187 protein-coding genes, 1 pseudogene and 1 riboswitch are annotated in these 208,760 nt (G+C 65.8%); of the genes and pseudogenes, 60 read left to right on the top strand and 128 right to left on the bottom strand.

What is annotated here, in order from left to right; all coding sequences use genetic code 11:
• Positions 1-224: 224 nt before the first annotated feature.
• Both pdxA and ASF16_RS24395 read right to left on the bottom strand, forming a co-directional pair.
• Entirely contained in the window at positions 225-1,253 is a 1,029-nt protein-coding gene (pdxA, locus tag ASF16_RS24400; protein ID WP_056173543.1) for a 4-hydroxythreonine-4-phosphate dehydrogenase PdxA, read from the bottom strand.
• A 281-nt stretch (positions 1,254-1,534) separates the two neighbouring features.
• Positions 1,535-2,296: a Nif3-like dinuclear metal center hexameric protein gene (locus ASF16_RS24395; protein ID WP_056173540.1), complete on the bottom strand. Its 762-nt coding sequence runs from the start codon at positions 2,294-2,296 to the stop codon at positions 1,535-1,537.
• Between the two features lie 133 nt (positions 2,297-2,429).
• On the opposite strand from ASF16_RS24395, the gene ASF16_RS24390 reads away from it, so the two are divergent.
• Complete coding sequence (locus tag ASF16_RS24390; RefSeq protein WP_056173538.1) at positions 2,430-3,569, top strand: S1C family serine protease; 1,140 nt, start codon at positions 2,430-2,432, stop codon at positions 3,567-3,569.
• Between the two features lie 331 nt (positions 3,570-3,900).
• Here ASF16_RS24390 and tatC read toward each other — a convergent pair whose 3' ends face one another.
• The 16 genes from tatC to ASF16_RS24310 all read right to left on the bottom strand — a co-directional run bounded on the left by tatC (position 3,901) and on the right by ASF16_RS24310 (position 14,972).
• Positions 3,901-4,695: a twin-arginine translocase subunit TatC gene (gene tatC, locus ASF16_RS24385; RefSeq protein WP_056173535.1), complete on the bottom strand. Its 795-nt coding sequence runs from the start codon at positions 4,693-4,695 to the stop codon at positions 3,901-3,903.
• Positions 4,696-4,771: 76 nt separating this feature from the next.
• Positions 4,772-5,239, bottom strand: coding sequence for a Sec-independent protein translocase protein TatB (gene tatB / locus ASF16_RS24380; protein WP_056173533.1), 468 nt, complete (start codon positions 5,237-5,239; stop codon positions 4,772-4,774).
• Between the two features lie 53 nt (positions 5,240-5,292).
• Positions 5,293-5,529 carry a Sec-independent protein translocase subunit TatA gene (gene tatA, locus ASF16_RS24375; RefSeq protein WP_056173530.1) on the bottom strand — a complete coding sequence of 79 codons (237 nt, stop codon included), beginning with the start codon at positions 5,527-5,529 and terminating at the stop codon, positions 5,293-5,295.
• A gap of 106 nt (positions 5,530-5,635) precedes the next feature.
• Positions 5,636-5,992, bottom strand: coding sequence for a histidine triad nucleotide-binding protein (locus ASF16_RS24370; protein WP_056173527.1), 357 nt, complete (start codon positions 5,990-5,992; stop codon positions 5,636-5,638).
• 166 nt (positions 5,993-6,158) lie between these two features.
• Positions 6,159-7,229, bottom strand: a complete 1,071-nt coding sequence (locus ASF16_RS24365; protein WP_056173523.1) for a patatin-like phospholipase family protein — start codon at positions 7,227-7,229, stop codon at positions 6,159-6,161.
• Positions 7,222-7,608: a hypothetical protein gene (locus ASF16_RS24360; RefSeq protein ID WP_056173519.1), complete on the bottom strand. Its 387-nt coding sequence runs from the start codon at positions 7,606-7,608 to the stop codon at positions 7,222-7,224. Before ASF16_RS24360 ends, ASF16_RS24365 begins: the two co-directional genes overlap by 8 nt.
• Positions 7,605-7,982, bottom strand: a complete 378-nt coding sequence (locus ASF16_RS24355; protein WP_056173516.1) for a phosphoribosyl-ATP diphosphatase — start codon at positions 7,980-7,982, stop codon at positions 7,605-7,607. Before ASF16_RS24355 ends, ASF16_RS24360 begins: the two co-directional genes overlap by 4 nt.
• A gap of 8 nt (positions 7,983-7,990) precedes the next feature.
• Positions 7,991-8,389 (bottom strand): phosphoribosyl-AMP cyclohydrolase, encoded by a 399-nt coding sequence (gene hisI / locus ASF16_RS24350; RefSeq protein WP_200926973.1) that lies wholly within the window; start codon positions 8,387-8,389, stop codon positions 7,991-7,993.
• Between the two features lie 113 nt (positions 8,390-8,502).
• Positions 8,503-9,303 carry an imidazole glycerol phosphate synthase subunit HisF gene (hisF, locus tag ASF16_RS24345; RefSeq protein WP_056173510.1) on the bottom strand — a complete coding sequence of 267 codons (801 nt, stop codon included), beginning with the start codon at positions 9,301-9,303 and terminating at the stop codon, positions 8,503-8,505.
• A 125-nt stretch (positions 9,304-9,428) separates the two neighbouring features.
• Positions 9,429-10,169: a 1-(5-phosphoribosyl)-5-[(5-phosphoribosylamino)methylideneamino]imidazole-4-carboxamide isomerase gene (gene hisA / locus ASF16_RS24340; RefSeq protein WP_056173506.1), complete on the bottom strand. Its 741-nt coding sequence runs from the start codon at positions 10,167-10,169 to the stop codon at positions 9,429-9,431.
• 87 nt (positions 10,170-10,256) lie between these two features.
• Positions 10,257-10,943: an imidazole glycerol phosphate synthase subunit HisH gene (gene hisH, locus ASF16_RS24335; RefSeq protein ID WP_056173504.1), complete on the bottom strand. Its 687-nt coding sequence runs from the start codon at positions 10,941-10,943 to the stop codon at positions 10,257-10,259.
• 52 nt (positions 10,944-10,995) lie between these two features.
• Positions 10,996-11,643 carry an imidazoleglycerol-phosphate dehydratase HisB gene (gene hisB / locus ASF16_RS24330; RefSeq protein ID WP_056173502.1) on the bottom strand — a complete coding sequence of 216 codons (648 nt, stop codon included), beginning with the start codon at positions 11,641-11,643 and terminating at the stop codon, positions 10,996-10,998.
• Positions 11,640-12,764, bottom strand: coding sequence for a histidinol-phosphate transaminase (gene hisC / locus ASF16_RS24325; RefSeq protein WP_056173497.1), 1,125 nt, complete (start codon positions 12,762-12,764; stop codon positions 11,640-11,642). The genes hisB and hisC overlap by 4 nt, the downstream gene beginning before the upstream one ends.
• Positions 12,761-13,213, bottom strand: a complete 453-nt coding sequence (locus ASF16_RS24320; RefSeq protein WP_056173494.1) for a PIN domain-containing protein — start codon at positions 13,211-13,213, stop codon at positions 12,761-12,763. The genes hisC and ASF16_RS24320 overlap by 4 nt, the downstream gene beginning before the upstream one ends.
• Before the next feature lie 14 nt (positions 13,214-13,227).
• A complete protein-coding gene (locus tag ASF16_RS24315; protein ID WP_010462084.1) occupies positions 13,228-13,452 on the bottom strand; it encodes a hypothetical protein in 225 nt (74 codons plus the stop codon).
• Between the two features lie 68 nt (positions 13,453-13,520).
• Entirely contained in the window at positions 13,521-14,972 is a 1,452-nt protein-coding gene (locus tag ASF16_RS24310; protein ID WP_056173491.1) for a PLP-dependent aminotransferase family protein, read from the bottom strand.
• Between the two features lie 152 nt (positions 14,973-15,124).
• Between ASF16_RS24310 and ASF16_RS24305 the strand changes: the two genes are divergently transcribed.
• Positions 15,125-15,574 carry a DUF2917 domain-containing protein gene (locus ASF16_RS24305; protein ID WP_056173488.1) on the top strand — a complete coding sequence of 150 codons (450 nt, stop codon included), beginning with the start codon at positions 15,125-15,127 and terminating at the stop codon, positions 15,572-15,574.
• Here the strand turns inward: ASF16_RS24305 and hisD are convergent.
• From hisD to ASF16_RS24225, 16 genes are all read right to left on the bottom strand, one after another.
• Positions 15,561-16,946 carry a histidinol dehydrogenase gene (hisD, locus tag ASF16_RS24300; protein WP_056173485.1) on the bottom strand — a complete coding sequence of 462 codons (1,386 nt, stop codon included), beginning with the start codon at positions 16,944-16,946 and terminating at the stop codon, positions 15,561-15,563. The two genes, ASF16_RS24305 and hisD, sit on opposite strands and share 14 nt — an antisense overlap.
• A 22-nt stretch (positions 16,947-16,968) precedes the next feature.
• Positions 16,969-17,412 carry a DUF1016 N-terminal domain-containing protein gene (locus tag ASF16_RS24295; protein WP_056173481.1) on the bottom strand — a complete coding sequence of 148 codons (444 nt, stop codon included), beginning with the start codon at positions 17,410-17,412 and terminating at the stop codon, positions 16,969-16,971.
• A gap of 21 nt (positions 17,413-17,433) precedes the next feature.
• Entirely contained in the window at positions 17,434-18,075 is a 642-nt protein-coding gene (gene hisG / locus ASF16_RS24290; RefSeq protein WP_056173594.1) for an ATP phosphoribosyltransferase, read from the bottom strand.
• An 8-nt stretch (positions 18,076-18,083) separates the two neighbouring features.
• Positions 18,084-19,370 (bottom strand): UDP-N-acetylglucosamine 1-carboxyvinyltransferase, encoded by a 1,287-nt coding sequence (gene murA, locus ASF16_RS24285; protein WP_056173478.1) that lies wholly within the window; start codon positions 19,368-19,370, stop codon positions 18,084-18,086.
• An 88-nt stretch (positions 19,371-19,458) separates the two neighbouring features.
• Complete coding sequence (locus ASF16_RS24280) at positions 19,459-19,701, bottom strand: BolA family protein (RefSeq protein WP_056173475.1); 243 nt, start codon at positions 19,699-19,701, stop codon at positions 19,459-19,461.
• A gap of 81 nt (positions 19,702-19,782) precedes the next feature.
• Positions 19,783-20,538, bottom strand: coding sequence for an ABC transporter permease (locus ASF16_RS24275; RefSeq protein ID WP_056173471.1), 756 nt, complete (start codon positions 20,536-20,538; stop codon positions 19,783-19,785).
• Positions 20,535-21,473 (bottom strand): ABC transporter ATP-binding protein, encoded by a 939-nt coding sequence (locus tag ASF16_RS24270; RefSeq protein WP_056173468.1) that lies wholly within the window; start codon positions 21,471-21,473, stop codon positions 20,535-20,537. The genes ASF16_RS24275 and ASF16_RS24270 overlap by 4 nt, the downstream gene beginning before the upstream one ends.
• Before the next feature lie 98 nt (positions 21,474-21,571).
• Positions 21,572-21,844: an STAS domain-containing protein gene (locus ASF16_RS24265; protein WP_056173465.1), complete on the bottom strand. Its 273-nt coding sequence runs from the start codon at positions 21,842-21,844 to the stop codon at positions 21,572-21,574.
• Positions 21,845-22,013: 169 nt separating this feature from the next.
• Positions 22,014-22,652 carry a phospholipid-binding protein MlaC gene (locus ASF16_RS24260; RefSeq protein ID WP_056173461.1) on the bottom strand — a complete coding sequence of 213 codons (639 nt, stop codon included), beginning with the start codon at positions 22,650-22,652 and terminating at the stop codon, positions 22,014-22,016.
• Between the two features lie 161 nt (positions 22,653-22,813).
• Complete coding sequence (locus tag ASF16_RS24255) at positions 22,814-23,584, bottom strand: VacJ family lipoprotein (protein ID WP_369817192.1); 771 nt, start codon at positions 23,582-23,584, stop codon at positions 22,814-22,816.
• Positions 23,585-23,589: 5 nt separating this feature from the next.
• The gene (gene mlaD / locus ASF16_RS24250; protein ID WP_056173457.1) at positions 23,590-24,084 is read right to left on the bottom strand and encodes an outer membrane lipid asymmetry maintenance protein MlaD; all 495 of its coding nucleotides are present in this window, start codon (positions 24,082-24,084) and stop codon (positions 23,590-23,592) included.
• 35 nt (positions 24,085-24,119) lie between these two features.
• On the bottom strand, positions 24,120-24,902 hold the full coding sequence (gene mlaE / locus ASF16_RS24245; protein WP_056173454.1) for a lipid asymmetry maintenance ABC transporter permease subunit MlaE: 783 nt from the start codon (positions 24,900-24,902) through the stop codon (positions 24,120-24,122).
• Complete coding sequence (locus tag ASF16_RS24240) at positions 24,899-25,717, bottom strand: ABC transporter ATP-binding protein (RefSeq protein ID WP_056173451.1); 819 nt, start codon at positions 25,715-25,717, stop codon at positions 24,899-24,901. The genes mlaE and ASF16_RS24240 overlap by 4 nt, the downstream gene beginning before the upstream one ends.
• A gap of 521 nt (positions 25,718-26,238) precedes the next feature.
• Entirely contained in the window at positions 26,239-27,717 is a 1,479-nt protein-coding gene (locus tag ASF16_RS24235; RefSeq protein WP_056173448.1) for a glutamate synthase subunit beta, read from the bottom strand.
• A 57-nt stretch (positions 27,718-27,774) separates the two neighbouring features.
• Positions 27,775-32,508: a glutamate synthase-related protein gene (locus tag ASF16_RS24230; RefSeq protein WP_056173445.1), complete on the bottom strand. Its 4,734-nt coding sequence runs from the start codon at positions 32,506-32,508 to the stop codon at positions 27,775-27,777.
• Positions 32,509-32,683: 175 nt separating this feature from the next.
• Positions 32,684-33,388 carry a transposase gene (locus ASF16_RS24225; RefSeq protein WP_056173442.1) on the bottom strand — a complete coding sequence of 235 codons (705 nt, stop codon included), beginning with the start codon at positions 33,386-33,388 and terminating at the stop codon, positions 32,684-32,686.
• Between the two features lie 117 nt (positions 33,389-33,505).
• Here ASF16_RS24225 and ASF16_RS26610 point away from each other — a divergent pair, with 117 nt between their 5' ends.
• Positions 33,506-33,682, top strand: a complete 177-nt coding sequence (locus ASF16_RS26610) for a hypothetical protein (RefSeq protein ID WP_056173440.1) — start codon at positions 33,506-33,508, stop codon at positions 33,680-33,682.
• 56 nt (positions 33,683-33,738) lie between these two features.
• On the opposite strand, the gene ASF16_RS24215 is transcribed toward ASF16_RS26610, so the two are convergent.
• The 10 genes from ASF16_RS24215 to ASF16_RS24180 all read right to left on the bottom strand — a co-directional run bounded on the left by ASF16_RS24215 (position 33,739) and on the right by ASF16_RS24180 (position 44,723).
• A complete protein-coding gene (locus tag ASF16_RS24215; protein WP_056173436.1) occupies positions 33,739-34,671 on the bottom strand; it encodes an SAM-dependent methyltransferase in 933 nt (310 codons plus the stop codon).
• Positions 34,672-34,685: 14 nt separating this feature from the next.
• Positions 34,686-35,336 carry a DUF1415 domain-containing protein gene (locus ASF16_RS24210; protein ID WP_082517128.1) on the bottom strand — a complete coding sequence of 217 codons (651 nt, stop codon included), beginning with the start codon at positions 35,334-35,336 and terminating at the stop codon, positions 34,686-34,688.
• A gap of 202 nt (positions 35,337-35,538) precedes the next feature.
• Complete coding sequence (locus tag ASF16_RS24205) at positions 35,539-36,705, bottom strand: deoxyguanosinetriphosphate triphosphohydrolase (protein WP_056173433.1); 1,167 nt, start codon at positions 36,703-36,705, stop codon at positions 35,539-35,541.
• 52 nt (positions 36,706-36,757) lie between these two features.
• Positions 36,758-37,876, bottom strand: coding sequence for a 3-dehydroquinate synthase (aroB, locus tag ASF16_RS24200; RefSeq protein ID WP_056173430.1), 1,119 nt, complete (start codon positions 37,874-37,876; stop codon positions 36,758-36,760).
• 204 nt (positions 37,877-38,080) lie between these two features.
• Positions 38,081-39,649: an Ig domain-containing protein gene (locus ASF16_RS25775; protein WP_082517127.1), complete on the bottom strand. Its 1,569-nt coding sequence runs from the start codon at positions 39,647-39,649 to the stop codon at positions 38,081-38,083.
• A gap of 27 nt (positions 39,650-39,676) precedes the next feature.
• Positions 39,677-41,821, bottom strand: coding sequence for a type IV pilus secretin PilQ (gene pilQ / locus ASF16_RS24195; protein ID WP_082517126.1), 2,145 nt, complete (start codon positions 41,819-41,821; stop codon positions 39,677-39,679).
• Complete coding sequence (locus tag ASF16_RS25770) at positions 41,818-42,357, bottom strand: pilus assembly protein PilP (RefSeq protein ID WP_082517125.1); 540 nt, start codon at positions 42,355-42,357, stop codon at positions 41,818-41,820. The genes pilQ and ASF16_RS25770 overlap by 4 nt, the downstream gene beginning before the upstream one ends.
• Entirely contained in the window at positions 42,354-43,037 is a 684-nt protein-coding gene (locus ASF16_RS25765; protein ID WP_082517124.1) for a type 4a pilus biogenesis protein PilO, read from the bottom strand. Before ASF16_RS25765 ends, ASF16_RS25770 begins: the two co-directional genes overlap by 4 nt.
• A gap of 1 nt (position 43,038) precedes the next feature.
• Positions 43,039-43,647, bottom strand: a complete 609-nt coding sequence (locus tag ASF16_RS24185) for a PilN domain-containing protein (RefSeq protein ID WP_056173424.1) — start codon at positions 43,645-43,647, stop codon at positions 43,039-43,041.
• Positions 43,644-44,723, bottom strand: coding sequence for a pilus assembly protein PilM (locus tag ASF16_RS24180; RefSeq protein ID WP_056173422.1), 1,080 nt, complete (start codon positions 44,721-44,723; stop codon positions 43,644-43,646). The genes ASF16_RS24185 and ASF16_RS24180 overlap by 4 nt, the downstream gene beginning before the upstream one ends.
• Before the next feature lie 268 nt (positions 44,724-44,991).
• Between ASF16_RS24180 and ASF16_RS24175 the strand changes: the two genes are divergently transcribed.
• Entirely contained in the window at positions 44,992-47,391 is a 2,400-nt protein-coding gene (locus ASF16_RS24175; protein ID WP_056173420.1) for a penicillin-binding protein 1A, read from the top strand.
• Positions 47,392-47,521: 130 nt separating this feature from the next.
• On the opposite strand, the gene cyaY is transcribed toward ASF16_RS24175, so the two are convergent.
• Complete coding sequence (gene cyaY, locus ASF16_RS24170; protein ID WP_056173417.1) at positions 47,522-47,851, bottom strand: iron donor protein CyaY; 330 nt, start codon at positions 47,849-47,851, stop codon at positions 47,522-47,524.
• A gap of 12 nt (positions 47,852-47,863) precedes the next feature.
• On the opposite strand from cyaY, the gene ASF16_RS25760 reads away from it, so the two are divergent.
• On the top strand, positions 47,864-48,115 hold the full coding sequence (locus tag ASF16_RS25760; RefSeq protein WP_082517123.1) for a lipoprotein: 252 nt from the start codon (positions 47,864-47,866) through the stop codon (positions 48,113-48,115).
• A gap of 118 nt (positions 48,116-48,233) precedes the next feature.
• Positions 48,234-49,052, top strand: a complete 819-nt coding sequence (locus ASF16_RS24160) for an MBL fold metallo-hydrolase (RefSeq protein WP_056173589.1) — start codon at positions 48,234-48,236, stop codon at positions 49,050-49,052.
• A gap of 95 nt (positions 49,053-49,147) precedes the next feature.
• Here the strand turns inward: ASF16_RS24160 and ASF16_RS24155 are convergent, their stop codons facing one another.
• The 5 genes from ASF16_RS24155 to ASF16_RS24135 form a co-directional block, all read right to left on the bottom strand.
• Positions 49,148-49,801, bottom strand: coding sequence for a sulfite oxidase heme-binding subunit YedZ (locus tag ASF16_RS24155; protein ID WP_056173410.1), 654 nt, complete (start codon positions 49,799-49,801; stop codon positions 49,148-49,150).
• 92 nt (positions 49,802-49,893) lie between these two features.
• The gene (gene msrP / locus ASF16_RS24150) at positions 49,894-50,898 is read right to left on the bottom strand and encodes a protein-methionine-sulfoxide reductase catalytic subunit MsrP (protein ID WP_056173407.1); all 1,005 of its coding nucleotides are present in this window, start codon (positions 50,896-50,898) and stop codon (positions 49,894-49,896) included.
• A 188-nt stretch (positions 50,899-51,086) separates the two neighbouring features.
• Positions 51,087-52,433 (bottom strand): c-type cytochrome biogenesis protein CcsB, encoded by a 1,347-nt coding sequence (ccsB, locus tag ASF16_RS24145; RefSeq protein ID WP_056173404.1) that lies wholly within the window; start codon positions 52,431-52,433, stop codon positions 51,087-51,089.
• A complete protein-coding gene (locus tag ASF16_RS24140) occupies positions 52,430-54,601 on the bottom strand; it encodes a cytochrome c biogenesis protein ResB (RefSeq protein ID WP_056173401.1) in 2,172 nt (723 codons plus the stop codon). Before ASF16_RS24140 ends, ccsB begins: the two co-directional genes overlap by 4 nt.
• Positions 54,602-54,764: 163 nt before the next feature.
• Positions 54,765-55,406 carry a cytochrome c gene (locus tag ASF16_RS24135; RefSeq protein WP_056173398.1) on the bottom strand — a complete coding sequence of 214 codons (642 nt, stop codon included), beginning with the start codon at positions 55,404-55,406 and terminating at the stop codon, positions 54,765-54,767.
• Between the two features lie 72 nt (positions 55,407-55,478).
• Between ASF16_RS24135 and yihA the strand changes: the two genes are divergently transcribed.
• Both yihA and ASF16_RS24125 read left to right on the top strand, forming a co-directional pair.
• Entirely contained in the window at positions 55,479-56,246 is a 768-nt protein-coding gene (gene yihA / locus ASF16_RS24130; protein ID WP_056173395.1) for a ribosome biogenesis GTP-binding protein YihA/YsxC, read from the top strand.
• 50 nt (positions 56,247-56,296) lie between these two features.
• Complete coding sequence (locus tag ASF16_RS24125; protein WP_056173393.1) at positions 56,297-57,202, top strand: alpha/beta fold hydrolase; 906 nt, start codon at positions 56,297-56,299, stop codon at positions 57,200-57,202.
• A gap of 164 nt (positions 57,203-57,366) precedes the next feature.
• Here ASF16_RS24125 and ASF16_RS24120 read toward each other — a convergent pair whose 3' ends face one another.
• Positions 57,367-58,233, bottom strand: a complete 867-nt coding sequence (locus ASF16_RS24120; RefSeq protein WP_056173390.1) for a lysophospholipid acyltransferase family protein — start codon at positions 58,231-58,233, stop codon at positions 57,367-57,369.
• Positions 58,230-59,096, bottom strand: a complete 867-nt coding sequence (locus tag ASF16_RS24115; RefSeq protein WP_056173388.1) for a lysophospholipid acyltransferase family protein — start codon at positions 59,094-59,096, stop codon at positions 58,230-58,232. Before ASF16_RS24115 ends, ASF16_RS24120 begins: the two co-directional genes overlap by 4 nt.
• Before the next feature lie 132 nt (positions 59,097-59,228).
• Here ASF16_RS24115 and metK point away from each other — a divergent pair, with 132 nt between their 5' ends.
• From metK to ASF16_RS24100, 3 genes are all read left to right on the top strand, one after another.
• A complete protein-coding gene (gene metK, locus ASF16_RS24110; RefSeq protein ID WP_056173384.1) occupies positions 59,229-60,410 on the top strand; it encodes a methionine adenosyltransferase in 1,182 nt (393 codons plus the stop codon).
• A 484-nt stretch (positions 60,411-60,894) separates the two neighbouring features.
• Positions 60,895-61,080: a DUF1328 domain-containing protein gene (locus ASF16_RS24105; RefSeq protein WP_056173382.1), complete on the top strand. Its 186-nt coding sequence runs from the start codon at positions 60,895-60,897 to the stop codon at positions 61,078-61,080.
• Positions 61,081-61,134: 54 nt separating this feature from the next.
• Positions 61,135-61,587, top strand: coding sequence for a hemerythrin domain-containing protein (locus tag ASF16_RS24100; RefSeq protein ID WP_056173380.1), 453 nt, complete (start codon positions 61,135-61,137; stop codon positions 61,585-61,587).
• Between the two features lie 90 nt (positions 61,588-61,677).
• On the opposite strand, the gene ASF16_RS24095 is transcribed toward ASF16_RS24100, so the two are convergent.
• Both ASF16_RS24095 and ASF16_RS24090 read right to left on the bottom strand, forming a co-directional pair.
• Positions 61,678-62,922, bottom strand: a complete 1,245-nt coding sequence (locus tag ASF16_RS24095) for a diguanylate cyclase (protein WP_056173379.1) — start codon at positions 62,920-62,922, stop codon at positions 61,678-61,680.
• A 225-nt stretch (positions 62,923-63,147) separates the two neighbouring features.
• Positions 63,148-63,825: a hypothetical protein gene (locus ASF16_RS24090; RefSeq protein ID WP_056173376.1), complete on the bottom strand. Its 678-nt coding sequence runs from the start codon at positions 63,823-63,825 to the stop codon at positions 63,148-63,150.
• A gap of 174 nt (positions 63,826-63,999) precedes the next feature.
• On the opposite strand from ASF16_RS24090, the gene ASF16_RS24085 reads away from it, so the two are divergent.
• The 5 genes from ASF16_RS24085 (at position 64,000) to ASF16_RS24065 (ending at position 69,835) form a co-directional block, all read left to right on the top strand.
• On the top strand, positions 64,000-64,866 hold the full coding sequence (locus ASF16_RS24085; RefSeq protein WP_056173373.1) for a hypothetical protein: 867 nt from the start codon (positions 64,000-64,002) through the stop codon (positions 64,864-64,866).
• 168 nt (positions 64,867-65,034) lie between these two features.
• Positions 65,035-66,234: a nicotinate phosphoribosyltransferase gene (pncB, locus tag ASF16_RS24080; protein ID WP_056173370.1), complete on the top strand. Its 1,200-nt coding sequence runs from the start codon at positions 65,035-65,037 to the stop codon at positions 66,232-66,234.
• Between the two features lie 140 nt (positions 66,235-66,374).
• Positions 66,375-68,075 carry an NAD+ synthase gene (locus tag ASF16_RS24075; RefSeq protein WP_056173367.1) on the top strand — a complete coding sequence of 567 codons (1,701 nt, stop codon included), beginning with the start codon at positions 66,375-66,377 and terminating at the stop codon, positions 68,073-68,075.
• A gap of 234 nt (positions 68,076-68,309) precedes the next feature.
• Positions 68,310-69,368 (top strand): bifunctional nicotinamide-nucleotide adenylyltransferase/Nudix hydroxylase, encoded by a 1,059-nt coding sequence (locus ASF16_RS24070; RefSeq protein ID WP_056173364.1) that lies wholly within the window; start codon positions 68,310-68,312, stop codon positions 69,366-69,368.
• 74 nt (positions 69,369-69,442) lie between these two features.
• Positions 69,443-69,835, top strand: a complete 393-nt coding sequence (locus ASF16_RS24065) for a Rap1a/Tai family immunity protein (RefSeq protein WP_056173361.1) — start codon at positions 69,443-69,445, stop codon at positions 69,833-69,835.
• 158 nt (positions 69,836-69,993) lie between these two features.
• Here the strand turns inward: ASF16_RS24065 and ASF16_RS24060 are convergent, their stop codons facing one another.
• From ASF16_RS24060 to ASF16_RS26405, 8 genes and pseudogenes are all read right to left on the bottom strand, one after another.
• Entirely contained in the window at positions 69,994-72,048 is a 2,055-nt protein-coding gene (locus tag ASF16_RS24060) for a bifunctional diguanylate cyclase/phosphodiesterase (RefSeq protein ID WP_235507500.1), read from the bottom strand.
• A gap of 269 nt (positions 72,049-72,317) precedes the next feature.
• A pseudogene (locus ASF16_RS24055) lies at positions 72,318-73,836 on the bottom strand (methyl-accepting chemotaxis protein).
• A 286-nt stretch (positions 73,837-74,122) separates the two neighbouring features.
• On the bottom strand, positions 74,123-75,379 hold the full coding sequence (locus ASF16_RS24050) for a Zn-dependent hydrolase (protein ID WP_056173354.1): 1,257 nt from the start codon (positions 75,377-75,379) through the stop codon (positions 74,123-74,125).
• A gap of 154 nt (positions 75,380-75,533) precedes the next feature.
• On the bottom strand, positions 75,534-76,988 hold the full coding sequence (gene hydA / locus ASF16_RS24045) for a dihydropyrimidinase (RefSeq protein ID WP_056173350.1): 1,455 nt from the start codon (positions 76,986-76,988) through the stop codon (positions 75,534-75,536).
• Positions 76,989-77,062: 74 nt separating this feature from the next.
• Complete coding sequence (locus ASF16_RS24040; RefSeq protein WP_056173347.1) at positions 77,063-78,520, bottom strand: NCS1 family nucleobase:cation symporter-1; 1,458 nt, start codon at positions 78,518-78,520, stop codon at positions 77,063-77,065.
• Between the two features lie 231 nt (positions 78,521-78,751).
• Positions 78,752-80,068 (bottom strand): NAD-dependent dihydropyrimidine dehydrogenase subunit PreA, encoded by a 1,317-nt coding sequence (gene preA / locus ASF16_RS24035; protein WP_056173344.1) that lies wholly within the window; start codon positions 80,066-80,068, stop codon positions 78,752-78,754.
• Positions 80,069-80,126: 58 nt separating this feature from the next.
• Positions 80,127-81,506 carry an NAD(P)-dependent oxidoreductase gene (locus ASF16_RS24030; RefSeq protein WP_056173341.1) on the bottom strand — a complete coding sequence of 460 codons (1,380 nt, stop codon included), beginning with the start codon at positions 81,504-81,506 and terminating at the stop codon, positions 80,127-80,129.
• Entirely contained in the window at positions 81,506-81,685 is a 180-nt protein-coding gene (locus tag ASF16_RS26405) for a hypothetical protein (RefSeq protein WP_156372213.1), read from the bottom strand. Before ASF16_RS26405 ends, ASF16_RS24030 begins: the two co-directional genes overlap by 1 nt.
• 173 nt (positions 81,686-81,858) lie before the next feature.
• Between ASF16_RS26405 and ASF16_RS24020 the strand changes: the two genes are divergently transcribed.
• Complete coding sequence (locus ASF16_RS24020) at positions 81,859-82,617, top strand: TetR/AcrR family transcriptional regulator (RefSeq protein WP_056173336.1); 759 nt, start codon at positions 81,859-81,861, stop codon at positions 82,615-82,617.
• A 124-nt stretch (positions 82,618-82,741) separates the two neighbouring features.
• Here ASF16_RS24020 and ASF16_RS24015 read toward each other — a convergent pair whose 3' ends face one another.
• On the bottom strand, positions 82,742-83,629 hold the full coding sequence (locus ASF16_RS24015; RefSeq protein WP_056173333.1) for a LysR family transcriptional regulator: 888 nt from the start codon (positions 83,627-83,629) through the stop codon (positions 82,742-82,744).
• A 121-nt stretch (positions 83,630-83,750) separates the two neighbouring features.
• Here ASF16_RS24015 and argC point away from each other — a divergent pair, with 121 nt between their 5' ends.
• The 3 genes from argC (at position 83,751) to ASF16_RS24000 (ending at position 86,079) form a co-directional block, all read left to right on the top strand.
• Positions 83,751-84,683: an N-acetyl-gamma-glutamyl-phosphate reductase gene (gene argC / locus ASF16_RS24010; protein WP_056173330.1), complete on the top strand. Its 933-nt coding sequence runs from the start codon at positions 83,751-83,753 to the stop codon at positions 84,681-84,683.
• 252 nt (positions 84,684-84,935) lie between these two features.
• Positions 84,936-85,289: an SMR family transporter gene (locus ASF16_RS24005; protein ID WP_056173327.1), complete on the top strand. Its 354-nt coding sequence runs from the start codon at positions 84,936-84,938 to the stop codon at positions 85,287-85,289.
• Positions 85,290-85,350: 61 nt separating this feature from the next.
• Positions 85,351-86,079 carry a pentapeptide repeat-containing protein gene (locus ASF16_RS24000; protein ID WP_200926969.1) on the top strand — a complete coding sequence of 243 codons (729 nt, stop codon included), beginning with the start codon at positions 85,351-85,353 and terminating at the stop codon, positions 86,077-86,079.
• Positions 86,080-86,123: 44 nt separating this feature from the next.
• On the opposite strand, the gene ASF16_RS23995 is transcribed toward ASF16_RS24000, so the two are convergent.
• On the bottom strand, positions 86,124-86,513 hold the full coding sequence (locus ASF16_RS23995) for a RidA family protein (protein WP_056173325.1): 390 nt from the start codon (positions 86,511-86,513) through the stop codon (positions 86,124-86,126).
• Positions 86,514-86,630: 117 nt separating this feature from the next.
• Here ASF16_RS23995 and ASF16_RS23990 point away from each other — a divergent pair, with 117 nt between their 5' ends.
• From ASF16_RS23990 to ASF16_RS23950, 9 genes are all read left to right on the top strand, one after another.
• Positions 86,631-88,238, top strand: coding sequence for an ABC transporter substrate-binding protein (locus tag ASF16_RS23990; RefSeq protein WP_056173322.1), 1,608 nt, complete (start codon positions 86,631-86,633; stop codon positions 88,236-88,238).
• Positions 88,239-88,368: 130 nt separating this feature from the next.
• On the top strand, positions 88,369-89,316 hold the full coding sequence (locus ASF16_RS23985; RefSeq protein WP_056173319.1) for an ABC transporter permease: 948 nt from the start codon (positions 88,369-88,371) through the stop codon (positions 89,314-89,316).
• Complete coding sequence (locus ASF16_RS23980) at positions 89,313-90,203, top strand: ABC transporter permease (protein WP_156372212.1); 891 nt, start codon at positions 89,313-89,315, stop codon at positions 90,201-90,203. Before ASF16_RS23985 ends, ASF16_RS23980 begins: the two co-directional genes overlap by 4 nt.
• Positions 90,200-91,243, top strand: a complete 1,044-nt coding sequence (locus tag ASF16_RS23975; RefSeq protein WP_056173316.1) for an ABC transporter ATP-binding protein — start codon at positions 90,200-90,202, stop codon at positions 91,241-91,243. The genes ASF16_RS23980 and ASF16_RS23975 overlap by 4 nt, the downstream gene beginning before the upstream one ends.
• A complete protein-coding gene (locus tag ASF16_RS23970) occupies positions 91,240-92,265 on the top strand; it encodes an ABC transporter ATP-binding protein (protein ID WP_082517122.1) in 1,026 nt (341 codons plus the stop codon). Before ASF16_RS23975 ends, ASF16_RS23970 begins: the two co-directional genes overlap by 4 nt.
• Positions 92,262-93,545 carry an amino acid deaminase gene (locus ASF16_RS23965; protein WP_056173313.1) on the top strand — a complete coding sequence of 428 codons (1,284 nt, stop codon included), beginning with the start codon at positions 92,262-92,264 and terminating at the stop codon, positions 93,543-93,545. Before ASF16_RS23970 ends, ASF16_RS23965 begins: the two co-directional genes overlap by 4 nt.
• A 2-nt stretch (positions 93,546-93,547) precedes the next feature.
• Complete coding sequence (locus tag ASF16_RS23960) at positions 93,548-94,471, top strand: MurR/RpiR family transcriptional regulator (RefSeq protein ID WP_056173310.1); 924 nt, start codon at positions 93,548-93,550, stop codon at positions 94,469-94,471.
• 1 nt (position 94,472) lies between these two features.
• On the top strand, positions 94,473-95,927 hold the full coding sequence (locus tag ASF16_RS23955) for an amidohydrolase family protein (RefSeq protein WP_056173307.1): 1,455 nt from the start codon (positions 94,473-94,475) through the stop codon (positions 95,925-95,927).
• A 420-nt stretch (positions 95,928-96,347) separates the two neighbouring features.
• Positions 96,348-96,524, top strand: a complete 177-nt coding sequence (locus ASF16_RS23950) for a DUF3606 domain-containing protein (RefSeq protein ID WP_082517130.1) — start codon at positions 96,348-96,350, stop codon at positions 96,522-96,524.
• A 176-nt stretch (positions 96,525-96,700) separates the two neighbouring features.
• On the opposite strand, the gene ASF16_RS23945 is transcribed toward ASF16_RS23950, so the two are convergent.
• Positions 96,701-96,994 carry a hypothetical protein gene (locus ASF16_RS23945; protein ID WP_056173302.1) on the bottom strand — a complete coding sequence of 98 codons (294 nt, stop codon included), beginning with the start codon at positions 96,992-96,994 and terminating at the stop codon, positions 96,701-96,703.
• Between the two features lie 77 nt (positions 96,995-97,071).
• Positions 97,072-97,359 carry a hypothetical protein gene (locus ASF16_RS23940; protein ID WP_056173298.1) on the bottom strand — a complete coding sequence of 96 codons (288 nt, stop codon included), beginning with the start codon at positions 97,357-97,359 and terminating at the stop codon, positions 97,072-97,074.
• A gap of 391 nt (positions 97,360-97,750) precedes the next feature.
• On the opposite strand from ASF16_RS23940, the gene ASF16_RS23935 reads away from it, so the two are divergent.
• The 5 genes from ASF16_RS23935 to ASF16_RS23915 all read left to right on the top strand — a co-directional run bounded on the left by ASF16_RS23935 (position 97,751) and on the right by ASF16_RS23915 (position 102,502).
• The gene (locus tag ASF16_RS23935) at positions 97,751-98,227 is read left to right on the top strand and encodes a (2Fe-2S)-binding protein (protein ID WP_056173295.1); all 477 of its coding nucleotides are present in this window, start codon (positions 97,751-97,753) and stop codon (positions 98,225-98,227) included.
• A complete protein-coding gene (locus ASF16_RS23930; protein WP_056173291.1) occupies positions 98,224-99,261 on the top strand; it encodes a xanthine dehydrogenase family protein subunit M in 1,038 nt (345 codons plus the stop codon). The genes ASF16_RS23935 and ASF16_RS23930 overlap by 4 nt, the downstream gene beginning before the upstream one ends.
• A 32-nt stretch (positions 99,262-99,293) precedes the next feature.
• Complete coding sequence (locus ASF16_RS23925) at positions 99,294-101,588, top strand: xanthine dehydrogenase family protein molybdopterin-binding subunit (protein WP_056173577.1); 2,295 nt, start codon at positions 99,294-99,296, stop codon at positions 101,586-101,588.
• Between the two features lie 102 nt (positions 101,589-101,690).
• The gene (locus ASF16_RS23920; protein ID WP_056173289.1) at positions 101,691-102,245 is read left to right on the top strand and encodes an ATP-dependent Clp protease proteolytic subunit; all 555 of its coding nucleotides are present in this window, start codon (positions 101,691-101,693) and stop codon (positions 102,243-102,245) included.
• A gap of 20 nt (positions 102,246-102,265) precedes the next feature.
• The gene (locus ASF16_RS23915) at positions 102,266-102,502 is read left to right on the top strand and encodes a YgjV family protein (protein WP_056173287.1); all 237 of its coding nucleotides are present in this window, start codon (positions 102,266-102,268) and stop codon (positions 102,500-102,502) included.
• Between the two features lie 62 nt (positions 102,503-102,564).
• Here the strand turns inward: ASF16_RS23915 and ASF16_RS23910 are convergent, their stop codons facing one another.
• Entirely contained in the window at positions 102,565-103,785 is a 1,221-nt protein-coding gene (locus ASF16_RS23910) for a GAF domain-containing sensor histidine kinase (RefSeq protein WP_056173283.1), read from the bottom strand.
• Positions 103,786-104,133: 348 nt separating this feature from the next.
• On the opposite strand from ASF16_RS23910, the gene ASF16_RS23905 reads away from it, so the two are divergent.
• Together ASF16_RS23905 and groL are read left to right on the top strand one after the other, a co-directional pair.
• Positions 104,134-104,424, top strand: a complete 291-nt coding sequence (locus tag ASF16_RS23905; RefSeq protein ID WP_056173280.1) for a co-chaperone GroES — start codon at positions 104,134-104,136, stop codon at positions 104,422-104,424.
• A gap of 172 nt (positions 104,425-104,596) precedes the next feature.
• The gene (groL, locus tag ASF16_RS23900) at positions 104,597-106,249 is read left to right on the top strand and encodes a chaperonin GroEL (protein ID WP_056173278.1); all 1,653 of its coding nucleotides are present in this window, start codon (positions 104,597-104,599) and stop codon (positions 106,247-106,249) included.
• 258 nt (positions 106,250-106,507) lie between these two features.
• Here the strand turns inward: groL and ASF16_RS23895 are convergent, their stop codons facing one another.
• The 4 genes from ASF16_RS23895 to edd all read right to left on the bottom strand — a co-directional run bounded on the left by ASF16_RS23895 (position 106,508) and on the right by edd (position 112,079).
• The gene (locus tag ASF16_RS23895; protein WP_056173275.1) at positions 106,508-108,598 is read right to left on the bottom strand and encodes a TonB-dependent siderophore receptor; all 2,091 of its coding nucleotides are present in this window, start codon (positions 108,596-108,598) and stop codon (positions 106,508-106,510) included.
• Between the two features lie 324 nt (positions 108,599-108,922).
• On the bottom strand, positions 108,923-109,222 hold the full coding sequence (locus ASF16_RS23890; protein WP_056173272.1) for a DUF805 domain-containing protein: 300 nt from the start codon (positions 109,220-109,222) through the stop codon (positions 108,923-108,925).
• A gap of 316 nt (positions 109,223-109,538) precedes the next feature.
• Positions 109,539-110,168, bottom strand: coding sequence for a bifunctional 4-hydroxy-2-oxoglutarate aldolase/2-dehydro-3-deoxy-phosphogluconate aldolase (gene eda, locus ASF16_RS23885; protein WP_056173269.1), 630 nt, complete (start codon positions 110,166-110,168; stop codon positions 109,539-109,541).
• Between the two features lie 141 nt (positions 110,169-110,309).
• Entirely contained in the window at positions 110,310-112,079 is a 1,770-nt protein-coding gene (edd, locus tag ASF16_RS23880; protein ID WP_056173574.1) for a phosphogluconate dehydratase, read from the bottom strand.
• A gap of 97 nt (positions 112,080-112,176) precedes the next feature.
• On the opposite strand from edd, the gene ASF16_RS23875 reads away from it, so the two are divergent.
• Entirely contained in the window at positions 112,177-113,097 is a 921-nt protein-coding gene (locus ASF16_RS23875; RefSeq protein WP_056173266.1) for an SMP-30/gluconolactonase/LRE family protein, read from the top strand.
• On the opposite strand, the gene ASF16_RS23870 is transcribed toward ASF16_RS23875, so the two are convergent.
• The 4 genes from ASF16_RS23870 to pgi form a co-directional block, all read right to left on the bottom strand.
• A complete protein-coding gene (locus tag ASF16_RS23870) occupies positions 113,078-113,458 on the bottom strand; it encodes a T6SS amidase immunity protein Tai4 family protein (protein WP_156372211.1) in 381 nt (126 codons plus the stop codon). The genes ASF16_RS23875 and ASF16_RS23870 overlap by 20 nt on opposite strands.
• Positions 113,455-113,913 (bottom strand): type VI secretion system amidase effector protein Tae4, encoded by a 459-nt coding sequence (locus ASF16_RS23865; protein WP_235507499.1) that lies wholly within the window; start codon positions 113,911-113,913, stop codon positions 113,455-113,457. Before ASF16_RS23865 ends, ASF16_RS23870 begins: the two co-directional genes overlap by 4 nt.
• Before the next feature lie 217 nt (positions 113,914-114,130).
• Positions 114,131-115,351 (bottom strand): AGE family epimerase/isomerase, encoded by a 1,221-nt coding sequence (locus ASF16_RS23860; protein ID WP_056173256.1) that lies wholly within the window; start codon positions 115,349-115,351, stop codon positions 114,131-114,133.
• Between the two features lie 251 nt (positions 115,352-115,602).
• On the bottom strand, positions 115,603-117,165 hold the full coding sequence (pgi, locus tag ASF16_RS23855) for a glucose-6-phosphate isomerase (RefSeq protein ID WP_056173253.1): 1,563 nt from the start codon (positions 117,163-117,165) through the stop codon (positions 115,603-115,605).
• Between the two features lie 212 nt (positions 117,166-117,377).
• On the opposite strand from pgi, the gene zwf reads away from it, so the two are divergent.
• The 3 genes from zwf (at position 117,378) to ASF16_RS23840 (ending at position 119,959) form a co-directional block, all read left to right on the top strand.
• Positions 117,378-118,832, top strand: coding sequence for a glucose-6-phosphate dehydrogenase (zwf, locus tag ASF16_RS23850; RefSeq protein ID WP_056173250.1), 1,455 nt, complete (start codon positions 117,378-117,380; stop codon positions 118,830-118,832).
• A 78-nt stretch (positions 118,833-118,910) separates the two neighbouring features.
• Positions 118,911-119,375: a type II toxin-antitoxin system Phd/YefM family antitoxin gene (locus ASF16_RS23845; protein WP_056173248.1), complete on the top strand. Its 465-nt coding sequence runs from the start codon at positions 118,911-118,913 to the stop codon at positions 119,373-119,375.
• On the top strand, positions 119,372-119,959 hold the full coding sequence (locus tag ASF16_RS23840; RefSeq protein WP_056173245.1) for a DUF6036 family nucleotidyltransferase: 588 nt from the start codon (positions 119,372-119,374) through the stop codon (positions 119,957-119,959). Before ASF16_RS23845 ends, ASF16_RS23840 begins: the two co-directional genes overlap by 4 nt.
• A gap of 44 nt (positions 119,960-120,003) precedes the next feature.
• Here the strand turns inward: ASF16_RS23840 and ASF16_RS23835 are convergent, their stop codons facing one another.
• The 7 genes from ASF16_RS23835 to ASF16_RS23805 all read right to left on the bottom strand — a co-directional run bounded on the left by ASF16_RS23835 (position 120,004) and on the right by ASF16_RS23805 (position 127,308).
• Positions 120,004-120,456 (bottom strand): VOC family protein, encoded by a 453-nt coding sequence (locus tag ASF16_RS23835; RefSeq protein WP_056173571.1) that lies wholly within the window; start codon positions 120,454-120,456, stop codon positions 120,004-120,006.
• A 2-nt stretch (positions 120,457-120,458) separates the two neighbouring features.
• The gene (gene glk / locus ASF16_RS23830) at positions 120,459-121,445 is read right to left on the bottom strand and encodes a glucokinase (RefSeq protein WP_056173243.1); all 987 of its coding nucleotides are present in this window, start codon (positions 121,443-121,445) and stop codon (positions 120,459-120,461) included.
• Positions 121,446-121,716: 271 nt separating this feature from the next.
• The gene (locus ASF16_RS23825; protein WP_056173242.1) at positions 121,717-122,781 is read right to left on the bottom strand and encodes an ABC transporter ATP-binding protein; all 1,065 of its coding nucleotides are present in this window, start codon (positions 122,779-122,781) and stop codon (positions 121,717-121,719) included.
• A 14-nt stretch (positions 122,782-122,795) separates the two neighbouring features.
• Complete coding sequence (locus ASF16_RS23820; RefSeq protein ID WP_056173240.1) at positions 122,796-123,665, bottom strand: carbohydrate ABC transporter permease; 870 nt, start codon at positions 123,663-123,665, stop codon at positions 122,796-122,798.
• Entirely contained in the window at positions 123,655-124,536 is an 882-nt protein-coding gene (locus ASF16_RS23815) for a carbohydrate ABC transporter permease (RefSeq protein WP_056173237.1), read from the bottom strand. Before ASF16_RS23815 ends, ASF16_RS23820 begins: the two co-directional genes overlap by 11 nt.
• A gap of 295 nt (positions 124,537-124,831) precedes the next feature.
• The gene (locus tag ASF16_RS23810; protein WP_056173234.1) at positions 124,832-125,953 is read right to left on the bottom strand and encodes a carbohydrate porin; all 1,122 of its coding nucleotides are present in this window, start codon (positions 125,951-125,953) and stop codon (positions 124,832-124,834) included.
• A 104-nt stretch (positions 125,954-126,057) separates the two neighbouring features.
• Positions 126,058-127,308 carry an ABC transporter substrate-binding protein gene (locus tag ASF16_RS23805; RefSeq protein ID WP_056173231.1) on the bottom strand — a complete coding sequence of 417 codons (1,251 nt, stop codon included), beginning with the start codon at positions 127,306-127,308 and terminating at the stop codon, positions 126,058-126,060.
• 236 nt (positions 127,309-127,544) lie between these two features.
• Here ASF16_RS23805 and ASF16_RS23800 point away from each other — a divergent pair, with 236 nt between their 5' ends.
• Together ASF16_RS23800 and ASF16_RS23795 are read left to right on the top strand one after the other, a co-directional pair.
• Positions 127,545-128,264, top strand: a complete 720-nt coding sequence (locus tag ASF16_RS23800) for a response regulator transcription factor (RefSeq protein ID WP_056173228.1) — start codon at positions 127,545-127,547, stop codon at positions 128,262-128,264.
• A 117-nt stretch (positions 128,265-128,381) separates the two neighbouring features.
• Positions 128,382-129,773: a sensor histidine kinase gene (locus ASF16_RS23795; protein WP_056173225.1), complete on the top strand. Its 1,392-nt coding sequence runs from the start codon at positions 128,382-128,384 to the stop codon at positions 129,771-129,773.
• A 197-nt stretch (positions 129,774-129,970) separates the two neighbouring features.
• Here ASF16_RS23795 and tal read toward each other — a convergent pair whose 3' ends face one another.
• The 4 genes from tal to ASF16_RS23775 all read right to left on the bottom strand — a co-directional run bounded on the left by tal (position 129,971) and on the right by ASF16_RS23775 (position 135,401).
• Positions 129,971-130,918 carry a transaldolase gene (tal, locus tag ASF16_RS23790; RefSeq protein WP_056173223.1) on the bottom strand — a complete coding sequence of 316 codons (948 nt, stop codon included), beginning with the start codon at positions 130,916-130,918 and terminating at the stop codon, positions 129,971-129,973.
• A gap of 28 nt (positions 130,919-130,946) precedes the next feature.
• Positions 130,947-132,011: an ABC transporter ATP-binding protein gene (locus ASF16_RS23785; protein WP_056173220.1), complete on the bottom strand. Its 1,065-nt coding sequence runs from the start codon at positions 132,009-132,011 to the stop codon at positions 130,947-130,949.
• 123 nt (positions 132,012-132,134) lie between these two features.
• Positions 132,135-134,360 carry an iron ABC transporter permease gene (locus ASF16_RS23780; protein WP_056173567.1) on the bottom strand — a complete coding sequence of 742 codons (2,226 nt, stop codon included), beginning with the start codon at positions 134,358-134,360 and terminating at the stop codon, positions 132,135-132,137.
• A gap of 15 nt (positions 134,361-134,375) precedes the next feature.
• A complete protein-coding gene (locus tag ASF16_RS23775; RefSeq protein ID WP_200912414.1) occupies positions 134,376-135,401 on the bottom strand; it encodes an ABC transporter substrate-binding protein in 1,026 nt (341 codons plus the stop codon).
• A gap of 279 nt (positions 135,402-135,680) precedes the next feature.
• Here ASF16_RS23775 and ASF16_RS23770 point away from each other — a divergent pair, with 279 nt between their 5' ends.
• Entirely contained in the window at positions 135,681-136,526 is an 846-nt protein-coding gene (locus ASF16_RS23770) for a MurR/RpiR family transcriptional regulator (protein ID WP_056173217.1), read from the top strand.
• 71 nt (positions 136,527-136,597) lie between these two features.
• Here the strand turns inward: ASF16_RS23770 and ASF16_RS23765 are convergent, their stop codons facing one another.
• The 10 genes from ASF16_RS23765 to ASF16_RS23720 all read right to left on the bottom strand — a co-directional run bounded on the left by ASF16_RS23765 (position 136,598) and on the right by ASF16_RS23720 (position 150,523).
• Positions 136,598-137,086 carry a type III secretion system chaperone gene (locus ASF16_RS23765; protein ID WP_056173214.1) on the bottom strand — a complete coding sequence of 163 codons (489 nt, stop codon included), beginning with the start codon at positions 137,084-137,086 and terminating at the stop codon, positions 136,598-136,600.
• Positions 137,087-137,140: 54 nt separating this feature from the next.
• Entirely contained in the window at positions 137,141-139,600 is a 2,460-nt protein-coding gene (locus tag ASF16_RS23760; RefSeq protein ID WP_056173212.1) for a hypothetical protein, read from the bottom strand.
• Positions 139,601-139,892: 292 nt separating this feature from the next.
• Entirely contained in the window at positions 139,893-140,939 is a 1,047-nt protein-coding gene (locus ASF16_RS23755) for an ABC transporter ATP-binding protein (RefSeq protein ID WP_056173210.1), read from the bottom strand.
• Positions 140,936-141,937, bottom strand: coding sequence for an ABC transporter ATP-binding protein (locus tag ASF16_RS23750; protein ID WP_056173208.1), 1,002 nt, complete (start codon positions 141,935-141,937; stop codon positions 140,936-140,938). The genes ASF16_RS23755 and ASF16_RS23750 overlap by 4 nt, the downstream gene beginning before the upstream one ends.
• Before the next feature lie 125 nt (positions 141,938-142,062).
• Positions 142,063-142,974 carry an ABC transporter permease gene (locus ASF16_RS23745; RefSeq protein ID WP_056173205.1) on the bottom strand — a complete coding sequence of 304 codons (912 nt, stop codon included), beginning with the start codon at positions 142,972-142,974 and terminating at the stop codon, positions 142,063-142,065.
• Between the two features lie 140 nt (positions 142,975-143,114).
• Positions 143,115-144,698: an ABC transporter substrate-binding protein gene (locus tag ASF16_RS23740; protein WP_056173202.1), complete on the bottom strand. Its 1,584-nt coding sequence runs from the start codon at positions 144,696-144,698 to the stop codon at positions 143,115-143,117.
• A gap of 85 nt (positions 144,699-144,783) precedes the next feature.
• Entirely contained in the window at positions 144,784-146,001 is a 1,218-nt protein-coding gene (locus ASF16_RS23735) for a M20 aminoacylase family protein (RefSeq protein WP_056173200.1), read from the bottom strand.
• Positions 146,002-146,172: 171 nt separating this feature from the next.
• Positions 146,173-147,153, bottom strand: coding sequence for an ABC transporter permease (locus tag ASF16_RS23730; RefSeq protein ID WP_056173198.1), 981 nt, complete (start codon positions 147,151-147,153; stop codon positions 146,173-146,175).
• Between the two features lie 138 nt (positions 147,154-147,291).
• On the bottom strand, positions 147,292-148,872 hold the full coding sequence (locus ASF16_RS23725; protein ID WP_056173196.1) for an ABC transporter substrate-binding protein: 1,581 nt from the start codon (positions 148,870-148,872) through the stop codon (positions 147,292-147,294).
• A gap of 604 nt (positions 148,873-149,476) precedes the next feature.
• On the bottom strand, positions 149,477-150,523 hold the full coding sequence (locus ASF16_RS23720; protein ID WP_056173194.1) for a porin: 1,047 nt from the start codon (positions 150,521-150,523) through the stop codon (positions 149,477-149,479).
• A gap of 317 nt (positions 150,524-150,840) precedes the next feature.
• Between ASF16_RS23720 and coq7 the strand changes: the two genes are divergently transcribed.
• A complete protein-coding gene (coq7, locus tag ASF16_RS23715; RefSeq protein ID WP_056173192.1) occupies positions 150,841-151,458 on the top strand; it encodes a 2-polyprenyl-3-methyl-6-methoxy-1,4-benzoquinone monooxygenase in 618 nt (205 codons plus the stop codon).
• Positions 151,459-151,601: 143 nt separating this feature from the next.
• On the opposite strand, the gene ASF16_RS23710 is transcribed toward coq7, so the two are convergent.
• On the bottom strand, positions 151,602-152,051 hold the full coding sequence (locus ASF16_RS23710; RefSeq protein ID WP_056173189.1) for an OsmC family protein: 450 nt from the start codon (positions 152,049-152,051) through the stop codon (positions 151,602-151,604).
• A 371-nt stretch (positions 152,052-152,422) separates the two neighbouring features.
• Here ASF16_RS23710 and ilvA point away from each other — a divergent pair, with 371 nt between their 5' ends.
• The 3 genes from ilvA (at position 152,423) to ASF16_RS23695 (ending at position 155,507) form a co-directional block, all read left to right on the top strand.
• A complete protein-coding gene (ilvA, locus tag ASF16_RS23705; RefSeq protein ID WP_056173562.1) occupies positions 152,423-153,982 on the top strand; it encodes a threonine ammonia-lyase, biosynthetic in 1,560 nt (519 codons plus the stop codon).
• Between the two features lie 92 nt (positions 153,983-154,074).
• Positions 154,075-154,881, top strand: coding sequence for an adenosylcobinamide-GDP ribazoletransferase (gene cobS, locus ASF16_RS23700; protein ID WP_056173187.1), 807 nt, complete (start codon positions 154,075-154,077; stop codon positions 154,879-154,881).
• Positions 154,878-155,507: a histidine phosphatase family protein gene (locus ASF16_RS23695; RefSeq protein ID WP_235507497.1), complete on the top strand. Its 630-nt coding sequence runs from the start codon at positions 154,878-154,880 to the stop codon at positions 155,505-155,507. Before cobS ends, ASF16_RS23695 begins: the two co-directional genes overlap by 4 nt.
• 70 nt (positions 155,508-155,577) lie before the next feature.
• Here the strand turns inward: ASF16_RS23695 and ASF16_RS23690 are convergent, their stop codons facing one another.
• Positions 155,578-156,033 (bottom strand): hypothetical protein, encoded by a 456-nt coding sequence (locus ASF16_RS23690; protein ID WP_056173185.1) that lies wholly within the window; start codon positions 156,031-156,033, stop codon positions 155,578-155,580.
• 48 nt (positions 156,034-156,081) lie between these two features.
• On the opposite strand from ASF16_RS23690, the gene gspG reads away from it, so the two are divergent.
• From gspG to ASF16_RS23635, 11 genes are all read left to right on the top strand, one after another.
• Complete coding sequence (gene gspG, locus ASF16_RS23685; protein WP_304439424.1) at positions 156,082-156,534, top strand: type II secretion system major pseudopilin GspG; 453 nt, start codon at positions 156,082-156,084, stop codon at positions 156,532-156,534.
• Positions 156,535-156,661: 127 nt separating this feature from the next.
• Positions 156,662-157,096, top strand: coding sequence for a prepilin-type N-terminal cleavage/methylation domain-containing protein (locus ASF16_RS23680; RefSeq protein WP_056173177.1), 435 nt, complete (start codon positions 156,662-156,664; stop codon positions 157,094-157,096).
• Positions 157,093-157,491 carry a type II secretion system minor pseudopilin GspI gene (gene gspI / locus ASF16_RS23675; RefSeq protein ID WP_056173174.1) on the top strand — a complete coding sequence of 133 codons (399 nt, stop codon included), beginning with the start codon at positions 157,093-157,095 and terminating at the stop codon, positions 157,489-157,491. Before ASF16_RS23680 ends, gspI begins: the two co-directional genes overlap by 4 nt.
• 332 nt (positions 157,492-157,823) lie before the next feature.
• Entirely contained in the window at positions 157,824-158,501 is a 678-nt protein-coding gene (locus tag ASF16_RS23670; protein WP_056173557.1) for a type II secretion system protein J, read from the top strand.
• Entirely contained in the window at positions 158,498-159,583 is a 1,086-nt protein-coding gene (gene gspK / locus ASF16_RS23665; protein WP_082517120.1) for a type II secretion system minor pseudopilin GspK, read from the top strand. Before ASF16_RS23670 ends, gspK begins: the two co-directional genes overlap by 4 nt.
• 95 nt (positions 159,584-159,678) lie before the next feature.
• Positions 159,679-160,980, top strand: a complete 1,302-nt coding sequence (gspL, locus tag ASF16_RS23660) for a type II secretion system protein GspL (protein WP_056173171.1) — start codon at positions 159,679-159,681, stop codon at positions 160,978-160,980.
• A complete protein-coding gene (gene gspM, locus ASF16_RS23655; RefSeq protein ID WP_056173166.1) occupies positions 160,977-161,540 on the top strand; it encodes a type II secretion system protein GspM in 564 nt (187 codons plus the stop codon). The genes gspL and gspM overlap by 4 nt, the downstream gene beginning before the upstream one ends.
• Positions 161,541-161,588: 48 nt before the next feature.
• Entirely contained in the window at positions 161,589-162,398 is an 810-nt protein-coding gene (gspN, locus tag ASF16_RS23650) for a type II secretion system protein N (protein WP_056173164.1), read from the top strand.
• 4 nt (positions 162,399-162,402) lie between these two features.
• Positions 162,403-164,991, top strand: coding sequence for a type II secretion system secretin GspD (gene gspD / locus ASF16_RS23645; protein ID WP_156372210.1), 2,589 nt, complete (start codon positions 162,403-162,405; stop codon positions 164,989-164,991).
• A gap of 19 nt (positions 164,992-165,010) precedes the next feature.
• A complete protein-coding gene (locus tag ASF16_RS23640) occupies positions 165,011-166,399 on the top strand; it encodes a GspE/PulE family protein (RefSeq protein WP_056173161.1) in 1,389 nt (462 codons plus the stop codon).
• Positions 166,400-166,878: 479 nt separating this feature from the next.
• Entirely contained in the window at positions 166,879-169,194 is a 2,316-nt protein-coding gene (locus ASF16_RS23635) for a hypothetical protein (RefSeq protein ID WP_056173159.1), read from the top strand.
• Positions 169,195-169,275: 81 nt separating this feature from the next.
• Here ASF16_RS23635 and ASF16_RS23630 read toward each other — a convergent pair whose 3' ends face one another.
• From ASF16_RS23630 to dapF, 29 genes are all read right to left on the bottom strand, one after another.
• Positions 169,276-170,931: a methyl-accepting chemotaxis protein gene (locus ASF16_RS23630; RefSeq protein ID WP_056173155.1), complete on the bottom strand. Its 1,656-nt coding sequence runs from the start codon at positions 170,929-170,931 to the stop codon at positions 169,276-169,278.
• 289 nt (positions 170,932-171,220) lie between these two features.
• The gene (gene thiC / locus ASF16_RS23625; protein WP_056173152.1) at positions 171,221-173,122 is read right to left on the bottom strand and encodes a phosphomethylpyrimidine synthase ThiC; all 1,902 of its coding nucleotides are present in this window, start codon (positions 173,120-173,122) and stop codon (positions 171,221-171,223) included.
• Positions 173,123-173,297: 175 nt separating this feature from the next.
• Positions 173,298-173,439, bottom strand: a riboswitch (TPP riboswitch).
• A 56-nt stretch (positions 173,440-173,495) separates the two neighbouring features.
• Positions 173,496-173,672 (bottom strand): hypothetical protein, encoded by a 177-nt coding sequence (locus ASF16_RS26605; protein ID WP_200912413.1) that lies wholly within the window; start codon positions 173,670-173,672, stop codon positions 173,496-173,498.
• Positions 173,673-173,733: 61 nt separating this feature from the next.
• Positions 173,734-174,657, bottom strand: coding sequence for a UDP-3-O-acyl-N-acetylglucosamine deacetylase (gene lpxC / locus ASF16_RS23620; RefSeq protein ID WP_056173149.1), 924 nt, complete (start codon positions 174,655-174,657; stop codon positions 173,734-173,736).
• Positions 174,658-174,977: 320 nt separating this feature from the next.
• Positions 174,978-176,219 (bottom strand): cell division protein FtsZ, encoded by a 1,242-nt coding sequence (ftsZ, locus tag ASF16_RS23615; RefSeq protein WP_056173145.1) that lies wholly within the window; start codon positions 176,217-176,219, stop codon positions 174,978-174,980.
• A gap of 175 nt (positions 176,220-176,394) precedes the next feature.
• A complete protein-coding gene (gene ftsA / locus ASF16_RS23610; protein ID WP_008903721.1) occupies positions 176,395-177,624 on the bottom strand; it encodes a cell division protein FtsA in 1,230 nt (409 codons plus the stop codon).
• Between the two features lie 98 nt (positions 177,625-177,722).
• Positions 177,723-178,529 carry a cell division protein FtsQ/DivIB gene (locus ASF16_RS23605; RefSeq protein WP_056173143.1) on the bottom strand — a complete coding sequence of 269 codons (807 nt, stop codon included), beginning with the start codon at positions 178,527-178,529 and terminating at the stop codon, positions 177,723-177,725.
• Positions 178,526-179,524 (bottom strand): D-alanine--D-alanine ligase, encoded by a 999-nt coding sequence (locus tag ASF16_RS23600; RefSeq protein WP_056173141.1) that lies wholly within the window; start codon positions 179,522-179,524, stop codon positions 178,526-178,528. The genes ASF16_RS23605 and ASF16_RS23600 overlap by 4 nt, the downstream gene beginning before the upstream one ends.
• The gene (gene murC / locus ASF16_RS23595; RefSeq protein WP_056173138.1) at positions 179,521-180,954 is read right to left on the bottom strand and encodes a UDP-N-acetylmuramate--L-alanine ligase; all 1,434 of its coding nucleotides are present in this window, start codon (positions 180,952-180,954) and stop codon (positions 179,521-179,523) included. Before murC ends, ASF16_RS23600 begins: the two co-directional genes overlap by 4 nt.
• Complete coding sequence (gene murG / locus ASF16_RS23590; RefSeq protein WP_056173136.1) at positions 180,951-182,012, bottom strand: undecaprenyldiphospho-muramoylpentapeptide beta-N-acetylglucosaminyltransferase; 1,062 nt, start codon at positions 182,010-182,012, stop codon at positions 180,951-180,953. The genes murC and murG overlap by 4 nt, the downstream gene beginning before the upstream one ends.
• The gene (gene ftsW, locus ASF16_RS23585; protein WP_056173133.1) at positions 182,009-183,280 is read right to left on the bottom strand and encodes a putative lipid II flippase FtsW; all 1,272 of its coding nucleotides are present in this window, start codon (positions 183,278-183,280) and stop codon (positions 182,009-182,011) included. Before ftsW ends, murG begins: the two co-directional genes overlap by 4 nt.
• The gene (gene murD / locus ASF16_RS23580; RefSeq protein WP_235507496.1) at positions 183,277-185,325 is read right to left on the bottom strand and encodes a UDP-N-acetylmuramoyl-L-alanine--D-glutamate ligase; all 2,049 of its coding nucleotides are present in this window, start codon (positions 185,323-185,325) and stop codon (positions 183,277-183,279) included. Before murD ends, ftsW begins: the two co-directional genes overlap by 4 nt.
• Positions 185,322-186,500 (bottom strand): phospho-N-acetylmuramoyl-pentapeptide-transferase, encoded by a 1,179-nt coding sequence (gene mraY / locus ASF16_RS23575; protein WP_056173130.1) that lies wholly within the window; start codon positions 186,498-186,500, stop codon positions 185,322-185,324. The genes murD and mraY overlap by 4 nt, the downstream gene beginning before the upstream one ends.
• 66 nt (positions 186,501-186,566) lie before the next feature.
• Entirely contained in the window at positions 186,567-188,048 is a 1,482-nt protein-coding gene (gene murF / locus ASF16_RS23570) for a UDP-N-acetylmuramoyl-tripeptide--D-alanyl-D-alanine ligase (RefSeq protein WP_056173127.1), read from the bottom strand.
• Positions 188,045-189,556, bottom strand: coding sequence for a UDP-N-acetylmuramoyl-L-alanyl-D-glutamate--2,6-diaminopimelate ligase (locus tag ASF16_RS23565; RefSeq protein WP_056173125.1), 1,512 nt, complete (start codon positions 189,554-189,556; stop codon positions 188,045-188,047). Before ASF16_RS23565 ends, murF begins: the two co-directional genes overlap by 4 nt.
• Positions 189,553-191,298 carry a penicillin-binding protein 2 gene (locus ASF16_RS23560; RefSeq protein ID WP_056173122.1) on the bottom strand — a complete coding sequence of 582 codons (1,746 nt, stop codon included), beginning with the start codon at positions 191,296-191,298 and terminating at the stop codon, positions 189,553-189,555. Before ASF16_RS23560 ends, ASF16_RS23565 begins: the two co-directional genes overlap by 4 nt.
• The gene (gene ftsL, locus ASF16_RS23555) at positions 191,295-191,639 is read right to left on the bottom strand and encodes a cell division protein FtsL (protein ID WP_056173119.1); all 345 of its coding nucleotides are present in this window, start codon (positions 191,637-191,639) and stop codon (positions 191,295-191,297) included. The genes ASF16_RS23560 and ftsL overlap by 4 nt, the downstream gene beginning before the upstream one ends.
• A 71-nt stretch (positions 191,640-191,710) precedes the next feature.
• Positions 191,711-192,643, bottom strand: a complete 933-nt coding sequence (gene rsmH / locus ASF16_RS23550) for a 16S rRNA (cytosine(1402)-N(4))-methyltransferase RsmH (protein WP_056173117.1) — start codon at positions 192,641-192,643, stop codon at positions 191,711-191,713.
• A gap of 2 nt (positions 192,644-192,645) precedes the next feature.
• Positions 192,646-193,074, bottom strand: a complete 429-nt coding sequence (gene mraZ, locus ASF16_RS23545) for a division/cell wall cluster transcriptional repressor MraZ (protein ID WP_056173113.1) — start codon at positions 193,072-193,074, stop codon at positions 192,646-192,648.
• A 264-nt stretch (positions 193,075-193,338) separates the two neighbouring features.
• Positions 193,339-194,664, bottom strand: a complete 1,326-nt coding sequence (gene hslU, locus ASF16_RS23540; RefSeq protein ID WP_056173110.1) for an ATP-dependent protease ATPase subunit HslU — start codon at positions 194,662-194,664, stop codon at positions 193,339-193,341.
• A gap of 98 nt (positions 194,665-194,762) precedes the next feature.
• On the bottom strand, positions 194,763-195,326 hold the full coding sequence (hslV, locus tag ASF16_RS23535) for an ATP-dependent protease subunit HslV (RefSeq protein ID WP_056173105.1): 564 nt from the start codon (positions 195,324-195,326) through the stop codon (positions 194,763-194,765).
• A gap of 228 nt (positions 195,327-195,554) precedes the next feature.
• Positions 195,555-197,300, bottom strand: a complete 1,746-nt coding sequence (locus tag ASF16_RS23530; protein WP_056173102.1) for an STAS domain-containing protein — start codon at positions 197,298-197,300, stop codon at positions 195,555-195,557.
• Positions 197,301-197,360: 60 nt separating this feature from the next.
• Positions 197,361-198,182 carry an RNA polymerase-binding protein DksA gene (gene dksA, locus ASF16_RS25755; RefSeq protein WP_082517119.1) on the bottom strand — a complete coding sequence of 274 codons (822 nt, stop codon included), beginning with the start codon at positions 198,180-198,182 and terminating at the stop codon, positions 197,361-197,363.
• Positions 198,183-198,360: 178 nt separating this feature from the next.
• On the bottom strand, positions 198,361-199,434 hold the full coding sequence (locus ASF16_RS23520; protein WP_056173096.1) for a GTP-binding protein: 1,074 nt from the start codon (positions 199,432-199,434) through the stop codon (positions 198,361-198,363).
• A gap of 114 nt (positions 199,435-199,548) precedes the next feature.
• Entirely contained in the window at positions 199,549-200,784 is a 1,236-nt protein-coding gene (locus tag ASF16_RS23515) for a class I SAM-dependent rRNA methyltransferase (RefSeq protein WP_056173094.1), read from the bottom strand.
• Positions 200,785-200,854: 70 nt separating this feature from the next.
• Positions 200,855-201,526 carry a signal peptidase I gene (gene lepB, locus ASF16_RS23510; protein ID WP_082517118.1) on the bottom strand — a complete coding sequence of 224 codons (672 nt, stop codon included), beginning with the start codon at positions 201,524-201,526 and terminating at the stop codon, positions 200,855-200,857.
• Positions 201,527-201,861: 335 nt separating this feature from the next.
• Positions 201,862-202,836, bottom strand: coding sequence for a tyrosine recombinase XerC (gene xerC / locus ASF16_RS23505; RefSeq protein ID WP_056173090.1), 975 nt, complete (start codon positions 202,834-202,836; stop codon positions 201,862-201,864).
• Positions 202,837-203,078: 242 nt separating this feature from the next.
• Complete coding sequence (locus ASF16_RS23500; RefSeq protein WP_056173087.1) at positions 203,079-203,771, bottom strand: DUF484 family protein; 693 nt, start codon at positions 203,769-203,771, stop codon at positions 203,079-203,081.
• A complete protein-coding gene (gene dapF / locus ASF16_RS23495; protein ID WP_056173084.1) occupies positions 203,768-204,649 on the bottom strand; it encodes a diaminopimelate epimerase in 882 nt (293 codons plus the stop codon). The genes ASF16_RS23500 and dapF overlap by 4 nt, the downstream gene beginning before the upstream one ends.
• A gap of 193 nt (positions 204,650-204,842) precedes the next feature.
• Here dapF and ASF16_RS23490 point away from each other — a divergent pair, with 193 nt between their 5' ends.
• Positions 204,843-205,553 (top strand): glutathione S-transferase N-terminal domain-containing protein, encoded by a 711-nt coding sequence (locus ASF16_RS23490; protein ID WP_056173081.1) that lies wholly within the window; start codon positions 204,843-204,845, stop codon positions 205,551-205,553.
• A gap of 31 nt (positions 205,554-205,584) precedes the next feature.
• On the opposite strand, the gene ASF16_RS23485 is transcribed toward ASF16_RS23490, so the two are convergent.
• Positions 205,585-206,469 carry a LysR family transcriptional regulator gene (locus ASF16_RS23485; protein ID WP_056173079.1) on the bottom strand — a complete coding sequence of 295 codons (885 nt, stop codon included), beginning with the start codon at positions 206,467-206,469 and terminating at the stop codon, positions 205,585-205,587.
• Between the two features lie 137 nt (positions 206,470-206,606).
• Between ASF16_RS23485 and ASF16_RS23480 the strand changes: the two genes are divergently transcribed.
• Positions 206,607-207,809 carry an MFS transporter gene (locus ASF16_RS23480; protein ID WP_056173076.1) on the top strand — a complete coding sequence of 401 codons (1,203 nt, stop codon included), beginning with the start codon at positions 206,607-206,609 and terminating at the stop codon, positions 207,807-207,809.
• The last annotated feature ends 951 nt before the right edge of the window (positions 207,810-208,760 follow it).

Raw genomic sequence — 208,760 nt, 5'->3', positions numbered from 1 at the left:
ACGCTCAGGGGCGGGGTGGGGGCTATCTTCGCCAGTCGGTCAAAGCCGATAGCCGGTATTCAGGCCCTCCACCCCAACACCTCCACCATACAAGCCGGTTCCACGGGTGCACTGGCGTGGGGTGTGCCAGTTTCATAGATGGCGTGCCGGCTTCAGGGCGCCTCTTCCGCTTGCTATCTTAACGATAGCTGCTAGCGATTTACCATCAAGCGGCAGCAGGCAATTCACCCACACAGCGCTCGCGCCATGCGCACGGCCTCGATGAGGCTGGCGGCGTCGGCGACGCCCTGCCCTGCGATGTCGAACGCCGTGCCATGGTCGGGGCTGGTGCGCACCAGGGGCAGGCCCAGGGTCACGTTCACGCCCTTGTCCACGCCCAGGTACTTCACGGGGATCAGGCCCTGGTCGTGGTACATCGCGATGACCACGTCGAACTCGCCGGGCCGCGCGGGCGTGTGGCGGGCGCGCATGAAGACGGTGTCGGGTGCGAACGGGCCGTGGGCATCCAGGCCCTGGGCGCGGGCTTCTGCGATGGCCGGGGCGATGACCTCGATCTCTTCACGGCCGAACAGGCCGCCCTCCCCTGCATGGGGATTGAGCCCCGCCACCGCCATGCGCGGGGCGCGGCCCAGGCTGCGGGTCAGCGCGGCGTGCGTGATCTGCAGCGTCTGCAGAATGTTCTCGTGCGTGACGGCTGCCAGGGCCTCGCGCAGCGAGACGTGGATGCTGACCAGCACGGTGCGCAGCTCGTCGCTGGCCAGCATCATGCGCACGGGCATGGCCGACAGCGCAACGCCCTGGTGGTGGGCCGCCTCGGCCTGCAGCAATTCGGTGTGGCCCGGGAAGGTAACGCCTGCGGCCGACAAGGCCTCCTTGTGCAGCGGCGCCGTCACCAGCCCCGCCACCTCGCCCCGCAGCGCCGCGCGTGTGGCCCAGACCACACAGTCCGCTGCCGCGCGCCCTGAAGCGGCGCCGATCTGCCCCCAGGGTTGCGGGCCCGGAATGCCGGCCAGTTGCAGGACCGGAATGCAGCGGGGCGGCATGTCGACCGCCTCTGCGGGCGCGCCGATCTGCGCCACGGGCACCGATGGCACGCCACGGCGCGCAATGGCCTGGGCAGCGCGGCGCAGCGTGGCGGTGTCGCCCACCACGAAGCAGCCCTTGAGGTCGCCGGGCGCATCGCGAAAGGCCTTGGCCACGATCTCGGGGCCGATGCCTGCGGGGTCGCCTTGGGTGATGGCCAGTGTCTTCATGGAAGTCCGCGTTTTGAATGAAATCACTGCCTGCCGCTCTATGGACAAGCGCAAGCAGCTATGAATTTAATAGTAGACCACCCTGCTACCCGGGCGCGCAGGCTCAGCATGCCAGCGCTCCTGATCATGGGGTGGAGCGCGCGCAGGCTCAGCATGCCAGCGCTCCTGATCATGGGGTGGAGGGGTCGATGCCAGTGCTGGGGACACGGATGTACACGTCATGCACTTCATGCACTTCATGCACTTCATGCACTTCATGCACTTGATGCGCGTCATGCGCTTCATGCCGGATTGTCAATCTCGATGAACGTGTGCTCCAACCCCAGTTGCTTCGCCACATGCCCGGCCACGGCCGGCGCGCCGTAGCGCTCGGTGGCATGGTGCCCGGCCGCGATGAAGCACACGCCCATTTCACGCGCCAGGTGGGCCTGCGGCTCCGAAATCTCGCCGGTGATGAACGCATCCGCACCGGCTGCGATGGCCGATTCGAAGTATCCCTGGGCGCCGCCTGTGCACCAGGCCACACGGCGGATGGGCTGCGGTGCACCATCGGGCTCGGGCTGCACCAGGGTCACGGCACGGCCCAGGGCGCCCGCCACATGGTCTGCCAGCGCCTGGCCATCGGGGAAGGCCGCGGTCGCCACAAAGCCCAGGTCCTGCTCGCCAAAGCGGGCGTCGGCCGTCCAGCCCAGCACGCGGCCCAGTTGCGCGTTGTTGCCCAGCTCGGGGTGTGCATCGAGCGGCAGGTGGTAGGCGAACAGGTTGATGTCGTGCGCCAGCAGCCGCTGCAGGCGCTGCTTCATCCAGCCGGTGACGCGGCCGTCCTGACCGCGCCAGAACAGGCCGTGGTGCACGAAGATCGCGTCGGCCTGCGCGTCGATGGCCGCGTCGATCAGCGCGCGGCTGGCAGTCACGCCGCTCACGATGCGGCGCACCTCGGGCTTGCCCTCGACCTGCAGGCCGTTGGGCCCGTAGTCCTTGAAGCGTTCGGGTTGCAGCAGGCTGTCGAAGGCCTGCAAAAGCGCGGTGCGGGAAATGCTCATGCGCCTATTGTCGCGCGCGGCCGGCGCCCATAGTTTCAGCCTTGGGGGACAATGTGGCCAGGAGGAAGCGCAGCGGTCCCGCACACCGGATCCCGCCCGGCTTCTTCGATTTCAGACCATTCGACAGGACCCCATGAAGCGCATCTGGCTGCTCTTTTCCCAGGCCGTGACCGTGTTTGTTGCCGCCTACTTCGTTGTTGCCACGCTGCAACCCGACTGGCTCCACCGCGGCGCCACGCGCTCCGGCGCAGGCATCGCACTGCTGGAAGCCCCGTCTGCGCCCTCGTCGCAGCCAGTGGCTGGCAGTTTCAGTGCCGCAGCGCGCAAGGCAGCGCCCGCCGTGGTCAGCATCAACACCAGCAAGGCGGTGCGCCATCCGCGCAGCAACGACCCGTGGTTCCAGTTCTTCTTTGGCGACCAGGGCGCACAAGCCCAGGCCGGGCTGGGCAGCGGCGTGATCGTGAGCCCCGACGGCTACATCCTGACCAACAACCATGTGGTCGAAGGTGCCGACGAGATCGAGGTCACGCTCACCGACAGCCGCCGTGCGCGGGCGAGCGTGATCGGCACCGACCCCGACACCGACCTGGCCATCCTCAAGATCGAGCTCGACAAGCTGCCGGTCATCGTGCTGGGCAATTCCGACGGCCTGGCCGTGGGCGACCAGGTGCTGGCCATCGGCAACCCGTTCGGCGTGGGCCAGACCGTGACCAGCGGCATCGTGAGCGCGCTGGGCCGCACGCAACTCGGGATCAATACCTTCGAGAACTTCATCCAGACCGATGCCGCCATCAACCCCGGCAACTCGGGCGGCGCGCTGGTGGACGTGAACGGCAACCTCATGGGCATCAACACTGCCATCTACTCGCGCTCGGGCGGCAGCATGGGCATCGGCTTTGCGATCCCCGTGTCCACGGCGCGGCTGGTGCTCGACGGCATCGTGAAGGACGGCCAAGTCACCCGCGGCTGGATCGGCGTGGAGCCCAACGAGCTGTCGCCCGAACTGGCCGAGACCTTCGGCGTGAAGGCCACCGAAGGCGTGATCATCACCGGCGTGCTGCAGGACGGCCCCGCCGCCCAGGCCGGCATGCGCCCGGGTGACGTGATCGTGAAGGTAGAAGGCAAGAACGTGGGCAATGTGTCGGAACTGCTGACCGCCGTGGCAGGCCTCAAGCCAGGGACTGCGGCACCGTTCAACGTGCAGCGCGCCGACAAGATGGTGGAGCTGAACATCACGCCCGGCGTGCGGCCCAAGCCGAAGAGGCGCCAATAAACGCTGGCCGCTGAGCCGCCGCCAAGCCGTTCAGCGGCTGACCTGCCGAGCCGTCCGTCGAGCGGTCCGCCAAGACAAGGCGGGTACTGCGGGCGGTCTGGACGGGTCAGATCCAGATCATGCGGTTGGGGTCGCGCGCCGGTTTTGCGAAGTACCCCAACCGCAATGCCATTGCCATTGCCATTGCCCACGTCCAGCGTGCTATCAAAAAAATAGCTGCCAGCGCCCGTATATCAGGCGGTGGCAGCTATTTTTTTGGGCAACTTCTGGCGGCGTGCAGTACCTGCAACGTCGTTGCTGTCGCTGCCAACCAGCCGCTACGGACTGCGGATCACGAAGCCGAAGGGGATTCCCCCGCCTCTTCCGGCGCCTTGGTGTGCTTGATGAAGATCTGCGCGGCCCAGATGCCCACTTCGTACAGCAGGCACATGGGGATGGCGAGCGACAGCTGCGAGACCACGTCCGGCGGCGTGACGACCGCAGCGATCACGAAAGCCATCACGATGAAGTAGCCGCGGAACTCGCGCAGCTTCTGCACGCTGACGATGCCCATGCGGGCCAGCACCACCACGGCAATCGGCACCTCGAACGACAGGCCGAACGCCAGGAACATGGATAGCACGAAGCTCAGGTACGCCTCGATATCAGGCGCGGCCGTGATGCTCTTGGGTGCAAAGCTCTGGATGAACGCGAAGACCTGCCCGAACACCAGGTAGTAGCAGAACGCCACGCCGATGAAGAACAGCAGCGTGCTGGAGATCACGAGCGGCAGCACCAGCTTTTTCTCGTGCGAGTACAGGCCCGGCGCCACGAAGGCCCACACCTGCCACAGCACGAAGGGCAACGCCAGCAAAAACGCCGACATCAGCAAAATCTTGAGCGGCACCATGAATGGCGAGATCACGGATGTGGCGATCAGCGTGGCGCCCTTGGGCAGGTGGGCCACCAGCGGCGCCGCCAAAAAGTCGTACAGCGCGCCAGGGCCGGGAAAGAAGAACAGGATTGCCGCCGCGATGGCGATGGCAATGAGCGCCTTGACCAGCCGGTCGCGCAGCTCCATCAGGTGCTGCACGAAGGGCTGCTCGGTACCGGCCAGCTCGTCTTCTTTGGAAGGGGTTTCGGACATAGTGGGTTTTCAGGGCGTAGGGGCCGCCCAACCAGCGCACGGCGACGCCGGCTGCTTGCTGGCGCTTTCGGATCAATCAGTGGAATTTCTGGGGACGGTAGCGCGCCACGCGGGCCGCGCCGGACTGCGCCTTGGTGCGCACGCCGCTCTTGGCCTTGTACCACTGCGGCACGGCACCGCGCTTCAGGCGCCAGTTCTTGCCAGGGTGCTTGTACGCAGGCACCACAGCCGCCAGGGGCTCGTGCAGGTCGGCGTTGCTGGAGTCGGTGACGCTGCTGGCCCAGTCTTTTTCGAACTCGCTGGCGTTGGTCTGAATGGACTGGTGAACGTCACGCGCCGCGTTCTCCACCGTGTCCTTCATCTTCTTGAGCTCATCGAGCTCCATGGACCGGTTGACCTCGGCCTTCACGTCGGACACGTAGCGCTGGGCCTTGCCGAGCAAGGTGCCCACCGTGCGGGCCACGCGGGGGAGCTTTTCGGGGCCGATGACGATCAGCGCCACGGCGCCGATCAGCGCCATCTTGGACAGGCCAATATCAATCATGGGTGTCAGTCAGCGCACAGCATGCAGGGAGCAGGGTCACCCGTGCAGCCAGCTCAGCTTTTTTGCTTGGCTTCGACATCGATGGTGGTCTTGTCGGCGGCCTGGTTGTTGGCCACATGGCCTGCGGGCGGGGTGGCAGCCGCGTCGGCCGAGCCGTCCTTCATGCCGTCCTTGAAGCCCTTGACGGCGCCCCCGAGGTCGGAGCCCATGTTCTTGAGCTTCTTGGTGCCGAACACCATGACGACGATCAGCAGCACGATCAGCCAGTGCCAGATGGAAAAAGAGCCCATGGAATATCTCCTAACGAATTGCAATCATTTTAGACGGGGGGCGCGACAAGAGTTCACAGCCCATGACGGACCGCGGGAATCTCCCTGCACCACCCGTCAGCCTGGTTCAGCCTTTAAGCCACGGGCGGGGGCCGCCCATCACGTGAATATGCAGGTGGTGGATCTCCTGCCCGCCTTCCACCCCGGTGTTTACCACGACGCGAAAGCCACCCTCGGGGTACGGGTTGCAGCCCTGCTCCGCAGCCAGCCGCGGCGCCAGCGTCATCATGCGCCCGAGCACGCCCGCATCGTCGGCGGTGACCTGCGCCATCGAAGGGATATGCCGCTTGGGCACCATCAAAAAGTGCACCGGCGCCCACGGGTGGATGTCGTGAAAGGCGAAGATTTCTTCGTCCTCGTAGACCTTCTTCGAAGGAATCTGGCCCGCGATGATCTTGCAGAAAAGGCAGTTCGGATCGTGCATGAGAAAAATGTCAGAACAAAATTAGCTGTGAACAACTCGCTGAGCACTGCTCACCACCGTTGAAACCGGCGCGGCCGATGCCAGCGCCACCGTGGAACTGGCTCCGCCAGGCCACGGGTGGCGTCCCCCTGAGGGGGAAGGCGCCGAAGGCGACACAGGGGGGGCTTCAAGCATTCTCAGCGATCTTGATGGTCGGCCGCACGCCCACATCCTTGCGGTGCGCGTGCAGCCATTCCTGCCCCGCCGTGCGCCCCAGGGCAAAGAGCTTGCGCACGAAGGCCAGGTCCGCGCGCGTCTTGCTGTCGGCGCCGAAGGGCGCCAGCACCGAGCCGCCGTCGATGCGGTGCATGCGCACGTTCTTGTAGCGGCGCGGGTCCAGCTTGCCTTCGGCCAGCAGGCGGCGCACGAACTCGATGGCGCGCATCTCGGCCAGCAGGCTGGCGTTGAAGGTGACCTCGTTCATGCGCTCCATGATCTCCTGGCCCGAGTGGGGCAGCTCGAGGTGCTCGATGGGATTGATCTGCACCAGCAGGATGTCGGAGGTCTCGGTCTGGTAGATCAGCGGGTGCAGCGCGGGGTTGCCGGAGTAGCCGCCGTCCCAGTAGTGCTGGCCGTCGATCTCCACCGCCTTGAACAGCAGCGGCAGGCAGGCCGACGCCATCACCGCATCGGCGCTGAGCTTGGGGCCCGAGAAGATTTCACCGCGCCCTGTGCGCACATTGGTGGCGCAGACGAACACCTTGGGCCCGCCCGCGGCGGTGACGGCGCGCCGCGAGGTGCACAGCAGGTCGAAGTCCACCTCGCGCTCGAGCAGGCGGCGCAGCGGGTTGATGTCGAGCGGGTTGGTCTGGTAGGGCGACAGCCACTGGCGCATCAGCCCCATCATGGGGTTGGCCGCCGACAGCGGCGAGCCCCACATCAGGCTGCCCAGCGTGCCCACGCCTTCCCACAGCCGGGTGAGCGTATTGCGCGCCTCCCGGCAGCCGGCCAAGTGGGCTTCGTGCGGGTGCTTGTGTTCGTGGGCCGCCTTGGCAAAGCCATGCGCCAGGGCCACGGCGTTCATAGCGCCGGCACTGGTGCCGCTCACGCCGTCGAAGTGCCACTGCCCGTCTTCGAGCAGTGCGTCCAGCACGCCCCAGGTCAGTGCGCCATGCGAGCCCCCACCCTGCAGGGCCAGGTTCAGGCGCGGCAGGGGCTGCGGCTGCGCGGGCGGCGCTGCGGGTTCTTCTTCAGGCATCCACAGCCTGGTTCTTGCTCATGGCCAGCATGCCGCGCACGATGCGGTACAGGAACCAAATGGAGATCAAAACCCAGGCGGGATTGAACAAAAACAATCCCAGCAGGAAGAACGGGAAGGTCACCACGTACAGAACACCTGCCCAGATCGTCGAGCGGATGCGCCACGAGAAGTGGTTGGCCTGCCACGTGCCTTCGGCGTCGCTGCGTTTGACCAGGTCGATCACCAGCGCAATGACCAGCAGCAAGGCACTGGCCTGCGCCCCGGGCACCACGGCGCCCACGGCCACGATCAGGTGCAGCACATAGCTGACCCAGCCGATGTTCTTGAGCCCCTGGGCCCGTTGCTCGTGGGAGGTCACGTCGATGATGTCGCTCATGGAGATCCTTCTTCGTCGGCTGCACGCGCAGTGGCCTTGCGCAAGGCTTTTTCCTCGATGCCGCTGGTGCCTTCGCGGCGCTCCAGCTCGGTCAGCACGTCGGCTGGCGTGAGGCCGTAATGGGCCAGCGCCACCATGGAGTGGAACCACAGGTCCGCCACCTCGTACACCAGCTTGGACTTGTCGGCGCCATGGTCTACGTCTTTCGCCGCCATCACCACCTCGGTGGCCTCTTCGCCGATCTTCTTCAAGAAGCTGTCGGGGCCCTTGTGCAGCAGGCGCGTGACGTAGCTCTTGTCGGGGTCGCCACCGTTGGCCGGCTTGCGGCTTTCGATCACTTGCGCAAGGCGGGCGAGGGAATCGTTGGAACTCATGGTTCTCTTTATTTGTAGATGGATTCGGGGTCTTTCAAGACCGGATCGACAGGCGTCCAGGCGCCGTCCTTGAGCACGCTGAAAAAACAGCTGTGGCGGCCCGTGTGGCAGGCGATGCCCGGCTCGTGACCGAGCTGGGTGACCTTGAGCAGCACCACGTCGTTGTCGCAATCGAGCCGGATCTCGTGCACCGTCTGCACGTGGCCGGACTCTTCGCCCTTGAACCACAGCTTGCTGCGCGAGCGGCTGTAGTACACGGCGCGGCCAAGTTCAGCGGTTTTCTCCAGCGCCTCGCGGTTCATCCACGCAAACATCAGCACGTCGCCCGTGCCCTGCTCTTGCGCAATGACGGGCACCAGGCCCTGCGCATCCCATTTCACTTCGTTGAGCCAGTTCATGAAAGGGATTGTCGGCGATTTGCATTCCGGGACGGGGCCATCCCGCCCAAAGTTTGACGCCTTTTCAGGGCCTGTCGCAGGCTGAACAAGCGGCAGCAGCTATATTTTTAATAGCAATGACCCTAGAGCCGCACGGGAATGCCGCGCTCGGCCATGCGGGCCTTGGCTTGGCCCACGGTGTATTCGCCGTAGTGAAAAATGCTGGCCGCCAGCACTGCGTCCGCCCCGCCCTGCTGCACGCCGTCGGCCAGGTGGTCGAGGTTGCCCACACCGCCCGAGGCGATCACGGGCACGGTCACGGCGTCGCTCACCGCGCGGGTCAGCGTCAGGTCGAAGCCCGCCTTGGTGCCATCGCGGTCCATGCTGGTCAGCAGGATTTCGCCTGCGCCGCGGCGCGCCATCTCGGTGGCCCAGGCCACGACGTCCAGGCCCGTATTCTTGCGGCCGCCGTGGCTGTAGACGTCCCAGCCTTCGCCCACAGGCTGGCCGTGGGCGCCGATGCGCTGCGCGTCCTCGGCCGAGCGGCGCTTGGCGTCGATGGCGACCACGATGCACTGCGCGCCGTACTTGGCGGACACGGCATCGATCACGTCGGGGTTGGCAATCGCGGCCGAGTTGAAGCTGGTCTTGTCAGCGCCCGCGTTCAGCAGTCGGCGCACGTCCTCGACCGTGCGCACGCCGCCACCCACCGTGAGCGGAATGAACACCTGGCTGGCCACGGCTTCGATGATGGGCAGGATCAGGTCACGCCCGTCGCTGGTGGCGGTGATGTCCAGGAAGGTGAGCTCGTCGGCGCCCTGCGCGTTGTAGCGTGCGGCGATCTCGACGGGGTCGCCCGCATCGCGCAGCTCCAGAAAATTGACACCCTTGACCACGCGGCCTCCAGTGACGTCGAGGCAGGGGATGATGCGTTTGGCGAGCATGTCGGTCAGTCAGTCAGCGATTCGTGGATGGGGCGCTGCCGAGGCCAGCAGACGCCGTGGAACTGGCTTCGCCAGGCCACTGGCGTCGTCCCCCTGGGGGGAAGCGGCGCAGCCGCTCAGGGGGGTCACCCATTCAATTCGTCGGCACGGGCCTGTGCGGCCGCAAAGTCGAGGTCGCCGCTGTAGATCGCACGGCCGCAGATCACACCCTCGACGCCCTCGCTCTCCACGGCACACAGCTGCTCGATGTCGGCCATGTTCGACAGGCCGCCCGATGCGATCACCGGGATGGACAGCGACTGCGCGAGCTTGACCGTGGCATCGATGTTGATGCCCGACAGCATGCCGTCGCGGCCGATGTCGGTGTAGATGATGGACTCGACGCCCCAGTCCTCGAACTTCTTGGCCAGGTCCACCACCTCGTGCCCCGTGAGCTTGCTCCAGCCGTCGGTGGCGACCTTGCCGTCCTTGGCGTCGAGGCCCACGATGATGTGGCCGCCGAAGGCGCTGCACGCGTCCTTCAGGAAGCCGGGGTTCTTGACCGCCGCCGTGCCGATGATCACGTAGCGCAGGCCGCCGTCGATGTACTTTTCGATGGTGTCCAGGTCGCGGATGCCGCCGCCGAGCTGCACCGGAATCTCTTCGCCCACCTCTTTGAGGATGGACTTGATGGCGGCGAAGTTCTTGGGCACGCCCGCAAAGGCACCGTTCAGGTCCACCAGGTGCAGGCGCCGCGCGCCCGCCTCCAGCCACTTGCGTGCCATGGCCGCCGGGTCTTCGCCGAAGGTGGTGGATTGGTCCATATCGCCTTGCTTGAGGCGAACGCAATGACCGTCTTTCAGATCGATGGCGGGAATGAGCAGCATGGTGGTGGTGGAAGGGTTCGCGAAAAAGGACGAGTCAGGGCTCGGACCGAACGGGCTGGTGAAAGAAGCAAGGAGTGCGCGGAAGGATCACGGATTCCAGTGCAGGAAGTTGCGGTACAGGGCCAGGCCGTGCTCCGCGCTTTTCTCTGGGTGGAATTGCGTCGCGAAAATATTATCGCGCGCAATGGCCGCTGCGAACAAACCGCCGTAGTCGGTCTGCCCCGCGCAATGCGCCGCATCCTGCGGCTGCGCGTAGAAGCTGTGCACGAAATAGTAGTAGCTGCCGTCGGGCACGCCCGCCCAGACCGGGTGCACCGCGCCCGCACGACCTGCGTCCGGCATCTGGTGCACCTGGTTCCAGCCCATCTGCGGCACCTTGTAGCGGCTGCCGTCGGGCTGGGTGCGGCCGATCAGGTCGAACTTGCTCACCTGGCCGTGGATCAGGCCCAGGCCCGGGGTACCGCCATTGGGCCCCTCGGCGCTGTGGTCCAGCAGCATCTGCATGCCCACGCACACGCCGAACATGGGCTTGCTGGCAGCGGCTTCGAGCACCGATTCCTGCAGGCCCGATTCGCGCAGCTCACGCATGCAGTCGGGCATGGCGCCCTGCCCTGGCAGCACGATGCGCTGTGCGGCGCGCACGTCGTCGGGGCGCTGGGTGACGACCACGGTCCAGCCGGTGCCCTCGGCAGCGGCCTGCACGGCCTGCGACACCGAGCGCAGGTTGCCCATGCCGTAGTCCACGACGGCGACGGTTTTTGCTTCCATATTCATAGCTGCTAGCGCTTATCCATCAAGCGCTAGCGCTTGATTTGATTCAAAAAACTCACAAAGAACCCTTGGTGGACGGGATGACGCCTACCGAGCGCGGGTCGCGCTCCAGCGCCGCGCGCAGCGTGCGCCCGAACGCCTTGAAGATGGTTTCGCACTGGTGGTGGGCGTTGAAGCCCTTGAGGTTGTCGATGTGCAGCGTGACGCCCGCGTGGTTCACGAAGCCCTGGAAGAACTCGTACACCAGCTGCGTATCGAGCTGGCCGATGCTGCCGGCCGTGAACTTCACGTCGATGTGCAGCCCCGGGCGGCCCGAGAAATCGACCACCACGCGCGACAGCGCTTCGTCGAGCGGCACGTAGGCGTGGCCGTAGCGGCGGATGCCCTTCTTGTCGCCCACGGCACGCGCAAAGGCCTGGCCCAGCGTGATGCCCACGTCTTCGACCGTGTGGTGGCCGTCGATGTGCAGGTCGCCTTCGCAGTCGATGTCGAGGTCGATCAGCCCGTGGCGGGCGATCTGGTCGAGCATGTGGTCGAAGAAGCCGATGCCGGTGTGCAGCTTGGCCTGGCCCGTGCCGTCGAGGTTGATGCGCACGCGGATGCGCGTCTCGGCGGTGTTGCGGCTGACTTCGGCGATGCGGTCGGCCATCGGGTCGGGCGTGGCGCCGGACGGATTGGAGGTTACGAGTGCGGAGGAAGTCATAGGGAGGCTTGCAGGGCGGCCAGCATCTGGGCGTTGTCGTCGGCATTGCCGACCGTCAGGCGCAGGCAGTTGGCCAGCAGTGGGTGCATTGTAGAAACGTTCTTGACCAGGACCTTGCGGTTTTTCATGCCGTCATAGGCCCGGGCGGAATCCGCCACGCGGATGAGGATCATGTTGGCCTCGCTGTCCCAGCATTTTTCGATGCCGGGCATCTGCCGCAGGGCCGCCAGGACCTTGGTGCGCTCGGCGCGGATCTCGGCGGCCTGCTCGGCGAACACCTCGGCGTGTTCCAGCGCGAACAGCGCGGCCTCGCAGTTGAGCACGCTCACGTTGTAGGGCGGGCGCACCTTGTCGATCTCGCTCACAAAGGCAGCGGGGCCGATGAGGTAGCCCAGGCGCACGCCCGCCAGGCCGAACTTGCTGAGCGTGCGCATCAGCAGCACGTGGGCGTTGCGCGCAGGCTCGGCCCGCATGCGGTCGATGAAGGTGCGGCTGGCAAACGGCTGGTAGGCCTCGTCCATGACCACGATGCCGCCCTGCGCGCCCGCGGCGTCGATGATGCGCTGCACTGCGCCTTCGTCCCACAGCGTGGCCGTGGGGTTGTTGGGGTAGGCGATGTAGGTGATGGCGGGGTTGTGCTGCGCGATGGCGGCCAGCATGGCGGGTTCATCCAGCTCGAAGTCGGGCGTGAGCGGCACGCCGACAAATTCCAGGCCCTGCAACTGCGCCGACAGCGGATACATCACAAAGCCCGGCATGGGCGCGAGCATGGTGGCGCGCTGGCCCGTGCCGGGTTGCGCGCAGGCCAGGGCCAGCAAGGTGATGAGCTCATCCGACCCGTTGCCCAGCACGATGCCGTAGCCCTCGGGCAGGCCGGCGTATTGGGCCAGCGCCGCCTTCAGGTCCAGCAGGCGGTCGCCGGGGTAGCGGTTGAGCGCCAGCGCGCCCAGGCGCTGGCCCAGCGCGGCCTGCAGGTGCGCGGGCAGGCGAAACGGGTTCTCCATCGCGTCCATCTTGAGCATGCCGGTGGACGGCTGCACGCCGTACGCGTGCATGGCGCGCACGTCGGCGCGAATGCGGGCCAGGGCCTGGAGCGGTGAAGATGGAGCGGCGTTGGTCATTCGGCGGTGTCCAGTTCGTTGGGGGTGGTGAGAAACGGGTTGATGGGGCGCACGGCGTCCAGCGGCTGGTCGTGTGGCAGCGCCTCGGTCAGCAAATAGCGGCAGCCCTGCTGGTGGGCGGATGAGAGGATGAGCGCATCCCAGTAGCCGAGGCGGTAGCGGTCCTGCAAGTCCCAGGCGCCGTCCACGGTGTAGGAGTCGAGGTGCGGCGGCAGCCACACGCGCAGGCGGCGCACCTGGGCGCGCACCTGCTGCAGCACCTGCGGGCCGTCAAAGCGCTGGATTGCCTGGTTGTACAGCTCGTTGAGCACCTGCGAGCTGATGCGGCCACTGCGCGTCTGCCAGCAAAAGTTCATCCACTCGCGGGCACGCGCCTGGCGCTCGGCATCGCGGTCGTCCACGCTGGCCAGCAAAATTTCAGTGTCGACAAAGATGGGGACGGTGCTCATAGGGTGTCCACCATTCAGCGCAGAAACAAGGTCTCGCGGGGCACGTACGGCCCGGTGGACGCGCCCCAGGATTCAAAGCCCAGCGCCTCGCGCATTGCCTGGGCGTAGGCGTCCTCCTGGCGCATCTTTTCGGCCAGCCATTCACCGAGCAAGCGCGACACGCTGCTGCCGCGCTTGGCGGCTTCCACGCGCACCCATTCGGCAACGGTGTCGTCCATGGTCACGGTGACGTTTTTCATGCGGTTGATATTACACGAAGTTCGTGCACCACGAAGTTCGTGTATTCAATTTGCCTTGTGCCTTTGAACTACGCAGCCTGCCGCTGGCTTTGCAGCATCTGCGTGGCCATGTCGCCCACGGTGCGCAGCGCCTGCAGGTGGGCGGGCGACCAGTCGCCCCCCACACCGATGCGCAGGCAGTTGCGAAACCGTCCGCTGGTGCTGAACACCGTCCCGGGCGCGATCAGGATCTTCTGGTCCAGGCAGGCCTCGTGCAGCTGCACCGAATCGAGCGCGCGCGGCAGCTCCAGCCACATCAGCAGGCCGCCGGGCGGGTCGCTCACCCGGGTGCCCTGCGGGAAGTGCGATGCGATCACCCGCCGCGCCTCGTCCATGCGCGCCGCCACGCCCGCGCGCAGCTGGCGCATGGCGGCGGCGTGGCCGGCCTGGGTGATGAGGTCGGCCAGCGCCAGCTCCAGCACGGCCGACTGGCCGCCCGCCTGCAGGTCCTTGATGCCACGCACCTTGTCGCTCCAGCGCCCGGCCTCCAGCCACCCCAGGCGCAGGCCCGGCGCCAGCGTCTTCGAAAACGAATCGCACAGCATCACGTGGCCCGTGGTGTCGTACGACTTGACGGTGCGGCGCATCTCGTCGACCTCCACCAGGTCGTTGTAGATCGCGTCCTCGATGACTGCCATGTCGTGCCGCGCCGCCATCTGCGCCAGTCGCTTGCGCTCGGCCTGCGGCATGCAGCTGCCCAGCGGGTTGCTGAGCGTGGGGACGATCATCACGGCCTTGACCGGCTGGGTGTCCAGCGCCAGCTGCAGCGCATCGAGCGACAAACCGTGGCGCGGGTGCGTGGGGATCTCCAGCGCGCGCAGGTGCAGGCCCTGGAGCACCTCCAGAAACGAAAAATGCGTCGGCGACTCCAGCGCCACCACGTCGCCCGGCTGGGTCACGGCCCGCAGGCACAGCGCGATGGAGTCCATGCAGCCGCCGGTGACCACGATGTTCTCGGGGTCCAGGCTGCAGCCCATGCCGACGGCGTAGCGGGCCAGGGCGCGGCGCGCATCTTCGTGCCCGGCCGACGTGGGGTAGGTGCACAGCAGGTTGCGGTGGCGCTGCGCGGCGCGCACCACGGCGCGGCGCACGCGGTCGGGGTTGAACAGCTCGAAGCCCGGGGTGCCGCTGCTAAAGGAGATCATGTCCTCGGGCTGGTTGCGCCCCAGGATGCGCTGGCCCAGCCAGTCCACAGACACCTCGCGCGGGCGGCGCATGGGGCGCGGCGTGCTGGGCTCGGGCAGGCTCACCGGCCGCGCTGCCACGAAGAAGCCCGAGCGCGGGCGCGCGGTGACCAGCCGCGCATCCTCCAGCCAGTGGTAGGCCTGCACCACCGTGGTCTGCGCCACGCCGTGCTGGCGGGCCAGCTCGCGCACGGACGGCAGCTTTTCGCCGCGCGCCAGCGTGCCATTGCGGATCAGCTGCGCGAGCTGCTCGGCGATCTGGAGGTAGAGCGGGGGTGCGTCGTCGGTGGAGGCCATGGCTGCATTCTGTACTGGCAGCCGCAAAAACAGCCAGTACAGAGCAAGTGCACCCCGTACAGTACAGATGGCCAGTACAGACCATCTGTACTGGATCAGGTCGTGCGAGCCTGTCCGTGGCGCCGCGCGCGGCCTGGCCGCACAGTGGAGGCATGAACACGCTGCACCACACCCCCACCCCGCCGTTGCCCACGCTGCCCGCCCAGCTTGCGGTGCCCCTCACCCTGCAATGGAAGCGTCAGCCGCTGCCGCCGCTGCAGGCCGTCCAGGTGCTGGACTTCCGCGCGGGCGACATCGCCCTGCTCGAGGTCGAGCAAGGCCGCGTCTGGGTGACCTGCGACGGCCTGCTGGAAGACTATTTTCTGGAGGCCGGGCAGCGCCTGTCGTTCGCTGGCCCGGTGCGGCTGCGGGTGAGCGCCGAAGGCAGCCGGCCCGCGCGGCTGAACTGGGCGAAGCACCGAGCGGTGCAAGACGCTGCGTATCCGCCTGTGCCCTCGGCAGCACCCCTGGCCCTGGCCGTGGTGCCGCACACCGGCAGCGCGGCGGGTGGGGCGGGCGGGGCCCTGCCTCTGGGCCCGGTCGGCGCCGTCAGCGCGGCTTGAGGGGGGTCTTCAGGCGCATCTCGGCCGCCTGTGCGTGGGCCTGCAGGCCCTCGCCGTAGGCCAGCTCGGCGGCGATTTTTCCAAGCACCTGGGCACCGGCTTCACTCACCTCGATGATGCTGCTGCGCTTTTGGAAGTCGTACACGCCCAAGGGCGACGAAAAGCGGGCCGTGCCGCTGGTGGGCAGCACGTGGTTGGGGCCCGCGCAGTAGTCGCCCAGGGACTCACTCGTGTAGGCCCCCAGGAAGATCGCGCCCGCGTGGCGCAGCAGCGGCTCCCAGCGGTGCGGGTCGGTAGAGCTCACTTCCAGATGCTCGGGTGCGATGCGGTTGCTGATCGCGCAAGCTTCTTCCATGTCCTTGGTGAGGATCAGCGCGCCCCGGCCGTTGAGGCTCTTGGCGATGATTTCGGCGCGCGGCATGGTGGGCAGCAGGCGGTCGATCTCGCGCTGCACGGCGGCGATGTAGGCCGCGTCGGGGCACAGCAGGATGCTCTGGGCCAGCTCGTCGTGTTCGGCCTGGCTGAAGAGGTCCATCGCGACCCAGTCGGGCGGCGTGCTGCCGTCGGCCAGCACCAGGATTTCGCTCGGGCCCGCGATCATGTCGATGCCCACCGTGCCGAACACGCGCTTCTTGGCGCTGGCCACATAGGCGTTGCCCGGGCCGGTGATCTTGTCGACCTTCGGAATCGTGGCCGTGCCGTAGGCCAGCGCGGCCACGGCCTGCGCACCGCCAATGGTGAAGGCGCGCGTGACGCCCGCCACGTAGGCAGCCGCCAGCACCAGGTCGTTGCGCTCGCCCTTGTCGGAGGCAAGCTGCGCGCCCGAGCCACCCGTGGCCACGCTGCCGCGCACGGGCGTGGGCACGACCATGATGATTTCCTGCACGCCGGCCACGTGGGCCGGGATGGCGTTCATCAGCAGGCTGGACGGGTACGCCGCCTTGCCACCGGGCACGTAGATGCCCACGCGGTCCAGCGGCGTGACCTTCTGGCCCAGCAGGGTGCCGTCCTCGTCACGATAGCTCCAGCTTTCGCCCGAGGCTTTTTTCTGCGCCTCGTGGTAGCTGCGCACGCGCTTGGCGGCGGCCTGCAGCGCGTCGCGCTGGGCCTGCGGAATGGCGTCGAAAGCGGCTTTGAAGTCCGCCTGGGTCAGCTCCAGTGCCGCCACGTCGGGGGCCGCGAGGCCGTCGAAACGGGCGGTGTACTCCAGCACGGCGTCGTCGCCCCGCTTTTGCACATCGGCCAGGATGTCGGCCACACGCTGCTCGATGGCGGCGTCGGTGTCGGCAGACCAGTGCAGGCGCTGCTGAAATTTTTGCTCAAAATCGGCTTCAGCCGTGGACAGGTAAGCGGGGGCAGCTATTGATTTCATAGTCATTCTTCAGTCGGTGGCCTCATCCGGCTGTCAGGGTGGATTTGTCCCGCCAGCGGTGCGACTTTTGCGGGGCAGCACGGTGCGCTCGAACGGAGCGGTTTTGAATCGCCGCTCCAGCGTCCCTTGCCCTGCACCGCACGCAGACGCAGGTAGTACTCACGTTTTTCGGGGCGTGGCTCTGGCCCAGGATGACGAGGTGATGCGTCCAGGGCCATTGTGTCAGCAGCGCTGACACAATTTCGCGGGCGGGATCGGCCTCGTAGAAATGCCGCATTCTGAACAGGTTGCGGTAGGTGAACCCACGCAGTCCTGGCTGCGTCTGCGCCAGATAGCCCGCCAGTTGCGCCACCACCCCATCGCCCCCCAGCAGGATGTTGACCGTCTGCACGGCCTGCTGCCGGCTGGCGGCGATCAGGCGCGCAATGTCGGCGAAATCGGCGGGCTGCTGCGGGACGCTCGTCACGGCGCTGGGCGGGGGCAATGGTCAGTCTTTGGGAATGGCACCCGCAAACGCATCGATGATGCGGCGCAGTGGCGCCTGCTTGAGCTTGAGCGCGGCCTGGTTCACGACCAGGTAGGAGCTGATGTCCATGATGCGTTCGACCTCCACCAAGTGGTTGGCCTTGAGCGTGTTGCCGGTGGACACCAGATCGACGATGGCGTCGGCCAAGCCGATCAGCGGGGCGAGTTCCATGCTGCCGTACAGCTTGACCATGTCCACGTGCACGCCCTTGCTCGCAAAGAAGTCGCGGGCGATGCTGGTGTACTTGGTGGCCACCTTCAGGCGCGAGCCCTGCTTGACGGCGCGCTCGTAGTCGAAGTCGCTGCGCACGGCCACGCTCACGCGGCACTTGGCGATGCGCAAATCAAGCGGCTGGTACAGGCCCTGGCCGCCGTGCTCGATCAGGGTGTCCTTGCCGGTCACGCCGATGTCGGCACCGCCGTATTCCACGTAGGTGGGCACGTCGGTGGCGCGCACCAGCACCACGCGCACGTCGGGCTGGTTGGTGGTCAGGATGAGCTTGCGGGATTTTTCGGGGTCTTCCAGCACCTCGATGCCGGCAGCGGCCAACAGCGGCAAGGTTTCGTCGAAGATGCGGCCTTTCGAAAGGGCCAGGGTAATCATGCTGCTGCTCATGCTGTGATCCGTTCAATTTGGGCGCCGATGCCGCGCAGTTTCGCTTCCATGCAGTCGTAGCCACGGTCCAGGTGGTAGATGCGGTCCACCATGGTTTCGCCGTCGGCCACCAGGCCGGCGATGACCAGGCTGGCCGACGCACGCAGGTCGGTGGCCATCACGGTGGCGCCCGACAGGCGGCTGGATGTGGTGCTCAGGCCCTCGATGATGGCGACCTTGCCGTCGGTCTGGATCTTGGCGCCCAGGCGCACCAGTTCGTCGACGTGCATGAAGCGGTTTTCGAAGATGGTCTCGGTCACGGTGGCCGTGCCCTGCGCGATGCAATTGAGCGCCATGAACTGGGCCTGCATGTCGGTCGGGAAACCCGGGTATTCGGTGGTGCGGAACCCCTGGGCCTTGAGCGTGGCGCCGCCTGCGCTCTTCACGCGGATGCCGCCGTCCACTGCCTGCACCTCGGCGCCGGCTTCGCGCAGCTTTTCGATGACAGCGTCTAGGTGGTCGGCGCGGCCGTGGCGCAGCGTGACGTCACCGCCCGTGGCAGCCACCGCGCACAGGAAGGTGCCGGCCTCGATGCGGTCGGCCACCACGCGGTGGGTGCAGCCGCGCAGCTTGTCGACGCCCTGGATGCGGATGCGGCTGGTGCCGTGGCCTTCGATCTGCGCGCCCATGGCGATCAACATCTCGGCCAGGTCGATGATCTCGGGCTCCTGAGCGGCGTTCTCGAGTACCGTTTCACCCTCGGCCAACGCCGCGGCCATGAGGAAGTTCTCGGTGCCGGTCACGGTGACCATGTCGGTGGTGATGCGCGCGCCCTTCAGGCGCGTCCAGCCGGCGGGCAGCTTGGCGATCATGTAGCCGTGCTCGACCACGATCTCGGCGCCCATGGCCGTGAGGCCCTTGATGTGCTGGTCCACCGGCCGCGAGCCGATGGCGCAGCCGCCGGGCAGCGAGACCGTCGCCTCGCCAAAACGCGCCAGCAGCGGGCCCAGGGCCAGCACCGACGCCCGCATGGTCTTGACGAGCTCGTACGGTGCCTCGGGCGTGCTCAGCGCACTGGCGTCGATGAGCACGGTGCCGTCATCCGAGCGGCTGGCCGTGACGCCCATGTTGCGGATCAACGTGAGCATGGTCGCCACGTCCTGCAATTGCGGCACGTTCAGCAGGGTCACCGGCTCGGCGGTGAGCAGCGCCGCACACAGCTCGGGCAGCGTGGCGTTCTTGGCGCCGGAGACCAGCACCTCGCCCTGCAGGCTGCGTCCACCGCGGATCAGGAGTTTGTCCATCTCGAAAAGAACCAGGAATAGGGGTAAAAAATGCCGCTACCGCGCTCTAAGCAAGCGGTAGCAGCTATAAAAATCATAGCTACCGAGATTATTTCGGCTGCGCTGCCCACTCGGTGGGCGTGAAGGTCTTCATCGACAGCGCGTGCACCTCGTCGGTCTGCATTTTGGCGCCCAGCGTGGCGTACACCCGCTGGTGGCGCTGGATGGAGCGCTTGCCTTCGAACTCGGCCGAGACGATGGTCGCGTACCAGTGGCGGCCATCGCCTTCGAGCGTGATGTGTTCGCAGGCCAGGCCGGCGGTGATGATGTTCTGGAGTTCTTCTGCGGTCATGTCATGGGTCCGTTGCTGGGGGTAGCGCTCACGCCGCTGAACCATGCCAGCGCAGGCGCGAAGCGACTCAGGGAGGTGCAGCTAGTTTCTGATTTTGTAGCCGGTGCGCAGCAGGTGCACCGCCAGCGCGCTCACCAGCAGCCAGGCCACGCCCACGATGCTCAGGCTCAGCCAGGGCGAGGTGTCGCTCTGGCCGAAGAAGCCGTAGCGAAAGCCGTCGATCATGTAGAAGAACGGATTCAGGTGGCTCACCGTCTGCCAGAAGGGTGGCAGCGACTGGATGGAATAGAACACGCCCGACAGGAACGTCATGGGCACGATGATGAAGTTCTGGAACGCAGCCATCTGGTCGAACTTGTCGGCCCACAGGCCCGCCAGCAGCCCCAGCGTGGCCAGCAGCGCCGCACCCAGAAAGGCGAACGCCAGGATCCACAGCGGCGCGGCAAACTCAGGCCGCGCAAACGCCAGCGTGACGATGAACACCCCCAGCCCCACCGCCAGACCGCGCACGATGGACGAGCCCACATAGGCACAGAACCACGCCCAGTGCGACAGCGGCGTGAGCAGCACGAACACCAGGCTGCCCATGATCTTGCTCTGGATGATGCTGGACGAGCTGTTGGCAAACGCGTTCTGCAGCACGCTCATCATCACGAGGCCGGGCACCAGAAACGCGGTGTAGCTGATGCGGTCGTAGACCTTGACGTGGTCTTCCAGCACATGGCCGAAGATCAGCAGGTACAGCACGGCGGTGAGCACCGGGGCGGCCACGGTCTGGAAGCTGACCTTCCAGAAACGAAGCACCTCTTTGTAGAACAGGGTCTGCCAGCCGGTCATATCGCGATCTTGTCCAGGGAAATATTCGATGCGGATGTGCCGGACATGACCTGCAAAAACACGTCCTCCAGGTCAGGCCTGCGGATCTCCATGTCGTTCACATCCACGCCCGCCACGCGCAGCGCGGCCAGGTGGCTTTCGATCTCGGCGGCGTCGTGTGCGGGCAGTTGCACAATGCGGCCCGTGACACGCGCCACAGTGGCCAGCGATGGCGGCAGCACAGCGTCGGTCTTGAACTGCAGCACGCTGCCCGAGGCCGCCTGCAGCAGCTCGCTGGTGCGGTTGAGCGCCACGATCTGGCCGGTCTTGAGCATCGCGATGCGCCCGCACAGCGCCTCGGCTTCTTCGAGGTAGTGCGTGGTCAGCAGCACGGTGTGGCCTTCCTTGTTCAGGCGCGCCACGAAGTGCCAGAGCGTCTGGCGCAGCTCGACGTCCACACCGGCGGTGGGCTCGTCCAGCACGATGATCGGCGGCTTGTGCACCAGCGCCTGCGCCACCAGCACGCGGCGCTTCATGCCGCCCGAGAGCTGGCGCAGGTTGGAGTTAGCCTTGTCGGTGAGGCCCAGGTTCTCGAGCAGCTCGTCGATCCAGGCGTCGTTGTTCTTCACGCCGAAGTAGCCCGACTGGATGCGCAGCGATTCGCGCACGTTGAAGAACGGGTCGAACACCAGCTCCTGCGGCACGATGCCGAGCTTGCGGCGCGCGTCGGCATAGTCGGCCTGCACATCGCTGCCCTGCACCAGCACCCTCCCTTGACTGGCGCGGGCCAGGCCCGCCAGGATGCTGATGAGGGTGGTCTTGCCTGCGCCGTTGGGGCCCAGAAGGCCGAAGAACTCGCCCTCCTGGATATCCAGGCTGACGTTGTTCAGCGCCTGGAAAGGGCCCTTGGGCGTGGAGAAGGTCTTGGAGACGGCTTGGAATGAGACTGCGGGCATGGAGCCCCTGATTTTACGGCCTAGCCCCGAACTGCGCCCGCGTGGGGCCGCACCAGAGACGCCACGGCTGCGCGACGCGGCATGGCGACACCGCAGGATCAGGACGCCGGAGTGAGCAAGGTGCCCACGCCGTACAGGCCCGCCATGCCCCGCAGCGCGGTGGGCAGGCCCTGCACGGAGAACGTCTTGCGCATGGCCAGCGCCTCGCGCCGGCACTCGAGCAGCACGGCGAGCGCCGACGTGTCGAACACGGTGAGCGCATTCGCATCGACCACCACCCCCGGCTCGCGGTGCACCTTCAGGCCCTGCAACAGCATGTGCAGGCAGGCCGTGGCCTGGCGGTGGGTGAGTTCGGCAGGCAGGACGAGCATCTCAAACTCCCCAGACTTCAAACGCAACCCCTGACCGTTGCAACCGGCGCGGCCCAGCCAGTGCACCCGTGGAACTGGCTCTGCCAGGCCACCGGGTGCGTCCCCCTCCCGCAGCGCGCAGCGCAGCGAGAGAGGTGGATGACGCGAAGCGGCTCAGGGGGAGCATCACTTATTTACTTGCGTTGCTCTTGTTGCGAGCCACCAAGGTCTCGATGAGGCCGTCGACACCCTTGGCATTGATCTCTTGCGCGAACTGGCCGCGGTAGGTTTCCACCAGCCACACGCCCAGCACATTCAGGTTGTAGATCTTCCAGCCAGCGCCGTCGCCAGGGGTCTTTTCCAGGCGATAGTCGAGCTGGATGGGGTCGCCACGGCCGACGATCTCGGTGCGCACCAGCACGTCCTTGTCCTCGGGCGCGGCCCGCAGGGGCTTGACCTGGATGGTCTGATCGTTCACCTGGGCCAGCGCGCCGGCATAGGTGCGCACCAGCAGGATCTTGAACTCGTCCTGCAGGCGCTTTTGCTGCTCGGGCGTGGCCTGGCGCCAGCCGGGGCCCACGGCAGCGGCGGTCATGCGGCGGAAGTTCACGTTGGGCATCACGGTCTTGTCGACCAGCGCGATGATCTTGGAGAGGTCGCCGCCCTGGATGGCCTTGTCGGACTTTACGGTGGTCAGCACGTCGGCCGACAGGCGCTTGATCAGCGCGTCGGGCGCTTCGTCCGCCGCCAGCGCAGCGAAGGGCAGGCCCAGTGCGGCCACAGCGGTCAGGCACAAGGCGGCTTGGCCCAGGGTGCGTCGGTTCATCATGATGTGTCTACTTTCTAGTCGAAGGCTGCGGGCGCCGGTGGCGCCCTGCATTCATTTCATTGTGTGCGGAGCGCGATGGCCCTGTGCGTCGCCCGGGTTGCGGGTTGCAAGCAAGTGCAACCAACGCGCCGCGGCGACTGACGCCACAGCGCGGCGCGCAATCAGCGCGGAGGCTCCTGAGGCAGCACGCCGTCGTTGCCGTTGCGGTCTTCCTTGTCGTCACCGTTCACTGCCGTGCTCACCAGCTGCTGGCTGCGCACCTGCAGGAACACGTCACGCGTGAAGCTGTACTTGTCCAGCGCGGCGCTGTCGAGCACCGAGCCCGCGCGCAGCAGGTTGGCGCGCACGTCCACCGCACGCAGCGCGTACAGCGAGTTGCGGGCCGACACGGGGTCCACATAGCTGACCACGTTGCCCTTCATGTCCACCGGCAGCGCCAGCGTGTCGCGCACGGTCGATGGGCCCAGGATGGGCAGCACCAGGTACGGCCCCGTGTCCACGCCCCAGTAACCGAGCGTCAGGCCGAAGTCCTGCTTGTAGCGGTCGATGCCCAGTTCGCTGGCGATATCGAGCACGCCGCCCAGGCCCATGAGGGTGTTCACATTGACCCGCATGAAGGTGGATGCGGCCGCCTCGCCGCGCAGCTGCAGCACGTTGTTCACGAACGACCACACATCGCCGATGTTGGCGAAGAAGTTGCTCACCCCGGTGCGCACCGGCGCTGGCGTGACGTCCTTGTAGGCAATCGCGACCGGCCTGAGCACCAGCGAATCGACCTGCTCGTTGAAGTTGGTCATGCTGCGGTTGTACGACTCGAACGGATCGCGCGGGTCGGGGTTGGCCACGGTGGCGCAGCCGGTGAGCAGCACTGCGCCCAGCAGGAAGGCCAGCCACGCGGCGGCGCGGGCGGTAGGTTGGGAAAGCTTGGTCATCGTCGTCATTTCTTGTCACCTGCCCCTGCGGGCTTGCTGTTGCTGCCGTCTTCGGCCTTGTTGTAGAGGAATTGTCCGATCAGGTTCTCGAGCACCACGGCGGACTGCGTGGAAGTGACCATGTCGCCGGCCACGAGATTCTTTTCGTCGGCACCGGCCTGGATGCCGATGTACTGCTCGCCCAGCAGGCCGCTGGTGAGGATCTTGAGCGAGCTGTCCTTGGGGAAAGCGTAGCGGTTTTCCATCGCCAGCGTCACGCGGGCCTGGTAGGTCTTGTCGTCGAACGTGATGGACTCCACGCGCCCGACCACCACGCCGGCGCCGCGCACCGCGGCCTGGGGCTTGAGGCCGCCGATGTTGTCAAAGCGCGCGGTGATGCGGTAGCCGGACTGAAAGTTCAGGCTCAGCAGATTGGCCGCCTGCAGCGCCAGAAACACCAGCGCCACGGTGCCGAGCATGACGAAGAGCCCTACCCAGAGGTCGTTTTTGGATGGTTGCATTGTTTGATTCCTCTTTGCCAGCTGCTGCGCCGGCCTCAGATACTGAACATCAGGGCAGTGAGGATGAAGTCCAGCGCCAGTACGGCCAGGGACGCCATCACCACGGTGCGGGTGGTGGCGCGCGCCACACCCTCGGGCGTGGGCTTGGCCGCAAAGCCCTGCAGCAACGCCACGAAGGTGACCGTGACGCCGAACACCACGCTCTTGATCACGCCATTGCCCACGTCGCGCCACACATCCACGCCGCCCTGCATCTGGCTCCAGAACGCGCCATGGTCCACCCCGATCATGACCACACCCACGATCCAGCCGCCGATCACGCCCACGGCGCTGAACACCGCCGCCAGCAGGGGCATGGTGATCACGCCGGCCCAAAAGCGCGGCGCCAGGATGCGGCGCACCGGGTCGACCGCCATCATTTCCATCGCGCTGAGCTGCTCGCCCGCGCGCATCAGCCCGATCTCGGCCGTGAGCGATGTGCCCGCCCGTCCTGCAAAGAGCAAGGCCGTGACCACCGGGCCCAGCTCGCGCACCAGCGACAGCGCCACCAGCAGGCCCAGCGCCTCGGACGAGCCGTAGCGCTGCAGCGTGTAGTAGCCCTGCAGGCCCAGCACAAAGCCCACGAACAGGCCGGACACCGAAATGATGGCCAGCGAATAGTTGCCCAGGAAGTGGATCTGGTCGCGCACCAGCGCAGGCCGCATGAAGGCGGCGCCGCCCAGCTGCAGCAGCCGCACGAACAGGCGCGCTGCCATGCCGATGTCGGCCAGCTTCTGGCGCACGGCAAAACCCACGTCGGACGGCTTGTACCAACTCATAGCACCTTGCCTCCGAGCGGGCCGAAGTCTTCTTCGGCAGAGGGCCCCGCGTAGTGGAAAGGCACAGGCCCTGTGGGCAGCGCGTTCACGAACTGGTGCACCAGCGGGTCGGTACTGGCACGCACTTCATCGGGCGTGCCCTGCGCCGCCACCACGCCGGCGCCCAGGATGATCACGTGGTCGGCCAGGCGGAAGGTTTCTTCCAGGTCGTGCGAGACGATGATGCTGGTCAGGCCCATGGCGTCGTTGAGCTGGCGGATGAGCTGCGCGGCGGTGCCCAACGAGATGGGGTCCAGCCCGGCAAACGGCTCGTCGTACATGACGAGCTCGGGGTCCAGCGCAATGGCACGCGCCAGCGCCACGCGCCGTGCCATGCCGCCCGATATCTGGCTGGGCATGAGGTCGCGCGCGCCGCGCAGACCCACGGCGTGCAGCTTCATCAGCACCACGTCACGGATCAGTGTTTCGGCCAGGTCGGTGTGCTCGCGCAGGGGGAACGCCACGTTCTCGAACACCGACAGATCGGTGAACAAGGCCCCGAACTGGAACAGCATGCCCATGCGCCGGCGCGCGGCATACAGGCCGGCCGCGTCGAGGCCGCCCACGTCCTGCCCGTCGAACAGCACCTGGCCGCTCTGTGCCTTCTGCTGCCCACCGATCAGGCGCAGCACTGTCGTCTTGCCGCCGCCGGAGGCGCCCATCAGGGCCGTGACCTTGCCGCGCGGCACGGACAGCGTCACGTCGCGCAGGATCGTGCGGTCACCGTATGAAAACGTGACGTTGCGCAACTCAGCGAGGAAGGGGGACTCGGGCATGCAAAAAAGGGACGGATCTCAGCGATCCAAGGCTGGCCGGAACCAGGAAACAGGGGGAAGCGAGTGCTGCGATGGTAGCCGAAGACTTAAACATACATTCATGTATGTTTGCAAATGGGGTCTCCGGGATGCAGGCGGCGAACCTTGGCTCCTAGGTACTCACCCCCTACCGACACAGCCCCCGATTGTGCCAAGAAAGGCCAAACCGGGTGGAGGCAAGGCTTGCGCGGCAGAAAATGCGGGCTGGATGGTCAGGTCGGGTGGTACGGGAGCAACGGGGACTCTGCGCTGGCTTGTGATTCAGGGCGTCCAGGTCGGGACGACACCCAGGCGGTCGAGGATCGTTCAGCCTTTCTTTGCCTCTGCCAACCGAGGTTCTTGCTGACCGGCTCACCAAGTGACTGACTGGCTCCAGCTGGCACCAATCGCTTTTGCGGCCGCACCATAAAAAACGGCGCCAGATGGCGCCGTTTTTTATGGGACGGAGGCCTGTGCAAAGCAGGCTTTGAGCGGTGGACCGCTCAGCGGGGCAGGTCCGAATAACCCATCAGGAACTCGTCCACAGCCCGGGCCGCCTGGCGGCCTTCGCGGATCGCCCACACCACCAGCGACTGGCCGCGGCGGATGTCGCCAGCGGCGAACACCTTGGGCACGTTGGTGACATAGCCGCCGTCAAACTCGGTGGTGGCGCGTGCGTTGCCGCGGGCGTCCTTGTCCACGCCAAAGGCTTCGAGCACGGCAGCCACCGGGCTCACAAAGCCCATGGCCAGCAGCACCAGGTCGGCCTTGAGCACCGTCTCGGAGCCCGCCACCTCGACCATCTTGCCGTCCTTCCACTCCACGCGCACGGTCTTCAGACCCGTGACCTTGCCCTTTTCGCCGATGAACTCCTTGGTGGAGATGGCGAACTCGCGCTCGCAGCCTTCGTCGTGGCTGGAGCTGGTGCGCAGCTTGATTGGCCAGTAGGGCCAGGTCATGGGGCGGTTTTCTTCGGCGGGTGGCTGGGGCATCAGTTCGAACTGCGTGACGCTGACGGCGCCGTGGCGGTTGCTGGTGCCCACGCAGTCGCTGCCGGTGTCGCCGCCACCGATCACGATGACGTGCTTGCCGTCAGCGCGCAGCTGGCCCTTGAGCTTGTCGCCCGCGTTGACCTTGTTCTGCTGGGGCAGGAACTCCATCGCGAAGTGGATGCCGTCCAGGTCGCGGCCAGGCACGGGCAGATCACGCGATTGCTCGGCGCCACCGGTCAGCACCACGGCGTCGAAGTCTTTTTGCAGCTGCTCGGGCGTGATGGTTTCCTTGGCCCAGTTGGTGACCTTGGAATCCTTGCCCAGGCCGTCCTTGGCAGCACCGATGAACACGCTGGTGCGGATGGTCACGCCTTCGGCTTCCATCTGCTTGGCGCGGCGGTCGATGTGCGACTTCTCCATCTTGAAGTCGGGGATGCCGTAGCGCAGCAGACCGCCGATGCGGTCGTTCTTCTCGAACAGCGTGACGCTGTGGCCGGCGCGTGCCAGCTGCTGTGCTGCTGCCATACCGGCAGGGCCGGAGCCCACCACGGCGACCTTCTTGCCGGTCTGGTGCTTGGCGGGGCGCGGCAGCACCCAGCCTTCTTCCCAGGCACGGTCGATGATCGCGTGTTCGATGGACTTGATGCCCACGGCGTCGTCGTTCACGTTCAGCACGCAGGCGGCCTCGCAGGGCGCGGGGCAGATGCGGCCGGTGAACTCGGGGAAGTTGTTGGTGCTGTGCAGCACCGCGATCGCGCTCTTCCAGTCCTGCTGGTACACCAGGTCGTTGAAGTCCGGAATGATGTTGTTGACAGGGCAGCCGCTGTTACAGAACGGCGTGCCGCAGTCCATGCAGCGTGCACCCTGGATCTTGGCCTGCGAGTCATCGAGGCCGATGACGAATTCCTTGTAGTGCTTCAGGCGCTCGCCGACGGGCTTGTAGCCCTCTTCGATGCGCTCGAATTCCATGAAGCCGGTGGTCTTTCCCATGACGGTGTCCTTGAATCTTGTGTCTATGAACGGTGTACGTGTCGGTTGCGGCTCGCCTTACTTGGCGGGCACAGCTACCTTTTCAGGAGCTGCTACCGCAGGGGTAGCGGGCTCTTCCAACACTTTTCGTTCATAAATCTCAGCCAGTGCGCGCTTGTACTCGGTCGGGAAGACCTTGACGAACTTGCCGCGCGACGCGGCCCAGTTGTCCAGCAGCTCGCGGGCGCGCTTGCTGCCGGTCCAGCGGTTGTGGTCTTCCAGCAGCTTCTTGAGCTGCGCTTCGTCGCTCTGGCCACCGTGCCAGATGGCGCGCGGCATGGTCGCTTCTTGCTCGGACGCCGGCAGGATGCGCTCCAGCGTCACCATGGACATGTTGCAGCGCGTGTCGAACTGGCCGTCTTCGTCGTAGACGTAGGCCACGCCGCCGCTCATGCCCGCCGCGAAGTTGCGGCCGGTCTTGCCGAGCACCACCACGGTGCCGCCGGTCATGTATTCGCAGCCATGGTCACCCGTGCCTTCGACCACCGCAGTGGCACCCGACAGGCGCACGGCAAAGCGTTCGCCGGCCACGCCACTGAAGAAGGCCTCGCCCGTGGTGGCGCCGTACATCACCGTGTTGCCCACGATGGTGTTGCGCACGGATTCACCGCGGAAGTCGATGCTGGGGCGCACGATGACGCGGCCGCCCGACAGGCCCTTGCCCGTGTAGTCGTTGGCGTCACCGATCAGGTACAGCGTGATGCCGCGCGTGAGGAACGCACCGAACGACTGCCCGCCCGTGCCTTCCAGCTGGATGCGGATGGTGTCGTCCGGCAGGCCTTCGGGGTGCACGCGCGTCACAGCGCCGGAGAGCATGGCGCCCACGGAGCGGTTGACGTTGCGGGCCACCTCGATGAACTGCACGCGCTCGCCCTTGTCGATGGCAGGCTTGCTGCGCTCAATGAGCTTGCGGTCCAGGGTGTTGGTGATGTTGTGGTCCTGCACGTCCACGTGGTAGCGCGGCACATCGGCGGGCACATTGGGCTGGGCGAACAGGCGGCCGAAGTCCAGGCCGCGCGCCTTCCAGTGGGCAATGCCGGAGCGCGTGTCGAGCAGGTCAGAGCGGCCGATCAGGTCGTCGAACTTCTTGATGCCCAGCTGGGCCATGATCTGGCGCACTTCTTCGGCGATGAAGAAGAAGTAGTTGACCACGTGCTCGGGCTTGCCCGAGAACTTCTTGCGCAGCTCGGGGTCCTGCGTGGCCACGCCCACGGGGCAGGTGTTCAGGTGGCACTTGCGCATCATGATGCAGCCCTCGACCACCAGCGGCGCGGTGGCGAAGCCGAACTCGTCCGCGCCCAGCAGCGCGCCGATGGCGACGTCGCGGCCGGTCTTCATCTGGCCGTCGGCCTGCACGCGCACACGGCCGCGCAGGCGGTTGAGCACCAGGGTCTGCTGGGTTTCGGCCAGGCCGATTTCCCACGGACCGCCCGCGTGCTTGATGGACGACCAGGGCGATGCGCCCGTGCCGCCGTCATGGCCGGCGATCACGAGGTGGTCGCTCTTGCACTTGGTGACGCCCGCGGCGATGGTGCCCACGCCCACTTCGGACACCAGCTTGGTGCTGATCGTGGCGTGTGGCGCCACGTTCTTCAGGTCGTGGATCAGCTGGGCCAGGTCTTCGATGGAGTAGATGTCGTGGTGCGGCGGGGGCGAGATCAACCCCACGCCCGGCACGCTGTGGCGCAGCTTGCCGATGTAGTTGGACACCTTGCCGCCCGGCAGCTGGCCGCCTTCACCAGGCTTGGCGCCCTGGGCCATCTTGATCTGGATCTGGTCGGCCGACGACAGGTATTCGGCCGTGACGCCGAAGCGGCCCGACGCGACCTGCTTGATCTTCGAACGCAGCGAGTCGCCGTCCTGCAGGGGCAGGTCGACCTCGACGTTGGCGGCTCCGATCACGCTCTTCAAGGTATCGCCCTGCTTGATCGGGATGCCCTTGAGTTCGTTGCGGTAGCGCGCAGCGTCTTCACCGCCTTCGCCGGTGTTGCTCTTGCCGCCGATGCGGTTCATGGCCACGGCCAGCGTGGCGTGTGCCTCGGTGGAGATGGAGCCCAGCGACATGGCGCCGGTGGCAAAGCGCTTGACGATCTCCTTGGCAGGCTCGACCTCGTCGATGGAGATGGCCTTGGACGGGTCGATCTTGAACTCGAACAGGCCGCGCAGCGTGAGGTGGCGCTTGCTCTGGTCGTTGATGATCTGGGCGTACTCCTTGTACGTGTTCCAGTTGTTGGCGCGCGTGCTGTGCTGCAGCTTGGCGATTGCGTCGGGCGTCCACATGTGGTCTTCGCCACGGGTGCGCCAGGCGTACTCGCCGCCGGCGTCCAGCATGGTTTCGAGCACGGGGTCGTCGCTGAAGGCGGCCTTGTGCATGCGGATGGCTTCTTCGGCGATCTCGAACACGCCGATGCCCTCCACTCGGCTGGCGGTGCCGGTGAAGTACTTGCCCACGGTGTCGGTGTTCAGGCCAATGGCCTCGAACAGCTGCGCGCCGCAGTAGGACATGTAGGTGCTCACGCCCATCTTGGACATGATCTTGGACAGGCCCTTGCCGATGGCCTTGACGTAGTTGTAGATGGCCTTGTCCGGCGACAGGTCGCCAGGCATGTCCTTATGCATCTCGGCCAGGGTTTCCATGGCGAGGTAGGGGTGCACGGCCTCTGCGCCGTAGCCGCCCAGCACGGCGAAGTGGTGCACTTCACGCGCGGTACCGGTCTCGACCACCAGGCCAGCCGTGGTGCGCAGGCCTGCGCCCACCAGATGCTGGTGGATGGCCGACAGGGCCAGCAGCGCGGGGATGGCCACCTGGGTGGCGCTCACGGCGCGGTCGCTGACGATGAGGATGTTGGCGCCGCCCTTGATGGCGTCCACAGCCTGTGCGCACAGCGACGCGAGCTTGGCCTCCACGCCTTCACGGCCCCAGCTCAGCGGGTAGGTGATGTCGATGGTGGCGCTCTTGAACTTGCCCTGCGTGTACTTTTCGATGTTGCGCAGCTTGGCCATGTCGGCGAAGTCCAGCACGGGCTGGCTCACTTCCAGACGCATCGGCGGGTTGACCTGGTTGATGTCCAGCAGGTTGGGCTTGGGTCCGATGAAGGACACCAGCGACATCACGATGGCTTCGCGGATCGGGTCGATGGGCGGGTTGGTCACCTGCGCGAACAACTGCTTGAAGTAGTTGTACAGCGGCTTGTTCTTGCCCGAGAGCACGGCCAGCGGGCTGTCGTTGCCCATGGAGCCGATGCCTTCTTCCCCGTTCTTGGCCATGGGGGCCATCAGGAACTTGATGTCTTCCTGGGTGTAGCCGAAGGCCTGCTGGCGGTCGAGCAGCGGCAGGGGCGCGGCGTCGGGAGTGGACGCGGTGTCGGTGCCGACGCTGTCGAGCTTGATGCGCAGGTTTTCGATCCACTGCTTGTAGGGCTTGGTGTTGACGACGTTGGCTTTCAGCTCATCGTCGTCGATCATGCGGCCCTGTTCCAGGTCGATCAGGAACATCTTGCCGGGCTGCAGGCGCCACTTGCGCACGATCTTGTTCTCGGGGATGGGCAGCACGCCGGATTCCGAGCCCATGATGACCAGGTCGTCATCGGTGATGCAGTAGCGCGAGGGGCGCAGGCCGTTGCGGTCCAGCGTGGCGCCGATCTGGCGACCATCGGTGAACACGATGGAGGCGGGGCCGTCCCAGGGCTCGAGCATGGCGGCGTGGTATTCATAGAAGGCGCGGCGGCGCTCGTCCATGGTGGTGTGCTGCTCCCACGGCTCGGGGATCATCATCATCACGGCCTGGCTGATGGGGTAGCCGGCCATGGTCAGCAGTTCGAGGCAGTTGTCGAACGTGGCGGTGTCGGACTGGTCGGCAAAGCTGATGGGGTAGAGCTTTTGCAGGTCGGCGGCCAGCACGGGCGAGGCCATCACGCCTTCGCGCGCCTTCATCCAGTTGTAGTTGCCCTTGACGGTGTTGATTTCACCGTTGTGCGCCACGTAGCGGTACGGGTGGGCCAGCGGCCACTCGGGGAAGGTGTTGGTGGAGAAACGCTGGTGCACCAGGCCGATGGCCGAGACGCAGCGCTCGTCGGACAGGTCCTTGTAGTACACGCCCACCTGGTCGGCCAGCAGCAGGCCCTTGTAGACCACGGTGCGGCTGGACATGCTGGGAACGTAGTATTCCTTGCTGTGCTTGAGCTTGAGGTTCTGGATGGCGGCGCTGGCCGTCTTGCGGATCACGTACAGCTTGCGCTCCAGCGCGTCCTGAACGATCACGTCGTTGCCGCGGCCGATGAAGACCTGGCGCAGGATGGGCTCCTTCTTGCGCACGGTGGGCGACATGGGCATGTCGAGGTTGACCGGCACATCGCGCCAGCCCAGCAGCACCTGGCCTTCGGCCTTGATCGCGCGCTCCATCTCCTGCTCGCAGGCCAAGCGGGAGGCGTGTTCCTTGGGCAGGAAGATCATGCCCACGCCATATTCGCCGGCGGCGGGCAGCGTGACACCCAGCTTGGCCATCTCTTCACGGTAGAGCGCGTCAGGGATCTGGATCAGGATGCCCGCACCGTCGCCCATCAGCGGGTCGGCACCCACGGCGCCACGGTGATCGATGTTCTCAAGGATCTTGAGGGCCTGCGTCACGATGTCGTGGCGCTTCACCCCCTTGATGTGGGCGACGAAGCCGAGCCCGCAGGCGTCGTGTTCGTTACCGGATGAATACAAACCGTGTTGTTGCAGATGCTCGATCTCGGCGGCCGTCGTGGTCATGGCGCACTCCTCATGTTTTTCGCAGGGAGTTGGAGATTAGTGCATTGCAACATGCGTTGCAAGCATATTAATTGGGGTCAGATTCTCTTTTATTGTCCTACTAAATAAATGTGGAATTTATTGGGGACATGTCAAAAATGATAGCGAATAGCGCGCTCCCATCAAGCGGGGGAGCCTAAATTTCTTCTGAAATCGGCGCCAATGCCGGCCGCCCGGCCTTTCCGCGCACTACACGGCGCAGCGTCTGCTTTTGCAATTCGGCGACAAATTCTGGGTCACCCAGCGCCCAGCCGCTGAGGGCCGAGGTGGTCAACGCCGCTTGCTCTTGCGAACTGATTCCCGCCTGCACTGCAGCGCCATAGGCCGCTTCACGCGCGAACGGCGTGTTGCCCAGTGCCCAGTACAGCGCGTGCGGGGTCAGCAAACGGTCGACCCGCAGGCCCAGCCAGTGCGCATGGCTGGACCACGGGTAGTCGACGGCTTGCACCACGGTGCCCGAGCGGACCGGATTCAGGTCGAGGTACACCATGCAGGGCAGCAGGTACCGCTCGGGCTGCAGCACCGTGGAACGGTAGCGGCCCTCCCACAGCGTGCCGGTGCGGCCGTGCCGGCGGTTGAAGTACTGCACATAGCGGCGCCCCACCGCCTGCATCATCTGCGGCAGGCCGTCCGCGGTGGAAGGCGTGGCCACCAGGTGGAAGTGGTTGTCCATGAGCACATAGGCATGGACGGCGACCGCATGGCGCTGCGCGTTGTCGGCCAGCAGGGCGAGCATGGTCTCGTAGTCTTCGCGGTCGACGAAGATGGGCTGGCGGTTGTTGCCGCGCTGGATGACGTGGTGTAGCTGACCTGGCAGGGTCAGGCGCGGCAGGCGGGCCATGGAAAAATCTCGGGGTGGTTGTTGGGGTTGTCCGACACGCGAGCGTACCGCGGGACGACATGGCCCAGGGCGGTGAGCACCGACCATCCGGGCAGACCAACAACACGGAGAAGACCCATGTCTTTTGCACTCTACATGCTCGGCTTCCTGATTTTTCTGGCCGGCGTGATCTGGGCTGCGGTGACTGCCGGGGTACCCCAGCTCTACATCGGCATCGGCGCACTGATACTGCTGGGCATCGGCATCTTCAGCGCGGTCAGCAAGACGCGGTCCAAGGACCCACCACAGCCTTGATCGGTGACGCGCCACCGCGGGGACCAACAGTCCCTGCGGCGGCCAATGCCAGGTAGCTACGCGGCTGGCAAGCCTGGATAGCGCAGATCCTCCAGGGACTGCAGGCCGAACTCCCCCAGCAGCGCTCGCAACCGTTCTGGGGCGCTGCGTTTCTTCTGCCCGATGTAGCGCGCAATGATGAGTTCGTTCTTCATACTGTGCTCCCACCCCACCAGTTCCGTCACCGTGACCTGGTAACCGTTGGCCTCCAGGTACAGGCACCGCAGCACGTTGGTGACCTGGCTCCCCACTTCACGGGTGTGCAGCGGATGGCGCCACAGCTCGGCCAGCGGCGTGCGCGTAAGCTGCAGCGCCTTGCCTTGGCGCAGGCATGCGGCCATCTCGGCCTGGCAGCACGGCACTAGCACCATCGCCCGCGCTTTTTTCTGCAAACCGAAGGCAATGGCATCGTCGGTGGCGGTATCGCATGCATGCAGGGCGGTCACCACATCGATCTGCGGTGGCAGTTCATTCGCATCGGTGGATTCAGCCACCGACAGGTTGAGGAACGACATGCGTTCGAAGTCCAACTTGTGCGCCAGCACACGGGATTTTTCGACCAACTCCGCGCGCGTCTCCACCCCATAAATGTGCCCGCGACCCAATGGCTTGAAATACAGGTCGTACAGGATGAACCCCAGGTAGGACTTGCCGGCCCCGTGGTCGGCCAGCGTCGGGCCTTGGTCGCTGCTGGACAACTCGCCCAGCAGGGGTTCGATGAAGTTGAACAGGTGGTACACCTGCTTCAGCTTGCGGCGCGAGTCCTGGTTCAAGCGACCCTCGCGGGTCAGGATGTGTAGCTCCTTTAGCAGCTCCACGGACTGCCCGGGCCGCAGTTCGGAGAGCTCCGAAGCTTGCGCTGCAGCATTCGATGCCGCCCTGCCGTTCGTGTTCTTTTTGCCACCGGCCTTGCCACCTTGCACTTGCGGTGCTGCTGCGCTGTTAACCATTGCTTGATCTTTCTTCATGGCGCGACCGCGCGCGTTGCTGTGGCGACAACATCACTACCCTCATCACTGCCACCATCGCCAGGCCCCACCCCCAGCTCTTCCCACCCCTTCGTGCCCAGTGCTTCCAGCACTTCCATGTTGCGCTCGAAGATGCTTTCCGCTTCCGGAAACACTTCGACCGCACGGTCGATGCTCTCCTCGCGCAGCAGGTGCAAGGTGGGGTACGGTGACCGGTTGGTGCAGTTGGTGACGTCGTCCACGTCGGTGCCGGCAAACTGGAATTGCGGGTGGAAACTTGCGATTTGTACGGTGCCGGCCAGCTCCATCTGCTCCAGCAGCGCATCCGCCTGGCCCAGAAAGTCATTGAAATCGAGAAAATCCTGCAGACAGTGCGCCAGGATGAGCAGCGACGTGTCGCGCTCTTGCGCCGGCGTGGCCACTAATGCCGCCAGCTCTTCGCGCAGCAGCTCAAGGACCTCGTCCACATGGGGCGTCAGCGCCACGGCATAGTGGATCTGGCCTTTGACGTGCACACCCTTGGCAAAGGGGCACAAGTTGAGGCCGATGACCGCACGCTCCAGCCAGCGCACAGTGTCTTGGATGAACGGGGAAGGGGCAGCAGGATCTGAAGATCGCGCCGCAGTGGAAGCAAGAGGAAGCGTCATGAAAAAGCAAGCAGCGCGAGGGATGCGTCGATTTTACGTGCGTGGCCTTTGGACACCGCTGGGGTCAGCATCGTCGCTATGTATTGAGCCGGCTGAGCAACAAGTGTCCCAGCTTCTTTGGCTCGACTGCGGCCCGTCCGAAGGACCATACCCGAATCCTGCGCAAGCGGCGGATCGGGGGCAGCCGCCATGGCGCTGCCGCTCATTCAACCAGAAGCCGCAGCCCTGTCAGTCGCTCGTGCTCACGCGCTGCAAAACGGTCAGTCATGCCCGCAATGAAATCGGCAACTGCCCGCGCCCGCAGCGGCCCTTGGTCCATGGAGGCCTGCTCCGCGAACGCGGCTTTCATCTCTTGGGGCGCTGCGGTGTATGCCGCAAACAGCTCTCGCACCACCTGCTGCGCCCGCCCGGTGGTTTCCATCACCTGGGGGTGTCGGTACAGGTTCTTGAAGAGAAACCGCTTGAGCACCTGCGAACGCTCGCGCATGGCATCGCTGAACATCACCAGGCCTGGCGCACGGCGCACGGCATCCACCGTCTCCGGCGCGCATCGCGCGATGGCAGCTTGCGTGGTATCGATCACGTCATACACCTGATCGCTCAACATGCGGCGTATGGCCTCGTAGAGCAGCCGGCGCTGGCTGGACGATTGCGCCAGTGCCGGGTGCTCAGCCAGCGCCGCCGCCCGGTATTGCTCGAACAGGGGGACCTCCTGCAGCTGCGCCATCGATATCAGCCCGGACCGCACCCCATCGTCAATGTCGTGGGCGTTGTAGGCAATCTCGTCGGCTAGATTGCACAACTGCGCCTCCAGGCTCGGCTGCTCGCGGCGCAGAAAACGCGCTCCGACCCCGTTGGGCTCCTCAGCTTCCAGCTGTTCGGCATGCACGCGCGAGCAATGTTTGAGCACGCCCTCTCGCGTCTCGAAAGTGAGATTCAGCCCATCGTATTGCGGATATCGCTCTTCGAGTTTGTCTACCACCCGCAAGCTTTGCAGGTTGTGCTCGAAGCCACCAGTTTCAGCCATGCAGGCATGCAGCGCGTCTTGGCCGGCATGGCCAAACGGCGTGTGGCCCAGGTCGTGCGCCAGAGAAATCGCCTCCACCAGGTCTTCATTGATGCGCAGCGATCGCGCGATGGAGCGGCCCAGTTGCGCGACCTCCAGCGAATGCGTCAGGCGGGTGCGGAATAGATCGCCTTCATGGTTGAGGAAGACCTGCGTCTTGTAGACCAGCCGGCGGAATGCGGTGGAATGCACGATGCGGTCGCGGTCGCGCTGGTAGTCGGTGCGGGTGGGAGCCGGGTGTTCGGTATGGCGGCGTCCACGCGTGAGTGCGGGGTCGCAAGCGTAAGGAGCCAAGAAGGACATGGTTCGCGATGCCACTGCGCGGTCTATCGGCGGGCGCCCGGCGCCGTCTCGATCACAGGGCGCAACAGTCATCGATCACAGCACGCACCAGTGCATCCGGCGCAGATCGAACCACCGCCCGGCCAGGCCCATCGATCACTACAAAGCGAATCTCACCACCCTCCGCCTTCTTGTCGACGCGCATGAGTTTCAGGTACCGGCCCGCATTGTCGTCAGCATCCAGGATCGCCCCCCGCACGGGGAGCCCCGCCCGCGCAATCAGTGCTGTGAGGCGCTGTACAAAAGCAGCATCCACCAGCCCCAGGCGATGCGACAGCTCGGCCGCCATCACCATACCCGCCCCTACGCCTTCGCCATGGAGCCACGCACCATAGCCCATGCCAGCCTCGATCGCGTGGCCAAAGGTGTGACCAAAATTCAAAATGGCGCGCAACCCGGATTCGCGCTCGTCCTGCCCGACCACCCAGGCCTTGATCTCGCAACTGCGGCGCACGGCGTGGGCCAGGGCGTCAGGATCGCGCGCCACCAGCGCATCCATATTTCCTTCCAGCCAATCGAAAAATGCCATGTCGGAAATGGGCCCGTACTTGATGACCTCCGCCAGTCCAGCACTCAACTCACGTGCTGGCAACGTGCGCAGCACGTCCAGGTCGCACACTACCAGTTGTGGCTGGTAGAACGCGCCGATCATGTTCTTGCCGAGCGGATGATTAATCGCCGTCTTGCCGCCGACGGACGAATCAACCTGCGCGAGCAACGTGGTCGGCACCTGCACGAAGGGCACGCCGCGCATGTAGCTTGCTGCGGCAAAGCCGGTCATGTCGCCTACGACTCCGCCGCCTAGCGCGAACATGACAGTCTTGCGGTCGCAATTGTTTTCCAGTAACGAATCGAAAATCTGCTGGAGGGTCTGCCAATTTTTATGGCTCTCTCCATCTGCCAGTTGCACCACCTCTATCCGCGCATAGCGAGTTTGCAGCGCGGACATCAAGTGAGCTGCGTACAGCGGCGCCACGGTTGTGTTGGTGACAACCAGCGCGACGCTGCCCAACGGCAAGGCTTCGAATGTTTGTGCACTAGACAACAAGCCGCTGCCAATGACGATGGGATAGCTACGCTCGGCCAAATCGATCGAGACGGTATGCCTAGCGGTAGTTTTAGATGGGCTCATATCTCGATCATTGCAAAGTAGAGTCGCTACATAGGGGTGCCGAAATCCGGTCTAGCCGCTGGAACTCCATCCCGCCGCCAGTGCATTTTACGAAGGCACGTTCGGGGTAAATCAGGTGATAGGTCAAAAAAATCCCCGGCAAGCCGGGGACTGATTTGGTGAGAGGATAGACCCCCCCTCCCTCTCTCTATTAAGCTGTGGCATTTATGCCCGGCAAGTACCTGCTCCAGTGCCGAAAGACATCAAAACCCTGCGTGTGGCAGTCTGCCCGCCGCGGTTTGCATTGATCGTAAACGCCGCACTCTTACAATCCTCGAGCTTGGGCACAGTTTGCGTAGCAGTGTAAGTGATGGTCAGAATGCCGTCTGCAGAAAGACTCAACCACGTCGGCAGTCCAGTAGCTGTCCATACAGCGCCACCTGTCCCAGGACCAGTCACAGTCAGAGCATATTGGTAATGAATACCGTTGACAGGCGCTACGGCAGCTGGATTACTAACTGGCAAGATACACAGATCAGAGCCGCAACCACTGTTAGTAATAGACAGCACATTGTTTGCCGGGTCCACCGCCGCATTGGCCGCAATCACCAACGGGAAGTTGCCGGTAATGGAGCTACCTTGGCTATCAGTGAGTCGCACCGCAATTTGAAACGTACCCACTTGTTTAACCGCAGGCGTGCCACTCAAGATACCATTGGCACTGAGAGTCAGGCCTTCTGGAATGCCGCCCAAAGCTGTCCATGTATATGGTGCAACACCTCCTGTCGCACTAAACGCATAACTGTAGGGCAGACCGTTTGTACCCGCTGGTGGGGTCGCGGCAACAAGCGTCAACGCCGGAGCAGGTGTGCCAGCTACTACGCCCGAATCTACAGCAACTGGATAAAGCTGAACAATGGGGTCCTGTATCCCATTGGTTACATCATTATCTGCCCGATCAGTAGTCATTTCCAACAATATAGTTCCTACACTAGTGCCGCTTGCTAGTGAAAACAACCCAACTCCACCAATCGTACTTACTTGCAGTACGCTGCCGCTCTGCGATCCCGAGAGCAACCGAGCGCCATTAGACGCGCCGCCCGATATGATCGCCACCTGCAAATTAGCCTTCGACGACACTGGTACCGGCTGATTTGCATCATCCAACACATAACCATTGATCGCAGTGCTAGTGCGCAGATTCGCAGTATTGCTTTGGACCCCAAGGACAGGGAATTCTGCAACACCCTTGATACTAGAAGCCTTACCAGTTGCAGCCCCAACGACGATATCTACAGCTGTAGATACAACCCGATTAGCACTTGGATCAGTAATGGAGCAAGTAATTTGAACCGGCCCCGCCTGATTTCCAGAATGGAAATGAAAAGAATTACCACCGGAGTTGGACGCAAGCGAAATACTTCGATAGGCGTTGGGGACTTTGGTCGTTACTCCGCCTACAGTTACGTCAGTTTCGTGCTCGGCTTTACCATCGAGGTAATATAGAGATCCTGAACTCAAGCCACCCGATATATTGCAGCCAAATACTTCAGCAGTACCTCCAGGGATAGCAACACTACCCTTACGTGCTTCCACATAAAGCGTTGTGGTATAGGGCGAGGAAACTCCTATGCCTGGGCGGGCACCGGCAATATTCAATGGCAACTGAACTTTATCTGCACGAAGTGAAATACTGTAAGGCTCAGTAGTTGTACCTGGACTACCCCCTCCGCCACCACATGAAGCGGCAAATGATGCCAGCAAAATTGTAGATAATTTATAAAATTTCAACATTTGTTTTTCCTGTTCATTAATTATAAATTACCGAGCAGCGGTCCGCTCAGTCAAAATCTTAGGGGTGATAAAGATCAACATTTCTTGCTTATTGGCTTGTTTGGTTTTGGTCTTGAAGAGATTCCCAACACCAGGAATATCACCTAAGAGTGGAACTTTCGCCTCAGACTCGTCTTCGAACAACTCGAAAATACCGCCGATAACTACAGTTCCACCGTTTTCTACCAGGACCTGAGTCTTGATATGCTTGGTATTGATAGCACGGACATTGAGAAGAATTTCCCCCGGACTATCCTTATTCACGTCCAAATCAAGAATGATGTTCCCTTCAGGAGTAATTTGAGGCTGCACTTCCAACTTGAGTACTGCCTTCTTGAAGGCGATAACAGTTCCGCCATTGGGAGCGGTTACAGGATAAGGAAACTCAGTTCCTTGCTCAATGGAGGCTTTGGTTTGATCAGCTGTAACTACACGCGGACTCGAAACAATCTTTCCTTTGCCATCTGCCTCCATTGCAGAAATCTCCAAGTTGAGAAATCTATTCGCGGCGGAGTTAAAGATGGAGATCGCAAAGCTGGCAGGATCAAACCCCCCTTGAGCCTGAGCGGGAAGATTCACGAAGTTACCCAAAGTGTTGGTAGATCCGCCCGCTCCGGTTGAAGCGACTGCATTGTTATAACTTGTACCGAAAGCCAAACTATTACCCCCTCCGAGAGCGTAGCCACCAGTCCCCCCTCGATTGGCGCGCAAATCGGTGGCGCCTAATCTGACTCCAAGCGAGCGCCCAAAGGTGTCAGACGCCTCGACGATTCGGGCTTCAATCATCACCTGCCGCACAGCCACATCCAGCGTAGACAACAGTTTGCGCACTTCTTCCAGCTTGCCACCAGTATCAGTAACAAACAGCTGGTTGGTTCTGGGCTCTGCAATAGCGCTGCCGCGCTCTGACAAAAATCTGTTACTTGTGCCACTGGCACCGCCACTGGATGTTGTAAGCTGATTAACCATATCAGCCGCCTTAGCATAATTCATCTGAAAGGCTTGAGTTCGCAACGGTTCGAGCTTTTGAATCGCTTGAACAGCCTCATAATCTTTTCTCAAACGATCATCAATTTCATCCTTTGGGGCAATCCACAAAACAGTACCGGTTTTGCGCATACCCAGACCTTTCGCCTCCATAATTATCTGCAGCGCTTGATCCCAAGGCACGTCTTTCAAGCGCAGCGTCAGCGATCCGGTGACCGTATCTGAAGTCACAATATTGAAATTCGTAAAGTCAGCGATAACTTGAAGCAATGAACGAACTTCAATATTTTGAAAATTGAGTGATAACTTTTCACCGCTATACCCTGGCCCCTGCGTCAGTTTGTTCAGGTCTATTTTTTTCTGACGAATCTCGACAACAAACTGGCTATCACTCTGATATGCGCTGTGCTCCCAATCACCGACAGGGTCAATAACCATTCGCACTCGCTCACCCTGTTGCGTCGTTTTTACCGTTTGGACTGGAGTTCCAAAATCAGCAACATCTAAATTTCTACGAAGGCCCTCTGGCAGCGAAGACTTTAGAAAGTCAACAACGAGTCCTTTTCCCTGCTGCTGAACATCTACACCTACCTGACTAGACGGTAGCGTTACTATAACTCTACCGGAGCCATCCGCACCCCGACGAAAATCAATATCGCGTAGAACTTGCACATCAGAACTTCCCACATCAGCAAATGTCTGTGTGGAGGGTACCCCCTTGGCTGCCGCGCTGGCAATCGAACCGCTTGATCCTAATGAGATAAACAGTGACTTCCCCTGAATTTCCGCTTGATAGGAAGTCGCTTGCTTTAGATTAAGCACAATTCTGGACAAATCGCCAGCTTGCACGATGTTCACCGATCTGACATTACCTTGATTAATTTCAAAGATATTTTTGCCGCTACCATTAACGGTCCCGGGAAAATCCAACGCAACACGCGGCGGTGTTTGAACAGCAAAACCTCGAGGCAGCTCTGCCAATGGCTGCCCGAAATCAATGCGAACGACGTCTACGCCATTTTGAACACTGCTGACAACAGATTCCAGAACACCCTGGGCATACGCACTTACCGGGACCAATACAGCCAAAGAGGCTCCAGCGAAGAAGCTCCAGATTTTAGAGCTACATACTTTAGAATTTTTCATTTCTTAACCTCTTGCAGATCCAAGGACGTCGTACGCTCAACCCAATCACCTGTAGCATCCTGCACGATTTCCCGCAGTTGAATTGAACTTTCCGATACGCGAATTATTTTCCCATAATTCTGGCCGATGTAGTTTCCAACGCGTACTTGATATAAAAGGGTGTCGACTTTCAGCAAAGCTGTTGGCGTACCTTTTTTATCCAGGCTACCGACCATTGTCATTACGTCGAGTGGATAGGCTTCAAGTGGCTCTTTCCGTCTAGCCATCTCTGGAGCAATGAGCGCCGCGTTAGATGCAAGTTGACTGGAGTCTTTACGCAAAGCCTGGGTCAATTTGACCGCATTAAAGGGCTCCACCCCAGCCTCCATAGTATAAGCTTGTGGCTGAAACTGTTTAGGCTCACTTAAAGGAGTCACGCGGGGTTTTGTTGTTGCGCGTAACTCTTCCATCCACAGCCGAAGATCATCGTCCTGTGAGAAACCGCAACTCCCTAAAAATAGAGTACAAAACAAGAAAAGCACCCGGGGATATCTCATTTCTTAGATCCTCCTGCTTTTCTTTGGATTTGAATTTCTTCATTATCAAGATATCGAAATGTACGTGCGGTTGCATTCATGGTAAGCATTCCCGCATCTTTGCCTGCATCCTTAGGAATTGGGGCGATCGAAATGTTGTTAAGAGTGACAATACGGGACAATTGGGCGATATCAGCGGCAAATGCTCCCATATCGTGATACTTTCCCGTGACTTTCACATCAATAGGAAGTTCCGCATAATACTCTTTCACTACAACAGCTCCAGGGCGAAACAAGTCGAACTGCAAACTTCTCCCCAAGCCAGCTTGATTAATATCCGAAAGCAGCGCAGCCATTTCAGCTTTACTTGGCAGTTGCTTCTCGAGTTGAATTACATACTGCTGAACTTGTTCACGCTGTCGCTTAAGAGCATCTAAACTAACAGCCTTAACCAATTTTGTTTGATAATCAGCTCTTAACGATTGCTCTTTAGCCACCTCCGCCTGCAACTCTTCCTCATATTCTTTGATTTTTGCAAACCAAGACACAACGGCAACTGCGGTCGCTATCAAAACACACAAGAGGACTTTCGGGGCAACTGGCCACAGCGAAGGATCCTTAGCATCGAGATTTCTAAACTGTCTGGCAATGACATCTTGCGCGGCAACGAAATCAATCTGCTTTGTTGATTTTTTAGCCATTTTATTTTCCCTGCGAAGCACTGGCAGGAGCACTCGCTCCTTTGACATCAGCCGTGCGCATTAACCGAAAACGCAAATTGAAATTTGCTACTCTCCGCAAGTCCTTTTGAGTCAAAGGAATATTACCTGCCACAATATCAACCAACTCCGGCTTGGACAGCCATGGGGTGTTGTCAGTCAAATTTCGCAACATCTCCGAAACTCGTTCGTTAGACTGAGCAACCCCTTGCATAGAGATGACACTTTCAGTTTGCTTGATATTGTTGATATAGACACCCTCAGGAATCTGTTTCACCAACTCGTTGAGCAAATGCACTGGCAAGTTGCGATCAGATTGAAGGTCTTCAACTGCCTTCTGCCGTGCTTTTAATGCTGCGATCTCATCTTCAATGGTGGCAATTTCTTTTATCTGATCTTCTAAAATCTTGATCTCGCCCTGAAGAAAATTATTTTTTTCTTGCTGCGTGGTGATCATCATTTGAAACCACCAATAAATAGCACCGGCAATTACCAAGCCAATTAGAAACGACCCAAACATCGTCGCCTGAAAAATCTCTTTACGACGCTTGCGAGCTGCTTCACGATGAGGTAGAAGATTGATGAGAATCACTGCAAAAATCTCCGCATTGCTAAGCCACAAGAAGTCAGATAGGAAGGCGCTTCACGTACCATTTTCTTCAATCGAACGGAACTTCCAATTTCCATGCCGTCAAACGGATTCACTGTAGTGCAGGCAAACCCGGTTTGTTGAGTTACCGCTTCAGTTAGTCCTGGCAACGGCGCCGATCCCCCAGCAAGCATGATGTGATCGACACGGTTGTGGGGGGTGCTGGTGAAGAAAAATTGCAGCGCTCTGCTTATTTCTTGAGCCATGCTATCCACAAACGGACGCAGTACTGCAGCCTGATAGTCTTCGGGCAAGTCGCCGCTTCGTTTTTTGCTTTCAGCCTCTTCCAGCGAAAATCCGTATTGGCGCACGATTAGTTGTGTTAATTGAGCCCCACCAAATGCTTGATCTCGGTCATAAAGGACCTCTTCGTTACGGATCACTTGCATACTGGTTGTGAGTGCGCCCACCTCAAAGAGAGCCACAATAGAGTCCACTCCTTTATTGGGCAAGCTCTCTATCAATCGCCCCGCAGCCAAGCGCGATGCGTGAGACTCAATATCAACAACTATCGGCTTCAGACCCGCAGCCTCTGCCAGTCCCTGGCGGTCTTGTACTTTTTCGCGGCGTGATGCGGCAATCAGCACTTCCACATCACCAGGCGCGCTTTTACTTGGTCCTATGACACAAAAATCCAGACTGACCTCGTCTAGAGAAAAAGGGATGTATTGGTTGGCCTCCGATTCAACCTGAACCTCAAGTTCTTGCTCAGTCATTCCCCCGGGCAACGTGATCTTTTTTGTAATGACAGCCGACGGAGGCAGTGCCAGGGCCACGTTTTTGGTCCGCGTGCCGCTTTTCTTCACCAGACGGCGCAACGCGTCAGCCACCTCATCGAACTTTTCGATGTTTCCGTCGCTGATCCAGCCGCGCTCCAGCGGCTCGATTGCGCAGCGCTCCAGAACCAGCGCGCCGGACTTGTCGCGCGCAAGCTCCACGAGCTTGACGCTGGACGAGCTGATGTCGATTCCCAGCAGCGGCGCCGACTGGCGATTGAACAAAGACCCCATTGAGCTCAAGATTGGTCCCCTGTAACTTGCCAAAATGAGGCAACAAAACTTAACACTTCACATGAATGCTATCAGTAAGGTACTTCTCCAGCAAAGATTTTTCCCCCTGTAACGTTCCTCAAGCGTTGCCAAAAGCAGACGATTTTTGGTGGTTGCGCAACACCGTTCAGCGGCAGCGTCCCACCTTTCGGCGGGCGACGAGACGACAGGGGCAGAGGATTTCGCCCTACAGGAGCTGCATTTTTTATAATGGACGGTCTTACCTCTCCGGAGCGATATGTCGCCCTCTCCCTCGAAGCCTTCCGACAAGTCGGACTCCCCTGCCCCTCGCGCTCGCCCCACTTGGCTTCGCTGGATCTTTCTTGCCTTCGCGTGGACCGCAGGGCTGGCGCTGGCCGGAGCTTTCGGGCTTGCCTTGACCATCGCGGTGGCGCTGGCCGTGGCCTACCCGAACCTGCCCGACATCTCCGACCTTGCGGACTACCGGCCCAAGCTCCCCCTGCGGGTCTACTCTTCGGAAGGTGCCTTGCTGGGAGAATTTGGTGAAGAGCGCCGCAACCTGACGCCCATCCAGGACATCCCCACGGTCATGAAGGACGCCGTGCTGGCCATCGAGGACACACGCTTCTTTCAACATGGCGGCGTCGACTACAAGGGTGTGGTGCGTGCAGGCTTGGCCAACCTCGGGCGTGTGAAGAGCCAAGGTGCCTCAACTATCACAATGCAGGTAGCGCGAAATGTTTATCTGTCTTCAGAGAAAACATTTACACGCAAAATTTACGAAATCTTACTAACGTTCAAGCTTGAGCATTTACTGACCAAAGATCAGATTCTCGAGATTTACATGAACCAGATTTATCTGGGGAATCGTGCATATGGTTTTGCTGCAGCGTCCGAGGCGTATTTTGGCAAACCACTGAAATCAGTATCCGTTGCCGAAGCGGCGATGCTGGCAGGGCTGCCAAAAGCCCCGTCCGCTTACAACCCGATCAGCAACCCCAAACGTGCGCGCTCACGGCAGCTCTACATCATTGAGCGCATGCAGGAGAACGGCTTCATCACCGCCGACGAAGCCATCGCCGCGAAGAAAGAAGACCTCAAGATCCGCTCCGGCCCCGACACCACCCGGGTACACGCGGAATACGTGGCTGAAATGGCGCGCCAGCTCATCTTCACGCAGTACGGCAACGAGGCCTACACCCGCGGCCTGAATGTGTACACAACCCTCAATGCTGCAGAGCAGGAGGCTGCCTATGCCTCGCTGCGCCGGGGCATCATGGACTACGAACGCCGGCAGCAGTACCGCGGGCCGGAGAAGTTTGTCGCCTTGCCTGCCAGTGCTCAGGATGTGGAGGACGCCATCGACGATGCGCTGGCCAATCATCCCGACAACGGCGATGTGCTGTCGGCAGTCGTTCTGGAGGCGTCGGCCCGCAAGATCGTCGCAGCGCGCGCCAACGGCGACATGCTCGAGATCACCGGCGATGGCCTCAAACCGGCCCAGTCGGGCCTGAGCGACAAGGCGCCGCCCAACATCAAGATCCGCCGGGGCGCGGTGATCCGCGTGGTGAAGACGCCCAAGAATGCCTGGGAAATCACGCAGCTTCCTGAAGTGGAAGGCGCCTTGGTGGCCCTGGACCCTCGCACCGGTGCGATTCGCGCCTTGGTCGGCGGCTTTGACTTCGACAAGAACAAGTTCAACCACGCCGCGCAGGCGTGGCGCCAGCCAGGCTCGAGCTTCAAGCCCTTCATCTACTCCGCCGCACTGGAGAAAGGTTTCACGCCCGCCACGGTCATCAACGACGCACCGCTGTTCTTCGACGCGGGCACCACGGGCGGCCAGCCCTGGGAGCCCAAGAACTACGACGGCAAGTATGACGGCCCGATGAGCATGCGCACCGGTTTGGCCAAGTCCAAGAACATGATCTCGATCCGTATCCTGCAGGCTGTCGGCCCCAAGACCGCGCAGGAATGGGTGTCGCGCTTCGGTTTCGACGCGGAAAAGCACCCGGCCTATCTGACCATGGCCCTGGGCGCTGGCTCCGTCACGCCGCTTCAGATGGCGACGGCTTACTCGGTGTTCGCCAATGGTGGCTACCGCGTGAACCCCTGGCTGATCGCGAAAGTGACCGACCACAAGGGCCGCGTGATCTCTGAAACCACGCCACCCGAGACCAGCGAGCAGCCCCGCGCCATCGATGCCCGCAATGCGTTCATCATGAACAGCTTGCTGCAGGAGGTCACACGCTCTGGCACGGCAGCCCGCGCGCAGGCCACGCTCAAGCGTCCGGACCTGTACGGCAAGACCGGCACGACGAATGACTCGGTGGATGCGTGGTTCGCGGGCTATCAGCCCACGGTGGCGGCCGTCACCTGGATCGGCTACGACACGCCACGCAACCTGGGCAGCCGCGAGACCGGTGGGGGTTTGAGCCTGCCGGTGTGGATCAGCTTCATGGAACGGGCGCTCAAAGGCGTGCCGGTGATGGAGGCCAAAGTGCCGCCGGGTGTCGTGAACGTGGGCGGCGAGTGGTTCTATGAAGAGTACGCCCGCAATGCGGGTGTGGCGAATGTGGGGCTGGATGACCGGTCTGCCGCATCGCCCGCTGGTACAGCCCCCCACGCGCCACCGCCGACCGAAGAGCGAAACCGCATCCTCGATCTGTTTCGCAACTAGCAGGGTTCAGTAGGCTCCTTGTTGGGCTGGCCGGTTAGCGAACGACCGCCGGCCCCAGACCTTTATCCCTGCGATACCTGAGGTCAACGCCGTGCGCTGCACCCAGCGTTCGCTAAACAGCCACTCCCTGTTAGGCGGAGAACTGCAGCGCCATCCCTGACTGCTGCGTGGCATCACGGGTCAGGCAGGCAAAGAAGTCTCCGGCGCCCTTAGTGTCGTGCCAGGCGGTGCCATCAAACTTGTAGTGATAGCCGCCGGACTTGGCAGCCATCCAGACCTCGTGCAGCGGCCTTTGCAGGTTGATGACGATCTGGGTGCGGTTGGGGAAGGTCAGGGTCACCATGCCGCCCGACCGCTGGGCATCCACGTCGGCGTCCGTGTCGTCGTTGATGCGATCACAACTGCGCTCGACGGCGAGAAGCAGTTTTTCGGCGTGGTCGAGAAATTCAAGGTCGGTCATTACAATTTGCGCATGTTGAAAGCTTCCCAAATTCTAGTCAGGACGCTTGTCCTTGCTGCCAGTGCGGCAGCCCTTGTCGGTTGTGGTCAACGGGGGCCGCTGTTTTTGCCCACGGGTCCGGCGGCCGCGCAGCGGGCCACTCTGCCTGAAACACTGACGCCCAACAGGGACCGCACCGGGAGCAGCGTCGACAACAGCACCCCCAGCGCATCGGTGCCGCCCGCTGCAGCAGCGCCTGCCGACGCCGCCTCCGCACCGCGCTGAAGCGCCAGCAGCGACCGCGCCAGCCGCTGCCCATCAATCCCTTCACCCTTGATTTCTATCAAGAACGTTGGGCAGGGGCCATCGTAGATTCGGTGCTTTATTGCACTGCAGGATGGCCATGGCCCTGGAACTCTACCGCGACAAGAATCACGCTTGTCTGATGTTTACCGACCTCATCGAGGAAGACGGCCAGGCCGTGCAGGCCAATCAGTTCCTGATCGTGGACGACGACACCGGGGCCATCATCGACCCGGGCGGCAACCTGGCGTTCAACGAGTTGTTCATGGGGATGACCAAGCACTTCCCACCCCATAAGCTGTCGTACCTGATCGCCTCGCACGCAGACCCGGACATCATCGCTTCGCTGGACCGCTGGATGACCAGCACCAAGGCAGACCTGGTGATCTCGCGCGTGTGGGAGCGGTTTGCACCCCACTTCACCAAGGTCGGCAAGACCGAAAACCGCGTGATCGGCGTGCCTGACAGCGGCGGTCACCTGCCGCTAGGGCGCCATGAGCTGGTGCTGTTGCCGGCGCACTTCATGCATTCCGAAGGCAATTTCCACTTCTACGACCCGGTCAGCCGCATCCTGTTCACGGGCGACCTGGGGGTGTCGATGATGTCGGGGGCCGAAGCGCGCGTGCCGGTCACCGACCTCAAGCCCCACATCCCGCGCATGGAAGGGTTCCACCGGCGGTACATGGTTTCCAACAAGATCCTGCGGCTGTGGACGCAGATGGCGCGGAAGCTGGAGATTTCCATGCTGGTGCCGCAGCATGGCGCCCCCATCATGGGCAAGAAGGCCATCGGCGACTTCTTCGACTGGATCGAGAACCTGATGTGCGGCATCGATCTCTTCGATGACCGTGCCTACCAGATCCCTACGGCCTACATCGACCCGGTCAGCCGGCAGATGCGCGCCCAGCCTGTGCGGTAGACGGCTACCTGTTGTGAATAAAAAAAGGTGCTACCGCTTTTCCAGCAAGCGCTAGCAGCTATTAATTCAATAGCATCGGGTGCGAGGACCTGCCACTACCTCGTCCGTGCGGCAGCAGGTGATGCCTGCACCGCGGCACCACGCGCCGCCTTGCTTTTGCGCAGCCGCTGCCACAGGCGCCACCCCAGCAACGCGGCCAGGATGGCGGCGTACACGGCCACTTCACCAAAGTCATTCTTTCCGGCGCGCATCCAGAAGAAATGCAGGATGGCCAGCCCGGCGACGACGTAGACCGTGCGGTGCAGCGCCTGCCAGCGCTTGCCGCCCATCGCCTTGATGGCACGGTTGAACGACGTGGCGGCCAACAGCGTGAGCAGCAGCAACGCCAGCGAGCCCACCAGGATGAACGGCCGCTTGGCGATGTCGCGCAGGATGTCCGGCAGATCGAACCCCATGTCGAACCAAGCGTAGCTCAGCAGGTGCAGCACGGCGTAAAAGAACACGAACAATCCCAGCATGCGCCGAAACCGCGCCAACTGCGGCGTAGCGGTGATGACGCGCGCGGGCGTCACGGCCAGCACCAGGCACAGCGCGCGCAGCGCCCAGTCGCCGGTGGCGCGGATCAGTGCCTCGGCGGGGTTGGCGCCCAACTGGTTGGTGGCCGTGGCGTAGACGAGCCAGGCCAGCGGCAACAGGCACAGCACGAACACCACAGGCTTGGCGGCCGGATGAAGCAGGAGTTTTCGCATGGGGTGCCCAGGCTGGGGGATCGGCGTGAAGTCGGAGGGCGATGGATGGCCGAGTAGGCGCAGGTCAATGGCCCTGCCCGGCACACCCAGGCTCAGTAGAACTTCTTGAGGTCCATGCCGGCGTACAGCTGGCCGACCTGGGCTTCATAGCCGTTGAACATCAGCGTCTTGCGCTTCTTGGCGAACAGGCCGTCTTCGCCGATGCGCCGCTCGGTGGCCTGGCTCCAGCGGGGGTGGTCGACCTCGGGGTTCACGTTGGAGTAGAAGCCGTATTCCTGCTTGGCCGCCTTGTTCCAGGCCGTGCCTGGTTCTTTCTCGACGAAGCGGATCTTGACCAGGCTCTTGGCGCTCTTGAAGCCGTATTTCCACGGCACCACCAAGCGCACCGGTGCGCCGTTCTGGTTGGGCAGCACCTCGCCGTACATGCCGAAGCTCAGCAGAGTCAGCGGGTGCATGGCTTCGTCCATGCGCAGGCCTTCCACATACGGCCAGTCCAGCACGCGGGATCCGACGAACGGCATGGTCGCCTTGTCGGCCAGCGTCACGAACTCCACGTACTTGGCGCTGCCCTGGGGCTCCACGCGCTTGATCAGCTCGGCCAGCGAATAGCCCACCCACGGCACCACCATGGACCAGCCCTCCACACAGCGCAGCCGGTAGATGCGCTCTTCCTGGGCGCTCAACTTGAGCAGGTCTTCGATGCTGTACTTGCCGGGCTTCTTGACCAGGCCCTCGACTTCCACCGTCCAGGGGGTGGTCTTCAAGGTGTGGGCATTGCGGGCAGGGTCTGCCTTGTCGGTGCCGAATTCATAGTAGTTGTTGTAGGTGCTCGCGTCCTTGTAGTCGGTGAGCTTTTCCATGGTGACGGCCCCAGCCACCGTCGACCGGGTGCTGGCCAGCGCGGCCAGCTTGCCGGGCTTGGGCACTGCCGCCGCCTGCGCCATGGCCTCGCGCCCTGCCCAGGCCGCCAGGGCAGCGCCTGCGGCACCACCGGCCATCAGGCGCAGCATCTGGCGCCGGTCCTCGTAGACCGAGCGCGGCGTGATCTCCGAGGAGTGCGGGTGGTTGAAGCCTTTGTCGCGGGGCGGGATCAGCATGGCGGTCTCCGGTGTTCTCGGGTTGAAACAGTGTGACGATAGAGCAGAACAACTGCTAGTTCGTTCCCTGTACCGCTCAGGTTACACCGAAGACGCAATAGTTTCTGTTTCTGTCGCGCCGACCCCACCACCCTGTTCGCACGCGTCCGCATCCGTCCAGCCGCCCGGGGAATGGCGCCCCGGTGTTCTTACAGCGTGCCGTAGCTGTGCAGCCCCGACAGGAACATGTTCACGCCCAGGAAGGCGAACGTGGTCACTGCCAGGCCGACCAGCGCCCACCAGGCCGACAAAGTGCCCCGCAGCCCCTTCATCAGGCGCATGTGCAGCCAGGCCGCGTAGTTGAGCCAGACGATCAGCGCCCAGGTCTCCTTCGGGTCCCAGCTCCAGTAGCCGCCCCAGGCTTCGGCCGCCCACAGGGCGCCCAGCACGGTGGCGATGGTGAAGAACGCGAAGCCCACGGCGATGGACTTGTACATCACGTCGTCGAGGATCTCGAACGACGGCAGGCGTGCCGCGATTCGCTTGCGGCCCAGCAGGATGCCCGCGACGATGAGCGCGGAGATGCCGAAGTACACCATCCAGTAGCTGCCGCCGTTCTCGGTGGCACCCTGGCGGAAGACGATGGGCTCGAAGCACAGCACCACGCCCAGCAGCCACAGCGGGGCCAGCTTGTACCAGCGGGTTTCGCTGGCCTGCTGCTTGATCAGGTAGGCAAAGGCCACCATGGCGGCCAGCGCAAAGGTGCCGTAGCCGATGAAGTTGGCGGGCACGTGCAGCTTCATCCACCAGCTTTTCAGGGCCGGCACCAGGGGCTGGATCTCATGCGCCTCGCGCACCACGGTGTACCAGAGCAGAAAGCCCACCGCCGCGCTCACCACCAGCATCACGAAGCCGCCCAGGGCGCGCGTGTCGTACTGCTGCTCGTAGTACAGGTAGAACGCTGCGGTCATCCAGCAGAACAGCACGAAGACCTCGTACAGATTGCTCACCGGGATATGGCCGATGTCCGGGCCTATCAGGTAGCTCTCGTACCAGCGCACCAGCGTGCCGATGAGCGCCATGGCCACCGCCACCCAGGCGATGCGCGAGCCCAGCAGGCTCATCGTGCGGCCCTCGCCGCGCGAGAACATGCCCACCCAGTAGAAGATGGTGCTCATGAAGAACAGCATGCTCATCCACAAAATCGCGGACTGGCTGGACAGGAAGTACTTGAGCCCGAACACCGTATCGGCCCGCGCCAGGCTGCCCGCGCCATCCTGCTGGTACAGGCCAATGGCCATCAGCGCCACCGCCGCCACCACCAGCAGCAGCACGCGCAGCGGGCGCCAGAACCAGCACAGCCAGATGGTGCACGGGATGGCGCCCAGCAGGATGCCCTTCTCGTACACATCCATGAAGCTGCCGTAGCGCTGCAGCGCATACAGCCCCCCTGCGACGACGATGGCGGCAAACAGCCAGTCGAACCAGTTGCGGCGGGCGAAGAACCCCTCGTTCAGGGTGATCACGGTGGTCGTGTTGCGGGTGGCGGTGTTCATGCGATGCCTTCCGGTGCCTTGTGGACGGCCCCGATCAGTTTTTGTGCGAGCTCTACGAACTCTTGGTCGCCGTCCATCGTCTTGCGATTGGTCGACAGGGCCATGGTGGCGTGGGTGTGCGCGCCATCATCGCACTCACGGGGTGCTAGCCAGACCCATACGCGGCGCTCGCGCACGTACAGCATGGCAAAAACGCCCAGAATCAGCAAGGCGCAGCCCAGGTAGACAATGTTCTTGCCCGGGGCGCGCGCCACCTGGAACACGCTGGCCTGCACCTGCGTGAAGTCCTTGAGCTCGAACACCAGCGGTGCGGGGTAGATCTGCGCATCCGAGAGCGACAGCACGGCCTGCGTCATGAAACCCTGCGTCTTGTCGTCCTGCGGCAGCGCCGGCAGGCTGGCGCGCTGGCGCGACAGCTGCGCCAACTCGAACAGCGTGCCGTTCAGGATGCGCACCAGCACTTCGCCGGCGCGCGCGCGCTCGGCCTCGGGCACATTGGCTTCCATGAAGTCCGACACGGCCTGCAGGCCGCCGGTGGGCTTGCCGTCCACCATGCCCCGGCCTGCAAACAGTGCCAGCGCGCGCGATGCGGACTGGCGCAGCTGCTCGGCCAGCTCGGGACGCGATGCATCGATGGCCTGCGCCACGTAGCGACGCACTGCCACCTCGCGGGCTTCAGGGTCGGCCAGGGCGGCCTTCATGCGCAAAAAGCCATCCATGCTGCCGCTGTCATCGGCCGGCACGCGCAGGTAGCGAAACGGCTCGGACGGCGTCTCTCGCACGCCCAGCAGAAACACGGGCGCGCCGTCGCCAGTGTCCACCGGCAGCATGTAGTTGTGGAATTCGCGGGCCTGGCCTGCGGCGTCGCGCAGCTTGTAGCTCACGCTGGGGCCTACGTTGCGCAACTCTTTCTTGGTCACCGTCTTGTTGGCCGCGCCTAGGCGCGACTCCACCGATTCGCGCAGGTCGACCTTGCGGACGTCCACGCCCGTGCTGCCGGGGCCGGCGCCTGCAAAGTTCTCCACGTTGATGGTGCGCAGCGCGGTGAATTCGAGCGTGAGCTTGTCGCTGCCCGGGCCGCCGCCCTTGTTGGTGAGCTCGGTGGAGTTGCCCACCACGCCTTCGATGTCGAACGGCTTGGCGCCCGCCACCATGGGCACGGCACGCAGCTTCAGGTGCGAGCCGCCGTCGTCAAAGCTCGACTGGTAGATCTCGATGCCTTTGTAGCTGGCCGGGTGGTTCACCTCGACGCGTGCCGGGGTCTTCTCGCCCGTGGCCTTGTCGTGGATGACGATCTCGCTGGCAAACAGCTTGGGCATGCCGGTGGAGTAGTGCTCCACGATGAATTTCTTGAGCTCGATGGCAAACGGCAGGTCCTGCAGCAGCACGCCGTCGGACTGGTTCAGGATGGCCGTGCTCGACTGCGTGCCTTCGGCCACCAGCAGGTTGCCCCGGAACGTGGGGTTGCGCTCGGACAGGCGATGCTCGGGCTTCACGTCGGCGATCAGACCGCCGCCCTGGTACGGCGTCTTGCCGCCCAGCAGCATCTGGGCGCGCACGATCAGGTCACCATCGAGCAGCCCGCCCAGGCACACCAGCACGATGGCGCTGTGCGCCGCGATATAGCCCAGCTTGTTGGCCGCACCCGCCTTGGCCGCCACCATCCAGCCCGTGCCAGGGCCGGCAGCCGTGTCGCGCTGCTGCAGGCGCACCTTCCAGCCGCCGCCCGCCAGCATGGTGCCGATGCGGCGCGCCTCGGCTTCGGCCGACTCGTTCAGGTCGGCCTCGGCCTTGTGGTGGAAGGCCTTGAGGCTCTGCTCGCGGATGTTTTCCTTGTAGACCTTGAGGTCCGTAATGATCTTGGGCGTGTTGCGCGCAATGCACAGCGACGTGCTGGTCACCAGGAACGCCAGGATGAGCAGGAACCACCAGGCGCTGTACACCGCGTTGAGCTGGATGGCCCCAAACAGCTCGGCCCAGAAGGGCCCGAACTGGTTGACGTAGTTGACCGCGGGCTCATGCTGCTTGAGCACCGTGCCGATCACCGAGGCGATGCAGATCACCGTCAGCAGCGAGATCGCGAACCGCATGGAGGACAGCAGCTCGACCCCGGCGCGCAGGGCTGCGGAGCCAGACTGGACACGAAGGCCCTGGGTGTTGTCGGACATGGAGTGTTAGAAGAGGAAAAGCGGGTGCCCGAAAGCGCGAGAAAAGAAAGAAAGCAAAAAGGGCGGGGCCATCAGTGCGATGGACCCGCCCTTTTTGGGGTTGTTATTGGCGGTAGGTTCCGTGCGGCCCTTAAAAGAGCCGCCGTTCATTGACGAGGATCAATCAGCGCAGGCCGGCGATGTAATCCGACACGGCCTTGATTTCCTTGTCGTTGAGCTTGGCCGCCACTTGCGTCATCTGGATGCTGTTGGCGCGCTTGCCGTCGCGGAATTCCACCAGTTGCTTGGCGGTGTAGTCGGCATGCTGGCCCGACAGGCGGGGGTACTGGGCAGGGATGCCCGCGCCATTGGGGCTGTGGCAGCCGGCGCAGGCGGCGATGTTGCGGTCAGCGATGCCGCCGCGGTAAATGCGCTCGCCCATCGAAACCAGTTCCTTTTCCTTCGCAAAACCGGGCTTGGCGGTTTTGGATGTCACCCAGTAGGCGATGTTCTTCATGTCCTCGTCCGACAGGGCCGAGGCGAAGCCCTTCATGACGGGGTCGTTGCGCTTGCCGGACTTGAACTCCTGCAGCTGCTTGACCAGATATTCGGGGTGTTGCTGCGACAGCTTGGGGTTGGCTGCGATGGCCGAATTGCCATCGGCGCCGTGGCAGGCTGCGCACACGGCCGTGAAGCTGGCCTCGCCTTTGACCAGATCGGGCTTGGCCGCCTTGGGCGGTGCCGCAGGAGCTTCCCCCGCTGCAAAGGCCGAGAAAACAGGTGCTGCCAGTGCGGCAGCTGTCAACAAGGAGGCGAGCAACTTCATATCGAGGGTCTATGTTTATGTGCGCAAAACCTCGCGATTCTACAATGAGGCTCTCTCGCAACCCAATACTCCATGACGACCTCCCCCACTGTGCCAGTTGCTGGCTCTCTTTCGCCCGCACCCGACGCCAAGATCGCCATGGGCTGGATGCACACGGCCAGGTTCCTGACCACGGCCGCGCAGTTGCACCACCTGCCGCCTATTCACGTGCCCGAGATCGCCTTTGTGGGCCGCTCCAACGCCGGCAAATCCACCTGCATCAACACGCTCACCCAGCAAAAGCAGCTGGCGTTCGCGTCCAAAAGGCCGGGGCGCACGCAGCACATCAACCTGTTCTCGCTGGGCAAGCATGGCGTGACCGATGCGGTACTGGCCGATCTGCCCGGCTACGGCTACGCAAAGGTGTCGCGGTCGGACAAGCTGCGCTGGCAGCAGGTGATGGTCAACTACTTGGTCAGCCGCCCCGGGCTCACCGGCATCGTGTTGCTGTGCGACCCGCGCCTCGGGTTGACCGACTTGGACGAAGCACTGCTCGAAGTGCTGCGCCCCCGGGTCGAGGAAGGCCTCAAGTTCCTCATCGTGCTGACCAAGGCCGACAAGCTCACACGTTCCGAGCAAGCCAAGATCCTGTCGATTACGCGACTGAACGCGGCCGGCGGAGATGTGATGATGTTTTCGGCCCTCAAGAAGCAGGGCGTGGACGAGGTGGCGCAGCTGCTGTGGCAGTGGGCGCACCCGGCGCAGGCGGCTGACGCCCCAGCCGCATTGCCAGGCGACGGCTCCGACCCCGCCAGTGACGACTCCACGCCGGACGCGCCTGAGGATTCTCAGCAAAACTAGGCCCTAGCGCTTATCCATCAGGCGCTATCAGCTATCAAATCAGTAGCGCCATGATTCAGACACACCCCGTCGCCCTGCCCCACGGCATCACCCTGCACTGCCGCGTGAGCGGCGTGGCCGGCCGGCCCGTGCTGCTGTTTCTGCACGGTTTCCCCGAAGGCGCGTTCATCTGGGACGAGCAGCTGGCGTACTTTGCCCGGCCGGAGAACGGCGGCTACCGCTGCATCGCGCCCTACCTGCGGGGCTTCGGTGCCTCCAGCAGCCCCGCCGAGGTCGAGGCCTACCGCGCCAAGCACCTCGTGCAGGACCTGGTGGCCCTGATCGCCGCTGAGTCGCCGCAGGCACCGCTCGAATGCCTGGTGGCGCACGACTGGGGTGGCGCCGTGGCCTGGAACCTGGCCAACCAGCAACCGCAGTTGATGAAGCGCCTGGCCATCGTCAACTCGCCGCACCCCGGTGCCTTCGTGCGCGAGTTGGCACACAACGCTGCGCAGCAGGCCGCCAGCCAGTACATGCATTTCCTGTGCAGGCCGGACGCCGAAGCCCTTCTGGCCGAGAACGACTTCCGCCGACTGTTCGGCTTCTTCGATGACCCTCAAGGCCGCGCCCCGGCGTGGCTCACCGATAGTGTGCGCGCCCAATACCGCGCGCTGTGGCAGCAGGGCCTGACCGGCGCGTGCAACTACTACCGCGCCAGTCCCATCCGTCCGCCGCGGGACGGGGAGCCCGGCGCGCAAACGATCACGCTGCCCGAGTCCATGCTCACGGTCGACGTGCCCACACTGGTGCTCTGGGCCATGGACGACCCGGCCCTGCTTCCGGGCCTGCTGGATGGCCTGCCGGGCTGGATTCCGCAGCTGCAGATCCACGAAGTGGAGCAGGCCTCGCACTGGGTCGTGCACGAGCACCCAGAGCGCGTGGCGCTGGAGTTACGCCGGTTCTTGCAATCCAATTGATAGCTGCCAGCGCTTTGCAGACAAGCGCCAGAGGCCATTTTCAAAAGCATCTGCCATCTTGCCAAATGGCGCACCCCAGGCCAGTGCCACCGTGGAACCGGCTCTGCCAGGCCACGAGTGGCGGCCCCCGGAGGGCGAAACGCCGCAGGCGGCTCAGGGGGGAATCAATACAAGCCTGGCTCGCCCTCGGGCCGCGTCTTGAAGCGCTTGTGCACCCAGTAGTACTGCTCGGGCATGGTGTCGATCACGGCCTGCAGCTCGCGGTTCATGCGCTCGGTGTCGGCATCGACGTCATCGGTGGGGAAGTTCGCCCACGCGGGCGACACCTCGGCCACGTAGCCAGTGGGCGTCATGCGCGAATACACCCCGACCACCTTGGCACGCCCCAGCCGCGCAAAGCGCGACAGCGACGGGATGGTCGCGGTGGTCACGCCGTAGAACGGCACGAACACCGAATCGTTACGGCCATAGTCCATGTCGGGCAGCAGGTACAGCAGGCCGCCCTGGCGCAGGTTGGCGATGATGGGCTTCACGCCGTGAGACCGGTTGAGCATGCGCACATCGCCAAAACGCTGGCGCCCGGCCATGAACCAGGCGTCCACCGCGGGGTCTGGGTGGGTGGCGAAGATGGAAGTGAACGCGCGCGTCGAGTGCAGCGGTAGCGCCAGTCCTCCCGCATCCATGCCGTAGAAATGCGGCGCGAACAGGATGGTGGGCGTGTCGCCCTCCAGCTCGTGGATGGCGCCGGTGAGCACCACACGCCGCTCCACCACCTCGCGCGGCGCGGCCCAGAGCCAGCTGCGGTCGAGCCAGGTCTGGCAGAACGCCACAAAACTCGCCCGCGCCACCGCGCGGCGGCGCGCCTCGGTCCAGTCCGGAAAACACAGCGCCAGGTTGCGCAGCGCCACCCGGCGCCGGGGCGCCGCTAGCACAAAGGCCACTTGCCCCAGCAGCCAACCCACGCCCCGCAGCACTGGCAACGGCAGCAGCGCCAGCACCCGCATGAACCACACACCCAGGCGGCCGATCATGCTGCGGTCTCCGGAGCCGGTGCAGCCGGCGGCGCGGCCTCGGCACGGGGCTGCTTGTAGCGGGCGTAGCCCCACAGGTACTGCTCGGGGCACTGGCGGATGAGGTGTTCCATGGCCTGGTTGATCTGCAGCAGGGCCTGGTCCATGTCGCTCGACAGGGGTGCCGCCAGCGGCTCGAAATGCGTCACGTAGCCACGGCCCCAGGGCAGCCGTTCGCAGCGCGCCAGCACCACTGCCGCGCCCGTCTGCTGCGCCAGCCGCGCGGCCAGGGTCATGGTGTAAGCGTCACGGCCAAAAAAGGGCGACCACAAACCCTGCCCGTCGGGCGGCACCTGGTCGGGCAGCAGGCCCACGGCCTCGCCGCGGCGCAGGGCCTTGATCATCTGGCGCACACCCGCCAGCGTGGTGGGCACAGCCAGCATGCCGGGGCGGTTGCGGGCGGTTTCCATCACCTTGGCCAGCCAGGCCTGGCGTGCGGGGCGGTACAACACGGTGATGGGGCCGCGCTCGGCACTGAAGCGCCGGGCCGCTGCCTGGGCCGACAGCTCGAAGCACCCCTGGTGCGGCGTGAGGTAGACGATGCCCTTGCCAGCCGCATAGGCCGCCTCGACACAGGCCTCGCCCTCCAGCCGGCAGGGCATGGGCGCGCCCAGCCACAGGCGGGGCAGCTCGGTCACCATGCGGCCCGCGTGCGCCACGGCGGCACGCACCGCGCCGAACGGATAGCCCGCCATTGCCACGTTGGCCAAAAAGCGCCGCCGGTACGTGGGCGACGCCGCAAACGCCACCCAGCCCATCGCCGCGCCGAGGGCGTGCAGCAACCACAGCGGGAACACAGAAAAGAAACGGAACACGACTGGCATTAAAATAACGGGGTCGCTGAGTTAAATGAGCAACTTGCAGGGCGACGTTAAAAAAATCTGCTAAAGCGTTCGCCAAAGCTCCTTCGGGGTGAGGGCAACGCCCCAAATGCCGGAACACAGGAGTTTATTCAAATGGCGAACGACTTTCTCTTTACCTCGGAATCCGTGTCCGAAGGCCACCCCGACAAGGTGGCCGACCAGATCTCGGATGCGATCCTCGATGCGATCTTCAAGGAAGACCCCCGCTCCCGCGTCGCCGCCGAAACGCTGACCAACACCGGCCTCGTGGTGCTGGCGGGCGAGATCACCACCAACGCCCATGTGGACTACATCCAGGTGGCGCGCGACACCATCAAGCGCATCGGCTACGACAACACCGACTACGGCATCGACTACAAGGGCTGTGCCGTGCTGGTGGCCTACGACAAGCAGTCCAACGACATCGCCCAGGGCGTGGACCACGCGTCCGACGACCACCTGAACACCGGCGCTGGCGACCAGGGCCTGATGTTCGGCTATGCCTGCGACGAAACGCCCGAGCTGATGCCCGCGCCCATCTACTACGCGCACCGCCTGGTCGAGCGCCAGGCCCAGCTGCGCAAGGATGGCCGCCTGCCCTTCCTGCGCCCCGACGCCAAGTCGCAAGTCACCATGCGCTACGTGGACGGCAAGCCCCACAGCATCGACACCGTGGTGCTGTCCACCCAGCACCACCCCGACCAGAGCGAAACCCAGACCAAGATGAAGGCCTCGTTCACCGAAGCCATCATCGAAGAGATCATCAAGCCCGTGCTGCCCAAGGAATGGCTGCAGAACACCCGCTACCTGATCAACCCCACCGGCCGCTTCGTCATCGGCGGCCCCCAGGGCGACTGCGGCCTGACCGGCCGCAAGATCATCGTGGACACCTACGGCGGCGCCTGCCCCCACGGCGGTGGTGCCTTCAGCGGGAAAGATCCAACAAAGGTGGACCGCTCGGCCGCCTACGCTGCCCGCTACGTGGCCAAGAACATCGTGGCTGCCGGCCTGGCGCGCCAGTGCCAGATCCAGGTGGCCTACGCCATCGGCGTGGCCGAGCCGATGAACATCACGGTCTACACCGAAGGCACGGGCGTGGTCCCAGACGAGCGCCTGGCCGAATTGGTGCGCGAGCACTTCGACCTGCGGCCCAAGGGCATCATCCAGATGCTCGACCTGCTGCGCCCGATCTACGAAAAGACGGCAGCGTATGGTCACTTCGGCCGCGAAGAGCCAGAGTTCAGCTGGGAACGTACGGACAAGGCTGCTGCACTGCGTGCAGCAGCGGGGCTGTAAGCCCCCCGCGCGGTACGCGCGGCTTTCCGTACGTGGGCGAAGCTCATATCGCGCTAGCGAAGTGAGCGCAGACCAAAAGACCGATAAAGCTGCCGCACTGCGTGCGTCAGCCGGGCTGTAAAGCCCGCCGCGCAATAGCGCGGTTTTCGGTCTTCGGGCGTAGTTCATATCGCGCCAGCGATGTGAACGGAGACCAAGGGACGGACAAGGCTGCTGCACTGCGTGCAGCAGCGGGGCTGTAACCCCGCAGCACCTAACGCATCCAATATCCCCGCAAAGCCGCAACGTCCCCACGTTGCGGCTTTTCTTTTGCCCGCTTGCCTGTGCACGCACCTGACCCGCACCCACCCAGCACCCCAGCGACTCTCTCCTACACCCGCATCCCGCCCGTGCTGACGGCTGTGCCCAGGCCCCGCCGGTATCGTTCCAGCACACCCTCACGCAGCCCCGGGCTGCTCTTCAACCCTCGCTAGGAGCGACCATCATGCTGAAGTACGCCATCATTTTTGCCCTGATCTCCCTGGTTGCAGGTGCACTGGGCTTCACCGGTGTGGCCGCTGGCGCCGCAGGCATTGCCAAGGTGCTGTTCGTGATCTTCCTGATCATCGCCGTGGTGTTCGTGATCCTCGCCGTCGTGGGCGTGGGTGCAGCGCGCAAGGCGCTGAAGTAACCACCCCGGTTGGTTTCATCACCCCACGATCAGACACATAAAACCAGGACTCCCATGGCACTCAACATCTTTGAAGCACTGCGCGAAAGCCACGAACGGCAACGCGAGCTGTGCAAGCAACTGGTCGAGACCAGCGGCGACACGCCCGAGCGGCACGACCTGTTCGAGCAGCTCAAGACAGAACTGCTGGCGCACGAGTTGGCCGAAGAGCGGCATTTCTACATTCCGCTGATGGCTCACGACGCAGGCGTGGATTTGTCACGCCACGCGATCTCCGAGCACCACGAGCTCGATGAAATGGTGGAGTCGCTGGAAGATGCCGACCCCGCCACGCCCACCTGGCTGCCCCTCGCGAAGAAACTGGCTGAAAAGGTCGAGCACCATTTGAAAGAAGAGGAGCACAAGTTCTTCCAGATGGCGGGCAAACTGCTGACCGAAAAGCAGAAAACCCAGCTGGCCAAGGAATACCTGGCGACCTACGAAGAAGCCAAGACCACGACGGCTTGAGAAGCGACCACGGCGCAGGATTCAGGCGGCGACGAAACCAGTCCCGCTACTATTGCTCGTCGCGCCCGACACCAACCCGTCAAATGCGCCTTAGGCAGCCGCTTCCTCGGCCTGCACCACGCAGTTGCGGCCCTTGGACTTGGCCACATACAGCGCAGTGTCTGCGCGCTTGATGAGCGCGTGGGCATCCTCTTTGTGGTCCCAGGTGGCCACGCCAAAACTTGCGCTCACATGCCCCACCGAATCGAACGGCGCCCCGGCAATGCGGGCGCGCACGGCCTCGGCCATGGCCATGGCGGCGTCGACCGGGGTTTCCTTGAGCAGGATGATGAATTCTTCGCCGCCGAAGCGTGCCGCGCAGTCCGACGACCGCAGCAACTCGCGCACGCGCAGCGCTGTGCTCTTGAGAACCACGTCGCCCGAGTCGTGGCCGAACGTGTCGTTGATGCGCTTGAAGAAGTCGATGTCGAACATCACCACCGACAGGTGGCTTGTCTTCACGCGCGTGTCGGCCATTTCCGTTTCCAGCCGCTCGAAGAATCTGCGGCGGTTGACCAGGTCGGTCAGGAAGTCCTTGGTGGCCAAGTCTTCCAGCTTGGTATTCAGCCGCGCCATGGGCTCGATGACCAGGGACGACAGCGACAGGTTGAGCACCACGAACAGCAGCACGAAGCTGCCGATGAGCGCGGCCATTACGGTGTAGAACGTCTGGCGCGCTTTTTCGAGCGGGAAGTACATGGGCACCTTCACCACCTGGATGCCCACCGTCTCGTTCATACCCCAGCCAAAGCCGTTCTTGTCGCCATAGATCTTGAGCATGGTGGGCGGTGCAGCCGCCGGCGTGCTGTGGCAGGCCATGCACTGCGCCTGCTTGATGGTGATGGGTCGGGCCACGTACATGGCGCGGTGCATGCCTTCACCCACCTCGCCCGTCACCTCTTTCTTCACGTCCACGCGGCCTTCGCGGAAGTCGCTGATGATGCGCTCCTCCCATTCGTTGGCGCGGTCGCGCAAGTTGGTGGGGTTGAGTACCGCCTCCTTGTATTCGTAGCCGGCAAACCGGCCCTGCAGGCGGCGCAGCGTCTCGGTGGCGGCATACGCGGGCACGGTCTGCGGGAGGAATTTCTCGGCCAGCGTCACGTCCAAATGCGGCTTGACCAGCTCGGTGGTGTAGTCGCGAATGGCCATGGCGGCGTGCATCATGATCTGCGAGTTGTGCTGCACCTCCTCGATGGCCGACTGCTGCAGGAAGCGGTGCACGTAGGCCCCCGCACCGACCACGGCCAGCAGCAGCACGGCAGCCAGCACCAGGTTGAATTTCAGCCGCAAAGACATGGATTTCCCTCGGGCGCCAGCGTGGGCTGCTGGCTTGTTGTTGGTGTGGCGTGGGCCGCCGCTGCACGCGGGGCGGCTGCGAGCGCACGCCACTCCCTCGTCAAAGCCTGCGTTTGTGCCAGATTTTGCAGGGGCGGTCCAACACTTTCTGCCACCGTGCCCCAGCGCAACACCCGCGGCACACCGATGGCCCGGGCCCGCAGTTTGGCACTGGCAAAAAACTGCCTACAGGCCGCGCGCGCTGAGCGACAGGCTGCGCCGGTACGCCGGCCGCACCCGGTACAGCTGTGCGGGCCGGTGCGCACCACCCGTCTGCAGGGCGCCGGGCACGGGCTCCAGCATGGCCAGCTCGTCCACCTTGCGGCGAAAGCTCACCTTGTTGATGGGCTCGCCCAGCAGCGCTTCGTAGACGGCCTGCAGCTGCGGCAGCGTAAAGGGCTCGGCACACAGGTGCACCGGCAGCGACGAATACTGACTCTTGCTGCGCACGCGCTGCACGGCGGTGTCGATGATCTGGCGGTGGTCGAACGGCAGGGGCGGCAGTGCATCCACCGCCACCAGCTCCACGCGTCCCTCGGCCTGGGCCAGCGTCTCGGGCGGCACCAGCGCGCAGTACGCCACCGCCACGGACCAGCCCCGCGGGTCCCGCACCGCGCCCGAGAAGGTGGCCAGCTGCTCCAGGTACGGGCTCTCCAGACCCGCCTTGTCGCGCAGCACCCGCGCGGCGCTGGCCTGGGCATCGACATCGTCCTGCGCGTGGATGTAGCCGCCGGGCAAGGCCAGCGCCTGGGCGAACGGCGCGCGGTCCCGGCGCACCAGCGCCACCTGGAGCAGGCCCTGCTGCAAAGTCAGCAGCACCACATCCACGGTGCAGATCACGGCGGGAGCACTGTCGCTGGTCATGGTTCGATCGTTGAGTTCATTGCAGAGATATACGAACAAGGCTAACACTGCACCTTCAAAACCCCAAGTATTCAGAGCAAAAGCTCTCTGGAATCCGACACATCGTGTTGCATCTTAGTTAGTTGCATTTTTGTATTAACAAACTTACACTGCATCCAACCCAAGGAGAAGACCATGGCCCGCAACATCCAGCTTCTGGTGATCGACCCGCAAAACGACTTCTGCGACCTGCCCGCCGACTGGCATCCTGCGCAGACCGGCCAGCCCCCAGGCAGCCGCACAGCACCCAGCCTCCCGGTTGCTGGCGCCCATGCCGACATGCAGCGCCTGGCCGCGTTCATCCGCACGCAGGGCGCACGGTTTGACGCCATCACCGTCACGCTCGACTCGCACCAGCGCTTCGACATCGCGCACCCCGGGTTCTGGCAGCAGGCGGGCGGCTCAGCCGTCGCACCCTTCACCCCCATCACGGCGGCCCAGGTGCGCAGCGGCGCGTTCACGCCCCGCAGCGCTGCCGCACTGCCGCGCACGCTGGCCTACCTGGATGCGCTCGAAGCCCAGGGCCGCTACACGCTCATGGTCTGGCCGGTGCACTGCGAGATCGGCAGCTGGGGCCACGGCGTGCATGCCGACGTGCTGTCCGCCTGCGGCGACTGGCAGCTGCAGCAACAGCGCGCGGTGCACAACGTGTTCAAGGGCACCAACCCCTGGACCGAGCACTACAGCGCCATCCAGGCCGAGGTGGTCGACGCCGCCGACCCGGACACCGCCCTCAACACCCGCCTGCTCGCGGCGCTCGACACCGCCGACCTGCTCCTCATCGCCGGCGAAGCCAGCAGCCACTGCGTGCGCTCCACCACCGAGCACATCGTGCAGCACCTGCCCCGCCTGCAGGCGGCCGGCGCGCGGCCCAGCCACATCGTGCTGCTGACCGACTGCATGAGCCCCGTGGGCGGCTTCGAACCACAGCACCAGGCCTTCCTCGACGCCATGCGCGCCCAGGGCGTGCAACTGGCCACCAGCACGGAAATCAGCCTCTAGGAACCCTCTGCACGAATCATCGCGCCGTGTGCATCTGCGGTCTCGGGCGGCCTGCGGCGTTGCAAATACTCGCAATAGCTACGGCTATTGCTGCGTTTTGGATTCGTGCAGAGGATCCCTAGCGCTTGCTGAACAAGCGCAACCAGCTACAAAAACAGGAGCATCACCATGACCCGCATCATCACCAGCCTGCTCGACACCGACCTGTACAAGTTCACCATGTGGCAGGCCCTGCTGCACCGGCACCCGCAGACGCAAAGCGAGTACCGCTTCGTGTGCCGCAACCAGCCCATCTACCCGCTGGTCGAGCTGCTGCCCGAGGTGAACGCCGAGCTCGACCACCTGTGCTCGCTGCGCTTCACCAAGGGCGAGCTCGACTACCTGGGCGGCCTGCGCTTCATCAAGAGCGACTTCATCGACTTTCTGCGCATCTTCCAGTTCCAGCGCAGCTTCATCGAGGCGCGGGCCGAGGGCGACACGCTGACTATCATCGCGCGCGGTCCCCAGGTGCATGTGATGGGCTTCGAGATCTTCGTGCTGGCCATCGTGAACGAGCTGTACTTTCGCCGCTTCGACGCCGCAGCAGCACTGGCCAGCGGCCGCGAGCGCCTGGCCGCCAAGGTGCAGCAGCTGCAGGACTTGGCCAGCCAAGCCACGCTGCGCCACCCCTTTGAGCTGTTCGACTTCGGCCTGCGCCGCCGCTATAGCGGCGACTGGCAGCGCGAGGTGGTCAAGACGTTTGCGGAGCAGACGCCCCAGTGGTTCAAGGGCACGAGCAACGTGCTGCTGGCGCGCGATTTGAACCTGGTGCCCATCGGCACCATGGCGCACGAATACCTGCAAAGCTACCAGGCGCTGGGCGTGCGGCTGCGCGACTTTCAAAAAGCCGCACTCGAAGACTGGGTGCAGGAATACCGCGGCGACCTGGGCATCGCGCTGACCGATACCGTGGGCATGGATGCCTTCCTGGCCGACTTCGACCTGTACTTTGCCAAGCTGTTCGACGGCCTGCGCCACGACTCGGGCGACCCGGTGGCCTGGGGTGAAAAGGCCCTGGCGCACTATGCCAAGCTGCGCATCGACGCCAACACCAAGCGCCTGGTGTTCTCCGACGGCCTCACGCTCACCAAGGCGCTGTCGCTGTACCGCCACTTCGGCGACCGCACGCAGCTGGGCTTTGGCATTGGCACCCACCTCACCAACGACATGGGGGACACACCCGAAATGAAGCCGCTGAACATCGTGATGAAGCTCACCCATGCCAACGGCCAGGCGGTCGCCAAGCTGTCGGATACGCCCGGCAAGACGCTGTGCGACGATGAAACCTATCTGGCCTACCTCCGCCAAGTCTTCAACGTTGCTAACTGAGCGGCTGAGAAAACTCTCCTGGCGTCGTTGTTCAGTCTTGCCGTACCTGCAGTACTGTCTGCGACTAAACGCCTAGCCAGGACCGCTTCGCTGAGTTTTTCAGCCACTCCGTATCGCTCTGCGCACTCAAGGGAAACGCAATGCTCCGTATTACCATCGCTCAATTGAATATCACCGTTGGCGACATCGAAGGCAATGTCGATCGAATGGTGGCCGCCGCACGGCAGGCCGCGGCCGAGCAGTCCGATATCGTCGTGTTCAGCGAACTCTCGCTGTGCGGCTACTACCCCGGCGACATGCTGGATGAGCCCGAGTTCATGCAGCGCGTGGAGGCCGGGGTGGCTGCGCTGCAGGCCGCATCGGCAACGCTGCCCGACCTGCACTGGGTGGTGGGCACGCCCACGCGCGCCAGCGGGCCCGGCAAGCGGCTGCACAACAGCCTGCTGGTGCTGCACGGCGGCCAGGTGCGCCTGTCGTATGCCAAGCAGCTGCTGCCCACCTACAACATCTTCGACGAGCGCCGCCACTTCGAGCCCGGCCCCGACGTGGCCAAGGTGCTGCGCGTGGGCAATGCCCAGGTGGGCCTGCTGGTGTGCGAAGACGGCTGGAACGACCACGGTGCCGACTACGTCACCAACCCCTTCGTGCGCCTGCGCGATGCCGCACCGGACCTGGTGATCAGCATCAACGCCAGCCCCAGCCACGTGGGCAAGCGCGAGCAGCGCCACCAGATCTTCGGCGGCTCATCGCGCCGCCACGGCCTGCCCATCCTGTACGTCAACCAGGTGGGCGGGCACGACCAGCTGGTGTACGACGGCGCATCGTTTGCGGCCGAGCCCGATGCCGGCATCGTCTTCGAGGCGCCCCGCTTCGTGGAGGACGTGCGCACCCTGCAGTTCGACAACGGCCACTTCTCCATGGGCGACGGCCAGGCCCCGGCCCCCGTGCCGGCCGAGGGCATTCCCACCATGGAGTTCTACCGCCAGCAAATCATGCTGGGCCTCAAGGACTACGCGCGCCGCTGCGGCTTTCGGCAGGTGGTGGTGGGCAGCTCGGGCGGCATCGACAGCGCGCTCACCCTGGCCCTGGCCGCACAGGCGCTGGGCCCTGAGAACGTGGTCGGCATCACCATGCCCTCGCGCTACTCCAGCAGCGGCTCGGTCGACGACTCGGTGGCCCTGTGCCGCAACCTGGGCGTGCAGCTGTTCACCCACCCCATCGCAGACCTGGTGGCGGGCTACGCGCAGCAGTTCGGGCAATCGTTCGACCAGCCGCTGGCGGGCCTGCCGCTCGAGAACCTGCAGGCGCGCATCCGCGGCACGGTGCTGATGGAATACTCCAACGCCTTCGGGCACCTGCTGCTCACCACCGGCAACAAGTCCGAGATCTCGGTGGGCTACTGCACGCTGTACGGCGACACCAACGGCGGCCTGGGCCTCATCGGCGACCTGTACAAGACCGAAGTGTTCGCGCTCTCGCGCCACGTCAACGCGCAGGCCGGGCGCGAGCTGATCCCCGTGGCCATCATCGACAAGGAGCCGTCCGCCGAACTGGCCCCCGGCCAGCGCGACGTGGACAGCCTGCCGCCCTACCCCGTGCTCGACGAAGTGCTCAAGCTCTTGATCGAAGGCGAGCGCCTGTCCACCGCCGAACTCACGGCCGCGCAGACCTTCGTCTCGACCCTGCAGAACGACGACGCCGGCCGCGCCCTGGTGCAGCGCGTGCGCATGATGGTGGCGCGCAACGAATACAAGCGCCGCCAGGCCCCGCCCATCCTGCGCGTGCGGCCCCGGGCCTTCGGCAGCGGGCGGCAGATGCCGATCGCCGCAAAATATGTCTGACGGCATGCATATGGAATGCACTCCCATCCGCTCGGGCTGACCTGGCCGAAGCCCGGCGCCGCGCTTCGACAAGCCTGCCGTGACATGCCGAAAGGCCCGGCGTGAACGGATGGACTTTTCAGCAGCCGCCGAGCAGCCCCGCACGCCCTTTTACAATCGCTATCAAAACAGTAGCTGGCAGCGCTCTCCCATCAAGCGGTAGAGGCTCAAATCACTTCAACCGCCTGGAGACACATGCACGACACCGCCATCTACATCGGCCGCTTCGAGCCCGTCCACACCGGCCATCTGGCCCTGCTGCAACGCGCACTCGACAGCGCGCAGAACGTGATCGTGGTGGTCGGCTCCGCCTGGCAGGCCCGCTCGCCCAAGAACCCCTTCACCTGGCAAGAACGCGAGGCCATGCTGCACGAAGTCCTGCCCGCGGCCGACCGCGCCCGGGTGCGCGTGCTGCCCGTGCGGGACTACTACAACGAGGCCGTGTGGGTGCAGGCCGTGCGCCGCGGCGTGGCCGAGATCGCCGGTGCCGATGCCAACATCGGCCTGGTGGGCCACTTCAAGGACGCCACCAGCAGCTACCTGAGCGCCTTCCCCGGCTGGCAGCTCATCCACGTGGAGCGCCAGGGCCGCATCGACGCCACCGCCATCCGCGACGCCTACTTCGGCGCCACGCCCGCCACGGTGCAGGCAGCGCTGGCCCCGCTGGCGGCCGAGATTCCGCCCAGCACACTGACCGCGCTGGAGCGCTTTGCCCACACCCCGCACTACCCGGCCCTGCAGGAAGAATGGCGCATGCTGCGCCGCTACCGAGAGGCCTGGTCCGCTGCGCCCTACCCTCCCGTCTTTGTGACCGTGGACGCTGTCCTGCGCTGCCAGGACCACGTGCTGCTCATCCGCCGCGCCCACGCCCCCGGCAAAGGCCAGCTGGCCGTGCCGGGCGGCTTCATCGAACAGCGCGAAACGGTGTGGCAGTCCTGCCTGCGCGAGCTGGTGGAAGAAACCCACTGCGACCTGCCCGAAGCCACCATGCGCGCCGCGCTGCAGGCCGTGGCCGTCTTCGACCACCCCGACCGCAGCCAGCGCGGCCGCACGCTCACGCATGCGCACTATTTCGACCTGGGCAGCGCGCCCTTCCCCAAGGTGCAGGCGGATGACGATGCGCTGCAGGTGCAATGGACGCCGCTGTCCGAACTGGCAGGCATGGAAGAGGAGTTCTTCGAGGACCACTTCCACATGCTGGACCATTTCCTCGGACTGACGGATCTGAACGAGCCCTCGCGCTCCCTAGCGTGACCGCCGTGCGCAATTTCAACCACGTGACACACTGAGTTTCAGTACTGCCTACGCACATGCACCACCGCCGTCGCATGCCATCTATCACCCAGAAACTCCCCCTCCTCGCGGCGCTGCTCTTGATGTCGCCAGCGTGCTTCGCTGGCGAAAAACCCATCGAAGTCCCCGCCTACAAGAATGAGAGCCTGATTACGCAATACCGCAACATGACCGTCGAGACGGTGTTCGCCGCCCTCATGAGCGACGATGTGGCGCAACGAAGGCTTGCTCAGATGTACGTGGTGGGGGTCGTAGACAGCAGTGAAGGAGAGACTTGGTGCAACTTCAAAATGATCTCGCCCTCTACGATCGACGAACAGGTGCATATCGGCTTGAAGGCCGCTCTGGAAAAGACTCCCAAAGCACGCGCAGCCACCGTCATAGAGGCCCATCTCAAAGCTTGGATTCCTTGCCGTAGGCGTCCCTGACGCCACCGATTTGCGCGCGAACTATCAACGGCCGCGGGGCCTGCGATGGATGTGTTGTTTGCCACCGCATTCAAGCCCAGCAAGCAGGCTCCAGACTCATACATTGAACACCGCTGCAGCCGCAAATCCGCCGCGACTACTGAGCTTGCAGCCTTCGGTCAGCCCGGCGGGTGCACACGCAGCCAGTCGGTGAATTCCCGCACCGGCATCGGCCGCGCATACAGATAACCCTGGTACTGCGCGATCCCGCGCCCGGCCACCCAGTCGAGCTGTTCCTGGGTCTCCACGCCCTCGGCCACCGCCGTGAGCTTCATCAGTGTCGACAGCGACACGATCAGCTCGGCCAGCGAACGGTTGGCGTCGGTGTCCTGGATGAAGGTCTTGTCGATCTTGAGCGTGTGGACCGGGAACCGCTGGAGGTAGGCCAGGTTGGAATACCCCGTTCCGAAGTCATCGAGCGCAATGGTCAGGCCCAGCGCCGACAGCTCGCGCAGCACGTTGAGCACGTGCTGGTCTTCGCCCAGCAAGATGGACTCGGTGATCTCTAGCTCCATGCGCGCGGGGTTCACAGCGGCCTCGCGCAGCACGCTGGTGATGTCGTGCAGCAGGCTGGGCGATGCGAACTGGCGGGGCGACAGGTTGACCGACACCACCAGGTCCCAGCCCTGCGCGGCCCAGGCCACCTGTTCGCGTGCCGCCTGCGCCAGCACCCACAGGCCCAGCGCGCCGATGAGGCCGGTGGTCTCGCAGGCCGGGATGAAATGCGCGGGCGACACCACGCCCAGGCGCGGGTGGTTCCAGCGCACCAGCGCCTCCACCGCGCGGATGGTGTTGGTGGCCACATCCACGCGCGGCTGGAAGTACACCTCGAACTCCTCGCGCTCCAGCGCCAGGTGCAACTCTTTCTCCAGCTCGGTGCGGCTGCGCACCGTCTCGGCCATGTGCCGGTCGAAGTAGGCCAGCGCGTTGCGCCCGCGCTCCTTGGCCGCGTACATGGCCAGGTCGGCGTTGCGCAGCAGGATCTCGATGGACTCGCCGTCCTGCGGGTACAGCGCCACACCAATGCTGGACGTCACGCGCAGCTGCGCCCCGGCAATGGACAGCGGCGCCGCCATGGCCACGGAGATGCGCTCGTGCAGTGCATCCAGATCTTCGCGGATGCGCGGCGATGTCAGCAGCACCAGGAACTCGTCGCCGCCCCAGCGGGCCAGCACCTCGGTGCCGTGCCGCGTGTGGCGCAGCCGTTGCGACATGGCCACCAGCAGCTCGTCGCCCGCTGCATGGCCCAGTGTGTCGTTCACGTCCTTGAAGTGATCGAGGTCGATCAGCATCAGCGCAGCTTCGAGCGACTGGGCCTTGGCCTCCTCCACCGCACGCGCAAAGCGCTGCGTGAAGTGGGCCCGGTTGGGCAGGCCAGTGAGCACGTCGTGCAGCGACTGAAAGTTGGCGCGCTCTTCGGTGTGCTTGATGGCGCTGATGTCCGCCTCGCTCACCAGCACCGCGTCCTGGCCGGTGACGGCGTCGCTGCAGCGGCGCGCCGACAGCTCGTGCCAGCGGTCGCCCTGCGGCGTGCGCACTGCCAGCGTGAGCGTTCCCACCCCGTGCTGCTCCAGGCTGCGCGAGAGCGCAGCAAACACCGCGGCATTGCCCACGCGCTCCTGAAGCCGCTCGCCCGGGCTGAGCACGGCGGCACGCGCGGCGGGGTTGCGGTACAGCGCCCCACCGTTGCCGTCGTACAGCGTGATCATCACCGCAGTGTGCAGCAGGGCCTCGACCGAGCGCAGGGACTCGGGCAGGGCCGCACCCGTGGAGTCGGCCTCGCACAGCATGCCCATGCGGCCGTCGGGCAGGCGGTGCCCGGCAAAGCGCACATTGAGCGACACCGGCACACCGCCAGGGTACAGGGTCCACTGCTCGGCAAAGCTTGCGTCGGCCCGCAGAACGAAGTCGCTCTGGTACTGCGCCAGCCGCTGCGCCACCGACTCGGACATGTCGTGCCCCATGTCCCGCCCGCACAGCTCGGCCAGCGTCGTGGCGTGCCACACCTTCAACGCCGCGGCATTGGCCCAGTACACACACCGCCCGTCAATGTCGAAGAGCCAGACGGGCCGCGACAGCCACTCCAGCGCCGCGCAGCGCAGGCCGCGCTCTGCCAGGTCGGCGTCGGTGGGCAGGCGGTCCGGCGACAGGCGCGCTGCCGGAACGGGGGCCATGACGGTCATACGGGCCCGCAGCACAGCACCAGGCCAGCGGCCTGCGTGTGCAAGAAGGTCAGCGAGAGACAGTCAGACATGGAATGAAGACGGTGTGACGGCAGCGCAGCGCAGAGAGGAGAAGATGTGCGCCAGCGGCATCGCTCCATCAGCGATGCCTTGGCGCGCCCGGCCGTGGACGCAATGGTCGGCATCTTCGCACAGCCAGATGGCTTGTCCAGCCAAGTTTTGCCACCCGCAAAACGCTGCCGGTACGGGCGCGAAACCTCTCAGGAGACGCGGAACTGGCCCACCGTCTGCGACAGCGCCACCGCCTGCTGGCTCAGCGACTGCGCTGCTGCCAGGGCCTCTTCCACCAGCGCCGCGTTCTGCTGCGTGCCCTGGTCCATCTGCGACACGGCCTGGTTGACCTGGGCGATGCCTCTGCTCGGCGCTGGCCGAACTGATCTCGGCCACCATGGTGGTCACGTTCTTCACGCCATCGACCACCTCGCGCATGGTGGCGCCGGCCTGCTCCACCAGTTGGGTGCCCGCACCCACCTTGGCCACGGAGTCGTCGATCAGGCCCTTGATCTCCTTGGCCGCTGCGGCACTGCGCTGCGCCAGGCTGCGCACTTCGCTGGCCACCACCGCAAAGCCGCGGCCCTGCTCGCCGGCGCGCGCGGCTTCCACCGCGGCGTTCAGCGCCAGGATGTTGGTCTGGAACGCGATGCCGTCGATGACGCTGATGATGTCCACGATCTTGCGCGAGGACTGCTCGATGGAGCCCATGGTGCCCACCACCTGCTGCACCACGTCGCCGCCGCGCACGGCGGTGGCCGAGGCGGCGCGCGCCAGCTCGTCGGCTCGGCGGGCGTTGGCGGCGTTCTGCTCCACGGTGGAGGTGAGTTCCTCCATCGACGCGGCGGTCTGCTGTAGCGCGCTGGCTTGCGATTCGGTGCGGGACGAAAGGTCGCCGTTGCCGGCAGCGATTTCGGCCGATGCCGTGTTGATCGAATCGGTGCTGTCGCGCACCTGGGTCACCAGGTGCGCGAGGTTGTCGCGCATGGCGCGGATGGCAAACAGGATGCTGGAGGTGTCACCCGGGCGTGTCTGTACATCCACCGCCAGGTTGCCTTCGGCGATCTGCGTGACCACCTGCGCCGCGTACTGCGGCTCGCCGCCGAGCTGCTGCACCAGCGTGCGCAGCATCTGCCAGGCCATCACCGCCACGATGAACATCAGCACCGCGCCGATGGACAGCAGGATGGCCGTGTTGCGCCAGAACGCATCCTCGATGTCGTCCACGTAGTCGCCAAAGCCGATGATCCAGTCCCACGGCTCGAACTTGATGATGGCGTAGAGCTTGTCCACCGGCTCCTTGGCGCCGGGGCGCGTGCCCGGTGCGGTCACCGTGCCGATGGTCTTGCCCTGCAGCGCAGCGCGGTAGCGCACGCCGGCTTCCTTGCCGCCCTTTTCGTCGACGATGCCGATGCGTTTGGGGTTGGGGTGCACGTAGTTCACATCGTTGGTGAAGCCGCGCACGAAGAAATACTTGTCCTTGTCGACAAAGCTGCCGATGGTGCGCTCGGCCTCCTTGATCGCGTCCTCGCGGGACAGCGCGCCGCTCTTTTCCTTGTCGTGCGCCTTCTGCGCGGCGGCGTGGGCCAGGATGACCAGGTTGGACAACTGCGCCGTGCGCTCGTTCATCATCGACCGGTACAGCGTGGTCAAGGCCACGGCGGACAGGACCACCAGGCCCAGCAAGGTGGCAGCACACAGCCACAGGATTCGGGTACGCAATTTCATGGAAACGTCTTCGGGAAACGGAAAAAGTAACCAGAAGATACAGGGACCGCCACGTAGTTACCCTCAAGACCGCCAGAAAGTCACGGTCTCTTCATCCCATTGTGGTAATCGCATATCGGTGTGCAGGCCGCACGGGGGCACGACTTGGCGCCTGCCGGGACCCAGGTGTAACAGCGGGGGAGCTGTGGCGCAACCACAACGGGACGGGCGGCTTGCGCTGCCCGGCGCAGGCGTTGGCTGGCTGGCAGGCCGGCACCGAGCCCGCGTCCACCCGGCGTTGCGGGCGTCAGGTCCCCGCCCGCTCCAGCATCGCGTGCAGCAGCACGTTGCAGCCCGCCGTGATGTGCTCGGGCTTGGCGTCCTCGATCTCGTTGTGGCTGATGCCGTCCTTGCAGGGAATGAAGATCATGCCGGCCGGCGCGAGCTTGGCCATGTACACGGCATCGTGCCCCGCGCCCGAGACCGCGGGCATGTGGCTGTAGCCCAGCTTGGCGGTGGCGCGGGCCACGGCCTCCACGCATTCGGCGTGGAACACCTGCGCGGGGTAGCTGGACACCATCTCGATGTGCACCTGCACGCCGTGCTCCTGCGCCACCTGCTCGGCGCGCGCCTTCACTTCGGTGGCCATCTGGTCTACGAGTTCGTCGGTACTGTTGCGCAGGTCGATGCTGAACTTGACCCGGCCGGGGATGACATTGCGGCTGTTGGGGAACACCTGCACCATGCCCACGGTGCCACGGCCGTGCGGCGGGTGCCGGTGGGCGGCCGCGACCACGTCCTGCATGATGTGCGTGGCGGCCAGCAGGGCGTCCTTGCGCAGCGCCATGGGCGTGGGGCCCGCGTGGGCTTCCATGCCGGTGACGGTGCAGTCGAACCAGCGGATGCCCAGCACGCCGCTGACCACGCCGATGGTCTTGTCGTTGTCTTCCAGCACCGGGCCCTGCTCGATGTGGGTTTCAAAATACGCACCGATGGGGTGGTCGCCCGGCTCCTGCTCGCCGACGTAGCCGATGCGTTCCAGCTCGCCCTTCACCGTCTTGCCCTCGGTGTCGGTGGCGGCGTAGGCGTGCTCCAGCGTGAAGGCCTTGGCGAACACGCCCGAACCCATCATCACCGGCACGAAGCGGCTGCCTTCCTCGTTGGTCCAGAAGGCCACCTCGATCGGTGCCTCGGTCTCGATGCCGTGGTCGTTGAGCGTGCGCACCACCTCGATGCCGGCCAGCACGCCATAGTTGCCGTCGAACTTGCCGCCCGTGGGCTGGGTGTCGATGTGGCTGCCGGTCATGATGGGCGGCAAGCTGTTGTTGCGCCCGGGGCGGCGCATGAAGCCGTTGCCGATCTTGTCGATGGTGACGCTCATGCCGGCCTCGCGCGCCCAGCGGGTGACGAGGTCTCGGCCCTGTTTGTCCAGGTCGGTGAGCGTGAGGCGGCACACACCGCCCTTGGGCGTGGCGCCGATCTGCGCCAGTTCCATGAGCGATGCCCACAGGCGGTCGCCGTTGATGCGCAGGTTCTCGATGTCGGGTTTGACTTTGGTGTCCATGGTGTTCTCCGTGGGATGTCTGGGATGCTGGGTGCTTCCATCACCGTTCGGGCTGAGCCTGTCGGAGCCAGGGCCGGTGACGGCCTTCGACAGGCTCAGGCTGAACGGGCTGTGAAAGTGCAAAGCCGGATGGAATGCTTCAATAGCGCCCGCATCAACCGCGCGCCACCGCCGTGGGCGCAAGCTCCTGCGCGCGCTTTTGCACGGCCTGGAAGTTGGGGCCGAACGCGGGGCGCTTGATGTAGCGGCCTGTACCCACCTCGGCCCGCAGGTCGCCATTGGCAAACACCACGCGGCCCTGGCTCACGGTGTGGGTGGGGATGCCGCGCACGGTGCGGCCCTCGAAGATGTTGAAGTCGCCCTTGCTGAACTGGGTCTTGGCCGAGAAGGTCTTGGTGCCCTCGGGGTCCCACAGCACCAGGTCGGCGTCGGCGCCCTCGCCGATGAAGCCTTTGCGCGGGTAGATGTTGAACAGCTTGGCCGCGTTGGCCGAGGTGATGGCCACGAACTCGCTGGGCGTGAGGCGCCCGGTGTTGACGCCGCCGTCCCAGATGGCGGCCATGCGCTCTTCCACGCCGCCCGTGCCATTCGGGATCTTGGCGAAGTTTTCTTGACCCATCGCCTTTTGCGCGGCGCAGAAGGTGCAGTGGTCCGTCGCCGTGGTGTGCAGCTGGCCGGACTGCAGGCCGCGCCACAGCGCCTCCTGGTGCACCTTGGGGCGAAACGGCGGGCTCATCACGTACGCGGCGGCCGTGGCGAAGTCCGGGTCGCGGTAGACGCTCTCGTCCACCAGCAGGTGCCCGGCCAGCACCTCGCCGTACACGCGCTGGCCGCGCGCGCGGGCGCGGGCGATGGCGTCGGCCGACTCCATGCAGCTCACGTGCACCACGTAGATGGGCACGCCCAGCACATCGGCAATCGCGATGGCGCGGTTGGCGGCCTCGGCCTCGACCATGGGCGGGCGCGACAGCGGGTGGCCCTCGGGGCCGGTGATGCCCATCTTGGCGACCTCCTGTTGCAGCAGGTACACCAGCTCGCCGTTTTCGGCATGCACCGTGGGCATGGCGCCCAGCTCCAGCGCGCGCTTGAAGCTGTTCACCAGGGTTTCGTCGTCGCACATGATGGCGTTCTTGTAGGCCATGAAGTGCTTGAAGCTGTTCACGCCCTCCTCGTGCACCAGCGTGCCCATGTCGGCGCGCACCTGCTCGCTCCACCAGGTGATGGCGACGTGAAAGGAATAGTCGGCCGCCGATTTCTCGGCCCAGCCGCGCCACTTGCGGTAGGCGTCCAGGATGGGCTCCTGCGGGTCGGGAATCACGAAGTCGATGATGCTCGTGGTGCCGCCCGCCAGGGCTGCCGCCGTGCCGGTGAAGAAGTCGTCCATGGTGACCGTGCCCATGAAGGGCAGCTGCATGTGCGTGTGTGGGTCGATCCCGCCGGGCAGCACGTACTGGCCGCTGGCATCCAGCGTCTGCGCGCCGGCCGGGGCCTGCGCCGCCGCACCCTCGCCCACGGCCACGATGCGGCCATCGACGCAGAGGACATCGGCCTGTTGTTCACGGTCGGCGTTGACCACGGTTCCACCGCGGATCAGAAGGGCTTGGGTCATGGAGATCTCCTTCAGGGATGCAGATCAAAAAAAGCAGGCCCGGCACCGGCACCACGGCCGGGCGGGGTCCCAGGTCACTTCTTCTTGGCGGTCAGGTAGTAGTAGGTGCCGGCCACGGCCAGGCTGAAGAACCAGCCCGAGTCGAACAGCGTGAGCCAGATGGCAGGCATGCCCGCCTTGTCCACCACGCCGGACACCGCCAGGTATCCCGGCAGGCAGGGCAGCACGCCCAGGGCGAAGGCGATGAGCGCGTGCAGGTTCCAGCCATTGCTGTACTCGTAGTCGCCGCCGCGCCGGTACAGGTCGTCCACTTTCAGCACGCTCTTGCGCACCAGGTAGTAGTCCACCAGCAAGATGCCGGCAATGGCGCCCAGCAGCGTGCCGTAGCCGCCCAGCCAGGTGAAGAGGTAGCCACCCGATGTGGCGAGGATCTTCCAGGGCATGAACACGAGGCCGATCAGCGCGGCGATGACGCCACCCATGCGAAAGCTGATCTTGGACGGTGCGATCTGGCTGAAGTCGTACGACGGCGACACCAGGTTGGCGGCCACGTTGGTCGTCAGGTTGGCCAGCAGGATCACCAGCAGGCCCAGGCCCGCCGCCACGCTGCCCATCTGGGTCAACAGGCCATCGGGGAACAGCTGCGCCTTGCCATACAGAATGGCCGATGCCGAAAAGCCGATGACGCCCACCATGGAGAACAGCGCCATGGGCAGCGGCAGTCCGATGGCCTGGCCCACGACCTGGTCCTTCTGCGACTTGGCAAAGCGCGTGAAGTCCGGGATGTTGAGCGCCAGCGTGGCCCAGAAGCCCACCAGCCCCGTGAGGGCCGCCCAGGTCTTGGGCCCGCCTTCCACCACCTTGGCGGGCAGGTTGAAGAGCTGGCCCGACGGCACCTTCATAACCAGCACCACCACGAACAGGATAGATGCGCCGATCATCAGCGGCGCGGCGATGACCTCCAGAAGGCGGATGGATTCCGGCCCCTTCCAGATGAAGTAGATGTGCACGGCCCAGAACGCGAGGAAGCACATGAACTGCGAGGTGCTGATGGTCTCGCCCTGGGCGGGCCCCGCGAGGTTCATGCCCACGATGTTCAGGAAGCCGTGGAGCGCCAGCGCACCGAAGTAGCAGTTGATGGAGAACCAGCCGCACGCCACCAGGCCGCGCAGCACGGCCGGCAGGTTGGCCCCCTTCACGCCGAACGACGCACGCGCAAGCACCGGGAAGGGCACGCCGTACTTGGGGCCCACCCGGCCGATGAGCACCATCGGTATCAGCACGATGCAGTTGGCCAGGAACACGAGCCACACCGCCATCTGCCAGGTGAAGCCCTGATCGAGCATGGAGCTGGCCATGGTGTACGTGGGCACGCACACCACCATGCCCACCCAGAGCGCGGCAAAGTCTTTCCAGGTCCAGTGCCGCTGCGCCGCGGTGGTGGGGAGCAGATCTTCATTGGCGAGCGAATTGGATGCTCCGCCGGGCAGTTGCCCTGCCACATGGGCAGCGCTGCCGGTACTGTTGGTCATGCCTGTACTCCTGTCAAAGACGTCGTGGGGGTGGAACACAACCCGCAGCCTGGTCCGGCGTTCTCACGCTGGCAGATGGCGGGCCAAAGGAAGCAAGCGATGTGGCCGATGTTGAGGGTTACGCAATAAATGCACCAGATGCAGTGCAGCATGCAAGGCCGATCCACACGTCGCAAACGCACAGCCGCTGCTTGGCAGACCCTGCAGCGGATGCACACGGAGAGCAGCCCGTCACACTGCCGCCGCCGCAACGCTGTGCGGGTTGTTCGGGTGCGTGGTCCAGTTGGCGTATTCGCCCGTCACCGGCTTGCCCGTGCGCGCATCGACCTCGCCGGGCTCCAGGGCGCGCATGGTGATGCACTCGGGCACGGGGCAGATCGACACGCACAGGTTGCAGCCCACGCACTCGGCCTCGTTGATCTCGAACTTGCGCACGCCGCCGTCCTTGGTGAAGGTGATGGCCTGGTGCGAGGTGTCTTCGCACACCACATGGCAGCGGCCGCACTGGATGCAGGCATCCTGGTTGATCACGGCCTTTTCGATGTGGTTGAGGTTCAGGTTCTTCCAGTCCTTCACCGTGGGCACGGCCTGGCCCTTGAAGTCGTCGAGCGTGGCGTAGCCGTGCTCGTCCATGAAGTTGGACAGCCCGTCGCACATGTCCTGCACGATCTTGAAGCCGTACACCATGGCCGCCGTGCACACCTGCACCGTGCCGCAGCCCAGGGCGATGTACTCGGCCGCGTCGCGCCAGGTGGTGATGCCGCCGATGCCGCTGATGGGCAGGCCCGCGGTCTGCGCGTCGCGCGCGATCTCGGCCACCATGTTGAGCGCGATGGGCTTGACGGCCGGGCCGCAGTAGCCGCCGTGCGACCCCCAGCCGTCGGTGCTGGGGCTCATGACCATGCGGTCCAGGTCAACGCCCATGACGGAGTTGATGGTGTTGATGAGCGACACCGCATCCGCCCCGCCCGCCTTGGCCGCCCGCGCGGGGTGCCGCACGTCGGTGATGTTGGGGGTGAGCTTCACGATCACCGGCAGGCGGCTGTAGTGCTTGCACCAGGCCGTGACCATCTGGATGTACTCGGGCACCTGGCCCACGGCCGCGCCCATGCCGCGCTCGCTCATGCCGTGGGGGCAGCCGAAGTTGAGCTCGATGCCGTCGGCGCCGGTGTCTTCCACCAGGGGCAAAATGCTCTTCCAGCTCTGCTCTTCGCAGGGCACCATGAGCGAGACGATCATGGCCCGGTCGGGCCAGTTGCGCTTGACGCGCTTGATCTCCTCCAGGTTGGTGTGCAGCGGACGGTCGGTGATGAGCTCGATGTTGTTCAGCCCGATCACGCGGCGGTCCTGGGACAGGAGCGTGGAGTAGCGTGGCCCGTTCACGTTGACGACCGCCGGGTCCTCGCCCAGCGTCTTCCAGACCACGCCGCCCCAGCCTGCCTCGAAGGCGCGGGTGACGTTGATCTCCTTGTCGGTCGGGGGTGCGGAGGCCAGCCAGAAGGGGTTGGGGCTCTGGATGCCCAGGAAATTGCTGCGGATGTCTGCCATGGATGTGCTCCCGTCAATTGCAGTCAGGTTGTGCGGTCAGGATGTGCCGACGATGCCGTCAGGCCACGAGCGCCACCGGCACGCTCATCGCTTCATGGATGGAGATGGCCGCCAGCTTGCCGTGCTCCACGGCCTCGACCGTCAGGTCGCGCCCGCCAGCCCGGCAGTCGCCGCCCGCCCAGACCCTCGCCAGGCTGGTGCGGCCTGCGGCGTCGGTGGCGATGCGTCCGCCCTCCAGCGCCATCGCCTTGCCAGCGGGCTCCGCCACGTAGGTCTGGCCGATGGCCTTGAGCACCACGTCCGCCGCGAGCGTGAAGGTCTCGCCGGTGTTCACCAGCTTGCCCGCCGCATCGAGCGCCGTGGCCGCAAAGCGCACGCCGGTCACGGCGCCGCCTTCGCACAAGACTTCTTGCGGCGCCGCCCAGTGGCGGATGGTCACGCCGTTCGTCTGCGCCCATTGCTGCTCTACCTTCGACGCAGACATGGCGTCGGCTCCCCGGCGGTAGACGATGGTCACCTCTTCGGCGCCCAGCTTGCGGGACTGCACGGCGGCGTCCACCGCCGTCATGCCGCCGCCGATCACCACCACGCGCCGGCCCACGGGCAGGGTGGACAGGTCGCTGCTCTGGCGCAGCTCGGCGATGAAGTCCACGGCGCTACTCAAGCCCTGCACGCCAGACACCGCAGGCTCGGCCACGCCCAGCGCATTCACGCCCTGCAGCCCCAGGCCCAGGAAGACCGCATCGTGGCTGGCCAGCAGGCCGTCGAGCGTGATGTCGCGGCCCAGCTGCTGGCTGGTGCGCACCTCGATGCCGCCCACCGACAGCAGCCAGTCGACTTCCTTCTGCGCGAAGTTGTCCGTGGTCTTGTAGCTGGCCAGGCCGTATTCGTTGAGCCCGCCCAGCTTGGGGCGCGCCTCGAACAGCACCACGTCGTGCCCGCGCAGCGCCAGCCCGTGGGCGCAGGCCAGGCCAGCAGGCCCCGCGCCGACCACGGCCACGCGGCGGCCGGTGGGTGCGGCGCGCTGGAACATCGGTGCGCCGGGTTTGGCAAAGAAGGCGTCGGTCGCGTAGCGCTGCAGCGACCCGATCTCCACCGGCTTGTCTTCGTTGGTGTTGCGCACGCAGGCCTGCTCGCACAGCACCTCGGTGGGGCAGACCCGGGCGCACATGCCGCCCAGGGGATTGGCCTCCAGGATGGCGCGCGCCGCGCCCCGGTTGTTGTCCTGCGCGATGCGGTGGATGAACGACGGGATGTCGATGCCCGTGGGGCAGGCCGTGGCGCAGGGCGCGTCGTGGCAGTAGTAGCAGCGCTCGGCCTCGATGAGGGCCTGCGGCCGGGTCAACGGCGGGTGGGCGTCGCTGAAGTTGACGGCGTAGTCGGCCAGGTTCAGGCGTGCGGCATGAATGCCGCAGGCACGGCTTGCGGGTGTGTCCATCAGATGTCCTCCGAAAGGTGCGGGGTGGGGGTGCAGGCCGTGCCCTTGCTCGCTGGTTCGGCCGTGGTGGGCGCGGGCGCCCGGTGCAGGTGGCGCGCGCCGCTGCCGGGGCGGCGGCAGCAGGCAGCCGATGCGGCGCAAGCGAGGGTGCGTGCGCCCGCAAATGTCGGAGGTTTCATCGTGGTCCTCGCTGTGGGGGTGCAGGTGCCCACGGCTTGATGTGCCGCGGTGCCCTGCGTTGGGGGCCAATTTACCAACCCGTAAAAATTTACCAATTGGTAAAATCCCTAGAGCAAACCCCATGCCAGCCAATTGCCAGTTTTCAGGCCCCGGCTTGTTCCACAATGGTGCAATGACCGACGCCCGCCAGTCCCCGGCTGCCACCTCCGCCCCCCGCCCTGCCAAGCCGCCGCGTGCAGCCGGCGCCATCCGCAAGCCCGCTGCCGCGGTAGCCCCTGAAGCCGCCGAAAGCACCGACGACACCGGCGCCCGCGCCCCCAAGGCCTCGCGCCTGCGCAAGGAGCAGGCCATCCTGGCCGAGGCGGAGAACCACTTCGCGCAGTTCGGCTTCGAAGGCGCGTCGCTCGAGAACATTGCCGCGGCCATCGGCATCAGCCGCCACAACCTGCTGTATTACTTTCCGAGCAAGGAGGCGCTGTACCAGCGCGTGCTCGACGATGTGCTCACCCAGTGGCTCGAAGGCATGGAGGCGTTGTCGCACAGCGACGACCCCGAGCAGGCGCTGCGCCGCTACATCCGCGCCAAGATGCAGTACTCGCGCATGCGCCCCCAGGGCGCCAAGGTGTTCACCAAAGAGGTGATTGCCGGTGCACCACGCTATGGCACCGCCATCGCCGAGCGGGTGGGCCCGCTGCTCAAGACCGAGGTGCGCACCTTCGAGCGCTGGGCGCGCGAGGGCCGCATCGCCAAGGTCAACTTCACCCACCTGATGTTCATCATCTGGTCGGTCACGCAGGCCTATGCGGAGCAGGAGGCGCAGTTTGCGCTGCTGCTGGGCAAGCCCGCGCTGACCGAGCGCGACTACAACAATGCTGAGGAACTGATCGTGCGCATGGTGCTGAGCGCGCTGGGGCCCGGCGCCACCGCCTGATGCACCCCAGGCGCTGCGGCCGGTCAGTCCCGCAGCCGAGAACCGCAAATGCTATCAAATATATAGCTGCTTGCGCTTTGCAGATGAGCGGTAACGGCCTGTTTGGCCCAAAAATTCGATCTATTCAAGCCTGGCGCTGCTGCCACAGCACATCCAGCACGTGCTGCGTGGCGCGCTCCACCGGGCCTTCGCGGTGGGCGATGCCCAGCGGCCGCCACAGCGCGGGGCGCAGCGGCAGCATGCGGATGCGCGGGTCGAGCGGCGTGGTGGACGTGGCCTCGTGCGGCAGGAGCGTGGCGCCATAGCCTGCGGCCACCAGGCTCTTGATGGCGTCGTTGTAGTTGAGCTGGATGCGCGCCTTGGGGTGTTCGCCCGCCAGCGCGAACCATTCGGCCGTCAGCCGCGACAGGCTGGTGCCGACGTCGTTGAGGATGAGCGGCTGCCCCGCCAGCCACTTCGGCGTGGCGCGCTGTGGCGCAGGCCAGGCCGACGGCACGAACGCCATTACCGGGTCCCGCCGCCAGGGCTGCACCTTCACGCCCTGCACGGTGGCCTGCGGCAGCGCCACCAGGCCCACATCCAGCGACCCGCCGACCAGGCGCGCCATGGTGTCCTGCGTGGTGAGCACGGCCACCTGCACGTCGATACCGGGGTGGTGGTGCCCCAGCACCTCCAGCGCCTGTGGCAGCAGGTGGGCAATGGCACCGGTGGACGCCCCCAGCCGCACGCGGCCCGCGAGCCCCTGCACCTGGCGCTGCACCACATCGAGCGCCTCGTCCGCATCGGCCAGCAGGCGCCGCGCGCGCTCGATCAACGCGTCGCCCACACCCGAGGGAGTCACCTCGCCGCGCTTGCGCACCAGCAGCGGCGCGCCGAAAAGCGCCTCCAGGTCGGCGATGTGCAGGCTGACCGTGGGCGCCGCCAGGTGCAGCACCCGCGCGGCTTCGGCGAACGAACCCAGGTCTGCGATGGTGACCAGCGTGCGCAACCGGTCGAGGTTGAGTTCGCGCATGACGTTCAGTGAATCTGATGCTGATGTTTGTGAAATTCAACTTTTCAAATTCTAGGGCGCGGCCGAAGATTCGTCATTCCTTCGTTTTTTCTTCAGCCATTCCATTCATCAGGAGCACCGCATGAGCGCACCCTTGGTTTTCATCGACGGCGATCAGGGCACGACCGGCCTGCAGATCCATGAACGCCTGCACGGCCGCAGCGACCTGCGTCTGCTCACGCTGCCCGAGGCCGACCGCAAGAACGCTGCGCGCCGCGCCGAAGCGATCAATGCCTGCGACATCGCCGTGCTGTGCCTGCCCGACGGGCCTGCGCGCGAAGCGGCGGCGTCCATCGTGAACCCGGCCGTGCGCGTGATCGACGCCAGCTCGGCCCACCGCACCGATGCGGACTGGGTCTACGGGTTCCCTGAAATGAGCGCCGCGCAGTCCGCCCGCATCGCCTCGGCGCGCCGCGTGACCAACCCCGGCTGCTACCCCACGGGCGCCATCGGGCTGCTGCTGCCGCTGGTGCAGGCAGGCCTGGTGCCTGCGGACCATCCGCTGGCCATCCATGCCGTGTCGGGCTACTCCGGCGGCGGCCGTGCGCGAGTGGATGAGCATGAAGGTGCGGGTGCATCGCAAGCCTCCGCGTTCCAGGTGTACGGCCTGGGGCTGGCCCACAAGCACACGCCAGAGATCCAACAGCACGCGGGCCTCACGCAGCGGCCTTTCTTCCTGCCGGCCTACGGCTCTTTCCGCCAGGGCATCGTGCTGACCATTCCGTTGCTGCTGCGGCAACTGCCCGCGGGCGTGACTGCCGACCGGCTGCACGCCTGCCTGCAGCAGCACTACGACGGCGCGGCGCATGTGGAGGTGGTGTCCCGGGCAGATGCGCAGGCGGCGCAGCACCTGGACCCCCAGGTGCTCAACGGCACCAACCAGCTGCGGCTCTCGGTGTTTGCCAACCCGCAGCACGGCCAGGTGCTGCTGAGCGCGGTGTTCGACAACCTGGGCAAGGGCGCGTCGGGCGCTGCCGTGCAGAACCTGGACCTGATGCTGCAGCACGCTGCATAGCGGCTCAACAGCAGCTGCGTGGCGAGGTGAGAGCGCCAGGGTTGGCAGCGGGCTGGCATTGCGGCGATGGGGGGCCAGGTCGGGCCTCCGGGCCACGGTGCGCGCCACGGGTACTCGCCGTGTGGTCACAGATTTCAGGCGGCTGCAACCGGCTGTGCAGAGGCCCTGCACCAATGCAAGGGCATGCCACCGCGGTGCGTGGGTCCTTCCTAGAATCGGCCGCTTCTCCAGCTTTTGCAACGGACCCGCACCATGATCCAGTGGACCGCCACCACCACCAGCTACGCATTGCTGGGCTTGGCCATCGTGGCCGAAGTGCTGGGCACCAGTGCGCTGAAGGCGTCCGAGGGCTTCACGCGGCTGGTTCCCAGCGCAATCACCGCCGTGTGCTACGCGGTGTCCTTCTACCTGTTGTCGCTCACGCTGAAGACCTTGCCCATCGGCATTGCCTACGCCATCTGGTCGGCGGTGGGCATCGTGCTGATCTCCACCGTGGGCTGGCTTTATTACGGACAGCGGCTGGACGCACCTGCGATCGCCGGGCTGGGGCTCATCGTGGCCGGCGTGGTGGTGGTGAACCTGTTTTCCAAGACCACGGGACATTGACGCCGCACGTTGCACCGCACGCGCCACGCCACGGCCCAGCCACCATTGCAGTCACCGTCCCATGATCACAGCATCCACCCCACTCACCAGCACCAGCACCAGCGGTACGGTCCTCGTGCAAGAGCAGCAGATCACCCGCGCCGACCTGCTGGCGATGCTGGCGGACACCCCGGCGCAGCGCCTGCACTTCGAGCACTGCGATTTCGACGGCGCCGACCTCTCGGGCCTTGCGCTGCAGGGCGCGCAGTTCACCGGCTGCAGCCTGGCCGAGGCCTCGCTGGCACGCGCCCAACTGGGCGACACGCGGTGGCTCGGCTGCAGGGCGCGGCAGGCGAGCTTTCACCTGGCGCACCTGACCGACGCACGCTTTCACCACTGCGACCTGAACAACACGCTCTGGACCAAGGCCACGCTGGCGTCGGCCTTGTTTGCCGAGGTCAAGCTGACCGCCGCGCAGTTCCATGAAGCGCAGACGCTGGGCCTGAGCTTTCACGACACGCTGCTGGTGGGCGCGGACCTGCGGGGTATTTCGTTCCGCAAGCAGACCATCGAACAGCTCGACATGTCCGACGCGGACATTTCTGGCTGCGACTTCCGCGATGCGGTGTTCGAAGGCGGAAGCCTGCGCGATGCGCACCTCAAGAACGCCCGCTTCGACGGCGCCGACCTGCGGTCGGTGGACCTGGGCGGGCTGCGGCTGGCCCAGCTGGCGCAGTCCTTCAAGGGGGCGATCCTCTCCACCGACCAGGCGGCCCTGCTGGTCAGCGAGCTGGGCATCCGCGTGATGTAGCAACCCAGCCGGTGCCGCGGACCGCCGGCTAGCGCCCGCCGCGCTCAGCCGCGCGGCTTGTACGCCGTGACGTCGATCTCCACCTTGGCGTCGATCATGAGCCGCGACTCCACCGTCGAGCGCGCGGGCCGGTGCTCGCCAAAACACTCCATGTAGACGCGGTTGAAGCTGCCGAAGTCGCGCGCGTCGGCCAGCCAGACGCTCACCTTGGCCACATCGGCCAGCGTGCAGTCGGCCAGCGCCAGCGCCTGCGTGAGGCGCAGGAACACCTGGCGCGTCTGCGCCTCGATGCCCCCGGTGATGACTTGGCCCTGGTCATCGGTGGGCACCTGGCCCGACACAAAAACGAAGTCCCCGGCGCGCGTGGCGGGGGAAAGTGGACGGGCCTGCCGGTCGGAGGCAAGCGGGGACTGACCGAGGGTTTCTACTGGCATTGAAAGTGCTCCTTTGAGTAAAGATATTACATACAAAACGCCCAAAAAGCACAAATCGAGCAGATTTCTGGCATCGAAAGTGCTTATCAATGTAATCCTATTACTTAGAGGTGCACGATGCAAACTTCTGGAACCAATGTGGTGCGGCTGGCGAACTCCCGGCCGGCGAACGTGGCGCGGCGGGGGCTGGTGGGCCTGGCCGCGCTGCTCGCACTGTGGGGCGCAGGCCCTGGTGCAGCGTCGGCGCAGCAGGCCGGCGCACCGGCCAAGGGCGGCGCCGCCAACCTGGCCATGGTGGGCGAGCCCCAGGGCCTGGACCCGATGGTGAGCACCGCCGACCTGGTGGGCACCATCATGCAGCACGTGTACGAGCCGCTCTACACCTTCGACGGCAACTGGAACATTGCGCCCATGCTGGCCGAGGGCATGCCCACCGTCTCCAAGGATGGCCTCAACTACACCATCGCCCTGCGCAAGGGCGTGAAGTTCCACAACGGCCGCGAGATGACAGCCGAGGACGTGGTGGCCTCGCTGCAGCGCTGGATGGAGCTCTCGCCGCGGGGCAAGGCGGTGGGCAAGGAAGTGGTGGCGCTCACAGCCAAGGGCACGCACGGCGTGGAGCTCAAGCTCAAGAACCCCTACGCACCGCTGCTGGCGCAACTGGCCCTGCCCAGCGGCATGGCAGCCATCCTGGCCAAGGAAAGCATCGCGCCGCAGCTCAAGGAATTCATCGGCACCGGACCCTACAAGTTCAAGGAGCGCCGGCCAGACCAGTTCACCGTGCTGGTTCGCTTTGACGACTATGCCGCCCGCAAGGAAGCCCCCAGCGGCTACGCAGGCCGCCGCGAGGCGCTGCTCGATGAGCTGCGCTTCGTGCCCGTGCCCAGCGCCAACACGCGGGTCGAGGGCGCGCTGTCCGGCCAGTTCCACTATGCCGACCTGCTGCCGGTGGAAGCCATCGGCCGTGTGGAGAAAGGTGCGCCCGCCGTGGTGCCCATCGTCACCAAGAACTTCGGCTTTCCGTACATCGTGTTCAACACCAAGGAGGGCGTGCTGGCATCGCAGCCCCTGCGCCGCGCGGTGCAGACCGCGGTGGGCACGGGCGAGCTAATGGCCGCGGGCTTTGGCGACAACCGTTTCTTCATGGTGGAGCCCAACTTCTTCCCCAAGGGCACGCCCTACTACTCGGACGCGGGCGCCAAGCTGTACAACGAGCGCAACCCTCAGGCGGCCAAGGAGCAGGCCGCCAAGGCGGGCTACAACAACAGCCAGCCGGTGCGCATCATGGCCAGCCGGCAGTACGAGTTCCACTACAACATGGCGCTGGTGATGTCCGAGCAGCTCAAGAAGGCGGGCTTCAAGACCGACCTGCAGGTGGTGGACTGGGCCACCCTGGTGCAGCGCCGCAACGACGCCAAGCTGTGGGACGTGTACTTCACGCATTCGGGCCTGTTCCCCGAGCCCATGCTGTCGCCGCCGCAGTTGGGTGACGGCGCACCGGGCTGGTGGGAGTCCGACGCCAAGAAGTCGACCCTGGCCGCGTTCAACCAGGAGACCGACCCTGCCAAGCGCGGTGCGCTGTGGGGCAAGGTGCAGCAGGTGGTGTACGACGAGGTGCCGTTCATCGAGGTGGGCAAGTTCAACGGCCTGTCGGCGCGATCGGCCAAGCTGTCGGGCTACACGCCGGCGGTCTGGCCGTTCTTCTGGAATACATGGATGAAGTAACCCCCCGAAGCGCCTGCGGCGCCTCCCCCGAGGGGGCGCCTCCGGTGGCCCGGCAAAGCCGGTTCCACGGTGGCACTGGCTTGGACCGGGGGTGTGGTGCGAGTGGGGACTTTTTAAGAGACAAGCAAGCATGCGATTTCTATTGAAGCGGCTGGGTGGAGCGGCGGTGGTGCTGGTGCTGGTGGCGGTGCTGGTGTTCTGCCTCACGCGGCTGGCCTCGGGCGACCCGGTGGCGCTGCTGCTGGGCGACCAGGCTACTGCCGCCGACATTGCGCAGGCGCGCGCCCAGTACGGGCTGGACAAGCCCTTGCCCACGCAGTTCGTGCTGTGGGTGGGTGAGCTGCTGCAGGGCAACCTGGGGCAGTCGCTCTTCCTGCAGCGGCCCGTGGCGCAGGCGCTGCTGGAGCGGGCCGAGCCCACGTTGTTCCTTGCGCTGTTCGCGGTGGGCATCGCGGCGCTGGTGGGCATTCCGTGCGGCATGGCGGCGGCCATCTGGCGCGGCAGCGCGGCCGACCAGGCCGTGAGCGGCGTGGCCATGCTGGGCGCGAGCGTGCCCAGCTTCTGGCTGGGCCTGATCCTCATCCAGCTGTTCGCGGTCAAGCTGGGGTGGTTTCCGGCATCGGGCTATGGCGACCCCCGCGCCACGCTGGGCGAGCGGCTGTCGCACCTGCTGCTGCCCGCGCTGGTGCTGGGCCTGCTCAACTCGGCGCTGATCATCCGCTTCACCCGCGCATCCATGCTCGACATCCTGGGCGAGGACTACGTGCGCACCGCACGCGCCAAGGGGCTGGACGAGGGCACCATCATGGTCAAGCACGTGCTGCGCAATGCGCTCGTGCCCATCGTCACCGTGCTGGGCCTGACCATGGCGCTGATGATCGGCGGCACCGTGGTGACCGAGACCGTGTTCAACCTGCCCGGCGTGGGCAACCTGGTGGTGCGGGCGGTGCTGCGGCGCGACTACCCGGTCATCCAGGGCACGCTGCTGGTCATCGCGGCCATCTACGTGTTCATCAACCTCGCCATCGACTTCATCTACACGCTGGTGGACCCGCGCATCCGGCTGGAGGCACCATGAACGGCCACGTCTCTTCGGCATCTTCGCCCTCCTCCCCTTCTTCGTGGCAGCGCTTTGCGGCCGTGCTGCGCCGGCTGTTCGCGCGCAAGGTGGTGCTGGCCTCGGCCATCGCGCTGGCGCTGGTGGTGGGCATCGCCGCTGTGTATCCCGCCCTCTCGGACGCCGACCCCAATGCGCTGTCCATCAGCGAGCGGCTGCGCGCGCCGTCGGCCACGCACTGGGCGGGCACCGACGAGCTGGGGCGCGACGTGATGCTGCGCATCGTGCACGGCGCGCGGTACTCGCTGCTCATCGGCTTCGTGACGGCGGCCGGCGCGGTGCTGCTGGGTACGCTGCTGGGCATGTTCGCGGGGTTCTTCCGGCGGCTGGATGCGCCGCTGATGCGGGTGGTGGACGCCATGATGTCCTTCCCCGACATCCTGCTGGGCATCGCGCTGGTGTCCATCCTGGGGGTGTCGCTGTGGAACGTGATGCTCGCCCTCGTCATCGTCTACACGCCGCGCGTGGCCCGCGTGGTGCGCGCCACCACGCTGGTGCTGCGCGAGCTGCTGTTCGTGGACGCAGCGCGCGCCCTGGGCGTGCGCACCCCGAAGATCTTGCTCAAGCACATCCTGCCCAACCTGATGTCGCCCATCCTCGTGCAGGTGACCTTCATCTTCGCCTACGCCATCCTGGCCGAGGCCGGGCTGTCCTTCCTGGGCGTGGGCGTGCCGCCCGACATCCCCACCTGGGGCACCATGATCGCCGGCAGCCTGGACTATGCGGACAAGGCGTTCTGGACCATCTTCGCGCCGGGCATCGCCATCGTGCTCACCGCGCTGTCGCTGCAGATGCTGGGCGACGGCGTGCGTGACCTGCTCGACCCCAAACTGAAGAAGACTGTATGAGTGCCGCACCTTTGACCGACCCCACCGCGGCCCGCCTGGAAGTGCACGGACTGTCGACCTCGTTCGCCACCGACGGCGGCCGCATCCAGAGCGTGGCCGACGTGTCGTTCACCATCCACCCCGGCGAGACGCTGGCGCTGGTGGGCGAGTCCGGCTCGGGCAAGTCCGTCACCAGCCTGTCGCTGATGGGCCTGCACGCGCGCACCTCGCAGGCCGAGGTCAGCGGCCAGGCGTGGTTCGTGCAGCGCGACGGCCGCCGCGTGGACCTGCTGGCCCTGAAGGAGGCTGACAAGCGCGCCCTGCGCGGCAACGAGCTGGCGATGATCTTCCAGGAGCCCATGACCAGCCTGAACCCAGTGCTCACCGTGGGCGAGCAGATCGCCGAGTCCGCCCGCCTGCACCTGAAGATGGACCGCCGCACCGCGCATGCCCACGCCCGGCGCATGCTGGAGCTGGTGGAGATACCGGCCGCCGCCCAGCGCGTGAACGAGTACCCGCACCAGCTGTCTGGCGGCATGCGCCAGCGCGTGATGATCGCACTGGCCATGGCCTGCAACCCCACGCTGCTGATCGCCGACGAGCCCACCACGGCGCTCGATGTGACCATCCAGGCGCAGATCCTCGCGCTGATGGGCCGGCTGCAGAAGGAGACCGGCATGAGCATGCTGTTCGTCACGCACAACCTGGGCGTGGTGGCGCAGTACGCCGACGCCGTGGCGGTGATGTACGCCGGCCGCATCGTCGAATCGGCCCGCGTGCACGACCTGTTCGCGCGGCCCGAGCACCCCTACACGCGCGGCCTGCTGGCCTGCCTGCCCGGTGTGGCACGGCAGCAGGGCGGCGCAGCGGCCGCCCCCGGGCGCCGCAAGCTGGTGGCCATACCGGGCCAGGTATCGAGCCCGCTGGCACCGCCCCCGGGCTGCGCCTTTGCACCGCGCTGTACCCGCAAGCTGCCAGCGTGCGATGCGCAGATGCCGCCGCTGGAAGCCACCGGCGCCCGCCGCATGGTGCGCTGCATCCACCGCGAGGTGACCGCATGAGCGCCGTGCTGCAACAACCCATGGCATCCCCCACCGGCAGCCTTGCGGAGGCCCCGCTGCTGGAGATCCAGCACCTGCGCAAGTACTTCGGCAGCGGCGCCCACCCGGTGCGCGCGGTGGACGATGTGAGCTTCACCATCCGCCAGGGCGAGACCCTGGGCCTGGTGGGCGAATCGGGCTCGGGCAAGAGCACCATCGGCCGGCTGCTGACGCGCCTGGTGGACCCGACCGGCGGGCAGATGCTGTACCACGGCGCGGGTGCCGTGCAGGACCTGGCAGCGCTCTCGCAGGGGCAATACCGCCCGCTGCGCTCCAAGATCCAGATCATTTTTCAGGACCCGTACGCCAGCCTCAACCCGCGCATGCGCATCCGCGAGGTGCTGGCCGAGGCGCTGGATACCCATGGCCTGGCCAAGGGCCGCGCGCGCCTGCCCCGCATCCACGAGCTGCTGCAGCAGGTGGGCCTGCGGCCGGAGCATGCGGACCGCTTTCCGCACGAGTTCTCCGGCGGCCAGCGCCAGCGCATCGGCATCGCCCGCGCCCTGGCCGTGGAGCCGAATTTCATCGTGGCGGACGAGCCCCTGTCGGCGCTGGACGTGTCCATCCAGGCCCAGGTGGTGAACCTGCTGGGCGAGCTCAAGGAGCAGTTGGGCCTGACCCTGCTGTTCATCTCGCACGACCTCGACGTGGTGGAATACCTGTGCGACCGCGTGGTGGTGCTGTACCTGGGCCGCGTGATGGAGATCGCCCCCACCGAGGCGCTGTACGCCCACCCCCAGCACCCCTACACGCGCGCGCTGCTGGCGGCCGCGCCCATCCCCGACCCGGCGCAGCGGCGTAGCATCCCGCTGCTGCAGGGCGACCTGCCCAGCCCCGCCCACCCACCCTCGGGCTGCGTGTTCCGCACCCGCTGCCCCCTGGCCGAAGAGCGCTGCGCCAGCACCGATATGCTGCTGCGCGAGGTGCAGCCGGGCCATCTGCATGCCTGCTGGAAAACAGCGCACCACCCCACTTCCCCATGACCGACGACTTCATCCTCGACCACCGCAGCAAGAGCTTTCCGCAAACCGCTGCGCCCTGCCGCGCGTCCGACCTGGCCGCCAGGGGCTGGAACCTGCTGGCGGACGACCTGGCCTACCCGCTGGCCGTCATCCGGCGCTCTGCGCTGACCCACAACCTGGCCTGGATGCAGGACTTCGCGGCGCGCAAGGGCGTGGCGCTGGCGCCGCACGGCAAGACCACCATGTCGCCCGAGCTGTTTCGCCAGCAGCTCGCGGCCGGCGCCTGGGGCCTGACGTTCGCCACCATCTACCAGCTCTCGGTGGGTGTGGAGGCCGGCGCGCGCCGCGCCATCATTGCCAATCAGGTGGTGTGCGATGCCGACCTGGACGGCCTGCAGGCGCTGCTGCAGCGGCATGCGGACCTGCGCGTGTGGTTCCTGGTGGACTCGCTGGCGCAGCTGCGGCTGATCGAGGACTGGGCCGTGCGCCGCCAGGCCGCAGGGCAAGCGGCCCGCCGCTTCGACACGCTGCTGGAGATCGGCATCCCCGGCCAGCGCACCGGCTGCAGGACGCTGGAAGAAGCCCTGGCGCTGGCCCGGGCCATCGCCCGCTCGCCCGCCGCGCAACTGGGCGGCATCGAGTGCTACGAGGGCGGTGTGGCACGCTGCGACAGCGAGCACGATGCGCGCGAAGTCACTGCCCTGGTACGCCGCGTGACCGAGGTGGCGCGGCAGTGCGACGCCCACGGCTTGTTTGCCGACCCCACCGTGCTGCTGACAGCCGGTGGCTCCGCCGTGTTCGACCTGGTGGTGCCGCTGCTGCGCACACAAGGCCTGTCGCGCCCGGTGGACGGCGTGCTGCGCTCGGGCTGCTACATCACGCACGACCACGGCAACTACATGCGCTTCTTGCGCCATGTGGAGCAGCGCGAGGGCCTGGACGCATCGCTGCGCCCCGCGTTGGAGGTGTGGGCCATGGTGCAGTCCGTGCCCGAGCCGGGCTTGGCGCTGCTGACCTGCGGGCGGCGCGATGTGTCCTACGACCTGGAGATGCCCGTGCCCGTGCGCTGGGCGCCGCGGGGCCAGCGCACTGCGGGCGATGTGCCGCAGGGCTGGACCGTGAGCGCGCTGAACGACCAGCACGCCTACCTGCGCTTCGACCCCGCGGGCAGCCCGCCCGCCGTGGGCGACCGCGTGGCGCTGGGCATCTCCCACCCCTGCACCACTTTTGACAAATGGCGCTGGCTGCCCCTCGTCGAGGACGACTGGGCAGTGACCGGCGCCATCAGCACCCGTTTCTGAGCATGGCCATCACACACACATCCCAAAGCTTGCTGCAGCAGTTGCGCGAGCGCCAGCCCGACCTGCCCGAGGCTCAGCGCAGCGTGGTGCGCGTGGTGCTGGAAGACCCCCGCGCGGCCGTGGTGGCCACCGTGGAACAGTTGGCCCAGCAGGCGGGCGTTTCCATGCCCACCATCGTGCGCACCTGCCGCAGCTTCGGGCACGACTCGGTGCGCGAGTTCATGGTGGCGCTGGCGCAGGACCTGGCCGTGTCCGGCTCGCACCTGCACCGCAGCGTGCTGGCCGACGACAGCGCGCACGACGTGGCCAGCAAGATCGTGCACGCGGCCGTATCTTCGCTGACCGAGCTGGGCCGCAACCTCGATGCCCAGGTGCTCGACCAGGTGGCCGAGCGGCTGGCCGCGGCGCGCCGCATCGATTGCTATTCGGTGGGCGCTGCGTCAACCTTCATGGCCAGCGAGCTGCAAAGCCGGCTGTTCCGCCTGGGTTGCACGGCCAACGCGATCTTCGATGCGCACCAGCAGCTGGTCTCGGCCAGCACGCTCGGGCCCGACGGCGTGGCCTTTGTGATCTCGCACGTGGGCCGCATGCCCTACACGCTGGAGGCCGCGCGCTTCGCCCGCTCGCAGGGCGCCACCGTGGTGGCCCTGACCCAGCCGGGCACCCCGCTGGCCGAGGCGGCCGACCTGGTGCTGGCCGTGTCCGTGCCGCAGGACGCGGTGATGCGCGTGGGCACCGAGGCTTACCTGGCCCACCTGGTGGTCATCGAGATCCTGATGGTGCGCCTGGCCCAGAAGCTCGGCCCGGTGGCCGCGCGCGGGCTGCAGCAGTTCAAGCAGCTGCTGCACAAGCACGGCTTCGACAGCGCGGAGTACGCGGGGGCGCTGGAAGGCGGCGCGCACAAGCTGCCGGCGCGGGAGGAGTGACATGGCGCCCGCAACGCTGCTCAAGAATGGCTTGATCGTGGACGGCACCGGCGCGGCCGGCTGGCAGGGCGACCTGCTGATGCACGGCGACCGCATCCTGGCCATCGCGGCGCCGGGCCAGATCGCACCGGCCGACCTGGCCGCCGCCGGCACGCCCGAAGAAATCGACTGCACCGGCCTGGTGATAGCCCCCGGCTTCATCGATGTGCACACCCACGACGACGCGGCCGTGCTGGACGGCCCGGCCATGCTGCCCAAGCTGTCACAGGGCATCACGACGGTGATCGTGGGCAACTGCGGCATCTCGCTCGCGCCCGTGGTGACCGAGGCGCCGTCCGCGCCCCTGTCGCTGCTGGGCCGCCTGCAGTTCCGGCATGCGAGCATGGCCAGCTACGCCGATGCCGTGAACGCGGCCCAGCCCGCGGTGAACGTGGCGGCGCTGATGGGCCACACGGCATTGCGCATGCGGCATCTGGCGGACTTGCGCCAGGCGGCCTCGCCGGCCGAGCGCGCGGCCATGGCCACCGACATGCAGGAGGCCATGGACGCCGGTGCGCTGGGGCTGTCGTCCGGCATCTTCTACAGCGAGGCCTACGCGGCCGACCAGGACGAACTCGTGGCGGTGGCCAGCGTGGCCGCACGCAATGGCGGTGTCTACGCCACCCATGTGCGCGACGAACTGGCAGGCATCCTGCCGGCGCTGCAGGAGGCCGCGCTGACGGCCCGGCAGTCCGGCCTGCCCCTGGTGATATCGCACCACAAATGCGCGGGCCCGGCCAACTGGGGCCGCACCCGCGAGACACTGCCGCTGCTGGAGGAGCTGGCCCGCGGCCAGGAGATCGGCATGGACGTGTACCCCTACACGGCGGGCTCCACCGTGCTGCGCGAGGACCTGGTGGACGGCATCATCGACATCCTCATCACCGGCAGCCAGCCGCACCCGGAGATGGGTGGGCGTTACCTGGCCGACATCGCGAGCGAATGGGGCGTGTCGCAGCAGGAGGCGGCTGTGCGGCTCAAGCCCGGCGGGGCGTGCTACTTCCAGATGCGCGAGGACGACGTGGAGCGCGTGATCGCGCACCCGCTGTCCATGATCGGCTCCGACGGCCTGCCGCACGACGAGCGGCCCCACCCGCGGCTGTGGGGCGCCTTTCCGCGCGTGCTGGCCTGCTACTGGCGCGAGAAGGGCTTGCTACAGCTGGAAGAAGCCGTGCACAAGATGACGGGCCTGTCAGCCCGGCGCTTCCGGCTGGGTGCGCGCGGCACCCTGCTGGCGGGCCATACGGCCGATGTGGTGGTGTTCGACCCGGCGCGGGTCAAAGACGTGGCCACGTTTGAGCACCCGCAGCAGTTCAGCGAAGGCATCGAGCGGGTCTGGGTCAACGGCATGCTGAGCTACACGGCCCGGCTGCGCGCCACCGGCGCACGTGCAGGGCGATTTGTGCGCAGAGGCTAGTTGTTATCCATGGCCTGACGCGTGCCCTGGCACAAGACCCATGAATCCGGGGCGAGGCTCAGTGCACTGCCAACTGCCTCACCGGACTGGCGTCACAGACTTCATCTCTCCTCATCTTCCTCATCTCTCTGTTTCCAACGGCTTGGGAGTGCATTTTTTTCTCGCTTCCAAAACGCTGCCTATAGGCCTCATGACCGCAGGCCGAGGGGTCATAGTCCTACTAAGCCTGATCGCGCACGGTGGCACTGTGAATTTGCCGGTGATCAGGCACCGGTAGATGAAGCGTCTTTGGGCCCGCTGCGTGCGGGCCCTTTTTTTGGGCCCATCGCCTATTCATGTCTGCGGCCCCGAAGCAGCCTTGTCCTACAGATGGCTTTGGTCGCCAATGCTATTTTTTGCTGCTTCATCAAGGAGCATTTCATGAGCGACGACAAGAACAAAACGGCACAGGACCGCAATTTCATCAACCTGAGCGAACCCTACGAAGTGCGCGACTGGACCAACAGCCTGGGCGTGACCGAAACCCAATTGCGCGATGCAGTCGCTGCGGTCGGCCGCTCGGCCGACAAGGTCCGCGAGTACCTCGCCACGCACTGAGGTTGCCGACGCAAGCCAAGGCCTCCAAATTCACCCTGTCCCGCCAACAAAAAGGGCTCCCATCAGGGAGCCCATTTTGCTTGGGACAGCTGCGATCAAAACACTCCCCATGGCAGCAGCACCCGCGGCACATGCCGCCAATGCCACCACCATGGGAAGGCCCGCAACTGCGTCAATTACATCGCGCTGATTTCGCCCGAAGGGATCGTGCCAGCACGCACGGCTTCAGCAGCCTGGGCGCGTACCGCAGCGCGGTCAGCCGTGGACTTGTAGGTCACGACGCGCGAACCAGCGGGCTCGATGCTGCGGGTCTGGGCAACGGTGGAGGCTTCGGCAGCCACTTCGGCGCGGGTGCGGTTCGTTTCGAACTTGGTGGCGAATTGCGAAGCGTCGGCTTCGTCAGCGTGGGCACCGAAGGCAGCGAAAGCGGACACAGCGGCGATGGAGAGGAAACGTGCGGTCTTGTTCATGATGAAAGTCCAGTGTATTTTTTAGAAATCAGGTTTTTTATAGAGAGAGTCAGGAAGCTGAATCCGTCGGATTCAGCTCAGCCTTGCTCACCCGAAGGAATCTGGCCGGTGCGCACAGCGTCAGCAGCCTGGGCACGCACAGCAGCGCGGTCAGCGGTGGACTTGTAGGTCACCACGCGCGAACCTGCGGGCTCAATGCTGCGTGTCTGGGCGACGGTTGCAGCTTCTGCAGCCACTTCAGCGCGGGTGCGGTTGGTTTCGAACTTGGACACATATTGCGAAGCATCGGCTTCGTCGGCTTGTGCACCGAAGGAAGCGAAAGCAGCGACAGCGGCGATGGAGAGGAAGCGTGCGGTGTTGTTCATGATGAAAGTCCTTGAAGTTAAAAAAGCGTCTCAATAAAGCCGGGACAAAAACCATTCTTGAACCGGGTTCGGTGAGTCGCCTTGCGGGTTCGGCTCANGATGAAAGTCCTTGAAGTTAAAAAAGCGTCTCAATAAAGCCGGGACAAAAACCATTCTTGAACCGGGTTCGGTGAGTCGCCTTGCGGGTTCGGCTCATCGATGGGTTGAACTGTACGCCGGTGGTGTTCAGAGAAAAACCACCTGGTCGCGAACTGACTGTTCCAGTATTGAGAACAATCATTTCAGGCGATGCGCGCTCGGGATGCGGGCCCGTGAAGTGCGTGTTGTCCGACAGAGACGGCCAAAGGCATCGACTCAGAATCGTTTTTTCCGAATAACGATCAAGGCCCCCATGTCCCACCCGATCACGCTGACGATCAACAGTTGGAAGCGCGAATTCGACGTCGAGTCTTCCGTGACATTGCTGGACCTTTTGCACGACAAACTCGGTCTGACCGGCGTTAAAAAAGGGTGTGATCACGGCCAGTGCGGCGCCTGCACCGTGCTGGTTAATGGAGAACGCATCAACGCCTGCCTCACGCTCGCCGTCATGCGCGACGGTGCCAGCGTGACCACGGTGGAAGGCCTGGCCACCGCAGGCCAACTCCACCCTCTGCAGCGGGCTTTCATGGAGCACGACGCATTCCAGTGCGGCTACTGCACGCCCGGCCAGCTGTGTTCGGCAGTGGGCTTGATCAACGAAGGGCACGCACAAACGCGGGATGAGATTCGCGAGCTCATGAGCGGAAACCTCTGCCGCTGCGGGGCGTATGTGCAGATCCTGGATGCCGTGGCCGAAGTTGCACTCGAACAGCAGGCAGCGCCATGAAACGCTTCACCTATGCAGCAGCCAGCGATGTCGCGGCGGCGGTCGGCTGGGGTGGCAAGGGCGCCTTCATCGCCGGCGGAACGAATCTGCTGGACCTGATGAAAGAAGGGGTGGCACGGCCAGAGCATGTGATGGACATCAATGCGCTGGCGCTCCACGATATCGAGCCGTCCGAAAGCGGTGGCCTGATGCTCGGCGCTTTGGCGCGCAACGCCGCCACCGCACATCACCCGCTGGTGCAAGAGCAATATCCCCTTTTGTCCGTCGCGATTTTGTCTGGTGCATCTCCGCAGATCCGCAACATGGCCACGGACGGGGGCAACCTTTTGCAGCGCACGCGGTGCTACTACTTCTATGACACCGGCACGCCGTGCAACAAGCGCCAACCCGGCAGCGGATGCTCGGCCATCGGCAACCTGGCGCGCCAGCACGCGATATTGGGCGCCAGCACGGAGTGCATCGCCACGCACCCTTCCGACATGTGCGTGGCACTGGCGGCGCTCGATGCAGTGGTGCATGTCGAGTCGTTGGGCGGTCGCAGAAGCATCCCGTTTCTGGAATTTCATCGCTTGCCGGGTGACCAGCCGGACGTGGACAACACGTTGATGCCGGGCGAGCTCATCACGCACATCGAACTGCCGCCCGCGCCCGATTTTGTGGAGCATTGCGCGTACCTCAAGATCAGAGAGCGGGCGTCTTACGCCTTCGCGCTGGTGTCCGTCGCCGCGGCCCTGCACATCGGCGACGGCGGCCGTATCGCCGAGGCCCGCATTGCGCTGGGAGGTGTGGCGCACAAGCCCTGGCGCCTGCCGGATGTGGAGCGGCTGCTGCACGGGAAGCGGCCAGACCGTGCGGCTTTTTCTGAAGCGGGATCGGCTCTGATCGCTGGCGCCCAGGCCCAGGGAAGCGCCCTGGGCAGCAATGCTTTCAAGATTCCGATGGCGCAGCGTGCGGTAGTGCGCGCACTTGAAATGGCCATGGCCAAGCACACCAGCCTGCTTCCGGGCAGAGCGAAGAAAGGGCAAGCCCTGTGAACCCGTCCATCATTCCCGCCACCCAACAGCCGATGGCCGAAGCGGGCACAGGTTACGTCCAGCTTGGCGACTCGCTGTCACGCACCGATGGGCCCTTGAAGGTCACCGGCCAGGCGCTGTATGCGGCAGACCATTTCGTGCAGGGCATGCTCTTTGGCGTGGTGGTCAACAGCACCGTCGCCCGCGGCCGTATCGCCCGCCTGTTGCTGGACCGGGCGAGGGCCGTGTCCGGCGTGCGGGATATCCTGACCCACGAGAACCGTCCGCGGACCCGGTCCATGGATATCTTCTACAAGGACATGACTGCGCCGGGCGGATCGCCGTTCAAGCCGTTGTACAGCGACGCCATCCTGTACAGCGGCCAGCCCATTGCCCTGGTGCTGGCCGACACCTTTGAAGCCGCTCGCGAAGCGTCACAACTCGTGCAGGTGGAGTACGACACCGAGCCGCATGCCACCGATCTGCGCGCGGAAGTCCATCGCGCCCACGAGCCCAAGGGATTCAAGGCCGGGTATGTGCCGCCCCCCAAACCCAAGGGCGACGCAGACGCCGCGTTTGTAGCGGCGCCCGTGAAAATCGATGCCAGCTACTACAGCGGTGCAGAACATCACAACCCCATGGAGATGCACGCAACAACCGTCGTCCGTGGCGACGAAGGGCACCTCACCATCTACGACAAGACGCAGGGATCGCAGAACAGCCGCTGGGTGGTCTCCCGCGTCTTCGGGCTGGGCAAAGACAAAGTCACCGTCAAAAACCCGTTCGTGGGTGGCGCTTTCGGGTCGGGGCTTCGGCCGCAATACAACCTCATTCTTGCGGTCATGGCCTCGCTGCATACCGAGTGCTCGGTACGCGTGGTGCTGACGCGCCAGCAAATGTTCACCTTCGGCCATCGGCCCGAGACCACGCAGCGGGTACGGTTGGCTGCCGACAGTGATGGACGGCTCAGATCGATCATTCATGAGGCCGTTGCAGAGACTTCGCGCCTGGAAGACTACGTCGAAGTCGTCGTCAACTGGTCCGGGCAGCTGTACCGCAGCGACAACGTGCGGCTGGAGTACAAACTCGTCGATCTCGACCGCTTCAGCCCCATCGACATGCGGGCGCCGGGTGCTGCACACGGGGTGCACGCGATCGAGGTGGCCATGGATGAGCTGGCCCACGCGCTCAAGATGGATCCGCTCGCGCTGCGCTTGAGGAACTATGCAGAGTTCGACCCCACCACCGACCTGCCCCATTCCACCAAGGAACTGAAGGCCTGCTACGCGCAGGGCGCCGAGCGCTTTGGCTGGTCTCGCCGCACGCTGGAGCCGCGCTCCATGCGGGACGGCAACGAATTGATCGGCTGGGGCATGGCGACCGGCGTGTGGGACGCCATGCAAATGTTCGCCCGCGCCCGCGCGGTGCTGCATCCCGACGGGCACCTGGAAGTCAGCAGTGCGGCCAGCGACATCGGCACCGGCACCTATACCGTGATGGCGCAGATTGCAGCCGCTGCCCTGGGGCTGCCACTGGAACACGTGACCTTCAAGCTGGGAGATTCCACCTTGCCCGTAGCGCCCATCGAAGGAGGGTCTTCCCACGTTGCCACGGTCGGCTCGGCTGTCGAAGGGGTCTGCGAGAAGCTGCAGAAAACGCTCTTCAAGATGGCGCGGGGGCTGAAGGGTTCGCCGCTGGCCAAGGCACGTTTTGCAGACGTGGAGTTTGTCCGCGGCGCATTGCGCCTGAAGGGCGTGGCGGGGGCGCATGTCCCGCTTGCCACGGTCCTTGCGTCGATGAGCGCACCGCTGGAGGAGAAGTACTTGATGCTTCCCCACATGCTCAAGCAGCGCAAGTATTCGCGGGCCACGCACTCGGCGGTCTTTTGCGAGGTGCGGGTCGACGAGGAGCTGGGCACGGTGCGCGTGACCCGCGTGGTGAGCGCCATCGCGGCCGGCCGCATCATCAGTGCCAAGACCGCGCGCAGCCAGATCTACGGCGGCGTGGTCTGGGGAATCAGCCAGGCCCTGCATGAGGAGGCGCACTCAGACAACACGCTGGGCCGCTTCATGAACCACAGCTTCGCCGAGTACCACATCCCCGTGCAGGCGGATATCCACGACATCGACGTCATCTTCGTCGACGAGGACGACAGGATCGTGAGCCGCCTGGGAGCCAAGGGCGTGGGCGAGATCGGCCAGGTCGGCGTGGCCGCGGCCATCTGCAACGCCATCTTTCACGCCACCGGTAAGCGCATCCGCAGCACGCCCATGACGCCCGACAAGGTCATGCAGCTGTCCGACGCATCGCAACAGACGGATGCGCCCTACAGCCCTCCGCATTCTTGACGTCGTTGCGTGGCCCGTGTGGGTGCCCACCCGCCACACGCAGCTCCGGACAACAGCCCACATAAATCCTCACGCCACCATTCTTTTCAACCTACCTGACCGATGACGACTTCCATTCCCTCCCTGTCCCCCGACATCCGCCTGTTCGGCAACGTCAATGAGCTCATGCTGTCAGAATTTTTCCGCCAGCAATCGGAAGCAAAAACCAACGGCCCGATCGTGTTCGAGTTGAGCACGTCAGGTGGAGACGCAGAAGTGGGGCGCCGCATCGCCGAAGAGTTGAGGCTGTGGCAACTCGAAGGCAGAGACATCTACTTTCTGGGCAAGACCTATGTGTACTCCGCCGGCGTCACCATCATGTCTGCGATACCCAAAGCTCGGCGCTTCCTGACGCGCGACTGCGAGCTGCTCATCCATGAGCGCAAGATGACCGCCACCATCACACTGGATGGTGCCTTGCGAAGTTGCAGGGCCAAGGTCAACGACGTGCTGGCTGAGATCGAATCCGGACAGCGCCTGCAGAGCGAGGGTTTCGCGAAGCTGGCGGAGGGGACCTCGCTCACCGCGCAGCAGATCGAGCAGCAGGTGCTGGACAAGGACTGGTACCTGACTGCGCCAGAGGCCGTGGACCGAGCACTGGTGGCTGCGGTCATCTGACATGCACCACTGCAAGTCCCATGACTGATTGGGTCGACCTCATCCAGTGGCCGGCGTTTGCCGCGTCGGTCTTGGCGGCCTGGCTGGTGGGTTCGCGGGACCCGCACCGGCGCAAGATCGGGTTCTGGGTGTTTCTGGCCAGCAATGTCTTGTGGGTGGGCTGGGGAATTCCGGCAGGTGCCAACGCCGTGATTGCCCTGCAGGTGTGCCTGGCGGCCATGAATGTGCGCGGCCTGTTCAAAGCCGATGACCGCTGAGCGAGCACTCATCGTTGTCTGCGCAGAGACTGCGCGGCAGCGGCCAGACGCTGCGTATCTTTCTAGCGGCTGATCGGCAGTCGCGCAGTGAAGCAGGTGCCGCCCTCAACGGTCGAGGTGGCCACCAGCTCACCGCCATGCGCTTTCACGATTTCAGAGCAGATGTACAGCCCCAGTCCCAGGCCCCCGCCCGGCTTGCTGGTGGCGGGGCGCCAGTACGGCTGGAAGATCTTCTGAAGGTCTTCGGGCGGAATGCCGCCGCCGCGATTGCGCACGGAGATTTCTAGCGTACCGTGGTCTGTGAGCGCGCTCACAAGAACAGGTTGCTCCGCATCGCCATGGTGGCACGCGTTGCCCAGCAGATTGGACAGCAGTTGCTGAATGCGGGGCGGGTCGCAGGCCACGGGCGCATCGACGCGGATGTGGTCCTGGATGACCATCTGCGGGTGGGCGGCGCGGGCCTCGTCGACCACTGCAGACAGCGCGGCAGTCAGATCGACCGCAGATCGAATCTCTACACCGATGCCTGAGCCCAGACGGGCGCGCGCAAAGTCCATCAGGTTGTCGATCAGCCCGCTCATGCGGCGTGTGCTGCTGCGCAGCCGCTCGGCGAGCTTCTGGTCTTGCGGCTGCGGCCTGCGCGCGAGCAATTCTGCCGTGGTGGCGATGGCCGCGAGCGGGTTGCGCAGGTCGTGCCCCAGCACCGCAATGAATTGCTCCCGCAGGCCGGCCGTCGCCCGCTGCTCGGCCACTTCCTGGTGCGCGGCCTCGTAGGCTTCATCGATCGACAGCTGCAGCGCGATCATGTCCGCCAGCGCCGTGAACATGTTCACCGTGCGGACGTCAGAGACCTGCGCAGGGTTGGGATCGATAGCGCACAGGTTACCGAAATAGGACCCGTCGGGGCGGATGATGGGCACCGAGATGTAGCTCTCGAGCTTGTAGATTCTGGGCGTGTGGTGATCGCGAAAGGTGGGGTCTTCGCTGGCGTGATCAAACGCGATCGGCCGCCGAATTTGCCGGGATTCGTAGCACAGGGTGGTTTTCAGGTCGAGCTGCCCGCCCGGGCCAAGACCGAACTGGATGCGGTCTTCCACCGCACACGCGGTCCAGGTCTCATCGGTCACCCGCGCTATGGCGGCGTATCCCATGCCGGTGTTGTCACACAAAAGCTTCAGCAGGCGAGGAACAATGCTGAGCTTTCCCACGGCAGCAATGTCCCGCGCAATCGCTTCCTCGCTATCCACGGACGGCTCGGAGATAACGGACGTGACCAGGTTCATTGCGATTAATGTACGGTACAGGTCCACCCCGGGCTGTCGGCGAGGTTCCACATCACAAGGGCGGGCCCTGTCCATGGCAACGGAGGGCGCCGGCTGGTAGCACAAAGGCCGAATCCGGGGTGGGGACGCGCGCATTTCGGGGTTTCAAGGCGGGCTGCCCTGCATCCTCTGGTTACCTCTCAGATCGGGCAAATGCCGGCCCCGTCTTGAAACCGCCACAATTGCCCGTATCATTAGCACTCACCCCAGACGAGTGCTAACACGCGTGTCTGCCGGGAATTTTGTAGCGTCTGGTCCGCCGGGCGCTGGAGTCCTCAGCCTTTTTTCACTGACAACAGGAGCATTGCAATGAACCTTCGCCCTCTGCACGATCGCGTGATCGTCAAGCGTATCGAAAGCGAAACCACGACCGCCTCCGGCATCGTGATCCCTGACAACGCCGCTGAAAAGCCCGATCAAGGTGAAGTGCTGGCCGTCGGCCCCGGCAAGAAGAACGACAAGGGCGAAGTACTCGCCCTGAACGTGAAGGTCGGTGACCGCGTTCTGTTCGGCAAGTACTCGGGCCAGACCGTCAAGGTGAACGGCGACGAGCTGCTGGTCATGAAGGAAGACGACCTGTTCGCCGTTGTGGAGAAATAAAGCTACTGCGCAGGCGCCAGGCGTCGTTGCGCGGTGCTCGCAATCCTCACGTACTAGGCAAGTACGTTCCGGTTGCTGCGCTGCGTGCGCCTGGCCTGACACCTGCTCGCTACGCTTTCTTTCACCACAACCCGTTATCCGTTTAACGAATTTCTGAATTTAGGAGCCAAACATGGCAGCAAAAGACGTAGTTTTCGGCGGCGAAGCCCGCGCACGCATGGTTGAAGGCGTGAACATCCTGGCCAACGCGGTCAAGGTCACCCTGGGCCCCAAGGGTCGCAACGTGGTGCTGGAGCGCTCGTTCGGCGCCCCTACCGTGACCAAGGACGGTGTGTCCGTGGCCAAGGAAATCGAACTCAAGGACAAGCTGCAGAACATGGGCGCCCAGCTCGTGAAGGAAGTGGCCTCCAAGACCAGCGACAACGCTGGTGACGGCACCACCACCGCCACCGTGCTGGCTCAAGCCATCGTGCGCGAAGGCTTCAAGTACGTGGCCGCCGGCATCAACCCGATGGACCTCAAGCGCGGTATCGACAAGGCCGTGACGGCCCTGGTCGCCGAGCTGAAGAAGGCTTCCAAGCCCACCACCACCTCCAAGGAAATCGCCCAGGTCGGTTCGATCTCCGCCAACTCCGACGAAACCATCGGCAAGCTGATCGCTGACGCCATGGACAAGGTCGGCAAGGAAGGCGTGATCACCGTGGAAGACGGCAAGTCCCTCGAGTCCGAACTGGACGTCGTGGAAGGCATGCAGTTCGACCGCGGCTACCTGTCGCCCTACTTCATCAACAACCCAGAAAAGCAATCCGCGATTCTGGACAACCCCTTCGTGCTGCTGTTCGACAAGAAGATCAGCAACATCCGCGACCTGCTGCCTACGCTGGAGCAAGTCGCCAAGGCCGGCCGTCCCCTGCTGATCATTGCCGAAGAAGTCGACGGCGAAGCCCTGGCTACGCTGGTGGTCAACACGATCCGCGGCATCCTGAAGGTCGTGGCTGTGAAGGCTCCAGGCTTCGGCGACCGCCGCAAGGCCATGCTGGAAGACATCGCCATCCTGACGGGCGGCAAGGTCATCGCTGAAGAAGTGGGCCTGACCCTCGAGAAGGTGACCCTGGCCGACCTGGGCCAGGCCAAGCGCATCGAAGTGGGCAAGGAAAACACCATCATCATCGACGGCGCCGGCGCTGCTGCTGACATCGAAGCCCGCGTCAAGCAAGTGCGCGTGCAGATCGAAGAAGCCACGTCCGACTACGACCGCGAAAAGCTGCAAGAGCGCGTGGCCAAGCTGGCTGGCGGTGTGGCCGTGATCAAGGTCGGCGCTGCCACCGAAGTCGAAATGAAGGAAAAGAAGGCCCGCGTGGAAGACGCACTGCACGCCACGCGCGCAGCTGTGGAAGAAGGCGTTGTGGCTGGTGGCGGCGTGGCCCTGCTGCGTGCCAAGCAAGCTGTCGGTGACTCGATCAAGGGCGACAACGCTGACCAGGAAGCCGGTATCAAGCTGGTCCTGAAGGCCATCGAAGCGCCCCTGCGCGAAATCGTGAACAACGCCGGCGGCGAAGCCTCGGTGGTGGTGAACGCAGTGTTGGCCGGCAAGGGCAACTACGGCTTCAACGCCTCGAACGACACGTACGGAGACATGCTCGAGCTGGGCATTCTGGACCCCACGAAGGTCACCCGCACGGCCCTGCAGAACGCTGCCTCCGTGGCATCGCTGCTGCTGACGACCGAAGCCATGGTTGCTGAAGCACCCAAGGACGAGGCCGGTGCTGGCGGCGGCATGCCCGACATGGGCGGCATGGGTGGCATGGGCGGCATGGGCATGTAATTGCCCACCGGACCTGCGCGGGGTGGGCCACGATCCTGCCGCGCGCAAGCTTCCACAAAAAACCCCGCAGGCTGCGAAGCCTGCGGGGTTTTTTACTGGGTGGCGCCCTAGGGATGGCACTTCAGGTTGTACTCAGCGCTCCTGCCGTTCGGGCTGGGCCTGTTGAAGCCTTGCGCGGCGCTTCGACAGGCTCGGCGTGAGCGGTTCCACGGCGTGCTAATAGCTACAGATTGATGCGTTGACGTGCTGTGCCAGCGATCAGAACCGGTACGTCGCGCTCAGCACCACGTTGCGCCGGGTGGCCCACCAGCAGTCGCCGCGCGCCAGGCAGGTGCTCATGTACTTCTTGTCGGCCAGGTTGCTGATGTTGAGCGCGTAGCGCCAGTCCTGCGTGTCGTAGGCCAGCAGTGCGTCGACGACGCTGGCGGACGGCACCTCGGGCCCGGTGCGGTCGCGGAACGACGACAGCCAACGGTACCCTGCCCCGACCGAGAAGCCGCGCACATTGCCGACGGCAAATCGGTACACGCCCCACACGGCAGCCTGATGGCGCGGCAGGCCTTCGAGCAGCGGGTCTGCATCGGTGTAGTTGTAGTGGGCGGTCAGATCGAACGCGGTGGCGACGCGGGCCTTGTATTCCAGCTCCAGGCCCTTGTTGCGGGTCTGGCCCACCTGCAGCACGTTCTTGGGGTTGGTGGGGTCGGCCACCTGCTGGTTCTTTTCCTTGAGGTCATACACCGCGGCTGTGAACTGGGTGGAGCTGCCCTCTGGCACGTACTTCACGCCCACCTCGATCTGCTCGCCCTCCAGCGGCTTGAAGCGCTGGCCATAGGCGTTGGTGCCGCTGACCGGGCTGAAGGACTCGGCGTAGCTGATGTAGGGCGTCCAGCCTCCGGCCAGTTGGTACATCACGCCCAGGCGCTTGGTGGTGTCACTGGTGCGGTCATCGGCCGAGCCAGCCAGACCGTTCACGGCGCGGTCGTGGCGCAGGCCCGCGATGAAGATCCAGTTGCCCCACTTCATCTGGTCCTGCACATACAGGCCGCTCTGGCGCTGCACGTTCTCGGGTTTGACGGCCATCGCAGGGTTGATGCGGTTGCCGTACACCGGTGCGAACGCGTCGATGGGCGCGTTGTACGAGTCATCGGCTTCGGTCTTGTTCTCGGTCTGCCGGTTCCAGTCCACGCCCAGCAGCAACTGGTGGCGCACCGCGCCGGTGGTGATGTTGCCTTGCAGGTGCGTATCCACCGCGGCCATGCGGGTGCGCGTGACGTTCTTGCCGTACAGGCGGCCGACCAGGCGCTGGTTGACGGGGTCTATGCGGGGGTCAGAGAAAAAGTCGGCGTAGTGATAGCCGCCCCGGTTCTCGTTGCGCGCCAGGCGCAGGTTCTGGCGCACGGTCCAGGCGTCGTTGAAGCGGTGCTCGAACAGGTAGCCGATGGATTCGCGGTCGGTGTCGTAGTAGTCACCCGGCTCGCCGATGAAGCGGTTGATGGGCAGCTTGCCATTGGGGTTGGGCAGGAGCGTGCCCGACCACGGCAGGAACTGCGCCGTGCTGCCGGTACGGTCTTGCTGCCAGTGGGCCTGCAGGACGAGCGACGTAGCGCCATTGGGGCGCCAGGCGAGCGATGGTGCGATCAGGCGCCGGTCGTTTTTCACGTAGTCGGTTTGGGTGTCCGCATCGCGCGCCACGGCCACCAGCCGGTACGACCATTCGCCGTCTTTGGTGAGCGGGCCCGTCAGGTCGGCCTGCAACTGCTTGCGGTTCCAGCTGCCGAACTGCACGCCCACTTCGCGCTGCGATTCTTGCAGCGGGCGCTTGCTGACCATGTTGACCACGCCGGCCACGGTGCCCGCACCGAACAGCATGCCGGACGGGCCGCGCAGCACTTCCAGGCGCTCCAGCGCGTAGGGGTCGGACGCGATGGTGCTGGTGTAGTAGTTGTAACTCTGGCGCAGGCCGTCGAGGTACGTATCGGGCGAGCTGCCGCGCACCCGAACGCTGTCGGAGCGGCTGTCCAGCCCGTAGGCATCGCTGCGCACCCCGGCTGCGTAGAGCAGTGCCTCCTGAAAGGTCGTGGCGCCCTGGTCCACCAACTGGTCGCGGGTGACCACCGTGACGGACTGCGGGGTTTCCGACAGCGGGGTGTCGGTCTTGGTGGCGGTGGCCGCATTGCGCGCGCGGTAGCCCACCACGGGGGCGGTGGCGGACTCTTTTTCGGCGTTGGCGTCCACGCGCACTTCGGACAATGTGGCTGTGGCGCTTTGTGCCATCACCCCCGCAGGCACGGCACCGAAGGCCAGGGCAATGCCTATGCAGACCGCGGTCGGCCGGTATGGAAATGTCATGATTTCTCGATAATAGAAATAAGAATGATTTCTATTCTAAAAATCAAAACGCCATACTGGTGGCCTTGAGCGCAGGATGTCGTACATCGGCAACATCCGGGCGTCCGTGGCTACAGGCCTTTGCTCCTTATTTGATAGCTATCAGCGCTTTTCTATCAAGCGGCAGGCCCGTTTTTTGATGCTTTTCCGCCCCATTGCCCGTTGTCCCAGCGCGCAGCGGGCGGCCTGCGGATCCCCCCCGGCCCGCAGCCGCCAACAAAAAGCCCGCTGACCGTGAGGACAGCGGGCTGCGAAAGCAGGCCCTGAGCCCGCCGCCTGAAAAGATCAGCCTTCGCTCGGCTGGGCCCACCAGAACAGCAGCAGAAAGAAGCCGATACCGGTCAGCAACAGCAGTTGCCACCAGCCACTGCGGCCGATGTCGTGCAGGCGGCGCGTACCCACGGCCAGCGCAGGCAGCAGCAGCGCGATGGACACAATGCCCGAGACCACGTCACCCAGAAAGCTGGCCACGACCACCGCCAGAATCTGGGCCAGGAAAAACCACCAGAACTCGGAACGCACAGCGCGCCCAGAAAAAGTGGCGTACTGGGTGAGGCAGCTTTTGACAGCCGAAACAAAATCCATAGTGAACTCCCTCTCTTGGAAACATGAACGTCTGGGAGCATTCGCATGCATCGCTGCAGCGTCTGCGGGCGCTTGACGCTCGGCGCTTCACGCATTGAAGAATGCAAAGGCTCCCTCTTGTGTGGGGCCCGAAGCCCCTGCGCATGATAGGAGGAAGCGGCGTGCTTCCGCCACGCGCCCACTCGCCGCGTACATGACCACGCCTCAGGCGGCGCACTATGTCACATGGATCGCTAATTTTTTGATAGCTATTGGCGCTGATACGACAAGCTCTAGCAGCGCATCGGGGCTGATATTGCCCCGACATCCGCTGGATTCAGGCCGCCTTGCGCAAGCCTTGCGTTTCGCGCGCCAACTGCGTGATGCGCGCCCAGTCGCCCGCGCGCACGGCGTCGATGGGCGTGAGCCACGAGCCGCCCACGCAGCGCACATTGGGCAGCGCCAAGTAGTGGGACGCAGTGGCGTTGGTGATGCCACCCGTGGGGCAAAAACTCACCGCACCGAACGGGCTGACCCAGGACTTGAGCAGCGGAATGCCGCCCACCGCCTCGGCCGGGAACAGCTTCAAAAACGAGAACCCATCGGCCAGCGCCGCCATGATCTCGCCCGAAGTGGCCACGCCCGGCAGCAGCGGCAGGTTCAGGCCCTTGCAGGCACTGCCCACGGCCGAGGTGTAGCCGGGGCTCACGGCAAAGCGGGCGCCGGCCTCACTCGCGCGGCGCGCGTCGTCGGCGTTGAGCACCGTGCCCACGCCCACCACGGCTTCCGGCAAATTGCGGGCGATGGTCTCGATGGCCGGCAGGCCGGCAGCGGTGCGCAGCGTCACCTCCAGCACCTTCACGCCACCGGCGAGCAAGGCTTCGGCCAGCGGCAACGCGTCTTCCACGCGGTCGATCACGATGACGGGGATGACGGGGCCATGGCTGGCGATATCAAGCGGATTCATGGTTTTTCCTTGTGACTGTGTGCCGAAAGCGGCGGATGAAACTGGCGCGACGCCCTACCAGGGCCACCGTGGAACTGGCTCTGCCAGGCCACCGGTGGCTTTCCCTTTGGGGCAGGCGCGAAGCGGCTCAGGGCGAGACCATTACAGCCATGTGCAGGCGCCCTGCTCGGCACCGCCCGCATGGCGGCGGAAGTTGGTGAACAGTTCGCGGCCAAAGCCGATTTGCGAGGCCGCGTGGTAAGGCGCCGGCACGCGTGCGGCCCAGGTGGCCTCATCGACCAGCACGTCGAGCGTGCCGGCCACGGCGTCCACGCGCACGATGTCACCGTCCAGCACCTTGGCCAGCGGTCCGCCGGCCAGCGCCTCGGGCGTCACATGGATGGCGGCGGGCACCTTGCCCGATGCGCCGCTCATGCGGCCGTCCGTCACCAGCGCCACCTTGAAGCCCTGGTTCTGCAGCACGGCCAGCGGGGGCGTGAGCTTGTGCAACTCGGGCATGCCGTTGGCCTGCGGGCCCTGAAAGCGCACCACGGCCACCATGTCCTGCTGCACCTCGCCCGCGCTGAAGGCTGCCAGCAACGCCTCTTGCGAATCGAACACGCGCGCGGGCGCTTCGATGATGTGGCGGTCTTCCGGCACGGCCGAGACCTTGATCACCGCACGGCCCAGGCGCCCCTGCAGCAGGCGCAGGCCGCCCGTGGGCGAGAACGGCTCGCTCACCGGCCGCAGCACCGACACATCGCCGGACACCGCCGGTGCGGCCTGCCCGCCTTCGGCGATGCCGCCTGCGTTCACGCTGAGCACGTCGCCGTGCATGAGGCCGTTGTCCAGCAACTCGCGCAGGATCCAGGGCGGGCCGCCCGCGGCCTCGAACTGGTTCACATCGGCATCGCCATTGGGGTACACGCGGGCCAGCAGCGGCACCACGGACGACAGCTCGTCAAAGTCCGTCCAGTCGATCAGGATGCCTGCGCTGCGCGCAATCGCCACCCAGTGGATCAGGTGGTTGGTGGAGCCCCCGGTGGCCAGCAGCGCGGCCATGGCATTGACGATGCAGCGCTCGTCCACCAGGCGCCCGATGGGCGTGAAGCGCTGGCCGCGCTTGCCGATGTCGAGCACCGTGCGCACCGCCTGGCGGGTGAAGGCCTCGCGCTCGCCCGTGCCGGGTGGCGCAAAGGCTGCGCCGGGCACATGCAGACCCATGGCTTCGAGCAGCATCTGGTTGCTGTTGGCCGTGCCGTAGAAGGTGCAGGTGCCGGGGCTGTGGTACGCGGCCGACTCGGCCTTGAGCAGCTCTTCGCGCCCCACCAGACCCTGCGCGTACTGCTCGCGCACCTTGGCCTTCTCCTTGTTCGGCAGGCCCGAGCCCATGGGGCCGGCGGGCACGAACACGCAGGGCAGGTGCCCGTAGTGCAGCGCACCGATCAACAGGCCCGGCACGATCTTGTCGCACACGCCCAGCAGCAGCGCGGCGTCGAACACGTCGTGGGACAGCGCTACCGCCGTGGCCATGGCAATCGCGTCGCGGGAGAACAGCGACAGCTCCATGCCGGGCGTGCCCTGCGTCACGCCGTCGCACATCGCCGGCACGCCGCCGGCCACCTGGGCCGTGGCGCCGTGGCGGGCGGCCTCGTCGCGCAGCAGCGCGGGGTAACTTTGGTACGGCTGGTGGGCCGACAGCATGTCGTTGTAAGCCGTCACGATGCCGATGTTGGGCGCCTTTTCGACCGTGACCTTGAACTTCTCGGCGCCAGGCAGCGCCGCGTACGCGTGGGCCAGATTGGCGCAGCCCATGCGGTCTTGCGGGGGCTTGCGCTGGATCATGGCGTCGACACCGGCCAGATAGGCGGCCCGCGTGTCCACGCTGCGCTGGATGATGCGAGCCGTCACGCGCGCTACGACTGAATGCATGGGATGCTCCATCGGTGGGGAAAGGAGGGAAAAGGCCTGTGCACAGGCCCTGTTCTGGGCCCTAGAATGTAACTCGATAACCACCGCACTTCAACCCATGACCCTTGAGCGCCTGCCCCTTCCGCCGTCCGAACTGGGCGAATCCCCTTTCTGGCACCCCGAGGAAAAATCCCTTTACTGGTGTGACATTCAGGGACACACGGTGAATGCCTGGAACTCTGCGAACGGAGAGCACCGCCAGTGGAAGACCCCGAGCGAGCCCGCATGCTGCGCGCCCTCGGCAGGCGGAAACATCGTAATCGGGTTACGGGACGGCTTCTACCAACTCGACACCGCCAGCGGCGACCTCACCCTGCTGGCGCTGCTGCCGCCAGACCAGCACGACACCCGGCGCCTGCGCCTGAACGACGGCCGCTGCGATGCGGCAGGCCGCTTCTGGGCGGGCTCGATGATCACCCCGCGCACCGCGCCCGACGCGGCCCTGTGGTGCCTGTCAGCGGCTGCAGATGGCACCGGCTACACCGTGCGGCACATGGCCGGCGACAACTTCACCGCCAACGGCCTGGCCTTCAGCCCCGACAACCGCGTGATGTACTGGTCCAACACGCCCGAGCACCGCATCGACCGCTTTGACTTCGACCTGGCCACCGGTGCGATCACCCACCGCCGACCCTGGGTGCATTTCGACCGCAAGGTGGACGGCCAGCCCTACGGAGGCCGGCCGGACGGCGCGGCGGTGGATGTGGAGGGCAACTACTGGGTGGCGATGTACGAAGGCGCCTGCGTGCTGCAGCTGTCTCCGACAGGCGATGTGCTGCAGCGCATTGCGGTGCCGGTGCAGTGCCCGACCATGGTGTGTTTTGGCGGGGAGGACTTGCGCACGCTGTACATCACGTCGGCGCGGGCCGGGAGGCCTGCGGAAGAACAGGAGGCTGAGGTGCCGGCGGGGTCGCTGTTCAGCGTGGCAGTTGATACGACTGGACTCGCTGTTCAGAAATTTACTGCTTCGACTTTTTGACTGTTGCCCTGGCGGTCAGTTGATCCAACTCTTTGCTGTGAAATAGATCAATGCATTTCATGGTCTTGAACTCAGAGGGCACTGACCCGCCATATTGGAGCGCAACATACTTGGCAACCAGTGCCCTGATCTGCTCATACACCACCAAATCTTGGTGGCCAAACTCCAGGTAGGCGCCAGCCGTTGACGCGGCGTCCTGCGCAGTGCGTTCATCTTGCGCCACCTGCGCCAGACAAATGCTGAGGGCCCAGTTCTTCAACAGTGTTTTCTGGGAATATTGACTCGTCTGCGCCAAAGGCCGTGCAGATGCCGGCGGCGTTATCCATGCTATCAGCGCAAGCGCAAGAAAAAGTGCTTTCATGACAAGATCCAGAGCAATCCAATATCAGGCACAAACGGACCATTGTCAGGGTCTGCCATCAAATGGCAACTATCAGAACATTTGACCCCATCCCACAGCGTGATATGCCCCACAGCATTGGCCCAGCCCTGCCCTTTGACGACGATGATGCCCTTCAGCCCATGAAAGTCGGTCGTCTTGGGCGCCCGCACAGACTTGTCAGGTCTGCCAAAAGTCTTTTCCAAATAGGCCATCATCTCTGACACACGGTACAGATACTGCTGACCATCTGCACCGCTGACTGACTTGTATGACTGCCCCTTGGGGATGGGAAAGCCAGTCATATTCAGAACATAGCTCATTCTGATGGCACAAGCATTTTGAAAGCCACCGAGCTTTGGATCAAGCTCAGTGTTTTTGTAAACCATACCGCCAATCTTGCGCCCTACCTCTTTGACGGGAACGCGAACCGTCATGAAAGCGCGCCATGCATGATTAAAACCCGGTCTTCTAGGGCGTGTCATTGAACTTGATTTTCAAAAAATGCGCACTCTAGCAAACCACTGGCAGAGGAGAAGAGAAAAAATCTTCAGATTTTCAAACTCAGCACTTTCGTCCAACTTCGGCCACAGAATTAATCGATACCTTCATAATCAGGAGTGTTGAAAAATTAACTTTCACACTCCGACACGGTTAACCGATCGCCAACAACACGTCATAAACCGCTCCCATGTTGTGATAGTCCACCTTCCCCGCGTTGCTCTTTTCACGCGTGTGGTTGCGGTTGGCGCCGTCGAGGATGCGGAACCACGCGCCGTGCTCGTGGTCCACGAAGTGCTCCCAGCAGTAGTTCCAGATGCGGTCGTACCAGTCCCAGTACCGCGGCTCGCCGGTGCGCACGGCCAGCACCGCGGCGGCGGCCATGCTTTCGGCCTGGACCCAGTGGTACTTGCCGTCGTCGCAAACACTGCCATCCGGCGCCATGCCGTAGACGATGCCGCCATGCACGGCATCCCAGCCCTTGGCCAGGGCGTCGTCGAACAGGAATCGTGCGCAGGGCAGGTGCCAGTCGGCGGGCGCCAGGGCGTCCAGTTGCAGCAGCAGCTTGGCCCATTCGGTCTGGTGGCCGACCTGGTAGCCCCAGGGGCGGAAGATATTGGTGCGGTCGTGGCGGTTGTATTCCCAGTCCACCGACCAGTCAGCCTGGTAGTGCTCCCACACCCAGCCTTCGGCGGCGGAGGCCGATGCGCGGTCCGACAGGGCCGCTTGCCGCTGGCAGATGCCTTGCGCGAGCTGCTCGGCGCGCTCGATGTAGCGTTGCTCGCCCGTGGCGCGAAAGGCCGAGATCATCGCCTCGCAGGCGTGCATGTTGGCGTTCTGGCCGCGGTAACCGGTCAGCGCCCAGTCGGGCGAGGACTCGTCGGCATAGAGGCCTTGCGAGGGCTGCCAGAAGTGGCGCTCGGCCGTGTCGAAGGCCTCGGCCAGCCAGGCGCGCGCCTCGGGCACACCCGCCTCGAACGCGCGCGCGTACGCCAGCATCACGAAGGCCATGCCGTAGCAGTGCCGCGTGGCATCAAGCACGGTGGCGCGGCCATCGTGCCAGTCGATCAGCCATGCGTAGCCGCCCGTGGCAGGGTCCAGAAAAGCGTCGCGCACGAACTGCAGCGCGTGCCGCATGCCGGCCTGGTAGCGCGCCTCGCCGGTGGTGCGGTACAGCATGGCGTGCGTGACCACGAAGCGTGTGGCGCTGACGAGGTGGCGGGTGCGCGTGTCGTACACCGTGCCGTCGTCCAGGAAGAAGTGGTACAGGCCGCCGCTCGGGTCGGTCGCCACCGGGTCGTAGAACGCCATGGTGTCGCGCAGATGCTGGCGCAGAAAGGTGGGCGATCGGAAGTCCGGCAGGGGGGCAGTCATGGTGAAAATCTCCTGGACCGTTCGGGCTGAGCTCGTCGAAGCCTTGGCCCATCGCTTCGACACAGCGCGGCGTGAACGGATGTTTGTTTTGAGGGGTGGGGTTGCGTACTGGATGAAGCGTTGCGCGGGGCTTCGACAGGCTCAGCCTGAACGGGATGGGAATGGTCGGCAAATGGGCGGCCGTGGGAGGCAATGGGCGGCGATGGAACGAAGGCAGGGCGCGTGCGCCCTGCCCTGCCCTGCACTTCGGATCACATGCCGCTGCGCAGGCGGCCCAGCAACCCGGCGGTCGAGCCATCCAGCCCCGTGGTGTCGCCACTGGCCAGGCGCGCCTCCAGGTCCTTGGCCAGCACCTTGCCCAGCTCAACACCCCACTGGTCGAAGCTGTTGATGCCCCACAGGCTGCCGCTCACGAACACGCGGTGCTCCTGCAGCGCGATCAGCGCGCCCAGTGAAGCGGGGGTGAGCGCATCCAGCAGCAAGAAGGTGCTGGGGCGGTTGCCCGGAAAGTGCCGGTGGCCGTCCTCGCCCTCTTTGCCCACCATCAGCGCCTGGGCCTGCGCCAGGGCGTTGGCCAGCAGCTTTTCGTGGTGGCCCTTCAGGGGGTGCGTGGCCTGGCGCACGGCGATCAACTCCAGGGGCAACACGTCCGTGCCCTGGTGCAGCATCTGAAAGAACGCATGCTGGCCGTTGGTGCCCGGCTCGCCCCACAGCACGGGCGATGTGGCATAGGGCAGCGGCGTGCCATCGAGCGCCACGCGCTTGCCGTTGCTCTCCATCTCCAGTTGCTGCAGATAGGCGGGCACGCGGCGCAGCGCCGCATGGTAGGGCGCGATGCAGCGGCTGGTGAAGCCGTGGAAGTTGCGGTACCAGACGTCGAGCAGCCCCAGGCGCACCGGCAGGTTCTGCGCCAGCGGTGCGGTGCGAAAGTGTTCGTCCATGGCGTGCGCACCCGCCAGCAGGTCGCGAAAGCCTGCCGAGCCGATGGCAATCGCAATCGGCAAGCCGATGGCCGACCACAGCGAGTAGCGCCCGCCCACCCAGTCCCAGAAGCCGAACGTGGTGGTGATGCCCAGCGCCCGGGCGGCATCGACATTGGTGGTGAGCGCCGCGAAATGGCGCCCCACATCCTGCCCGCCCTGCGCCGCGAACCACGCCAGGGCCGAGCGGGCGTTGGTCATGGTCTCGGCGGTGGTGAAGGTCTTGGAGGCGATGAGGAACAGCGTGTTCTGCGGCCGCAGCGACTGCAGCACGGTGTGCAGCTCGTGGCCGTCCACATTGGAGACGAAGTGCAGTTGCTTGCCCTGGGCGCGGAACTCTTCGAGCGCCAGCACCGCCATGTGCGGCCCCAGGTCCGAGCCGCCGATGCCGATGTTCACGATGTCGGTGATGGTGCTGTCGGCCCGCACCGTATCGGCATACGCCAGCATGGCATCGAGCGTGGCATGCACGTCGGCCAGATGGCCGGCGATGCTGCTGTCGTCCCCGGGCAGTGCCAGGCCCGCAGGGCGGCGCAGCAGCGTGTGCAGCACGGCGCGGCCTTCGGTGCTGTTGATGGGCTGGCCGCTGAACATCGCGTCGCGGTGCTGCGTGAGGCCGGTGGCCCGGGCCATGTCCAGCAACAGGGCTTCGGTGGCGCTGTCCCACAGGTTCTTGGACAGGTCGGCAAACACATGCGGAACCTGCTGGCTGAAGTGGTCGAACCGCCGCGCATCATCGGCGAAAGCCCGCCGAAGGTCCAGCTGGCGCCCGTGGGTGGAATAGGCAGCCTGCAACTGAGGCCACTGCGGTGTCTGGTCGCAACGGAGGGACATGGTGGAATTCACGAGAGGTAAAAGAACACGCGGCGAGATAGTAACTTGATTACCTAATTTGTTCGATACCTTTTGGTAGCCGAACTGTCATAAATCGTTCTACGGCCTTTGCACCTACACATTCCGATGTAACGAGATTACAATTTCGAGCCTGCACATGGCCCTCAGCAGGACTGCGTGCACACCACCCACACCACTGATACGGAGACCCCATGAGTTTTGACCTCGTCCTGTTTGGAGGCACCGGCGATCTGGCCTGGCGCAAGCTCATGCCCGCGCTCTTTCAGGCGTTTCGCCACGGGACCTTGCCCGAGGGGGGCCGCATCATTGCGGTGGCGCGCGACGAGCTGAGCGACGAACAATACCGCAGCCTGATCCAGTCCCGCTTCGACAGCGTGGACCTGGCCAAGCGCCCCACCCCGGACGAGTTCGAGCGCTTCGGCGCGCTGCTGCATTACCTGCGCATGGACCTGTCGCAAACGCAGGACTACGCCCGCCTGGCTGGCGTGCTGCAGGAACGCGGCGCCGACACGGTGGTGATGTACGTGGCCACGGCCCCCAGCCTGTTCACCAACGTGTGCGAGCAGATCGCCGCCGTCGGCCTGAACGGCCCCAGCACCCGCGTGGTGCTGGAAAAGCCGCTGGGCCACGACCTGAAATCGAACCAGGCCATCAACGACACGCTGCGCCGCGTGCTCAAGGAAGAGCAGGTCTTTCGCATCGACCACTACCTGGGCAAGCCGTCGGTGCAGAACCTGTTTGCGATGCGCTTTGGCAACGCGCTGTTCGAGCCCCTGTGGCGCCGCGAGCACATCGCCAACATCCAGATCACCATCGCCGAAGAGCTGGGCGTGGAAACGCGCGGCGCCTTCTACGACCAGACCGGCGCATTGCGCGACATGGTGCAGAACCACGCGCTGCAGCTGCTGTGCGCCATCGGCATGGAGCCGCCCATCAACTCCAGCGCCAACGCGATCCGCGACGAGAAGCTCAAGGTGCTGCAGTCGCTCAAGCCCTGGAGCATGGAAACCATCGGCCAGCACGTGATCCGCGGCCAGTACGCCGCAGGCAAGACACACGGGCACAACGTGCCGGGCTACCTGCAGGAAAAGGGCGTGGCCGGCAGCAGCACCACCGAGACCTTCGTCGCGCTGCGCACCGAGATCTCCAACTGGCGCTGGGCGGGCGTGCCGTTCTACATCCGCACCGGCAAGCGGCTGGCGGGGCGCGACGCGCACATCGTCGTCAACTTCCGCCCCGTGCCGCACCCCATCTTCAAGATGCCCACCGGCGCGGTGAACCGTCTGGTGATCAACCTGCAGCCCAAGGACGGCCTGGAGTTGCACCTGCTGGCCCAGGGCGCCCCCCAGAACCAGACCGAGCCCGCGCTGTCGCAGGTGGCGCTGAACCTGGACTTCGACCAGCGCTTCGGCACCGAGCGCGTGGGTGCCTACGAGCGCCTGCTGCTCGACGTGATCGCAGGGCGCCTGAACCTCTTCGTGCGCAGCGACGAGCAGGAAGAAGCCTGGCGCTGGGTGGAGCCCATCCTGCAGCACTGGAGGAACGACCCCGCCGGCCCGCGCCCGTACGCACCGGGGAGTTGGGGCCCCAGCGCTGCCAGCGCGATGATCGCGCGCGATGGGCATTGCTGGAGTGAGGAAATGTGATACCGGTGGGGGCGCCAAAAACCCGGATATTTCATTTTGTCCATTTTTTTATAAAATGGACAAAATTGGAGCGCCACCATGCAGCAAATTTCGGCCACCGACGCCAAGCAGTCTTTCGGCCATCTCCTTGAGGCCGCCGAACGTGGCCCTGTGGCCATCGAAAAGCATGGCAAGGTCAAGGCCATCATGGCTGCGCCGGAATACTTCTCTTCAGTCGACAAACGGCAAGCAGCGTTGTCCGAACGCAAGATGGCACGGCTGGCCCAGACCCTGCGCGAGAACGAGCGCCTGATCAGGCACCAACAGCTGGCCGTCGACCTGGCAACACTGCCCCCCGCGCAGGGCCGGCAACTGGTGAAAAAGGCAATGGCCGTCGTGGAGCAATGGCGCACGCACCAGCTTTGCAGCAGCGACTACATCGACCGGTGGCAGGCCCTGTTGGAGCTGCCCTTGCCAAAGTTGGCCCAGGCCATGGTGTCTGACGCCGATAGCTGGGGGCCCGCGCTGCGCCAGAACTCACCCTGGCCGGGGCTCGCGCCATGAACCTCGACCAGGTGGTCGTGGCCCTGCAGCGCGCCCGAGAGCTCAGCGGACATTCCGACTACGTCGTCATCGGAAGCCTGTCCGTACTCGGTGTGGAAGATGGGGTTCGCATTCCTGAAGCAATGTCGATGTCCATCGACATCGACTGCTACACCAAGGCAGACCCTGGCCGCATCTTCGACCTGGGGCCCATGCTGGGCGAGGAGTCGCCTTTTCGCATGGAGCACGGCTACTACCTGGACCCGGTCTCGCCCACCTTGCCGAGCCTGCCCGACGGTTGGGAGGCACGAATGCTCTGCGTGCACCGTGATGGGCTGCGCATCTGGTTCCTGGACCCCAACGACGCAGCCGTGTCCAAGTACGCCCGCAGCGAGCCCAGGGACCTCCGATGGGCCCGCGCCGGGATTGCCTGTGGTTTGGTTTCGTTGCCCGTCGTCAGAAGCCGGCTGCGAAGCACCACGTTCCTGGACGACGAGGAAGAGCGGGTGGTTCGCAAGCAAGTGGAAGAAGACTCGGAATGGATCGAGAAGACCACTGCTGCAGCGCGGGCCGAGTTGGCTGCGACCTCATCGAAACCGAAGTGACCTGACCATTGATCGCTCGCCGAGCGCTGCGGGCGTGGAGAGGCTCAATCTCCGCGTCCAGCCCGCCCCACCAGTTCGATCGGCAACCCATCCGGGTCCGCAATGAACGTGAAGGGTACGCCCGTGAACGAGTCCGTGCGCACCGGCTCCACGGCAACACCGTGCAAGGCCAGCACCTTGAGGCTGGCATCGAGGTCCGCTACCCGCAGCGCCAGATGGCGCAAGCCGCAGGCCTCCGGGTACGAAGCGCGCGCTGGCGGGTGGGGAAAGGAGAACAGCTCGACTTGCGTTCCGTCGGGCAACTCCAGGTCGAGCTTGTGCGACTGCCGCTCTGCGCGGAACACCTCGTTCACCACCCGCAGACCCAGCACCTCGGTGTAGAAGCGGCGCGAGCGCGCATAGTCGCTCGCGATGATCGCCACGTGGTGGATGCCGCTCAGCTGCAGTGCAGGCAGCGCAGCCTGCGAGGGTGGCGCAGGCGGATCACTGCCGCCCACCGTCACCCTTCGGAGCCCGCGATATCGAGTGCGCGCGATGCGCCGTACAGCGCGGGCGTGGCGCTGGGGTCGATGATCCAGCAGGGGATGTCTGCAAGATACGACTTGAAGCGCCCCTTGGCCTCGAAGCGTGCGCGGAACGAGGATTGGTCGAACCACTCGCCCAGGCGTGACACCATGCCGCCGCCCAGGTACACGCCGCCGCGGGCGCCCAGCGTCAGGGCCAGGTTGCCGGCCACGCTGCCCAGAAAGCCGCAGAACAGATCCAGCGCCTCGAGCGCCAGGGCATCCTGGGACTGCAGCGCCAGTTCCGTCACCTGCGCGGCGGAGCTCACCTCTTTACCGCCGCGCTGCGCCAGGCGGCGCACCGCGTGGTACAGGTCCACCAGGCCCGCGCCGCACACGGCGCGCTCGGCGGACACGTGGCCGTAGCGCTCCTGCAGGATGGCCAGCACGTCGAATTCGCGCTGCGTCTGCGCGGCCAGCGTGACGTGGCCGCCCTCGCCCGACAGCGGCACGCCGGCGCTGGAACCCGGCGGGAACACCAGGCCGGACACCCCGAGCCCCGTGCCGGGCCCGACGAGCGCGATGGCACTGCCGGGCACCGCCTGGCCGCCGCCCACCTGGCGCAGCAGGTCGGGCGTGAGCAGCGGCAGCGCCAGCGCCAACGCCGTGAAGTCGTTGATGACCACCAGCCGCTCGAAGCCGAACGCCTCGCGCACCGCGCGCTGCGAGAAGCTCCAGCTGTGGTTGGTCATGCGGATGGCGTCGCCCGTCACCGGGTTGGCAATGCCGAAGGCAGCCTCGCGCGGCGTGGGCACGCCCACTTCCTTCAGGTATGCCGACAGCGCGGCATCGACGGTGGGGAACTGCGCGCAGGGCAGCACGCGGGTGTCGTTGAGCGGGCCGGTGGGCGAGTCCTGCCAGGCCAGGCGGATGTTGGTGCCGCCGATGTCGGCGAGAAGGCGCTGCGGGTGCGTGGAGTGCATGGGCTTGAAGAAAAATGTTCTGCAGCTATGAAAAATATAGCTGCTTGCGCTTGATGGACGAGCGGTACAGGCAGTTTTTACCTGAAATACAAAGCCCCGCAAAGACCTAAGTCTCCGTCCGAAACATCCTGGACGTTTTGATGCGCGCAGCGAGCGCGGTCGTGGAACCGGTGCCGCCCGGGCATCGGGTGCGCCCCCTGCCCTCGTCGGAAGAGGTCGCGAGAGCGAGGCTACAGCAGCGCCGCCAATCCCAGGGCGCTGTCGCTACACCTCAGCCCAGCCTCTCTTCGGTCTTCGCGTCGAACCAGTGCGCATTGGCCGGCGCCACGGTCAGGCCCACGTGGTCGCCGGGCTGCACGCGCGTTTGTGCATCGGTGCGCAGCGTGACGTTGCCAGCGGCGGTATCGACCATCACGTAGGTGTCCGGCCCGGTGGGCTCGACCACGCTCACCTGGCCACGCCAGGGCGCGTCGTCCTGCATCTGCAGATGCTCGGGCCGCACGCCCAGCAGCATCTCGGGCACGGACCGGGGCGGTGCCAGGCTCAGCGACGCGCCCTCGATGCCGAACTGCCCGGCCGGCTGCACGCCGCCGCGCAGCAGGTTCATGGTGGGCGAGCCGATGAAGGTCGCCACGTACGTGTTGGCCGGGCGGTTGTAGATCTCGTCGGGGGTGCCCAGCTGCTGCACCACGCCGCCCTTCATCACCGCGATGCGCGAGCCCAGGGTCATGGCCTCGACCTGGTCGTGCGTCACGTACACGCTGGTGATGCCGCTGGCCTGGTGCAGGCGCTTGATCTCGGCGCGCATCTCCACACGCAGCTTTGCGTCCAGGTTGGACAGCGGCTCGTCGAACAAGAAGAGCTGCGGCTGGCGCGCCAGGGCCCGGCCCATGGCCACGCGCTGGCGCTGGCCGCCCGACAGCTGGCTGGGCCGGCGGTCGAGCAGGTGGGTGATCTGCAGCATGGCGGCGACTTCGTCGATGCGCTTTTGGCGCTCGGGCTTGGGCATCTTGCGCATCTCCAGCGCAAAGCCGATGTTGTCGGCCACCGACAGCGTGGGGTACAGCGCGTAGCTCTGGAACACCATGGCGATGTCGCGGTCGCGCGGGGGCATGCCCACCACGTTCTTGTCGGCGATGCGGATCTCGCCCTCGGTGGGCTCGTCCAGCCCCGCGATGATGTTGAGCAGCGTGGATTTGCCGCAGCCCGAGGGGCCCACCAGGATCAAAAATTCGCCCGGTGCCACGTGGATGTCCACCTTGCGCAGCACCTCCACGCTTTTGTCGCCCTTGCCAAAGCGCTTGTTGATGCCTGCGATGTCGAGTGATGACGCCATTTTCTTGATTACCCTTATCCCTTGACTGCGCCGGCCGTCAGGCCGCGCACGAAGAACTTGCCTGCGAGAACGTAGATCACCATGGTGGGCAGGCCCGCGATGATGGCGGCGGCCATGTCCACGTTGTAGGCCTTCACGCTGGAGCTGGTGTTGGCCAGGTTGTTCAACCCCACCGTCACCGGCTTGGAGTCGGTGCCCGAGAACACCACGCCGAACAGGAAGTCGTTCCAGATGTTGGTGAACTGCCAGATCAGCGTGACCATCACGATGGGCGTGGACAGCGGCAGCACGATGCGCCAGAAGATCTGGAAGAAGCTGGCGCCGTCCATGCGCGCCGCGTTCACCAGCTCTTTCGGGATGGCCGCGTAGTAGTTGCGAAAGAACAGCGTGGTGCCCGCCAGGCCCGCCAGGCAGTGCACCATCACCAGGCCGGTGATGGAGCTGGACAGCCCCAGCCAGCCGAGCACCTGGCTCATCGGCAGCAGCACCACCTGGAAGGGCATGAACACGCCGAACAGCAGCAGGCCGAACAGCGTGTCGCTGCCGCGAAACTTCCACAGGCTGAGCACGTAGCCATTGAGCGCGCCCCAGACGGTCGATATCAGCACCGCCGGCACCGCCATGGCCACCGAGTTCATGAAGAACGGGCGCAGGCCGTTGCAGTCCACACCGGTGCAGGCGCTGGACCACGCCGTACCCCAGGCCGACCAGTTCAGCGCGGCGGGCAAGGCCAGCAGCGACGTGCTGCGGATCTCCTCCGCATCCTTGAACGAAGTCACCAGCATCGCGTACAGCGGCAGCAAGAAGAAGGCGGTGGCCAGGGCCAGCACCGCGTAGACCAGAAAGCGGCCCACGGACGGGAGCAGAGAGGGCTTAGCGGTCATGGGGCTTGGTCCGCAGTTCGCTATAGAGATAGGGGATGACCAGGGCTGCCACAGTGGCCAGCATCATGGTCGCGCTGGCTGCGCCCAGGCCGATCTGGCCGCGCGAGAACGACATGGTGTACATGAAGGTCGCGGGCACGTCGGTGGCAAAGCCCGGCCCGCCGGCCGTGAGCGCCATCACCAGGTCGAAGCTCTTGATCGCCAGGTGCGACAGCACCATGAGCGTGGAGAAGAACACGGGCCGCAGGGCCGGCAGCACGATGCGCCAGTAGATGCGCGGCAGCGATGCACCGTCGACCTGCGCGGCCTTGATGATGCTGTCGTCGATGCCGCGCAGTCCGGCTAAAAAGAGCGCCATCGCAAAGCCCGCGCTCTGCCAGATGCCGGCGATCACCACGCAGTAGATGGCCATGTCGGTGTCGACCAGCCAGCCGAATTCAAAGTTGGGAAAGCCCCAGTCGCGCACCATTTTTTCGATGCCCAGGCCCGGGTTCAGCAGCCACTTCCAGGCCGTGCCCGTGACCACGAAGGACAGCGCCATGGGGTACAGATAAATCGTGCGCAGTGCGCCTTCGGCACGGATCTTCTGGTCCAGCAGCACGGCCAGCACCACGCCGATGGCGAGCGACCCGCCGACGTAGCCCACGCCGAAGATGCCCAGATTTTTGAGGGCCACCCACCAGCGGTCCATCTCCCACAGGCGCTCGTACTGCGCCAGGCCCGCCCAGTCGTAGTTGGGCAGCATGCGGGACACGGTCAGGCTCAATACGCCGTTCCACAGCATCAGGCCGTAGATGAACGCGAATCCCAACACAAAAGCCGGTGTCACGACCAGCTTGGGCAACCATGTCTCAAACGAATTCTTGGTCATCGCCGGGCCACCCCCGAATGAAAAGCCACGGCCTTGCGATCAGCGGCCCGCGCAGGGGCAAAGGCGAGGTGAAAGGCAAAGCGTGGGAGCCATCTTGGACGGCTGCGAAAAATGTGTGGCATGTGCCTGCAATATGAAAAAAGGGGGGCACGCACAGAGTGCCCCCCAACCGAACAAAGTAACCTCTGACTAACTCGCTAACTCACTCACTTCACCATTCCATGCCCAGGCCGCCGGGCGGCGCAGCCAAGGCGCAAACCTTGGCAACACGTCCTGCGGCCCGGTGTGGAATTGCTTACCACCAGACCTCGTACTGCACGCCCACCAGCGTGCGCGAGGTCTTGCCGTTGGCGCCGAACGTGGCGGCATTCGCCACGGCCGCTGCCTGGTTCCAGTTGGCCTTGGTCACATACAGGCGCAGTTCAGGGCGTGACCAGAAGTCTTCCGACAGCGCCAGGGCGCCGGCCAGCGTGACCTTGGACAGGCGCTGGTCAGGGCCCGTGTTGCCCTTGCGGGTCGTGGTCGACAGCTCGGCCAGCATCTTGAAGTTCTGCGTGAAGGCGTACGAACCCCGGCCGCCCAGCGAGAAGTCCTTGGTCTCGACACCGGTCAGGTCAGCCTTGTTGGTCTGGTAGCCAATGAGGGCCTGGCCGCCGAAGGGGCCGCTTTGCCAGTTGATGGAGTCGGCGATCCGCGTGGAGCGACGGCCGGCACGGGTGCCGTCGATGGACTCGAACTCACCATCGATGCGGGCATGGCCGCGGGACGTCTGCAGGTACAGCGTGTTGCTGATGCTCGGCAGCAGGAATTCCTTTTGCGTGTGCATCAGCGACACACCCGAGCCGGAGCCACCGCCGACCTGGTTCTTGCCGCCCACCGCCGTGAGCAGCACGCGCAGCTTGCCGCCGGGGTTGGTGTTGATCTCGGACAGGTCGGCGTTGATACGGTGCGCCTTCACGTCGTTGGGCAGGTTGCCGTCGAACTTGTCGCCCGAGAACACGCCCACGCCCAGCTTCATGCCGCCGATCGGCACGTCGGTCACGCCCGCGCCGACGTTGTCACCGTAGTTGAGCAGGAAGTAGTCGACGATGTGCACGTCCTGGATACGCAGGCGGCGCTGGCCGGCCCAGAACTTGGCTTCGGGCGAGAACGAGAAGCCGCTCATTTCCACGAAGGCCTGCTCGGTGCTGATGTCGCCGCTGCCCCACTTGGCGGGCATGTAGTTGATCTTCCACTTGATGCCGTTGGTCTCGAAACCCTTGGCAAAGTTGACTTCGATGCCGTTGTCGCCTTCGTTGCCCAGGCGGTATTTCTGCAGCTCGCCGCCGAGCGTCAAGTTGCCCTTGACGCCGTCGGAGTGGTTGAACACCGGGCCGCCCCGCGAGTAACCGTTGAACTCGAAGCCGGCAACATCCATTGCCATGGCACTACTCATCGCGCATGCGGCGGCCAAAGCCACCGCCGTCAGGCGGTTTCTTTTCATCATGATGGGATCCCTCTGGGGTTTGGTTTACTTCGGACTTACTTGGTCTTCGCGGCGGCCGCGATCTTCTTCACCGCATCGGCAACGCTCACCTTGTCGTCGTTCCAGAATTGGCTGACGACGTCCTTGATGGCACCTTCGGTCGCGGGCGCGATCGCCATGCCGTGCGCCACGCTGGGCAGCAGGCTGCCGCTCTTGGCGGTGTCGATGAAGTCCTTGGCCGAGGCCTTGGCGCAGTCGTCGAACTTGTCCATCTTCTGGCCGGCGCGCACCGGGATGGAACCCTTGTTCAGGTTGAACACTTCCTGGAACTCGGGGCTCATGATGGAGCTGGCCAGGTCGCTCTGCGCCTTCTGGGCGGCGGCGTCCTTGAGCTTGAACAGGATGAAGGAGTCCACGTTGAAGGTGTAGGCCGTGGTGGTGCCCGGTGCTGCTGCGCACAGGAAGTCCTTGCCCGGCACCTTGTTGGCCGCCAGGAACTCGCCCTTGGCCCAGTCGCCCATCAGTTGGAATCCCGCCTTGCCCTGGATCAGCATGGCCGTGGCCAGGTTCCAGTCGCGGCCGGGGGCGCCAGCGTCGGTGTACGACTTGATGCGGCGGAAGGTCTCGAGCGACTTCTTCATCGTGTCGCTGTTGATGGCCTTGTCATCGAGCTTGACCAGGGCGTCCTGGTAGAACTTGGCGCCACCGACACCCAGCACCACCGATTCGAAGGTGGTGAAGTCCTGCCAGTTCTGGCCGCCGTGGGCCACGGGCACCAGGCCTGCGGCCTTGAGCTTGTCGGCGGCTGCGAAGAACTCGTCCCAGGTCTTGGGCATGGCGGCCACGCCGGCCTTCTTCAGGGCCTCGGAGCTGCCCCACATCCAGTTGACGCGGTGCACGTTGACCGGGGCGGCCACGTAGGCGCCCTTGTACTTCATGACATCGGCGACCACCTTGGGCAGCAGGTCGTCCCACTTCTCGGCCTTGGCCAGTGCATCCATGTTGGCCAGCACGCCTTCGGACGCCCATTCCTGGATCGCCGGACCCTTGGTCTGCGCGGCAGACGGTGGGTTGCCCGAGATCACGCGGCTCTTGAGCACGGTCATGGCGCTGTCGCCACCGCCACCGGCCACGGCAAAGTCGCGCCACGTGTGGCCCTTGGCCTGCATGATCTTCTTGAGCTCGGCGACCGACTTGGCCTCACCGCCCGAAGTCCAGTAATGCAGAACCTCGACCTCACCCGCGCTGGCGGACATCGCTGCCGCCAGGCCCACCGCCACAGCGGCGATCTTCGTCATCTTCCACATACCCTTGTCTCCTCGATGTTTGAATCCGTTTACGCGCCACATACCGGTGACGTTCAGCGCAGTCGGTACTTTAATTACAATAATTAATGAACATATCAGGGCTTTCCCGGGTTGTTGGTTACATGCCAGTCTCCTAGCCCGGTTATCGAATTACAACGTCGGCTGGGCTCAGCCATGGGCTCGGGTGCAGGCTCTGCATCCACCGCAGGCGGGATGCTTTGCTATGCTCACAGACCATGCCCACCCTACTGATCGTTGAAGACGATGCCCTGCTGCTCGACGCCCTCACCGGGCAGCTCAAACAGCTTGAATACGATGTCTGCACGGCGTGCAGTGTGGCCCAGGCCACAGCGCTTTTGCAGACCCAGGCGGTGGACGGAATCATCCTCGACCTGGGCCTTCCGGGTGGGGCCGACGGCATGGAGCTTCTGACCTGGGCCCGCAGCCACATCGCCGGCTTGCCGGTGCTGATTCTCACCGCCCGCGACGGCATCGACGACCGGGTGGCGGGGCTCAACGCCGGGGCTGACGACTACATCACCAAGCCCTTCAACATGCAGGAGCTGCAGGCCCGCCTGCAGGCCATGCTGCGCCGCGCGCGGCAGCCCGCCTTTACGCAGCCCAGCAGCGCATCGGGCGGGCCCAGCACCACCATCGGCGCGCTGCTGCTGGACCATGCCAGCCAGACCGCCACGCTCGACGGCCTGCCGCTGGAGCTCACGCAGCGCGAGTGGGAACTGCTGGAACTGCTGGTCAACCGCTGCGGCGAAGTCGTCACGCGCGACGACGTGCTGGCCGCCTGGCGCGCCGGCCCACCGGAGCCCGGTCAGTCGGCACCGCCGCTCGCCTCCAATGCGCTGGAGGTGTACGTGCACCGGCTGCGCAAGAAGCTGGACGAAACGAGCCTGAACATCCGCAACATCCGGGGCCTGGGCTACATGCTCGAAAAGCCATGAAGCGAATGGGTTTGCGCTGGAGACACTTCGCACCTTGCCCTCAGGTGGACACCGCCCTTGCTGCGGGGCGGCCCTTGCTCAGCGGCCTCGGCGTGGCACATGCCGGCAACGACTGACATGCAGCCCATCCACGGCGTCTCTCTGCAGCGCAAGCTGCTGCTCTGGCTGCTGCTGCCGCAACTGGTGCTGTGGCTGTCGGGCGGCTTTCTTGCGTGGCGGGTGGCGTTGCAAAACGGCGAAAAGGGCATCGACCAGACGCTGACGCAGTCGGTGCGGGCGCTGGCGCGGCAGATCAAGCCCATCGGCGACGGGCTGCTGGTGGACTTCCCCAAGGCCGCGCAGGACATCCTGGAGCAGGACCCAGCCGACCGCATCACCTACATGGTCTCGTCCCCGCCCGGGCGCTTTCTGCTGGGCAACGCGCAGCTGCCCTCGCCGCCGCCCGTGGACGTGCGCGTGGGCGAACCGTACCTGTACCAGGCCCGCGTGGACGACAAGCCCGTGCGCGTGGCGCTGCTCGATGTGGACTACGGCACGCCCCAGACCCGCCAGACCCTCCGCGTGCAGGTGGCGCAGAGCCTGACGGTGCGCGAGCGCATCGCGCAGGAGCTGCTCGAACAAATGCTGCTGCCCATGGGCCTGATGGGCCTGGCGCTGAGCGCCGTGGTCTACGCCGGCGTGCTGCGCGGGCTGCAGCCGTTAAAGCGCCTGGAGGCGCAGATCGAGAAAGCGGGCGCGCGCAAGCACAACACCGCCGACCCGCTGCCGCCCATCGAGCTCACGTCCGCGCCGCAAGAAGTGCACTCCCTGGCCAGCACCATCAACGGCCTGCTGGAGACGGTAGCGCGCGGGCAGCGCAAGGAAAAGCGCTTCTTGAACGACGCCGCGCACCAGCTGCGCACGCCCCTGGCCGGCCTGATCGGCCAGACCGAGCTGGCCCTGCACGAAAGCCACGAGCCCGCCGTGCAGGAGCGCCTGCAAAAAGTGCTGGCCGCCGCCCAGCGCAGCGCCCACTTGGTGCACCAGCTGCTGCAGCTGGCGCGCTCCGAATCGAACGTGGAGATGCAGGCAGTGGACATTGCCGCGCTGGCCCGCGAGGTGGCACGCGAGTGGGCCGCGCGCGCGCTGGCGCAGGGCATGGACCTGGGCTACGAAGGCGACGACTACCTGACCGTGCAGGGCCACCCGCTGCTGCTGCGCGAGGCGCTGAACAACCTGATCGACAACGCGCTGCACTACGCCGGCGCGGGTGCCACCGTCACCGTGCGGGTGAATGCTGCCCCGGGCCTGTGGGCCACGCTGGTGGTGGAAGACGACGGGCCGGGCGTGCCACCCGCGAACATGTCGGACCTGTTCGCACGTTTTTGGCGTGGCTCGGACAAGCCCGGGGGGTGTGGCCTGGGGCTGTCCATCGTGGAAGAAATTGCACTGCGCCACGGTGGCCAGGCTGTGGCGGAAAACGTGGAGCCGCACGGGTTGCGTGTGGGGCTGCGGTTGCCGGCGGGCTGAGCATTGACGCCTTGGCGGGTGCCTGTGTCGGGTGCGACCGGTGCGAGGATAAGACCTGTGGGTAGCAGACCGAAGGGTCAGCGGGTCAGCAGCGCTGCGGCATCACACACACCCTGAATTCACATAAAAAAGCTGCTACCGCTTGATGGACAAGCGCTAGCAGCTATGTTTTTTATAGCAACCTGCTTAAGCGGATCTCACGCGGCCTGAATGAGCTTGTCCAGCTTGACCGCATCCGCCGCAAACGCGCGGATGCCTTCCGCCAGCTTTTCAGTGGCCATGGCGTCTTCGTTCAGCGCAAAGCGAAAGCCCGCTTCGTCGTAGCTCACGGCAGCCAGGTCCAGCGTCTTGGCGGCCTGGGCGTCCAGTGCGGGCTGCAGCGGCGCGTCGCTGGCGGCCAGCTGGGCCAGCAGCTCGGGGGCGATGGTCAGCAGGTCGCAGCCGGCAAGCGCCGTGATCTGGCCCACGTTGCGAAAGCTCGCGCCCATCACCTCGGTGGCAATGCCAAAGCGCTTGTAGTGGTTGTAGATCTGCGTGACGGACTGCACGCCCGGGTCGTTGGCACCGGCGCGTGCGGCTTCGTCCCACTGGGCGCCAGCCTGCTTCTTGTACCAGTCGTAGATGCGGCCGACAAAGGGCGAGATCAGCTGCACCTTGGCCTCGCCGCAGGCCACGGCCTGAGCGAACGAGAACAGCAGCGTGAGGTTGGTGTGGATGCCCTTGCGCTCCAGCTGCTCGGCGGCCTTGATGCCTTCCCAGGTGGCGGCGATCTTGATGAGCACGCGGTCGATGTGGATGCCTTCGGCCTGGTACAGCTCGATGATGCGTTCGGCGCGGGCGACGGTGGCGCTGGTGTCGAAGCTCAGGCGGGCATCCACTTCGGTGGACACGCGCCCGGGGATGGTCGCGAGGATCTCGCGACCGAAGCGCACCAGCAGGCGGTCGATGATCTCGTCCATGGCGCGGCCGCGGAACTGGGCCACGGTGTCCTGCAGCAGCGGCGCGTACTCGGGCTTTTGCACGGCCTTGAGGATCAGCGACGGGTTGGTGGTGGCATCCTGGGGCTGGAATTGCGCCAGTTGCTTGAAGTCGCCGGTGTCGGCAACCACGGTGGTGAACTGTTTGAGGGCGTCGAGTTGGTTCATGGCGTCATTATTGAACATCAGCGTCCGCTCAGTCGGTACTACCAACCACCGATACCCCGTGCACGCCCAGGCCGAGCCGCACGTCCTCGCCCGGCGTGAGCACGTCGCTCAGGTCCGACGACACGACGAAGATGGGCCCCAGCTCTGTGGCAAAGGTGTATTCGTGCACCGCGCCCAGGTACGCGGCCTTCTCCAGCCGCGCGGGCATCAGACCCTCGCCCTGGCGCTCGATGCGCCATGCCTCGGGCCGCACCGCGACCTTGACCGCGCCTTGCTGCTTGCAGGCCCGGGGGCGGATCGTGAGCGGCCCCACGGTCACCGTGCCATCGGCGCGGGCCGTGGCGGGGAACAGCATGGCCTCGCCCATGAAGCCGGCGACGAACTCGCTGCCCGGGGTTTCGTACAGCGCGCGGGGCGATCCCTGCTGGGCGATCAGGCCCTGGTTCATCACGATGATCTGGTCGCTGACGGCCATGGCCTCGCTCTGGTCGTGCGTGACGTAGGCCACGGTGAGCGACAGGCGCTGCTGCAGCGCGCGGATCTCCTCGCGCATCTCCCGGCGCAGGCGGGCGTCCAGGTTGGACAGCGGCTCGTCGAACAGCAGCACCTCGGGCTCCAGCACCAGCGCGCGGGCCAGCGCCACGCGCTGCTGCTGGCCGCCAGACAGCTCGCTCGGCAGGCGGTCGTCATAGCCCACCAGGCCCACGCCGCGCAGTGCCTCGACCGCCTTGGCGCGCGCCACCTCGTCACGCTGGCCGGACATGCGCAGGCCGTACATCACGTTCTCTGCCACGTTCATGTGCGGGAACAGCGCGTAGCTCTGGAACATCATGCTCACGTTGCGCTGCGCCGGGCCGAGCGTGGTCACGTTCTTGCCGCCGATGAAGATCTCGCCGGAGGTGGGCGACTCCAGCCCCGCGATCATGCGCAAGGTGGTGGTCTTGCCGCAGCCCGACGGGCCCAGGATGGTGGCCAGCGTGCCGCGTGGCACCTCGAAGCTGATGCCCTTGACGGCCAGGCCCGACGAGGCGTCGCGGCCATAGCGCTTGGTGATGTTGCGGAACACGATGCCCGCATCTTCGATGTTGTTCATGGTTGTCTTTTCAATGGACGATGACGCGAATTAACGGGTGTGGCGCATGCGCGGGACGCCGAGCAAGGGCCGCCCCGCAGCGAGGGCGTCGTCCCCCTTGAGGGGGAAGGCGCCGAAGGCGACTCAGGGGGTGCTTCCTCTTCGGCCCAGCTTGCGCTCGCCCACCACCAGTTGGATCAGGCCGATGGAGGCCGACATCAGCACGATCAGCACCGTGCAGTACGCCAGCGCCACGCCGTAATCGCCGTTGCCCACGCGGCCGATGATGTAGGTGGTGGCCAGCTCGTTCTCGGCGGTGACAAGGAAGATCACCGCGCTCACCGTGGTGATGGCCCGCACGAAGCTGTAGACCAGCGCGGCCACCAGCGCCGGCTTGAGCAGCGGCAGCACCACGTGGCGCAGCGTCTGCACGCTGCCGGCCCGCAGCATGACCGAGGCTTCGTCCAGCGACCGGTCGAGCTGCTTGAACGCCGCCGTGCCTGCACGCACCCCCACCGGCAGATTGCGGAACATGAAGCACAGCACGATGATGAGTGCGGTGCCCGTGAGCTCGAACGGCGGCACGTTGAACGCCAGGATGTAGCTCACGCCCAGCACCGTGCCGGGGATCGCAAAGGCCAGCAGGGCGGCGAACTCGAAGGCGCCCTGCCCCCGGAACTCGGTGCGCGCCAGCAGCCAGGCGATGCCGATGCCCAGCGTGGCCGTGAGCGGCGCCGAGATGGCTGCGAGCTTGAGCGTGGTGAACAGCGAGCTCCAGGCGGTACCGGCCCATACGATGCCGAACTCGCCCCACTCCATGCTGAACGCAGTGCGAAAGTGCGCCAGCGTGATGGTGTAGTCGCGGCCCCAGGTCTGCACGAAGCCGCCGGCCAGCGCAAACAGGTACACGATGAGCGTGAACGCCATCCACGGCAGCGCGATGGAATGCACCACGCGGCGCACGCCGGTGGGCAGCGGCATGGCAATGCCCGCGTCGCCCTTGCCCGACACCGTGGTGAAGTTCTGCTTGCCCAGCAGACCGCGCTGGATGGCAAACACCGTGAGCGCAAAGAACGTGAGGATCCACGCCAGCGACGCGGCGCGCCCCTGGTCGTACTGCGCACCCACGATGGCGAAGAAAATTTCGGTGGAGAGCACCGAGAACTGCCCGCCCACCACGATGGGGTTGCCGAAGTCGGCCATGCTCTCGATGAAACCCACCAGGAACGCGTTGGCCAGGCCCGGCTTGAGCAGCGGCAGCGTCACGCTCATGAAGGTCTTGTGGGGGCTGGCGCGCAGCGTCTGCGCGGCTTCTTCCAGGCTGGGCGCCACGCCCTGCACCACGCCGCGCATGATCATGAAGGCGATGGGCGTGAACGCAAATGTCTGCGCCACCCACACGCCGAACCAGCCGTAGAACCAGCGCGAAGGCGTGATGCCGAACGCGTATTCAAGAAACTGGTTGAACACGCCCGCACGGCCGAACAGCAGGATCAGGCCCAGGCCCACCACGAAAGGCGGCGTGATGATGGGCAGCAGCGCCACGATGTTCAGCGGGCGTGCATAGCGGCGCGAGGCGCGCTCGGCCATCAGCGCCATGAAGGTGCCCAGCAGCGTGGTGCTGGTGGCGGTCATCAGCCCGAGGAACAGCGTGTTCCATGCCACGCCGCAACGCTGACCGCCGCTGACACACGACAGGCCGAAGTTGCGCTCGTGCGCAATGCGCTCCCACAGAACGCCCAGCGAGAACGGGCCGTCTTCCAGGAAGAACGCCGCCGACAGCGCCTTGAGCACCGGGAACACGATGAACAGTGCCAGCAGGCTGCCGCACGCCAGCACGGCGGCTGCGACGAACAGATCGCCCTTGAAGAAACCGCGCCGCGCCACGCCGAAGGCCGTCAGCACCAGCAGCGCCGAGAGCACCACGAACCCGCCCCAGCCGATGCCCGGCTGCCGCGCGCCCAACTCGCCCAGCATCTGGTTCAACCAGTCGAAGGCCCAGCCCCGCCCGCCGATGGCAAAGCCGCTGAGCAGCAGCGCCAGCAGGCCCACGGCCCCGCCCACTGCCAGCACCGCGCCCTGCCGCCGGCCTGCAGGCAGGACGGCGCCTGCGGCTGCGATGGCCAGCCCCACCAGGCCCAGCCACAGCCAGGGGCGCCCCAGCAGCGCGGCCTGCATGAGCCCGTTGCCCGCCTGCTCGCTGCTGAAGACCTGGCCGATGGCCAGAAGGCCGTTGGAGTCCTGCTGGGCGTACCAGGGGAAGGCCAGGTAGCCCAGCACGCCGATGGCCAGCCACACCCACAAGGGTCGGTTGACCGAGGCGCGGGTTGCAGGAGATCGTGAAATTGCGCTGTTCGCCGCCGCGGTCACCGACACCACCAGTCCTTAGCGCGCAGCGTTCTGCACGTCCTTTTCCCAGCGCGCGATCAGGCGGCGGCGCTCGGTGCTGGCGCCGTACTTGGCGTAGTCGTAGTTGATGAGCTTCATCTTGGCCGGGTCCGTCATGCGCGGGTCCTTGGGCACCTGGGTGTTGCTGGGCAGCTGGAACTGCTTGGCTGCCAGGCCGAACTGCTGGCCGCCGGGCGTGAGCGCCCATTCGTAGAACTTCTTGGCCGCCTCGGCGTTGGGGCTGTTCTTGACGATGCTCATGGAGCCGACCTCGGCACCAGTGCCTTCGGACGGCGTGATGGACGCCACGGGAAAGCCGTTGACGGCCTCGGTGGTCACGTCGTGCACGAAGCTCACCGAGATGGTGGTCTCGCCGCGCGCCGCCGCCTTGACCGGGGCCGTGCCCGAGCGCGTGTAGGTGCTGACGTTGGGGTGCAGCGCCTTCAGGTATTCGAACGCCTTTTCCTCGCCCATGATCTGCACCAGCGTGGCGATCATGGTGTAGGCCGTGCCGCTCGACGCGGGGTTGGCCATCTGCACCTCGCCCTTGAACTCGGGCTTGAGCAGGTCGGCCCACGACTGGGGCGGGTTGAGCTTGCGCTTGGCCAGCAGCTCCTTGTTGTAGCCAAAGCCCAGCGGGCCCAGGTACACGCCCACGGTGCGGTACTTGGAGTCGGCGGCCTGCTTTTGCGCCCAGGGGTACAGCTGCGCGAGCTGCGGCGACTTGTACTCGAGCGTGAGGCCCTGCTCCGCGGCCTGCAGGTGCGGGTCGCCCGTGCCGCCGAACCAGATGTCGGTCTTGGGATTGGCCTTCTCGGCGTTGAGCTGCGCCAGCGCCTCGCCCGAGCCCTTGGCCGTCATGTTGACCTTGGTGCCGGTGGTCTTGGCGTACACGGTGGACATCAGGTTGCACCACTCGGCCTGCACGGAACAGATGATGTTGACCTGGCCCTGGGCCCAGCTGCCGCAGGCGGCGGTCGTCAGAGCCGCACCGGCCAGTAGTTTCAGCAGAGGTTTGCGCATGGAAGGCTCCTTGGTATCGGAATTACAGAATGAAAGGATGCTATCGCCCGTCCCCCACAGGGGCCAGGGGGGAAGCCCGCAACCCCGCTGCAAGCATGATGAAAGGGAGGAATCACCCGGGTCCGGAATGTTGGGAACCAAGTTACATTAGTCGAACAACGCCCCCGCGCCGCCCGCCAGCGCGGCGCACACCGAGCCCCCATGACAGCCCTGCCCCGCCCATCGTCGATGCACCGTGAGCCGCCCGGCGCCGGCCTGGGCTGACACACACCTACCGACATGCTCGAACGCATCACCGCATCCCTCCCCTCGTTGGCGCCCGCCGAACAGCGCGTGGGCCGGCTGGTGCTGACCGACCCCCGCACGTTTGCGCGGCTGCCGGTGCGCGAGCTGGCCGAGCGGGCCCACGTGAGCAAGCCCACCGTGGTGCGGTTTTGCCGCAGCATGGGCTATGACGGGCTGGCGGATTTCAAGCTCAAGCTCGCAGGCAGCGTGAGCGAGGGCGTGCCCTTCATCCACCGCAGCGTGGATGCGGACGACAAGACCGGCGACGTGCTGGTGAAGGTGGTCGACAACGCCGTGGCGGCCTTCTTGCAGTACCGCAATGCAGCCAGCACCGTGGCGCTGGAGCGCGCCGCCGAAGCCATTGCAGCCACGTGGAAAACCGGCAAGCGCATCGAGTTCTACGGCGTGGGCAACTCCGGCATCGTGGCGCAGGATGCGCAGCACAAGTTCTTTCGCCTGGGTGTCACGTCCATCGCCACCAGCGACGGCCACATGCAGGTGATGAGCGCCACGCTGCTGGGCCCCGGCGACTGCGCGGTGATCATCTCCAACTCGGGCCGCACGCGGGACCTGATGGACGCCGCCGACATCGCGCGCAAGAACGGCGCCACCACCATTGCCATCACCGCCAGCGGCTCGCCCCTGGCGAGCACCTGCCCCATCCACCTGGCGGCCGACCACCCCGAGGGCTACGACCGCTACAGCCCCATGGTGTCGCGGCTCATGCACCTGCTCATCATCGACGTGTTGGCCACCTGCGTGGCCCTGCGCATCGGCAGCCCGCTGCAGCCCATCCTGCAGCAGATGAAGGACAACCTGCGGGCCAAGCGGTACGCTTGATCGGCGTACGGCGCGGCGCTGACCGCGCAGCCAGGCTTCACACACCGCACTGAGCGTGAGTAAGAGCGGGGTCAGGCGCGCAGAAAGCCGCTCAGGGGCACGCTCATCATCCCGCCGGGCATCAGGCCCGAACCTGCCGACGGTACCGGGGATTCAGCACCGCCGCCCGAGAGCAGCAGCTTTTTCCAGTCTTCGGCCACAGCCACGAAGCCCTCTACCAGCCGCACGAATGCGGGCCCGCCGGTCTCTTCGACGTCCACGGTGCGGCACAGCACCACCTCCTGGGTGTGCCCGTCCACCGCCAGGGTAGCGCCGGCGGTGGCAGCGCCGAACAGATTGGCTTCCAGCAGCCGCCGGTACAACGCTTCCCGCCCCTGGGCGGGCAGCGGCCCGAGCACGCTGTAGACCTGCAGGACCCGCGCGTCGTCGTCGCGCTCGAAGTCGATGGCCAGGCTGGTGTCGAACACCAGGCGGGCGCAGCCCTGGGCGTCGAATCGCAGCGTCTGCGACAGCCCCGCGGTCTGGCCCAGATCAAGAAGAAGTTGGTCGGCGGTGGACATGAATGATGGATCGCTTTTGCAAAAGAGGAAGAGGTCGTCAGGACACGATGCGGGTCACACGACCGCCGGGGCAGCGTCGTAGGTAAAGCGCACGGGCTCCTGCACGCTCACTGCCAGGTCCGCGCCGATGTGCAGAGCAAAGGCGAACTGCCCGCCGCTCTGCGCCGCATCAAGCTGCACGGGCGTGCCCACGCCTTCGTGGGCGTTGCGCGGCGCGGGCAGAAAGACATCGGCGCCTTGGACCGCGTAGTTCACCTGCAGCACGATGCCGCCCTCGCCGTCGCTCGACAGTGCGTACTCGATGCGCTCCGGCCCCATCAGCCGGCCTGGGGTGCCGTCGGGCAGGCGCAGCGGGCTCTGCTGCGACATGAGCACCTGCTGCACGCCGGCCAGCACGTTCTGGTTGGCCAGGCGAGACACCTTGAGCGCCAGCGCTTCGTTACCGCCCGCCAACTCGCGCAGCTGCGCGGCTGCGGAGCGGACGCTGCCGGCTTTGTCGGGGTTGTCCTTGTCGATCATGGGGCGAGCAACGCCGCTCGCATCGGCCACGGTGTAGCTCGCACGCGTCAGGTCCTTGACGAAGCCTTCGCTCACACCGCCCACCTCGTGTTCGCGGTCCTTGCCGGGCGCTGCCAGCATGCCGTCGAGGTTGTCCTGCACGGCGCCCTGCACCGCCGGGCCGCCAGTGCCCGAGCGCACGACCACCGCGTTGTCCTCCACACGAACGGCGCTGAACACGTCGCGCACCACGCCCGCCGGGGCCGGTGCTCCGTCCCAGGCGGGCGCGGGCACTGCGGCCCCCAGCTCGCCCAGCCGCTGGTCGACGCAGTGCTTGAGCATGCCCAGGTCGGTGGCCCGGTCGAACATCTGCCGGCCCAGGCCGCTGTCGTAGGCCTCCATCGCATCCGAGCCGCCCAGCAGCGGCATGGCGGCCGACGCGAGTTCGTCGGACAGGGCTTCGGCGGCCGGGCTGCCCAGCCGCGCGGACAGCGCCTGCAGCGCCGGGGTGTCCAGGTCCTTGATGGCGTGGCCCACCAGCTTTTCGCGGAAGGCCATCACCTCGTCCGCGCCCTCGACCTTCATGCCCAGGCGGATGTGCACGTCGAGGGCCGCATTGGCCGCGGGCTGGGCCGTGCCCAGGCCGCGCAGCAAACCTGCGGTGTCGCCCTGCGCGAGCGCCTGCAGCGCGGGCTGCATGGCCTGCGCGCCTGCGTCCATCGCTTCGGAGCGGCGGCGCGTGGCATCGGCCGCGATCTCGGCCTGCCCCGCCTGCACGCCCAGGCCGCGCAGGCCATCGCCCAGGCTGTGCAGCTGTCCGGCACTCAGCTCGGGCAACTGCGACAGGTGGGTCGGGTTCAGGTAGGCCTGCAGATGCCCTTGCAACTGTTCCACGGGCGCCTCCAGCGCCGCAGGAAAGTGCATGCCGTGGATGTCGCAGTGCGCGCGCAGCTCTGCCAGCGCACTGCCGGTGGTGGCGATGTCGCGCGCCACGGCCTGCGGCGCATGGAGCATGCCACTCGGGTCGTCCTCGGACGGCAGACGGCGTGCCAGCAGCGCGGCCGAGCCGTCGGCCACGGCTTTCTCGAGCTTCTCGGCGCGCACGCCGATGGCGCCGCTCACCACGAAGCGCGCGGCCGTCGGGTCTTCCGGTCCGATCTGGGCGGTGGTGTGCATCAGCGCATGCAGCTCCTTGCTGGGCAGCAGGTTGATGACCTGCGCCATCGGCACCACCTGGGCCGGGTCGCCGTCGCCCACCCGCGCCTCCACGGCCTGCAGCACCAGGGCGCGCTGCATTTCCTTGAACTCCTTGTCGGGCAGGTGGCCGAAGCCCTGGTCGCGCAGCACCTCGCGTGCGGTGTCGTAGACCTGCTGGAAGGCCCGGCCCGTGATGCCGGTGTCCTGCGCCTCCTTGGCGGTCATCGCGATGGCCAGGTCCAGGTCGCCCTGCAGCGCGGCCATGCCCTGGTCGATGGCATGCTGCTCCATGGCCGAGCGCACGGCGGCGAGCACGGGGTCGCCCTTCAAGGCGCTGTTCTCCGCCATGACGAGGCCCTTGTGCAGGGCCTGGCGCTCATCCGGGGTCATCTGCTGGAGCTGGGCGGTGGTGCGTTCGCGCACGACGGTGTCCAGGCTGACGCCGCGGCTGGTCACCGGAGCGGCCACGTCCCGCAGACCACCCAGCAGCTTCTGGGCGGCCGCGCCGTCGGCCTGGTGCGTGGAGGAATGCGAGATGGCGCCCAGCAGGTTGCCCATGTGGGCGCTGGTCGCTTCCAGGCCCGCGCGGAATTTGCTTTCGGTGCGCACGCCGTGCGGCGTGACGGCATTGAGGGCCCGCGATGCCAGGCTTTGGATGCCACGCCCGATATCGGACAGCACAGTGCCCAGGCTGCGCGGAGGCTGGGCAGGCGCCTGCTGCACCGTGCGGCCCCCGAGGCTGCCCACGGGGCTTTGCTGAAAATTGTGCTGGAGCGAAATGCCGTGCAGCTGTGCACCGGCGTTGACGGGGGATGACATGGCAGGAGATTTCCTTTCATGCCGTGAGTAACCGGCTCGGCACGGACGTTCCATGCGGCAGGCAGAAAATGTCGGGACCTGGAAGGGGCCTGAGGGGACGCAGCCCCTTTGCCCGCAGCGAAGCCTGGTGCCGCGGAGGACTGACTGCTACCAAGCGCCATGCACACGCATCAAGCACGACGCTTTGTACAACGCGACGCACAACGCACAAGGGCTCCGTGAGGAGCCCTTGTCAAATGATGGGATGCGTCGCGGCAGCGTTCGTATTACCGCTGCACCACGGCCCACGGTACTAGATTCGCCCTTCCTCCACCGCGTGGCAGGCAATGCGGATGCCGCCGATGTTCAGCAGCGCAGGCCGCTCGGCACGGCAGCGCTCGTTGACGTGCGGGCAGCGCGGGTTGAAAGCGCAGCCCGGCGGGGGGTTCAGCGGGTTGGGCACTTCGCCCTGCACCGGCGTGCGCGCCTTGCCGGTGTCGTGCATCTTGGGGATGGCATCGAGCAGCATGCGCGTGTAGGGGTGGCGCGGCGTGTTGAACAGCGTGTGCTTGTCGGCCAGCTCCACCAGGCGGCCCAGGTACATCACGCCGACCTGGTCGCTCACGTGGCGCACCACGGCCAGGTTGTGGCTGATGAACAGGTACGTGAGCTGCCGCTCGCGCTGCAGGTCCTTCATGATGTTGAGCACCTGTGCCTGCACCGACACGTCAAGGGCGGAGGTGGGCTCGTCGCACACCAGGAACTCGGGCTCGGTGGCCAGGGCGCGGGCGATGGAGATGCGCTGGCGCTGGCCGCCGGAGAACTGGTGCGGGTACTTGACCATGTCGAGCGGCGACAGGCCCACGGACTTGAGCAGCTCGCCCACGCGTTGCTTGAGCTCGGCCTTGTCGGTGATGAGGCCGTGCTCCTTGAGCGGCTCGCCGATGATGCCTTCGACCAGCCATCGGGGGTTCAGGCTGGCGTACGGGTCCTGGAAGATCATTTGGATGCGGCGGCGCATGGCGCGGGCATCGTTGCCCTTGAACGCGGCGTGCGCATCCTGCTTGTCGAACGTGAGGCCGCCGCGCGTGGGCTCGTACAGGCCCACCAGCAGGCGCGCCACGGTGCTCTTGCCGCAGCCGGACTCGCCCACCAGCGCCAGGGTCTTGCCCTTCTCGATCTCGAAGCTCACGCCGTCCACCGCGTGCAGCAGCGTGCGGGGCTTGCGTTCGATCACGCGGTTGAGCCAGGGGGCCGATACGTCGAAGGTCTTGGCGAGGTCGTGCGCCTGCACCAGGGCGTTGCTTTTCACCGGTGTGGACGCTGCGGCGGCGTGGGTCGTGGTGGTGGCGGCGCTCATGCGGTCACTCCGGCGGTGGCGGCAGCAGTCGTCGCGGATGCACCGGCGTGCAGCCAGCAGGCAGCGCGGGTGGAGCCCGCCGGCATCAGGTCAGGGCGTTCGGTCATGCAGCGGTCAAAGGTCTTGGGGCAGCGGGGGTTGTAGGCGCAGCCCTTGGGGATGGCGTTCAGGCGGGGCATGGCACCGTCGATCTGGTTGAGGCGTTCGCGGTCCTGCTCCATGTCGGGGATGGAGGCCATGAGCCCGCTGGTGTAGGGGTGCGACGGCTTGTTGATCACATCGTGCACCGGGCCGATCTCGGCCACGCGGCCGGCGTACAGCACGGCCACGCGGTCGCAGGTCTCGGCGATCACGCCCATGTCGTGGGTGATCAGCATCACGGCGGCGCCGCGCGATTTGCAGATGTTTTTTAGCAGCGTGATGATCTGCGCCTGGATGGACACATCGAGCGCCGTGGTGGGCTCGTCGGCGACGATGAGCTTGGGCTCGGCCGCCAGCGCCAGGGCGATCACCACCCGCTGGCGCATGCCGCCGGAGAACTGGTGCGGGTAGTGGTCGATGCGCTCTGCCGCAGCCGGAATGCCGGTGTCCTGCAGCAGCGCAATGGCGCGCTGGCGGGCCTCGGCGGGCGTCACAGGCAAGTGGGCCAGGATGGTTTCGGTGAGCTGGCGGCCCACGGTGTACAGCGGGTTCAGCGAGGTCAGCGGGTCCTGAAAGATCGCGCCAATGCGGCGGCCGCGGATGTGGCGCATCTCTTCATTGCTGAGGTTGTCGATGCGCTGGCCTTCGAGCAGGATCTGGCCCGAGGCGACGCGGCCCGGCGGCTCCAGCAGGCCGATGATGGCCGCGCCGGTAAGGGATTTGCCGGCGCCGGACTCTCCCACCACGCCCAGGATCTCGCCGGGTGCGATGGAAAAGGAGATGTCGTCCAGCGCACGCAGGGTACCGCGGCGGCTGGGAAATTCGACAACGAGGTTTTTGACTTCGAGAAGACTCATGGGTGTACCGTTTTTATCTTTGGAGGCACGAGGCGGTGGTTTCGCCGCCGGGCCGCCCCAAGGCGAAACCTGCCCCCTTGGGGGCCAGCGACGACACGACAGTGCGGAGCGTGGGGGCCATGTGCTCAGCGCAGGCGTGGGTTCAAGGCGTCGCGCAGCCAGTCGCCGAGCAGGTTCACCGACAAGGCGATCAGCACCAGCATGGCGCCGGGGAATACGGTGATCCACCATTCGCCCGAGAACAGGTAGTCGTTGCCGATGCGGATCAGCGTGCCCAGCGAGGGCGATGTGGGCGGCGCGCCCACGCCCAGAAAGGACAGCGTGGCTTCGGTGATGATGGCCGTGGCGACCTGGATGGTGGCCAGCACCAGCACCGGGCCCATGACGTTGGGCAGCACGTGCTTGCGCATGATGCGCAGCGACGACACGCCCGTCACGCGGGCGGCCTGCACGTATTCCTTGTTGCGCTCGACCAGCGTGGAGCCACGCACCGTGCGCGCGTACTGCACCCAGCCGGTGAGCGAGATGGAGATGATCAGCACGCCGAAGGCGAGCGACTCATGGGCGTTGGGGAACAGCGCACGGCCCACACCGGCGATCAGCAGCGCCACCAGGATGGCGGGAAAGGACAGCATCACGTCGCACAGGCGCATGAGCACGGCATCGATCCAGCCGCCGCGAAAACCCGCGAGCAGGCCGAAGGCCACGCCCACCACGACGGACAGCACCACGGAGGCCAGCCCCACGACGAGCGAAATGCGTGCGCCGTAAATCACCGCGGAAAGGATGTCGCGGCCCTGGTCGTCGGTGCCCAGGGGGTATTTCATGGAGCCTTCGGCGCTCCAGGCGGGCGGCAGCCGCGCGTCGCTGAGTTCCAGCGTGGCAAGGTCGAACGGGTTGTGGGGTGCGACCCATCCGGCAAACACCGAACAGAACACGCAGATCAGCGCGATCGCGGCGGCCACCATCGCCACCGGAGAGGTGCGAAAGCTGTAGCCGACATCGCTGTCAAACCATCGGGCAAGGGTTGTTTTCATTGTGGGGAACCAGTAAACAGTCACCACCGCAGGGCCCGGGTAGCGGCCGCGCGGTGGTGTGGATTGTCAAAAGAAACGGTTGTCGTTCTCTCGATGTCTTTCGCTTGACGTACAGACTTCTTTGCTTCGTGGCCGGCGGCTTACTTGGTGATGCTCATCCACTTGAAGTACATGAAGTTGTCGGCCATCTGCACGAGCTTCACGTTCTTGTTCACGCCCCAGGCCAGGGCCTGCTGGTGCAGCGGCAGGTGGCCGATGTCGGCGCTGTGCAGATCGAACGCTTCCTTGATCATGGCGTCGCGCTTGGCCTTGTCGGTCTCGACCAGGACCTTCTTGGTCAGCTCATCCAGCTTGGGGTTGCAGTACGCGCCCAGGTTGAACTGGCCCGCGCCACCCTTTTCGTCCGGACAGATCATGAGCGCATTGAGCGCGTTGTGCGAGTCGTAGGTCGTGGGCGTCCAGCCCAGCATGTAGAAGCTGGTGTCGCGGCGCAGCACCTTGGGGAAGTAGGTGCCCTTGGTTTCGGCCTGCAGGTTGATCTTGACGTTGATGCGTGACAGGTTGGCGGCCACGGTCTGGCAGATGCGGCCGTCGTTCACGTAACGGTCGTTCGGGCAGTTCATCGACACTTCAAAACCATTCGGGTAGCCCGCTTCGACCATCAGCTTCTTGGCCGCTTCGACGTCGTACGGCAGGCGCTTGGTCTCGGGCTGGAAGCCGTTGATGCCAGGGCCCACCATCAGCGCGGAAGGGTTGGACGCGCCACGCATCACGGTCTTCTTGATGCCTTCGATGTCTATGGCCTGGTAGAAGGCCTGGCGCACGCGCTTGTCCTTGAAGGGGTTCTTGCCCTTGACGTTGGAGTACAGCAGCTCGTCGCGCTTTTGGTCCATGCCCAGGAAGATGGTGCGCAGCTCAGGGCCGGTCACCGCACGGGTGTTGGCGCTGCTGTTGACGCGGTCGATATCCTGCACCGGCACGGGCTCCATCACGTCCACTTCGCCAGACAGCAGGGCCGCCACGCGCGTGGCGTCGTTGGAGATGGGGGTGAACACCACCTCGCTCACGTTGCCTTCGATCTTGCCCCAGTAGGAGCCGTTGCGCACGAACACCGAGCGCACGTTGGGCTGGCGCTCGCGCAGGCGGAAGGGGCCGGTGCCGTTGGAGCGGAACGAGGCTGCGTTCTCGATGCCCTTGCGGCGGTCCACGGGCGTCACGGCCTGGTTGGTCTCGCACCACTTCTTGCTCATGATGAACGAGGTCGTGATCACGTCGGGCAGGATGGGCTGGGGCGCCACGGTTTCGATTTCGACGGTGTGGTCGTCGATCTTGCGCACCTGCTTGATGTCGCTGTTGGTGGCCTTCATGTCCGAGCCTTCACCCTTCATGCGGCCGAAGCTGAACACCACGTCGTCGGCGGTGAAAGGCGTGCCGTCATGGAACAGCACGCCCTTGCGCAGCTCGAAGCGCCACACGGTGGGTGCCGTCTGCTTCCAGGCCGTGGCCAGTGCAGGCGCCACGCTCAGGTCCTTGTTGCGGCCGACCAGTGGCTCGTACACGTTGCTGGTCACGCTCAGCTGGAGCGATTCGTTGAGCGAGTGCGGATCCATGGAGAGCGCGTCACCCTGGTTGGCGATCCGGATGGTCTGCGCGTTGGCGACCATGCTGCCTGCAGCCATCGCGGCAAACAATGCAGCCAGGACGGCTTTTTTCTGGAACTTCATGGAAATCTCCTCGTGGTGAAAAAGGATGCGGAAGGGGTGTACATCCAGGGGAATGGGATAAGGCAGTGCGCGAAGCGGCCAGCGCTCAGGGCATTGCCAAAGGCATCGACTGCTCGATCAGGCTTGCGTGCAGTGCAGCACCGAGCGGCAGGATGTCGTCGTTGAAGTCGTAGCGGCTGTTGTGCAGCGCGCTGCCGCTGGCACCCGTGCCCTGGCCGATGCGCAGGTAGGCACCGGGGCGGGTCTGGAGCATGAAGGAGAAGTCTTCCGCGCCCATGCTGGGTTCGAGGTCGCGCACCACATGGTCTGCGCCCAGCAGCGATTCGGCCACATCGCCCGCGAAGACGGCCTCGCTCTCGCTGTTGATGGTGGCGGGGTAGATGCGTTCGTAGTGCACGGTGGCGGTGGCGCCGAAGCCCAGGGCGATGGCGTTGCACAGCTCCTTGAGACGCTTTTCCACCATCTCCTGCACGACAGGGTCGAAGGTGCGCACGGTGCCCACCAGCGTGGCGGAACCGGGCAGCACGCTGAAGGCGCCCAGGTCGCCCGCCTGCGCCGCGCAGATGCTGACCACGGCGCTTTCGATGGGGCGCACATTGCGCGACACGATGCTTTGCGCCGCCGTGATGATGTGGGCCGCCACCACGAGCACGTCCACCGTCTGGTAGGCATGGGCGCCATGGCCGCCGCGGCCTGTGATCTCGATGGTGAAGCGGTCGGCCGCAGCCATCATGGGGCCGGAGTTGATGCCCACCGTGCCGGGCTTCATCGCGGGCCAGTTGTGCATGGCGTAGATGGACTGCACCGGAAACCGGTCGAACAGGCCGTCTTCCATCATCACGCGTGCGCCCGCCAGGCCTTCTTCGCCGGGCTGGAACACCAGCACTGCCGTGCCGTCGAAATTGCGGCTCTCGGCCAGGTAGCGCGCAGCGCCCACCAGCATGGCGGTGTGGCCGTCGTGGCCGCAGCCGTGCATCAGGCCGGGCTTGCACGACTTCCAGGAGAAGTCGTTGTGTTCGGCCAGGGGCAGTGCATCCATGTCTGCGCGCAGGCCGACCATGCTGCCGCTGGAGGTGCTGCGCCCCCGGATGGTGGCGACGATGCCGGTGCGACCGATGCCTTCGTGGATCTCGTCCACGCCGCACACGCGGAGGGCTTCCTTGACCCGGTGCCCGGTGTAGATCTCTTCAAAGCCCAGTTCGGGGTGCGCATGCAGGTCGCGGCGCAGCGCGGTCAGCTCGGGGTGGAACTGCGCGATCTGCGCGAACGCCCGGCCTCCGGCTTTGTATTTCAGCGACTGCATTTCAGGCGTCCAGAAAGTTCGTGCAACACCCACAGCCGGCGAAACCGGCGCGGCCCAGGCCAGCGCTCCCGCGCAAGGGCCGCCCCGCCGCGCAGGCGGCGTGTCCAGCCCTTGCGGTGCGGGCGTCCCCACTCTGGGGAGATGGCGCGAAGCGACTCAGGGGAAAGTTCATCAGTGCCCCCCTGCCTTGCCCACGCGCAGACGGGGGTCCACGGCGAAATACAGCAGGTCGACCACCAGGTTGATCACCACAAAGATGAGGGCGATCAGGCACAGGTAAGCGGCCATCACGGGGATGTCGGCGAACGTCACGGCCTGGATGAACAGCAGGCCCATGCCGGGCCACTGGAACACGGTCTCGGTGATGATGGCAAATGCGATCAGGCCACCGAGCTGCAGCCCGGTGATGGTCATCACGGGCACCAGCGTGTTCTTGAGCGCGTGGCCGAAGTGGATGGCCCGGTTGGACAGGCCGCGGGCGCGGGCAAACTTGATGTAGTCGGTGCGCAGCACTTCCAGCATCTCGGCGCGCACCAGCCGCATGATCAGCGTGAGCTGGAAGATCGCCAGCGTGATGGCCGGCAGCGTGATGTGGTGCCAGCCCTTGGCCTTGAGCAGGCCCGTGCTCCACCAGCCCAGCTGCACCACCTCGCCCCGGCCGAAGCTTGGGAACCAGCCCAGCGTGACCGCAAACACCAGGATGAGCAGGATGCCGATGAGGAAGGTCGGCAGCGACACACCCAGCAGCGACAGCGTCATGAACAGCTGGCTGGCGAAGGTGCCGCGCTTGAGCGCTGCATACACACCCATGGGCACACCAATGACCAGCGCCAGCACGGCCGCCACAAGCGCCAGCTCCAGCGTCGCCGGAAAGCGTTCTGCGATGAGGCGGGACACTTTGGCACCCTGGCGCAGACTCAGGCCGAATTCGCCCTGTGCTGCGTTCACGAGGAAGTGCCAGAACTGTACGAAGAAGGGTTTGTCCAGGCCCAGGGAAGCGCGCAGCTCCCGGATCTGGTCAGCGGTGGCATCCTGCCCCAAAAGGAACACCACGGGGTCGCCCACATACTGGAACAGCATGAAGGAGATGAAGGCCACCGTGACCATGACAATCACAGCCTGGATCAGGCGGCGCAATATAAAGGCGAGCATCGGGAAGTCGAGTGAGTGTTCGATAGGGACGCCGCAGCCACTTTTGATGGCGGGGACGCCGGTGGGCAATACGTCGTCAAACTAAACCAAAGAGAGCAAGGGCCCTGGGGCCCTTGCTCTCAGTGTGTCGAGAATAAATCAGTTCACCTTGACCGTACGCATATCCACGCGGTTATCGGCGCGGTGGACAAGCTCCACGTTCTTCTTCATGGCCCATGGGATCACCTGGTCATGCAAAGGAAGGTGGGACACGGTGTCGTTGGACAGCTGCAGCGCTTCGGTCAGCATGCGGGTGCGCACAGGTGCGTCCGTCTCTGCCTTGATGCGGTCGACCAGATAGTCCATGCGCTGGTTGCTGTAGCGGCCCACGTTGTAGTTGCCGTCGCCGCCCTGGCCCACCGAGCGGGTGAGCGATTGCAGGCTGTACAGCGCGTCGAAGGTCGGCACGCCCCAGCCCAGCATGTAGATGCTGGCTTCGTAGCGCTGGATCATCGGGAAGTAGTTGACCAGCGGCAAGGTGCGCAGCTTGGCCTTCACGCCCACGCGCGACCACATCGCGGTCACGGCCTGGCAGATAGCTTCGTCGTTGATGTAGCGGTTGTTCGGGCAGGCGAAGTCCACTTCGAAGCCATCGGGGTAGCCGGCTTCGGCCAGCAGCTTCTTGGAAGCCTCGACGCTGTACGGGAAGCGCTTGCCCACGGCTTCGGTGTAGCCCGCCACCTGGGGTGCCACGATGGTGCCAGTGGGCTTGCCCAGACCGCGCATGATGTTGCGCGAGATGGTGTCCGCGTCGATGGCCTGGTACAGGGCCTTGCGCACGCGCACGTCCTTGAGCGGGTTCTTGCCCTTGATGTTGGAGCCTGGCAGTTCTTCGCGGAACTGGTCCATGCCCAGGAAGATGGTGCGGTTCTCGATGCCGTCGATCACCTTGAGGTCAGGGCTGGCGCGCAGGCGGCCCAGATCCTGGGGTGTGGGGTCAAGCACCATGTCGACTTCGCCAGAGATCAACGCGGCGATCCGCGTCGCATTGGACTTGATCGGCGTGTAGGTGATCTCGGTCACGTTGCCGTCCATCTTGCCCCACCAGTTGGGGTTGCGCTTGAACACCATCTTCACGTCAGGCTGCCACGAGTCCAACGTGTAAGGGCCGGTGCCCATGGCATTGCGGTGGGCGAAGTTTTCGTCCGAGCCCTTGATGTCCTTGGGTTCGACCGACTTGTTCTTTTCGGCCCAGGCCTTGCTCATGATGCGCAGCTCGGTCATCTGGCGCAGCAGCACGGGGTTGGGTGCGGACAGGATCACGTCGAAGGTCTGTGCGTCGACCTTGTTGACCTTGCTGATGCCCTGCACGTAGGGCGTGAAGTTGGAGGTCTTGGCCATCGCGCGCTGGATGGAGTAGACCGCGTCGTCGGTGGTCAGTGTCGACCCATCATGGAACTTGACGCCCTGGCGCAGGGTAAAACGCACCTGCGTGGGGCTCACTTCCTTCCAGGAGGTGGCCAGCACGGGCTCCACATCAAACGTCTTGCTGTTGTAGTAAACCAGGGTCTCGTACACGTTCGCGTGAATGCCGTTTTGCAGCGCGTTGTTCTGGGAATGGATGTCCCACGTCGAGATCTCTCCCTGGCTTGCCCATTTGAATGGCTTGGCATGCAACGCTGGCGACGCCAGCACGGCTGCAGCCGCAGCCACCGACAAAAGACTGTATTTGAGTTTCATGGAACCCTCTAGATTTAAAAGTTTTACTATGCAGTAAAGGTTGCTCTATAGCCAACGGGAAATCCCTGAATCCCGGGTGTCCTGAAGGGCCTATGAAAGCCGTTTCGACCCTGTACTGCATGCAAAGATGGTGCCAAGAAATACGTGACAGCCATATCAAGTCGCGCGGCGGCTGCGAACCCGTCGAATGCTGCGGATGGAGGGGCCAAATCAACCGGGTTGTGCCGCTTTGGCCGTCTTGATGTGCACGGAGTTACCACTGATATCCGACGAAGAAACCAGAGGCTCTGCGGACTTGATGGATGGCCGTGGCGCAGCAGCATCCATGTGCAAGCTTGTCGAGCGGTCTGGGCACCAGACAATAGCCGCGATGCCCCAATAACGGGACAGGGTGCGCAGCCTCTTTGCGATGTGCTCTGACCCCTCGCTGATCGCACGACTCACGCACTCACGTGTTCACATGTTCACGTATTCACGTATTCACGTATTCACACTCAAGCACGCACTGTCTTTCGCAAGCTTTTCGAGCAGACAAAAAAAAGCCACCCGAAGGTGGCTTTTTCTTTGCTTTGATATCTCAACTGGCCATAAGCCAGTTTTGATATTAGAAGCTGTGGCGGATACCGAAGTCGTAACCGCTGGAGTTGCGGCCAGCTGCGGTCACTGCGTTGTTCAGAGCGATGGCGGAGCCATTCTTGTTCTTCACAGCAGCAACAGTAGCGTACACAGCGGTGCGCTTCGACAGGTTGTGGACATAGCCCAGAGCGAACTTGTTCGCACGTGGATCTGCACCGGGAACTTCGATTTCGTACGTGGAGTACGACAGGCGGACTTCGCCGGCGCCAACAGGAACCAGACCACCGATCAGGAAGCCCTTGCCTTCAGGTCCGTTCTTCACGTCGTCTTGGTTGTAGTGAGCCATGATCTTGGCAACGCCCAGATCGTACTGACCACCCAGGTTCCAGGACTTGATGTCTGCATTCAGGAACTTGGTTTGCGAGAGAGCCAGGGCCACATTGATGGGGCCGTTAGCGTAACCAACGCGAGCTGCCAGGCCGTTGCCGTCCTTCTTGTTGGCAGCGTTGCTCAGGTTTTCACCCATGTAGTACTGTGCTTGGCCGTAGAAGCCGCCCAGATTGCCTGGCAGGAAGTAGCCGATGGCGTTCGAAGCGCGGGTGTTGGTTGGGCCACCCAGGTTAGCCGTTTGGGTCACGGTCGTGCCAACGCCGTTCGTGCCGAACGGATCGAACACGGTCAGGTTCCAGAATTGTGGGGTGTAGTCACGGCCCAGACGCACTTCACCGAAGCCGCCGTTCAGGCTGACCGTCGAACGACGGTTGAAAGTCAGGCCGCCGCCAGAGCTGGTAGCCGCTTGGTTGTTGGTGTTGGTAACGCCGCCGGTGCCGTTGTCGTTGTTCAGACCAGCTTCCAGCCAGAACGAAGCGGACAGACCGCCACCCAGATCTTCAACGCCACGGAAACCCAGACGGCTGCTGTTGTAGCCGGAGTTCGTCAGTTGCGAACGGTTAGCGACGCTGCCGTTACCGTAAGCGTAGGTTGCATCAACCACGCCGAACAGGGTCACGGAAGATTGAGCCATTGCAGCGCCGGAAGCAGCCAGCACAGCCAGGGCAATCAGGGATTTTTTCATTGCGAGTTACTCCAAGGTTAAACATAGGGCGCCGGTACGGGGGGTCTATGGTGAATGCACACCTGCACAGTCCCGCCGGTTCCCCGGGCCAACCTCCTGGTGGGGAAGTTGTTCTTATTGCACCAGACCCAGCCGGGTTTCGCAAAGGAATTCACCCACAATCGGCCCGAAAGGGGAAATCCGTTGCAGTGTTGCAACATTTAAGTGCGCACCGGCAAAATCGCTTCTTCGCCTTGCGACAAGCCCAAAAACAAGAGCGCGCACATGTATCCATGTGCAACTTGTGTTTCCAGACCCTTGTCATTCCGAAAGCAACCATGGATTCTTTGCTCACTGCGGCCGATAACGCGCTCCGCACACTTTTCGCCAAGCCCCGCGCAGGCGCACCGACGCCGGCGCACGGCCTGGCTGAGCCCTCCCTGAGCCCTGCCGACAAACGGCTGGCGGGTGCGTTGATGCGCGTCAACCATGTGGGCGAAGTGTGCGCCCAGGCGCTCTACACCGCCCAGGCGGCGGTGACGCGCGACGCCGCGCTGCGCGCCCATTTGCTGGAAGCAGCGCGTGAAGAGACGGACCACTTGGCATGGACCCAGCAGCGGCTGGATGCCCTGAGTTCGCGGCCCAGCCTGCTCAACCCCCTGTGGTTCACAGGGGCATTTGCGCTGGGACTGGTGGCGGCCAAGATCAGTGACCGCGCCAGCCTGGGGTTCGTTGCAGAAACGGAAAAACAGGTGGCGGCGCATCTGGCCAGCCATTTGCACCGGCTCCCGGTGCAGGATGTGCCCTCACGCGCCGTAGTGGCCCGGATGAAGGACGATGAAGAGCGCCATGCCGCGCAGGCCCGCGCCTCCGGGGCCGTGGAGCTGCCGTTCCCAGCCCGCGCGGCGATGAAGGTGGCGGCCAAGGTGATGACCACGACGGCGCACTACCTCTGAGCCAGATCGACTCGGCCCGGCCGGGCCGATCAGTCAGCCAGCCAGCCAGTTCACCCTGGCCGGGAGAATGGCCGGTCCATGAGGTAACAAGGGGGACCAGGGGGCCGGCCACCCCCCCGCCAGTGGACCGGCAGCGCTTCAAATCAGGCCTCCAGCACCTCGAACCCGGTCGTGATTTCAGCCGTCTTGCCCAGCATGATGCTGGCCGAGCAGTACTTGTCGTGGCTCATGGCAATGGCGCGCTCCACGGCCACGGCCGGAATGGCCTTGCCCGTCACCGTGAAATGCATGTGGATCTTGGTGAACACCTTCGGATCGGTCTGCGCGCGCTCGGTGGTCAGCTTGACGCTGCAGCCACGCACGTCGTGGCGGCCGCGCTTCAAGATCAGCACCACGTCGTAGGCCGTGCAGCCGCCCGTCCCCGCCAGCACGGTCTCCATGGGCCGGGGCGCCAGGTTCTGGCCGCCGTTGGCCGGGTTGGCGGCATCGGGCGCGCCGTCCATGGTGAGGACGTGGCCGCTGCCGGTCTCGGCCACGAAGCCCATGCCCGAGCGCGTTCCTGCGCCACCGGTCCAGCTGACTGTGCATTCCATTGATGTTTCTCCTTGATGACGTGGTTTTTTTCGCACGGATTGACCGCGCGGCGGGAATTTGCTGCAGATTTTGCTGCATCGCAACAAGTCTCGCGGTAAACTTCTGGACATGCGCTGCTTTTTTCAGTGATTGCTGAAGATGCAGACGGCACGGCCTGAAGTGCTCCGCGTTCACGGCCTGCCACGCACCGATTGTCTCCTCCATCTCCTCAAAGGATGGATTCAGCCCCTGGCCTTACGGCCCGGGGCTTTTTTTTGCCCGGCTGCGTCTGGCCATGGGCGGCACACAGCACTGGTCCAGCCCCCAAAGGCCCACCCTCTATGATGTGAGCCCCGCCAACCGGCGGCGCTCCACAGCCTGCCTGCCCGCCATGACCCAGCACCTGACTCCCGCCGACTACCTCAAGAAGATCCTGACCGCCCGCGTGTACGACGTGGCCGTCGAGTCGGCGCTGGAGCCTGCCAACAACCTGAGCCGGCGCCTTCACAACAAGGTGCTTTTGAAGCGCGAAGACCAGCAGCCGGTGTTCAGCTTCAAGCTGCGCGGTGCTTACAACAAGATGGCGCACCTCACGCCGGAGCAACTGGCGCGCGGCGTGATCTGCGCGTCGGCTGGCAACCACGCCCAGGGCGTGGCCATGAGCGCCCACAAGCTGGGCACGCGCGCGGTGATCGTCATGCCCACCACGACACCGCAACTCAAGATCGATGCGGTCCGCACCCTGGGCGGCGATGTGGTGCTGCACGGCGAGAGCTACTCCGACGCCTACGAACACGCGGCCCGCCTGCAACAGGAGCAGGGCCTGACGTTCGTGCACCCCTTCGACGACCCGGACGTGATCGCAGGCCAGGGCACCATTGCGATGGAAATCCTGCGCCAGCTGCAAAGTCTGGGCAGCAACCAGCTCGATGCGGTGTTCGTGGCCATCGGCGGCGGCGGGCTGGTCTCGGGCGTGGCCAACTACATCAAGGCCGTGCGGCCCGAGATCAAGGTGATCGGCGTGCAGATGAACGACTCGGACGCGATGATCCAGTCCGTCAACGCCCACCAGCGCGTCACGCTGCCCGACGTCGGCCTGTTCTCGGACGGTACGGCCGTCAAGCTCGTGGGTGAAGAGACCTTCCGCGTCGCCAGCGGCCTGGTGGACGAGTTCATCACCGTGGACACCGACGCCGTCTGCGCAGCCATCAAGGACATCTTCGTGGACACGCGCAGCATCGTCGAGCCCGCCGGCGCACTGGCCGTGGCCGCCATCAAGCAGTACGTGGCCGAGCACAAGACCACGGGCGAGACCTACGCCGCCATCCTGTGCGGCGCCAACATGAACTTCGACCGCCTGCGCTTCGTGGCCGAGCGCGCCGAAGTGGGCGAAGAGCGCGAAGCCCTGTTCGCCGTCACCATCCCCGAGGAGCGCGGCAGCTTCCGCCGCTTTTGCGAAGTGGTGGGCGGCCTGCCCGGCGGCCCGCGCAACGTGACCGAGTTCATCTACCGCATCAGCGACGAGTCCCGTGCGCATGTGTTCGTGGGCCTGACCACCAACGGCCGGGGCGAGTCGACGGAGATCGCCGGCAACTTCGGCCGCCACGGCTTCGAGGCGCTGGACCTCACCCACGACGAACTGGCCAAGGAGCATCTGCGCCACCTGGTGGGCGGCCATTCGGCACTGGCGCAGGACGAGCGGCTGATGCGCTTCACCTTCCCCGAGCGCCCCGGCGCGCTGCTCAAGTTCCTGAGCCTGATGCAGCCCACCTGGAACATCAGCCTGTTCCACTACCGCAACCAGGGCGCCGACTATGGCCGCATCCTCGTGGGCATGCAGGTGCCCGCCGAGGACAAGGCCGCGTTCGACGCCTTCCTGGCCACGCTGGGCTACCCGTATGTGGAAGAGACGCTGAACCCGGCCTACCGCCTGTTCCTGCGCTCCAAATAATGCACAAAAATGGCCTCTACCGCTTGATAGACAAGCGCTAGAAGCTATAAAAATTGTAGCAAACCCCCACCGCACTCCAGGTCACGCACGCCATGCAAGCCCTGCGCCACTACCTGCTGGCCGTGCAGTTCTTCACCCGCATTCCGGTCACCGGCCGGCTGGCCGACTGGGTGGGCTTCAGCCCCGCCATGTTGCGCGCCAGCGCGGCGCACTTTCCGGGCATCGGCTGGCTGGCGGCGCTGCTGTCGGTGGCCGTCTATGCGGCCCTGCACTGGGCGCTGGCTCCCAGCCCGTGGGCCCCCGCCGTGGCGGCGGTGCTGTGCACGGTGGCCACCGTGCTGATGACGGGCGGCTTCCATGAAGACGGGCTGGCCGATGTGGCCGACGGCCTGGGCGGCAGTGCCGACCGGGAGCGCGCACTCGACATCATGAAAGACTCGCGCATCGGGGCCTACGGCGCCATGGCGCTGGTGCTGGCCCTGCTCGCCAAGCTCAGCCTGCTGTCGCTGCTGGGCGCCCACAGCCTGCTGGCCGCCACGTCGGCCCTGGTGGGCGCGCATGTGCTGTCGCGCCTGTGGCCGCTGTTCATCGTGCGCAGCCTGCCGCATGTGGGCGACACGGCCCGCTCCAAGAGCAAGCCGCTGGCCGACCAGATCTCGGGTGGCGCATTGGCCGCTGCCGTAGCCTGGTGCCTGGTGCCGCTGGCGCTGGTGGCGTATGCCCAGCCAGCGGTCTATCTGACGGCCTCCATCGCATTGAGTGGCGTGTCGGCGGCCTGGATGGCGCGCTGGTTTGCGCGCCGGCTGCAGGGCTTTACCGGCGACTGCCTGGGCGCCACGCAGCAGGTCAGCGAGATCGGCTTTTACCTGGGCGCAGCGCTGGCCCTGCGCTGGATGTGAAACATCCACAGACCGGCACGGCCGCCGTGCGCGGCCCCCGCCTCTGGCTGGTGCGCCACGCACAGCCGCTGGTGGCACCCGGCACCTGTTACGGGGCGCTGGATGTATCTGCCGACGCCGCAGCGACACACGCCGCGGCAGCACGCCTGGCGGCCGCCCTGCCCGGCCAGGCGCGTGTGCACCACTCCACGCTACAAAGATGTGAGCAGCTGGCGCGGAGCCTGCAAGCGCTGCGGCCCGATCTGGCATCAAAACCCGACGCGCGGCTGGTCGAAATGGATTTCGGCGCCTGGGAAGGACGGGCCTGGGACACCATCGCCCGTGCGGAGATCGATGCGTGGACCGCCAGCTTTGCCAACTACCGGACGGGCGGCGGCGACAACCTGGCCTCGGTGCTGCAACGCGTGGCCGCGGCGCTGGACGCCCATTGCAGTCCAGCCGCCAGCCTTGCCGCCCAGGCCCCATTGGCGGGCGGCACCGTGCCGGATGTGGTGTGGATCACGCACGCCGGGGTGATCCGCTGCGTTGCCTGGCTGCGTGCCCATGGCAGCGCGCTGCCGCGGTCGGAGGAATGGCCCGTGGCAGCACCCAGCTGGGGCGAATGGGAGACATTGGGATTGACCTGAGCGACTGCGCCCAGGTGCTTGAGGGGAAAACGGGGACACTGGAACGCTTTTACGCGTTCTTACACCCGGGTCAGTTCTTGAGCGGCATGTCCAGCGTGAGCGTGGCCGGGCCATCCATCGAGCCGCCGAGCTGCGCCTGGCGCGGGCCCAGCGCCTGCAGCACCAGCCCTTCGTCCACCGCGGCCCCCACCCGGAAGGGCTTGGCGGGCTTGCCATCCACCACGATCAGCGCCGCACCGCCGCCACTGGTGCGGCCCGACAGAACCCCGATCAGCGCGAACCGGCTGGCCAGTGTGGGCACCGGCGCCGCAGGTGCCGCCCCTGCCACCGAAGGCACGGCGCCGAGCAGACGGGCCAGCGCTTGCGCGTCGGGCGCCACGGCCGCCGGGAGCACCACGGGCGCCGCCGTACCCGCGGCCGGAGCTGACAGGCGCAAGCCCCAGAACACCACGCTGGCGCCCGCCGCCGCCCAAAGCGCCAGAGTCCCCAGGCGTACGCCCCATTTGCTGTGTGAATTGGTCACCATGCGGGGATTATGATTCACGCGATCCGACCATCCGAGAGACCGCCAGCAGTGAACACCTCCTTTCCTCTCCTCTTGCGCTCCGCCCGCCGCAGTCTGGCCCGGGGCTTCACCCTCATCGAGCTGATGGTGGTGCTCGTCATCATCGGCGTGCTGGCCGCCCTCATCGTGCCCAATGTGCTCGAACGCGCCGACGACGCACGTGTCACTGCCGCCCGCACCGACATCACCAACATCATGCAGGCGCTCAAGCTGTACCGCCTGGACAACCAACGCTACCCCACGGCCGAACAGGGCCTGCAGTCGCTGATCATCAAGCCCTCGGCCGGCCCCGTGCCCAACAACTGGAAGCTCTATCTGGAGAAGCTGCCCAACGACCCCTGGGGCCGCCCCTACCAGTACCTGAACCCCGGCATCAAGGGCGAGATCGACGTGATGTCGTTCGGCGCCGACGGCCAGTCCGGTGGCGAGGGCAAGGACTCGGACATCGGCAGCTGGCAATAGTCATGTGGGCCCCCACGGTCGCGCACTGCGTGTCGCTCCCTGCCCCCCGAGGGGGCCGCGTTCCGCCTTGGGGCGGCCCGGCGGCGGAGTTCACACAGCGTGACGTGCATCGCTAGGTCCTGACTCCATGTCTCTTCGCTCGCGCGGCTTCACGCTGCTGGAACTGCTGGTCGTCGTCAGCATCATCGCCCTGGCCACGGCAGGGGTGGGCATTGCCATGCGCGATAGCGGCCAGACGCTGGTCGAGCGAGAGGCGGCGCGGCTGGCCGCACTGCTGGAGTCGGCCCGCGCGCAGTCCCGCGGAGGCGGCATACCGGTGGTGTGGCGTGCCAACCCGCGCGGCTTCCAGTTCGAAGGCCTGCCGCCCAGCGCACAGGCCACGCTGCCCAGTCAATGGCTCGACTCCGGCACGGCGGTGCGCGGCAATGGCGTGCTGGTGCTGGGCCCGGAGCCGCTGATCGGCCGGCAGCAGGTGTTGATCACGCACCAGGCATTTCCTGAGCGCACGCTGAGCGTCGCCACTGACGGCGTGCGGCCCTTCACCGTCGAGACCGTGCAGTGAGTGGCGATCCAAGGCAGGTTGCACGGCGCCCGCAGCCGCAGCAACACCAGCAGGGCTTCACGCTGGTCGAGGTGCTCGTCGCGCTGAGCATCGTGGCCATCGCCCTCATGGCGGGCCTGCAGGCCACCACGGCCCTCACGCGCAATGCGCTGCGCCAGTCGGACATCGTGCTGGCCCAGTTGTGCGCCGAGAACGAGCTGGTCAAGGCCCGGCTGTCGCGCCAGATGCCCAGCGTGGGCGACAGCACGCTCACCTGCGAGCAGGCGGGCCGGCAGCTCACCGTGGCCGTGATCGTGCGCCCCACGCCCAACCCGAGCTTTCGGCGGGTGGATGCGCAGGTGCTGGATGGGGACAACTCCATCCTGCGGGTCTCGACCATCATCGGAAGGTATTAATGCCCCCCCTGAGTCGCTTCGCGCCTTCCCCCCGTGGGGGGGACGCACCCGGTGGCCTGGCAAAGCCAGTTCCACGGGTGCCCTCGCCTTGCGCCGCGCCGGTTGCGACGTCTGCACGCAGCTTCACGTTGGCAGGGCTCCCGATTCGCTTTGCGCCTTCCACCCGTTGGGGGGGCGCACCCGGTGGCTTGGAGAAGTCAGTTCCACGGATGCCTTTGCCTTGCACTGCGCCGCTTGCATGCGGCCCTGTATCCCATACGCCCAAACCGTTCGGGCTGAGCTTGTCGAAGCCTCGCGCAGCGCTTGGATCAGCTCAACGTGAACGGTTCCGTATTTCTCAACGCAGATCGGCCTCGAAGACTGCGCGCGGCTTCACGCTGGTCGAGCTGCTGCTCGCGATTGCGGTGATGAGCCTGCTGGCCATCCTCAGCTGGCGCGGGCTCGATGGCATGGTGCGGGCGCAGGAGATCACGCGGCAGCGGGCCGATGAGATGCTGGTGCTGCAGTCGTCCCTGGGCCAGTGGGGCACGGACCTCGATGCACTGATGCCGATTGCCAACACCACGCCGCTCGACTGGGACGGCCAGGTGCTGCGCCTGACGCGCCGCACCAGTGCCGTGCCCGACGAGGGCGCGCTGGTGGTGGCCTGGACGCTGCGCGGCGCGCAGGGCGCGGGCCAGTGGGTACGCTGGCAATCGCCCCCGGTGCGCACGCGCGCTCAGTGGCAAGAGGCCTGGGCGCTGGCCGCCCAGTGGGCGCGCACCCCTGGCGACGCGGAGCGGCGCTACGAGATGGCGCTGCTGCCGCTGCAGGACTGGCAGATCTTCTACTACCGCGGCGGTGCCTGGTCCAACGCGCAATCGAGCAGCGGCTCGACCACCGCCGAGAGCACCACGGCCGCCATCCCTGACGGCGTGCGCCTGCAGATCACGCTGCCCCCGGGCCAGGCGCTGGTCGGGCAGCTCACGCGCGACTGGGTGAACCCCCTGCTGGGCGGAGGCAGGTCATGACCGGCCACCTCAGCGGTCTCACCGCTCGCCCCACAGCCAGCGCCACCCCGTGCGCTGCGCAGGTCACCCCAGCCCCACGGCGGCATCGGCCCCTGGCGGGTGCGCGCCGCTTGCACCAGGCGCGCGGCGCGGCGCTGCTGCTGGCCATGCTCACCGTCACCCTCGTGGCCACGTTCGCTGCGTCGGCTATGTGGCAGCAGTGGCGGGCGGTGGAGGTCGAGACGGCCGAGCGCGCGCGCGTGCAGTCGGCATGGATCCTCATCGGCTCGCTCGACTTCTCGCGCCTGATCCTGCGCGAGGACGGCCGCTCGGGCGGCGCGGACCACCTGGCCGAGCCCTGGGCCGTGCCGCTGCAAGAGGCCCGCCTGTCCACCTTTCTGGCGGCCGACAAGAACGTGAGCCAGGTCGACGATGCCAGCACCGACACCACAGAGGCGTTCCTCTCGGGCCAGATCACCGACGCGCAGGGGCGGCTGAACCTGTCCAACCTGGTGGTCAACGGCAAGGTGCAGGACGTGGGCCAGCGGCAATTCATGCGGCTGTTCGAGCGGCTGGGCCTGCCGCAGCAGGAACTGAGCGCACTGGTGGACGGCATGCAGCGCGCCCAGGCTGCAGGCAGCGGAGACAGCGGCAATGCCCCGTTGATGCCGCCATCCATCACGCAGTTGGGCTGGCTGGGCCTGTCGCAAAGCACCGTTCTTGCGCTCACGCCCCATGTGTCGTTGTTGCCTCCCAACACTCCCGTCAACATCAACACGGCCGGCATCGACGTGCTGCTGGCGGCCATCGCCGGCCTCGACATGGCCAGCGCCCAGAAGATCCTGCAGGTCCGCGAGTCGCGCCACTTCCGCACGCTGTCCGAGGTGCGCGAACTGCTGGGCGCCACCATCGACATCCCCGAAAGCACGCTGGCCGTGGCCTCGTCGTACTTCGAGGTGCGCGGCCGGCTGCGGCTGGGCGATGCCATGGTGGACGAGCGCTCGCTGGTCCGCAAACAGGGCATCGAGGTCACCACCCTGTGGCGCGAACGCGGGGCCTTCGACCGTGAATCCGGCCCCGGCACGGCCCAGGTGCCGCGATAGAACCCGCGCCCAGACGCAGCGGATTGGAGACACCTGGGCGGCGTTGGCCCGACAGTGTCAAGTCCGCCCTCTAAAATGGCCCGCAAAACCCCTCCATGAGCACCCTCATCCTTTTCCTGCCGCCGGCCCGTCCGGGCCCCGCCACCGAGTACAGCTACACGCTGACGGCGGACGGCCACACTGCCATCCGACACGCCACCGCCCCGGCGGCCCTGCTGCCTGAACCCACGCGCCCCGGCGGCGAGGTGGTGGCCGTGGTGCCCGCGCGCGCGCTGTCGTGGCAACGCGTGCAACTGCCGCCGGGCATCGCGCTCGGTGCCGGCCAGCAGACGCCGCGCCTGCGCTCGGTGCTCGACGGCCTGCTGGAAGACCGCCTTCTGGACGACGCCAGCCAGCTGCATTTCGCGCTGCAGCCCGGCGCGCAGGCGGGCGAGCCTTTGTGGGTGGCCGTGTGCGACCGCGCCTGGCTGCGCGAAAACCTGCAGGCCCTGGAGGCCGCGGGCCGCCGCGTGGCGCGCGTGGTGCCTGAATTCGCGCCCGGCCCCACTGCCAGCGGCCGCCCCGAACTGTGCGCACTGGGCACCCCCGAAGACGCGTGCGTGGTGCTCACCGGCCAGGGCCCAAGCCAAGGCGTGGCCGTGCTGCCCCTGTCGAACATGGCCCTGGCGCTGGCCCGCGCCGGCGCCCCCGGCACACCCCCTGCGCCCGGCGACGAGGACGATGCCCTGGTGGTGCGTGCCGAGCCCGCCGTGGCAGCGCTGGCCGAGCGCACCCTGGGGCAGCGCGTGGCACTGCACACCGCCAGCCAGCGCGCGCTGGATGCCGCGCGCAGCGACTGGGACCTGGCCCAATTCGACCTGGCCAGCACCGGCCGCACACGCGCCCTGCGCAAGGCGGGCAGCCTGGCCAGCGCGCTGCTGCATGCGCCGCAATGGCGCGCCGCACGCTGGGGCGCCGCGCTGCTGGTGGTGGCGCATCTGGTGGGCCTCAATGCCTGGGCCTGGCAGGAGCGCCAGGCCATGGTGGCCAAGCAGGCCGCCGTGCGCTCCACGCTGACGCAGACCTTCCCCAAGGTGCAGGTGGTGGTCGACGCACCGGTTCAGATGGAGCGCGAACTGGCGCAGCTGCGGCAAGCCGCCGGCAGCGTGTCGACCCGCGACCTGGAGCCCCTCTTGGCCGCCGGGGGCGCAGCACTGCCCGCCGGCCGCCAGCCCACCGCCATCGAATACACCCCGGGCGAGCTACGCCTGCGCGGCGTGACCCTGGGCCCGGACGAAGAAACCGCACTGTCTGCCAGCCTGCAGGCCGCGGGCTACCAGGCCCGGGTGGACGACGGCAGCCTGCTGCTGCGCGCCGCCGAAGGCCGCTTGCCACCGACTGCGAAAGGCGCACCATGAGCACCCGCCCGTCGTCCAGCGCCGCGCTGCGCGCCCGCTGGCAAACCCTGGCCCCACGCGAGCAGACCCTGGTGCTGGCCGCTGGCGGTCTCGTGGCGTTCGCGCTGCTGTGGTGGGTGGCCGTGGCACCGGCCCTGGCCACGCTGCGCGCCGCCCCTGCGCGCCATGCAGAGCTCGACGCCCAGCTTCAGCAGATGCAAAGCCTGCGCGCAGAAGCGCAGCAGCTGCAGTCCACCCCCCGCAACACGCGCGGCGACTCGGTGGGTGCGCTGCGTGCCGCACTGGCGCAGCGCCTGGGCAACACGGCACAGATCAATGTCATCGGCGACCGCGCCACCGTCACACTCAAGGGCGCCCCCGCCGACGCGCTGGGCCAGTGGCTGGCCCAGGCCCGCAGCAATGCGCGCGCAGCGCCCATCGAGGCGCGCCTGGCACGCAGCGCCGCGGCCGCACCCGCAACCCCCAACGGGGCGGCAGCACCCGTGGTGCTGGGCAGCGCCCGCGCCATGCCGCGCTGGGATGGCACGCTGGTCCTGGCCCTGCCGCCCGCCCAGCCCTGACCAGCACTGCCTGCACGACTTCACGCACTGAACGCACCCCCCAACCCCGTGGCCACTTATTCCCGACACCGACCACCTGCTTCGCAAACGCCCCGCTCTGCCTGGGGCTGGGCGCTGGCGGGCGCCCTGGCAGGCGTATTGCCCGCCATGGTGGTGTTTGCGCCGGCGCAGTGGCTGGCCCACAGCGTGACTGACGCCACCGGGGGGCAGGTGCAGCTGCTGCAGGCGCGCGGCACGGTATGGACCGGGTCGGCGCAACTGGTGTTGACCGGCGGCAGCGCCAGCCAAGACCGCGCCGCCCTGCCCGGCCGCCTGGACTGGCGCATACGCCCCAGCTTCAGCGGCCTGCGCGCGCAGATCCATGCGGACTGCTGCACACCCCAGCCGCTGCAACTGCAGATCGGCGCGGGCCTGTACGGTGCACAGCTCACCGTGATCGACGGCGAAAGCCTGTGGCCCGCGTCGGTGCTGACGGGGCTGGGCACCCCCTGGAACACCCTGCAGCCCCAAGGCCAACTGGTGCTGCAGACCCGTGGCCTCACCGCCCGCTGGAGCGCGGGCCGCATGGCGCTGGCAGGCCAGGCGCAACTGGACGCACGGGCGATGTCATCGCGCCTGTCCACCCTGCGCCCCATGGGCAGCTACAGGCTGGCGGTGCAGGGCGGCGAAGTGCCCACGCTCACGCTGAGCACGCTCGACGGACACCTGCAGCTGAGCGGCTCGGGCCAATGGGTGGGCCAGCGCCTGCGCTTCACGGGCGAGGCCAGCGCCGCCCCCGAGCGCGAAGCGGCCCTGGCCAATCTTCTGAACATCATTGGACGGCGCAGCGGCGCGCGCTCCATCATCACCGTGGGTTGACCCTATGACTTCCTTGCTCTCACCCCGCCTCGATTTTGCTCTCAAAGCGATAGCTGCCAGCGTCCTGCTGGCTTGCGTCAGCGGCCAAATCAATGCACAAACCGCGATCGACACCCGCACCGGCAGCGTGCGCTCCGGCGAGCCGGTCACGCTGAACTTTGCCAACGCCGAGATCGAAGCCGTGGCCCGCACCATGGCCACCATCACCGGCCGCAACGTGGTGGTCGACCCCCGCGTCAAGGGCCAGCTCAACCTCGTCACCGAGCGTGCCGTGACCCCGGCAGCGGCCTTCCAGCAGTTCCTGGCCGCGCTGCGCCTGCAGGGCTTCACCGTGGTCGAAGCGGCGGGCCTGTACAAGGTGGTGCCCGAGGCCGACGCCAAGCTGCAGGGCGGCAGCGTGAGCGTGGTGCAGGGCAGCTCCGGCAGCGCGCCCGGCGGCGGGCAGATCGTCACGCAGATCTTCAAGCTGAACTTTGAAAACGCGGCCAACCTGGTGCCCGTGCTGCGCCCCCTGATCAGCCCCAACAACACCATCAACGTGAACCCCGGCAACAACTCGCTGGTGATCACCGACTACGCCGACAACCTGCAGCGCCTGGCACGCATCGTGGCGGCCATGGACGTCTCCAACGCCAGCGACGTGGAGGTGATCCCTCTGCGCAACGCCGTGGCCACTGACCTGGCGCCGCTGGTGGCGCGCCTCATCGACGGCGGCAGTGCCGCCGTTGGCGTGCCGGCCGCTGGCCAGGGGCAATCGGACACGTCGTTCAAGACCACGCTGATCGCCGAGCCGCGCAGCAACTCGCTGATCCTGCGCGCCGCCAACCCGGCCCGCGTGGCGCAGGTACGCGCACTGGTGGACCGGCTGGACCAGGCACCCGTGCCCGGCAGTAGTGCGGCCACGGGCAACATCCATGTGGTCTACCTCAAGAACGCCGACGCCACCAAGCTCGCGACCACACTGCGCGCTGCCATGGCGGCGATGGGCACTGGCAACAGCTCGGGGGGTGCCGCCGTCGGCGGCGGTGCCAGCAGCCCCGCTGCGCAGAGCGGCAGCCTGAGCGGCGGCAACAACAGCGGGAGCATGCTGTCGACGGGTACGGGCCTGTCAGCCGGCAATAACGGAGGGCTGGGCGGTGGCAACAACACCATGGGCACCGCCAGCACCAACAACAACCAGCCGTCCACCGGCGGTCAGATCCAGGCGGACCCCACCACCAATTCGCTCATCATCACGGCGCCCGAGCCGCTATACCGCCAGCTGCGTGCCGTGATCGACCAACTCGACGGGCGGCGTGCACAGGTGCTGGTGGAAAGCCTGATCGTCGAAGTCGCGGCCAACAAAGTGGCGCAGTTCGGCATCCAGTGGCAGGGCATCCTGGGCAAGCAGGGCGATGGCACCGTGGGCGTCATCGGCACGAATTCCGGCGCTGCCGGAGCCAACATCCTGGGCGTGACAGCGGCCATCGCTTCGGGCAACGCCACCACCATCGCCACGGCGGCGGCCGGCCTGGGCGGCGGCCTGAACCTGGCCCTGGCGCCGCGCATCAATGGTCAGTACTACCTGGGCGCACTGGCCAACTTTCTTCAAAACAGCGGCGATGCCAACGTGCTGTCGACTCCCAACATCATGACGCTGGACAACGAAGAGGCCCGGATCCTCATCGGCACCAACGTGCCGTTTGTCACAGGCTCGTACGCCAACTCCACCGGCAGCAGCACGGTGAACCCCTTCACCACCGTGGAGCGCAAGGACGTGGGCCTGATGCTCAAGGTGCGTCCGCAGATCGGCGAGAACGGCACCGTGAAGATGGCGATCTACCAGGAAATCTCCAAGATCGACGATGCGACCCGCAACAACGTCAACGGCCCCAGCACCAGCAAACGCTCGGTGGAGTCGAACGTGCTGGTGGACGATGGCAGCATCATCGTGATCGGCGGCCTGCTGGAGGACACCTACTCGCAGGGCGAAGACAAGGTCCCCGTGATGGGCGACCTGCCCGTGGTGGGCAACCTGTTCAAGAGTGAGAACCGCAAGCGCAGCAAGACCAACCTGATGATCTTCCTGCGGCCGATCGTGGTGCGTGACAACGCCACCAGCGAAGCCTTGGTGGTCGACCGCTACGAAGCCATCCGCGCGCTGCAACACTCCACCCAGCCCGCACCAAGCTTGGTGATGGGCTCGGTGTCCGGGGCACCAGTGCTGCCGGCACTGGCCGAGCGCGCGGCTCCCGTGGCACGTCCAGCCCCTATCCCTCCATCCGTCGTGCCCGTACCTGCGCCGCTGCAAGAGCTGACACCAGTGACGCCGCCAGCGCAGCCCGTGCCGGGTACCACGCCGATGAGCAGCACTGTGTCTCTGTACTACGTCAACGTCGGCACTTTCGGCGATGACGCGCAGTCCATGGCCTCGATGGCCCGCCTGCGCAATTCGGCGCTGCCGCTGGCGCTGCAGTCGGTGGAGACCAACCGCGGCACAGCCACCCGCGTGCGCGTGGGTCCCTATGCGACCGAAGAGGCTGCCCAGGCTGCCGCAGCCACTGTGCGCGGCAAGCTGGCGCTGAACGCCACGGTGGCGGCGCAGCCGCTGTAAGCCAGGGACCGCCCACACCATGCGCCACCCCCTGCCCTACGCCTTTGCCCGCACCGCCCAGTTGCTGCTGGAGGATGACGGCCACCAGCTGGTGCTGTGGCACGGCCCGGCCCCCGACGCTGGCGCGCTGTCCGAAGTGCTGCGCAAGCACGCGGTGCAGCAGTTGCTGCCGCTGGACGCGCCGGGCCTGGCGCAGCGCATCAGCGCCGCGTACTCGCACAGCGAATCGAGCGCCGCCACGGTGGTGAGCGAGGTCGAGAGCGATGCCGACCTCTCGCGCATGATGCAGGAGCTGCCCGCGGTGGAAGACCTGCTGGAATCCGCCGGCGACGCGCCCATCATCCGAATGCTCAACGCCCTGCTCACGCAGGCCGCGCGCGACGGCGCGAGCGACATCCACATCGAGCCATACGAGCGGCACTCGAGCGTGCGCTTTCGGGTGGACGGCACGCTGCGCGAGGTGGTGCAGCCCAACCGCGCGCTGCACGCCGCGCTGATCTCGCGCCTGAAGATCATGGCGGACCTCGACATTTCGGAAAAGCGCCTGCCGCAGGATGGCCGCATCAGCCTGCGCCTGGGCACGCGGGCCATCGACGTGCGCGTGTCCACCCTGCCCAGCGCCCATGGCGAGCGCGCCGTGCTGCGCCTCTTGGACAAGAGCGAAAGCAAGCTGAGCCTGGAAGCCGTGGGCATGCAGGGCGACACCCTGCGCCGCTTCGAAGGCCTGATCTCGCAGCCGCACGGCATCATCCTCGTGACCGGGCCCACGGGCTCGGGCAAGACGACCACGCTGTATGCGGGCCTGGGGCGCCTGGACGCCACGCGCAACAACATCATGACGGTGGAAGACCCCATCGAGTACGAGCTGCCGGGCGTGGGCCAGACGCAGGTCAACAGCAAGATCGAGCTGACCTTTGCCAAGGCCCTGCGCGCCATCCTGCGGCAGGACCCGGACATCATCATGATCGGTGAAATCCGCGACTTCGAGACCGCGCAGATCGCCATCCAGGCCTCGCTGACGGGCCACCTGGTGCTGGCCACGCTGCACACCAACGACGCGGCCAGCGCGGTGACGCGGCTGACGGACATGGGCGTGGAGCCCTTTCTGCTGTCGTCGTCGCTGCTGGGCGTGCTGGCGCAGCGGCTGGTGCGCAAGTACTGCAGCCACTGCCACGGCAGCGGCTGCGAGCACTGTGGCCAGACGGGCTACACGGGCCGCACCGGCGTGTTCGAGCTGCTGGTGACCAACGACGCCATCCGCGCGCAGATCCACAACCAGGCATCCGAAGCCGACATCCGCACTGCCGCCATGGCCGACGGCATGGCGCTGATGCGCGACGATGCGGAACGCCTCATCGCCGCGGGCATCACCAGCCGGGAAGAAGTGCTGCGCGTCACGCGCGACTGACAGAGCTCCGTGGCGGGTGGCCCGTGGTGGGGCCCGGGCTCGCGCGGCGTTGACGCGCCCTGCCCTTTCGTCTGCGCTGAGCCCGCGCTGCGCTCTGCCCACGCTACCTCTGCACCGCTGACGGCCTCTCAGCGATTGCTGGCCCGGCCTTGCACTTGCAGCGATTGCTATGCTTTCAATAGCTGCTAGCGCATACCTAACAAGCGGTAGAGGCCTAAAAATCCCAAAATCCTCCGTCACCTGACGTCAACGTCCCGTCACACTGCGGCCCCGCGTGACTTCAGGCTGATACCGAACAGAGCACCCCGGCGCCCGCTGTCAGCGATGTCCGACAAACCCACTGGCCCGTGACCGCTGGAGCGCAGGGCCCGCTTTGAGAAGAATGACAGGCTTGGCAACCTGACGGTGCACCCGCTGCATCTGCTGCATCCGCCGGTGTTGCTCCGCCTTCATCCATCGCCGACAGCGCCCGAACCTTCATGCACCCAACCACCACCCAGCCCCACCCATGGCAATTCTTCCGCGCCGGGGGCGTGGACCAGGTGATCATCCGATCCGGCCAGGACATCGCCCGGCTGCCGGAGCTGGACCAGAAACTGTGGGTGGCGCTGGCCTGCCCCACGCGCGGCATCGAGTTCGACGAGCGCACGCTGGACCTCATCGACACCGACCACGACGGCCGCATCCGCCCCCCCGAGTTGCTGGCGGCCTGCGCCTGGGCCTGCGCGCAACTGCGCAACCCCGACGAACTGACCCAGCCCGGCGACACGCTGGACATTGCGGCCATCGATGACAGCACCGAACCTGGTGCAGCGCTGGCGAACGCGGCGCGGCGCATCCTGTCCATGGCGGGGCAGCAGGACGCCAGCGTGATATCGCTGGCCGACGTGGTCGCGCGCAGCGAACACCTGAGCACGCTGCGATTCAACGGCGACGGCATCATCACCGTGGAGACTGCGCAGGACGACGCGCTCGCCCGCAAGGCCATCGAACACATCCTCAAGACCCAGGGCAGCACCGCGCCAGTGGGCGACCCACCGCTGCCCGGCATCGACCGGGCCCGCGCCGAGGCGTTCTTTGCCGACCTGGACAAGATCTCCGCCTGGGCCGCCAAAGCCCGGGGCGCAACGACTGCGCTCGCGCTGGGCGAACACACGCTCCAGGCCACCCAGGCCATGAACGCGGTCGCCCACAAGGTCGAGGACTTCTTCGCCCGCAGCCGCCTGGCGGCCTACGACCTGCGCGCAGCCACGGCCCTCAACCCGTCGCTGGAGGAATACACCGCCATGGCGGGCACCCAGCTGGATCTGTCGTCGCCCTCCATCACGGCCTTGCCGCTGGCGCCCATCACCCCCAAAGCCGTGCTGCCGCTCAACGAGGGCGTCAACCCGGCCTGGGCCCGCGCGCTGCGCGACTTTCGCGACCACACGGTGGCGCCGCTGCTGGGGCGACAGGCCGATGCGTTGACGCAGCAGGAATGGCACACCATCGGCCAGGCGCTGGCACCTTGCCAGCAATGGCTGGCGGACCGGCCTGCCACGCCGCTGGATATGTTGGGTGACGAGGTGCTTCACACGCTGTACAGCAGCGACGCCCGCCAGCGCGTGATGGATTTGATCGCCGAGGACGAGGCCGAGCAGAAGCACAACGAGCACACCAAAGACCTGGAAAAGCTGCTGCGCTTCAAGCGCGACCTGCTGGAGTTGCTGAACAACTTCGTGTCGTTTTCGGCGTTCTACCAACGCCGGGGTGCGATCTTCCAGGCCGGCACGCTGTACCTGGATGCGCGCAGCTGCGACCTGACAGTGCAGGTGGCTGACGCCGCGCAGCACGCCAAGCTGGCCGGTTTGGCCAAGACCTACCTGGCCTATTGCCAGTGCACGCGCAAGGGCCAGAAGATGGGCATCGTGGCGGCGTTCACCGCCGGCGATGTGGACTTCCTTTTCGTAGGCCGCAATGGCGTGTTCTACGACCGCAAGGGCCAGGACTGGGATGCCACCATCACCCGCATCGTCGAGAACCCGACCAGCATCGCCCAGGCCTTCATGTCGCCGTACAAGAAGTTCGTGCGATTGATTGAGGAGCAGGTGGCCAAGCGCGCCGCGGCCGGCGAGGCACGGGCGCAAAAGTCGCTGGGCGCCACAGCGGGCGCGTTGGCCAACACGCCCCTCAAGGCCGCAGGCACCACCACTGCCGACACCATCACCGCCGCCGCCCCTCGCCGTACCGATGTGGGCACCGTGGCCGCCATCGGCGTGGCACTGGGCAGCATCAGCGCAGTGCTGGTGGGCGTGTTCGCCAAGTTCGTGGACCTGGGTGTGTGGATTCCGCTGGCGCTGGTGGGCATCGTGCTGGCCATCTCGGGGCCCAGCATGCTGATTGCCTGGCTCAAGCTGCGCCAGCGCAGCCTGGGGCCGCTGCTGGATGCCAGCGGCTGGGCCATCAATGGGCGCATGCGCATCAACACGCGGCTGGGCAGTTCGCTGTCGCAGACGGCCAAGGTGCCGGCCAATGCGCGCCGCACGCTGCACGACCCGTTTGCAGAGTCGAAGGCACCGCTGTGGTGGAGCGCGGCGGCGCTTGTGGTGGTGGTGGCGCTGGGCGTGGCTGCATGGCGCCTGCAGTGGTTTGACCGATGGAGCACAGCGCCTGCGCGGCCCGCTGCAGCGACGGCCACCGCGCCTGCTTCGCCTGCGGCCACAACACCCCCCACCAACAGCAGCACGACGCCCTTGAACCCTGCCACTGCGTTACCGGCCGCCACAGGCGCTGCGCCGGCGTCCACCGCACGCTGATGCACCCGCGCGCAGGGGCTTGATCCAAAAGCAAAAGGCCGGTCACCCGGCCTTTTGCGTGTGTGCTGTGCCCCGCAGGGGTCAGCGAATCTGCAACGCAGGCCGGTGCGGTGCCTGGGCCACAGCCGGGGCCGAGGGCGCGCCGGGTGCGCTGAAGGCCGACGGTGATCCCGCAGCACCCTCCTGCAACCGGAACTGCCGCACGGCGCTGGTCAGGTGCACGGCCTGCTCGCGCAGCGATTCGGACGCGGCGGTGGACTGCTCCACCAGCGCGGCGTTCTGCTGCGTCATCTGGTCGAGCTGGGTGACCGACTGGCTGATCTGGCCGATGTTGTCGCTCTGCTCGGCCGACGACGCGGTGATCTCCGCAATGATGTCGGACACGCGGCGCACGCTGCTCACGATCTCGGTCATGGTGGCGCCCGCCTGGCTCACCAGGCGCGAGCCGTCTTCCACACGCTCCACCGAGGAGCCGATCAAGCCCTTGATCTCCTTGGCCGCCGCAGCACTGCGCTGCGCCAGGCTGCGCACTTCGCTGGCCACTACGGCAAAGCCCCGGCCCTGCTCGCCCGCCCGCGCGGCCTCGACCGCAGCGTTGAGCGCCAGGATGTTCGTCTGGAAAGCGATGGAGTCGATCACGCCCGTGATGTCGGCGATCTTGCGCGAGCTGGTGGTGATCTGGTCCATGGTGGTCACCACCTGCGACACCACGGCGCCGCCGCGTGCGGCCACTTCGGCGGCCGACGATGCGAAGTCACTGGCCTGGCGCGACGACTGCGCGCTTTGCTGCACGGTGCTGGTCAGCATCTCCATCGACGATGCGGTTTCTTCGAGGTTGGCCGCCGTCTGCTCAGTGCGGTGGCTCAGGTCGTGGTTGCCGCTGGCGATCTCGGAGCTGGCGGTGGAGATGTTGCCTGCAGAGTCCTGCACCTGGCGCACCAGGCCGCGCAGTGCGTCCTGCATGCGGCCCATGGCCACCACCAGCTGGCCCACTTCGTCGTGGTTCATCACCACCACGTCGCGCGACAGGTCGCCGCCAGCGATGCGCTCGGCCAGCTCTTGTGCCTGGTCCAGGGACTTGGTGATGGAGCGCACGCTGAAGAACGTGAGCGGAATCAGCACCGCCAGGCCCAGCAGCAGTGCGACGCCGATCAGCGCCGACATGGCCTTAGCGCGCGACTCCACGCCCGCGCGGGCTTCGTCCATCTGGGTGCGGGCCGACGTGGCCAGGCTGGAGAACAGCTTGTCGGTGGCCTCCATATGCACCTTGAAGCGGTCGGCGTAGGCACCGCCGCCCGCGCCGTCGAGCTGGGCGCGCTCGATCTGCTCGAAGATGGGGGAGATGCCGGTTTCGTACTGCTTGATCTCGGCCAGCGACTTGTCGATGGACTCGACGAACGCTGCATCGCCGGACTGCACCTGGCGCACATCGGCCAGGCTCTTGCGCAGCGCGGCCAGGGTCTTGGCCCAGGTCTCGCGCAGTGCGGAGACTTCGACCGAGTTGTTGAAATTGATGATGATGTCTTTTTCGGTGCGGCGCAGATCACCCAGTGTGGTGCGCAGCTCGGACATGTCGGTCAGGGTCTGCACCCGCTCCGAGAACAGCACCTGCAGCGTGCCGCGCGTGCGGTCCAGTGCCACATAGCCCATGGCGCCAATGACGACCAGCAATATCAGCGAAAAGACGGTTCCGAAGTAGAGGCGGGTGCGGATCGAAAAGCGGCCCAGAGCGTTCATGGCTCTTCCTTACAATTTTTAACAGACAACTCAGCATAGCAAATTTGGTGCCACACCACCACCCTGCCTTCTGGGCCGGGTGTGGGCGCGACTATATGCTGTGCAGGCCTGTCAAAAGCACAGGGAAAGCCCCGGCTCCAGGGCCACAGCAGGGAAACCCTGGAGCCAGTAGCCCGGCTAATGGGAATGCGATCTACGGGAACACCCCTACTGATACGACGACCAAAAAAAGACGCATGGAGCGTCCTTTTTCGGGCGCCCTTCTTCCCTGTCGAGCGCGCCCGCGCTGTCAGGCCTTGCCCTGCCCTGGCACCGCGCCTTCGGCCACGATGGGCACATACAGCTGGCCGCCCTGGCGCTGGAACTCCACCGCCTTGGTCTCCATGCCCTTGGCGAGTGCTTCCGACTCGGCCATGCCCTTTTGCGCGGCGAACTCGCGCACCTCCTGCGTGATCTTCATCGAGCAGAACTTCGGCCCGCACATGGAGCAGAAATGCGCCACCTTGGCGCTGTCTTTCGGCAGCGTCTCGTCGTGGTATTCCTTGGCGGTGTCGGGGTCCAGGCCCAGGTTGAACTGGTCCTGCCAGCGGAAGTCGAAACGCGCCTGGCTCAGCGCGTCGTCGCGCGCGCGGGCACCCGGGTGGCCCTTGGCCACATCGGCCGCGTGGGCGGCGATCTTGTACGCGATGATCCCTTGCTTCACGTCGTCGCGGTCGGGCAGGCCCAGGTGCTCCTTGGGTGTCACGTAGCACAGCATGGCCGTGCCCATCCAGCCGATCATGGCCGCGCCGATGGCCGATGCGATGTGGTCGTAGCCCGGTGCGATGTCGATGGTCAGCGGGCCCAGGGTGTAGAACGGCGCTTCGTGGCAGGTCTTGAGCTGCTCGGTCATGTTGGCCTGGATCATGTGCATGGGCACGTGGCCGGGGCCTTCGATCATGGTCTGCACGTCGTGCTTCCAGGCCACCTGGGTCAGCTCGCCCAGCGTGTGCAGCTCGGCAAACTGGGCCTCGTCGTTGGCGTCCGATGCGCAGCCGGGGCGCAGGCCGTCGCCCAGGCTGAACGACACGTCGTACGCCTTCATGATGTCGCAGATGTCCTCGAAGTGCTCGTACAGGAAGCTCTCGCGGTGGTGCGCCATGCACCACTTGGCCATGATGGAGCCGCCACGCGAGACGATGCCCGTGCGCCGCTGCGCCGTGAGGTGGATATACGCCAGCCGCACGCCTGAGTGGATGGTGAAGTAGTCCACGCCCTGCTCGGCCTGCTCGATCAGCGTGTCGCGGAAGATGGCCCAGGTCAGGTCCTCGGCCACGCCGCCCACCTTCTCCAGCGCCTGGTAGATCGGCACCGTGCCGATGGGCACGGGCGAGTTGCGCACGATCCAGTCGCGCGTGGTGTGGATGTTCTTGCCGGTCGACAAATCCATCACGTTGTCCGCGCCCCAGCGGATCGCCCAGACCAGCTTTTCGACCTCTTCCTCGATGCTGGAGGTGACGGCCGAGTTGCCGATGTTGGCGTTGATCTTGACCTTGAAGTTGCGCCCGATGGCCATGGGCTCGACCTCGGGGTGGTTGATGTTGGCGGGGATGATGGCGCGGCCCCGGGCCACCTCGTCGCGCACGAATTCGGGGGTGATGATCTTGGGGATGCTCGCGCCCATGGGGTTGCCCATCAGCCGCTGCTCGCGGCCTGCGTCCTGCATGTACTGGGCCATCCACTCGCGCTTGCCGTTCTCGCGCAGGGCCACGTACTCCATCTCTGGCGTGACGATGCCCTTCCTCGCGTAGTGCATCTGGGTTACGTTGGCGCCGCTCTTGGCACGCAGCGGCGGGCGCTGCAGCGCGGCCGCTTCGGTGCGCAGCTGGGCCAGGCGCGCCGCGTCTTCGCTCTTGCTGCCGTCGTCCAGCGCCACACGCTGGCGGCCGTCGTACAGCTCGGTGTCGCCGCGCGCGGCGATCCAGCCACCGCGCACGCTGGCCAGGCCCTGGCGCACGTCGATGGTGGCCGTCGGGTCGGTATAAGGGCCGGAGGTGTCGTACACGCTGACCTGCTCACCATTGGTGAGCGCGATGTCGCGCACGGGCACGCGGACATCGGGGCGGCTGCCGGTCAGGTAGCTCTTGGTGGAAGCGGGAAAGGGTTCGCGGGTGAGCGCGAGCAAATGGGCGAACTTGTCGGGGGCATTCATGGCGGGCACATTCCTATCGGTGGGATGGATCTGTGCTCCGCAATAGGCCGGCATGGACCGCACGCCCCCTGGCGGGTGCCCGGGCGCACCGCCAAGGCCTGGGCAGGCCCCTGCTGTGCGCACGTTGCGCACCAACGCTGCCCGGTGGGCGTGGTGTTGGTACTCAGGTGCGGAAAATTCCGACTGCAGCTCTTCTTACGCTGGTACTAACCAGATCAAGTTCGCGGTTCCGGCGGTAAGGTCCGCCGTCTCAGCACGCCCAGCAGCCTGTTCGATGTTGTCGAAGCAGGCCCCTACGTGCACCCCGGAGCAGGCGCGAGTATAGGCCACTGTGCGGGCTGGGGGAAACCGCGGCGGTACAGGGCAGGAGCTGTCAGGTCACGCGGTCGATCAGCACCACCGCAAAAAACACCACGGCGGCGATCACCGTCCATTTCAGGATGGCCAGGCCGATGCGCTTGTAGTGGGCCTGGCCTGTGCCCACGTAGAAACCGAAGGAGACAGCCGCTGCCAGAAGCAAAAAGATGGCGAGCCAGCGAACGATGATCATGGGGGACGTGCCTTTCAGCAGTGCGCAACAGGGCCGGTCCGCCGGCCAGCCAGACCCGCGGTCACCAGGCGCGCGCCGGCTGCGCAAAGCCGCCCGGGGCCTGGCGCTCGTCTTCGAAGGTCACCACTTCCCAGGCATCGCGCTGCGCCAGCAGCTCGCGCAGCAGCAGGTTGTTCATGCCGTGGCCCGAGCGAAACGCGCTGTAGGCCGCCAGTAGCGGCTTGCCGATGAGGTACAGGTCGCCCATGGCATCAAGAATCTTGTGCTTCACGAACTCGTCGTCGTAGCGCAGGCCGTCGCTGTTGAGCACCTTGTAGTCGTCCATCACGATGGCGTTGTCGAGGCCGCCACCGAGCGCCAGGCCGTTGGAGCGCATCATCTCCACATCGCGCGTGAAGCCGAAGGTGCGGGCGCGCGCGATGTCGCGGCTGTAGTTGCCAGCGCCCATGTCGAACTCCACGCGCTGGCCGGTGGAGTCCACCGCAGGGTGGTCGAAGTCGATCTCGAAGCTGAGCTTGTAGCCGTGGTAAGGCGCCAGGCGTGCCCACTTGGTGTTGGCACCCTCGCCCTCGCGCACCTCCACCGGGCGGAGCACGCGGATGAAGCGCTTGGGCGCGTTCTGCAGCTCCACGCCCGCGCTCTGCAGCAGGAACACGAACGATGCCGACGACCCGTCGAGGATGGGCACCTCTTCGGCCGTGATGTCCACGTACAGGTTGTCGATGCCAAGCCCCGCGCAGGCCGACATCAGGTGCTCCACCGTGTGCACCTTGGCACTGCCCACCGCGATGGTGGACGCCAGACGGGTGTCGGTCACGGCCTCGGCGCGGATCGGAATGTCCACCGGCTGCGGCAGGTCCACCCGCCGGAACACGATCCCGGTGTCCGGCTGCGCAGGCCGCAAGGTCAGCTCGACCCTCTGACCACTGTGCAGGCCCACGCCCACGGCGCGGGTGATCGTCTTGAGGGTGCGTTGCTGGAGCATCCGGCGATTTTAGTGGGGCGACCCCGCGAAAACCATCCGCAGCTTCCTATGACCTTGATAGGAAACGGATTGGTTCAATTCAGTTAGTGAGAGCAAGTTGAGTCACTGCGCAATTGGACGTTTAACAGCTACGCCTCTGAACGCTGTGCTTGAGGTGCCTGACGAAAGGACCGCTCAATCGGACAACGGCGGACCAAAACTGGCGCGACCCAGGCCAGAGACACCGCGCAAGGGCCGCCCCGCCGCGCTGGTGTCGTCCCCCCTCCCGCGCAGCGAGAGAGGGGGTGAAGCGGCGTAGCCGCTCAGGGGGGAGTACCGAATCAATCTGCTTGTTTACGCAGGAAAGCCGGGATCTCCAGATCGTCCATGCCACCCGACGACAGTGCGTCCACGCGGGCTGCCGCCTGCGTGCGGTTGGTGCGCCACACGCTGGGCACCGACATGCTGCCGTAGTCGGCCTGCGTGCTGCCGGCGTGGCCGCCTTGCACGCCCATGGCCGAGCCCAGGGTGCCCGCACCGGTCAAAGGCATTTGGTAAGCCACGTTGTCCGTGCCGGTGCGCAGGCCGCCCTGCACCACCGAAATCGGCTGGCGGCGCGCGTTGGGGCGCGACAGGCCGGTAGCGACCACGGTCACGCGGATCTCGTCGCCCAGGCTGTCGTCGTAGGCGGCGCCGTAGATCACGTGCGCATCGGGCGAAGCGTAGGCATTGATGGTGCTCATGGCCAGGCGCGATTCGGACAGCTTGAGGCTGCCCTTCGCGGCCGTCACCAGCACCAGCACGCCCTTGGCGCCCGACAGGTCGATGCCTTCGAGCAGCGGGCAGGCCACGGCCTGTTCGGCAGCGATGCGGGCGCGGTCCGGGCCGCTTGCGGTGGCCGTGCCCATCATGGCCTTGCCGGGCTCGCCCATCACGGTGCGCACGTCTTCGAAGTCGACGTTCACGTGGCCGTATTCGTTGATGATTTCGGCAATGCCGCCCACGGCGTTCTTGAGCACGTCGTTGGCATGGGCAAAGGCTTCGTCCTGGGTGATGTCATCGCCCAGCACTTCCAGCAGCTTCTCGTTGAGCACGACGATCAGCGAGTCGACGTTGGCTTCGAGTTCGGCCAGGCCGTTGTCGGCATTCGTCATGCGGCGGCCGCCTTCCCAGTCGAAGGGCTTGGTGACCACGCCCACGGTGAGAATGCCCATTTCCTTGGCCACGCGGGCGATCACGGGTGCAGCACCCGTGCCCGTGCCGCCACCCATGCCGGCGGTGATGAACAGCATGTGCGCGCCGTCGATGGCCAGGCGGATGTCGTCCACTGCGGCTTCGGCGGCTTCACGGCCCTTGTCGGGCTTGCTGCCGGCGCCCAGGCCGCTGCCACCCAGCTGGATGTGGCGGTGGGCCGAGCTGCGGGTCAATGCCTGCGCGTCGGTGTTGGCGCAGACAAACTCCACGCCCTGCACGCTGCGGGCAATCATGTGCTCGACGGCGTTGCTGCCGCCGCCGCCCACGCCGATCACCTTGATCTGGGTGCCCTGGTTGAATTCTTCGGCTTCGATCATTTCGATGGTCATGTTGGAGCTCCTGTTTCTTTCGCTGAATTCGTTTGCAATCTCGTGTGCAACTGCCAATGGGTTGTTCGGTATGTCATCGTGAGCAGTGGGGGCGGCGGTCCGGTACATCGTCGCCATCGCCCGCGCAGTGTTCGGTGCGGGCTGCCTCGCGCTAGCCAAAGAGGAAATTTCATGGTCAGAAATTCCCCACGATGAAGTCCTTGAAGCGGCCAAAGGCCGTCTTCATGGACCCGCTTTTCTGTGCCACCTTGAAGCCGCGTAGGCGTGCCAGACGCGCCTCTTCCAGAAGGCCCATGACGGTAGCAGCTCTGGGCTGTGCCACCATGTCAGACAAAGCGCTGGAATACTTCGGAATGCCACGCCGAACGGGCTTCAAGAAGATGTCTTCGCCCAGCTCGATCATCCCGGGCATGACCGAGCTGCCGCCGGTGAGCACGATGCCCGACGACAGCACTTCTTCATACCCCGACTCGCGCACCACCTGCTGCACGAGCGAGAAGATCTCTTCGACCCGCGGCTCGATCACGCCCGCCAGAGCCTGCTTGCTCAGCATGCGGGGGCTGCGGTCGCCCAGGCCGGGTACTTCCACCTGCGCCTCGGGATCGGCCAGCAACTGCTTGGCGTAGCCGCTTTCGACCTTGATGTCCTCGGCGTCCTTCGTGGGCGTGCGCAGCGCCATGGCGATGTCGCTGGTGATGAGGTCGCCCGCGATCGGGATCACCGCCGTGTGGCGGATCGCGCCGCCGGTGAAGATCGCCACGTCGGTCGTGCCCGCGCCGATGTCGACCACCACCACGCCCAGCTCGCGCTCGTCGTCGGTCAGCACCGCCTGGCTGCTGGCCAGCGGGTTGAGCATGAGCTGCTCGACCTCCAGGCCGCAGCGGCGCACGCACTTGATGATGTTCTCGGCCGCGCTCTGGGCGCCGGTCACGATGTGGATCTTGGCCTCCAGGCGGATGCCGCTCATGCCGATGGGCTCCTTCACATCCTGCCCGTCGATCACGAACTCCTGCGGCTCCACCAGCAGCAGGCGCTGGTCGCTGCTGATGTTGATGGCCTTGGCCGTCTCCACCACGCGCGCCACGTCGGCCGAGGTGACTTCCTTGTCCTTGACGGCCACCATGCCGCTCGAGTTGAGGCCGCGGATATGGCTGCCGGTGATGCCGGTGTACACGCGCTGGATCTTGCAGTCGGCCATCAGCTCGGCCTCTTTCAAGGCCTGCTGGATGCTCTGCACGGTGGCGTCGATGTTGACCACCACACCGCGCTTGAGGCCATTGCTCGGAGCCACCCCCAGGCCTGCCAGCTTGAGCTCTCCATTGGGCAGCACCTCGGCGACCACGGCCATGACCTTGGCCGTGCCGATATCGAGCCCCACCACAACGTCTTTGTATTCTCTTGCCATATCAGTCTCTGCCCTTCTCTGTTCTGCCTGGCCGCCCCTCGGTCGGCACCACACCCTGGCCCGTACGCTTGCGCACCTTGATCTGTTGCTGCATGCCGTTACCTCCTGCGCACCGCGGCCGGTGCACCCGTGCCATCCGCCGCCACCGTGGTCACGCCGCGCATGCGCAGCGCGTAGCCGCCGGTATGCCGCAGGTCTGCGGACTCCAGCGCATCCACACGGCGGTGGTACTGCGCCGCCACCTGGGTGAGCGTGCGCGTGAACCGCTGCGTGCGCTGCACCACCTCCGCGGGCGTGCCGCCACCGAGCTCGACCACCGCGTCGCTGTCCAGCGTCACGCGCCAGCCGCCGCGGCCGGTCAGCTCCAGCGTGTCGACCTCCATCCCCAGCGGCTTGAACACCGGCGCCAGCAAACCATGCATCTGCAGCACCTCGGGGGAGCTGCCTGCCGGGCCCAGCAGGCGCGGCAGGCCTTCCTGCTCCACGTCGCCCACGTTGGCCTCGAACACCTCGCCCTGCGTGTTGACCAGGGCGGAGCCGCTCTCGGGGCCCCAGTACGCCACCGCGTCGTGCTCCTGCAGCTGCACATGCAGGCTGCCCGGGTACACGCGCTGCACTTCGGCGCGGCGCACCCAGGGCACCTGCTCGAATGCCTCGCGCGCTGCGCGCAGGTCCACCGTGAAAAAATTGCCGGCCAGGTGCGGTGCCACATTGGCCCGCAGCGTGACCGCGTTGTTGTGCACCAGGTCGCCCTGCACCACGATGCGCGACACCGCAAAGCCGGGGTAGCGCAGCACCCACCACGTCCCCGCCACCAGCACGCCCGCAGCCAGGCACACGAACAGGGCCGAGGCGGTCCAGTTCATGAGCTTGACGTCCAGCGGTGCCGGCAGGGTGGAGGTCATGGGTGGGCGGCTCCTTGTGCGGCACGCGGCGCATCCAGGGCTGCCCCGGCCAGAATGCGCAGGCACAGCTCCTCGTAGCTGATACCGGCCGCACGCGCAGCCATGGGCACCAGGGAGTGGCCCGTCATGCCAGGGGATGTGTTGATCTCCAGCAGGAAGGGCTTGCGGTCGCTCGCGCGAATCATCAAGTCGGCACGGCCCCAGCCGCGGCATCCCAGCGCGCGGTAGCTCGCCAGCACGATGCGCTGTATTTCCTGCTCTTCGTCTTCCGGCATGCCGCTCGGGCACTCGTACTTCACGTCGTCGGTGAAGTACTTGTTCTGGTAGTCGTAGCCCGCTTCGGGGGCAAGGATGCGGATCACAGGCAGTGCACGCGCATGCGCGCCCTCACCCAGCACAGCACAGGTGACCTCCTCGCCGTCGATGAACTCTTCGCAGAGCACGTCGGGGTCGTACTTCGCAGCCAAGGCAACCGCGTCCTGCATTTCAGAGTAGCCGCGCACCTTCGATACGCCGATGGACGACCCTTCGCGTGGTGGCTTGACGATGAGCGGCAGGCCCAATTCGTCCGGCACCAGGCGCACATGCTCGCGCGCCTGCAAGTCAGGGGGAAGGCGCACATAGCGCGGCGTTGGCAGGCCCTCGGCAATCCACATGCGCTTGGTCATGACCTTGTCCATCGCAATGGCCGAGGCCAGCACGCCCGGGCCGGTGTACGGAATGCCCAGCAGTTCCAAAGCGCCCTGCACAGTGCCATCCTCGCCCCGGCGGCCGTGCAGCGTGATGAAGCAGCGCGCATACCCGTCGCGCTTGAGTTGCGACAGCTCGTTCTGCGCCGGGTCGAACGCATGCGCGTCCACGCCGCTGGAGCGCAGCGCCTGCAGCACGCCGCTGCCGGACATGAGGGACACCTCGCGCTCGGCAGAGTCGCCGCCCATCAGAACGGCGACCTTGCCCAGGGCCTTCACATCGATATCGAGTTCAGAAACAGTCATACCGCGCTCCCCTCCAGCGCCTTCAGCTCATTGTTTTGTAGCAAATCGACCACCTTGCCGGGCACGGCCCCGATGGAGCCTGCGCCCATGCACATCACCACATCGCCCGCCCGGGCGTTGTCGGCAATGGCCTGCGGAAGGTCGGCCACGTTGTCGACAAACACGGGCTCCACGCGGCCGGCCACCCGCAGCGCGCGGGCCAGCGAGCGGCCGTCGGCGGCCACCACGGGTGCCTCGCCGGCGGCGTACACCTCGGTCAGCAGCACGGCGTCGGCGTTGCCGATGACCTTCACGAAATCTTCGAAGCAGTCGCGCGTGCGGCTGTAGCGGTGCGGCTGGAAGGCCAGCACCAGGCGCCGCCCGGGGAACGCGCCGCGCGCGGCCGCCAGCGTGGCGGCCATCTCCACCGGGTGGTGGCCGTAGTCGTCGATCACGGTGAACGCGCCGCCGCCCTTGGCCGGCATGTCGCCGTAGTGCTGGAAGCGCCGACCCACGCCCTTGAAGCCCGCCAGCGCGCGCTGCACGGCTTCGTCGGGGATGTTGAGCTCCACCGCGATCGCGATGGCCGACAGTGCGTTGAGCACGTTGTGCTCGCCCGCGAGGTTGAGCACCACCTCCATGTCGGGCAGCGTGACGCCGTTGCGACGCTGCACGGTGAAGCGCATCTGCCCGGCCTCGGCGCGCACGTTGATCGCGCGCACCTGGGCGTCTTCCGAAAAGCCGTAGCTGGTGATCGGGCAGGTCACGCTGGGCATGATCTCGCGCACCGCGGGGCTGTCCACGCACAGCACGGCCGTGCCGTAGAACGGCATGCGGTGCAGGAAGTCGACGAACGCACCCTTGAGCCGACCGAAGTCGTGCCCGTAGGTTTCCATGTGGTCGGCGTCGATGTTGGTCACCACGGCCATCACCGGCAGCAGGTTCAGGAACGACGCGTCGGACTCGTCGGCCTCGACCACGATGTAGTCGCCGCTGCCCAGCTTGGCGTTGGCGCCCGCGCTGTTGAGCTTGCCGCCGATGACGAAGGTCGGGTCGAGCCCTGCCTCGGCCAGCACGCTGGTCACGAGGCTGGTCGTCGTCGTCTTGCCGTGCGTGCCCGCGATGGCGATGCCTTGCTTCAGGCGCATCAGCTCGGCCAGCATGAGCGCGCGCGGCACGACCGGGATCTTCTTCTCGCGCGCGGCCAGCACCTCGGGGTTGTCGGGCGTCACGGCGGTGGACGTGACCACCGCATCGGCACCGTCGATGTGCGCCGCGGCATGGCCCAGGCAGGTCTTGATGCCCAGGCCCTCCAGGCGCCGCAGCGTGGCGCTGTCGGCCAGGTCGGAGCCCGAGATGCGGTAGCCCAGGTTGAACAGCACCTCGGCGATGCCGCTCATGCCGGCGCCGCCCAGGCCGACAAAATGGATGTGGCGAATGGCGTGCTTCATGCCAACTCCTCGCAGGCGGTCACCACTTCGCGGGTGGCATTGATTTTTTGCATGTTTTTGGCTTTCAACGCTGTATCTACCAGCGTGGAGCGCTCCATATTCAATAGCATCTGCGACAGGCCTTCGGGCGTCAGGTCGCGCTGCTGGGTGAGCCACCCGCCGCCTGCATTCACGAGGAACTGGGCGTTGGTGGTCTGGTGGTCGTCCACCGCCGAGGGGAAGGGCACGAACAGTGCGGCTGCCCCCACGGCCGCGATCTCGGTCACGGTGCTCGCGCCCGCGCGGCAGACGATGATGTCGGCGTCGGCAAAGGCGCTGGCGGTGTCGTCGATGAACGGCGTGCATTCGGCCGCGACACCTGCCGCGGCATAGTTGGCGCGCAGCGCGTCGATCTGCGTCGCGCCGCTCTGGTGGATGACCACCGGGCGCTGGTCCGCAGGCATCAGCGCCACGGCCTGCGGCACGATCTCGTTGAGCGCACGGGCGCCCAGGCTGCCGCCCACCACCAGCAGGCGCAGCGGCCCCGTGCGCCCGGCAAAACGCTCCGCCGGTGCGGGCTTGCTGGTGAAGGCGGTGCGCAGCGGGTTGCCCACCCACTGGCCCTTGGGGAACACATTGGGGAACGCTGTGAACACACGGTCTGCCACGCCCGCCAGCACCTTGTTGGCCATGCCGGCCACCGAGTTCTGCTCGTGCAGCACCAGCGGCTTGCCGGCCAGCACGCCCATCATGCCGCCCGGAAAGGTGATGTAGCCGCCCAGGCCCACCACCACGTCGGGCTTGACGCGGCGCACCACCGCCAGTGCCTGGCAGAACGCGCGCAGCAGGCGCAGCGGCAGCAAGGCCAGCGTGATGAGGCCTTTGCCGCGCACGCCTGAAAAATCGATGAGTTCGAGCGCAAAGCCATGCGTGGGCACGATGCGCGACTCCATGCTGCCCGGCGCGCCCAGCCAGTGCACGCGCCAGCCGCGCGCACGCAGTTCTTCCGCCACGGCCAGGCCCGGGAAGATGTGGCCGCCGGTGCCGCCGGCCATGATGAGGGCAGTCTTCTGCGTCATACGCGCCCCCCTCTCATGAGGAGTTTGTTCTCGTAGTCCACCCGCATCACCACCGCCAGCGCCACGAGGTTCATCAAGATCGCCGACCCGCCAAAACTCATCAGCGGCAGCGTGAGCCCCTTGGTGGGCAGTGCGCCCAGGTTCACGCCCATGTTGATGAAGGCCTGGAAGCCGATCCAGATCGCCACGCCCTGCGCGACGAGGCCGGAGAACACGCGGTCGAGGGCGATGGCCTGGCGGCCGATGTGCATGATGCGGCGCGTCATCCACAGAAACAGCACGATGAGGATGACCACGCCCACCAGGCCGAACTCTTCGCCGATCACGGCGAGCAGGAAGTCGGTATGGGCTTCGGGCAGCCAATGCAGCTTCTCGACGCTGCCGCCCAGGCCCACGCCGAAGATCTCGCCGCGCCCGATGGCGATCAGCGAGTGCGAGAGCTGGTAGCCCTTGCCCAATGCGTGCTCTTCGCTGAACGGGTCGAGGTAGGCGAACACGCGCTCGCGACGCCAGGGCGAGCTGGCGATCATCACGCCGAAGGCCGACACCAGCACGCCCGCGATCAGGAAGAACATGCGGGCGTTCACGCCGCCCAGGAACAGGATGCCCATGGCGATCACGGCGACCACCATGAAGGCGCCCATGTCGGGCTCGGCCAGCAGCAGCACGCCCACGATGGCCACGGCGGCGCCCATGGGCAGCACGGCGCGAAAGAACCGCTCCTTCACCTCCATCTTGCGGACCATGTAGTCGGCCGCGTAGATGAGGACGGCGAACTTGGCCACCTCCGACGGCTGAAAGCCGATGGGACCGAGCGACAGCCAGCGCCGCGCACCGTTGACCACCTTGCCCACACCCGGGATCAGCACCGCCACCAGCAGCAGCAACGCTGCCACGAAGAGCCAGGGTGCCACGCGCTCCCACAGCGCCATCGGGATCTGGAACGCCAGCAGCGCGGCGACAAAGCCCACCACCAGGTACATCACGTGGCGGGTCAGGAAATGGGTGGAAGCGTAGTTGGCAAAGCGCGGGTTGTCCGGCATGGCGATGGAGGCCGAATACACCATCACCAGCCCCCATGCGAGCAGCGCCACCACCACCCACAGCAGGGCCTGGTCGAAGCCGAGCACGCTCGCGGGCGTGCTGGTGGTGCGGGGGCGGTAGTCGGTGCCGCCCACGCGCACGGGCAGCACGTCCACGGCCTTGCCCGGCAGGCCGCCGAACCAGCCGGTCACGCGCTGCAAAAGGCTGCTGGCGGGTGCGCTCATGCCACACCTCCCATCGCGTCATCGGCCAGCGCGCGCACGGTGTCGCAGAACACCTGTGCCCGGTGCTCGTAGCCGCGGAACATGTCAAAGCTGGCACAGGCGGGCGACATCAGCACGGCGTCGCCTGCGTGTGCGCGCTGCGCGGCCAGCTCCACGGCCTGGGGCAATGTCTCTGCATCGACCAGGGCCACGCCGCTGTCGGCCAGCGCGGCGCGGATCAGCGGCGCGTCGCGCCCGATCAGCACCACGGCGCGCGCGTAGCGCGACACGGGCGCTGCCAGCGGCGAGAAGTCCTGCCCCTTGCCGTCGCCGCCCAGGATGACGACGATGCGGCGCTCCGCACCCAGGCCGGTCAACGCAGCGACGGTGGCGCCCACGTTCGTGCCCTTGCTGTCGTCAAAGTATTCGACGTCGCGGATGATGGCCACCGGCTCCACGCGGTGCGGCTCGCCGCGGTACTCGCGCAGCCCGTACAGCAGGGGCGCGAGCGTGCAGCCCGCGGCCGATGCCAGCGCCAGCGCGGCCAGCGCGTTCACCGCGTTGTGGCGGCCCCGGATGCGCAGCGCGTCGGCGGGCATCAGGCGCTGGATGTGCAGGTCTTCGGCGGCCTCGTTGCGGCCGCGCTTGCGGGTCTCGTCGGCGTCCATGGCGCGCACCAGCCAGGGCATGCCGCTCACGACCTCGATGCCGAAGTCGCCGGGGCGCTGGGGCATGTCGGCGCCGAAGGTCAGGTGCTCGCGCACCTGGGGCTTTTGCAGCTTGACCTTGATGGGTGGCGGCAGCATCTGCATCACCGCCGCGTCCTCGCGGTTCAGGATCATCAGGCCGGTCTTGCCGAAGATGCGGGCCTTGGCAGCGGCATACGCGGCCATGTCGCCATGCCAGTCCAGATGGTCCTGCGTGATGTTGAGCACCGTGGCGGCCGTGGGCTCGAAAGCTCCCTCCCCCACAGTCACGTCGTCCAATTGGAAGCTCGACAGCTCCAGCACCCACACCTGCGGCAGTGTGGCCGCGTCGATGTGGCCCGCCAGCGTGTCGAGCAGCGTGGGGCCGATGTTGCCGGCCACGGCCACGGTCTTGTCCGAGCGCTCCACGAGCTGGCCGGTGAGCGAGGTGACGGTGGTCTTGCCGTTGGTGCCGGTGATGGCCAGCACGGCCGGCGCGTAGCCGTGGGACGCCCGCAGCGTGGCCAGGGCCATGGCATACAGGCTCAATTCGCCCCCCACCGGCAGTCCGATGGCGCGAGCAGCTACAAAAACAGGAGCAACCGTATCGGGGCTCAGGCCTGGCGACCGGTAGACCGCGTGCAGGCCTCGGCCGTCCACCAGGGCTGCGTCGAAGGCGCCGGCCACAAAACGCACCCCGGGCAGCTCGTGCTGCAGCGTGGCGAGTTGCGGAGGCGCTTCGCGCGTGTCGGCCACAGTGACGTCGGCGCCGCAGCGCACGCACCAGCGCGCCATGGCCAGGCCGGAGGCACCCAGGCCCAGGATGAGGATGTTCTGGCCCTGCAGTGGCGTCATGCCCTGGCCGGGGGGGCCCAGGGGTTCGGTGGGCGCATCAGCTGCAGGCTCCGCGGCGGCATCGGCGTTGTCCTGCTGTGCCACAGGCTCTGGGTCCGCAGGTGCGTCGGCGGCCACCACGTCGGCAAAGATCTGCGCGACGAAGTCGGCAGCAGCCTTGGCAGCGGAGATGGCCGGGGGCTTTTCGGGGTCCCACGCAGCGGCGGCGGCTGCTGCCGCGCGCGCGCCGGGGCCGGCGGCTGGAGCTTCGGCCTCGGGCTGGGGGTCTACGGATTCTGCTGATGCCTCGGCATCGACCAACGACTGCGTGGGTGCACTGCCGGACGTGCCGGACATGTCGGGCACGGTTGATGCGCCATCCGCCGGATCGGCAGTGCCTGCACCTGCCGCGTCGCCAGCGGACTGCGACACCGCGCCCTCCGCCGCTGGATCGGCAGGCACGGCCCCGCCTGCATCCGTGTCTGGAGGCAGCTTCACCACCGAGGGGGTGGTGGTCGCGGGGATGAGGGGATCGTCCGGGTTCATCGCAGTTTCAGGGTCGACAGGCCGACAAGGCACAGCAGCATGGTGATGATCCAGAAGCGCACGACCACCTGCGTTTCCTTCCAGCCGCTCTTTTCGAAGTGGTGGTGCAGCGGCGCCATCTTCAGCAGACGCCGGCCTTCGCCATAGCGGCGCTTGGTGTACTTGAACCAGGTCACCTGCAGCATCACCGACAGCGCCTCGACCACGAAGATGCCGCCCATGATGGCCAGCACGATTTCCTGCCGCACGATGATGGCGATGGTGCCCAGGGCGCCGCCCAGCGCCAGCGCGCCCACGTCGCCCATGAAGACCTGGGCCGGGTGTGCGTTGAACCACAGGAAGGCCAGGCCCGCACCCGCCATGGCGGCGCAGAAGATCAGCAACTCGCCCGAGCCGGGGATGTGCGGGAAGAACAGGTACTTGGAATACACCGAGCTGCCGGTGACGTACGCGAACACGCCCAGGGCCGAGCCCACCATCACCACGGGCATGATCGCCAGGCCGTCCAGGCCGTCGGTCAGATTCACTGCGTTGCTCGAACCCACGATCACCAGGTAAGTCAGGATCACGAAGCCCAGCACGCCCAGCGGGTAGCTCACTTCCTTGAAGAACGGCAGCTGCAGGCCCGCCTTGGGCGGCAGGTCGAGCGAGAAGCCCGACTGCACCCAGCCGACGAACAGCTCCCACACCTTGGCGTTGGAGCTCTCGGAAATGCTGAACACCAGGTACAGCGCGGCCGTGAGGCCGATCACCGACTGCCAGAGGTACTTCTCGCGCGAGCGCATGCCCTCGGGGTCCTTGTTGACCACCTTGCGCCAGTCATCCACCCAGCCGATGGCGCCAAAGCCCAGCGTGACGATGAGCACGATCCAGACGAAGCGGTTGGACAGGTCGAACCACAGCAGGGTCGAGATCGCGATCGACAGCAGGATCAGCACGCCGCCCATGGTGGGCGTGCCGCTCTTGGACAGGTGCGACTGCATGGCGTAGCCCCGGATGGGCTGGCCGATCTTGAGCGAGGTCAACACGCGGATCACCTTGGGCCCCGCCACCAGGCCGATGAGCAGCGCCGTCATGGCCGCCATCACCGCACGGAAGGTGAGGTACTGGAACACGCGGAAGAAGCCGAACTCGGGCGACAGGCCCTGCAGCCATTGGGACAGGACTAGCAGCATGCGGCACCTCCGGCAGGTTGCCGCACCGCGGGGATGCTGGAGGCGGCCTTGAAGGCCCGCACGTTCTTACTGCGTTGCACCATGGTGTCCCTCCAGTACCTGCGCGGGCGGTTGTCGCTCTTGTTGTTTGGGGTCGTCCTGCACTTGTGCGGCAGAAGCGATTGCCTCCACCACCTGTTCCATCTTCATGAATCGAGATCCCTTGACCAGCACGCTGCCCACGGTGGGCAGGGCCTGGCGCACTGCATCCAGCAGCGCGCCCCTATCGTTGAAATGCCGGGCCACACCGCCTTCGCCTTCGCCGTTGCCGAACGACGCGGTGGCGTGCACCGATTGATCCCCCAGCGCGAACAGGCGCGGGATGCCGGCCGAGCACGCATGCGCACCGGCCTCGGCGTGAAACTGCGGCCCCTGGTCGCCCACCTCGCCCATGTCGCCCAGCACCAGCAGTTGCGGTCCGGGCAGCTCGGCCAGCACGTCGATGGCGGCACGCATGGAGTCGGGGTTGGCGTTGTAGGTGTCGTCCACCACGGTGACCTCGCGGCCCGCGATGCGCACGCTGAAGGCGCGCGAGCGGCCCTTGACCGGCGTGAAGCTGGCCAGCCCCTGCGCGATGGCGGCCAGGGGCGCGCCTGCCGACAGGGTGCAGGCGGCGGCGGCCAGGGCGTTGCTCACGTTGTGGCGCCCGGCGATGTGCAGCTGCGTGGCGACTTCGCCCTGCGGCGTGGCCATCGTGACAGCCCAGGCGCCCTGCTCCCAGGCCGCGCTGCGGCAGGTCACATCGCCGCCGTCGCCAAAGGTGACGGTGCGGCGGCCCTGCGCGAGCGATTGCCACAGGCCGCTGTACGCATCGCCTGCCGGGAACACCGCCACGCCATCGGCAGGCAGGCTGGCAAACACCGAGCCGTTCTCGCGCGCAACAGCCTCCACGGTGTGCATGAACTCCAGGTGCTCGCGCTGGGCATTGTTGACCAGCGCCACCGTGGGCTGCGCCATGGCGGCCAGGAGCGCGATCTCGCCGGGGTGGTTCATCCCCATTTCGATCACGGCGGCGGCGTGGCCGGCGCGCAGGCGCAGCAGCATCAGCGGCACGCCGATGTCGTTGTTGAAATTGCCCTGCGTGGCAAACGCGGCCTCGCCCTTCCAGGCGCGCAGGATGGACGCGATCATCTGCGTCACGGTGGTCTTGCCATTGCTGCCCGTCACGCCGACGAGCGGCAGGCCGAACTGCGCGCGCCAGCCGGTGGCCAGCGCACCGAGCGCAGCCAGGCTGTCGGGCACTTCGATGCCCGCAAGGCCGGCGGCTTCGAGGCCGCCGTGGGCGATGGCCGCGGCAGCGCCACCCGCACGGGCATCGGCCAGGAAGGCATTGGCGTCGTAGCGCTCGCCCTTCAAAGCCACGAACAAGTCGCCCGCCTGCAGCGTGCGCGTGTCGGTGTGCACGCGGGCCAGCGGCGTGGCGCCGTCGCCCACCAGGCGCGCGGCGGGAATGCGCGGCTGCACGAGGTCGAAGGCCTGCTGCAGGGTCAGCATCGTGGCGGCGCTCATGGGCGGGCCTCCCGGGCCTGCAGCGCAGTGCGTGCATGGGCCTTGTCGGAGAACGGCACGCGCACGCCCGCGGTCTCCTGGGTGTCTTCGTGGCCCTTGCCGGCGATCAGCACCACATCGGCCGGTGAGGCCTCGGCCAGTGCGAGGGCGATGGCGGCGGTACGGTCGGGCTCGGCGCGCACCGTGCGACCGGCAATGGTGCCTTGCAGGATCTGGTGCACGATGGTGGCGGGGTCTTCGCTGCGCGGGTTGTCGCTGGTCACGACCACATGGTCGGCCTGGCGCTGCGCCACCGCGCCCATCAGAGGGCGCTTGGCCGCGTCGCGGTCGCCGCCGCAGCCGAACACGCACCACAGCTGCCCGCCCCGCTCGGCCGCGATGGGGCGCAGCGCCTGCAGGGCCTTTTCCAGCGCATCGGGCGTGTGGGCGTAGTCCACGGCCACCAGCGGCTGGCCGGGGCTGTGGATTTGTTCCATGCGGCCGGGCACCGGCGTGAGCTGGGCACACGCATACAGCGCGTGCTCCAGCGGCACGCCCAGCGCCCGCAGGCCGGCCAGCACCCCGAGCAGGTTGGAGACGTTGTACAGCCCGATCACGCGCGTTTGCAGCACATGCGTGTGCGCGCCCTCGGCCACGGTGAAACGCAGGCCGCCATCACCCATGCCGATGTCGCGTGCAGCCAGCCGTGCGGGGCCGGATATGGACACGCTCCAGAGGTCCAGCATGCGGTCTGCCAGCGATGCGTACAGCTCGGCGCCCCGCAGGTCGTCGATGTTGACCACGGCCGCCTGCAGGCCGGGCCACTCGAAGAGCATGCCCTTGGCCTGCCAGTAGGCGGCCATGCTGGGGTGGTAGTCCAGGTGGTCCTGCGTGAAGTTGGTGAACAGCGCCACGCGGATGCGGCTGCCGGCCATGCGGTGCTCGGCCAGGCCGATGGACGAGGCCTCGATGGCGCACGCCGTGCGGCCCGCGTCGGTGAACTGCTGAAAGGCGTGCTGCAGCCGCACCGGGTCGGGCGTGGTCATGCCGGTGGTGGTGAGCGCAGGCGGAACGCCGATGCCCAAAGTGCCCACTACCGCGCATCCACCGTGCGCAATCAGCTCACTTCTTGATAGCACATTCAGGGCTTCGGCCAGCCACCAGGTGGTGCTGGTCTTGCCGTTGGTGCCGGTCACGGCCAGCACGTCGAGGCGCTGCGTGGGGTGGCCGAACCAGTCGGCCGCGATCAGCCCGGTGGCGGCTTTCAGGCCGTGCAGGGCCGCCACCGGCCAGCCGTCGAGCGGGAAGGCCTCGACGCCTTCGTGCTCCACCAGGCACGCCACTGCACCGCGTGCCAAAGCGTCGCCGATGTGCGCGCGGCCATCGGTGGCGGCGCCGGGCCAGGCGATGAAGCCATCGCCCGCGCGGACCAGGCGGCTGTCGGTCTGCAGCGTGCCGGTGACGCGTTCGCGCAGCCAGGCCACGGCGTCGTGCACCGAGGCCAGCAGGGGCAGCGTGCTTGCCGTCATAGCGATTCCTCCACCGTGTTGGCCACGATCTGGGGCTTGACGGCCATGTCCGGCTGCACGCCCATCATGCGCAGGGTCTGCTGCACCACTTCGCTGAACACGGGCGCAGCCACGGCACCGCCGTAGAACACGCCGTTGCTGGGCTCGTCGATCATCACGGCCACGATGATGCGCGGCTTGTCGATGGGCGCCATGCCGGTGAACCAGGCGCGGTACTTGCCCGATGCGTAGTTCTTGCCGACCTGCTTGCGCGCCGTGCCGGACTTGCCACCCACCGAGTAGCCCAGGGTCTGCGCCTTCTGGCCCGTGCCGCCGGGGCCGGCGGCCATCTGCAGCATCTTGCGCACCTGGTCGGCCGTGCGCTCGGAGAACACGGGCACGCCCAGCGCAGGCTCGGACGTCTTGAACATGGTGGCCGGGATCACGCGGCCGCCGTTGGCGAACACGGTGTACGACCGCGCCATCTGGAACAGGCTGGCCGACAGGCCGTAGCCGTAGGACATGGTGGCCTGCTCGACAGGGCGCCAGGTCTTGTAGGGCCGCAGGCGCCCGGTCACGACGCCGGGGAAGTGCAGCTGCGGCTTCTGGCCGAAGCCCGCGGCCGAGAAGGTCTCCCACATCTCGCGGGCAGGCATCTGCATCGCGATCTTGGTGGTGCCCACGTTGCTCGACTTCTGGATCACGCCCTCGACCGTGAGCAGGCCGTAGTTGTGCGTGTCCGAGATGGTGGAGCCGGTGATGTTGATGCGGCCGGGGTTGGTGTCCACCGGCGTCTCGGGGCGCACGCGCCCGCTCTCCAGGGCCAGGCCGATGGTGAAGGGCTTCATGGTCGAGCCGGGCTCGAACACGTCGGTGAGCGCGCGGTTGCGCAGTTGCTCGCCGGTCAGGTTCTGGCGCTTGTCGGGCACGTAGCTCGGGTAGTTGGCCAGCGCCAGCAGCTCGCCGGTGTGCGCATCGAGCACCACCACGCTGCCCGCCTTGGCCTTGTGCAGCGCGACCTGGTCGCGCAGCTTCTGGTATGCGAAGAACTGCACCTTGCTGTCGATGGACAGCTGCATGTCCTTGCCGTCGACGGGTTGCACCGTCTCGCCCACGCCCTCGACCACGCGGCCCAGCCGGTCCTTGATCACGCGGCGCGACCCGGCCTTGCCGGCCAGGTCCTTGTCGAAGGCCAGCTCCATGCCTTCCTGCCCGTGGTCTTCCACGTTGGTGAAGCCCACCACGTGGGCGGCGGCTTCGCCTTCGGGGTACTGGCGCTTGTATTCCTTGCGCTGGTAGATGCCCTTGATGTCGAGCGCCGCGATCTCGCGGCCCACATCCCAGTCGAGCTGGCGCTTGATCCAGACGAAGGTCTTGTCTTCGTCGGCCAGCTTCTTTTGCAGCTCGGCCAGCGGCATGTCGAGCAGCTTGGCCAGCTGCTTGAGCTTGGCACGCGTCTCGGGCTTGTCTTGTTCCACGTCTTCGGGGATGGCCCAGATGCTGGCCGCCGGTACGCTGGACGCGAGGATCAGGCCATTGCGGTCCAGGATCTTGCCGCGGTTGGCGGGCAGCTCCAGGGTGCGCGCAAAACGCACCTCGCCCTGGCGCTGAAAGAACGCGTTGCCGAACACCTGTACATAGGCTGCGCGCCCGGCCAGCGCCAAAAAGCCCAGGGCGATCATGGCCACGATGAACTTGCTGCGCCAGACGGGCGTCTTGCTGGCCAGCAAGGGGCTGGCGGTGTAGACCACGCTGCGGCTCATGGCTGCACTCCCTGCACCGGTGCGGGTGCGCCACCCGTCGAGGCGTTAGCGGCCGCTACTGCGGAAGCCGCCACACCCTGCGGGTCGGACACGTACTGCGTGATGGCCGGCGTGGCCGTACGCATATTCAGCTGCGCCCGCGCGATTTTCTCGACGCGCAGCGGCGTGGCCTGGGCACGCTTTTCGACCTGCAGGCGCTGGTGCTCGGTCTCCAGGCGACGCGCCTCGACCGTTGCGCGGTCGAGCTCGGTGAACAGGCGGCGCGACTCGTACTGGGTGTGCACCAGGTAGATCGCGCTCGCCAGCACCGCCAGCAGCAGGACGATATTGAGCCGGGTCATGTCAGCGGCTTTCCCGCACGCAGGCGAAAGCCGCGGCCTGGCCCAGGTCAGTGCGCAGGTGATGACTCATGTCATGCCACCTCGGTGCGTTCGGCCACGCGCATGATCGCGCTGCGCGAGCGCGGATTGCCGGCCACCTCGGCAGCGCTGGGCTTGATGCGGTCCAGCGCCACGAGCTTCATGGCCTGCGGCGCGGCAAACGGCGCGCGGCGGTCATACACCTCTTTGGAGTGCTTGGCGATGAACTGCTTGACGATGCGGTCTTCCAGCGAGTGAAAGCTGATCACCACCAGGCGCCCGCCCGGCTGCAGCACCGACAGCGTGGCTTCTAGCGCCTGTTGCAGTTCTTCAAGCTCAGCGTTGATGAAAATCCGAAGAGCCTGAAATGTGCGCGTTGCAGGGTTCTGGCCCGGCTCGCGGGTTTTGACCGTGCCAGCCACGAGATCGGCCAGTTCGGCGGTGGTTGCAAGAGGGCCCCGTTCTTCGCGCCGAGCAACAATCGCCTTTGCAATGGGGCCAGCAAACCGTTCTTCACCGTAGTCACGTATCACCTCCGCAATCTGTTGAACCTCGGCAGTGGCCAGCCACTGGGCCACGCTTTCGCCGCGCGTGGTGTCCATGCGCATGTCCAGCGGGCCGTCGAACCGGAAGCTGAACCCCCGCTCCGGGCTATCGATCTGGGGCGAGCTCACCCCCAGGTCCATGAGCACACCCGCAGCGCTGCCGGCGGGCAGGTCGGCGATGTGGCTGAAACCTTCGTGCCGAATGGAAAAACGCGCATCGGTGATGCGCGTTGCTTCGGCGATGGCTTCGAGGTCCTTGTCAAAGGCTACAAGGCGCCCTTGGGGCCCTAGCCGCAGCAAGATGAGCCGCGAATGCCCTCCGCGGCCGAAGGTGCCGTCCACCCAGGTACCGGCAGGTTCGGGGCCCGCGCCGCCCAGCAGCGCGTCCACGGCTTCGTCCAGCAGGACGGTAGTGTGTTGAAGAAGGGAAGGGGATGTCATGGTCAGAAGGAGAAGTCCTTGAAGACATCCGGCATCTCGCCCTGCATGGCCTTGGCCTCCTGCTCGTCGTAGGTGGCCTTGTCCCAGAGTTCGAAGTGGTTGCCCATGCCCAGCAGCATGGTGTCCTTGGAGATACCGGCCGCCTGGCGCAGCTCGGGCGAGACCAGCACGCGGCCGGTGCCGTCCATCTCCACATCCATGGCGTTGCCCAGGAAGATGCGCTTCCACCACTGGGCCGACATGGGCAGCTCGGCGATGCGCTCGCGAAACTTCTCCCACTCGGGGCGGGGGAACACCATCAGGCAGCCGTGGGGGTGCTTGGTGATCGTGAGCTGGCCCGCTGCGGTGGCCGCGAGCACGTCACGATGCCGGGTCGGCACGGACAGCCGACCCTTCGCATCGAGACTTAGCGACGAGGCACCTTGAAACACGGAGGATTTTCCAGTTCGGAATCTTTTGATCCTTCAGAGCCCGAAACAGGCTTGAAGGGCACTTTTCACCACTTAATTGCACTTTTTTGCACTGTAGCAGGAAAAGCACGCCGAACAAGAGGGCGTCCACCAAACTTTTGTAATGAAATCAACAACTTAGGCGCGACTCTGCAGCCGACAGAACGCTAAAAGTCGTTGAAAAATAAGAACTTACGGCGGGCTATGAAAGTGACCTCTCAAGCCCGGCCCGGTTCTACCGTGTCGTCACAGGATGTAGCGCGACAGGTCCTCGTCCTGGCTCAGCGTCTGCAGGCGGCCATCCACATAGGCCGCGTCGACCGTGATGGTTTGGCCCGAGAGCTTCGTGGCGTCGAAACTCACCTCGTCGAGCAGACGCTCCATCACCGTCGACAGGCGGCGCGCACCGATGTTCTCGGTGCGCTCGTTCACTTCGAAAGCGATGTGCGCCAGCCGCGTGATGCCTTCGGGCGCGAATTCAAGCGTGACGCCTTCGGTGGCCAGCAGCGCCTGGTACTGCTTGACCAGCGATGCGTGGGTCTGCGTGAGGATGGCCTCGAAGTCCTGGACCGACAGCGACTCCAGCTCGACGCGGATCGGAAAGCGCCCCTGCAGCTCGGGAATCAGATCGCTGGGCTTGGACAGATGGAACGCGCCGGAGGCGATGAACAGGATGTGATCGGTTTTGATCATCCCGTACTTGGTGGTCACGGTGGTGCCCTCCACCAACGGCAGCAGATCGCGCTGCACGCCCTGGCGCGACACGTCGGTGCCGCTGGATTCCTGGCGGGTGGCCACCTTGTCGATCTCGTCGATGAACACGATGCCGTTCTGCTCGGCATTGGCCACCGCGCGGGCCTTGATCTCTTCCTCGTTGACGAGCTTGCCGGCCTCTTCGTCGGTCAGCAGCTTGAGCGCCTCGGCGATCTTGAGCTTGCGGGTCTTGCGCTTGTCCTGGCCCATGGAGCTGAACATGCCGCGCAGCTGCTCGGTCATCTCTTCCATGCCCTGGGGGCCCATGATCTCGAGCGGCTGCCGGTTCTCGGCCACGTCGATCTCGATCTCCTTGTCGTCGAGCGCGCCTTCGCGCAGCTTCTTGCGGAACACCTGCCGCGCGGTGTTGTCCGCTGCAGGCTCCGTGCCTGCAGCGGCGCGGGCGGGCGGGATCAGCACGTCGAGGATGCGCTCTTCGGCAGCGTCGACAGCGCGGTCGCGCACCTTTTTGGTTTCGGTCTCGCGGGTCTGCTTGACGGCCATCTCGGCCAGGTCGCGGATGATGGAGTCGACGTCCTTGCCCACGTAGCCCACCTCGGTGAACTTGGTGGCCTCGACCTTGATGAAGGGCGCATCGGCCAGTCTGGCCAGGCGGCGCGCGATCTCGGTCTTGCCCACGCCGGTGGGGCCGATCATGAGGATGTTCTTGGGCGTGATCTCGTGGCGCAGGCTGCCTTCGACCTGCTGGCGGCGCCAGCGGTTGCGCAGCGCGATGGCCACCGCGCGCTTGGCGCTGGCCTGGCCCACGATGTGGTGGTCGAGTTCGGAGACGATTTCCTGGGGGGTCATGGAGGACATGCGGGGCCTGCCTTCAAAATTCTGAGCAAAAACAGCCGCTACCGCTTTCTGTACAAGCGCTAGCAGCTATCAAATTGAGAGTAAATCACCATCGACGCTCACAGCGTCTCGATGGTGTGGTTCATGTTGGTGTAGATGCACAGCTCGCCCGCGATCTCCAGCGACTTCTTGACGATGTCCTGGGCCGACAGGTCGGTGTGGTTGAGCAGCGCCTTGGCGGCCGAATGGGCGTACGCGCCGCCCGACCCGATGGCCACGATGCCCTGCTCGGGCTCCAGCACGTCGCCGTTGCCGGTGATGATGAGCGAGGCACTGGCGTCGGCCACCGCCAGCATGGCCTCCAGGCGGCGCAGCACGCGATCGGTGCGCCAGTCCTTGGTGAGCTCGATGGCCGCGCGCGTCAGGTGGCCCTGGTGCTTTTCGAGCTTGGCCTCGAAGCGCTCGAACAGGGTGAACGCATCGGCCGTGGCGCCGGCAAAACCTGCAAGCACCTTGCCGTGGTAGAGCTTGCGCACCTTGCGCGCCGTGCCCTTGACCACGATATTGCCCAGGGTGACCTGGCCGTCGCCGCCAATCGCGACCTGGATGCCGTCAGGGGTCTGGCGCCGCACGCTCAGGATGGTGGTGCCGTGGAACACCGGGGTGTTTTGAGATGAATCCATAGCTGCCGCATTTGGGGGCGCGGGCGCGGCTTTCAAGCAAGGCCGGGACCCTTGAGAGCCCACGCGCCCATCACGCAACGCCACACTCCATTCAGCCCCGCGACTATCCACCGTGCTTTATCGCGTTCCATTGCGCCATGCGGCGATCTGTGCGCCTGCAACGCGTGCACTGGCAAGACACCACCCGCCACGCAGAAGCGCAACGCACCACAGCGCACCTCAGGCCGATCAGTTCTTGCGAGGGATCACCCAGGCGTGTTCATTCACGCCGATCACGTTGAAGAAGATCGCAACCAGGCGCTGCAGGTTGTGGAACTGCACCACATGGCCCTGGCCCTGTTGCTCGGCGGCCCAGTTGAGCACCGAACCTGCGGCCGCAAAATCCACCCGGATGAGCTTGTCGCACGCGATGGTGAGCGGCACGCCCGCCTTCATGAACGCCTGGAAGGGCTCCAGAAGCGGCGCGGCGTCGCCTTCGATATGGCCGCTCAGCACGGCCACCGGGCCGGCGTCGAGCGATGCAGGCACCGAGACGTCGCCGGACAGATCCGACGCTGCGAAATCACTGTCTGCCGCCAGTGGCGCGGCACCCGACGAAGCGCCTTCGTTGTCCGAGTACCCGCAGCGCGGCGACACCCAGGATGGCGGCGAGACTTCATAGGTCACGCAGTAGTCGAGCGCCACCAGTTCGAACTCGTCGGGCTTGCCCATGAGGCGCAACGCAGCCATGCGCAGGCGCCACCACTCGGGGCTGGTGGCACGGTCGCCCGACTGGGTCTTGGCGTCCAGCAGGGCATTGAGTTTTTCGACACCCGAAAACACCAGCTGGCCGTCGCGCTCCGCCCACAGGCTGAACTGGTCGGCCAGCAGCGGCACGGCGGCGTCGTCGATCGACGCGATGCGCGACCAGGACAGGGTCCATGGCGAGGCGGACCGCGCCAGCGATGCCTGCAAGGCCGCCACGGACGACACGCCCAGCGCGGCCGGGGCATTCCAGCTGAAATCCTTGCGCGCCGGCATGGCGGGTGTGGCTGCTGCAGAGGCTGGCGACGCGGGCGCCAGGCCCAGTTGCTCAGGGATCGAGAACCACAGCGGGGCCGAGCGGCTGTACTGCGCGGCGTAGTCGATGGCCAGGGTTTCGAAGCGGTCGTGCTGCCCCGTTGCGCGGTACAGGTCGAACAGCGTCATCCAGATTTCCTGCTGCTCGGCAGGAGGGTCCTGGCGGTGCTGGGCCAGTACATCCATGAGGCCCGCCTCCGCGCCGGCGTGGTCACCGTTGGCAAACCGGATGGCGGCTTCTTCTAGGTCGGGTTCGTGCACAAATTCCTCCGGTTCAGGTGCCGGCGCTGCCGTGGCAGCCGCGGTCGCGTCAGGGCTGAAGGATGCCTCCTCTGTGCCGCCCGCCCCCATCTGTGCGTCCGTGCTGCCAAATCGTCCCACGGCCATGCTGTCGTCGGCAAACAGCGGCTGTACGGCCGGCTTGTTGTCCAGCTGGGCTGGCAAGCTGCCCGGCGCGGTGGGTGCATAGGCGCGTGAATGCGCGGAATCGGGGGTGTCGGAGCCCGACGGGGGCATGACGCCGGGCTGGGTGGGAGCGTCAGCGCCTTGCTTGCTCTTCCACCACTGCTGGGACATCTGCGCTTCGATCTCGTCGATCTTCTTGAGCGTGACGGCGCGCTCGTCGGGCGAGGCCATGCTGCTTTGAAAGAACGAGGGCCGTGCGGTGGGGTCTTCCGTGCGGTGACCCTGCAGCACCTCGCGCTGGCGCAGTTTGCGCAGCTGATCGAACTCGCGGCGCCGCACGAAGTCGTTGCGGCGCTTGCGCTCGATCATCTCCTTGAGCATCTGCTTGCTGTACTGGCTTTCGCGGTCGTCCTGGATGGAGTCGAGCTCCGTCCAGTTGACCGTGGGATTCTTCACGAACCGAACCACCTTGGATAGCAGGCCGCCCGGGGTGGTGTCTTCCTTGCTCATGACTCAGGGGTACAGGTACAGAGATTGCGCAGCGGTGATCAGCATCAGGCCGGGGCCCGATCAGTCCCCGAACATCTTCTGCTTGAGTTCGCGGCGCTGCTGCGCTTCGAGCGACAGGGTCGCGGTGGGGCGGGCAATCAGGCGCCCCGTACCGATGGGCTCGCCGGTTTCGTCGCAGTAGCCATAGTCGCCAGCGTCGATGCGGGCGATGGACTGCTCGATCTTCTTGAGCAGCTTGCGCTCGCGGTCGCGCGTGCGCAGCTCCAGGGCGTGCTCTTCTTCGATGGTCGCACGGTCTGCGGGGTCGGGCACCACGACGGTGTCTTCACGCAGATGTTCGGTGGTTTCGCCAGCGCTGTTGTGGATGTCCTGCTTGAGCTGAACGAGCTTCAGGCGGAAAAACGCCATCTGCTTGTCGTTCATGTATTCGCTGTCAGGCATCGCCATGACTTCGGCATCCGTCAGCTCGGCGGCGGACTTGGTCTTCCAGTTGTTCGCCAGCTTGGGGTCTTTTTTGGCAGCCGTGAAAGTGGGGTGCGCTTGCGCAGTCGTGGGCATGGTATGTAGATAACTGGCTTTGGCAGCGGTGGAAGCCACTGCCTGTGCCATGGATGGTACGGTCAATTGGGCCAATCGGGAAGAAGGCCGGGTCGTGCGCGCGGGTACCTGCGTCGCGGCGGGAGCAGCGGGGACGGGCGCTGGCGCGGGGGCGACTGCGGGGCTGGCGACCTTGGCAACAACAGCCTTGGGGGCGGCAGCGGTCTTGGCCACTGCGGCTTTCGCAGCAGCCTTGGGCGCTGGCGCCGGTGCAGCCGTGCTCTTGGCGGCGGCGGGCTTGGTTGCCTTGGTGGCGGCCTTGGGTTTGCTGGTGTCGGCTTTCACTTCCTGGTCTCCTCGCTGTACGGGCGGGCCCTTGACTGCAGTTGCAGCCAACGGGCGGATGGCAAGCCTTCCGGGGTTTTACCGGGGCGCGATTGTATCGACCTGGGCTGACGCAAACGGAAACGTTGCGGATACAACACAAATCGGGTCGGGATCGGCGCCCCGTCCTACGGATGGATCAAACGAGGCTCTGCTCCAGCCCTTGCAGAAAGATGTCCTTGGGCAGGTCGATGCCGATGAAGACCATCTTGCTCAAACGCTGCTCGCCCTCGGCCCACTGGGGGCCCAGGTCGCTACCCATGAGCTGGTGCACACCCTGGAAGATCACCTTGCGCTCGGTGCCCTTCATATTAAGCACGCCTTTGTAGCGCAGCATGCGCGGTCCGTAAATATTCACGATGGCGCCGAGAAAATCTTCCAGCTTGGCCGGATCGAACGGCCGCTCGGAGCGAAAGACGAAACTCTTCACGTCGTCGTCATGGTGATGGTGGTGGCCGTGCCCATGGTCGTGCTGGTGCGAGGGGTGGCTGCAGTGCTCGCCGTGCTCGTGGTCATGGTCGTGGTGGTCATGGCCGTGGTCATGACCATCGCCCTCTTCCTTGAGGAACTCGGGGTCGATATCGAGCTTGGCATTGAGGTTGAAACCCCGCAGGTCCAGCACTTCCTTCAAGGGCACCTCGCCGAAATGCACGGCCTTGATAGGTGCGCGGGGGTTCATGTGCTTGAGGCGATGGATCAGCGCGTCGGTCTCCTCCTGGGAGACCAAGTCCGTCTTGGACAAAAAGATCTGGTCGGCAAAGCCCACCTGGCGGCGCGCTTCCTGGCGGTCGTTGAGCTGCTGGGACGCGTGCTTGGCGTCCACCAGCGTGATGATGGAGTCGATGAGGTAGGTCTCGGCGATCTCCTCGTCCATGAAGAAGGTTTGCGCCACAGGGCCGGGGTCAGCCACGCCGGTGGTCTCGATGACGATGCGCTCAAAGTCCAGCAGGCCCTTGCGTTTCTTGGCGGCCAGCAACTGCAGCGTCTCGCGCAGGTCTTCGCGGATGGTGCAGCAGATGCAGCCGTTGCTCATCTGCACGATCTGCTCCTTGGATTCGGTCACGAGGATGTCGTTGTCGATGTTCTCTTCGCCGAATTCGTTCTCGATCACGGCGATCTTCTGGCCGTGGGCTTCGGAGAGCAGGCGCTTGAGCAAGGTGGTCTTGCCCGAGCCCAGGAAGCCGGTGAGGATGGTGACGGGGATCAATGCCATGTTGTGTGTCCTTCAAGGGATGAACCCATGCGCTGCACCCGGCACTGCGGGCCGGGTGTGCGTGGCGCAAGGGGTTGTTTTCAGTGTACCGACGCTGTCAAGCCCTTGCCGCGTTCAGCCCTTGCGCATCACCACCAGGCCCTTGAGGTACTCGCCTTCGGGGAATTCGAGGGTCATCGGGTGGTCGGGCGCGCCGCCCAGACGCTCCAGGATGAAGCCGTCCACGCCCGCATCGGCGCCCGCTGATGCGACGATCTTGTGGAACAGGTCGGCGCTGATGCCGCCCGAGCACGAGAAGGTGAACAGCACGCCGCCGGGCGAAAGCAACTGCAGCGCCAGGCGGTTGATGTCCTTGTACGCGCGTGCCGCGCGGTCGGCGTGGGCCGCAGTGGGCGCAAACTTCGGCGGGTCGAGCACGATGGCATCGAAGCGCCGGCCTTCCTTGAGAAACTGGCGCAGCGACGCGTTCACGTCCGCATCCATGAAGCTGGCGTGGTTCAGGTCGAACCCGTTGAGCGCCACATGGGCGCGGGCGCGCTCCAGGGCCGGGCCCGACGAGTCGATGGACGTCACATGCCCGTCCGCCGATGCGCCGCCGGCGCGCATGCCCGCGAGCGCGGCCACGCTGAAGCCGCCGGTGTAGCAAAAGCAGTTGAGCACGTCCTTGAAGCCCAGGCGCTGCGCGTAGTCGGCAAAGCGCTTGCGGCTGTCGCGCTGGTCCAGGTAGAAGCCGGTCTTGTGGCCTTCGGCGATGTTCAGCGTCAAATTCCACTGGTGTTCGTGGATGGTGAGCTCGAGCGGGGGGCCTTCGCCGTCGCCCGGCGTACCCGTGGGGCCGCCGCGCAGCCAGCCGGTGGCGGGCTCGAGGCCCTCGAGCGCGCGCACACTGGCGTCCGAGCGTTCATACAGCTTGGCCAGGCCCGTCTCGCGCAGCAGGGCATCGGCGATCACGGCTTTCCAGCGCTCGGTCCCGGCGCTGGTGAACTGCGCCACCAGGGTGTCGCCGTAGCGGTCCACGATGAGGCCGGGCAGGCCGTCGGACTCGCCGTGCACCAGGCGCACACCGTCGCTTTGCACATCAAAACGGGCTCTGGCGATGATGGAGCGTGCGCAAGCAGCTATGAAAAAAGGAGCATCAATGCGCTGCGCCTCGTCAAAGCTCCACACCCGGGCTCGGATGCGCGAGCTGGGGCTGAACGCAGCCCAGGCCAGGAACTGGCCCTCGTGCGACTCCACGCGCACGGTCTCGCCGCTGTCGGCGCCGCCTTTGGCGATGGCCGATTCAAAAATCCAGGGGTGGCGGCGCAAGAGCGAGCGCTCTTTGCCAGGGCGAAGGCGAAGGGTTTTCATGATGGGGCGATTGTCGCGTGAATGAACGGCCCCATCGCCCACCGCCGCCACGCCAGCTCAGCGCCAGGCCTCAGAGCGGGTGGCCGATGCGCCCGATGCGGGGCGCCCAGTTCTCCAAAATGTCGGCCGACACCAGCACCCTCCGCGCCTGGCCGATGAGCAGGTGCCGCGGCACGAAGCCGATGTAGCGGGAGTCCGCGCTGTTGTCCCGGTTGTCGCCCAGCACCAGGTACTGGCCCGCGGGCACCGTCACCGGCCCGAAGCTGCTGTGCGCCGTCACGCCCTGCAGCCACTGCACGCGGCGCTCGTGACCGTCCAGGTGCTCCGTCCAACGCGTGGCGGACACCTCAGCCCCCAACTCGGCCAAGTGCTCGGTCACCGCCTCGGGCGCGTCGTAGCGCGCCGCCTGGCCGTTGAGGTACAGCACCTCGTCGCGCATCTCCACCGTGTCGCCCGGCAACGCCGCAATCCGCTTGATGAGCCGCGCGCCGTCCAGCGGCGACGAGAACGTGACCACATCCCCCCGCGCCGGATCCCCCAGCCGCGCCACCACCACATCGGTCAGCGGCACCTTCAGGTCATAGGCCAGCCGGTTGACGAACACCACATCCCCCTCCAGCAGCGTAGGCCGCATGGACCCCGAAGGAATCGGATTCCAGTCCGCCACCGCCGTGCGAAAGATGCCGAAGCACAGCAGCAACACGATGAACCCACGGTTCGATTTGACCCATTTCAGCAACATGGCACAACACTCCAAGGCGCCCTACAACAAGCACCCCCTGCTCGGATGCACGGCCTCACATCTTGGTTCCATGACCCCAGACAACGAGAACCACCCCGACCCACCGGCATGCCCGATCAGCGCCAGACACCGGCCCCGCAACCACCAACGCCCGCAGCGCGCGCCGCCCCCACCAGTGCACCCGTGGAGCTGGCTTTGCCAGGCCAGGGGGTGCGTCCCCCTCGGGGGAAGCGGCAACGCCGCTCAGGGGGCGACCCATCCTTCCCGTGGAGCCGGCTTTGCCAGACCAGGGGGTGCGTCCCCCTCGGGGGAAGGCGCGCAGCGCCTCAGGGGGGCTACTTTTTTCTAGCGCGAGGATGCGCCGCGTCATACACCTTGGCCAGGTGCTGAAAATCCAGCCGCGTGTACACCTGCGTGGTGGTGATGTTGGCGTGCCCCAGCAGCTCCTGCACCGCGCGCAGGTCGCCGCTGCTTTGCAGCAAATGGCTGGCGAACGAGTGGCGCAGCATGTGCGGGTGCACCGGCGTGGTCAGCCCCGCCTGCTGGCTGCGCTGGCGCAGGCGCAGCCAGATCGACTGCGCCGTGAGCCGGGCGCCACGCTGGCCGACGAACAGCGCAGCGTCGAGCCGCGCGGCACCCTCGCCGCCAAACGGCGTGGCCCGCAGCTGCAGCCAGGCCTGCAGCGCCTGGGTGGCGGCGCGGCCCACGGGCACGCTGCGGCGCTTGCTGCCCTTGCCGAACACATGGGCCTCGCCCGCCTGCAGGTCCACCCAGCCGCGGCCCAGGCGCTGGGTGTCGGGGCCGGGCACCGCGTCCAGCCCCGCCAGCTCGCCCACGCGCAGGCCGCAGCCGTACAGCAACTCGACCATGGCCGCGTCGCGCGCCTCCAGCCACGGGTCGGCACCGGTGTTGTCGAACTCGGCCAGACGCACCGCGTCGTCCACCCCTAGCGCCTTGGGCAGCGGCTTGGGCGCCTTGGGCGCGCGCACGTCCTGCACCGGGTTGTGATCGATCAGGCCTTGCCGCCCGGCCCAGATGAAGAACCCGCGCCACCCCGACAAAATGAGCGCAATCCCCCGCCCGCTGCGCCCCGCACTGTGCATCTGCGCCACGAAGCGGCGGATGTGCGCACTCGTCAGCTGCAGCAGCGGCAGATTCACCCCGCGCGCGAACTGCGCCAGCCGCTCCAGGTCCAGCGTGTACAGCGTGAGCGTGCGGTCCGCCAGCCGCTTCTCCACCCGCACATGCTCCAGATAGCGCAGCACCTGTGGGTCGGTGGGCTGCGATGAAGTGGCCGGAGCGTCGGACATGGTGGTAACGCCAAACAGAACGGCAGCAGCCTTGAAGCTCTAAACCACCCGCGCGAAGGCCGCAACCGGCGCGCCCCCACGCCAGCGCCACCGTGGAACCGGCTTCGCCGGGCCACGGGTGGCGTCTTCCCTCAGGGGCTGAGGAGCTGCGGCTCCAAGCCTGCCTGCGCAGGCTTGGACAGCTCTGAAGAGCCGCTGCCTCAGGCAGTGGCACCGAGACCCAAAGCGGCTCAGGGGGGAGCTCATTTCAGGCGGATGAGCGCCGCACTGGCCAGCTCGGCCATGCGCGCCAGAAAGTCCGTGCCCATGGTCGCGTCAAAGCGGTGCGCATCGGGCGAGCCCAGCACCAGCAGGCCGAACGCCGGCGTCGCACTGTCGATGGCCCCCGCGCGCAGCGGCAGCAGCGCCAGCGACTGGGCGGGTTCGCCCGGCTCCTGCGCCAGCCAGCCGGCCGGCTCGAAGCCCAGGTTGGGGCCGCAGAACGGCATGGTCAGCGACGAGGCGAACGCGCGCGCGTCCTCGCTCGCGCCCTGGGTGAAGTCGGCATCGATGTACGGGCCGGCCACGTCCCACACGCGCACCGCCGCCTGGGGCACGTCGAACAGCGTGCGCAAGCCGTCCACCACGGCCTGGGGCAGGTCGAACGGGTCCTTGACCTCCAGCAGCGCGCTGGTCCACTGGTGCACCTTGTGCGCGATGGTCGCGTTCTCGGTGCTGTTGCGCACCATCTCCATGATGCGCTGCTCCAGGCCCTTGATCTTCTCGCGCAGCATCTCGGCCTGGCGCTCCTGCAGGCTCACGGCGCGGGCACCGTGGGGGCTGGTGATCTGCACGCTGGCCAGTACCTCCGCATGGCGCTCGAAGAAGCCCGGCGTGTTGGTGAGGAACTGGGCGATGTCGTCTTCGGTGATCGGTGGAATATGGGACGTCGTCATAGGAGGGTGTCGGGAATGTCGATCTGGCCTTCGAACACCGTGGTGGCCGGGCCGGTCATGAAAACGGAATCGGCCGCCTGGCCGCTCCAGGCGATGGTGAGCGTCCCGCCGCGGGTCTCGACCTGCACTTCGGCGTCCAGCAGGCCCAGGCGGATGCCCGAGGCCACGGCCGCGCAGGCGCCGGTGCCGCAGGCCAGGGTCTCGCCCACGCCGCGCTCGAACACGCGCAGCCGCACATGGCTGCGGTCCACGACCTGCAGGTAGCCGGCGTTCACGCGCTGCGGAAAGCGCGCGTGGTGTTCGATGAGCGGGCCGGTCTGCGCGACGGGCGCTGTGTCCACGTTATCCACCAGCTGCACGGCATGCGGATTGCCCATGGAGGCCACCGCTACAAAAACAGGAGCTGCTTGCGCTTGCCCATCGAGCGACAGCGGCCATTTTTGCCCCGAACCCTGGTCCACGGGCGTGAGGCCGGCGGGGTCGAACGGCACCTTGGCCGGGTCGAACTCGGGGCGGCCCATGTCCACCGTCACGCGGCCGTCGGCCGTGAGGCGGGGGGCGATCACGCCGCTCCTGGTTTGCACGCGGATCGTGTCGCGGCCCGTCAGGCCCTTGTCGTGCACAAAGCGCGCAAAGCACCGGGCGCCGTTGCCGCACTGCTCCACCTCGCCGCCGTCGGCGTTGTGGATCACGTATTCGAAGTCGATGCCGTCGCCGGGCGATGGCCGCACGGTCAGGATCTGGTCGGCGCCCACGCCGAAGTGGCGGTCCGCCAGAAAGCGGTACTGGGCGGTGGACAGGCCCAGGCGGCCCTGGGTCTCGTCGAGCACGACGAAATCGTTGCCCGCGCCCTGCATCTTGGTGAAGCGAATCTGCATCCCCGGGATTATCGTCGCAGGACCGGGTTGGCCGCCATGGCACACCCCACCGCACGCACCACAACGCCGGGCTGCCGTGCGGCGCACCCACGGCGCAAGCCCCTGGCGTGCACCGATTCGTACTCCGGTTTAGGCTTGCGCTTTTTCCGGCCCGCACGGCCGCTACCACCACCACTTCGAAGGATCTTTCAGCATGGCCCAGCCCGATCTCTCCGCCTTCACCATCACCCGCAAATGGCCCGCGCAGCACCCGGAGCGCATTCAGCTGTACTCGCTGCCCACGCCCAACGGCGTGAAGGTGTCGATCGCACTCGAAGAGCTGGGCCTGCCCTACGAGCCGCACCTGGTGAGCTTCGAGACCAACGACCAGACCTCGCCCGAGTTCCTGTCGCTCAACCCGAACAACAAGATCCCGGCCATCCTGGACCCGAACGGGCCGGACGGCCAGCCCCTGGCGCTGTTCGAGTCCGGCGCCATCCTGGTGTACCTGGCCAGCAAGAGCGGCCAGCTGATGCCAGAGGACACGGCCGGCCGCTACGAGACCCTGCAGTGGGTGATGTGGCAGATGGGCGGGCTGGGGCCCATGTTCGGCCAGCTCGGCTTCTTCCACAAATTCGCCGGCAAGGACTATGAAGACAAGCGCCCGCGCGACCGCTACGTGGCGGAATCGAAGCGCCTGCTCAAGGTGCTGGACGAGCGCCTGAAGGGCCGCCAGTGGGTGATGGGCGACACCTACACCATTGCCGACATCGCCATCCTGCCGTGGGTGCGCAACCTGGTGGGTTTCTACGGCGCGGGCGACCTGGTGGAGTTCGGCCAGTTCAAGGAGATCGAGCGCGTGCTGGCAGCGTTCGTGAAGCGTCCGGCCGTGGCCAAGGGCCTGAACATTCCGGCGCGCGGCTGAGCCCGGCCGGCGCAGTGCATGGGCTGCCGCGTCAGCCCATGCGCTCCTGCAGAAAGTCCAGAAAACACGCAATGCGCGCGGCCAGCTGCGTGTTGCGGTAGTACACCGCGTTGATGGGCTGGCGCACCTCCACCGTGTCGCGCGCCAGCACCTGCACCAGGCGGCCGCCATCGCGGTCGCCTGCGGTCATGAAGTCCGACAGACACACCAGCCCCACATGCGCGAGCGCCAGCTGGCGCAGCGTTTCACCGCTCGACGCGGTGAGGCTGGGCGCGATGGGCCACTGGTCCCCATGCGCGCCCCGCAGCGGCCAGCGGTTGAGCGACTCGGGCTGGTTGAAGCCCAGCAGCGTATGCCCCGCCAAATCCGCCACGCTTTTGGGCCTGCCCGCGCGCGCCAAGTACTCGGGGCTGGCCAGCACCCTCAGGCGGGTGGTGCACAGGGGGCGCGCGTGCAGGGTCGAGTCTTGCAACTGGCCGATGCGGATCGCCACGTCGGTGCGCCGCTCCAGCAGGTCGATATAACCCTCGTCCGTGTCGAGCTCCAGCGTGATCTGCGGGTAGGCGCTGCGAAACGCCGGCACCAGCGGCACGACAGCGTGCAGCATGAACGGCGTGGCCGCATTCACGCGCAGCCGCCCTGCGGGCTGCTGGCGGCGTGCGGCCATGTGCTCTTCGGCGTCTTCGATGGACGCGAGGATGACGCGCGTGCGCTGCAGGAATGCCTGGCCCTCCTCCGTCAGCTCGGTGCGTCGGGTGGTGCGGCGCAGCAGCGTGGTGTCGAGCTTTTTCTCCAGCCGCGCCAGCGCCCGGCTGATGCCCGAGACCGTCTGGTCCAGGCGGTCCGCGGCGGCGGTGATGGAGCCGCCGTCCACGACGGCGACAAAGGCCTGCAGCTCTTCGAGCGTGGTTTTCATGGAATGCACCTCGGTTCAGACAACCCGCCATTATTGATTTGGCAGCAAGTATCTTCTGCTGATCACCGTCTTTTTCTGCAAAGGACAAGCACCCACACTCCAGGCATTCAACCATTGCCTACCAGGAGTGTTCTTCCATGCCCATTGCCTTGCTCGCGCTGACGCTCAGCGCATTCGCCATCGGCACGACCGAGTTCGTGATCGTCGGCCTGCTGCCCACCGTGGCAGCCGACCTGGCCATCAGCATCCCGTCTGCGGGCCTGCTGGTCAGCCTGTACGCCCTGGGCGTGGCGGTCGGCGCGCCCGTGCTCACCGCCCTCACCGGCCGCGTGCCGCGCAAGGCACTGCTGCTGTCGCTGATGGCGCTGTTCACCGCCGGCAACCTGCTGGCCTGGCAGGCCCCGAGCTACGAGACGCTGGTGGCCGCGCGCATCCTCACCGGCCTGGCGCACGGCGTGTTCTTCTCGATCGGCTCGACCATCGCCACCGGCCTCGTGCCGCGCGAGAAGGCCGCGAGCGCCATCGCCATCATGTTCACCGGCCTCACCGTGGCGCTGGTCACCGGCGTGCCGCTGGGCACCTTCATCGGCCAGCATTTTGGTTGGCGCGAAACCTTCCTGGCCGTGGCGGCGCTGGGCGTGGTGGCCTTCATCGGCAGCGCGTGGTTCGTGCCGCGCGGCATTGCGCACACTCCGCCTGCGTCACTGCTGCAACAGGCCCGCGTGCTGGCCGAGCCACGCCTGCTGCTGGTGTACGCCAAGACGGCGGTCGGCTATGGCGGCACCTTCATCCCCTTCACTTTTCTCGCGCCCATCCTCACGGACATCTCGGGCTTCAGCGCGGGCGCCGTGGGCTGGGTGATGCTGGTGTACGGCGTGTCGGTGGCGGTTGGCAACATCTGGGGCGGCCGCCTGGCCGACCGGCTGGGGCCCATCCCCGCGCTGCGCATCATCTTTGCGCTGCTGGCTACGGTGTTGTTGTTGCTGCAGTTCACCGCGCCCTACCCCTGGCTGGCTTTGGTCACTGTGCTGTTGTGGGGTGCTGTGGCATTCGGCAATGTGCCGGGGTTGCAGGTCTATGTGGTCAAGCAGGCGGAGCGGTTCACGCCGCAGGCTGTGGATGTGGCGTCGGGGCTGAACATTGCGGCGTTCAATCTGGGGATTGCGGGGGCGGCATGGGGTGGAGGGTTGATCGTGACGCATCTGGGGTTGATGCATACGCCGTGGATTGGGGCGGTGGTGGTATTGGTGTCGCTGGGGTTGACGCATTACAGCGGGGTGCTGGATAGGCGCAGTGGGATACCGGTGCGGGGTGGTGGGGCGGTGGCTGTGGGGCATTGAGGGAGGTTGGCTTCGAGTGCTTCCATCACTTTTTTTTCTGGGCGCGGAAACTTCACAGCCGTTCGGGTTGAGCTTGTCGAAACCTGGGCGCTCAACCCACGCCCGTTCGGGTTAAGCCTGTCGAAACCGGGGTGCGCTCGCAGGCTCGCTGGTTTGTACCGCGTGCCTGGTTCAAGGGCGGAGGCCGGGAGTCGCCCGGCGTGCGAGTAACTTTCTTTCGCGTCGCCGAAAGAAAGTCACCAAAGAAAGGGCGACCCTACAGCCTGCGTCCCNAGGGCGGAGGCCGGGAGTCGCCCGGCGTGCGAGTAACTTTCTTTCGCGTCGCCGAAAGAAAGTCACCAAAGAAAGGGCGACCCTACAGCCTGCGTCCCCACTCGCCCTGCGGGCGAGTGGGGCAACCTGCGGTGCTCGGTCGTGGGGTGCGCTGCGGAACTCGCTGCGCGCTGCCGCGCTACGCTCAGACATCCGCAGCGAGTCAGTTCACGATGCGTGTGTCCTTCGGCACACGCTCACCCCACGCCCTGTGCTCCTCGGCGCATCCTGAAGGGATGTGGGAGAGAACATCCACACGGGCCATCGCGTTGCTCGGCCCCGAACGCGCAGGCGCTGCGCGCCGCGACCGCGCGGCCGAGCGAAGCAATKGCCCGTGTGGCTGTTCGGAGGTTGGCTGTTCGGCTGCCCCCCCTGTGGCTGCGCCTGCGTCGGGGCGGTTGCGGGGTGAGCATGCGCGTCGAAGCGCGCATGCTTCGTTATCTAGCTCGCCGTGGCTGTCTGAACGTAGCGCCGCAGGCGCGCAGTGAGTTCCACGGCGCACCCCGCAACCGCCCCGACGCAGGTTTGCCCCGTAGCGCAGCGAAGGGGTCGCAGACTTGGGGTCGCCTTCTCTTTGGTGACTTTCTCTTGGCGAACCAAGAGAAAGTTACCGCGCCGCCGGGCGCGCACCCCGGCTCC

This window comes from Acidovorax sp. Leaf78, assembly GCF_001422735.1.
Classification (GTDB): Bacteria; Pseudomonadota; Gammaproteobacteria; order Burkholderiales; family Burkholderiaceae_C; genus Acidovorax.
Note: the sequence above shows the minus strand (reverse complement) of the source record. Positions and strands in the feature narration are given on the sequence as shown.

What these genes read in the sequence shown, in the direction of transcription:
- ASF16_RS24125 (WP_056173393.1), top strand. Translation starts at nt 56,297, where the DNA reads ATGATTCAGACACACCCCGTCGCCCTGCCCCACGGCATCACCCTGCAC.
- ASF16_RS23765 (WP_056173214.1), bottom strand. Translation starts at nt 137,086, where the DNA reads ATGTCCACCGCCGACCAACTTCTTCTTGATCTGGGCCAGACCGCGGGG.
- pgi (WP_056173253.1), bottom strand. Translation starts at nt 117,165, where the DNA reads ATGTCCCTCCGTTGCGACCAGACACCGCAGTGGCCTCAGTTGCAGGCT.
- mlaD (WP_056173457.1), bottom strand. Translation starts at nt 24,084, where the DNA reads ATGCAACCATCCAAAAACGACCTCTGGGTAGGGCTCTTCGTCATGCTC.
- tatC (WP_056173535.1), bottom strand. Translation starts at nt 4,695, where the DNA reads ATGTCCGAAACCCCTTCCAAAGAAGACGAGCTGGCCGGTACCGAGCAG.
- ASF16_RS23995 (WP_056173325.1), bottom strand. Translation starts at nt 86,513, where the DNA reads ATGCCAGTAGAAACCCTCGGTCAGTCCCCGCTTGCCTCCGACCGGCAG.
- hslU (WP_056173110.1), bottom strand. Translation starts at nt 194,664, where the DNA reads ATGTCCTCCATGACCCCCCAGGAAATCGTCTCCGAACTCGACCACCAC.
- ASF16_RS23795 (WP_056173225.1), top strand. Translation starts at nt 128,382, where the DNA reads ATGCAGCCCATCCACGGCGTCTCTCTGCAGCGCAAGCTGCTGCTCTGG.
- ASF16_RS23745 (WP_056173205.1), bottom strand. Translation starts at nt 142,974, where the DNA reads ATGAAAACAACCCTTGCCCGATGGTTTGACAGCGATGTCGGCTACAGC.
- ASF16_RS24225 (WP_056173442.1), bottom strand. Translation starts at nt 33,388, where the DNA reads ATGGCCCGCCTGCCGCGCCTGACCCTGCCAGGTCAGCTACACCACGTC.
- ASF16_RS26610 (WP_056173440.1), top strand. Translation starts at nt 33,506, where the DNA reads ATGTCTTTTGCACTCTACATGCTCGGCTTCCTGATTTTTCTGGCCGGC.
- ilvA (WP_056173562.1), top strand. Translation starts at nt 152,423, where the DNA reads ATGACCCAGCACCTGACTCCCGCCGACTACCTCAAGAAGATCCTGACC.
- ASF16_RS23735 (WP_056173200.1), bottom strand. Translation starts at nt 146,001, where the DNA reads ATGCAGTCGCTGAAATACAAAGCCGGAGGCCGGGCGTTCGCGCAGATC.
- ASF16_RS24140 (WP_056173401.1), bottom strand. Translation starts at nt 54,601, where the DNA reads ATGTCCGACAACACCCAGGGCCTTCGTGTCCAGTCTGGCTCCGCAGCC.
- gspD (WP_156372210.1), top strand. Translation starts at nt 162,403, where the DNA reads ATGACTTCCTTGCTCTCACCCCGCCTCGATTTTGCTCTCAAAGCGATA.
- ASF16_RS23530 (WP_056173102.1), bottom strand. Translation starts at nt 197,300, where the DNA reads ATGAGCAAGGAAGACACCACCCCGGGCGGCCTGCTATCCAAGGTGGTT.
- hydA (WP_056173350.1), bottom strand. Translation starts at nt 76,988, where the DNA reads ATGACCCAAGCCCTTCTGATCCGCGGTGGAACCGTGGTCAACGCCGAC.
- ASF16_RS23770 (WP_056173217.1), top strand. Translation starts at nt 135,681, where the DNA reads ATGCTCGAACGCATCACCGCATCCCTCCCCTCGTTGGCGCCCGCCGAA.
- argC (WP_056173330.1), top strand. Translation starts at nt 83,751, where the DNA reads ATGAGCGCACCCTTGGTTTTCATCGACGGCGATCAGGGCACGACCGGC.
- ASF16_RS23760 (WP_056173212.1), bottom strand. Translation starts at nt 139,600, where the DNA reads ATGTCATCCCCCGTCAACGCCGGTGCACAGCTGCACGGCATTTCGCTC.
- ASF16_RS23775 (WP_200912414.1), bottom strand. Translation starts at nt 135,401, where the DNA reads ATGCGCAAACCTCTGCTGAAACTACTGGCCGGTGCGGCTCTGACGACC.
- preA (WP_056173344.1), bottom strand. Translation starts at nt 80,068, where the DNA reads ATGGCAGACATCCGCAGCAATTTCCTGGGCATCCAGAGCCCCAACCCC.
- ASF16_RS24155 (WP_056173410.1), bottom strand. Translation starts at nt 49,801, where the DNA reads ATGCGAAAACTCCTGCTTCATCCGGCCGCCAAGCCTGTGGTGTTCGTG.
- mlaE (WP_056173454.1), bottom strand. Translation starts at nt 24,902, where the DNA reads ATGAGTTGGTACAAGCCGTCCGACGTGGGTTTTGCCGTGCGCCAGAAG.
- ASF16_RS23980 (WP_156372212.1), top strand. Translation starts at nt 89,313, where the DNA reads ATGAACGGCCACGTCTCTTCGGCATCTTCGCCCTCCTCCCCTTCTTCG.
- ASF16_RS24275 (WP_056173471.1), bottom strand. Translation starts at nt 20,538, where the DNA reads ATGACCGGCTGGCAGACCCTGTTCTACAAAGAGGTGCTTCGTTTCTGG.
- ASF16_RS24175 (WP_056173420.1), top strand. Translation starts at nt 44,992, where the DNA reads ATGTCGCCCTCTCCCTCGAAGCCTTCCGACAAGTCGGACTCCCCTGCC.
- pilQ (WP_082517126.1), bottom strand. Translation starts at nt 41,821, where the DNA reads ATGAAAAATTCTAAAGTATGTAGCTCTAAAATCTGGAGCTTCTTCGCT.
- hslV (WP_056173105.1), bottom strand. Translation starts at nt 195,326, where the DNA reads ATGGATTCATCTCAAAACACCCCGGTGTTCCACGGCACCACCATCCTG.
- ASF16_RS23680 (WP_056173177.1), top strand. Translation starts at nt 156,662, where the DNA reads ATGTCTCTTCGCTCGCGCGGCTTCACGCTGCTGGAACTGCTGGTCGTC.
- ASF16_RS24015 (WP_056173333.1), bottom strand. Translation starts at nt 83,629, where the DNA reads ATGCGCGAACTCAACCTCGACCGGTTGCGCACGCTGGTCACCATCGCA.
- ASF16_RS23920 (WP_056173289.1), top strand. Translation starts at nt 101,691, where the DNA reads ATGACGACTTCCATTCCCTCCCTGTCCCCCGACATCCGCCTGTTCGGC.
- ASF16_RS23905 (WP_056173280.1), top strand. Translation starts at nt 104,134, where the DNA reads ATGAACCTTCGCCCTCTGCACGATCGCGTGATCGTCAAGCGTATCGAA.
- ASF16_RS24100 (WP_056173380.1), top strand. Translation starts at nt 61,135, where the DNA reads ATGGCACTCAACATCTTTGAAGCACTGCGCGAAAGCCACGAACGGCAA.
- ASF16_RS23965 (WP_056173313.1), top strand. Translation starts at nt 92,262, where the DNA reads ATGACCGACGACTTCATCCTCGACCACCGCAGCAAGAGCTTTCCGCAA.
- ASF16_RS23945 (WP_056173302.1), bottom strand. Translation starts at nt 96,994, where the DNA reads ATGAACAAGACCGCACGTTTCCTCTCCATCGCCGCTGTGTCCGCTTTC.
- ASF16_RS24005 (WP_056173327.1), top strand. Translation starts at nt 84,936, where the DNA reads ATGATCCAGTGGACCGCCACCACCACCAGCTACGCATTGCTGGGCTTG.
- ASF16_RS24115 (WP_056173388.1), bottom strand. Translation starts at nt 59,096, where the DNA reads ATGCCAGTCGTGTTCCGTTTCTTTTCTGTGTTCCCGCTGTGGTTGCTG.
- ASF16_RS23785 (WP_056173220.1), bottom strand. Translation starts at nt 132,011, where the DNA reads ATGAACAACATCGAAGATGCGGGCATCGTGTTCCGCAACATCACCAAG.
- ASF16_RS24205 (WP_056173433.1), bottom strand. Translation starts at nt 36,705, where the DNA reads ATGTCCTTCTTGGCTCCTTACGCTTGCGACCCCGCACTCACGCGTGGA.
- ASF16_RS25770 (WP_082517125.1), bottom strand. Translation starts at nt 42,357, where the DNA reads ATGAGATATCCCCGGGTGCTTTTCTTGTTTTGTACTCTATTTTTAGGG.
- zwf (WP_056173250.1), top strand. Translation starts at nt 117,378, where the DNA reads ATGAGTTTTGACCTCGTCCTGTTTGGAGGCACCGGCGATCTGGCCTGG.
- ASF16_RS24370 (WP_056173527.1), bottom strand. Translation starts at nt 5,992, where the DNA reads ATGCACGATCCGAACTGCCTTTTCTGCAAGATCATCGCGGGCCAGATT.
- ASF16_RS23810 (WP_056173234.1), bottom strand. Translation starts at nt 125,953, where the DNA reads ATGGATGTTGCCGGCTTCGAGTTCAACGGTTACTCGCGGGGCGGCCCG.
- cobS (WP_056173187.1), top strand. Translation starts at nt 154,075, where the DNA reads ATGCAAGCCCTGCGCCACTACCTGCTGGCCGTGCAGTTCTTCACCCGC.
- ftsL (WP_056173119.1), bottom strand. Translation starts at nt 191,639, where the DNA reads ATGACCCGGCTCAATATCGTCCTGCTGCTGGCGGTGCTGGCGAGCGCG.
- ASF16_RS24095 (WP_056173379.1), bottom strand. Translation starts at nt 62,922, where the DNA reads ATGTCTTTGCGGCTGAAATTCAACCTGGTGCTGGCTGCCGTGCTGCTG.
- ASF16_RS23640 (WP_056173161.1), top strand. Translation starts at nt 165,011, where the DNA reads ATGCGCCACCCCCTGCCCTACGCCTTTGCCCGCACCGCCCAGTTGCTG.
- murC (WP_056173138.1), bottom strand. Translation starts at nt 180,954, where the DNA reads ATGAAGCACGCCATTCGCCACATCCATTTTGTCGGCCTGGGCGGCGCC.
- ASF16_RS23720 (WP_056173194.1), bottom strand. Translation starts at nt 150,523, where the DNA reads ATGAAAAAATCCCTGATTGCCCTGGCTGTGCTGGCTGCTTCCGGCGCT.
- lepB (WP_082517118.1), bottom strand. Translation starts at nt 201,526, where the DNA reads ATGTTGCTGAAATGGGTCAAATCGAACCGTGGGTTCATCGTGTTGCTG.
- coq7 (WP_056173192.1), top strand. Translation starts at nt 150,841, where the DNA reads ATGGATTCTTTGCTCACTGCGGCCGATAACGCGCTCCGCACACTTTTC.
- gspK (WP_082517120.1), top strand. Translation starts at nt 158,498, where the DNA reads ATGACCGGCCACCTCAGCGGTCTCACCGCTCGCCCCACAGCCAGCGCC.
- ASF16_RS23955 (WP_056173307.1), top strand. Translation starts at nt 94,473, where the DNA reads ATGGCGCCCGCAACGCTGCTCAAGAATGGCTTGATCGTGGACGGCACC.
- ASF16_RS24065 (WP_056173361.1), top strand. Translation starts at nt 69,443, where the DNA reads ATGCCATCTATCACCCAGAAACTCCCCCTCCTCGCGGCGCTGCTCTTG.
- ASF16_RS23875 (WP_056173266.1), top strand. Translation starts at nt 112,177, where the DNA reads ATGACCCTTGAGCGCCTGCCCCTTCCGCCGTCCGAACTGGGCGAATCC.
- ASF16_RS23895 (WP_056173275.1), bottom strand. Translation starts at nt 108,598, where the DNA reads ATGACATTTCCATACCGGCCGACCGCGGTCTGCATAGGCATTGCCCTG.
- ASF16_RS24020 (WP_056173336.1), top strand. Translation starts at nt 81,859, where the DNA reads ATGACCGACGCCCGCCAGTCCCCGGCTGCCACCTCCGCCCCCCGCCCT.
- ASF16_RS23740 (WP_056173202.1), bottom strand. Translation starts at nt 144,698, where the DNA reads ATGAAGTTCCAGAAAAAAGCCGTCCTGGCTGCATTGTTTGCCGCGATG.
- gspL (WP_056173171.1), top strand. Translation starts at nt 159,679, where the DNA reads ATGAGCACCCTCATCCTTTTCCTGCCGCCGGCCCGTCCGGGCCCCGCC.
- ASF16_RS23925 (WP_056173577.1), top strand. Translation starts at nt 99,294, where the DNA reads ATGGCCGAAGCGGGCACAGGTTACGTCCAGCTTGGCGACTCGCTGTCA.
- hisF (WP_056173510.1), bottom strand. Translation starts at nt 9,303, where the DNA reads ATGCTCGCCAAACGCATCATCCCCTGCCTCGACGTCACTGGAGGCCGC.
- ftsZ (WP_056173145.1), bottom strand. Translation starts at nt 176,219, where the DNA reads ATGACCATCGAAATGATCGAAGCCGAAGAATTCAACCAGGGCACCCAG.
- ASF16_RS23605 (WP_056173143.1), bottom strand. Translation starts at nt 178,529, where the DNA reads ATGACCTCCACCCTGCCGGCACCGCTGGACGTCAAGCTCATGAACTGG.
- hisH (WP_056173504.1), bottom strand. Translation starts at nt 10,943, where the DNA reads ATGAATATGGAAGCAAAAACCGTCGCCGTCGTGGACTACGGCATGGGC.
- ASF16_RS23860 (WP_056173256.1), bottom strand. Translation starts at nt 115,351, where the DNA reads ATGACTGCCCCCCTGCCGGACTTCCGATCGCCCACCTTTCTGCGCCAG.
- eda (WP_056173269.1), bottom strand. Translation starts at nt 110,168, where the DNA reads ATGAATCCGCTTGATATCGCCAGCCATGGCCCCGTCATCCCCGTCATC.
- ASF16_RS24255 (WP_369817192.1), bottom strand. Translation starts at nt 23,584, where the DNA reads ATGACCAAGCTTTCCCAACCTACCGCCCGCGCCGCCGCGTGGCTGGCC.
- ASF16_RS26605 (WP_200912413.1), bottom strand. Translation starts at nt 173,672, where the DNA reads ATGATCATCGTTCGCTGGCTCGCCATCTTTTTGCTTCTGGCAGCGGCT.
- ASF16_RS24160 (WP_056173589.1), top strand. Translation starts at nt 48,234, where the DNA reads ATGGCCCTGGAACTCTACCGCGACAAGAATCACGCTTGTCTGATGTTT.
- ccsB (WP_056173404.1), bottom strand. Translation starts at nt 52,433, where the DNA reads ATGAACACCGCCACCCGCAACACGACCACCGTGATCACCCTGAACGAG.
- mraY (WP_056173130.1), bottom strand. Translation starts at nt 186,500, where the DNA reads ATGCTGCTAGTCCTGTCCCAATGGCTGCAGGGCCTGTCGCCCGAGTTC.
- ASF16_RS23845 (WP_056173248.1), top strand. Translation starts at nt 118,911, where the DNA reads ATGCAGCAAATTTCGGCCACCGACGCCAAGCAGTCTTTCGGCCATCTC.
- gspM (WP_056173166.1), top strand. Translation starts at nt 160,977, where the DNA reads ATGAGCACCCGCCCGTCGTCCAGCGCCGCGCTGCGCGCCCGCTGGCAA.
- dapF (WP_056173084.1), bottom strand. Translation starts at nt 204,649, where the DNA reads ATGCAGATTCGCTTCACCAAGATGCAGGGCGCGGGCAACGATTTCGTC.
- ASF16_RS24040 (WP_056173347.1), bottom strand. Translation starts at nt 78,520, where the DNA reads ATGACCAACAGTACCGGCAGCGCTGCCCATGTGGCAGGGCAACTGCCC.
- ASF16_RS23560 (WP_056173122.1), bottom strand. Translation starts at nt 191,298, where the DNA reads ATGAGCCGCAGCGTGGTCTACACCGCCAGCCCCTTGCTGGCCAGCAAG.
- ASF16_RS24315 (WP_010462084.1), bottom strand. Translation starts at nt 13,452, where the DNA reads ATGAAAAACGTCACCGTGACCATGGACGACACCGTTGCCGAATGGGTG.
- hisC (WP_056173497.1), bottom strand. Translation starts at nt 12,764, where the DNA reads ATGACCAACGCCGCTCCATCTTCACCGCTCCAGGCCCTGGCCCGCATT.
- ASF16_RS23800 (WP_056173228.1), top strand. Translation starts at nt 127,545, where the DNA reads ATGCCCACCCTACTGATCGTTGAAGACGATGCCCTGCTGCTCGACGCC.
- ASF16_RS24360 (WP_056173519.1), bottom strand. Translation starts at nt 7,608, where the DNA reads ATGAGCGACATCATCGACGTGACCTCCCACGAGCAACGGGCCCAGGGG.
- ASF16_RS24075 (WP_056173367.1), top strand. Translation starts at nt 66,375, where the DNA reads ATGCTCCGTATTACCATCGCTCAATTGAATATCACCGTTGGCGACATC.
- ASF16_RS23490 (WP_056173081.1), top strand. Translation starts at nt 204,843, where the DNA reads ATGGCCCAGCCCGATCTCTCCGCCTTCACCATCACCCGCAAATGGCCC.
- ASF16_RS24215 (WP_056173436.1), bottom strand. Translation starts at nt 34,671, where the DNA reads ATGGTTAACAGCGCAGCAGCACCGCAAGTGCAAGGTGGCAAGGCCGGT.
- aroB (WP_056173430.1), bottom strand. Translation starts at nt 37,876, where the DNA reads ATGAGCCCATCTAAAACTACCGCTAGGCATACCGTCTCGATCGATTTG.
- ASF16_RS24395 (WP_056173540.1), bottom strand. Translation starts at nt 2,296, where the DNA reads ATGAGCATTTCCCGCACCGCGCTTTTGCAGGCCTTCGACAGCCTGCTG.
- ASF16_RS24310 (WP_056173491.1), bottom strand. Translation starts at nt 14,972, where the DNA reads ATGGCCTCCACCGACGACGCACCCCCGCTCTACCTCCAGATCGCCGAG.
- ASF16_RS24240 (WP_056173451.1), bottom strand. Translation starts at nt 25,717, where the DNA reads ATGCCCGAGTCCCCCTTCCTCGCTGAGTTGCGCAACGTCACGTTTTCA.
- ASF16_RS23960 (WP_056173310.1), top strand. Translation starts at nt 93,548, where the DNA reads ATGGCCATCACACACACATCCCAAAGCTTGCTGCAGCAGTTGCGCGAG.
- ASF16_RS23950 (WP_082517130.1), top strand. Translation starts at nt 96,348, where the DNA reads ATGAGCGACGACAAGAACAAAACGGCACAGGACCGCAATTTCATCAAC.
- ASF16_RS24320 (WP_056173494.1), bottom strand. Translation starts at nt 13,213, where the DNA reads ATGAGCACCGTCCCCATCTTTGTCGACACTGAAATTTTGCTGGCCAGC.
- ASF16_RS23480 (WP_056173076.1), top strand. Translation starts at nt 206,607, where the DNA reads ATGCCCATTGCCTTGCTCGCGCTGACGCTCAGCGCATTCGCCATCGGC.
- tal (WP_056173223.1), bottom strand. Translation starts at nt 130,918, where the DNA reads ATGAACCAACTCGACGCCCTCAAACAGTTCACCACCGTGGTTGCCGAC.
- hisD (WP_056173485.1), bottom strand. Translation starts at nt 16,946, where the DNA reads ATGAAATCAATAGCTGCCCCCGCTTACCTGTCCACGGCTGAAGCCGAT.
- ASF16_RS23910 (WP_056173283.1), bottom strand. Translation starts at nt 103,785, where the DNA reads ATGAACCTGGTCACGTCCGTTATCTCCGAGCCGTCCGTGGATAGCGAG.
- ftsA (WP_008903721.1), bottom strand. Translation starts at nt 177,624, where the DNA reads ATGGCAAGAGAATACAAAGACGTTGTGGTGGGGCTCGATATCGGCACG.
- ASF16_RS23915 (WP_056173287.1), top strand. Translation starts at nt 102,266, where the DNA reads ATGACTGATTGGGTCGACCTCATCCAGTGGCCGGCGTTTGCCGCGTCG.
- hisA (WP_056173506.1), bottom strand. Translation starts at nt 10,169, where the DNA reads ATGCTGCTCATTCCCGCCATCGATCTGAAAGACGGTCATTGCGTTCGC.
- ASF16_RS23520 (WP_056173096.1), bottom strand. Translation starts at nt 199,434, where the DNA reads ATGGCATTGATCCCCGTCACCATCCTCACCGGCTTCCTGGGCTCGGGC.
- ASF16_RS24000 (WP_200926969.1), top strand. Translation starts at nt 85,351, where the DNA reads ATGATCACAGCATCCACCCCACTCACCAGCACCAGCACCAGCGGTACG.
- ASF16_RS23730 (WP_056173198.1), bottom strand. Translation starts at nt 147,153, where the DNA reads ATGCTCGCCTTTATATTGCGCCGCCTGATCCAGGCTGTGATTGTCATG.
- ASF16_RS23805 (WP_056173231.1), bottom strand. Translation starts at nt 127,308, where the DNA reads ATGTGGAAGATGACGAAGATCGCCGCTGTGGCGGTGGGCCTGGCGGCA.
- ASF16_RS23890 (WP_056173272.1), bottom strand. Translation starts at nt 109,222, where the DNA reads ATGGATTTTGTTTCGGCTGTCAAAAGCTGCCTCACCCAGTACGCCACT.
- ASF16_RS24365 (WP_056173523.1), bottom strand. Translation starts at nt 7,229, where the DNA reads ATGCCTGAAGAAGAACCCGCAGCGCCGCCCGCGCAGCCGCAGCCCCTG.
- ASF16_RS23630 (WP_056173155.1), bottom strand. Translation starts at nt 170,931, where the DNA reads ATGAACGCTCTGGGCCGCTTTTCGATCCGCACCCGCCTCTACTTCGGA.
- ASF16_RS23930 (WP_056173291.1), top strand. Translation starts at nt 98,224, where the DNA reads ATGAAACGCTTCACCTATGCAGCAGCCAGCGATGTCGCGGCGGCGGTC.
- ASF16_RS23870 (WP_156372211.1), bottom strand. Translation starts at nt 113,458, where the DNA reads ATGAAAGCACTTTTTCTTGCGCTTGCGCTGATAGCATGGATAACGCCG.
- lpxC (WP_056173149.1), bottom strand. Translation starts at nt 174,657, where the DNA reads ATGCTCCAGCAACGCACCCTCAAGACGATCACCCGCGCCGTGGGCGTG.
- ASF16_RS23865 (WP_235507499.1), bottom strand. Translation starts at nt 113,913, where the DNA reads ATGACGGTTCGCGTTCCCGTCAAAGAGGTAGGGCGCAAGATTGGCGGT.
- xerC (WP_056173090.1), bottom strand. Translation starts at nt 202,836, where the DNA reads ATGTCCGACGCTCCGGCCACTTCATCGCAGCCCACCGACCCACAGGTG.
- ftsW (WP_056173133.1), bottom strand. Translation starts at nt 183,280, where the DNA reads ATGAGCGCACCCGCCAGCAGCCTTTTGCAGCGCGTGACCGGCTGGTTC.
- ASF16_RS24265 (WP_056173465.1), bottom strand. Translation starts at nt 21,844, where the DNA reads ATGCTCGTCCTGCCTGCCGAACTCACCCACCGCCAGGCCACGGCCTGC.
- groL (WP_056173278.1), top strand. Translation starts at nt 104,597, where the DNA reads ATGGCAGCAAAAGACGTAGTTTTCGGCGGCGAAGCCCGCGCACGCATG.
- ASF16_RS25775 (WP_082517127.1), bottom strand. Translation starts at nt 39,649, where the DNA reads ATGTTGAAATTTTATAAATTATCTACAATTTTGCTGGCATCATTTGCC.
- ASF16_RS23725 (WP_056173196.1), bottom strand. Translation starts at nt 148,872, where the DNA reads ATGAAACTCAAATACAGTCTTTTGTCGGTGGCTGCGGCTGCAGCCGTG.
- pdxA (WP_056173543.1), bottom strand. Translation starts at nt 1,253, where the DNA reads ATGAAGACACTGGCCATCACCCAAGGCGACCCCGCAGGCATCGGCCCC.
- murG (WP_056173136.1), bottom strand. Translation starts at nt 182,012, where the DNA reads ATGACGCAGAAGACTGCCCTCATCATGGCCGGCGGCACCGGCGGCCAC.
- ASF16_RS23990 (WP_056173322.1), top strand. Translation starts at nt 86,631, where the DNA reads ATGCAAACTTCTGGAACCAATGTGGTGCGGCTGGCGAACTCCCGGCCG.
- tatA (WP_056173530.1), bottom strand. Translation starts at nt 5,529, where the DNA reads ATGGGCTCTTTTTCCATCTGGCACTGGCTGATCGTGCTGCTGATCGTC.
- ASF16_RS24390 (WP_056173538.1), top strand. Translation starts at nt 2,430, where the DNA reads ATGAAGCGCATCTGGCTGCTCTTTTCCCAGGCCGTGACCGTGTTTGTT.
- hisB (WP_056173502.1), bottom strand. Translation starts at nt 11,643, where the DNA reads ATGACTTCCTCCGCACTCGTAACCTCCAATCCGTCCGGCGCCACGCCC.
- ASF16_RS24070 (WP_056173364.1), top strand. Translation starts at nt 68,310, where the DNA reads ATGCACGACACCGCCATCTACATCGGCCGCTTCGAGCCCGTCCACACC.
- ASF16_RS23565 (WP_056173125.1), bottom strand. Translation starts at nt 189,556, where the DNA reads ATGACGGCAAGCACGCTGCCCCTGCTGGCCTCGGTGCACGACGCCGTG.
- ASF16_RS25760 (WP_082517123.1), top strand. Translation starts at nt 47,864, where the DNA reads ATGTTGAAAGCTTCCCAAATTCTAGTCAGGACGCTTGTCCTTGCTGCC.
- pncB (WP_056173370.1), top strand. Translation starts at nt 65,035, where the DNA reads ATGACCCGCATCATCACCAGCCTGCTCGACACCGACCTGTACAAGTTC.
- ASF16_RS26405 (WP_156372213.1), bottom strand. Translation starts at nt 81,685, where the DNA reads ATGAAACCTCCGACATTTGCGGGCGCACGCACCCTCGCTTGCGCCGCA.
- ASF16_RS24280 (WP_056173475.1), bottom strand. Translation starts at nt 19,701, where the DNA reads ATGACCGCAGAAGAACTCCAGAACATCATCACCGCCGGCCTGGCCTGC.
- ASF16_RS23755 (WP_056173210.1), bottom strand. Translation starts at nt 140,939, where the DNA reads ATGAGCGCCGCCACCACCACGACCCACGCCGCCGCAGCGTCCACACCG.
- ASF16_RS23710 (WP_056173189.1), bottom strand. Translation starts at nt 152,051, where the DNA reads ATGGAATGCACAGTCAGCTGGACCGGTGGCGCAGGAACGCGCTCGGGC.
- ASF16_RS23820 (WP_056173240.1), bottom strand. Translation starts at nt 123,665, where the DNA reads ATGACCGCTAAGCCCTCTCTGCTCCCGTCCGTGGGCCGCTTTCTGGTC.
- ASF16_RS23635 (WP_056173159.1), top strand. Translation starts at nt 166,879, where the DNA reads ATGCACCCAACCACCACCCAGCCCCACCCATGGCAATTCTTCCGCGCC.
- ASF16_RS24210 (WP_082517128.1), bottom strand. Translation starts at nt 35,336, where the DNA reads ATGACGCTTCCTCTTGCTTCCACTGCGGCGCGATCTTCAGATCCTGCT.
- rsmH (WP_056173117.1), bottom strand. Translation starts at nt 192,643, where the DNA reads ATGACATCCCCTTCCCTTCTTCAACACACTACCGTCCTGCTGGACGAA.
- ASF16_RS24235 (WP_056173448.1), bottom strand. Translation starts at nt 27,717, where the DNA reads ATGGGAAAGACCACCGGCTTCATGGAATTCGAGCGCATCGAAGAGGGC.
- glk (WP_056173243.1), bottom strand. Translation starts at nt 121,445, where the DNA reads ATGCACTCCACGCACCCGCAGCGCCTTCTCGCCGACATCGGCGGCACC.
- ASF16_RS24305 (WP_056173488.1), top strand. Translation starts at nt 15,125, where the DNA reads ATGAACACGCTGCACCACACCCCCACCCCGCCGTTGCCCACGCTGCCC.
- ASF16_RS25765 (WP_082517124.1), bottom strand. Translation starts at nt 43,037, where the DNA reads ATGGCTAAAAAATCAACAAAGCAGATTGATTTCGTTGCCGCGCAAGAT.
- ASF16_RS23690 (WP_056173185.1), bottom strand. Translation starts at nt 156,033, where the DNA reads ATGGTGACCAATTCACACAGCAAATGGGGCGTACGCCTGGGGACTCTG.
- tatB (WP_056173533.1), bottom strand. Translation starts at nt 5,239, where the DNA reads ATGATTGATATTGGCCTGTCCAAGATGGCGCTGATCGGCGCCGTGGCG.
- metK (WP_056173384.1), top strand. Translation starts at nt 59,229, where the DNA reads ATGGCGAACGACTTTCTCTTTACCTCGGAATCCGTGTCCGAAGGCCAC.
- yihA (WP_056173395.1), top strand. Translation starts at nt 55,479, where the DNA reads ATGACGACCTCCCCCACTGTGCCAGTTGCTGGCTCTCTTTCGCCCGCA.
- ASF16_RS23815 (WP_056173237.1), bottom strand. Translation starts at nt 124,536, where the DNA reads ATGACCAAGAATTCGTTTGAGACATGGTTGCCCAAGCTGGTCGTGACA.
- ASF16_RS24120 (WP_056173390.1), bottom strand. Translation starts at nt 58,233, where the DNA reads ATGATCGGCCGCCTGGGTGTGTGGTTCATGCGGGTGCTGGCGCTGCTG.
- hisG (WP_056173594.1), bottom strand. Translation starts at nt 18,075, where the DNA reads ATGATTACCCTGGCCCTTTCGAAAGGCCGCATCTTCGACGAAACCTTG.
- ASF16_RS24260 (WP_056173461.1), bottom strand. Translation starts at nt 22,652, where the DNA reads ATGATGAACCGACGCACCCTGGGCCAAGCCGCCTTGTGCCTGACCGCT.
- murA (WP_056173478.1), bottom strand. Translation starts at nt 19,370, where the DNA reads ATGGACAAACTCCTGATCCGCGGTGGACGCAGCCTGCAGGGCGAGGTG.
- ASF16_RS23985 (WP_056173319.1), top strand. Translation starts at nt 88,369, where the DNA reads ATGCGATTTCTATTGAAGCGGCTGGGTGGAGCGGCGGTGGTGCTGGTG.
- ASF16_RS23485 (WP_056173079.1), bottom strand. Translation starts at nt 206,469, where the DNA reads ATGAAAACCACGCTCGAAGAGCTGCAGGCCTTTGTCGCCGTCGTGGAC.
- thiC (WP_056173152.1), bottom strand. Translation starts at nt 173,122, where the DNA reads ATGAATGCCCCCGACAAGTTCGCCCATTTGCTCGCGCTCACCCGCGAA.
- ASF16_RS23975 (WP_056173316.1), top strand. Translation starts at nt 90,200, where the DNA reads ATGAGTGCCGCACCTTTGACCGACCCCACCGCGGCCCGCCTGGAAGTG.
- ASF16_RS23600 (WP_056173141.1), bottom strand. Translation starts at nt 179,524, where the DNA reads ATGACTGTTTCTGAACTCGATATCGATGTGAAGGCCCTGGGCAAGGTC.
- ASF16_RS24090 (WP_056173376.1), bottom strand. Translation starts at nt 63,825, where the DNA reads ATGACCAGCGACAGTGCTCCCGCCGTGATCTGCACCGTGGATGTGGTG.
- ASF16_RS24060 (WP_235507500.1), bottom strand. Translation starts at nt 72,048, where the DNA reads ATGGCCCCCGTTCCGGCAGCGCGCCTGTCGCCGGACCGCCTGCCCACC.
- ASF16_RS24230 (WP_056173445.1), bottom strand. Translation starts at nt 32,508, where the DNA reads ATGACCACGACGGCCGCCGAGATCGAGCATCTGCAACAACACGGTTTG.
- murD (WP_235507496.1), bottom strand. Translation starts at nt 185,325, where the DNA reads ATGAACCCGGACGATCCCCTCATCCCCGCGACCACCACCCCCTCGGTG.
- ASF16_RS23825 (WP_056173242.1), bottom strand. Translation starts at nt 122,781, where the DNA reads ATGGCGTCATCACTCGACATCGCAGGCATCAACAAGCGCTTTGGCAAG.
- ASF16_RS24135 (WP_056173398.1), bottom strand. Translation starts at nt 55,406, where the DNA reads ATGAAGTTGCTCGCCTCCTTGTTGACAGCTGCCGCACTGGCAGCACCT.
- ASF16_RS24105 (WP_056173382.1), top strand. Translation starts at nt 60,895, where the DNA reads ATGCTGAAGTACGCCATCATTTTTGCCCTGATCTCCCTGGTTGCAGGT.
- ASF16_RS24050 (WP_056173354.1), bottom strand. Translation starts at nt 75,379, where the DNA reads ATGGACACCAAAGTCAAACCCGACATCGAGAACCTGCGCATCAACGGC.
- ASF16_RS23515 (WP_056173094.1), bottom strand. Translation starts at nt 200,784, where the DNA reads ATGAAAACCCTTCGCCTTCGCCCTGGCAAAGAGCGCTCGCTCTTGCGC.
- ASF16_RS24355 (WP_056173516.1), bottom strand. Translation starts at nt 7,982, where the DNA reads ATGAGTTCCAACGATTCCCTCGCCCGCCTTGCGCAAGTGATCGAAAGC.
- ASF16_RS23935 (WP_056173295.1), top strand. Translation starts at nt 97,751, where the DNA reads ATGTCCCACCCGATCACGCTGACGATCAACAGTTGGAAGCGCGAATTC.
- cyaY (WP_056173417.1), bottom strand. Translation starts at nt 47,851, where the DNA reads ATGACCGACCTTGAATTTCTCGACCACGCCGAAAAACTGCTTCTCGCC.
- ASF16_RS23750 (WP_056173208.1), bottom strand. Translation starts at nt 141,937, where the DNA reads ATGAGTCTTCTCGAAGTCAAAAACCTCGTTGTCGAATTTCCCAGCCGC.
- ASF16_RS23970 (WP_082517122.1), top strand. Translation starts at nt 91,240, where the DNA reads ATGAGCGCCGTGCTGCAACAACCCATGGCATCCCCCACCGGCAGCCTT.
- ASF16_RS24085 (WP_056173373.1), top strand. Translation starts at nt 64,000, where the DNA reads ATGGCCCGCAACATCCAGCTTCTGGTGATCGACCCGCAAAACGACTTC.
- ASF16_RS23500 (WP_056173087.1), bottom strand. Translation starts at nt 203,771, where the DNA reads ATGACGACGTCCCATATTCCACCGATCACCGAAGACGACATCGCCCAG.
- msrP (WP_056173407.1), bottom strand. Translation starts at nt 50,898, where the DNA reads ATGCTGATCCCGCCCCGCGACAAAGGCTTCAACCACCCGCACTCCTCG.
- edd (WP_056173574.1), bottom strand. Translation starts at nt 112,079, where the DNA reads ATGCATTCAGTCGTAGCGCGCGTGACGGCTCGCATCATCCAGCGCAGC.
- ASF16_RS24270 (WP_056173468.1), bottom strand. Translation starts at nt 21,473, where the DNA reads ATGCCCGCAGTCTCATTCCAAGCCGTCTCCAAGACCTTCTCCACGCCC.
- ASF16_RS23840 (WP_056173245.1), top strand. Translation starts at nt 119,372, where the DNA reads ATGAACCTCGACCAGGTGGTCGTGGCCCTGCAGCGCGCCCGAGAGCTC.
- ASF16_RS23940 (WP_056173298.1), bottom strand. Translation starts at nt 97,359, where the DNA reads ATGAACAACACCGCACGCTTCCTCTCCATCGCCGCTGTCGCTGCTTTC.
- murF (WP_056173127.1), bottom strand. Translation starts at nt 188,048, where the DNA reads ATGAGCGCCGCCACGATGCTGACCCTGCAGCAGGCCTTCGACCTCGTG.
- ASF16_RS24030 (WP_056173341.1), bottom strand. Translation starts at nt 81,506, where the DNA reads ATGGACACACCCGCAAGCCGTGCCTGCGGCATTCATGCCGCACGCCTG.